The following is a 230,686-nucleotide window of genomic DNA, read 5'->3' on the forward strand; positions in this document are numbered from 1 at the left end:
CCGGACAGCCCCAGCAGTACGGTGACCCCGCGCAGGCGGGCCAGGGCCCGAACGGGCAGCCGTCCTACGGACCGGGTGCCCCCGCCCGTCCGGAAGGCGCGCAGCAGTTCGCGCCGCAGCAGTACGGCCCCGGGCCGGATGCCGCCGGACCACAGGCGAATTCGCCGCAGCACGGTTACCTGGGCCCCGGCGGGCCCGCCGGGTTCGGCCCGGGAACTTCCGGAGCACGCGGCCCCGGGCAGGGCCCGCGATACGCCACGCCCGGCGCGCCCGTGCAGTACGGCGGCGCCCAGCCACCGTCGCTGGACGATGTCCCGCTGCGGCGCGCCAAGAAGGCCCCCGGCTCGGGCTGGCGCAAGGCCGTGCACCATGTTTCGGGCGGCGCCATCAACCCGGGCATGTCCGCGGAGGAGCGCCGACTGCAGGAACTGGTCGCCAGGATCAGGCAGCCCGTGCGCGGCGACTACCGGATCGCGGTGCTCTCGCTCAAGGGCGGCGTCGGCAAGACGACCACGACCATGGGCCTGGGTTCGATCTTCTCCTCGATCCGCGGCGACCGGGTCATCGCGGTCGACGCGAACCCGGACTTCGGCACCCTCTCGCAGCGGGTGGCGCTGCAGACCCGTTCGACGGTGCGGGATCTGCTCCTGGACCCCTCGATCACGCGCTACTCCGACGTGCGCAGGCATACCTCGCAGGCGTCCAGCCGCCTGGAAGTGCTTGCCAGCGAGCGTGATCCGGCGGCCTCGGAAGCGTTCAGCGAGGACGAGTACCGTTCGGTGGCCCGCATCCTGCAGCGCTTCTACAACATCATCCTGACCGATTGCGGTACGGGACTGATGCATTCGGCCATGGCCGGCGTACTGGACCTGGCGCACTCACTGGTCCTGATCTCGTCCTCGGCGATCGACGGTGCCCGCAGCGCCGCCGCCACCTTGGACTGGCTGTCCCTGCACGGCCACGACCACCTGGTCCGCAACGCCGTGGTGGTGATCAACCTCCCGCGCCCCGGCTCCAAAACCGTTGGCATCAACCAGCTTCGGGACTACTTCCTGTCCCGCTGCCGCGCGGTCCACATCATCCCCTACGACGGCCACCTGTCCGAAGGCGCGGAGATCGACCTGACCCGCCTGGGCAAGGAGACCAAGCGCGCCTACGTCGAGCTCGCCGCGACCGTGGCCGACGACTTCGCGACGGACCACCGCAGACACGGCTGACCGTTCGGCTCCCGGGCCCAACACCCGGGAGCCGAACGAGCAGCGCGGTGAATCGTCCCGCCGGATCCCACCCTCGAGGTTCCGACGGGACCGTCAGGGGCCTTTACCAGGCGGGCAGCCGGCGTCTGCCGGCGAGCACGTCGCGCACGAGATCGTCGTAAGCATCAGACAATTCGGCCAAATGGTGCCAGGCACCATGCAGCATCTCGTCGTTGGCGTCGAGCGTCATCAGCGCGTGGTGCGCGCGGATCGACGCCTCGGCCAAGCGATCGATGACCGATCCGACCGTTTCGGTGTGCAGGGTCGCCCCGAGCCGGTGCTGGGGTACCGAGCGCACGATCCAGTCGTCGATGGCCATGACCAATTCGACACGCCGACGCTTGTTTTCGACTATCGCGGCCGGATCCATCTCCTGACCGACGCCGCCGCGACCGACGATGCGCCGCTCGTGCAGCACCGCGAGGTCATGGGCGAACCACAGCAGTGGCCCGCCGATGACGCGGTGACCGCGGCAGGCGCGCAAAAGTAGGTCGGAGGTCGGCAATAGCCCGGAGGTCAAGCCCTGCGTATCGACGACGTCCGCGTACTGCTCGCACACGTCGGGCAGCGCCACAACTACCGTATTTGATGTCTCCGAACCTGCCACGTTGCCTCGCGTTCATGAACGTACAACACGCATCCAGGACGTTCATTACAATAAACCTCCGAATGTCCCTGTCAAGCCTTACACGGCGATTCGGCACCCGGAGTAGACTTCGGGTCCTTGAAGCAACAACCGAGGAGCGAGATGGCGGACGGTCCGAGATACCAACGGATCGCAGACCTCCTCCGCGAGGAGATCCGTGCCGGTAAGTGGAAGCCGGGCGATCGACTTCCGAGCCACAACGAGCTGGCCGACCAGATGCAGGTTTCGATCACAACCGCTCGCAACGCGATTCAACTCCTGGTCGCCGAGAACTTGGTTTACACAGCAACTTCCAGAGGCACGATCGTCCGCAGCCAAGAGGTGCTCGAATCGGTTGTCACCAACCATGTTCGACCCGACCGGCCGCGGGCCGCACACGATATCTTCGTAGAGATCGCCCGGGCAGCCGGGCGCGAACCATCCAAACAGTTCACTGCCAGAATGGAACCGGCCAGTCCGGAGGTTGCCCACTGGCTCGGCGTGGAAAGGGATGCCTGGGTCGTGTCACGCACCGTCATGCAGTACCTGGACAATGAGCCGTGGTCCTGGGAGGTCAGCTTCTATCCGCGCGACCTCGCCGAGGCCACCGGCATCGATGTACCGCACGACATCCCCGAGGGCACCACGCGACGGCTGTCCGAGCGCGGGTACGCCGAGACCGCGCACCGCGACACCGTCGTGGCGCGCCCGGCGACCGCGGAGGAGGCGGCCGTGCTCGGCGTCGGCCCCGGCACGATCCTGCTGGACCATCTGCGCATCGGGGCGAACCACGAACGCATCACCCGCGTGACCCGTCATCGCTCCACGGCGGCCCGCAATCGCCTCGCCTACGAGCTGGGCGACGCCGAGGGCACCGACGTCATACGCAAGACCCTGGGCGCCCCGCCGCCTCCCGCCAATTCCCACTCCTTCGAGAGTTCGCTGCTACCCGGCTCCTCATGACCCCACTGATCCGCCCGGCCCGCCTCTCCGATATCGGGACCATCACCCGGTTCCGCCTGCAACGTACGTCCTGGCTGGCCGCTCGCGGCAGTGACCAGTGGACCCGTGCGGGCCGAGGCCTGCCCATAGAGACCTTCGTCCGCTCGGTGGCCCGCGCCGTCGGCAACGGTGAGACCTGGATGGCCGAGATCGACGGCGAGGTGGCCGGCACGATCACGGTCAACGACCGCGCCGACGAAGGTCTCTGGTCCCCCGGCGAACTGGCCGACGCCGTGATCGTCCACTACATGATCGTCGACCTCCGGTTCGCGGGCCATCGCATAGGCCACGCGCTGCTGGAGCACGCCGCGATGATCGCCGCCCGCACCCACCGCGACTGGGTCCGCCTGGACGCCTGGACCACGAACACGGCCCTGCACGACTATTACGTCCGCGCGGGCTTCCGCCAGGCCCGTTTCGCCGGCCCCGAGGCGACCGGCCCGTCCGGCGCCCTGTTCGAACGCCCGACGTCGAGCTGGGTGTCGACCCGCAGACTGACCCCCCTCCCGATCTCCGCGACGGTGCAGCAACAGCTGCACGCGGGGTGAGAGGAACCCCGGCGCCCGAAAAGCCCTACCTTCCAGGCGAATTGGCGATCTGCACGGCTTCCCGGCCGCCGGTGTGCGAGACCAGCACGCCGCGGCCGGGATGCAGCGCCGTGGGAACGGCCTCGTCGCCGATCCCCGGCAGCAACAGTGTCGACACGTCCGCCTCGTTCAAGGCCCCGATGGCGCAGTGCTCCAAGCCGCGGGGTGTGCCGAGCGTTCGGTAGGCCATGACGACGTGCAGGCCGATATCCCGGCTTCGCGCGAGACATCGCACCAGTGGAGTCAGCGCATCATCGGACCCACCGCGGCGCACGAGCTCGTAATCGTCGACAACGACGTAGATCTCGGGACCGGTCCGGCCCCGGTGTCCCCCACCGGCATCCGATGCGGCACCCCGCGCGGAAAGGTATTCGGCCACCTGCCGAATCAGCGCTGTACCGGACTGCTCCGAGGTCGCGTACCCGGCAAGGTGCCCACCCTCCAGTACACCCAGCAATGTCCGGCGATAGTCGATCACGACGACCCGCGCCTCGTCCGGCCGCGTGGTCTCCGCGATACCGCGAACGAGAGTGCGCAGCAACGTGGTCTTACCGGCCCCCGGTTCACCGAACGCCACGAGATGCGGGGTCGCACCGAAATCCACCACGACCGGCGGTGGGTCCGATGCACGCACCCCCACGACGATCCTCGTCGCACTCTGCTCGATACCGAGCGCCCGCGCGGCCTCGGACACCGCACTCCAGGAGACATCGCGCGGAAGCTCCGGTTCCACCGCCGACCGCACGGAGCCCAGCCACGGCGGGCGGGGACCGGGGGTGTCCCGGCTAGGCACCAGAACACCCTCGGCCGATGCCGGCGATCGAGCGTGACACCCCGATCGCATCCGGGCCGACACCGTGAACACCTGCACGGAGCAGGCGGGCGGGCCTGCGCCGGGTCGGATGATCAACGCCTACAGCCCCGGGAGCTCGGCGATTTGCACCATCTCCTGGCCGCGGGAGCGGGACACCAGGATCCCGCGGCCCGGGGGGAGCTTCGAGGGGCGGACGTCGCCTATCAGCTTGCCCTCGTCGCGGGGGCCGCTCATGAGCAGCGCGTCTACCGACATGTTCTTCATCGCGCCGAGGACGCCGTCGTAGAGGGCGCGGGACACGCCGCCCATCCGGCGGGTGATGATCACGTGCATGCCGATGTCGCGAGCCTGGGGCAGGTACTCGACAAGGGGGGCAAGGGGATTGGTCAGGCCGCCGGTCGCCACCATGTCGTAGTCGTCGATGATGATGTAGATCTCCGGACCGCTCCACCAGCTGCGCTCGCGCAGCTGCTGCGGCGTGATGTCCGAGCCGGGAATCCGCTTGGAGAGGTAGTTCACCACCTCCTGGATCATCGGCCCGGACGTCTGCGACGAGGTCGAATACCCGGCCAGCTGATCGCCTTCCAGCGCACCGAGCAGCGTGCGGCGGTAGTCGATCAGGATGACCCGGGCCTGCGTGGCGTCGGAACTCTCCGCGATGCCGTGAATGATGTTGCGCAGCAGCGTGGTCTTGCCGGACTCCACGTCGGCGAAGGCCATGAGGTGCGGGTCGGCGCCGAAATCCAGGACCAGCGGGGCCAATTCGGCCTCGCCGAGCCCGACCACGATCTTGGTCGGCCCCTGCTGCACGCGGTGCGCCCGCGCGATCTCGAGCACCTGCTCGCGGTGGATGTTCTGCGGCAGCATGCGCACATCCGGCGCCCGCCGATCGCCGTACATCGCCTGCATCTGTGCCTTGGCCGCGGCCACGCCCTCACCGAGGTTCTGCGCGTTGGTGTCGGAGTCCAAGCGCGGCAACGCGATCAGCATGTGCAGCTGGTCCGCGGTCAGACCGCGACCCGGCCGGTTCAGCGGCACGTTCACCGCGATGCGCCGGCCCATCTCCGAATCCGACGGATCACCCAGGCGCAGCTCGATACGGGTACCGATCTGATCCTTGATGGCGGGCCGGATCTCGGCCCACCGGGAGGTGCCGAGGATGACGTGGATGCCGTACGACAGACCCTGCGCGCCGAGCTGGGTCACCGCGGATTCGAGGGTGTCGAACTCCTCGCGCAGCACCGCCCAGCCGTCGACGACCAGGAACACGTCGCCGTACTTGTCCGAGAGCAGCGGATCATCGTGTGCCCCCTGCGCCAGCGCCGCGTGCTTGCGCCGCCGGTACTCGGCCATGGACTCGATGCCCAGCTGCGCGAACCGCTCCTCGCGCTGGTGCAGCAGCGTGCTGAGTTCGGCGATGGTGCGCCGCACCCGATCCACATCCAGCTTGTTGGCGACCGAACCCACGTGCGGCAGTCCGGACAGACCCGCCATGCTGCCGCCACCGAAGTCGAGGCAGTAGAACTGCACCTGCTCGGGGGTGTGCGTGGCCGCGGCCGCCATGATGATGGTGCGCAGCGTGGTGGACTTACCCGCCTGCGGACCACCGACGACGGCGATATTGCCCTGTGCGCCCGCGAGATTGATCTGCAGCACATCGCGCCGCTGCTCGTACGGCTTGTCGATGATGCCGATGGGCATCCACAGCTGTCCGTGCCGGTTGACCGGCGAGCGCCAATCCGGGTCGGGCAGCAGCATGTCCACGGTCGGCGATTCCTCGAGCGGCGGCAACCACACCTCGTGGGCGGGCCGCCCGTGCCCGGTGAGCCGCTTGACGACCACCTGCAGCAGGCTGTCCGGTATACCCTCGTCCGCCGCGGGCGGCGGGGGCAGCAGATCCAGCGGGTCCAGGCTCGGTTCGGGCGCGGGCAGCGCCAGCTGCTCCACCGGCCCGGCGATGAACTCACGCGGCGGCGCTTCGGCCACGGCGGTGCCGTCGGCCTGCCGCACCGCGCGCGGCGCGACGTAGGGCCCGGACACGTAGGTGGCGTTGAACCGCAACGGATCCGAGGCGTCGCTCTTGAGATAGCCCGCACCCGGCACACCCGGCAGGTGGTACGCGTCGGTGATACCGAGCACCGCGCGGGATTCGTTGGCGGAGAACGTCCGCAGGCCGATGCGATAGGACAGATGCGCGTCCAGCCCGCGCATCTTGTTCTCCTCCAGGCGCTGCGAGGCCAGCAGCAGATGCACGTGCAGCGACCGCCCGAGGCGGCCGATCATGACGAACAGATCCGCGAAATCCGGCTTCTGCGAGAGCAGTTCGGAGAACTCGTCGATGACCACGAACAGCGCGGGCAGCGGATCCAGCGGGACGCCGGCCGCGCGCGCCTTCTCGTAGTCGGTGACGTTCGCGAAATTGCCCGCGGTGCGCAGCAATTCCTGCCGCCGGTTCATCTCACCGGCGAGCGCGTCGCGCATACGGTCGACGAGGTCGAGTTCTTCCTCGAGGTTGGTGATGACCGCCGCGACGTGCGGCAGCGGGTCCAGACCGAGGAAGGTCGCACCACCCTTGAAGTCGACGAGCACGAGGTTCAGCTGATCCGGCGAGTGCGTAGCCACCATGGAAAGCACCAGGGTGCGCAGGAATTCGGATTTACCCGAACCGGTCGCGCCGATGCACAGCCCGTGCGGGCCCATACCGTTCTCGGCCGATTCCTTGATGTCGATCTCGACGGGGGTGCCGTCGGGCGTGGTGCCGATCGGCACCCGCAGCCGCTCGCGCCCCGCACGCGGCCGCCACACCTTGGAGGCGTCGATCTGCGCCGCGTCCGGAATCTTCAGCAGCGCCATGAGTCCCGGATCGGCGGCGCCGGTGCTGTCACCCAGGCTCACGATCTGCGCTGCGGTGGCGATGCGGAAGCGCGCCAGACTGCGCGAGAACGCCTCGGTCTGCGCCCGCGTGACGATGTCCGCGGTGGCGAATTTCTCGGTGCCGGAAGCACTCTTGGCGAACACGTCGCCGTCGGCGGCGACCAGCTGCAGCCCGCGCCGCGCCGCCAGGCTGTTGTCGACGGCGCTGAGGTCGATGACCGTCACCGCGTCCAGCCCGGATTCGCTGATGAGCCGCTCGGTTCCGTTCACGTACCCGTCGTCGATGACCACGACCAGGTGCAGGCGTCCCGCGGTGGGCTGCGGGTTGCGCATGAACCGCCCGCGTTCGAGGAGATCCTCCGCGAGCGCGGTCTCCAGCTCCCCGAGCGAGCGATAGATCATGCGGGCCGCGCCCATACCGTCGCGGTGGGTCGAATGCTGAATGTGCGGCAGCCATTTCGCCCAGGACCAGGCCGGGTCGTCGGGTTCGGCGCAGACGATGGCGACCGCGACGTGGTCGGGTCCGTGGAACGCGGTCAGCTCCATGATCATCGACGCCACCAGCGCCCGCGAATCCTCCACGGGGCCTTCGACATTGATCGCCGGGAACGCGCGCAGCGACACCGCGGTCGGCAGGTGGTGCACCACCGAGTGGGTGCGCACGAACCGGCGCAGCGCCACCGTCGAGACGGGTTCGAGGTCCTCGAGCGGCCCGGTCTCGGGCCGCGCGAGTTTGGCCGCGAGCCGGTGGGTTCCGATGCCGACGCGCACGTGCCCGAAGTCCGGATCGTTGGGCCTGCGCTCCCACATGCGCCGGGTGCCGATCACCGAGGGCAGATCCGCCGGTTCCGGGTGACTCCAGACCAGCGTCTCGAGCTGTTTCTGCGCGGTGCGCCGCACCTCGCGCCGGGTCTGGTCCAGGTAGCGGAAGTAGTCCTTGCGATCCTCGTTGAGCTCGGCCGAGCCCTTGTTGTTGCCGCGCTGGCCCATGAACATGCCGGCCATGGACATGACCATCATGAGCGGGAACATCATCATGAACGGGTTGGTCAGGATCGACCGGCCCATCATCGCCATCATGGCGATCATGCCGATCATCGCGATGATCATGATCACCGGCATGAGCTTCTGGATCAGTGGTGCGGGCACCGCGCGCGGAATCTCCGGCGGCGCGGTGAGCGCGAGTTCACCGCCGGGTGCGCGGGGCGGGGCGATACGTGGCCTGCGTACGAATCCTTCGGTAGCCATGGATGTTTCTCCGGTCCTTGCTAATCGAGGTCGGGCAGCTCGTCGTCGCGGTGCGCGCGGCGGAACGGAATCGAGATCGCGAGACCGATTCCCAGCGCGGCGAGGCAGACGATGGACCCGATGACGGCCACGAGACGGGGGAACCGCGCGGGCCCCTCCGGCGTCTGCGGCTCCGGAAAGATGAAGGCCTGATCGGCGCCCGTACTCACGTGCTGTGCGGGCAGTTTCGCGGTCAGCGCGGCGAGGGGATCGATGAGCCCGTAGCCCATGCGATCGTCCCGGCCGGTGCCGGGACCGTGCGCGGTGCGGGTGATGCGATCCATGACCTGCTGCGCGGAGTACTCGGGATGCTGCTCGCGAATGAGCGCGGCGAGCCCGGCCACGTAGGGCGCGGCGAAGCTGGTGCCATTGATCGGCACGAACCCGCCCTTGTCCCCGGGCAATCCGTTGATCAGCCCCGTGCCACCCGGCTTGTTGTCGAGCGAGACGATGTTGGTGCCGACGGCGGCGACCCCGACCCACGGCCCGTACAGGCTGAAGCTCGACGGCCCGCCGGTGTCCTGCACCGATCCGACGCTGAGCACGTACGGGGTGAACCAGGCCGGGGTGGCCACGGTGCTCACCTGCCCCCAGCCGCCGTTGGCCGGATTCTGTGTGCCGCACCCCTTGTTGGAGGTGTTGCCCGCCGCCACCACCACGACCACGTTGCGTTCGTAGGCATAGCGCACGGCCGCGCCGAGCGAGCCATCCGCGCTGTCGCCGGACGCCGCCGAACAGGCGACCTCGGAGATGTTGATGACGGTCGCGCCCATGTCCACCGCGCGCACCACGGCCGCGGCCATGGTCAGGGTGCTGCCGTACCCGCTGTCGGTGATGCTGCCCGGTGCGGCGTCGCCCTTCTTGTCCTTCTCCCGATACGCGATGCTGTACTGGCGAATCGAGAGGATCTCGGCGTCCGGCGCGACGCCGACGAAACCGTCGTCGGCGCTGGGCCTGGCGGCGATGATCCCGGCTACCAGCGTCCCGTGCCCGTCGCAGTCCCAGGTGCCGTCGGAGTCGTCGGCGACGTAGTCACCGCCGGCCTGCAGCGCGGGCAGGCGCGGATGCCGGTTCACCCCGGAGTCGATGACCGCGACCTTCTGGCCCTTGCCGGTGGCGAACTTCCAGGCGGCGGGCAGGTTGAGCACCTTCTGCGAGACCGGTTCGTCGCGCGGAACGATGCCGTCCGGCTTGACCTTTCGGCCGTCGCTGGTGTCCACCGCGGTGCCGACCGTGCCCTCGATGCAGATGCCGTGCTTCTCGGTGGTGACCAGCGGAGCGGGCTTGCCGCTCAAGCCCTGTGCCTCGCCGAGCAACCCGAGATCGGCAACCGGCGGCGAGACCGTCGCGAGCGGGCGCGCACCGGCCCCGGCCGCCGGCCCCATCAGGGCGGCGCCGAGAACGGCTGTGGCGCAGGCCACCCGGGCCCAGTTCGTGAAGCGGCCGCTCATATGTTCCGCGCCATCGAGTAGACGCCCGTGAGCCAGAGCACCAGCGGGATGATCGATACGATCAGGCCGTATTCGAAGATCTCGTTGAAGCGCCGCTGCACCGGGGTCACCTCGATGTGCGGGCCGATGACCCCGAACCCGATGGCGCACACCGCGAAGATGAGCAGCAATCCGGCCGAGAGCAACAGCTTGTGATTGTCGCTGAGCGCCAGCAGCACCAGCAGTCCCGCGAAGGTGCTCATGCCGCCGACGATGAGCACGCAGGCCTGGGTGAGGTCGGCGAAGGACCGCCCCCGCAGGCACAGGATGATGGCGACCACGACGGCCAGCGTGATGCCCTGCCAGCGCGGGGATCCCAGCGGATCCGCCGCCAGCAACGCTCCGGCGACCGCGCCGAGCGTGCTGCCGATCACCATGCCGGTCTGGAACATATTGGCCGTGCGCGCGCGAATGCCGAGCCCGTGCGCCGAGGGCAGCACGGTCGCGCCGATGGCGCCGATGCCCTCGATGGTCGGCCGCGGTTCGTGGTCGGCCGGGTCGATGGCGGCGCCCGCGGTGGGCACCGGCGGCACCGGCAGCCGGGCCAGGGTGGCGGCCAGGCGCGGCACGGACGACAGCACGATCAGCGCGACGACCAGTGCGCCGCCGCCGAGTTGGGACATGCCGACGTCCCAGATCATGCGGACAGCCGCGGCGCCGCCGATCAGGATCGACAGGGTCACACCCGCCGCGACGACGGCCGCGCCCACGCGGATCAGCCGGTATCCGACGATCGCCATGAGCAGCGTGGCCGTGGCCCCGAGCAGGGCGTTCGGACTGCCCAGGTCGCCGGGCACCATGAGTGCGCCGCCGCCGAAGGTGAGCAGCAGCATGAGCAGTGTCAGGACCGTGGCGGTGAGCTCGTCCTGATATTTGCGCTCGGTGATGACCGCGGCCACCAGCGCCGCGATGGCCCCGCCCATGAACATGGCCGCGGCCACGAACGCGTCACCCGCGCCGCGCGCGAAAGCGCCCAGTACCAGCGCGAACAGTGTCGCGAAGACCGCGGCCGCCAGACCGGTCCAGCGTGCAGAGCTCGCCGACCAGCCGCGGAATTCCTCTGCGGTGAGCCGGGATACGGCGTCGATCACATCGTCGAAGAGCGCGGGCGCTTCCTTCGCGGCGACCGCGCGCAGCACCAGCAGCTCACCGTCGAAGATCTCGGCGTCGTTGAGCGTCTGACTCGGCGAGATCATGTCGCGGCCCAGTTTGGCCAGCGTCCAGTGCTGCGGCTGAAGTGGTGTTCCCCCGTCTTCGCTACCCAGTGGCTCCGGGTTGCGGGATTCGATCAATTTTACGAGATCGTCGATGAATGCTGCGATTGGCGTGTTTGCCGGCAGCCCGACGTCGAGCTGGGTATTCCCCCCGATGACGGACACTCGGCACAATTCGGGTTCGGCGGCTCCCAGGCCGCCGAGCGAAGGTGCTGTTGTCACTTGCTGAACTGCCCCTAACGTCTCCACAGTTGCCCACCCCGGGCGGATAACCATAATGTATCCGACTGTCCGCAACTGTGCGAAGAGCACGTGTGGCTGGGGATTGTGAACGAAAGCCTAACCAGGTTCAACGAATTCGGGGTTCGAGCAGCATGATCGACACTCGCCAGGCCCAGCGCGCCTTCGATGCCGGAGTGCTGTCTCTGGGGCTGAGCATCGACGGACAGGAATCGAATCGGGACCTCGAGTACGCGAAGCTGGCCTTCCAGCGCGCGACCGAGTGGGATCCCACCATGTGCGACGCCTGGCTCGGCCGGGCAGTCGCCGGTGAGGTGACCAAGGACGTTCTGTACAACCTGTACAAGACCAGCTCCGAGACCCTGTCGCGGGAACAGCGCCGCCTCGGCCTGCAGCCGCGGGTCATGGCCGGGCGCTTCCTGCCCGGGCTGTACATCGACTACCCCCTCGCCAGCTACACCGAGATCCACCTGGCCTATGCCGCGCATCTGATCGCGGACAAGCAGTTCGACGAGGCCGAGCGCGTGCTCGACGAGCTCGAGGAGTACCGGCGCGGGCGCACCTCGGATCCGGACTTCGCGGTCGATGGGCGAATCACCAGCTACATTCGCGGCATCCTGCACTACAACACCCAGCGCTGGCCCGATGTCATGACCATTCTGGCCGGTTCGGCCGAGTGGGAGGATCCGTACCTGGCGGCCGGCGCCCACGTGATGGTCGGCACAGCCTGCGCGCAGCTCGGCCTGTTCGCCGAGGCCATCCGGCGCATGGAAAAGGCCGAGGCGGGCCCGATTCCGGCCGCGCGCACCGCGGCCATGTTCTGCCGAGGCCTGAGCCTGCGCGAATCCGGCAACGCCGACGAGGCGCAGTCGCTGTTCGAGAAGGTCTACTCCCAGGCCCCGGATTTCGAGGCCAACGCCGCGGCGATGCGCGACCGCACCTACCGCATCACCATCACCTCCCAGGAGGTGATCGACGCCCGCACCGACAAGTGGGATCCGGCGTCGGCGCCCTCGCTCGCGGAGAAGCAGCAGGCCGAGCACGAGGATCGCGCCAAGCGGGTGCTCGCCGAGGCGCGGGCCGAACTCGACAAGCAGATCGGTCTCACCGCGGTGAAAACCCAGGTGGCCAAGCTGCAGTCGAGTGCGCAGCTGGCCAAGATCCGCGCCGAGAAGGGCCTGTCGAGCTCCGCGCGCGGCCAGCACCTGGCCTTCACCGGCCCGCCCGGAACCGGTAAGACCACCATCGCCCGCGTGGTCGCCAAGATCTACTGCGGACTGGGAATCCTCAAGACCGACAAGGTGATCGAGTCCAAGCGCTCGGACTTCGTCGGCCAGCACCTGGGTTCGACGGCGATCAAGACCGAGAAGCTGATCGACTCGGCCATGGACGGCGTGCTGTTCATCGACGAGGCGTACACCCTGATCCAGCAGGGTCTGTCCGGCGGTGACGCGTTCGGCCGCGAGGCGGTGGACACGCTGCTGGCGCGCATGGAGAACGACCGCGACCGCCTGGTCGTGATCATCGCCGGATACGACGGCGAGATCGACCGCTTCCTGGCCGCGAACGACGGTCTGTCCTCGCGCTTCTCCAAGCGCCTGCAGTTCCCGTCCTACTCCGCCGAGGAACTCGGCGACATCGGCCGGGTCATCTCGAACAAGCGCGATTCCGAGCTCTCGGACGAGGCACTGGAACAGCTGGTGCAGACCTGCCGCCGGCTGTACGAGCTGGAGAGCACCGATCAGAGCGGGCAGCCCCGCCGGGGCGTCGACGTGGCCGGCAACGGCCGGTTCATTCGAAACCTCATCGAGGCGGCCGAGGAAGAGCGCGAATTCCGGCTGGCCAACGACGAATCCATCGATCTGAGCGCGGTCGACGAGGCGGTGCTCATGCGAATCGAAGCACCGGATATGAAGGCTGCGTTGGCCACCATGCTCACCTCGCTCGGCTTGGCCTCGGCAGTAGGTTAGAGCTAGGGGGAACACCTGTGAACGACTTCCCGAACCGGGGATCCGGGGTCGCTACACCTGAACGTCCGGCGCCGCAGGCGCCACCGGAACAGCCGCCCGCACCGCCGCGGCCGCCGGCCGAACTGCGGTCGGACGAGATGTGGCTGTTCCGCAATCTGCCACTGCGACTGGTGATTCCGGTCGCGCTGTTCGGCGTGCTCACCTCGCTCATCGCCGTCATGCTGGACGGCCCGTGGTGGGCGGCGGCGCTGGCCGGGGTCATTCCGGCGCTGATCTTCCTGGCGCCCTTCCGGGGCGTGCCGATCGGGCTGCGCCTGGGCCGCTGGGCGGGCTTCCGCTGGCGCCAGGCCATGCGCGCCGATTTCGAGGAGGGCACCCAGTTCGACGTGCCGCTGCCCGACGGCGGCAGCTACGGATTGCGCTGGGACGGAACCCTGCTCACCACGATGCTGCGCATCGACAATCCGCCGGACACCCTGACGCTGCTGCGCCGCGGCTCGCTCAGCACCGACCAGGTGCTGCCGCTCGCCGAGATCGCCTCGTGCCTGCGGCAGTACGACGTCGAGCTGGATTCGGTCGACGTGATCAGCAACGGCACCCGCACCGCGAGCACCGAGGCGGTGCTGTCCGGCTACGCGTCGAGCATCGCGCCGCTGGGCCGCCTGTACGACGAGATCCTCGGCCCGCTACCGGCTATCGCGCACCGCACAGTGTGGCTGGTGCTGCGGCTGAACCCGCTCACCAACAACAAGGCGGTGCAGAATCGCGGCGGCGGCCCCGAGGGCGCGCTGCGCTCGGCGATCATCGGCACCCGCCGGGTCGCCAATCGCCTTGCCGCCCGCGGCATCACGGCCTCGGTGCTCACCACCGCCGAGATGACCCTGGCCAGTCGTGAACTCACCCGCGGCATTCCGCTGGAGGAGTTCACCGAGCACCCGGATTCGCTCGAGCACGACGGCATTCACCTGACCAGCTTCCAGATCGATCCGCAGCTGTTCAGTCTCGACGGCCTGGCCAAGATCTGGGCGGTGCGCAGCCTGGCCACCACGGTGACCGTGCGCCTGCGCCCGACCGCCGACGCCGACGCGCGGTTCGAGGCCATCGAGGTGGACGCCCGCGTCCGCTACGACACCCAGCAGCCGGTCGAGGAGCCGCCCGTCCCGGGTCTGCTCGAGCTCCCCCGCCGCCAACTCTGGGCCCTGGCCGACATCCTTTCCTATGGCGCGCAGGAGATTCGGCCCAGCGGCTATCAGGGCCCGATCGAGGCGCTGTCGGAGATCGCGGTCCCGACCGCGGGCTGCGGTCAGCTCATCGGCGCGGACGCCACCGGCAGCGGCGTGGCCGTGCCCCTGATCGGCAACGGCTCGCGGCGCATCGACATCATCTCCGACCTGCACCTGGCGCAGCAGGTCATCCTGCGCGCCATCGCCCTGGGCGCGGGCGCGGTGGTGCACACCGCGCGGCCCGGCGCGTGGCAGCACATGATCGCCAATGTCGGTGCCTCGCAAGCCCTCTCGCTCGCGTCCTCGGTCACCCACAGCTCGCGCCACAGCACGATGACCGCCCGCACCCCCAACCCGGCCGCCACCGTGATCGTCTTCGACGGCGTCCCGGCCACCGCTCCCCCGGGTTCGGCCACCGTGGTCACCCTGCACCAGGGCGTTCCCCCGGGCTACCAGCCCGACGCGGACGTGACGATCATGCAGCACCGCAACGCACCCCACACGGTCACCGTGCACACCCCGGCCACCAAGACCACCGCGCAGTTGGTCACGACTCCGGCGGAGCAGCGGTATATCGGGGCGGCGCAGCCGGCTCGGTACTGAGCGGGGGCCGCTCCCGGCCGTCCGAACGCCGCACGGCCCGCGTGATCGCCACACGGCCGCGTCGATGCCGCACGGCGTTCGAGCGTCGCGCGACACGGACGCCGCGGAGCCGGGTGAGGCGGAGCACCCGGGTAAGGGCCGCACACCCAGGTCGGAACCACACAGCCGGGGCCGAAGCCAGGCAGCCGAGCTCGTACCGCACGACCAGGTCCGAGCCGAACGGTCCGATCAGAGCCGCGCAGCCAGGCCAAAGCCACACAGACAGGTCAGAACCACACGGCCGGGCCGAAGCCGGGCAGCCAGGGCCGAGCCGCGAGCCGGTGAAACCAGAGCGGCAACGTGGGGCGCCTACCGCACACCGCGGCGTAGCGCCGGCACCAGGGTGTCGAGCAGGATCCGCTCGGAGGCATCGGTCCAGTGGCGGAACGCCTCCACCGCCGCCGGGTCGTCCAAGACGAGCACGGCGGTGTCGCGCAGGGTGAGGGTCACCGGCAGATTCGTCTGGCTGCCACCGCCCGTGGATGCGGCGTCGCTGCGCACGGCGAGAACGTATCCGGCGCGGACGTCCTCCAGATCACCCGGATCCCGGGTGCCGTCACGGGTTACCGGACGCGGGGTGGGCTCGTCGCCGACGCGCGCGCAATTCAGGTCGTAGGTGAAGCCGAGCGCCTCGAGGAACGCCGCCTGCGGGCTCGGCTCGAGGTGCAGATCCATGTCCCCGTATCGACCGCCCTCGCCGATGATGTCCACCGCGGCGATGACCTTGCCCGTGAACGCCGGATTCTGCTGCCGCGCTTCGGCGGTGGTGCGCGGCGGCGTGGCGGGGGCCGCCGCCGTCGTGGTGTTCGGCGTGACCGGGCCGTCGTCGTCGCGGCCCGCCATCCAGACACCCGCCGCGACAACCAGTGCGAGCACCACGGTCCCGGCCGCGATCCGGAGCGCGTGCCTGCGAACAGGTTTCGCGGTCGTATCGTTGGTGGCGGCGGACCCGTAACCGGTATGCGCCGGGGCGGCGGCCGCTGCCGGGGTGGTGACAGGATCCGGCGCCCAGGTGCGCGCCGTCGTGTCCGGGATGGTCCGCGAATCGCTGTCGGTCGAGAACGAGAGCGGCGAGACACCCTGCGCCATCGCCGTTTCCAGCGCCCGGGTGAATTCGTGGCAGCTGTGGAAACGCGATTCCGGATCCTTCGCCATGGCGACCGCGATCACGTCGTCCACCGCCGCGCTCAGTTCCGGCCGCAGCTCGCTCACCCGGGGCGGTGGCTCGAACAGGTGCGCCATCATGACCGGCCCCGGCTGCGTGCCGGGGAACGGGTTGCGCCCCGTCGCCAGTTTGAAGAACGCGCACGCGAGCCCGTAGATGTCGGCGCGGTGGTCGAGCCGGTGCCCCTCCAGCTGTTCGGGCGAGGCGTAGGCGATCGTGGCGACGAACTTTCCGGTGCGGGTGATCTCGACGCCATCCACGGTGGACTTGGCGACCCCGAAGTCGGTGAGCAGCACCCGTTCCGCGTCGCCGTCGGTGGCGGAGAGCAGGAAGTTCGCGGGTTTGACGTCCCGGTGCAGCAGCCCGCGCCGATGCGCGTGATCGAGTCCGCGCCCCACCTCGGTCACGATGCGCAGCGCCCGCGCCGGCGTCATCGCCGCCGGGTCGCGCTCGAGTGCGGCGGCCGCGTCGGTGCCCTCGACGTACTGCATGGCGATCCACAGTTGCCCGTCGGTCTCACCCCGGGTGTGTACGGCCACCACGTTCGGATGATCCAATGCGGCAGCGAGATCCGCTTCCCGGGTGAATCGGGATCGGTACTCCGGGTCGGCGGAGTGTTCCACCCCGAGCACCTTGATCGCGTCCCAGCGCGGCAGACTGGGGTGCCGGGCCAGATACACGGTGCCCATGCCGCCCGAACCCAGCACGCGGTCGAGGTGGTAGCCGCCGAGCAGCATTCCGAGCTGAATCGCCATGTCCCCGCCCTACATCCACGCGCTCTTGGCGAGCAGCGCGTATTGGGCGGCGGCCTGCTGCCACGCGTCCGGCAGCAGATTCGACTGGACGATGGCGACGTAGCGGTCGTAGCGCACGTAGCAGTGGTACTCGTCCAGCGAGCGAAGGGTGGGGTACCGAACGTACCGGTGGCAGAACGTGTCCGGGACTCCGGCGGGCGCTTCGGTGAGTTCGGTGCGATTGCGCTGGAACTCGCTCAACAGCGTGGCGGCGGCGTCCCGGTCACGCGCGCGGAGCAGTGTCGTGTCCCGCAGTGAATCCAGCTCAGCCACCGCGTCGACCCCGGCGCTCTCGAGCACCCGCCGCGTCTGTTCCGGATCGTCGGCGGTGTGCAGGTAGGCGCGCGGGGTGTACACCCCCTCCCGGCCGAAGTACGGCGTCACGTATTTGTCGGGATGCAGGAGCCGCCGCATCATGGCCTGCGGGTCGTAGTCCAGCCGCAGCACCTCGCGGGACGTCAGCGGCGGCAACTGATCCAGTAGCGAGATCTGCGCGCTCAGCGTCTGCTGGGCCAGCGTGGTCAGCCCGCCGAGTTCAGCGGTAGGTCGCTTCACGAAGACGTTGATCAGGTAGTTGCCGTGCGCCGCGATCGCGCCCAGTGTCGGAACACCTGGCCGCCAATGCGCTTTCGCGTTCGGGTACCGATCCAGCGCGACCGGGACGTTCTCCGCCGCGACCGCGAAGTCCGCCGCCTCCATCTCCACCGCCGCGCGCGAGGCGGAGTCCGGGTCGGGGAACTGCAGGACGGTCAGGTGCACGGTGGTCGAGTTCGGTTCCAGTTCGGCCGTGTCGAGCGCGTTCACCTTGATCTGTTCGGCGTCGTCGCCACCGCTCTGCCGTGCCACATCCGCAACGGACACGGTGAACCCGAAGAGCATTCCGTTCCGCTCGATGATCGGTACGTCCGCCTGCAGCAGGAATTGCGCCCCCGCATACACATTGGTGATGGGCCCGGCGTTGCGGTTGAACTTCAGCGCGGGATCGATCTCCGTCCCGGTGGGGACGAACCCGGCCAGCCGGATGGCGGCCAGGTCGGCGGCGATGTTCGGAAAGTGCTGCCATTCCTTGCGGTAGTCCAGCGGATCGGTGGGATAGGAGCCCACATCCAGTGTGCGAACGTCTATTTCACCGGCGACCGGGGTACCCGGCACCCCGGTGCAGCCGGCGAGCACCAGCGCCGAGAACACACCCGGAATCAGTCGGGACAGTGACCTGCGTGCGGACATCGGGATCACCCCTCTACTTGTTCCGGGCGAGCAGCGTGTACTGGGCCGAAATACGCTGCTGGACATCGGGTAACTGCAGTCCCCAGGACATCGCCAGGTACCTGTCGAAGCGGACGAAGCAATAGAACGGGTAGGTGCTCTCGGCGGGCCCGCGATATTTGGTGCACTTGGCGTTCGGCAGTCCCGGCGGCGGATTCGCCGCCACCCGGTACTTCCCCGCGGCTTCCTCGTCCAGCATCTCGGCGGCCGCGCTCGCATCACGGGTGCGGTACAACCAGGTGCCGTGAACACTCACCCGGTCGACGCCGTATTTCTCCAGCCGCTTGCGCGACTTGTCCGTGTCCTCGCTCAGATGCACGAACGCGGACGGCTCGTACACGCCGGGCACCATGCGGAACTCGTCGCCCTCGGGGCGGGGCAGCGAAATCCGGAGCAGTCCTTCGGGATCCAGCGGGACGGTGTCCAGCTGATCCGGCGGCGTCGGCTCGAAGGAACGCACCCGGTCGGCGACCACCGCGGTCCCGTTGTCGGCCAGCGTGGACAGCAGGTTCTGATCGGAGATCTTCAACGTGCGATTCTCCCGGCTGTAGGCCGTGGCCACGATGACGAACTTCCCCGTCGCGTACCAGGATGTGAGCGCCTGTGCCTCAGGCTGCCAGGAGACAACGGCGCGCGGATGCTTCGCCGAACTCAGCGGTACGACCTTGCTCGCCTCGGCCTGCCAGCCGCGCGCGGCCAGCGCCGTCCCGGCGGCGGTGGCCTGCGGCTCGGATTCGAAGAGCAGCACCGAGACCGACAGCGTGAAGGAGATGCGCTCGTCCGACTCGGATTGCCCCGTGCTGGCGAAGCCGGCGACGAAACCCGCTGCGTCCTGGGCGAATCCGTCCTGTTTCAGCCAGTCGTACATCGGGCTGGGATGGGTGACATCGGGCTCGAGGAACACGTGGATGTCCCCGCCCCGATTGAACCGCAGCCGCTCGTCCATTTCCGACGGCACCGGAACGAACGCTCCGAGCCGCTCGGCCTCGAACAGCCGCGCGACGGACCGATGATCCTTCGGCGCGTAGTCCTTCGGCTCGGTCCGGTATCCGCCCACGTCCAGCGCCCCGAGGTCGACCTCCGGGTCCGGCGGCCCCGCACCCGGATCCGACCCACACGATGTGACGGTGACCACAGCCGCGATCAATGCCGCGGCCAACCCACCCCGCCCTGCCCTACGCACGAAATTCACTCCCCCGCTGATCAACTCAACGGTTGTAGACAATATCGACTGTCCCGGTTTCGGCAAGGCGAGGTGGAGCGGCGAAACCTACCCGGGGTGTGCGTCACGCCCAGCCAGTAGACTTTCGGCACCGGTGAGCGTGACCGGCGACAGCGGTTCGGTGGGGGATACAGACATGCGGTACGACGATGCCCGGCGCAGGTCGGCCGGCAGACGGCTGCGCGCCGCTCTCGCCGCGGCCCTGGCGGTCTCGGCCCTGGCCGCCACCGGCTGCGGCTCGGAATCCGATGCGGCCGAACCGCTTCCGGACATCGACCTGAGCAAGCTGGACACCGGCTCCTACGACACCAAGCCCCAGGTACTGGCCGCGAAGAACCCCGCCCGCATGGCCCGGAATCTGGAGGCCCTGCGCCTGGGCGACGCGATGCCGCTGCCGCAGGAGATCGACCCGGCCATGACCTACGGTTCGACCGGCGGCGGGCCGTTCACCGCCGCCGATTCGTTCGACGGCAAGTACGTTTTCGGCTGGCTGGACAAGACCGAGTTCGATGCCAATACCGCGGGGTTGGTCGGGGGGTTTTCCACCTCGGCGCGCTCCCACGAGGACTCGGATGTCGCGTCCGCGATCACCGTGGCCGCCATGCTCTTCGAGAGCGAAGCCGCCGCGGAGACGGCCGCGATCGCGCTCGCTCACAAGGGTTTCGACGACAACAGCAAGGCCGAACCGGCCGTCCCCCAGCAGTACTCCGCCGCCCGGATGTCCTGGATCCCCAGTTCCCAGACCCTGGCGTCCTGGTACGCGACCGGGAAGTACGTGATCAACACCCTGGTCCGCGACAGCGTGAACTACCAGCTGAAGATCTCCGACCAGCCGGCGCTGGTGGCACTCACCGAAAAGGCCATCACCGTCACCTCGGACCGCCTCGGCAGGTTCGAACCGACACCGGTCGAGAATCTCATGGCTCTCCCGATCGACCCCCAGGGCATGATGCGCCTGACTCTGCTGCGCCCCAACGGCGACAAGACCGCCGCCGCCTTCGACGGCGCGCTGACGGCCCGCGCGGCCCTGCACCGCTGGGTGGACGACACGAAGACGTCCGCGATATTCGACAGGGCCGGAGTCGATTACATCGGCTACGGCGCCGGCGAACTGACCCGCACCCGGGATACCCCGGCCGCCCGAACGTTCATCACCGAACTCTCCGCCAACAAGTTCCAGCAACGAATAGACCCGCCGCCGGGTCTACCGACGGCCCTCTGCTTCAAGTATCGCGGCCCGGCCACCAATGAGTTCCCCTACAACTGCTACGTCTCCCACGGCCGCTACGCGGCACAGGTGTGGTCCTACCACCTGCAAGACGCGTACCAGCGCGTCAGCGCGCAGTACGCGATCCTGGCGAACGACAGGTAGGGCGAACCCATGGGGATTCACGCACATCGGAGGCACGTCAGGGTCGTGGGCGCACTCGTCCTCGCGGCGTCACTGGCCGCCTGCGGCAGCGACATCGAGGGCGTCCCCTCTCCCGGCGAGATCGACATCCGGCAGCTGGACGTGGGCAACTACAACACCGATCCGGCAGAGTATCGAGGCAAGTCCCGTCACTCGGTCGCGGCCGGCGAGATGCTCGACTTCTCCCGCCTGGTCGATCATGTCGTCATCGGCTCGGATGTCGACGGGAAGTTCGCACACGGCCTGCTGTCCAAACTCCTTCCCACACCGACACATACGACAAATGTGCTGACCGAGGCGGCGAAGCCCATTCTGGAAGCGACCGGAATGCTGTACGGCTTCTCGGCCGCCGCCAGCACCCACCCCCTTCTCGACACCACGTACTACGACAGCACCGGCAACTTCAAGCCGTTCGGCGGCGCGGACACGAATCCCGAAGCGACGTCGTTCAATATCACCGTCCTGCGGTTCCCGGATGACGACGGTGCCCGGACCGCGGCCGAGCAGATCGAGGCCGCCGACTTCGATGTCGCGCCCGACGTGAATACCCGCGTGACCATCGACGGCGTGCCCACGGCTCGAGCGCACTGGCGTCCGGGCGTCCCGTCCCTGGCGGCGACGGTGTCGCACGGCACCCACCTGATCAACGTGTTCGTCCAACAGCCGACCGCGGACCTACCGGAACTGAAGAGCCTGGCCGAACGGGTCTTCGCGGCCCAGGTCCTCCTGCTGGAGCGGATGCCGGTTCTGAGCCCCCGCGACTCACTCCTCCAGCCTCCCGATCCCCACGGCGTCGCCCGCCGGACGCTGACCCTGAACGACGGCCTCGCGGTGGACGCCGACAGCAACGCGATCCGAACGCCCCGTGGCTGGCTGCATTTCGTGCCGGAGCAACGGGTGTGGGAGCCGATGCTGGAGTCCAGCGGCGTGGACTACATCGCGACGACCAAGAAGACCGCGATCCTGTTCCGGGCGCGGGACGCTGCCGCCGCTCGATCTCTCCACACAGCGATCGACGCCCTGTACACCCAGCCGGTCGAAGCGCCGCCCAACTCTCGTGGCATCACCTGCGCCGAGAATCCGAAGCCCAAACTCTCGGGGAACGTCTTGCAGACCTGGGACGCCAGCGACCGCTTCCTCTGCACCATCAGCTACGACAGGTACGTGGCCCGGGTGGCCAGCGCCCAACTGACCGACGCCCAGCAGCGTGCTGCCGCGCAGTACGCGCTGCTGGCCAAGAGCCAGTACATGTGAGCGGCGCATGTGGTCTGGGCGGGATGAGGATGTGGGTGTCCGGCGACGTTCTTCACGAACCGCGTCGTCGTGCCGTGCAACCGGCCGCAGCGGTGCGCAACAAGACCGACCTGCCCAGTACACTCTGCACACTGGCCGGAAGTTCGATCAGTAGCGGGTTGTTCGGGGGGAAGTGCGAAATGCTTCATGGCTTAGGTCTGTCGAGCTCAGGCGTGTATCGACTACGTGCGGCGCTGGCCGCAACTGTGGCGATAACCATTCTGACGACCACCGGCTGCGGATCTGAATCGGAGACGAGTGAAGCGAATCCCGCTCCCGTCGATCTCGGTCTGCTCGACACTGGGAGCTACAACACCAAACCCCAGGTACTCGCGGCGAACAACGCGGCTGTCATGGCCCGTCAACTCGAAGCGTTGCGCCTAGCCGACGCAGTGCCGCTACCGCGCGAGATCGATCCCGCACTAGCGCATTTCGCCGACGTCGGCGGGCCCTTCACCAGCGTCAAATCCTTCGACGACGAGAGCATCTTCGGCTGGCTGAACTCAAGCGAGTTCGACACGAATACCCCCGGCCTCGTAGGCGGCTTTCATTCGTCAGCGAAAACGAACGAAGACGACAGCATCGCGACGTGGGTCACCAACTCGGTCATGATCTTCGACAGCGAAAGCTCGGCCACCGCGGCTGCGGTCGCCCTCGCACGCTCGGGTTTCAACAAGCCGGAGGGCTCGGAACCAGCGGCTTCCACACGCTATCCGAGCGCCCGGATCATGTGGAAATCCAAGTCGCAGGCGTTGGCATCCTGGTATGCCGAAGGTCGATACGTTATCAACACCCTTGTTCAGAACTCCGAGAACTCAGCGCTCGAGTTCTCCGATCAAGCCGGACTGATAGCCCTGGCCGACAAGGCGATATCCGTCACCACCGAGCGTTTGAAGAGCTTCCAGCCCACACCTCCGGACAAACTCGCAGACCTCCCCTTCGATCCCCAGGGGATGCTGCAACTTACCCTTTTACGCCCCAAGGGAGACAACCTCGCGGCCGCCTTCGAGGGGGTTCTGAGCGCTTCGGGTGCGCTGCATCGATCAGCAGACGTAGACGCGGATAGACGGCTCTATGAACAGAGCGGGGTGGATTTCATCAGCTACGGCGCCGTACAACTGAGTCGAGCCCGCGACGCAGCCGCCGCCGAAAGCATGCTCCATCAAGCCTGGCCGGACAGGTTCGTCCACAAGATCGAATCGCCACCGGGTCTTCCGAACGCGGTGTGCACCAAATACAAAGGGCCGAATATCTACATCATCCCGTTCAATTGCTATGTGACGAACGGTCGATACCTGGCGGCTTCCTGGTCCCAGCAGCAGCAGGACGCGTATCAGCGGATATCCGCGCAATACGCCATTCTGGCGAACGACAAGTAGGGACTTCCGCATGAAGAACAGTGTCGCTCGCCACATGACGAGAAGGTTCCTGGGTGCTCTCGCCGTCACAATGACAGCCGCCCTCTTGACCGGCTGCGGAAGTCGCATCGAAGGCACCGCCGAAGCGGGTGAGATCGACATCAGGAAACTGGCTGTCGGCAACTATTCCACAGATCCGTTGGACGTACGGAGCTCCTACCGCCGTAGCGTCACCGACGGCACGGAACTCGCCCTGGGAAGGCTGGCAGACGCTGTCGTAATCGGCGCCGATGTCGACCAGAAGTTCGGCTACGGCCTCGCCGCGAAGGCGCTGCTCACCCCCATGCACGCCATCGGATTTCTGGCCGAGGTAACCAAGCCGATCCTGGAATCCAACGCGATGATGTTCGGCTTCTCCGCCGCAGCGAGCACCCACCCACTCGCCGATACCACGTATTACGACCTTTCCGGCAACTTCCGGCCCTTCGAAGGCGCCAATATCAATCCCGAGGCGACCTCGTTCAACGTCACCGTTTTGCAGTTCCCCGATGACCAACGCGCGCAAGCAGCGGCGGAACAGATGGAAGCCGCGGACTTCGATATCGCCAAGGACCAGAATGTACGGGTCACCCTTCGCAGCCATCCCGGCGCTCGGGCGCATTGGCGCCCAGGTGTCCCGTCCATGGTCACCACCATGGCCGTCGGCCAGTACGTCCTGAGCGTCTTCGTCCAGCAGCCGAAGCCGGAACTCGACTCTCTCACAACCTTCGTGGAGCAGGTACTCGCCGCACAGCTGCCGCTACTCGCGCAGTCGCCGCCTCTGAACGCACGCGATTCACTGCGGCAGGACTTCGACCCGGATGACATGTTGCGTCGCACGCTGCACAAGAGTGAGTTCGCCACGCTGGACCCGGATCACGAGCTCAGCCGGACCATACGCGGCTGGCTGCACTACGTTTCCGACCAGCGATCGTGGAAGCAGATCCTCGACAAGAACGGTGTCGACCGGATCGCCACCACGGTCGAGCGCGCCCTGATTTTCCGTGCACCCGACAGTGCCGACGCGATCGCCTTGTGGTCCGACATCAACGCGCTGATGCCGAAGCCGGCTGAAGCCCCGCCGAATACCCGCGACATCGTGTGCGTCGAGAACCCCACTCCGAACGCCTCCTCTTTCTCCTCATCTTGGGACGCGAAGAATCGCTTCCTCTGCACCATTCGCTACGACCGCTATGTCGCCCGGGTCGCGAGCTCGGACCTGAACGATGCGCACCAGCGCGCCTCCGCCCAATACGCGCTGCTCGCAAAGAGCCAGTACCTCTAAGGAATAGACGATGAGTATCGGCCCGGGCTCCCTTGTCGGCGGCTACCGCATCGAGCGTGTGCTCGGTGCCGGCGGCATGGGAACCGTCTACTTGGCCAAGCATCCGGAGTTGCCGCGACGCGACGCGATCAAAGTGCTCAGCGCCCAGTACAGCACCGATCCCGAATACCGCGCCAGATTCGAACGCGAAGCGAATCTCGCTGCCGCACTTGATCACCCGAACATCGTCTCGATCTACAATAGAGGCGAGGACTACGGTCAGCTGTGGATCGCCATGCAGTACGTGAACGGCATCGACGCTTCCGACGCCGCCAAGGCCGCGCCGCAGTCGATGTCGCCCTGGCGCGTACTGCACATCGTCACCGAGGTTGGGCGCGGACTCGACCACGCCCATCGCCGGGGCATGCTGCACCGGGACATCAAACCCGCGAACTTCCTACTCTCAACCGGCGATGGCGGCGAAGAGCGGGTGCTGCTGACCGATTTCGGTGTCGCCAAGTCCACCGAGGACACCAATGAGCTGACACAGGCCGGAAGCTTCGTGGCGACAATCGCTTACGCCTCACCGGAACAACTCAGCGGGGATCGAGTAGATCACCGCGCGGACATCTACAGCCTCGCGTGTTCCTTCTTCCGCCTGGTATCCGGTCAGAACCCCTATCCCGGAACGCAACCGGCCATGGTGATGATGGGGCATCTGTACGAGCCGATCCCCAGCCTCATCGCTATCGACTCGTCGCTGCCGCCGGCGGTCGACGAGGTGCTGGCGGTCGCCATGGCGAAGAATCCTGCAGATCGATTCGACACGTGCCACGAATTCACCAACGCGCTGAAATCCGCACTCGAGTACGGGGTTTCAGGACTCAACCTGCAAACACTCCCCGTGGGGCAAACCCACTCGTCGCCCATGCTCCCCGATCCGCGCACCAAGTCCGGGACCCACCCCCCCGGCGCCGACGCGAACTCATCATCGACATCGAGCTCGGGCAAACGCCCCTGGGTCATCGGCGCGGCGGCCGCGACGGTGATCGCGGTAGCTGCGGGCATCGGAATCTGGACGACACAGGGCGATTCCCCGTCATCTTCGACAACTACCACGACCACCACGACGGTCGTCGCCGCTCCCAAATCGCTGCCGGATGCCAAGGAGCAGAATCCGGCGTTCGCGGGCAAGAGCATTGTCATCGTGGATATCTCCGGAAAGAGCGGCTACAACGCGACCGTGGACATCCAGCTCAGCCCCGGACCGCAGGCGCAATTCCTGGAGGCATTGGGCTTCGTCTACAACCCCAACTTTCTACGCCGCGGAGACGAGCCCAATCCCCGACCGATCGAGGGCGGCTCGATGGCTCATTACAAGGCCATGGAGCAGGTGACTTCCGGGTACGTGCTCACCGTGCGCAGCGACAGCGACGCCGGCGGTGGCGGTTTGGTGAATCTGCCGAGCGGCATCTCGTCGACACCGGCGTCCGTCGTTGTCCTGGATGACCCGGCTGCGGTCGCGGCGATGCGGCAGTGGTCGGACGGCTCCGAGCAGCTCCTACTCGACAAGCTGGTGCCGATTCTGCGCAAGAACGTGAAATAGCAGCGCGGTACTCCGGCCACCGCACCCGCGGTGGCACGGAGTGCTGATCACTTGGTCGGCAGGACGTCGTGCTGGACCAGGGCCTCGGACTTGGACAGCGTGGGCCCGGGAACGAGTTCACCGATGATCGCCCATGGCGCGAGCCGTGGTGAGGTGCCGAGGCCGAGAATCTTGGCGGTATCCAAATCATCTATGCCATAGCGAATTCCGGTGTCCGTGACATAGAAGAGCGTGTCGCGGCGCTGACTACCGGGTTCCACACCGGTGACACGGACGAACTCGCCGGAAGCAGGCGGCACGTAGACGGCGTCGATGCGATCGCCGGTGGTATCGGTGGAAGCCAAGGAAACGGGCGCGGCCTTGTCCGACAGCGGAAGCCTGGTGCCCACGAGCAGATTGACCGTTGCGCGGTCTGTCGGGCCCTCGGCGGCATCCGAGGCAGAACGGCCGTAGCCGCTCTCACGCGCCCACGTGATGCAGGCGACCGGATTGTCTTCGGCCGTAATGACCTTCGGCGCGGACACCGGGAAATCCGCGACCGGAAGCGAATTCACAACCGGCACACTGGCAATGACATCCGGTGTCACGGACTTGATCTCGCTCATGTTCTGCGAGTTCTCATTGCGAATGACCTGGGCGGTGAAGGCCGAGATTCGCTGACGACCTTCGGCGAGCACCACGTACAGTTCCGGCTCATCGGAGCCGTCCATTCCGGTGACCTTGATGACGCCGCCGATCGGCACACCGCTGAGCCGCCCCGGGCCGGGTTGTCCCGCCTCCGGGATCGAAGGCGCGGCCAGCGCGGGGACCGATACCGCGGCATCCAGCAGCCCCGTCGAAATCGGGCGTGCCCGCACACCGCTCAGGTTCAGCGCGTCCTTCATGGCCGCGTTCTGCGGGTCCACCTCGGCCTTTTTGCCGTCGTAGACCAGATACGTCTTGTTTTCCTTGGTGACGAGGATCGCCGTGCCGGCGTCTGCCTGCTTGATGCGATCACCGAGCACCAGTTCGCCGGCGATGGCCGTGGTCGTGGACCCCGTGGTCGAGGCCGAGCCGCCGGTGGCCGAGAGCTGGACCGTGTCACACAGCGTCCAGCGTGAACGCCCGCCCTGATCCGATCCCGGCAGCGCGCCCGGTGCACCCGGGATTCCGAGGATGGGGCCGCGTGCGACGGAGTCGAGTTTGCTGTCCTTCACCGACTTCGGCGAATCGGCGGATTCGGCGATGAGCCGCGCCGACGCCAAATTCAAGGCGGGATGCAGGGTCATCTTGGTTTTGTCGTTCTTGTCCCGCACCACGACGTAGAGCGCGCCGCTGTCCTTGCCCATGACAATGTTCGCGTCACCGATCGAACCCTGCGGCTTGATGAATGCCAGAATCGCGCACCCGGCGACCACCAACAGTGCGAGAATCGCACCGGAGATCAGCGAACGCGACTGCGCACGCATGGGATCGTGCAGCATGCGTACATCACGGCGCACGAGCGCGTGATCCAATCGGCGCAGCAAAAAGCGGTACCCATTGACCTGGGCACGAGTGGTCAATTGGGCTGGCACAGATCCTCCGTGGGGACAGAAACTACAGGCACGACATTATCGAGGGGATCAGCGGCGAACAGCGCACCCCTCCTCGGGGAGGGGTGCGCTGTTGTGCACTGCGCGATCGGAACTCAGAACGCGCCGAAGCCGTCGCCGATCTTCTGGTCGGCGCCCAGGGCGCGGCCCATGGCGTCCTCAACCAGCTGAGCGATCTTGTTGAGGGTGTTCAGCGAGCCCTCGGAGCCGTCGCCGCCGTCGTACTCGGTACGCCAGCTCTGGTACGCGGCCTGGAAACCGCCGAGGGCGTTGGCGGACCACGCGCCTTCGATGCGGGTCTTGGCTTCGGCCATATCGGTGCCGGCGGCCACGAGGAGACCGAAGTTCTCCCGGAGCTCGCTCACCAGCTGGCTGATAATGGCGGGGTCATACAGCATTTCGTCGGACATGGTCTTTCCTACCTCCAGTGAAGATTTGTCGAGAGTTCGGGCTGCGGGTCAGAGGCTGGTGTACTGCTTGAAGCCGGCCTCGTTCTCGGAGTCGGTGCTCCGGAACTGCGCGACACCGCTGCCGACCTGCTGCTCGATGGCGTCGAGCTTGGTGTTGAGCCGGACAGCTTCCTGGTCCCAGGCGTCGGCGGCGGAGTTGAACGCCACCGCGGCCGCACCCTTGAAGCCCGGACGGGCGGAATCCACCGAGGTGGTGGTCTTGCTGATGACCGAACGCACGGTGGCGATCACATCGGCCATGTGGTTCTTGGCCGCTTCGGCCTGGTCGTGATTGGAAGTGACCGCATTCGAGTCGCTCGAGTTCAGGCTGCCGCCGCTCATGATGTACCTATCCTTTTCGTACTGGTTCGGACGAGCGATGCGACTTCACATCACCCTTTCGGAGTGGATCAGGTGCCCCCCGCTGTGTACGGTTCACGGCAGCCACCTCCGCCCGGGCAGGGATTCGATCAGCGCCGTAATCGCCTGTGCGATGCGATAATCGGTGCCCGGAGTCAATGTGGACCAGAGTTGCTGATCCGGTGCGACACCGGGAGCTGACGCGATGCGCCCGTACGCGGTGTCGTACACCACCACGGCTCCCGGAGATCGTTCGGTGACGCCGTCGGTGTAGGCGTAAGCCACCACCTCGGCGTAGGCATGGCACGACCCGAGCGCGAGACCGTATGCGGTGGCATCGGTTTCGTTCATGCCCAGGGCGTAGCAGGCATTGGTGTAGTCCGCCGAAGCCTCGGCCGCGTCCAGGCGCTCGCTCAATTCCGAAGCGGCGGCGCTGAAGTTGGCAACCTCGGCGGGTGGGCAGGGCCCAAGGACATCCAGGATCGGGCGGGCCAGGGACGCGCCGGAGCCGTCGGTCCAGAGCGAGCTGATCGCGAACCTGTCGTCGCGGCGGACCGCTACGGCGTTCGCCTCGCCGCGGCGGGCGACGCACAGGCGAACCAGGCCATCGGGGGTGACTATGCGTGCGGCCAACTCCCGGTCCGGCTGCGCCAGGACGAAAAGAGACTCGGCCGCATCTGCATTCACGTCACCGTGTGCGTCCAGCAGGCGCGCGGCGCGGATCTCGGCCCGCGCACGATCCTGGGCCGCATTCCATTCCGCGTGGGTGGTCTGGCGCGGGCCGACCGCGAGCACCAGCGGCAGGGTCTGCACGCCGAGTTCGGCGGCCAGCGCCATCACGCCCTCGTTGGTCAGGGTGATCATGTGGCCGACTCCGTCCGCGTCGCCGCCGGACCAGGACCCGGTCCAGCGTTCTCGGTGCCGGTGCTACCGGCAGAGAACGCGATGTCCGGCGACCGCTGGGCATTCGGATCGACCCCGCCGAGCACCGACGGCGCCACCTGCATGCCGGAGGCGAGGCCGAGTTCGGCATCGCTGGCCTGCGGGCCCGCCAGGCCCTCACGGGTCGTGTGCTCGTCGTCCTGGCTGTTCTGCGCACCCGCCATAGGTGCCATGGGCATTGACGAACCCATCTGTTGCACCGTAACCGGTTGCACCACCGTCTGTTTCGTTGTCGAGTTGGTGGTGGTCGCGGTCCGGGCCGTCAGGTTCACCGGCACCAGGGGCACCGAACCCAGACTCAGGCTCGGGATGCCGCCCGGGAACGACGGTGCGGCAGGCGCTTCCGCGGCGGGCTCGGCCGGCGGCGCGGCCGTGGTGTTCATGCCCTCGGTGATGGGCGGGGGCGTCTGGTGTTCCCACGGCGTGGCCAGCGACTCGGTCGCCGCCTCGTACGTGCGCATCACCCGTGCCGCAACGGCTTTCGCCGCGTCGGCATCACCGTCGACGGTGGCGAGCTTGGCGAGCATCGGCGCGCCCACGGCGGTGCCGACCTTCTCCAGCATCTCCTGCAGCTGCCGCAGCTTCTCCACATCACCCGCGTCCGGCATGGCCAGTCGCGCGATTTCATAAGCGGCGGCATGCGTTTCGGCCTGCACCGCGTTCCCGGCGGCCGAAGCCGCCGAGTGCGTCAGCCAATCCCGCAGCGCGCGAATGCGTTCGATGAACGCGGTGCTGTTCTTCGACTCCCACGCCTCGCTCAGCACACCGAGGATGCGTTCGTAGTCGATGGCCGCCGCGCCGAGGTTCGCACTCAACCGGGCCCAGGCAAGGCCGGCTTCGGCGGCGGGCACGGCGCCCGCCCCCGTCACCAGATCCCGGGCCAGTTCCTCGGGGGGTTTGGCTTCCCAAACTTCCCCCGTGAAACCGGGTTTCGTCGGCTCGAGCATCGGCGGCTGTCCGCTCAGACCGCGAAGCCGAGGGAGTTCTGCTCTTCGACCTGGCCGAACTGCACCGACTGGGCCCGCAGGGCCGCGGCGAGCTGCCGCACCTCGGTGACACCCGCGCCGGTGGAGACGCCGAACGAGTCCGCGACCGCGGTCAGCGTCTGCGCCGCGCGCACCGAGACCTGATCCGCGCCGGCCGCGACGAAGCCGAGCTTGGACTGCTCCGCGCCCAGGCTGCTCTCGATCCGGTCGGCGAGCGCGTCCAGCTGCGCGGCGGCGGACAGCGCCGTCGCCGCGTCGAACCGCACACCTTCGAATGCATTGGTGGTCATGTCAATTCTCCTGTTCCCCCGGATATTTCAGAGTGTGAGAGCTTTGTCCGGCGATTCCTCGACAACCTCGACGGCGCCGACGACCGGAATGGATACGCCTTCGATCTGCCCGACGACCTCATCGCCGTGCGCACCGGTGACGAGGTTGGAGCGATCCGCGCCCGACCCGGATTCACCGGCATCGCCGGCCCGGCCCGCACCGGCGCCCATACCGCCCATCATCGGCGTCGTGCCGGCCCGGGTGGTCTGCGGCACCGCGCTGGTGGTGCTGGTGCGCGGCTGGCCGGACAGCGGACTGGATTCACCGGTCGGCACGCGCGCGGCGACGTTGTTCAGCGGCGAGGTGGTGGTCGGCACCCCGCCGAGCCCGAGGCCGCCGCCACCGCCGCCGCCACCACCGTCTCCGGCGCCGCCGTCTTCGGTGGTGACCTTCTCCTCGGTCTTCTTCTCTTCGGTGGTCGTGGTCGTCTTCGGATCGGTCGTGGTCTTGCCGTCGGTGGTGGTCGAGGTCAGGCCGCTGAGGATCTCCTGGCCGGTCGAGCTGATCTCACTGACCACCTCGGAGCCGGCGGAGACGACCTCGCCGCCCTTCTCGATCACCTTCTCGCCGACGGTCTTGGCGATGTTCCCGTACGGTTCCAGCGCCGAGATGACGTTGTTCGCCAGCGTCGCGGCATCGGCGAGGTTGGGCGCACCGGTGATCGGGATCTTGACGCCGGCGGCCGCGATCTCGGCGGTCTTGACCGACAGCTCGACACGGGTCTTGGCCACGATCGCGGTGCCCTCGGAAATCGCCTCCGTCGCGAGCGCGATCAGCGTGGGCAACCCGGCCGGGGTCCAGATGAACGCACCGGCAGCCGAAGCCGAGGCGATGAACCGCGAAATCAGCGCCGTCAGTTCGGCGTAACCCTGCGCGACCACGCGCTGGGCATCGAACAGAATCATCTTCTGCTGATTGCCCTGCGCGGTGACCTTGGGGTAATCCGCCTGCACCGCCGCGCTCTTGGCCTGCGCCTTGGTCGCGGCGTCACTGGTCCAACTGGTCGAGACCTGGTTGATCGCCGACTGGCTGGTGGACGCCGCCGAGGTGAGCGCGCTGGTGACCGCCGTGAAGATCGACGACGGATCGAATCCGTCACCCAGACTTCCCGAGCCGAACGACGACAGCAGCGACGTGATCGGCTCGATCAGGGTGGTCAGGTCGATCGTCGGCAGCGTGGGCAGTTCCAGACCCGACAGGTCGGGCAGGGTGATCTCGGGCAGCGTCGGCAACTGCGGCAGGCCGAGATTGCTGAGCACGTCGCTGACCGGCTGGTCCATCAGGGGACCAACCGGGCTGTTGTACAGCACATCCGCGACGGTGGGGTTGGCGGCGACTCCGGCCGCCGCGCCGACTTGTTCGCTCACAGGGTCGAGATGAAGCTTGCCGCCGAGGCCAATTCATTGCCCTCGTAGATGCCGACCGCGGAGTAGGCGGTGACCGCGGTCTGACCGTGGACCGCGGCGATCTCCGCCGCCGAGGACAGGTAGCTCGCCTGGGCGCCCGCGAACGCGAGCAGGAAGTCCTGCCCGATCAGTCCGAACACCGGTACCGCCGCGGCCAGCGCGCTGATCGAATCAGCGGCTGCCGCCCCCGCGAGTTGCACGGCGGTGGTGGCTTCGGACGTGCCGTAGGCGGCGATGTCGACGAAATTAGCCTTCACGAGATCAGCCATCGGTGGTCCCTCCCAGTACATCGATCTTGGATAACAGTACAAGTACGAAAATGGTTGTGCCAGTAAGTAAAGCGCTAACACTGACGCACGGTTGCGTAAACGGACGGCTCAGCCGGCCATCTCCTCGTTGAACCGATTCACCACTTCGGCCCTGCGCATGAAGGCATTTCGAGCGGCGGCGGCGGCCGTGCTCACGACGGCCTGTTCGAACTCGGCGGGCGTCATTCGCGATATGGCGCCGCTGAACTGCAAATCACGCAGCGCGCCATTACCGTCGACCTCTGCCATCACGGCGCCGTCTTCGGAGGTCTCCCGCCCCCGCACGGCCTTCATCTGATCGGCCAGGTCCTGAAACCGATACAGCTGCCGACGAACCCGATCCTCGAGTTCATCCATGGATCCGACCATCGAGCCCCCCTCTCACACAGTCCGAAGCCAGCTCTGCGGTTCCGTATCGTAGTCCTGCTCCTCGACAATCTCCTGTCGAGCGAGGTCGGCCTCGGTGGGCAACCCCGTGGCAGCGAGGGCGACCGGGCTCATACCCGCTGCCTCGAGCTTCTTACGGGTCGCCAATCCGGCCTCGTCGGCGGCCCGCCGACAAATTCGCAGCATCTCCGCCGCCAAATGCGCCGGATCCCGATGCAGCTCGGCCGGATCGATCTTCACCGACAGCGGAATCCCCTGTTCGGTAATCCGCATCCGAATGCCGCCGTTGCGCGAGATCGCGTTGACCGCGGGCCACTCCCCAGTGCCCGATGTCACCGCCTCCGCCTCGGTCATGCAGAACTCCCTCCCCCGGAACTACCTTGCGTAGAAGTACCATACGGCACGACCGGGGAGCAATCTTGTTTCCGCCCCCGGGGCACCCGTGTGAGCAGCGCCGCACCGCGCTCGTGGGCGTCATCCGGCTTCTCCACGCCCGTCACGCCGGTCCCGGAGCCGCTGCAGGTATCGCAGCATCGGGCAGTCGTTCTCCTCGCACTCGTCGCCGTGCTGCTCGAGCCTGCGCTCGATGTCCCGGTCCGGGAACCGGGTGTCGGGCGCGGGCTCGCCGTGATAGACGGCGGGACGGTCGGTTCGTGGGATATAGGCGAACGGGTTCGTCATGCCCGGCCCCGATGCTGGGCGCGATGCCACCGGCCGCCGCGCCCGCTCGCGGGCGGCACGAGGAGCGAGCCGCCGCCGGCGAGCGCGATCCGTAGGGGGCGGGCATCACGGGATTCCTGATGGAAACCCCATGCGGCCCAGGCGATGACGGCTACGCACAGCAGGTTGATGGCGAGTAGAGCCCATGTGTCCCAAGCCATTTGAACCACCTCCGATTCGATAGGAAAAGCGATCTCGGCTGACGGGCTGAATGCCACTGCCCGACCGAGCCTTTCGATGAACGCAATTTTCCTGCCGAATCGCAGTTCGCATGCTGAATGCGCAAACTATTCTGGAAGTGCGGCACGCACGTGTGCGCTACAAACACTCCCCGGATAGCAAGGCTAACGAAATGGCCGGTTTGACGGTTTCGCGGATGGATTTCGGCAACTTCATGCAGGGAATACGCAAGCGGGCTCCGCAAACAGCACTCCTCCGAGCTGCGGCACATCTCGAAGTGACGCGATTCGTGCTGATGCGCATGGAAGATGGCTGCGCCACCAAGCTGACGACACCACAGCTCGAGAGCCTGCTGGATCACTACGCGGCCAATGCGGAGGAACGCGCAGAAGCGCTCAGGCTCTGGGCCGAGGTGCGCCAGCAGGATAAAGTCGCCAAGACACAGGGTAATTCGAAGGGCTTCTGGCACGCGTACAGCGATCAGGTCGCACCGAACATCCCGAAATTCCTTCGACTCGAGAGTGCGGCGAGCCACATTGTCGCGCACCAGCTGACAATCGTGCCCGGGCTACTGCAGATCCCGCAGTACCGCCTGGCCATTGTGCGATTGAAGCGGCCGAACCTCGCGGACGCGGATATGGAACGCCGCCTCGAACTCACGACTCATCGGCAGAATCGCTTCAAAGACAGTGACTTTCGCTTCGAAGTCTTTCTGTCGGAAGCGGTACTACGGCATCAGCCGGCCAGTCCACCGGTCATGGCAGCCCAGCTCCGTTCGATCGCGGCGGCCGGAGATCGCGAGAACACCAGCATCCACGTCATCCCGTTCTCCCACGGGGCACATCCGGGGTTGTCGATGCTCACTTTCACGCTGCTTCGTTTTCCCAAGGGAAGCAGCGGAATGTCCCTGCCGCCGGTCGTTTACGCAGAGGGTGCGATCGGCAGTACGTTCCATGAGCAGCGCGAGGAGGTCGAGCAGTATCAAGAAGCTGTCGACGGCCTGCGCGCGGTATCGTTGGGCACGGAGCACACCCGGCAGTTCGTGCTCGACATCGCGAGGGAGTACGCGCCATGAGACAGACGCCGCGAGGTGCGTGGTTCAAGTCGAGTAAATCCGACGGGGCTGATCAATGCGTGGAGATCTGTCACGAAGACACGCGGACCGGCGTGCGCGACTCGAAACATGTTGGCGGCCCGGAGCTCTGGTTCACAGCGGACCAGTGGAACAGCTTTCTGCACAGCAGCATCTGGCAGCGCTGACCCAACCGATCAACCCACCGATTCAGCCCGCTTGACACACGCTCCGTGACCGTGGTCACATCCGTGAACGCATTTGGAAACAAGGCGTTTCAGTAATGTGCACACGAAATAGGAGACAGTGCGTTGAACAGCACTCGGGCCCCCTGGGCTCGTATCGGCGGGGGATTCGTGGCGGCGGCGACCACCGCGGTGGCAGCCACCGGAATCATCATGGCGCAACCGGCATCCGCCGACATCGTCAGCTTCGACAAGAGCATCATCGTCGCCGGCGACACCCTCCACGCCGGCACCACCTACACGGTCACCCTCGCCGCTACCCTGGATATCTGCACGGCCAAACTCCACCGCATCGTCGACGGCAAGATGATCTTCATCGCCGAAGCCCTCGGCCAGGGCAGCTACGGCTCCGCCGTCGCCACCGTCCAGTGGACTCCCGCCACGCCCGGCGAGTACCTCCTCCGCAGGTCCCTGTCCTGCACCAACGGCTACTACTCCAGCGGCAGCGAGCTGACCGTCACGGTCCTGTCCCCCACGACAACCAACCCCACCACGACCGCCCCGACGACAACGGTTCCCACCACAACGGTCCCGACAACGACCGTCCCCACCACGGAGCCGACGACGACGGCCCCGACGACCACCGTCCCGACGACGGAACCCACGACAACGGAACCGACCACGACGGCCCCCACCACCACCGTCCCCACCACCACCGTCCCCACCACGACCGCTCCGGCAACAACCGAGCCGAAACCGGCCACCGGCAGCGCCTGACCGAGTCGCACCCAGCGCTTCGCGAGCGAAGCCCGCAGCGGCCCTTCGGCTTTCAGTCGAAGGGCCGCGTTTCGTTCAGCCCGCCTAGGATCATCCGATGCCATTGATCCCGGTTGGTATCTACCGAGAGATGTACGAGGGCAAGCACACCGAGCTGCCCTCGATCTTCGACTCCCGCAGCGACCACCCGATCGACGACCGCGACGCCGTACTCACCTACATGCGCTCCGCGCCTGTCGCGTTCGACGTTCTCGACGTGGCAGACGACCTGATCAACGGGACCGACCGGATCATGAGCGCGTCATCGCTGGTGTGCGACGGAGTGTGGATCTGGCGAGTCGACTCGATGCACTACCTGAGCCGCTACGCCCTGACCGTTCCCGAGGGTTTCCTGCGCCACGTCCGGGAACGGGAGTACCGCGCCCCCGCCCAGCTCGACTTCACCCCGGAACTTCACGCCGACCTGCTCGTCTACTTCTGATCGGCCGCGAAACCACCGTTCCTTCGACCCGAGCCGAAACACCCTGCGCTCGAATGAATCCGAGCGATCAGCGCGCCACCTTGTACAGCGTGTCGATATCGGTCGAGTAGACCTCGTGCGTCACCGGGTCGACCTCGATGTTCACGATCACCCCCTTGCCGAGCGCGACAGTCGTTGTCACCTCATGGGTTCCCGACTCCAGCACTCGGATCTGCTCCACCCACTCCGTGCTCTCCGTGTTCTCCTCGAGCACGTAGATGCTTCGGGCGGCGGGGTCGACGGTTACCCGTTCGGCGATTTCCGACAGCGGGATCGTGGCGGTGATCGTGTTGGTATCGGTGTCGAAGACAACGAGCTTGCGCGGCCCGGTCTCCCGGGGCAGCGGATCTATGACCGTGTAGACGACCCCTTCGTCCGGGTCGATGGCCATGCCGTTCATCGATCCGCCGATCGGCACTGTCGACAGCACCTTCCGGTTGACGCCATCGATGATCGTCAGCCCGTCCACCGACTCGCTGGTGACATAGACGGTATGGGTCTGCGGATCGACGACCACCGCCGTGGAGCGAGCCGGGAGCGGGATTTCGGCGAGTAACGCATGCAGATCGGCGTCCAGGACTCCGAGCACCGACTCCGTTCCGTCCGGCCGCCCACCCACCACGTACACCCGCTGGGCCTCGGAATCGAGGGCGATGTGCCACGCGGTCGATGCCGCGAACGGGATGGTCGTCTTGATCGCGTTCTTCTCCGTGTCCACGACGGTGACCCAGCTCTGCCCGCCATGCTGGGACCCGGTGATGAACAGGTAGCGGGTCCGGGGATCGAATACCGCGCCGAGCGGGTTCGCGCCGAGCGGGATCTCGGAGGTGACCGTCATGCTCGCGGTATCCACGACCCGCAGACTGCCCATCTGGTTGTTCCCGATCATCTCGCCGTCTACGACGAGATAGGCGGTACCGCCGTACACGGCGAGCCCCATCGCCGCCACCCCGCCGACCGGCAGACTCGCACGCAGGGTCGGCATCGATGGTTCCTTGTCGCCGCGTTGCCACAGGAAGCCGGCGGTCGTTCCCGCCGCCAGGACCAGGACAGCAGCCACCACCATCCCGATGATCGCGACACGTCGCCAATCGGTGGACGCCGGCGCGCGGCTCACTTGCCGCCGGCCCCACTGCTGAGCGACTCCACCATGCGGTCCGCCGCCTCGGTCAGATCGGGGCCGTGTTCCTTCCAGGGCACGCTGTAGCTCACCGGCGTATCCGGCTTCACCCCTTGCAGTTTGGTTCCGCAGGTGGCGAAGCAGGGTTGCCGTTCGCTGTAGAGCGCCGTGATCTGCCCGGGGTTGAATCCGCGCGCGGTCAACTGGCCGAGCAGATCCGTCTCGGAAGCGGCGGTCGCGCTGCTGTGCTCGCCCGGACCGGTACCGATCACCAGGTCGCCGGTATCCGGATCGCCCCAGCCCGGAACCGATGCCACGAGGATATTGCCGTTCGGCGCGGTTCCCGCGGTGTGCCGCTCGCGGTTGGCGGCCTGGCTGAGCGGGTCACGGCCGTACGGAACCAGCTGGTAGGTGCAATTGGGTCCGCATCCGGTCTCGCTGCGGGCCTTGTCCTGATAGCCCCGCACGAGTTTGACACGGGCGTCGATGTCCGCCTGGATCATCGGCGCGACCTGGAAGTCCACCGATCCCCGATAGTTGATGACGTATTCGACGGTGACACTGCGTCCCTGGGCCCGAGCCTGCGCGTCGGCCTCGGCCTGCTTGCGGGCTCCGATGGCGGCGACCAACGGCGCGATGGACACGTCGGTGCATGTCATCCTCGCGGTGCCGTTGATCGAAATCTTCTGTGCGGCAGTGCACCCCGCGCTCGGCGTGCCGTCGACGGTGATCGACGCGCGCATCAGCGCATCGACTCCTCCGGTCAGCCGGGCGCTGCTCGACGAGGTCGTAGACGTCTTCACACTGGACGTCACGACGCAACTGTCGTTGGTGCACTTCATCTCTCCGGAGGAGTTGAAGTCGAACTGCACCCCGATATCGACCACGTCGGTCAAACCCTGCAACTGCCTCGCCATGTCGTTGTAGGTCTGATCCCGTGCCGAGGGGGTCATCGCGAAGAAGGCCAGTGGCACCGCGAGCGGGTCGAACCGCGGCGTGGTCCCGCCGGAGTTCTCGTCGGGAGATTCGGTGGGTTCGGTGGTCCCCGACGGTGTCGGCGCCACCTCGTTTCCAGGGACGAAGCGCAACACCCGATACGGCTGAGCGGCCGAAACAGCCAGGGTGCCACGGGGAGTCACCACCTCGTACGCCTGATCGTCACCGACGGTGATGGTCGGATCCCCCACCCGCGGAAACTCCTCGACCTTGTTCAGCGCCAGCAGCAACGCCTCGCCCAGGTCGTCCGGCTCCAACCTTCTGGGCACTCCCTCCAGGAACGCGTCCGAGCCGGTGATCCACTTCCCTTGCAGATCGGCGACCGACTTGCCTCGTGGCAGGTTCGAGGCCAGCACTCCGGCATCCGGCTTCACGTAACTGACGGTTCCCGTCAGCAGCAGATCGGACGGCTTGCCGCGCGAGACGGCGAACCCGGTCGACCACCCGTCCGAGGTGATCCGCAGATTCCACCCGTTGTCGCTGCCGTCGAGGCTGGCGACGTGCACCACCGGTTGCGTCATCAGATCCAGCACCGCCGTATAGAACGGATCGGAGTTCGACGCGGCGATCGGGTGGCCCGGCACGGTGGAGCAGCCGGCCGCGACCACCACCGACAGCAGCGCCGCGACCACCCCGCCCCGGCGGCCGCGCGATCTACCGTTTCTCTTTGCGACCAGGTTTCGGTTCATCGCACACCCCCGCATAGACGCGATCACTCGGCCTGGACGCTATCGGCAGGTGGCCGAGCGGGCAAACCGGTTCAGCTGTAGCGCCCATCACGTTCGTCCTTGATCACTCGAATCACCGCGGCGACCCGAAGATTGATCGCCGCGGTCATGCGCTTGGCGTCGACCGCGGTCGCCATCGCCGGCTCGTCACTGATGAGGTACCTTCCGTCGTCCTCGATATCTCGCCAGGCCAGCCGGTGCACGGTGATGCCGCGCGGCCCGTAGAGCGACGAACCCTGCTCGACCTCGACACCGCCGCGACAGACGGTGGGCGAATCTCTGAATCGCCGGGACCGCGCGGCAGCGGGCACCCCGCGCATATCGTCGATGACCGAACGGTTGCCGAATTCCTCTTCCGCCGGTCCGCTTCCGCCCGCACCGACCAACGGGATCTCGGACTCGGCGCCGGGATCGCACTCGGGCAACTGTCGAACCAGCGCATCGGCCAGCCCGATGGGATCGCATTCGGTGACGGTGAAACCCTCCGTGCCCGAGTGCATTCGACCGGGCAGCTGCCGAACCACGTAGCCGCGACCTCCCCGGCGCACTCCCATCAGGCGAATACGCCGCGCGTCTGGGTGGTCGGCGGAACTGCCGATCACCCCGCTGACACTGATCCGCAGATCGGGTTGCGCGATCACCTCGAGCACCGGATCGAAGGACCGATCCGGATGCTCACGCAACCGCTGTGCGACGGCATGCCGTTCGCGCAGATGGTCGAAATGCTTGGCGGTGCGGGTGGTGTAGAGGAACGGGGTCGGCAGCGTCTGACCGGTGGCCTGCTCCCACAGGGTCAGAAACTCCAGGCTCTCGAACTCCCAGACGTCGCTCATTTCTCGGCGACCGGCCGAACGGCAACCGGGACCTCCTCGAAGACCTCGTCGAGATGCTCACTGCCGCGCAGGAATTCGGCGCGCTTGTGCTCCTTGCCCTGACCGCCCGCGCCACCGGCTCCGGCGCCCATCGGCATGCCTCCCATCGGCATGCCGCCGCTCGACGTTGTCGTCGAGGCCAGTCCGGCGCGCGAGGTCGACGCTGCGGAGGTGGTCGTGGCCTCCGAACTCACCGTCGAGCGCGGGTAGAGCTTGGACGTGGTCGTGTCCTTGGGCGCGGTGGTGGTCGTGACCGGCGCACCGCCTCCGCCACCACCTCCGCCGCCACCGCCGGTCGTCTTGCCGGGATCCGTCGTCGTCGGACCGCCGACGGGTACAACGGTGTGTCCCGGCTGATCGATGTCCTTCGCTGTTTCCAGATCGGTGGTCAGTGCCTGGGTCAGCGATTCCGTCAGCGACTCCAGGCCCGTGCTCAAAGATTCCACATTCTGCTCCACGGCGGACTGCAGGGCGGTGAGACCCTCCGAGGCCACGGTCTGCAGGGAGGTGAGCGCCTCGGAAGCCGCGGTGGACAGCGCTTCCAGCGCCTGCTGTTTGGTGGTCTCCTCCGCCTGCTTGGTCGTCTCCTCGGCTTGTTTCGCGGCTTGTTCGGCAGCGAGTCGGGCCGCTTCGGCTGCCGCTGCGGCCGCAGCCTCCGTGTCCGCTGTCGGGGCGGTCGATCCGGGGTTGGAGGGACTCGACGGCGAACTCGGTGATCCCCCATTGCCGCCGGGATTGTTGGCCACGGGCGCTACGGGCACCACCGGCGCCACGGGCGCGACCGGCGTACCCACCTGTCCTGCGGGCAGGGGCAGTGCCATCGAGTCGATCGTGTCGTTGTACTGCTTGACGCCGTTGGCGTAGTAGTACTCGAAATAACCGCGGACCGTTTGGAGCAGTGCCTCTTCGACGTCCGCCTTTTCGGACTTCTGGATGGTCCCGATACCCGGGTAGTCGCCGTAGTACCACTCGCCGGTCTTGGTGACCGCGGGCGCGGCCGTGTCGGGCATCTTCTCGTGGGTGGCCTGAATCCACCCGGCGGCGTTCAGGATTCCCTTCTCCACGTTCTCGATCCGCTCCGCCAGCGTCTTGAGATCGTTGCTGAAGGTGTCGACAGCATCCCGGCCGGCCTTGGCGCTCTTGCCCTCCCAGCCTTCCCAGATCGAGTTCTTCTTGGAATGGAAGGCGTCGTAGGCCGCCTTCAGATCGCCGCGCATCCGCTCCCAGTCCGCGGCGACTTCGATGACTCGCCCCGAGTTCGTCGCCTGCTTCAGCGCGTGGAAATCGGCCCAGACAATCGAGGTGTCGTAGCCGGACTCGGGCCAGACGGCATAGATGTTGTTCGGGGGTTCGTAGTTCTCCAGTCGGAACTTCCCGCTCTTGGTAGCGATGTCGGCCGGTTTCGGAACCCGGGAGGCGATATCGGTGGACCGGATCGATGGTCCCGATTCTCTCGCCGTATCGGGCATCTTCACCTCTTTGAGCGCCGCCACGGATTCCTGCTCGGCGGCATCGAACCTCGTGATCGCCGCTTTGAACGTGTCGGCCATGGCGTTCACCAGCGTCACGTGCATATTCAGCACACCGGCCAGTTCCGTGCCGCGCGTCTTGAACGCCTGTGCCCAGTCGTGCCCGGAGCCGAACTTGTCACGCGGGCCCGCGAAGTCCTCGGGGTTGGCGGCGCTGTTGGCCGCCGGCGCGTCCAGTGTCTTCTTCACCGCGAGCAGCGCGTACGTCAGCTCGGTACACGCGTCGAGCCCGATCCGGGCGGCCGCCGGCGTGAACCGCAGTTGCTCCGAGTCGCTCGAAATACCTTGTATTTGAGTCCAAGTCGGTACGTCACCGGTGGCCATGTCAGCGCTCCCCACTCACAACATCGATGCCCGAACCACTCCCGTCATCCTTCGGTTCGGAACGCGCACCATCCTGCCGCAAGAGCGCTACCCCTCGCCACCCTGATCAGGCCCATCGACACCGCCCGAATTACCGGAACCCGAGCACAGACCGGCGACCGTCGCGCCGATCGACAGCACCAGCGCCCCGAACAGCATCCAGAATCCAGCACCCACCAGGTCGAACATGCCGCTGCCCAAACGCACATCCGGGCCCTGCCCGAAGGAATAGGTGTTGAGCACCACGGTGCAGGTCGCTCCGAGCAGAATTCCGGACAGGGACAGGCCGGCTGTTCGCGAGTGCCGATCCCGCAGACCACGCCCGCTGAACATCATGACGGCGACCACGGCGGCACCGAAACCGAACAGCACCAGGGGAACTCCGAGATACTGAAGCTGAGTGTCCGGTTTCGGTCCCACCCACCACGTGGTGGTCACCGAGGACATTCCGGGATGGTCGATCAGCGGCAGCAGTGAGCCGAGCAACGCCGATACTCCGGTCAGGAACAAGAGCGCCGCCACGACATCCACCGCTCCTCGCCGGGTGCGCATGGACTGTCGTTCCGGCGCGGGCCGACCGGCATGATCACCGAATGCGGCGCCGAACAGCGCCACGAGCGACACCGCGGCGACTGCGACGAGAAACCACAAGCCGGTCCCTGTCTCGGAGACCTGGACGAGGTCGTCGAGCGCTGTCGCCGAGAGGACGTCGAGAGCCGCCGTCGAAGTCACGCCGAAGCTCAGGGCCGGGGCAACTATGCCCAACTCCCATGCCGCGTATCGAATCCGGCGCTGCGGGACGAACACCCGAATCACGCCGATCACCGCTGACAACCCGCCGGACACTGCCAGCAGGGCGCCCAGCAGTTGCAGTGAAGTGGCGGGAGGATGCGCTACCGAGAACCAGCTGATTCGCCACGCGTCCCATTGCTCCCAGGTCGTGGGGCGCGGCCCGACGATCGACTTCGTACGCAGCGGCAGGAACGAAGCCGGAATGGTCAGCGCCGCGGAGACGAGCAACAACAGTCCGGTGATTCGCCCGGTGACGCTTCCGGTGCGCGCGGGTGCCGAGTCATCCGGCGGCCGAGAAAGCGTGAGCGCGCGAAGCTGTTCGTCCCGTATCTCCAGGGCGCGGATCCGGCGTAGACGCTGGGCTTCTCGGTCCTGCTCCGATACGGGATCGCGGGGCACGTCGGCGGGAGGGATTGCCGGAGATTGCCGTTCGGGTTCCGTGTGCGGATGCGACTCGGCCTTCGACTGGGCCTCGGCCGCCGAGTACGACTCGGTCTTGGGCTGCGACTCCATGTCGAGCTCCGGTTGGCGTTCCGGCCGTGGCAGCGGGTCGCGCCGCGGGCGCTCCGCTTCAGCGGTTCCGTGCACCATATCGGCCCGTACACCGCCGGTCGGCTCTCGAACACTCGTGGGCTTGAGCGGGAACCAGCGATTCTCGTGGTTCATCGGCCCCCGATCCAACATCAGCCCCGTTTTCGCACCATATCCGAACGAGTTGCGTTCGGCGGCAGTGTGATACGGATGGTTGGCAACCTGTGATCTTGATGTCCGGCCGGTTCGAGCAAACTCGGCATCGAGGCTGGTGAAGACCGCTAATTGTTGCCGAGCCGAATGAGATATGGCACAGTCGGTCTCATTGCGTCCGGCACGGACGCGGTACCTGAGCTCCGCCGGTCGCCGAGTACCGTCGCTGATCCGCACGCGGAGTTCGCCGACTCGGAGGGGGAATCCATGTCCGGTACGAAGGTTGGCGTAACCCCGGACAATGTTCGGCAGGCCAGCAACTCCGCGGGTGATCTGGCGGATCGGCTCGCGCGTATCGCCAAAGCCGCCGAGGCCGCGGTGTCCGGGGGCGCCGGCGCCTGGGGCGATGACAAGTTCGGCTCGAAATTCGCCGACGGCGACAACGGATTCGCCAAGGGCTCGAGCAACACCGTGGACAGCACGTCGAGCCTGTCCGAGTCGTTCGAGACGCTCAGCACCGGCTTCAGCACCACCGCCGACCGTTTGACCGCGATGGAACAGGCGAACGCCGACCGGTTCAAGGTGTAGTCGGGAGGTATCGAGGTGGTCAGGGAGCACGGGGAGGCCGAAGCCGCCTCCATCGTAGAGGGATTCGCGGAACAGATGCGCGCCATCGCCGAGGCGTCACGCAAGCGTGCACAGCTGACGGCGACGGGAACAGCCTCGAGCGGGCGAGTCACGATCACGGTGAACGCCGACATGATCGTGATCGCGACGCGGTTCTCCTCCGATATCGAGGATCTCACCCATGACGAGATCGCCAAAGCGGTGACTACGGCGTCGCAGAACGCCGCCGCCGAAATGGGCCGTAAGACAACCGAGTTGATGCAGCCGCTGACCGATCAGCGGGCCAAGATGCCCAAGCTCTCGGACCTGTTCGAAGGTATGCCGGACATCGTCACCGAAGCCCCGCTGATGCCCGCGGCCTCCCTGTCGGCACCAAATTCGCGTGAGCGGCTCGAGGCAGAAGCCGAACCGGCCCCCGAGTTCGACGGTGCGGTCGACTACGAGGACTGGCAGTCCACCAAATCCGGGGGCATCACCGACCGTCAGTGGTGAACCCGACACCGCGACGTCACGAGCCGTACATGTTGAGTTCAGTTACGATCCTGTGGCACAGTCGGTCTCGCCAAGATCTGCCGGGGCCGGTGTTCGGGCGCCAGCGAAACAGGGGGATTCATGCACAATCCGACGCGGGTTACCCACTGGTGATGTCGCACAGCATTTTTCGCCTGTCCGACGGCTGACCTGACCAATGGCGCTGGAGTTTCCGTCCTGGCTCGAATGGCTCGAATGGGTCGTCGGCTCAGACTGGCCGCACGGCAACGAAGATCTCATGTGGCAGATGGGCCGCGATCTGCAAGCCGTCGCGGACGAAGCGGACTTTCTGCTCGGTGACATCGACAAGCTGCTCGGTGATGTGCGCAAGGCCTATCCCGAGGGCACCGGCGGCGAGCAGATTCTGACCTGGTTGCAGCCTTTGCGGGACGGCACGGGGCCCGAAAAGAACGGCTCCGTACAGGAACTCGCCGAGCACTTCCAGTCACTCGCCACTTCGGCCGACACCATGGGTGACCAGCTGCAGGCCGCGAAACTCAATTTCTATATCGCGGGCGGCTGGCTGGTCGCGGAACTCGCATGGGCGGCGTTCGGCGGGCCTTTCGCTCCCGCGCTGCACGCCGCTGCGCTCGCCAGCGGCCGGGTCATCTTCCGTGCTCTCGGCGGCGCGTTCCTCAAGCGCATCTTCGGGAACATCGTGCGGCGCATCACGGCCCCGCTACTCCGCAAGATCTCGCCCAAGCTGATCTACGAGATCGTCCAGGAATCCATCGAGGAGACGCTGCAGGGCACCTCCCAGGAGATGCTGGTCCAGTACATCCAGAAGAAGACCGGCCATATCGACGAGTACAACTGGGACGCGGTCAAAGACAACGCCATGATCTCGGCCATCGCGGGCGCCGCGGGCGGCGCCGCCGGGTTCGGCGGCGCCAAGTTGTTCCCGACCAATATGGGCGGCGCCCGGGGCGCGTTCAACGGGGCGCTCACCGGCGCGGGCGCCGGCGCCGTCGGCGCGGGCGCGGCCTGGCTCGGCGGTGGTCTCGTCACCGGTGAGCTGGGTGAGTTCGACCCGCGCTCGCTGACCGGCGGCGCACTGTCCGGTGCGGGGCCCAGCGCCATTCACGGGGCACGGGGGTTGTCGCCGGACGCTGGGCCGGTGCGTGCTCCCAGCACCGATCCCACCACGACGCCGAGCACGAACACCCCGGGAACCACACCCGGGACCAATCCGAGTTCGAATAGTCCCGCCGGTACGAACGGCGCGAACAGCCCGGGGTCCGGCCAGAACGGCGCGAACCAGAACGGGGCGAACTCCAACGGGGCCAACCAGAATGGCGCGACGAACGGAGAGAACGGCGGATCGAACCAGCCCGCCAACTCCGGCGACACCAACGGGAAGGGCTCCGACACTTCCACCGCGAACCAGCAGGGCGGCGAATCACCTTCGAACAACGGCGAATCCGCGCCGTCGAACGGCAAGGAGTCCGGAGACACCCACGGGCGCGGCAACGGACCGGAGGCGGACGGCAAGCCGGACGCCACCACCGCCACGGACGGCAAGACCGACGCGGACACCAGGTCCGACGCGAAGGCCGAGACGCGAAGCGAAGCGGACACGAAGGCCGATCAGACCGGCAGGGCGCTGAACGACAGCTCCTCGCAACCGAATACGACGACATCGCCGGACACCGCAACCACAACGAATCAGCACGCGACGACCGCGACGAACACCACGTCCACCGTGTCGGCGAGCACCACGGCGCCGAATACCACCGCACCCACCACGAGCACGCCCAACACCACCACGAGCACCACGACGTCCACCACGAGCACGACGTCCACCACCACGACGACATCCACTGCGAACACCTCGACAACCGCTCCCAACACCGCCGACACCCGCGCCGGCAGCCCCGCCGACCCCGCCAGGTCCGCGCCCGGCCCCCGCGCCGACGTCGCGGGCCCGCGCACCGTCGACGCACCCGCCATGACCACTCGCGCGTCCATCGGCGACGCCACCTTCGCGCACCCCGGCGCGAGCATCCCGATCCAGGCGGCGCAGACCGGCGTCGAGGCCGCCGCCAAGACCGATCAGACGCCGGAACAGCAAGGGCAGCAGTCGAATCCGGACGTCGAGCAGGCCGTTCCCGTCCCCGTTCCGGTTCCGGTGCTGCCCATCGGTGTCGACCCACCCGCCCCCACTCCGCCCGCCGACACCACCGCCCGGCCAGAGGGCGAGCGGCAGATGGCGAAGAACTTCAAGCCGAACTCCACCATGCCCGGCGGGCAGATCACCTTCGGCGAGCTGTCACCGAAGGCGAAGCAGCTGGTCAACGCGCTCGCCGAGAACCCGCACATCCCGATCAGGGCGGGCGAGGTGAGCATCTCCCATCTCGCCGAGCTGCAGCAGTTCGCCGGTGCCGAGCACGCGATCGTCCAGAACAGGAACGGGGACCTGCGGCTGTTCCGCGGCGAGGCGACCCGGACCAGAATCCCGCCCGACCTGGCGGGCGACTACGTCTTCACCGTGCACACGCACCCCGAGGACCGCATGCCCGGGCCGCCGTCCGAGCACGAACTGCGGCTCGGCACGCACACCACGAACAGCATGCATTTCGACCTCAGGTCCAAGGACAGCCCGCACACCGAGGCCGTCGTCAGCCGCGACGGCCAGGTGCGCTTCTTCAACAACGAGGGCGTCTTCGACCTGCCCGCGGGCGTTCATCCCAAGAACGGCCCGATCAACGACCGCGGCTACGTGGTGCCGGTACCGAACCTGGACACCGACTTCGCGAGCCAGCGGCAGATGACGCAGGAGGGCGATCCGGACGCGCTGCCGGAGAACCAGCGCAACATCACCCAGGATTCGGATCAGCCGGACCAGGGGCCGGACGAGAGTCCACCCCGGCAGGAGCCGGAGCAATCGCCACCGGAGTCCGCACAACCGGTGCCCGATACAAAGCCGTCCACGCCGGACGCCGACCAGGAGACCGCACAACCGAAGCCCGAACAGACTCAGCCGGAACAGGATTCGGAGCAGGCTCGGGAACCCGAGGCCGATCAACCCCAGCCGGACGACTCCGCGACCCCGGATCCGGCCACCGAACTCGACCCGCCCGCTTCGGATCTCGAGCGCGGCATCGAGGCCGAGCACGGCATCCCGGTGGAGAACCAGCGCAAGATCCAGAAGTACGCGAACGAGAACGATCTGCAGATGTTCGTCCGCCCGACCAATCCGGATTCGGTGCCGCACCTCAAAGAGGGTGCGATGCCGAAGCCGATGTCGGTCAAGGACAAGACGATCAACGACCTCGACATCGCGTTGGGCGCGCCCGCCGATGCCAAGGGTCTGGTCGGCCGGTTCGCGCCCGGCATGCTCGAGATGCCGGACACCACCGACATGACCCCGCAGGAGATCCAGGCCCTCGAGAAGCGACTCTCCGACCGCGAGAAGGACTTCGACGCCTACCGGGAGTACATGCAGAAGCTCATCGACCTGGGAGATTTCCAGGTGCGCGCGGACGGCGTGCTGGAAGCGCTGGTCGACGGCGAACCCGTCGCCATCACCGGCGACCACGACCTCTTCGATATCCGGCACGCGGACGGAACACGGCTCACCCCTGCCGAACTCGCGCACCACGAGGATCAGCTCAAAGACATCAGCGCCGACATCATGCATGGGCCGCACGTCTACTGGAATCCAGACACCGAATTCCAGCGGCAGCGCAACTTCGAACCGATCATCGAGAATCACCAGCAGAACCCGGCCAATCCCAAAGCCGAGCCGCTGGTGCGCTTCGAACCGAACCAGGAACCCGCGGTTGTCTGGGCCGACAAGGATTTGGCGGCCATCGACCGCGAGATGACGCCGTGGCACCTGGAGACCGACCTCCAGAAGCTCGGCAGGGATACGCTCGCCGGGCTGGAGCAACCATCTCCGGATACGGTCGATCCCCAGCCATCCCGGCAGCAACCGACCGAGACCGATCCTCGCCGTCAGGTCGAGCAGGACATCGACCGGCTGCGGGACCTGGCCCGCGATCTCGCGAACGACCCGGACTTCGATCATGCCGACTACCGCGCCTGGCTCAATGACGAGCTGACCACCCCCACCGAGGTCGGCACCCCGGCCCACAAGATCGCCACCATCAAACTCGAGGCATTGGCGGGCACCAACCCCGCGGACATCGTCCGCACGGTCGAAGCATTGGGCCGGGATGTTCCCGCGCCGCCGGCCGACCCGACCCCGGAGGCCGTGCCCTCGAACGACCAGGATCCGAACGACCCGATCCAGAGCGGCGGATCGACCCGGCCGCGCGATGTGCTGGACCCGGTGATCCAGGGCGCCTGGGCGGATGCGGCCTACGATGCCTTCCGCGCGTCGCCGTCCGACGTCGATGACATGCACCGAAATCTCTCCGACGTCGAACGACTGGATGGCACAACCGGTTTCACCCGGCAGGAGATCGAACAGGTCAAACGCCACCTGTTCGAACAGGAGCACCAACTCAGCGTGTTCGACGACGACGGGAACGTCGTCGGCTACGAAACCCGCCGCTTCGATTCCGACCCGGACATCGCCGAAGCCTGGATGCGACTGTCGCGAGGCGAGCCGCTGCCCGCCGACATCCGGTTGCTCGAGCACGAGCTGGCCGAGGCCGACTTCCTGCGCCGCAACCCGGACGCCACCTACCGGGAAGCGCACGCCTACGCTAACTCGCAGTCCGACTGGGAATCCGATATCCCGAACCGCACCGGCGAGAACTACGAAAGGTGGGCCGCGAAGGATGGCGGTGTACATCGTGTACCGGAAGTCGACCCAAACACCGACAACCCAGACGTACCTGTTCGGGAACAGCCTGGAGAATCTCGACCGCCAAGTGGTGATCCGGACGGACGACACGGGCGCCAAACGGGTGGACGACTCGAGCAGCCCACTGGCGATCAAGGTCGCGGCACACATTCTGGGCCGGTTGAAAGCGGACGGGATCTGGCCGGGCGGGGGCGGGATTCAAGCCTAGAGCCGGGCCGGCGCGAGGAGGCCGCGAATCGGCCTCCGACGCCACCGCAGGATTCGACCCGCCCGGAGGCATCTCAGCAACAGACCGGGCATTCACCGCAGCAGAGCACGGCCGCGCAGCAACCGAACTCCCAGCAGGGTGAGCCGCAGACGGCACCGCCGTCCCCGCAGGAACAGGCGATTCTCGACGCCGTCGAACGGCTCACCCCCGCCGAACGCGACGCGCTCCAGGACTACGCCGGTGACGCGTACAACGAGATCAACCGTCACCTGCGCTTCGGTGAACCACTCGACACGGTCTCCCCCGAGACGATCGACCTGATTCGCAGTGGCCTGGACAAACTTCCGGACCACGTCGGCCCGGTCAAACGGTCGATCATGCTGTCGCCGGAGCAGATGGAGAGCTTCTGGAACGCCAACCGGAAGGGAGCCGTCGTCGAGGATCCGGCCTTCGTGTCGACCTCGAAGACCAAGTTCAAGTGGAACCCGAACGTCAAGCTGACGATTCTGTCGGCGACCGGCAAGGACATCTCCTACCTGCAGCCACCGGCCAAGCGCGGCGAGCAAGAGGTACTCATCCCGGACGGCCGGCAGTTCCGTGTGCTCAACCGCGTCATGGACGAGAACGGCGTCATGCACGTGACGTGGGCCGAGATCGCCGACACGCCACGCTCACCCGATCAGGGCGACACGAATCCCGTTGTGGCTCAGATGGATCAGGAGGCCGATCAGCCGTTCCCGCAGCACCTGCTGCCGAATCTCGACACACCGTTCTCCCTGGACTTCGGCGATCCGGCGCCGTCGGGTACGACGCCGGCCGCCCCGGACACGGCAGCCCGCGGAGATGACCCGCCACGGGATACACACGCGCCCACGACCAAACCCGAGGAAAGCCCCGACTCGCGGGAACGGCGTTCGACCGTCCCCGACGAATCCGGTTCCCAGCCGGCCGATCCCGACAGCACCCCGTCCAGCGAGAACGACCGGTCCCCGCGTCCGGACGACGAATGGTCGCGGATGGAGCCGCGTCAGATCGCGGAGGAGCTGGAAAACCGCTGGGACGTAGAGGCGGTCGGCTTCGACAACCCGGATCTCGATCCGGAGGCGGTGCGGGAATTCGCTCGCGCCGTGGACACGATGCTCTCCCGCTACCCGGATGTGGACCTCGAGCGGGTGGTGATCGAACCGCTGGGCCGCAACACCTACGCGCGAGCCACGTCGTACAAGAACTCCGACGGCACGATGTCCGTGGACTCGTTGGCGCTGAACGCACGCTACGCCACCGATCCCGAATTGATGGCTCGGCATGCGGCCGAAGACGAGGCGGACGGCCACCTGGTGCCGGGCTCCGCCGACCGTCCCGTCTATTCGACGCTCGTGCACGAGTTCGCGCACGCCATCGCCTTCGAAGGCCAGGAGCGCTCCGCCGCAACCGCACAGGAAGCTCTGGAGAAGTACTACGAGGCGACCCGCGGCGGAATGGACAAGGCAGGCTTCGATGCCTGGCTGTCCCAGCTCAGCGGGTACAGCTTCGACGATAACGGGCTGCTCGACGGGGACGAGGCGCTGGCCGAGGCCTTCACCGATGTCGAGCTCAACGGTGAGGCCGCGAGCGAGCCCGCGAAGGTGCTGTTCTGGCATCTGCTGGACGGTGCCCGGCAGGACAGCCCGATTCCGAACCTGTTCGACGTCCTCCCGGACGACATCATCGCTCGCCCGAGCGGTGTGCCGTCGCCGGATACAGGTGCACCCACACCTGTTGCACCCGTGACGTTTTCACACGCCGATGGCAACCACCAGCGGACGCGATCGGAGCAGGGTTCCCCGGATCCGGAACAGCAGCCGAACACCGAGCAAGAGCCGGACGCCACCGAGCCTTCCCAGCCCGAGACATCTCAGCCCGAGTCCTCCGAATCTCCGCAGGACGGCACACCAACAGCCGAGCCGTCTCCCGACCTCCCCGAGAACGACCGGCCAGACACGCTGACGGACCACCTGCGGAGCCGGTTCGAGCAGTTACGATCAATCGCCACCGACATCATTCTGGCCGAACAGGATCCTGCGCTGCACGGCGAATTGCCCTCGCTGCGTGATGATTACGCCAGCCTGCTCGACAAGCTCGGCATGCTGGATCCAGCCACCGCCGACACGCCCTGGCGACTGCTCGACCAGCATCAGTCCGCGCTCGCCGAGTACCTGTCGACCAACCACACGTTCCTGGTCCCGAGCGTCTCGGACCCCGTCGCGGTCACCGACGAGACCACCGCGCCGGCAACCACGGAATCCGCTCTGGCGCCGCAGGATACGACCGCGCCCACGCAACAGCCCGGCCACTCGCCGATTCCGACCCCGGCGCCGATCAGTGCCGCCGAGATCGAGGCCGTGCACGGGATCCCGGTCGAGAACCAGCGCAAGATCCAGGAGTACGCGGACAACAACAACCTCCGCTTCGATGTCCGGCCGACCAATCCGGACGCGGTCCGGCATCTCCAGGCCGGCCGCATGCCCAAGCCGATGGAGATCAAGGACAAGACGATCAATGATCTCGACATCGCGCTCGGCGCTCCGGCCGAACACAAGGGCCTGGTAGGACGTTTCGCGCCCGGGATGCTCGAGATGCCGGACACCACGGGCATGACGGACGCGGAGATCGCGGCGCTGGAGAAGCGACTGGCGGATCGCACCAAGGACTTCGCGAGCTACCAGAAGAAGATGGCGGAGTACGCCGACAAGTTCGAGGTGCGCGAGGACGGCGTCGTGCAAGCCATTCTCCCGGACCAGTCGCGCGTTCCCATCACGGGCGATCACGACATGTTCGACCTGCGGCATGCCGACGGGACCCGGCTCAGCCCAGCCGAGCTGGAGCATCACGAAAATGAACTGAGCACGATCAAAGCCGGGATCATGCACGGCCCGCACGTCTACTGGAACCCCGACGCCGATCAGCGGATCCGCAACTTCGAGCCGATCGTCGACAACCACCAGTACGACCCCGCCAACCCGTCGGCCGAACCCCTGATCCGGTTCCAGCCCAACCAGGATCCCCAGGTCACCTGGGCCGCGATGGATCTCGATGCCATCAACCGCGACATGACCCCGTGGCACCTGGAGACCGGCCTGCAGAAACTGTTCGAGAACACCGCGACCCGGTTGGAACAGGCCGCTCCAGAGCAGGACACACGGGCGCGGGTCGAGAGCGACATCGACCAGCTCCGGAACATCGCCAACGAGCTGTCCCGGCACCCGGATTTCGATCACGCCACATACCTCTCCCTCCTCACCGGCGTTCCGGTCACCCCGGAGACCGCCGACTCCCCCGCACACAAGATGGCGACCATCGCCCTCGAAGCCCGCAATGGCACCGACCCGGCCGACATCGTGCGCATGGTGCGGGACGCTCAGGTCCCTGTCACCACGACCGCGCCGTCCACCGAAACCGGTTCGGACACATCGACTGATCCGGAAAAGAACGACCCGGACGACGACACTCCCCCGGCCGAACCCGCGCCCCGGAATCCCGATCGGGGACCGTCCGGGCCGCCGAAGGGCCCCTCCGAGGCGGCTCCCACCGAGCCCGGGCCTACCCGGCCGGAAGCGGCCGACCTCACCGGACAACCCGCGGTGGACTCCACCCTGGACCCGACGACGCCTGGTCCGTCCGAGACCACTCCCGCCGACTCCGAACCGGCGCGCCACGACCACACGACGGCGCCGACGACCACGGACGCCAAGGTGGTCGCGGACCTGAACGAGCATCCCGGCGGTGTCGAGATCGACGCGGACGGCCTGCTGAAAACCGTTGACGGGCGGCCCATTCAGGAACACGTCGACACCATGGCCCGTGAGCGCGCCGAGGCGTTCCGCACCGCCGCGGCCGAGTTCTCCCAGCGTCCCGGCGAAAAGCCGATCAAGACGCAGAAGCGCGTGCTCCAGGCGCAGCAGAACGGCACCTACGTCAGCCCGAAGACCCACGGCCAAGTGACGGCCGTGGTGCAGGATCTGCGGACCGGAATCGCATACGAGGGTGTCAACGGCACCGCGGACAACGTGATCCCGGAGAACGAACTGCATCCGACGTTGCGCGCCAATATCGAGGCGATGGAGGCGCGTGCCCGGGAGCAGGAGCAGGGCGGCTACGAAGCACTCGACCGGAACGGCAACCCGGAACGGAACCCGGAGACCTTCGAGGGCTTCCCCGAGGGCACTCGCCCGCACCCGCATTTCGACGATCCCTACGGGCACGCCGAGGTCAAGGCTGCCAACGAGGCGCTCTGGGCCCGGGAGCGCGAGAACGACCAGCGGCGCGCCGACGGCCGCACCGATCTGCTCCCCACCGGCCCGGAAGCCCTGGCCGAGATGTACTCCCAGACCTACAAGCCGTTCGCGACCGATGGGCCGGAAGCGACGCCGTACTGCGCGAACTGCGACCAGACCATGCTGCAGGCGCACAACTTCAGCGGTCGCTACACCGGATTCCCGCCCAGCACGGAGAACCTCACCGACGCGTACGAGCCGGCGCCGAATCCGGAGGCCGAACCAGCTTCCGCGCCAACGGATGTGGACGATTCCGTACCGCCATCCGACCCTGCAGGGGCGGGACCGATCGACACAGGTGACACGGACCAGCCCTCTCGAGAGAACGCGAAGCCGTCCGAAAATGCACTGCCGCAGCAGGATACGGACGATATTCCTCCGATGGCGCGCGGAGTCGATCCAGTCACTCCCGAGCAGCTCGAGCGGGTCTTCCACGAGCAGATCGTCCCCAAGCTGCTGTCCGGCGCCACGTCGGTGCCCGATACCGAGACGCCCGAGGTGGTGGTCGTCGGCGGTCAGATGGGCGCCGGCAAGTCCACCATGATCGCGGATGTCGTGGCCACATTCGCCGATCGCGGTGGAGTCACCCAGATTTCGGGCGACGACTTCTTCAAGTTCCACCCGCGCTACCCGGAACTGATGGCCACGCACGACGCCGACGCGATCCGGCACCTGCTCGCCGACGCGCGCCCGTGGTTCCGGATGGCGCTGGAGCACGTCATGGCCAACCGCCAGAACGTGATCCTCGAATTGGCGATGGGCGATCCCGTGAAGGAAGCGGGGCTCATACGCGAGTTCGTCGACAACGGCTACACCGCGCGGGCCGAGGTCATGGCGGTGTCCGAACCGCAGAGCCGGCTCTCCACGATCAACCGCTACCTGTCCGAGCGCATCGACGACGGGGTGCACCGCTACACCCCGCCCTGGCTGCACGACGCGTCGTACACCGGGTCACAGCAGATGGTCGGCGAACTGGAGTCGGACGCGCCGCCGGTTCGCCTCGAATCCCTGACGGTTCGCAGCCGCACCGAGACGCTCTACCAGAACACGCGCGACGAGGACGGGAACTGGACGGAGCCGCCGCGTGCGGCCGAAGTGCTGTCGGGCGAGCGCGATCGCCCGTGGACCCCGGACGAAAAACAGCTCTACCAGGAGCAATTGGCGCAGGTTCGCCAGCGCATGGCGGAGATGGCCGCCCAGCGGCCCGCGGAGACCGAGACGCTGGAAACACTCGGGCGGGATCTGCGCGCGACGGAGGACAACGCCCGGCCGCGGTTCGACACCGAGACACCGCCCGTGCGACTCGACGAGGACACCGGGCGGCCGCCCGAACCCGCTGACACCGAGACCGCGACCCGGCAGACGCAGACTGCGCAGGCACAGCAGCAGGTCAGCACCGTCGCGGAGCAGCAGCACGAGTTCCTCCGCGCCGCCGAACAACGCGATCTGGACGCGTCCGATCCCGTTGTGCACGAGCAGATTCGGGCCTCGTACGTACGTGCGCACGAATTGGTCGATCTGGCAACGGCTTCCAACAAAGCAGCCCTGCGAATTCTTGCGGTCATAGACGAATGGCATCCCAGCAAGGGCGGCGTCATCGCGGTGAACAAGAACCTCTGCGAGGCGCTCGCCGCACTCGGCCACGAGGTCTTCGTCCGGGTCGGGCACGAGCTGACCGGGAACGAAGGAGCCGATACGGTCACCCTGATCGCGCCGCGCACCTCCGACCCGAACACGCCGCTGCGCGACCAATTGGTCTCGGACATGAGCGATTTGCCGCCCGGAATCGATGCGGTCATCGGGCACACCAGGTTCTCCGGCCCGGCCGCACGGGAAATCAGGAACACCATGTACCCGGAGGCGACCCTCGTGCACATGGTGCACATGATCGCCGACGCTTACGGCCGGGTGCAGGGCAAGCCGGAGAAGGGAGCTACCAACCTCCGGATCGAGGCGGATCTGGTGTCGACCTCGGATGTCGCGGTCGGCGTCGGACCCGCGCTGTCCGAGGAGGCCGCACGACTGGCCGCGATGACCGAAACGTCTCCTGTACTGCACCAGCTGAATCCGGGCGTCGAGTTCTTCGATCAGGTCCGTCCGCCGGCCGATCGGCGCACCATGCGGATGCTCGTGTTCGGCCGCGCCGACGATCCCGTCAAGGGAACGATGGAAGCCGCGAAGATGGTGCGCGCGCTCAACGCGCGCGGCATCGATGTGGACCTGATCGTGCGCGGTGTACCCGAAGCGAAAGTTGCCGATCATCGCCGGCTCCTCACGCGCGCGGCAGGCCGCGAGGTCGACGTCCGCCCGTACACCCTCGATCGCGACGAGATTCTCGCCGACATGCGGGATGCGAACGTGGTGTTGATGCCCTCTCACATAGAGGCATTCGGGCTCGTCGCTACGGAGACCGCGGGCGCGGGTGTTCCGATGGTAGTGCCGAGCGCCAGCGGAGCGGGCCGGTTCTTCGGCGACGACACGGTGTTCCCGAGCGAGCTCACCGACGGCATGTTGGTCGAACAGGGTCCCGAAGGCCCGGTGTCGGTCGAAGCCTGGGCCGCGGTGCTGGAGAGCCAGCTGTCCGATCAGGACGGCGCCTGGGATCGGGCGCTGCAGCTCCAGCAGATCCTTCGCGACCAGCAGTTCACCTGGGAGTCCGCAGCCACGGCGCTCATCGACGCCACGCGGGCGGTGCCGCCCGCCGATAAGCCGGTGGCAGGGATCCCGGGACAGAATCCCGACGTCGAAACACCGCCGTCCGCTCGGGCCGGGCTGCCCTCGGCACCGTCGAATCTCGTTGCGAACAGCGAGCTTTCGCCGGAAGACACCGTCGTCCGCCGCGAGTCGGAACCGGACTCGTCGGCATCCGGCCGCGCATCGGTGCCGGACCCGTCGGCACCTGGCCGCGCATCCGTGCCGGATTCGTCCACGCCGTCCGAGCCGACGACACCGAACATGACGCCGCCCGCCGACGAGTCGACCATGACGGGTCCGCAGCCCGAGCAGACGCCCGCCGGCGCCTCGTTCCACCCGGACCCCGCCGACCCCGTCGCCGAACTGGCCCGCCGCGTCCAGCCCGACCCCGACCGGTTCACCGTCGACGCGCACGTGGACGCGAACGGCAATTTCCGCGTCGGCGACCGCACCTACACCCCCGAGGAGTTCGCGAACCTCCTGCGCCGCACGGGCTGGGACGGCACCACCCCCATCCGCCTGATCGGCTGCGACGCCGCCACCAACGGCGCCGCCACCCGCCTGGCCCAGGCCCTGGGCGTAGATGTCCTGGCCCCCACCAAACCGGCCTGGACCGACGCCCGCGGCAACGTCTTCACGAGCTCGACCGAGATCGGCCCCGACGGCAACCGCCGACCCCGCATCCCCCCGGACGGGGTGTGGGAGACCCATCACGCGGACGGTTCGAAGACCAAGGCCACCGACGACGGCTACGCACCGGGCGTCCGGGCCGCTGGTGGACCGGGCATCGACGCGGACAACGCCCACGAGCGTGCGGCCGACCCGGCCCTCCCTGATCACGACTCCAGCAAGGACACCGATGAGGTTTCCCCGGACAGTCACGATCTTGCCGACGCCGAAACGGCGAACACCGAACTGCTCGACGAGACTCAACAGGAAGCCGACCGATGCACGAATTGGTCACCTTCGAAACTGCGCCCGGCGGTGGCCGAGGGACTGCGCCTGGCCAGCGGTGAAATGTTCACCGCACCGAGCCTCAGGGGCGAACCGGCTGTTCTGCACCCTGATGTGCAACAGATTCTCGATGCCATCCCCGAAGCGGAACAGGGGAATGGCCATGGCTCCTGCGGCCTCCCCCAGTGCATATCGAAGGCACTTTTCGCTGGGCTGGACCCAACCGGAGCCAAGGCCGCCGCAAAGATCGTGCGCAGCAATTCGGAACACGCGAAGCATGGGTACCCGGTGGGCCCGTGTAGGAGCTGCAGACCGCTCGAGAAACACTATTCTCTGGACTTCATTACCGGCGACGGGAAGTAGCTATGCCTGAGTTTACGGAAGAGACCGAGCGCGTCCTTCGGATGTCGGGATGGGAACCGGGCCGAAAGGTCGACACCGCCCGATGGCGACAAGGGTTGGAAGACGGCGGTTTTCAGTGGAGCGACGCGGCCGATCGGTTTCTCGCCGAGTTCGGCGGCCTCACCGTCGATATCGACGGGCCGGGGATCACCGTCGCCCGTGAGCCATTCGAACTCGATCCGATGCTGGCCGACGGAGAGGACGACAGGTTCGGCGAATGGGCCGATGTGGTCGGTGAGCCGATCACACCGCTCGGCGAGCTCGACTCCGGCCGATACTTCCTCGGAATTTCCGAATCCGGCGTGCTCTACCTGGTCGCTGACTGGCTTGCCTCGTACGGTGGGGTTCCGGAGGCTCTCGAATCTCTGATTCTCGGCAGGAAGCCTGTACCCGTGGACGAAGACGCCGCGCCGAGTTCCTCGACCGATACGAGTGCGTAGTGTCGACAACCACTGTGGTCGATCGCAGCCGTCAACCTGGCGCTGAAAAGGCTGTATCCACCATGACCCCAGCGCATCGGGTGGAGGCTCTGATCCGAGCGATTTTCGATAGGGCCATGGCCGCGGGCATCAGCCCGGATTCCGTGCGCGGCGCGACGGACGCCGAGATCGATCGCTTCGCCGCCCGACAGGGCGTAACCCGGGTGCCGTCGGCAGTCCGGGAGATTCTCCGGCTGGTCGGAAACGGGCCGGGCTTCTGGTTCGACGGCGCGGCGGTGGACCTGCACGGCGGCGCGGGGGACGCGGAGCGTGCGCGGCTCGCCGCTCGAATCGCGGACCACTCGACCGGCGGAATCCGTGATCCACTCGGGATGCTCGTGCTCACAACCCATCAGGGGTACCGGTTTCACATCATCGATGGCGCGGACCTCGACCGGGACGATCCACCCGTGTGGGAATTCGTCGAAGACGAGGGTACGCAGCGCTGGGCTACAACCTCGGAGTGGTTCAAGGACCTCGCTCCGCGCGCGGAAAGCCTACGGCGGCAATTGGAATGGCGTGAGCAGGAAGGGCAGTCCCGTCCCGAATGGGCCGATTTCGTACTCTCCGCGCACGCCGCGACCCCGCCCGCCACGAACCCGGCCGACAGGGTCCGGAGGATCGTCGAGCAGGTGTTCGAGGATGGGTTGCGCCGCGATTCGGTGCGCGGCGCGACCGTGGAGGAGATCGCCGACTACCTCGCCGCGCAGGGTGTGCCCGAGGTAGGTAGCGCGATAGGGGAAACCCTCCGACTGATCGGGGCACGGCCCGGTCTCTGGCTCAGCGGTTTCTCGTTCGGGGTACACGGCCCGGACGCGACCACCAAAGCCGCCGTGCTGGAACTACTTTCAACCACGGAACACGACATCGCCGATCCCGAGGGGCTCTTGGTGCTCGCCACCGACGACGATGCCGAGCACATCGTCATAGCGGGCTCGGATACTGCCCTCGACGATCCGGCGGTGTGGCGAATCGACAGCTCGGAGCCGACGCCCCAGGTGCGTAAAGCGTGGGGAAGCGTGACCGGCTGGCTCGACACCAGCAAACCGAACGTCGCGAACCGCCGATTGATGCTGAGGGCCTGGCCGTCCGATCGGCCCTCGCCGAAATGGGCCGCCGACATCGAACCGGAGTGAGCGCCGGTGACGGCGAATTGCATCGAGGCCGCACGATCCGACGCGACCTGGGCCTCCCGAAGGTGATGATCACGCTCGAGTCCGACTCGAACCGACCGTCACCCACACCCTTACCTAAGCTGAGCAACGGGGAGAGCTGATCGGGGAACGGTTCAGCACATTCCCATGAACTTCGAGGAGCACCGGGTGGACAGCAGCGCAGGCTCGACCGTGAACGACCGGGAGACGCCGGGGTCACGGCTGCGTGACGCGGGGATCCGGGCCCTCGGCGTGCTGGCCGGGGCGGACGACGCCGGGCCGGGCGACGCCTCGGTGAAGCGCGTCCTGGCCGACCTCGGCCGGGCGCTGGACGGGCTGGACCCGGTCGGCACGGACACGCAGCCTGTGCTCGACCCCGCGCGGCACAGTTTGAGTGCGATCGACTACCGGGGCAGGCACGGTCGGCCGATCACGTTGCGGCAGCGGGCGCTCGATGTCAGGGCGTTGCTGGAGGCGGAGCGGGAGACTGTCGACGACCGGGTCGTCATCACGTCCATGCGGGGACTGGTCATCGGGAACCTGCTGCGGGAGCTCGCGAGCAGGCTGGGCGCCGGCGAAGCGTTCGGAGCGGGCGAAGACGGCGCGGACCTGGCCATCGTCGCGCTGGACATCGCCGAATGGCTCAACGACATGCAGTCCGGATACCTCGAAAGCGAGTGGGCGGAAAGGACTCCCATGCCGCTGCCCACCACGGTCGATCCCGTTGCCGAGGAACAGCGGCTGCGGACCGCGGCCGGGGATGTACTGGCTGCTTTCGGCGACACCGCCGGTGATCCGAGCGCCCGCCGTGACGCTCTGGTGGCGCTGCACGCGGCCATCCGTGGTCCGATCCCCCAGCTGCGCAAGATCCCCGGCCGTATCCCCGGCGACGCTTCCTACCATCTGCTCTGGGCCTTGGAACCGGCGGCGATCCTGAAGGAACCGCCCACCACGCTGCTCGGGGAAGCCGAGCACACACGCGACAGCCTTGCCAAAGACCGCGCGGTCACCGAGCGCCGGGACGGGGATTTCAACCTCGAATTCGGCGAACCGCGGGCGCTGGCCTGTGCGGCGCTGCTCGACGAGTTCTCCGCACGCCTGCGCCCGGGCGCGGCATTCGGGCCGGGGCGGGACGGGATTCCGCTCGCGGCGATCGCCGACGAACTCGCCGAGTCCCTGCGTTCCCAGACCGTCCTCGGCTCGCGCTGATACCAGGAGTTGCCGTGTCATCACCCGTTCTGCCCACGAAAATCCTCGTCTTCGCCCAGGCGGAGGATTCCCGGGGCGGCGCGAGCGCTGCCGCGCGCCTGGCGCGCGCCCTCGACGAGCGCGGATTCGATATCGAGCTGACCGTTCGCGGTGTGGATCCGGCGGTGCGGGAGTCGGTTCGCCAGAGTCTGTCCACGCTGGCCCGGCGTGAGGTCACGGTCCTCCCGGCCACCGACGACCGGTCGGCGCTCATCGCCGACCTGCGCGCCACCGACCTCCTGATCATGCCGGGACAGACCGGCCGATTCGGCTTGCTGGGTCTGGAAGCTGTCATGCAGGGCGTACCGGTCATCGCGCCCGCCGACAGCGGCATCGGCCTGTATCTCGCTGACCGGCAACAAGTCCCGTCCGAGCTGCGCCCGCCGCTGATCGCCGAGGAGTACGGGCAGCCTATTCCCGTCGAACGATGGGTCGAACCGTTGGCCTCGGTGCTGAGCGACCTGCCCGCGATACAGGCCGACGCCCTGCGCCTGCAACAGCATGTACTGCAGCGCAACAAGACCTGGGACGGCGCCGCGGCCACGCTCGCCGCGATCGCGCGGTACACCGATGCCGTCGAAGGGCTCATCGCCGGGCGCGCGCGGCAGCCGTTGACGGCACCGGTGGCTGCGCCCGGGGCGGACGCCTTCGACCCCGGCCTGTATTACGAAGCGGCCGTGGACATTCTCGGCAGCCTGATGGCCGCGTATACGGCATCGGAATGGCTCGCCGAACATGGCGGCCCCCGCGACCTCGTGACGCCCGCCGCCCCGGTCGGTCCCCGCGGCGACTATCTGGGTGCCATCACCCGGCTGAACCCCGCCGATCCCCAGGCGATCACCGAAGCGATTCGCGTGTACGGCGAACAACTCACCGCACTCGGGGCCACCCCGGCCGTTCGACCGCGCACCGATCCCGAACGATTCCAGCTTGCCCGGGGCGACCACCAGTGGGTCTTCCTGACCAAGATCGTTCCGGAGCTGTATGGAAACCTCACCGCCGCAACCGATCCGACCGCGGTCATCGTCATCGGTCCCCCGGGTTCGGGCAAGACGACCGCGATCCAGACGTTGCGTGAGGAACGACCGGACGCGGCCGTCATCGATCCGGAGTTGTTGTTCACCTACCACCCCCGGGCCTGGGATCTCACCGTCGCCGACGATCCGCGCGCCGGGGATATCGTGATGTGGGACGCGATGGGGTGGACGGCATTGGCGGTCGAACACGCCGGCTCCGCCCGTGCGGACATCCTGCTCGAACTGACGACCGAGAAACAGGCCACCGAATTCGCGATGGCCCTGCGCGAGTGGGGATATCGGGTCGAGCTGCAGACGATGGCGGCGCCGGCCGCCCTGTCCACCCTGCACGCATCCCTGAGATTCCATTGCCGCCACGGGAATTGGCAGGTACTGGGCACCGGACTTACGGCCGGAGGGTAGCGCGGAAACGACAGCGCGGACGCCGCGACAGGGTCGTTTACGATCGAGAGAAGTTGAACCGGGGAGCGAAAGGGCTGATTCATGGTCGGGGGTTCGGGACCGGCGCCACGGCTGGCGCGAGTGTACGAGGGCAGGGACGCGAACGGGCGGCCGGTAGCCGATCGGGAAAGCGTGCCCCCGCGTCTGCTCGAGTCCGTGCTCGCCTACCTGGAGTCGGCGCCCGTGGTGCTGGCCGCGCGGAGCTTCGACACGGACGAATTCGCGCCCGGGGACCGCGACGTGCCGCTGAACTTCCGGACCGACGGTGTCTGGATCTGGGCCGGGTCCGTACCGCACTACCTGCGTAAACACGGTCTGCCACCGGAACCCGGGCTGGTGTCCCACATCGTGAACCGGAATTTCGAAGTGGGTACGGTCGACGAAGCCGAGCAGGACTCGGCGGTACGGATCATCACCGGTGGCTGAGACCCGCCGGCGGTATTCCCACACCGACCCGTCACGAAGGACATGATGAGCCGAATCGACCGAACCGCGGACCACGACCAGATCAGCGTCGGCGATGACCTGCGCCTGGAATACCGGGGCGAGCCGTTCACCGGCGAGGTCGTGGAAACGATCGGCGATCAACTGCTGTCACAGGTGTTCTACGTGGACGGCGTGCAGCACGGAGCCGATCGGGAATGGTGGGCCGACGGTCCGCTCAAGTCCGAAGGCGAAGTCCGGCACGGCCGCGCGGTCGGCACCTTCCGCGAATGGCATCACAATGGTCAGCTCGCTCGCGAGAAACAGTTCAACGAGCGGGGCCGCCTGGTCTCGGTCACCACGTGGGACGACGAGGGAAATCCGATTCCCCGCTGAGCGGCTTGCAGGGTACCGCGTGACCAGCACGCCATCCGGGTTTCGACCGCTATGTGAAATGCTGAAGCCTGTTCGAACAAGGAGGGTGAGCGAACATGCGGCACGGCTATCCCGACAGGGAAGAGCTCGAGGAGAGCTTCGAAGAGGTGCTGGCCGGGGTGCTCACCGGACGCGGCGTTCCGAGTGCGTCAGGGCTCGACGAAGACACCAAAAATGCCCTCCGCGCGATCTTCCGCGCGCACCCGGACATCACCGAAGACCTGGTGGACAATGCCCGGCGCGCCTTCGCCGGCCAGCTGGACGGCAGCAATGCCGCGCGCCGGCGAGCCGAGATCGATCGCCGTCTCACCGAACGTGAAGAGCTGTCGAAGAATTTGCGCCAGGCGCCGCCGGGCTGGGACCCCGAGGTGTTCGCCCGCATCCGAGCCGAATCCGAGGCCGAGAACGCGGCACTGACACCCGAAGAACGCGCGGAGCTCGACAAGCTGGCGTGGGACCAGCCGGACGACGGCGACGAATTCGCCTCGGACAGCATCCGCGACAAGATGCGCGACGTTCCCGGCTTCGACGAGAACATGAACCCCTTCCCTCTCACCAGGGAACCCGGCGACACCGGCCGCTGACCGTGCCGGTGACGAGAGGACCGAGAGTTGTTCCACGAGGATGAGCACTGCCACTTCTGTGGCCGGTACGTGCTGGAGGTCGAGGGGTGGGCGGCATCGGTACAGCCGTATCACCGGGTGCTCGCCACCTGGGATGACGAGCGGGCATTTCTCAGCGGGGCGTATTACCACCTGGAATGCGTGCGAACTTTCGAACGCAGGACCGAGGTTCGACGGGCCTTCGCGGAGTGGCTGACCACCGATGACACGGTGGTGAGCGTCCAGGGTCCCGACGGGCAGGTGCGGGAGTTCGATCGCATCGGGCTGGGATTCACCGAGCGGATCGCCGAATTGCCCAGCGGGGAGATCTTCGAGAACCCCCGATTCGATCGATGGGTTTTCATCGAGTACGCGGGGCCGTTCCACATTCTCGACGCGCGGGACGCGGAGGCCTTGAGCCGGGGCGGCCGGGTACGTGGCGACAACGGCGGCGGGAAAGCCGTGCTGCCTGCCGTGCCGCCCGCGCGCATCGCCAAATGGCGACTGCCCGAACTGCTCGAATTCCTCCGGGTCACCGACCTCTACCGGGCGATGAGCGATACGGCCGAGCCCGAATATCGGTACCTGAGCAGCGGCAAGAACGCCTTCGGTTTCGTGCTCGGGTACTCGCTGTCCGCGCTGCTGCCTATCCCGGACGACGTGGTGGAATTCTTTCGCCAGTACATCCCGGAATACATTCCGAAGCGGCTCGAGGACGCCTGATGGCGGTGTCCGAGGACCCCGCCGAACTCTCGACCAACGAGTTGCGGGACGCGCTCGTCGAACAGGCGCGGGTACTCGGATTGACCGGGACCGCAGCGCGTTTGGCCGCCAACCCCGATCTGCTGCCGCCGCCCTCGACTATGCCGTTGATCATCGACACCGACATCGGCAGCGACCCCGACGACGCGGTGGCGCTGGCCGTCGCGGCGGGGCTGTCGGAACTCGCGCTGGTGGTGACCAGCGATGAGCGTGATGGGCGACGGGCACGGCTGGCACGGCATCTACTGGACCTGCTCGGGCGGCCGGAGGTTCCGGTGGTAGCCGGAATCGACCTCGGGAACGAGACATATTGGTCGGCAAAGGGTCTCGTTCCGGAGTCGGTTCCGGAGCAGGAATCCGACGTGGTCGGCGCGGTGCGGCGGGTCCTCGACGGCATCGAGGGCAAAGTGCGGTGGCTCGGGATCGGGCCGATGTCGAATCTGGCCACGGTCCTCGCCGAGATTCCGGAAGCCGTACCGCGCCTGGTGATTACCCAGATGGGTGGCGGCCTCCGGTACCGGGACGGCGATAGGGCCGAGCACAATATCCGGCTCGACATACCTGCCGCGCGTGCGGTCTTGGCGGCCGAGCCGCGGATGTGGATCGTGCCATCGGACGTCACGTTCCATTCCGAGAACGAAATCACCACCGAGTCACCGGAGTACGCGCTGCTCGCGGGCGAAGTCGGTCCGTGGGCGCTGATTCGTGCGCACATGGACCAGTGGTTCGCGAACTGCCACCCGGGGACCATGCAGCACGATGCGCTGGCGCTGGCACAGGCAATGCTGTTGCCGTTCCTGCGTTTCAGACGAACAGGCGTCGACCTGGACGACATCGGCCGCATGATTCCGGGCGAGCACACTGTTCTCCTGGTGCACAGGGCCGACTATGCGCGCTTCCGTTCGTGGCTACGGAAGCGATTGACGGAGGCGATCTCCGCCGGGTCCGAGACGCGGCAGCCGTTGCAGCCGACGCGTACTTCTGAACTGTCGTAGCAGCATTCGATGAGCTTGCCGCCCTGGCAGGGCTAGCGCTCGTGGGCTCTCGCCCGTGCCAACGGACCCGCGGACACCGCCGCTAGCGCGAGCACCGTCGCGGCGGTCAGCAGCCACTCACCGAGCACGAACACCTCGGTGAACTGCCAGCTGCCGACCAGTTCGGATGATGCTTCCAGGACGGCGGTCGCCGTCACGCCGAGCAACGTGCCGGTCGACAGCAGGGTGCAGTGGCGGCGGGCGTGACCGGCGGCGGGGGTGAGCAGGAGCAGGGCCGCCAGGGCTGCGGCGGGGAGGGCGGTCAGGAGGAGGGCTATGTCGGGGCTTTGGAAGGTCGCGTCGGGGTCTACGCCGAAATAGGCGAAGTAGCCGGCGTCGCCGCGATTCGCTCGGCCGAGGAAAGGCGTGACCAGCGCCAACAGTGCTGCGGCCGCGAGCAATACGCCGGTCAGGCGGTCGCCGCGCGCCGGTCTCGGCGCTGGCACGCCGTGCGGGGTGGACATTGCCGCAGCGGCCAAAGAAGAGGCAAGGGCGGCCAAGGAAGTCGTGGCCGCGCCGACCAGGAACCAGCCGCCCGTACCGAGGACGAAGTCGGTGTAGGCCGGGGACTGGAACTCGACCAGGTCCAGGATCGCGGCCAGGTTCACCCCGAAGCTCAGACCGGCGGCCAGGGCGCCGATCGACCGTGCCCGGGACGCGTTGCGGAGCAGCAGGATTCCAGCTGTGGTCGCCAGGACTATCGAAACCGCGAAGGCGACGCCCAGCAGGTGGGCTGTCGAACCGGTGCGGCCGGCCATGCTCTCGGTCTCGACCTGCCAGGCGTACCAGCGCTGGAGGCCGAGGGGGTTGAGCCAGACGCTGACAATCGGCAGGAGCGACGCACCCAGGCCGAACAGGGCGCCCGCGATCAGGAGGCCGCCGGTCACCCGGCCGAGGATCGAGGCGGACTGCGATGCGGGGGGTGCGGCGGGACGATCCGAGGTCGGTGTGCGCGGCCCTTGAGAAACAGTCGGTACAGCGTCCCTGGGTGCGACGGAAGCGCCACCGGCCGCTGCGGGGTTGCGACCGGCGAAGGACTCGCCCGCGGCAGCAACTCGCTGGGGATGTGCGGCTTCCACTCGTTCGGCCGTGCGACCCGGAGAAGCTTCCCCGCCCGGGCCCGAAAGGCCATCCCGGGCCGGTGCGGGGAGCCCACCTGACAGTGCCTCGGCTGCCGCGGCCGCGAACTGAGTGCAAGTCGGATAACGATCCTCACGGCGCTTGGCGGTCGCTCGGGCAAGAACACGATCGAGTTGCGGGGGTAGATCGCGGCGAAAGACGCTGAGCCGGGGCAGATCCCGGTTCAGGTGGCCGGCGGCTATCTCGCCCGGATTCTCGGAGACGAAGGGTGGGCGGCCGGTCAGCAGATTGAAGAGCGTGCAACCCAGGGCGTATTGGTCCGCGCGGTGGTCGACCGGCGCTCCTGTCAGTTGCTCCGGGGACGCGAACGCCATTGTGGCGGCGAAGGTTCCGGTCGCGGTCAGCTGCAGGTTCGAGTCGATCAGGCGGGCGATGCCGAAATCGGTCAGGACGGCGTGTTCCGCGTTATCGGGCCCCGCCGCCGAGAGCAGGATGTTCGCGGGCTTCACATCCCGATGCAGCACACCGCGACTGTGCGCGAAGTCCAGTGCGGCGGCCGTCTCGGTGATGATCCGCACGGCCCGCTGCGGGGAAACCTCCTGCGGCATCAGCTGTGCGGCGTCGGTGCCGCGGACGTACTGCATCGCTATCCACAGCTGTCCCTCGTGGACGCCGCGATCGTGCAGGCCGACAATTCCCGGATGACTCAGCCGGGCAATGGCATTGGCCTCCTGCTCGAATCTCGAACGCAGCTTGGGATCCGAGGAAACCTCGCTGGCCAGTAGTTTCAGCGCCACCTGCCCCGGCATACGCGGATGTCTCGCCAGAAAAACCGTTCCCATACCCCCGCGGCCCAGCACACCGTCCAGCGTGAATTCCGCGAACGACTGACCCACCCCGAGCTTAACCATTTGGGCTCCCCTCCCAACAATCCCTACCAGGTCAGGAGCATACCCAGGTCCGGTCGATCGTTCCTGCCCGGCCGACGCGGTGCGACACCTCGATGCCGACGGGCAACGGCCGAACCGACCGTGTTCATAAGCCAGTCAGCCACAGAGGAATTCGATTCGGCCCTGGCCGTGCACCGCAACCTGTAGTCATCGGCTCGGCAAGAACCGAGAACGAGTCAGCGTTTTTCCCCACCGTGAGCCTGGCCCCGTAGACATCGCGGCATGCTCCGGCCCGAGCGCACCGGCCGAGTACACGCGCGGTCAGGATTGAACAGCGCGCGTGCTCGTCGTCCCCGCCGCGCCGACCACCGGGACACCGGTGTTGCCCAGCTCGCCCACGACGTCGTCGCCGTGCTCGCTGGTGACCATCTGCGTGCGGACGTCGTCGCCCTCGGATTCGTCGAGACCGGCCCGGCCGCCCATCCCCGCGCCCATCATTCCCATCGGCGGCATCATGCCCGTACCGCCCGTGGCGGCAACCCGCGCGGCGGCGGGGGCATCGGCGGCGACGCCGGGTGCGACGGGGGCCGCCGCGGCGGTGCGCGGGGTCATGGACTGCTGGGCCACCGGTGCGGACGCACCGACGAGACCGCCCACGGGCATCGCGCCACCGCCTCCGCCGAGACCCGCCGCACTGTCGATCGGGTCGGCGACCGGCGCGATCTCCTCGGTCGTCTCGACCGGCTGCGCGATGTCCTGCAGCTTCTGCACGGTTTCCGCACCCGTGGTCGCCACGCTCGCCAGCGGCGAGATGAGGCTGAGCAACTGGGTGACCTGCGACAGCGCATCCACGCCGCCGGGGGCCTCGGTGACCTTCACCTTCTCCCCCGCGGTCGTCATCTGCGCGCTCTGCACGGTCAATTCGGCCTTGGTCTTGGCTACCACAGCGGTCGCTTCGGCGGCGGTCTCGGTCGCCATGGACAGCAGGAACACCTGTCCGGGCGGAGTCACCAGGAAGGGAGCAGAGGCGGTGACCGCGGCGAGAAACTTCGCGATGATGGCCGAGATGCTGGCCGCACCGGTCGCCACCGTCGTCGAGGCGTTCACCAGGATCGCCTTCTGCTGCACGTTCTGACCCTGCAGCTGGGTGGTATTCACCTGCGCGGCAGCGGCTTTGTCGGTCGCGCCGGTGGCGCCCGAGCCCTGCCAGGAGCTCGCGAGCTGCGCGACCGAGGAGGCGAGCGACATGGCCGTCTCCAGCGCGCTGGAGATGCCGTCGAGCACCGCCGTGGGATCGACGTTCAAGCCCTGTCCGAGCTGGCCGGTGCCGAAGGACGCCGCCAGATCCGTGAGCGGGCGGGTGAGCACCGACAGGTCGAGCGTGGGCAGCGGTGGCAGCTCGAAAGCTATGGGGGCAGCGGGCAATTGCGGCAGATTCGGCAGGCCCATCCCGGTGAGGATGTCGTTGATCGGGCGATCCAGGCCCGCGCCGAGCGCGGTGCCGGACAGCACGTCCGCCTGCGCCCCGGCCATCGCGCCGGGCGCACCGGACTCCACCGAACCCGAGGCCGCCGGCGTGGTCATAGGTCGTGCGACAGCGAGAGGAAGTCGACGCTGGAGTGATCCTCGACCGACTCGTAGGAGGCCGCGGCCTCGTGCGCGGTCACCGCGGTGCCGGCGAAGACGGCGGCGAGTTCGGCGGTCGCGGCGTAGTGATTGCCCTGTGCGCCCACGAAACTCAGCAGGAATTCCTGGCCGATCAGGCCGAACACGGGGATCACCGAGGCGATCAGGGCGGCCTGGTCAACGGTGGCCGCACCGGCGACAGCCGAGGCCATGGCGGCCGAGGCGTCCCCGTAACCGCGAATCGCGTCGGGCGTGGCAACGAGGTTGGTCATAGGTCCCCCATCAGGAAGATCAATTCGATATGAACTATACAGAGCGGGGATTCGCCCGGCATAGCGAGCAATGCCCCAATTCCTGGGGTCGCAGGTGAACATTCGGTGCCGATACAGCGTCTACCTGCACTCGTATGGCATTGCGGTACAGCTGTTTTGATTTCGTCAAATCGGTCGCAGCCAGCTGTCGGGCTCGGTGTCGTACTCCTGCTCCTCGGCGTATTCCTGTCTGGTCACCTCCTCGACGGTGGGCAGGCCGGACAGCGCCAGCATCTCCGGAGCGAGACCGGCCGCCTGCAATTGCGCGCGACGTTCGATCCCCGCGCGGGCCGCGGACTGGGCACACAGGCGCAGGATCTCACCGGCCAATTGATCGGGGTCGCCGCGCAATTGGTCGCGGTCGACCTCGAGGCCGACCGGCAGGCCCTGTTCGGTGGTCGTCACCACGACCGCGCCGGTCCGCGAGGACATGCTGAAGTGCGTCGGGAACATGTCGAAGGACGTCATCGAAGGGCCTCCCGTGCTGCGATCATTCATCGGCCATGGCCAGGTCGACTTCGGCGATAAGGGTTTCCAGGGTCGTGATCATCCGCCGCCTGTCGGCCGGTGCGGCGACGGACGGATAGCCGGTCACGACGTAGCGGCCGTCGTCGACGACATCGCGCCATTCGAGCTGATGCCGGGTGATGCCGCGCGGGCCGAAGCGCGAATGTCCCTGCACCACATCCATGGTGCCGCGGCCGGTGGCGGGGGCCGCGAGGAACTCAGCTGCCCGGTCGATCACCGTGCCCTCCAGGGTTTCGTGCGCCGGAGACATGCCGAAGGCGTAGTCGAACTGTTCGACGTGCTCGGGCTCGGCGAGCACGATGTCACGACCGCGGGCCGCCGCGATGTCCGGCAGCGTCGCGATCAGTTCGCCGGCCAGCCGTGCAGCCGGGAACTCGGAGGCGGTGAATCCACCACTGTGCCGGTAGGTTTCGCCGGGCAGCTGGGTGAGCAGGTATCCCAGTTCGCCGAATCGCACGCCCAGTGCGCGCACACTGCCCGCACCGGACTCGATATCGCGCGGATCCCAGCCGTGGACCTGCACCAGCAGGTCCGGGTTGCGCAGCGCGTACGCCAGTTCGGGGAGGTCTTCGAGTTCGGATTCGCGGTGGCGCAGTGACTCTCGGGCCCGCGCCAGGTTCTCCAGGTGGTCGTCCCACCACTCGGTGCGACTGGTGAACATGAGCGGAGCGGGCAGGAACTCCTCGCCGAGGTCCGCCCACCAGGCCACGAACTCGAGGTCGGTGAAGGTCCAGGTTCGATCCATCGAATCAGCCCTCGACCACCGGCTTGGCCACGATCGGCGGTGCGCCGATGGCGTTTTCGAGGTGCTCGGTGTTGTCCAGGTAGTCGGGCCGCTTGTGGTCCTTGCCCTGGCCGCCCGCGCCCTGGGCGCCGCCCATGCCGCCCATCGGCATGCCGCCCATCGGCATGGCGCCGGCGGCGATTCCGGCTCGCACCGAGCTCGACGTCGTTTCCGCGGTCGGGGCTGCCACGGCGGCGCGTGGGAAGAGCTTGGTCTGCGCGGGATCTCGCGCCGGGCTGGTGGCGGGTCCGCCGCCACCGCCGCCGCCTCCACCGCCGCCGCCACCCTTGAGGTCGTTCAGCAGCGTGTTGAGGCCGGGCAGACCCGCGAGCGTGGCGGGATCCTGGGTGGTCTCCTGGCCGGTGAGCGACTCCAGGCCCTTGGTGCCCTGCTCCAGCGCACTCGTCAACTGCGACAACCCATCCTGGCTGGAGGAGCCGCTCTGATCGCCCGAGCCGCTCTGGCCACCGTTGTTGGTGGGATCGCCGTTCTGGTTGGGGTTCTGCTGATTCGGGTTCTGCTGATTCGGATCCTGGTAGCCGGGAGGCTGGTTCGAATTCGGGTTGTTGCCGTCGGGATTCTTGGTGTCCGGGTTCTTGCTGTCCGGCCACGTGGTCGTGGAACTGCTGAGGGCGTTCTGCGTCTTGGGGCCCGGGCCGGTGGTGGTCGTGGTCGGGCCGGTCAGGCCGGGCGAATCAGAGTCCGGGAAGGCGAGTTTGGGTATCGCGGTACTCGCCTTGGCCATCCCCGGGAAGTACCAGTTGGTGAATCCCGCGATGGCGGCGTTGATCTGGTTCCGCTCTCTGTTGGTGTTGACATCGTCGGGGTAGTACTTCTCCGGCATGGCGTTCTTCGTGTTCTGCAGCCAGCCCGAGATATACATGAGGTTGTTGCCCATGAGCCGTAGGTCGGCCGTGAGATCCGCGGCCTGCTTCTCGAAGCGGTCTCCGGCGCGGATGGCGCCGTCGATGCCCTGGCCCTTCCACATATTGTTCTTCTCGAGCGCCTGCAGCTGCGTGTTCAGCTTCTGAAAATCCTGATCGATGGACTTGGCCATCCACTTCCAGTCACTCGCGCGGTCGGCCACGGTCTGGGCGTTGATGCCGTTGCGTACGTTCACGAACCACGTGACGCTCCTACTTCCGACGTCTTCCACGCCGATCGCGTCCGTGTAGTGAACGTTGTCGCCCTTGGCGATCTTCTTGACCGGGTCGAAACCGTTCTTGCTGTTGTCGACCACAAGATTCGCGTTGGACTCCTGCCACTGGGGAATCTCGGTCTTGCCGTTGAGAACGATCGGCGGGGCGTCGTCGCGTTTCGCCGCTTCGGTTTGCAGGGCCCGAAAATGGGCGACGGACTCTTCCTTCTGGGCGTCGTACAGTTGGCCGGCGGTTACCAGGGTGTCGCCCATCGCATTGACCAATGCGATGTACCTGCTCAAGACGTCCGTCAGGCGTCCGCCCTGGGTGTCGAAGCGACCGGCGAGCTTGGTCGCGGAGACGAGATGATCGTTGTCGCTGAATCCCTTGTGCGAAGCCACCAGCGCGGAAACCAGGCCCCGCATGCGTTCGAGCGAGTAGACGCAGTCCGCTGCCGCGTTCGCCGCCGTTCTGGCCGCGTCGTCGTCCAGTTTCAGGCCACCCTGGTGCGCCCGCTTGGAAAGATCGTCCCACTCGCCCACGTCTTCAGCTCCTCACTCACCAACGCCTTAAGATAGGTCCCCGGCGGCGAGACCTCTACTCCACTACGCCCGCGAGTAAGAGCTGGTAATTCGCTGAATCCAGATCCGCTGCGGCGCCGAATGTCTCGATGAGCAGCTCGCGTGTGACGCGGCCCTGTTCCGCTGCTGCGACCAAAGCCGCTGCGGCGGAACGCTGTTCGAGGGTCGGGTCGTCCACGATAAGGCCGCTGACCACGCTCGCCGTGCTGTCGGTGGTCCAGATACCCGGTACCGCCGCGGCGAGTTCCCTTGCCGCGGGCGATTCTCCGCGATACCAGCCGTCCTTCTCCCACCAATAGCAGAACGAGAGCAGGCCGGCGCCGGCACGAGTGTTCAGAACCGGGTTGGCAACCCACTCCGGGGCGCCGTCGTACAAACGCGGGAGCGCGGAGTGGCCGTTGTAGGCGGCACGCAATTGCGGTGCGTCCCATACACCGCCGGAGAGCACGGCCCGGCCGCCCGGGAGTTGATAGAGCGACGCCCCGGAGCGGCGGGAGCCCTCGAACCAGGCGAAGGAGGGCAGCACGCGGGGGCCGCGCTCGGAGCCGACCGCGACGAACGCGGCCGCGATGACCGCCCAGCGGGCCCACAGCAGGGGGAAGTCGGGGAAGTCGTCCCGCGAGCGAATCGGGCGCGCGCCGGTCGTGGCGTCCACGCGTGCCATCTCGGCGGCGTCGCGTGGCGGGCGCGACTGGCGGTTGCCGTGACGCAGGTAGGCGGCCAGCCAGGTCGGCAGCTCGGCGCGGGGGTAGACCTCGAGATCGGCCAGATAGGCCTGGGGCGCGAACAGTTGGTCGTCCGGGAACGGCTCGTCGCCGTAGTCGTGGTCGACGGTGAGCTCGCCGGCCGCGGTGAGTACCAGTTCCAGGCGCCACCAGGGATCACCGAGCTGGGCTGCCAGTCCGCGATGCGACTCGACCATCGCCAGGGCCTGGGGCGAGGGCAGAATCTGCGCCTGGCGCTGCTGGGTGTCGGCGAAGACGACCTTGGACACCTGGCCGGCCACGGTGACCGCGAAGGCGGCGGTGAGGGTGTCCCAGCCGGTCGGGGCCTCGGCGATGAGTTCCTGCGCGATGCGGTGCGCGAGTCTGCGGGCGCGTTCGGTGAGGTCGGGCTCCGGCTCGGGTTCCGGTGGAGTGAGGCTGAAGCCGATGTCGGGGGTGGGATCGGTGGTGGCGCCGACGATTTCGGGATCCGAGTTCGGAGATTCGAGTGCGGCGTCCACTCGAGGAGGTGCTGGCGGATCGGATTCGACTGGAGAGAGCGGTGATTCGGGCGCCGAGGGGATTTCGGACTCCGGCGGCATGTGCGCGGACGGTAGGTGCTGCTCGGCGGACGAGTCCGATACGGGAGCGGAGAAGCCCTGATCCGGATCCGAGGATCTACCGGGATCCGTTGCGGCACCGCGGTCGGCGAGGTTCGCACCCGCGGGTTCGGCGGGGTTCGCCGAATCGCGAAACTCGGTGAACTCCGGTGCAGGTTCGGTGGACTGCTGGCGCATCGCGTGGGCTTCGGCGGATTCGTAGGACATCGTCACGTAGTCGTCTCCTGGGCGGCGGTCACGTCGAGACTGCTTGGCATCCCGAGTTGCTGGAACGCGCGGCGGTCAGCGCTTGTTGCGGGCCGCGCGCTCGGCCAATTTGCGATCGAACTCCGCGCGGCGGGCGACGGCGTTGCTGCCGTCCAACTGGCCGGCGAACGCCGTGCGGGCGGCGGCGACGAGTTCGGGCGCGACATTCGGCGCGGCCTTGGCGATGGCCCAGAGCGCGTTCTCGGTCTGCTCGTCGAGGCCGGTCTCGGTGCGCACTCCGCGCCCGGACGACACGTCCGCGAGAACGGCGTCGAAGTTCCGCCGCAACTGCTCCTCGCTGGGGCGGCCACTGCGCACGTTCGTCTCCTTTGCTGTCGAATCAACTGTCAGCATCACATATCCGAGCCGACCGTGTGGTTGCCGGAACACCAATAACCGGCCAACTCAGGTCGAGCGAATCATCCGAAAATTCCCGCTCTACGGGCCGGATCAGCGAGGACGTCCCTGATCAGGAGGCCGAGGTCGGCGTCGGCGGGCAGCGGGGCGTACTTCAGGTCACACACCGGATTTCCGGCCGCGAGCACCAGCAGCCGGTGGAAGCCCTGGCCGCGTTCCCACACGGCCTCGCAGCCCACGCGGTCCAGGGCGACGGCCTGATCGGCGACGCGCAGCATCAGGCCTGCCTGGGGATCGCGGTAGAACAGGATCTGCATGCCGGACAGGTCCGCGTACAGGCCGGCGACCGCGCTGACCGCACCGGCGACGCCGCGCAGCGCGCCGGTGCCCGGGTCCAGGACGGCGAACTCGCCGAACCCGGCGTGTGCGCGCAGCAGGAGTTCGCCGTTGCCGGCGCTCGGCGCGGACGCGCGCGGGAAGCGTTGTGCCGCACGGGCGGGAGCGGAGGCTGGGGCCGGGGGCTGGCCCATCATCGGCGGGCCGCCCATGGGCATGCCTGCGCCCGGCTGAGATTGGGCGGGGGCTGTGGCCCCTGTCCCGCCGGGTGCGTAATCGGACGGCGAACTCTGCTGCGAGACAGGTCGTTCGACCGTGGCCGTGCCGTCTCCGGTGGACCCCGGGTATTCGCCGAAGGGCTGCGCGGAATCTCCTGGAGCCTGCCCGTATGGGCTCTGCGGACCGTCGAACCCTCCGGGCGACTGACCGGCCGGTGCGCCGTAGTGAGTCTGCGTGGCGTCGAGTCCACCGGGCGCCTGGACGTTCGGGTCACCGAATTGCGCCCAGTCGGTGTCGAGGCTGCCGGGCGCCACGTTGCCCGGACTCGGTGACTGCCCGTTCGAGTCCGAGCCGCCGGGAGCTTGGGGCCACCCGTCCTGCTGCTGGAAGCCGGACCCGTCCGGCCAGCTCGGCTGGGTACCCCAGCCCGACTGCGTCAGTCCGGGGATCTGTTCCGGAATGTAGGGCGGCCGGTCCGGCTGTGGGATGGCAGGGAATTCGCCCGACGCGTAGGACGGCTGGTCTGGCTGCGGTATCGCCGGGAAGGATCCTGGCTGCCCGGACTGCGATCCCGGAAGGCCGGGGAGTTGCGGAATTCGACCCGACTCGGCTCCGGGAACGTTCGGGAACTCGCCCGGCGGCACGGACGACCGATCTGGCTGAGCGGTAGGGATATTCGGGAATTCGCCGGGGACGTGCGGAGGCTGTTGAGGTTGTGGGATGGAGGGGAACCAACCCGGGAACTCAGGCGGCTGGCCGGGCTGGGCACCCGGGATGCTCGGGAACCCACCGGGGAACTGCGGCGGCTGCTGGGGCTGCGGCACGCCGGGGATTTCACCCGGAACGTATGGCGGGCGCTCCGGCTGCGGGGTGCCCGGGACCTGGTCCGGGACATAGGGCGGGCGCTGGGGTTGGGGTTGCGACGGAGGGTCGCAGGGCACCTGGTCAGGAACGTACGGCGGCTTCTGCGGCTGCGGCGGCTTCTGCGGCTGCGGCTGCGGCTGCGGCTGCGGCTGCGGCTGCGGCTGCGGCTGCGGCTGCGGCTGCGGCTGCGGAGGATTGTGCGCCGGGTCATCCGGCGGGAGGGTCCAGGGGTAGGGCTCGCGTGAGGGTTCCGGGGTGTAGTCCGGGAACTCGAACTCTTCTTCGTCGTGCGGTACGCGCGGCAGGTGCGAGCGCCAGTTCGAACGATCCGGCTGGCCGCGACCGGGGTCGGTATCGGTTCGATCGCCGGGATCTCTGTCTCCACCGTCGCCCGAGTTCGCCTCGGCATCATCGTCGGAGGTCGGCTCGCCCTCATCTTCGGATCGCGCCGACCGATCGCCGGGTGCGTCGCCACCGGTTCGATCTGGACCGCCCGAGCCGACATCGGGACCATTAACGCCACGAGTGCCTGAATCCTCACTGACCTCGTCGGTTCCGGACACAGCCGAGTTGTCGTCAGCCTCAGCCGATTCGACGGCCGGATGCTCCGATTCGACCGGTGCGGTGTCCCTGGCGGCGGCACGCTCCCCCGGCGTCTCGGAACCATCCGACTCGCGCGAATCGCGGCCTGAAGCGGTTGAATCGTCGCCCGCCGCTGCATCGGCGGTTCCCGAAACAGCCTGTCCTTCAACGGCCTCGGTAGGACCGACTTCGGGTGCAAGAGAAGCGGGAGGCTGCGGCCGGGATACCTCCGGCAACGTTTGTGACTGGCCCGGGTTCGCCGACTCGGGCGGCGTCGAAGGGGCCTCGGCAGCCGGCGGCTCTGCGGTGAGGTCCGGAGAATCGGTCGATTCCAACTCGGTCCGCGTGGTGGAAGCGACATCCCCCACCGCCGGTTCGGCGGCAGAGTTCTCCTGCCGCACCGCGGGTTCGGGAGCTGGAGATTCGGCCACCGGGGCCGGGGCTGCAGGCGGTCGCGAGGACTCCGGGTCGACGAATTGGGGCTGCGTCCTCGAATCATCGGACCCCGCAGCCTGTTCGAGCCCGACAGCCTCACTGGAGGTGGTCGCCGGGTCCGTGGAGGACGCTGGTTCAGCGGCCGATCGCCCGGCCGAACTCTCCGGAGCCGTTGCGGCGGCTGGCTGTTCGAGCTGCGCGGGCGCGGCGTTGTCCGGTGCGGGTGGGGGCTCCACCGGCATCGGCGGATACGGCGGGCGGGGCGGTTCCGATGGCATCGGCGGGTAAGCCGGACGCGGAGGCTTGGACGGCATCGGCGGATAGGCCGGACGCGGAGGTTCCGACGGCATCGGCGGATAGGCCGGACGCGGAGGTTCCGACGGCATCGGCGGATAGGCCGGACGCGGGGGCTCCGACGGCATCGGCGGATGCGCGGGCTTCGGCGGGTTCGTCGGCATCGGCGGGCCGACGGGGCGGGGCGGAGCCGACGGCACCGGGGGGACTACCGGGCGGGGCGGATAGGCGGGTGGGGGTGGCGTTGTCGGGTGGGATGCGGGGTCCGGGACCGGGCCCGAGGTCTGGGTTACCGGGCGCGTGGGGGGCTCGGGGGTGGGGAGCGGGGCGGACGACGCGGGCGTCGTCGGTGGGGTGGTGGGACCGCCGGGCTTGGCAGGGGCGGGGCCGGAATCGCCGGTGTCAGGGTCGTCGTCGGAGCCGGGTTCGTTTGAGGGGTCGAAGCTTTCCGGCGTTGTCGTGCCTTGATCCGCGACTTCGGTGTTCTCCGAGTTGTCGCGTTCCGAAGTCAGGGCTTCCACCGGATCACGAGTCGGCCCGACTTCTGCCGGATCGCGGGTTGGTGCGACCTCAGCAGGATCACGATCGGTCGCCGGCTCCGCCCGGTTGGGGGTGGTTGTCGTTTCGGGCGGAGTCGGGGTCGCCGGGTCGGGCAGGTTCGCTGCTACCCATTCGGCGAAAGCGGTTGCGCGGTAGAGGGACTCGGCGGCCGCGCGGAGGGTGGTGAAGGAATCGAAGCTGTGGGGGGTTATGCCTCGGATCGTTTGGGAGGCCAGGTCATCGAGGGTGGTGTTCAGGAGGGTCGGGGTCAGGTCGGAGGGGGCCACGTTCAGGCCGGTGTTGCGGCGGAAGTTGGTGATCGCGTCGTTCAGGGCCGACTCGGCGGCATCGCGGGAACGTTCGGCGGCCGTGTGGGGGGTGTCGGTCGCGGCGGCGGCCTGGGAGGCCAGGCGGGATTGTTCGGTTTCCCAGCGGGCGACGCGGTCGGCGGCGTCGTGCTGGCGGGCGGCCGCGTCGGCAAGGTCCAGGCGGGCGCGGTCGGCCGGTGTCAGGGTGCGGGGATCGGTGGTGGACAGCGCTTCTCGGGTCGCGGTGACCCACTCGCGGGTCAGGTCGGCAGCGGACTCGGGGCGGCCGATCAGGGCGGCGTCGCGCTGGGCTTCGGCGGCGAGTAGATCCAGGCGGGCGGTCGAGAGTTCGCGGCGGGCCGTGTCGGCGGGAGTCTCGGCCGCGCGGGACGTGGCGAGCTCGTCCGCCTCGGCGCGGGCCAAGAAGTCCTGCGCCTGGGTGTAGCGATCGGCGGCGTCGCGGACCGCGAGCAGCTCGTCGGTCCAGACATCCGTCTGATCCAGGGGGATTCGGTTCAGGCGCTCGATCATCTCGGCGGCGCGATCGGGGGTCATCGTGCTGTTGCCGGGCAGCTCGTCCAGCGCGGCTTCGAGTTCGGCTCTGGCGCTGTCGAGTTCACGTCGCCAGGCGTCTGCGGGCGACTCGTCCGGACCCGCCTCGCGAAGCAGCGACTCGCGCATGGCGTCTTCGAGCCGGGCGACGCGATCCTCGGCGCGGTGGTGCTGCTCGGCGGCGTCGCGCAGGTCCAGAACGCGCTGGTCGGCGACCGCGGGCGCGCCTATCTCGTCCGCGCTCCGGGTGTTCAGATAGTCCACGGTGCCGGGCAGGCGTTCACGGGTCAGATCCGCGTCGGTGAGCGGCCGGTCCTGGCGCAGCGGCAGTCGATCGCGGGCGTAGTCCAGCTCGGCGCGAGCCTGGTCGAGATCACGCCGCGCCTGGGCGAGATCGGTGGCGATCTCGCGCAAATCACGCGGCGGAGCAGCGGGTTCCGGCGGGTCGGTCAGCGCGCCGTGCTCCGCCGCGAGCCGCTCGAGCAGGTCGATGTCGGCCTCGCGCTCTCGTATCTCACGCCGCAGCGTCTCGATCTGCTCGGCGAACTTCGCGGGCTCGAGCCGTTCGTGCTTGTCGATCTTGCCGTCGCGGTACAGGTCGTACACGTCGGAGTAGCGTGCGTCGCGAAGGCGCTGCACCACCTCGGCCAGTTGCTCGGGGGTGAGCAGGCGCTGCCCTTCGCGCGCGCTGTCGGCGTAGCGGTCGTGCGCCGCCTGGATATCGCCGTCACGCAGCGTGTTCAGCACATCGGCGAACTGCGGTGGCGAGAGCAGCTCGTGCAGGTCCACCATCCGCTTGGTGTAGATGCCGACGACCGCGGCGTCATCACTCAGATCGACGCCGAGCAATCGCGACCAGACACTCGCGGCGCCGGACGGGTTGTCGGAAATCGGCGGCTCGCCGATGGATTCGCTCATGAGCGCGCGCAGCAGCGCGGGCGCGTCGCGATCGTGAATCGGGAGTTCACCGTCGGCGGCGCGCGGATCGGTAGCGGGGTCGTACCGCATCGACTCGCGGTAGGGATCGAGCCGGCCGAGCGTGTCGATGTAATCCGCCAGCGCCGCAAGCAGTTCCGGGCGATCGCCCGAGCGGTACAGCAGGTCGTTGATGGCGCTCAGCAGCGAGGCGGGTTTGACGCTCTTGGGATCCGGCCGGTAGCCGACGATTTCGCCGCTGACCGGGTCCTTGACGTGCTTGGACGCGTACAGGTCCTCCGGTTGCACGCCGAGGCGGCGGGCCAGCTCGTCGCGGGCGGCCAGCACGGCGGCCGAATCCGTGCCGTCCCGAAGCACTTTCGCGTAGTTGAGCAGGTCCTCGATCGCCTGCAGTCGCCGTACCGCGCGCACATCGGGATCGGCCATGGCCTCGGCCAGGTTCTGGGCCGTCAGCTCGGTGGGGTCCAGACCGAAACGGTTGGCCAGGTTCGCCAGATGCCGATCGAGGTCGTGGAAGTTGTCGATGGCGTCGCTGGTGCGGATGAAATCCGCCATGCCCTCGATCTGCGCCGCCCGCAGGGCGTTGTCGTGCCGCAGGGCGTCGATGGTGTCGCGGAGGTACTCCGGACCCAGGTCCATCTGGTAGACCGACAGGCGGGCTGCCACCTCATTGCGTTCCGCGCGAATGACATCCGGGTCGCGGGGCGCCGCCGCGGCGGTATCCGGCTCGGTGCGCACCGGCGCGTCCGGCTCCGGAATCGTGCCCTGCACGATGCGCCACGGCTCGACGCCGTCGCGCAGGACCGTCAGCGGCAGCCGGTCGCCATCGGCCTCCACATCGTGGAAACGCACCTGCGGCGGAACCACGTCGATGACCGTGACTGCGCCCTGGTCGTCGAATCCGACGATACGGTAATCCAGTTGCAGCTCACCGCGATTGAGCATCTCGCCCAGGTGCGGGTTGGCGGCCAGGGCGTCGGCCAGACGCACGTCGTGATCGGAGTCGCCGCGGATGACGACGAGTCGCTGCGGACCACCGGGTTCACCCGGGAGGATGCCGACACCGCGATCGACCATCACGCCGCCGTTCGCGTCCACCCAGTCGCGGGCGGTGCCCTCCCCCAGCTGGATCGCCTGATCGCGGGCGGCGTCGTCCAGGCGCAGGAAGTTGTCGACCGCGTCGGCGAAGTCGCCGAGCCGGTCGGCGTTGTCGCGAATGTCCACGCGCATATCGCCGATGGTGTGCGCGAGGTTGTCCGGGGACAGGGCATCCAGGTCCACGGCCAGCAGCTGCGCCCAGTTCGAGCGCTCGTCGCGGATCTGGTCGCGCATGAGCGCGGCTTCGAAGAGGCGACCCGAGCGCTCGCTGCTCAGTTCCTCCTCGGCATTGTCGAAATCGCGCGCGGGCTCGCCGCCGTTGTTGACCCCGACCGCGTCCAGGAAGGTCGGGCGCGGGCGGCGGGCGCGGTACTCCAGGTAGTCGGCTTCGAGGGGCGTGCGCGCCCGGGCGCGCGCCGCCTCGGCGCGTTCGTCGGCCAGGATCGCCTCGTTGGCGGCGCGGACCTCGCGCAGGTAGCGGCCGAGCGGATCGTTGTCGGAGAAGTTGATCTCGCGGGTGTAAGGAACCCGGCCGTCTTCGGTGTTGTAGCGGGTGGCGGCGTCGCGCAGGCCCTCGATGGCTCCGGCGCGGCGCATGAGCTCGTAGGTCGCCTCGTCGACCGCGCGGCGCAGACTCGCCGCGTCGGCGCCGGTCAGGTCGATGCCTTGCTCGCGTGCCATGCGGATCAGGTCGGTCAGGGCGGCGTCGCGCGCGTCGACCGCGTCCGCGAGCGGCTGCGGCAGGTCCGGGCTCCAGGTGTGCGCCGGCGGTTCGGGGATCTCGGGGCGTTCGGCCGGATTCTCTGGCCGTGGAACGTTTTCCAGCTGCTCCTCGCCGACCGGCATGCCCGCCAGGCGCAGGCTCTCCTCGATCTCGGCGCGCAGCACCGGGTCGGCTTCGGTGAACCACGGCTCGTACAGGTCGCCGTCTCGGGTGCGCATGGGAAGCGCGTCCGGGGAAATCGCCGCGATGCGGGCGGTGAGGCGGTTCAGGAGCGGGAGACGCTCGCGGACCTGCCACTGGGTGGCGATCTCCTTCCACAGGCGAATCGGGTTGAAACCGTTCTCGAGTCCCATCAGCACGCCGTTGTCGAGCAGGTGCCCCAGCTCCACGGCGAGCTGGACCTGCACCTGACCGTCCTGGCCCGAGCCGGACGGGTATTTCGGTGTGAACACCGGGAATCCGGCCTTGAGCTTCTCCCACTGCCTGCGGAAGAAGCCGGGGCGCGGCCGGCGTTCGACCGCACCGCCCGTGCCCGGCTCGGCCGGGAGACCGGGGCGCGGAACCTGCTCCACCACACGGCCGTCCGGGCCGTCGGTGATGCGCACGTGGATGCGTTCGCCGTCGGCTTCCAGCACGATGCGGGTGCCGTCCGCCGGATCGGGGGTGTAGTGCGTGATGGCGAGCAGGTCGGCGACATCGGCTGCGCGGCGGTAGGTTTCGGCCCGAAGTCCGTCCAGGACGCGGGCACTGTCGGTGCGCAGCGCGTCCGGGTCCACGTTGAGCAGGCGCGCCCAGTCATCTCGGGTGCGGGCGTGATCGGCACGATGGGCGGGATCGTCGGTGGCGTCATGCCGCCGGATCGCGTCGGCGAGCGCCTCGATCGCACCGGCGCGCAGGACGTTTCGGAACTGCAGGTCGCCGGCGAGCTCGGACATGCGGGCGGGGGTGAGATCGGCTTCGGAGAGGTTGAGGCGGGCGGCGATCTCGGCGCGCAGCTCGGGGAGGGAGAGGACGCGCGGCTCGGAACGAGTAGGGGCGTCGGGGCGGGTGAGGGGGCTCGGGTTGTCGGGACGTGTTGCGGAAGTGGGGTTGTCGGGCCGGGTTGTCGACGGATCGTCGCTGCGTGTGACAGCTGGGTTCTCGACGCGGGTGGTCGACGCGTCATCCGGGCGGGTGACAGTCGGGTTGTCCGGACGGGTCGTCGACGAGTCATCCCCGCGCGGCGGAGCCGGGGTCTCGACGCGAGTGGTCGCCGGATTGTCCGGGCGCGGGACGGCCGGATCGTCCGGAAGAGTAGCCGCCGGGTCATCCCCACGCGTGGCAGCTGGGCTCTCGGCACGCGTGGTCGAAAGATTGTCCGGGCGGGTGACAGCCGGATCGTCCGGGCGGGTTGTCGACGGATCGTCACCACGGGTCGCAGCGGGGGTCTCGACGCGAGTCGTTGTCTCATCCGGACGGGTGGCGGCCGGATCGTCCGGTCGGGTCGTTGCTGGGTTGGCCGGACGTGTGGTTGCGGGGTTGTCGGGGCGAGTCGTGGCCGGATTCGCCGGACGTGTGGTCGCGGGGTTGTCAGGGCGCGTCGTGGCGGGGGCGGGGTTTGGCGGGTGTGCCGGACCCGGCGCGGGACTCTGGGGCAGGGCCGGGGTGGGTTCGGTGGCGGCGAGGGGCGGGCGGGACGCGGCGTCTTCGGCCTCGGCGGCTCGAGCCAGGCGGTCTTCGAGGCCGGCGGCGCGGATCTCGGCTTCTATCGCGGCCAGTTGGTCGGGGTCGGCTTCGGTGCGCCAGTACTGTTCGCCCGCGTAGCGCTCGTCGGCGGTGAGGGGGCGGAAGTCGTCGGGGCCCATGGGGGTGGGCGGGACGCCGTTCTCCGGATCGCCGAACAAGCTTCGTGCGCGGGCCATTTCGGCGATCTCGCGGAAGGTGGCGAGGGCGTCGGGGTGTCCTGCCAGGGCCTGGCGCAGGCCGAGGGTGTGGGCGAGGCGGTCGACGTAGGCCTGCTGCTCTGGGGTGCGGGTCGGTGGTGCGCCGCGCACGCCCGGTTGGAGGAGGTGCTCGGCGAGTGCGCGCAGTGCCGGTGAAGCCAGCATGGGGTTCACGGGGGCCGGGGTGGTCTCCGGCCCGGTTGGCTGCTCCCCCAACGGAATCGGCTGGGTCTCGGCTTCGTGTATGCCTGGGATGTCGGGCAGGGTCGGCGTGTAGTTCGGGTCGGGATCGCCGAGCGTCGTTGCCGGATCGCCCGGTGTCTGCGCCACGGGAAGATCCGGCACGGTGGGGGTGTAGCCGTCCGGGATCGTGGCCGGGTTACGGGTGGTCGTCTCGGGCCGGGTCGTCGCGGGATCGGGAGCCGTCGCCGGGTCGGGCGCTGTTGACAGCTCCGGGGCGGGAGCCGCTTCTGGAGTCGTAACCAGGTCGGGAGTCGTTGCGGGATCAGGAGTCCCAGCCAGGTCGGGAGTCGTTGCGGGATCAGGAGTCCCAGCCAGGTCAGGCGTCGTCGCTGGGTCAGGCGTTGCAGGGTCAGGTGTTGTAGCCAGGTCGGGCGTCGCCGGGTCAGGTGTTGTAGCCGGATCGGGCGTCGTCGCAAGATCGGGAGTCGTTGCCCGGTCCGGAGTCGTTGCCGGATCGGCGGGGTTGCGCCCACCGGACTCGGGGGTCGCCGCGACCTCGGGGCGGCCGCCCGCCATATCCCAGAGCCAGTCGGCGCGGTCGGCGGCGATCTGGGCGTCCCAGGTCGCGGCGTCGGCGCGGAAGCGGGCGGACCACTCCTCGGGGCTTCCGGGGGTGTAGGTGTCGGCCATGCGGTGCAGCCACTCCGCGCGCTGGGTGGCCATGCGCGCGAGCCAGTCGGCTTGGGAGGCGCGCTCACGGTCGAACCAGGCGTCCGGATCGTCGGGATCGGACGCCGGGCGCAGGGGCGGGCCCGCGTCGGGCGGCTCGCCGGGGACCGTCGGGGCCGGTTCGCGGGTGCTCGGCGGGGTGTCCGGGTTGTTCTCGGTCGACTCGGGGAGGTCGAAGCTCGCGAGCCATTCGGCGCGATCGGCGTCCATGCGAGCCAGCCAGGCATCGTGTTCGCGCTGAATGCGATCGAGCCACGCGTCGGGGTCCTCGTCATCGGCGGCCTGGCGCGTGGGCGGGCCATCGTTCGGCGGCTGACCGTCTCCGGCAGCAGAGGTCTCGGGAGGCGTTGTTTCCGAGCCGGTTTCAGAGTTGTCGAAACTCGCCAGCCATTCGAGACGCTGGGCTTCCATACGGGCGAGCCAGTCTGCCTGCTCCTGCTGCATGCGCTCGAACCAGCCCTCGGAGCCCGGCTCGGGGGTGACGGGCGGGAGCTCGGCGGTGTCCTCATCCGGTTGCCGGGGGGTGGTCGATCCGTTGTCGGCCGAATTCTCGCGGCCCGAATCAGGCTGCGCGCCATCATCTCCAAAGGCTTGACGGGGCGGCTGCAGTGTCCCATCGGGATTGAAGCCGGGGCGCACGGGCGGACTCACCGGGTCCGGCGGCTGGAGCGTGCCGTCCGAATTGAAGCCGGGCCGTACCGGCGGACTCACGGGCTCGGGCGGCTGGAGAGTTCCATCCGGGTTGAAGCCCGGGCGCACGGTGGAATCGGCTGTCTCCGAGGGAGTTCGCGTGGAGTCCGAGTCGTCTGCCTCGACAGACGGGCGAACGGGAGCGTCCGCGTTGCCGGGGGCGAGATTGTCCCGCGCCACCAGGCCGGCATCGAAGGCGTCCAACAGGATTCGGTGCAGGATCTGGGCAGGCTCACTGGCGTCACGGCCGTTGAGGCGCACATCGGTGAACGCCTCCGCGAGCGCCTCGGGCATATCGAACATGCCCTCGCGGTCGAAGCTGTAGCGGCTCAGGCCGTCGTAGACCCAGTCCTCGAAGCCCGCGTCGGTGCCGCGCCGGGAGATGTACTCGTCCAGCAGCAGGTCGAAGGCGTCGAAGCGGGCCCGCATCTGGCCGCCGAAATCCAGTGCGTGCGCGAACTCGTGGATGATCGTCGTGTAGATCGGGCGGGTATCCGATCCCGGAACCAGGCCGCCGACCTCCACGCTCCGGGCCACACTGCGGGCGAATTCCTCCGGGTTGGTCGCGAAGTGCTCGTTGAGGACTATGGCGTCGGTGAGCCAGCGATTGTCGCGGCCGCCGGCCTGGGTCTCGGCATAGGTGCGCGCGGGCAGGTCGCCGATCGCCAGGGCATCCACTTCGACGCCCGGGTGGAGCCGGATCATATCGTCGATGGCCCGCGCGAACTCGCGCAAAACCTCGGTGGGAACGTCCGGGTTGTCGAAGCCGAGTACCTGGATTTCGACGTCGTCGGGGCGGCCCGCGGACAGGATTTCCGCGAGCCTGTCGGCGATCTGGGCACGATCCCGGGTGGACCAGTCGTCGTCGGGGCGCGGTGACCAATCCGGGGTTCCGGGTGCGGGGTCGGTCGAATCCGGCTCCGGGCGTGTGGTTTCGCCGTCGGGTCGGTGCTCGGCGGGGTCCTGGGCGTTCCGGTCAGTACCCGGGGCGGGGTCCTGATCCGATGTGCTGCGCCGAGCGGGTGAGTCGGGATCCGTGCGCGGGGTGGTCGCGTCGTGGGGTTGTGCTTCGGCGGGACGGGTGGGATCCGATGCCTCGAGCCGGGGCGAGAGGTCAGGGCCGGGGCGGGCGGGTTGGTCGCCATCGTTCCTGGCGCCCTGATCCGAGTCGGGGCGGATCGGAGTCTGGTCCGTTGGTGGCGGGTTGATGCGGGGGTTGGGCGACTGGTCGGCGGCGGCGTCCAGGAGAGACCAGTACAGGACCTTCGCCGCTTCGGAAGCGTTGTCGCCGTTGGACTCCACATCGGCGAACGCCTCGGCGAGAGCCTCGGTCGCGTAGAAGCTCCCGTCCTCGCGGAAGCTGTAGCCGCTGAGCTCGGTGATCCAGGCGTGGAACGCCTCCACATCCATGCCGCCGCGGGTCGCTTCGAAGTGATCCGCCAGGGCGTCGAAAGCCCGGTCCCTGGCTTGCATTTGGCCTTCGAAGTCCAGGGCGTGGCCGAACTCGTGCAGGATCGTCGAGTGGACGGGGCGGGCGCCTGAGCCGGGGACCATCCCGCCGAGGGCCTCGTTGCGGGCCAGGCTGGCCTGGAACTCCACGGGGAAGGTGGCGAACCGTTCGTTGAGGACCAGCCGTTCGGTGTACCAGCGGCCCGAATCATCGCGGGCGGGTGCGGCTTCCGCGTAGACCTTGTCGTCCGCGATCGGCTCGATCGAGACGCCGCGCAGGTCGATCGTGGGATACCGGGTGAGCATTTCCTCTATGGCGCGGGCGTATTCGCGCATCACCTCGGTGGGGACGTTCGCGTTGTCGAAACCGATCACCTGGATCGGGACGCCGTCGGAGCGGCGGTCCGAGAGGATCTCGGTGAGCCGGTCGGCGATCTCCACACGGTCGCGTCTGGACCAGTCGTCGTCGGGGCGGGGAGACCAATCCGTGTCGGGCACGGTGTCGTTCGACGGATCGTGGCCGGGTTGAGTGTCGGCAGTGGTGTCGGTCGCGTCGACGTGCACACCATCCGGATGCGGGGGCGCGTCGGCATGGTTCGGCATCGGCGAATCGCCGGCGGGGTTCGGCTCGGAACCCCAGTCGCTGCCGTCGAAGAACTCGGGGCCGTCGGGATCGTCGTCGGGTGACTGGCGGCGGGGCGGTTCGAGACCGTCGGGGCGGGTGGCGTTCGGATCGACGCCGTCCGGATGGGTCGCATTCGGATCGACGCCGTCGGGGCGAGTGAGGGCGGGATCCGAGCCGTCGGGGCGGGTCGCCTGTGGATCGATTCCGTCGGGGATCGTTGTATCCGTGCGGGTTTCGGGTGGCGGGTGCGGGCCGGCGGCGGGTGGGAGCGGGGTGCCGAAGGGCGGGGTCGCATCCGGGCGGGTCGGCGGAGAGCCGTAGCTGCTTTCGACGCGGAGCTGTTCCAGGAGGGCCTCGGCTCGCAGGCGAGCGACGGTGCCCTCGAGGTCGTTGACCAGATCGGCGAAGGTGATGTCGAACTGGTCGGCGAGGATACCTAGGTCCTCCACCAGTTCGCGGCGGCGCTGACCGGCCTCGCGGTACTCGTCGCCGAGGGGACCGTCCAGGGAGGGGCGTTCGTTGCCGTTGTTGACGCCCTGGTTGTCCAGGAAGGTGACGGCGTCGGGACCCAGCAGTTCGCGCAGGTAGCGCTGACCGGCGTCTTCGGTCACGCGGCCGGCGGCATCCAGGGGCAGCTGGTCGCTGAAGGGGACGCGCTCGTTCTCCGCCACATAGCGACGGGCGAGGGCCTCCAGCTCGTCCACCGCGTCGACTCGGCGCTGTGCGCGTTCGCGGGGGTCCAGCAGGTCCTGGGTCACATCGGCCGGCGGGGTGTCCGGCAGGCGGGCATCCAGGAGGTCCCAGTTCTGCCGCAGGCGCTCGGAGACCTCGACCTGGGCTGCCAGGTCGGGGTCGGCTTCGGTCTCCCAGTAGCGGTTCGGAGTTCCGTCCTCGTTCACCGGGATCGCGAAATCGTCGGCGCGATCGGCCTTTACGCCGCGCCAGAACTCCCGGATTCGGCTGCGCCCCCGGTACAGCTCGACGAGCTCCTTGATCGCCCGGATGAGGGCGTCCGAGCTGTCGAGTTGTGCTTTGCCTCCGAACAGGGCGGTGAGACCCTCCCACGCGAAGGAGGCGCCGAAGCTGTCGTTGTTCGATCCCGACGGGTGGCGCAGGATGTTCGCGTGCTGGCGGAGTAGCTCGCGAATCTCGTCGCGGATCTGACGGAGCCGTTCGAGGAGGCTCGGCGCTTCGGGCCGGACCGGCAGCGGGGCGGTGGGCAGGTCAGGGCGGACGTCGAGCGGAAGCGTTTGCTGCCGGGTGATGTCCGTGCGGGTCGAGGTCGGGGTATCGGGGCGGGTCGTACTCGCGAGGTCGGGGCGAGTCGTCGCGGCGAGATCAGGCCGAGTCGTCGCGGCGAGGTCCGGGCGGGTTGTCGCGGCCAGATCAGGACGGGTCTGCTCGGCGATCGGAATGTCCGGGCGGGTCATATCCGTACGCGTGCGGTCGGACCGGGGGATGTCGGTGCGCGTCGTCTCCGGCCCCGAAGATCGCCAGGAGCCGTCCGGGTTACGGGCGTCGGGGCGCCACTTGCCATCGGCGTCTCGCAGCATGCCCGGCGGATCGCCCGGACGCTGCCACGAGCCATCGGGATTGCGTTCGGCCACCGGAGGTTCCGAGTCGAGGCGTTGCTTGGAGCCGCCCTCGTGCTGGCGATCGGTGGGCGCTTCCGAATCCGGGCGCTGCCACGAGCCATCGTCATTACGACGATCTGCGGCGGCGTTGGACTCCGGGCGCTGGAACGAACCATCCCCGTTGCGACGATCCGCGGGCGCATCCGAATCCGAACGATCGAGAGGGGCGGTGCCGTCGGGTCGGGTCGGGTCCGGGAGTCGGAAGGATCCGTCGGGGTTTCGTTCTCCACCTGGGGATTCCGGGGTGCGGGCGAAACCGGCGTCGATAGCGTCGCTGATGGCGCCGAGGCCGTCGTCTATCCGGCGCTGTAGCTCGTCCAGGCGCCGGACGGCATCGTCGAGTACGTCGCCGGCGCGGTCCACGGCGTCGGCGAGGTTGGGCTCCTCGCCGCGGGCGGCCGCGTCCAGGCCGCGTTCGACCAGGCGATCCAGGGCCGCGAAGCCGTCGTCTATCCGGCGCTGCATGTCGTCCAGGCGCGACTCCGATTCGGCGATCAGCGCATTCGCGCGATCGATCGCTTCGGCCGTGGTCGGGGGCTGGATTTCCTGGGTCGGCGTGGCGTCCGCGTCCGGGTTCGGGGGGACGGTCGAAGCATCGGCGCCGGGGTTGCGGCCGCGCTTGGGGGACTCGTCGCCCGCGTCCAGCACCTCGGGGCGTGCGGCCGAGGGGTCGCGGGTGCTGGTCGCGTCGTCGGCGATGCCGGTCAGGAGGTCGTAGAGAACCTGGGCGGGTTCACTCGCGTCGTCACCGTTCAGTTCGACATCGGTGAAAGCCTCGGCCAGGGCTTCGGTGGCGTCGAACGTGCCGTTGTCGTCGAAGCCGTAATCGCTGAGCTGGTGCAGCCACTCCTGGAAGCGCGCGTTCTCGGCGTCGGTCCAATCCTGGATGTTGTAGGTGGCTTCGTAGTGGTCCACCAGCGCGTCCAGGGCCTGTGCGCGGGCGTCCAGATATCCGGCGAAGTCCAGGGCGTGGCCGAGTTCGTGCACGACCGTCGAAAACACCGGCCGGGCAGACGAATTGGGTACCAGGTCACCCGCCTGTTCGTCCTCTGACACGGCGTTCGCGAAGCGTTCGGGCGTGGTCATCCAGTCGGCGTTCAACACCAGGCGCTCGGTGACGATGCTGCCGTCCGAACCCCACGCCGACAGCGCCTCGGCGTAGTTGTCCGGGTCGTCCATGCCCTGGATGGAGACCTCGCGCAGGTCGATCGCGCCGTACCTGGTGACGATGTCGTCGACCGCACGGGCGAACTCCCGCAACACTTCCGGGTGCACGTCCGGGTTGTCGAAGCCGAACGTCTCGATGCCGTGCAGCGTACGCAGCCGCTCGGAGATCTGCTCCGGCGTGCGGTTCGACCAGTCGTCGACCGGCGGCCCGTCGTCGCCGTACAGCGCCGAGTTCACCGCCGCGTCGTGGGCGGCCTGTGCCTCCGGATCCCTTGCCGCTCCACCGTTTTCGGGCCGGGGTCCGGGTGCCTCCGCCGAGTGATCCCCGCTCGAGCGGCGGGCCGCGATGGGCGCGGGCCGCTCGCGCGCCTCACGCTGCGAGGGTGCGGACGCGTCCACCGGGAACGGGATGACATTGTCGGGACGGGGGCCGTCCGGGCGGGCGTCGCCGGGCTGCAGAGGGACCGACGGGTCATCCTCGCCGCGGGAACCGGGATCGCGAGGCGCAGCGGCGCTTTCCGCTGCGCGGTCCTCCGATCCGGAGCGAGCGTCGGCGGGCAGGGTATCGGTTGTGGTTCGCGGCGCAGTGCTGTGGCCGGGCGGCTCATTCGTGGTCGGCACCGTCTCGGGGTCCACGGGCCGGTCGGCGGGAGCGGTGGTGTCGGAGTGGAGCGCAGTATCCGCATCAGCACGTGCTCGAGGCTCCGACGATGGTGGCCGATCGGCATCGCTACGCAGGTCCGAGTCCGTGCGTGAACTCGCATCGGGATCCGCGTCGGCACGGAAAAGCGGGTGCGTGTCCGAACGAGTATCCGCATCCCGGACAGCGCTGGGATCCGCAGATGGGTCCGCATCGCCACGCGCAGTGACATCGGAGTCGACGCGAGGACCGGAATCAGCGCTGAGACCGGAGTCCGGGCGCGCGGCCGGGTCGGAATCGGTTCGGGGGACGCCGGCATCCGAAGTCGTGTCGGTGTGCGGACCATTCTCGCGCGTCGGCGCGAGGTCGGCACGCGGGGTGGAGTCGGCGTCGGCACGGGGGGATTCGCCCGCGTCGGAAGCCGCATTGGCACGCGGGGTGGTGTCCGCATCGCTGCGAGAAGAATCGCCGGCGCCCGGGGCGACATCGGCACGCGAGCCGACATCGGCGAGGGGCGCGGCGTCGGGGCGGAGGGCGGGACCGAGGTCCGGGCGCGAGGGCGCGGCGGGAGCTCGGTGGTCGCCGGGGGTGGCGGTCGACCCGGGTGAAGTCGTGGACGCGGGCGAGGTTGTCGACGTCGGTGAAGTAGTCGGCGCGGGGGCGGCGGCGGGTGTGGGCGTCGCGGCGGATGGCGACATCGGGGCGGGGGCCGCAGTCGTCGCGGGGGCGGAATCCTGTGAATGGTCCGGGGAAGTCTGCGTATCCGAATGGTTCGGCGACGCGTCGGGGGTGGTGAAGGGCGCCGAGGTCGGATGCGCGGCTTCGGCGCTCACGGGGGTGAACCCGTCGTGGGTCGACGGATCGGTCGTGTGGGTCGGTGGGGCGTCCGAGGGGGCCGCGGACACCTCGGCCGCCGGGGGTGCGGCATCGTCGGAGAGGCCCGCTCGAGGGGATTCGGCTGCCGGGTCGGATGGGCTGTCGGCGGACTGATCGGCCGACGCGGGGGCGTCCGCGCGGGGGGATTCCGCATCGGGGTGGGCGGACGAACCGTCCATGCCCGCGCGGGTGTCGGTCGAGCCGCCCGGGTTGGCGGGGGCATCCGCGCGGGGTGCGGACGATTGTGGAGCGCTCGAGGCGGGTGAGCTCGGGCTGTGGCTCGCGGGGGCCGAGGCGGGAGCGCTGTGGGACGGAGCCGCCGCGGTGGGAGCCGCAGCCGCGGGAGTGGTGGTCGGGCCCGCCGCTGTCGGGGCCGCAGGGGTCAGCGCCGGGTTCGTGGTCGGGTCGGGCATCGAGGCGCGTGGGGCGTTCGACTCGGAAGTCTGTGGCGCGCCGCGGAGGTCGTTGGTGTCGTGGGCTGCGGGGCGGGTTCGATCCTCGCCGCGGGTGGGCTCGTCGGCGGCCGGATCGCCGGCGCGGTTGTTCTCGCCATCGGTCGTGGGGCGCCTGCTCGGGTCCTGGCCGTCGGTCGTCGGGCGACTACTCGGGTCCTGACCATCCGTCGTCGGACGCGTGCTCGGATCCTGGCCCGTCGGGCCGGTGGCGGGGTCCAAGCCCGGCGTCGGCGGGTCGACGTCCGGGGCGCGCGGGGGCGCGGGCGGGTCGCTGCTGCCGTCGCCGCCGCGTGAATTCCAGAAGTTGTGGGCGGCATGGTGATTCATGCCGGACATGGCGCCGTTGGAGGCGCCGGCGGTGAGCATGCGCCAATCCCACTGGGTGTTCGAGAGATTCTCGACCGCCTGGTCCCAGCCGTGCTGTGCCACGTCGAAACCGAACTGGGCGCCCGTGGCCGCCACGAAACCCGCTCCGGCACCGGCCAATCCCGCGCCGATGCTGGACAGACCCGCGCCGCCGATGCCGTCCAGACCGCGGCGGGCCAGGTTGTTGCCGAGCCAGCCGCCGAACGGGCCCGCCGCCGCGCCGCCCGCGGCCGAGCTGATGGCGGTGACGCCGACCTGGGTCCAGTTGATCTCCTTACGGGAGCCCTTGGACACCTGGTACTGCTGAATGCCGATTTCCTGGACTGTGCCGAGCGTGAAATCGATGGCCACGTGGCGGAGCAGGAATTTCGCGAGCGCGGAGCCCGCCATCTTCGCGGCGAACCGGGCGATGGCGGCGACCGCCCGGGCGCCGATGATGCGCACCGCCACGCGGGTGAGCGCGATGGCCGCCGCTTCCACCGCCGGTGCGGTCGGCGGAAACACCCACGCCGCAATGAGTTCCGCCGCCAGCAGACCCAGCGACGAATAGAACATCAGCTTGGTGTATTCGATCTCGGTGCCGGTGTCGTGCGCCGATTCGCCGATGGAGTCGAAATACTTGGCCAGGTCGGGAATCGAGGTGCTGTCGTCGGCGTCGGTCTTGCCGCTCAACAGGTCGAAGGCCTCGGCCATCTTCTCCGAACCCTTGCCGTCCGGGTAGGAGGCCAGGGTGGCGTAGCGCGCGTCGCCGACCTCGTCGAGCAGGCCGCGCAGCCCGTCGGCGGCGGTGCGCCAGTCCTGGGCCAGATTCCACATCTGGTCTTCGTTGCCGTCGGGCCATTCCATGCCGACGATCCAGCCCAGCCATTCGAGTTCCGAGGGCAGGTAGATCATGGTGCGCTAGCCGCCTCGGGGCGCGCGGTCACCATCCCGAATCGGTGGCCCCACCGGATCGACGCGGCGGCTCCGAATCCAGATCCGCCTGCGCGGCAATACGTTCCGGCGATTTAGGCGGCGCGGTGGAGACCACCGGCGGCTCCGGGATCGCCAGCTCGCGGCTCAGGTCCGGCATGCCGGGCACGAGATCGCTGAGTTTGGGCAGTCGATTGCGGTTCTGCGACACCGGGGCCATGAGCTCCCTGCCCTTGCGAGCCACGTCGGCGGCGGCCTGCTGCGCGGCCTCGGCGACAGCGGCGGCGATCTCCGGATAGTCGAGATCGGCTATGTCCGAGGCGAATTTGACCTCGATGACCGTGCCGTCGGCGTTCACGGTGACCGTGACGCGTTTGCGCACGGTCGCCGACGCCGTGAGCACCGCCCGCTGACGCTGCAGCCCGGTGATCGTGCGCATCTGCCCCGCGAAATCCTCGAGGATGTCGGACAGGTCGGCCTTGGCGAACTCGTTGCTCATGGTCGGCGCCTACTTGAACTGACTGCCGTTGGATTCGTCCATGCCCGCCAGCTTCTCGGCGGCCTCGGTCTGGCCCTTGGAGAAGTTGCCGAAGGTGCCGGCCATGTTGCCCGCGCCCTTGATGATGTTCTGGCTCGACTTGTCGTAGCCGCTGTCGCCGTCGAAGAAGTTCCGGCCCAGGGTGTCATCGCCCCAGGGCCGGCCGCGGCCGTCGGCGCTGGATACCAGTGTGTCGACGACCTTCTCGATGCCGTCGCGTACCTTGCCGGTCTTGCCGGCGGCGGTGTTCAGCAGGTCCGTGTACGTCTTCAGCCGGTCGTTCACACGGGTGAGACTGTCAGGTCCGAGCAACCGGATCTTTGCTGGAAAGTGAACGGAGAGTGCCGTTCCCAGGGAATCGGCACTCTCCGTTGTTCATCACACCCGGGGAAGACGTTCCGATTCAGAAAGCCCAGCTGCGGGCATCCCCGTCCTGCCACTCCTCGGCTTGGTCATCCTGATTTTCCATGTGGGCCAGCACGTCACCGACACAGCGTCCGATCCGCTCCACGAACTTCTGAGTCGTCACACCGACCGCGGTCCGAACCGGGGCGTCCAGATCGGTCAGGTACCTGCCGTCACCCGCGATATCGCGGAGCAGCAGTATTCTCTCCATCCGGCCGCGCGGGCCGAACTTGGAACGCCCCTGGCCCACCAGGAACGTCCCGGTCAGTTCCGCGGGCGTGGACAGGAAGGCCATGCTTCGGGTTTCGACGGAATCGTCGAAACTGTCGAACGCGAAGGATTGCGAGTCCGGATCCGGGTCGTCGGCCGGGGGCTCGGTCACGAGCTGAATCTCCGAGAGCCGTCCCGGGCCGACATCGGGGAGCAACGCGACCATCATCGCCGGGATCTGCTCGGGCGTGCACTCGACGACCGTGAAACCACCACTGTGCATGTCGGTTTCGCCCGGCTTCATGGTGATGATGCAGGCACGCAGCCCACTACGCAGAGCACGGGCGCGAATCCACTTCTCCGGATTCTCGAAATCGCTGTCGCACCAACCCTGTAGGACGTAGAGCAATTCCGGGCGCGCGATGGTGTCGATCATCGCGTCGAAGCTGCTGCCGAGCCGCTCGTCGAGCCGCGCGCCCGCCGCTGCCAGCTCGCGCTGATAATCCGCGAGACTCGGTGTGCGACTGACATAGGTGAACGGTGGCAGCATCGAATCGGACCAGTGCCGATTGCACAGTACCTTGAACTCGACGTCGGTGAATTCCCACTTCACGCTTCTACCACCGGATTCGGTTCCGCCGGTCGACCGGCTTGCGGATCAATGGCGTGGACGAGCGGTTCGAGGAAGTCAACCGGGGCCGGCTCGGCGTCCGCACCCGCCGTGACCGAATCGACCAGCGCACCCTCGGAGAACCCTGCGCTCACGCCGAGTACGGGCGACACCGGAGAGGTATCGAGGCCGGCTCGCGCGAACAGGTTGGTCAGCGCGGCGGCGGGATCAGCGCTGGCGGCGCCGACGACCGGCGTCACGAGCGCGGCACCCGAAGGGGTGTTCTCCGCGGGCAGACCGGCGACGGGCACGGCAACCTCGGGCGCCGTCGTCAGACCCAATAGCTGAGACAGGTCGGCCAGTTTGTCGGGAGACTGCTGAATCTGGGCGAGCGCCGCGGTGACCTTGTCTTCCGGCACACCGAGCAATTGGGCCAGCGTCGTGTTGTCGCCGGACTTCAACGCGGTGTCGAGCTGTGTGAGCAAGGACGGTAGCTGTTGCAGCGCAGTGGATCCCGCACTGACCAGCGCACTGAGCGCGCTCGTGATCTGCGACAGGCCCTGACTACTGTTCGACCCGCTGGATCCCGCTCCGGAAGAGCCCGCTCCGGTGGCGCCGCCGAGCGAGCCCGAGCCGGTGCCACCGATTCCCGCTCCTGGCTGTTGACCCTGGCCACCCGGCTGGGTCGGCATTTCACCGGGCTTGTCCTGCGGCTTGTCTTTGTCCTGGGGTTTGTCTTTGTCCTGCGGCTTGTCTTTATCTTGGGGCTTGTCCTTGTCCTGCGGCTTGTCCTTGTCTTTGTCTTTGTCCTTCGGGTCCGGCTGTTTCTGCTGGGGCTGCGGCTGGGGCTGCGGCTGCGGCTGCGGCTGTTGCTGATTGCCACCCCCACCGGGGCCGGTCGGTGTCGTCGGCTCCGTCTTCTTGTCGTCGTCGCCGGGCTTCTTGGTGGTCTTGTCGTCCTTCGGGTCGGCGGGAAGCTCCGGCTTTGCGGGCGGAGCGGGTGGAACCGCCAGGGTCGGAAGCGCTTTCGCGGTCTCCTGCAGCGGCTTGTTGTAGTCGCGGTCGAAGTACCGCTGGTGATCTTCGAGCCGTTTCTGCTTGTAGCAGCCCGCCGCGGGATTCTCCGGGGTATCGGGACACGTCCGTTTGGTCCAGCCGACCCACTGATCGGTGTAGTCCAGGCTCGCACCCATGGTTCGCATCTTCTCGACGAACGGATCTACATCCAGCGCGTACTGCTTGATCGCGGCTCGCGCGGCATTGCCGCTGCTCCCCCGCCAGTTGTCGTTCTTGTCCCACGTCTGAATCATGGTTGTGAAGTTCTTGACCCTGGACTCGACGAGTCCTGCGATGTCGTTCCACAGCTTGCTCGCCGCGCGGTAGGTCTGCGGCTGAAGTTCCACCCCGAGGTCGTAGAGCGGCTTCCAGAGCATGGCATCGGCGTTCTCCTCCGCGAACACCGTCTCGGTGTCCTTGTCCCCCTTGTAGTTCTTCAGCCGATCCGGCAGCTTCGGCGGGTCGTAGGAGAGCTTGTAGTCCGCGGGTTTGGGTGTGTCCAGGTTCGCCGAGACCTTGGGTATGGCCGTGTCTTTGATCGCGTTGAAATCATCGACGGAGGTCTTTTCGGACTCCGCGAACGCCTTCGACGCCGCCCGAAAGGTCTCGGCCATGTTGGTGAGCGTGTCGACCTGAATATCGAACAGGTCCAACAGATATCCACCCTGCCTGCTGTAGGCCAGCGCCAGCAGCTCACCCGAGCGCATCGGGACGGTGCCGATCGTCGGAATGTTGTTCAGCTTGCCGGTCGTCGCCATATCCCGGAAGGCCCGGAACTCGGTCAGCAGCGTGGTGGCCCCGTTGAATCCCGCCTTCGCCGCCGTCGGATGGAACTTCACCGCTCCGCCCGGAGCCTCAGCGGCCTTCCGCAGGCCGGCCCACGCCGTGTTGTCCTTGTTGTCAGGTGCCATCGGTATCTACTGCCACTCCGCCCGTTTCCAACAGTTCGATCCAGCACAGCCTACTTTCGTGAACTACCGATGGCGCAGAGGGAAATTCGTTCCGCCGCCCCTAGAAGTAGGGGCAGCCACGCTGATCGGCCGGCCGGCTCGGGTCCCACCCTGCCCCGAAGTAGGCCCTGGCCTGCTGCGAAGATCAGCGTGTGCGAGTACTGGTGCAGCGGGTGAGCTCGGCGCGGGTCAGCGTTGACGGGGAAGTTGTCGGTGCGATCGACCCCGGGGCCGTTGGCGTCCCACACGGGCTCGTGGCGTTGGTCGGGGTCACGCACAACGACACCGAGACCACCTCTAAAGCGCTGGCGGACAAGCTTTTCCGGCTGCGAATTCTCGACGGTGAGCGGTCGGCCGCCGACCTGGGCGCGCCGATCCTGGTGATCAGCCAGTTCACGCTGTACGCCGACACGGTCAAGGGGCGGCGGCCCTCCTGGAACGCGGCCGCGCCGGGGGCGGTGGCCGAGCCACTGGTGGAGCTCTTCGCCGCGACGCTGCGGGAGTTGGGCGCGACCGTCGCCACCGGGCGGTTCGGGGCGCACATGCACGTGGAACTGGTCAACGACGGGCCGGTCACGCTGATGCTGGAAGGGTGACCGCGACAGTCGCGAACTTATCCCTCCGCACGGATCGGGATGGACGCCGGCCGGTCGAGCACGTCCGGCACGCGACGCCCACGCGAAGCGTGTGACCGGCAGTTTCGGCGGGACGAGCGGGAGCGCGCCTAGGGTGGCGGGATGCTGATCTGGATCAACGGGCCGTTCGGCGGGGGCAAGACGCAGACCGCGTTCGAGCTGCATCGGCGGCTGGCCGGAAGTGTCGTGTGTGACCCCGAGATGGTGGGGTTCGGGCTGCACCGAACCATGCCGCGGGAACTGCGGGAGGACTTTCAGGACTTGACCGCTTGGCGGCAGGGGGTTGTCGAGGTGCTGGACCTGGTGCTGCACAAGCACGACGGAGTGGTTATCGCGCCCATGACGGTGGTCGAGCCCGCGTACTTCGCCGAGACCGTGGGGCGGCTGCGCGAAATCGGGCACGACGTGCGGCATTTCGCGTTGCTCGCCGAGCGGGAGACTGTGCTGCGGCGGTTGAAGGAGCGGGAGCTGTTCGGGCTCCGGCACGAGAGTTTCGCTGTCGCGCAGGTGGATCGGTGCTTGAACAGCTTGCGCGGCAGCGAATTCGGTGAGCACATCGAGACCGATCACATCGGCATACCGGAGGTCGCCGACCGGATCGCCGCCTCGGCCGGAGTGACGCTGACACCCAACACCGATGGTCCGCTGCGGGGGCGGCTGCGGCGAGCCCTGGTGGGCGTCAGACACATTCGGATCGCGTAGCCGGAAGCACGGCGGTTGGCACGATGTCGCCGCGGCGCATCAAGCCGGACCGTCCTCGGACGCGATAGCCCACGACGCCTCCTCGCCGGAGGACTCTCACTTGTCACAAACGTGTGCGCCCTATTCCGGCGGAGCCAGCCGCTCCTCGGTGGCCGAACTCAACAACCTCGGACGCACCGCGGACCGCCTCCGACGCGGAGGCTCCACCGGCTCGTCCCAGTGCTCCTCCTGGTCCTCGGGTTCCGGGTCGACACCGAGGGACGGCCGGATCAGCGCCGCGACGAGACCTACTGTCCCCAAAACCAATACGACGATCGGCACCGCCCAACTGGCGGTCAGGAACAAGCTCAGGAGACCGAACACGAGTGTCGACGCGGCGAAGAAGAGACTTTGGGGATCGCGGTTCATGGACACCCTCCTCAGAACGGATCGGCGTTGCAGGTGCGGCGGATCGTGACGGTCGCCTTGTTGAGTTCGGCGGTCTCGATATAGATGACATCCGTGCCATCACTCGGGAGACCGCTGGATTTGCTGGAACCCGTGCTCTCGAGACCGCTCAGCTTGTCGCCCTCCACCCGGATGGCGTGCTGTCGATCCCCTCGGAAGTTCCCGGCCGCGTCACTCAATTTCTCCAGCGGATCGTTGAGATCACCGGCCGCCTGCTGCAGACTCGCCAGCCGACCGCACAGTTCGGACTTGTCGACGGGCCAGCTCGTCAGGCAGGCGAAGGCGAATCCGGCCACCGCCACCGCCGCGAAGACCTTGTTCATCCCACGTACCGACAACACCGAGTTGAAGGCGGAACCCGCGCTTTCCGGCAGATCCGGGCGCAACTCGCGCAACAGGTACTGAAACACAAGGAAATTCGGGATCTCGTGCACATGCCGATTGAGGCGCGTACTGGCCCCTGCCTCAACCGTCACCACACCCTGCACCAGGCGGTAAGCGTGGACATCCTGCAGGGCAAACCTTTTCGAGCCCGCACCGAACTCCGCCGAGCTCATCCACCAGTCCCCGAACTCGACACGTCCACCGGCACGCAGGGATTCGAGCGCCGCGGGTGCCTGATGGGTGGCGATAGCCCGGGCCAGCTCGGGACCCCACTCCCGCACACCCGGCATCGCCTGAGTCAGTTCGATCTCGAAGCCCTCGGTATCGGTGATCAGGTAGCGGTAGTCGGTGTGCGGGCCGCGATCGTCCCGAACCTGAGTTATCTGCTGCCGCAGCAGTGCCGAGTCGTAACGCACCACTCGCGTCACAGTCGGTTCCGCGCCGTTCACATAGGTCGCGCCGTGCTCGAACAGATCGAGCCGATCCTGCAATTTCCGAGCAACGTACGTGGTGCGGTGCGCACCCAGGTCCTGCTCGGGCGCGGTGCTCCGAACTTCGCCCCGTGCATCGTCTCCGCTATGCCCGCGCATGGATCGTCGGGACATACCCCTCCTCGGTAGAACTCGTTCTCGCCTCAAACTAATGGCGAGCAACACACCGGGCAAACCGGGATTCGGCCGACACCTGCGCAAGGGGTGAAACGCCGAACGCCGCGACCCGGAATCGGGTCGCGGCGTTCGCGAACAGGTTCGATCTACTCCGGCCGGAGCGTCAGGATTCTCGGACCGTCCTCGGTCACCGCGACCGTGTGCTCCCAGTGCGCGGCACGGGTGCCGTCGCTGGTCACCACGGTCCAATCATCCTCGAGGGTCACGGTTTCCGTGGTGCCGAGGGTGAGCATCGGCTCGATCGCCAGCACCGAGCCGACCACGAGCTGCGGGCCCTTGCCGGGGGCGCCCTCGTTCGGCAGGAACGGATCCATGTGCATCTTGCGGCCGATCGCGTGACCGCCGTAGCCGTCCACGATCCCGTAGGAGCGGCCGTGCTCGACCTCGGCCGCGCGGGTGCCCAGCTCGATCGCGTGCGAGACGTCGGTCAGGCGGTTGCCGGCGATCATCGCCGCGATGCCGGCCTCCATCGACATCCGGGTCGCCTCGCTCAGCAGGCGATCGGCCTCGATGATCGTGCCGACGCCGAACGTCCACGCCGAATCACCGTGCCAGCCATCGAGAATCGCGCCGCAGTCGATGGACACCAGATCACCCTCGGCCAGGACATCGTCCTTGGTCGGGATGCCGTGCACGACGCGGTCGTTCACCGACGAGCAGATCGAACCCGGAAAGCCGTTGTAGCCCTTGAAGGACGGGATCGCTCCGGCTTCGCGGATGAGCTGCTCGGCGACCTCGTCCAGCTCCAGGGTCGAGACCCCGGGCTTGGCGGCATTGCGCACCGCCACCAGCGCGCGGCCGACGATTTCGCCGGCCGCCGCCATCGCGTCCAACTCACCGGCGGTGCGGAACGGCACCACCTTCTTGTTCTTGCGGCCGAAGACCATTCAGCGACCCAGCGCCGACAGCGCTCGCGCGTTCACGTCGGCGATCTCGCCGATGCCCTCGACCGACACGACGAGACCGTCGTAGTGGTCCAGCAGCGGCTCGGTCTCCTCGCGGTAGACGCGCATGCGGTTGCGGATGGTCTCCTCGGTGTCGTCACCGCGGCCGCGCGCCAGCATGCGCTCGACCACGACGTCCTCGGCCACCACGAAGCAGAGCACGGCGTCGAGCGAATGGCCCGACTCCTTGAGCATCTTCTCCAGGGCGTCGGCCTGATCGACCGTGCGCGGGTAGCCGTCCAGCACGAAGCCATTGGTGGCGTCCGGCTCGGCGATGCGAGCCTCGACCATGCGGTTGGTCACATCGCTGGGAACCAGATCCCCGGCGTCCATGTACTTCTGCGCCTCGCGGCCCAGCGCGGTCTGCTGGCCGATGTTCGCACGGAACAGATCCCCGGTGGAGATGTGCGGTACACCAAGCTTTTCCGACAGCAGGACGGCCTGCGTGCCTTTGCCGGCACCCGGCGGTCCGAGCAGAACAACTCTCACTTGAGGAACCCTTCGTAATTTCGATTCATCAACTGGCTCTCGATCTGTTTCACGGTATCGAGGCCCACGCTCACAATGATCAGCACCGCGGTACCGCCGAAGGGCAGGTTCTGCACACCGCTGTCGGCGCCGATGCCCAGCAACAGGTTCGGGAGCACGGCGACCGCGCCGAGGTAGATCGACCCGGGCAGGGTGATCCGGCTCAGCACGTAATTCAGGTAGTCGGCCGTCGGCTTGCCGGGGCGGTAGCCCGGGATGAAGCCGCCGAACTTCTTCATCTCGTCCGCGCGCTCCTCCGGATTGAAGGTGATCGCGACGTAGAAGTAGGTGAAGAACACGATCAACGCGAAGTAGATGCCGACGTAGACCGGGTTGCTCGGGTTGACCAGGTACTTCTGGATCAGCTCCTGCCACTTGGACATCTCGCCACCGGAGGTGTCCTGGGTGAGCTGAGCGAGCAGGTTGGGCAGATACAACAGCGACGAGGCGAAGATGACGGGGATGACGCCCGCCTGATTCACCTTCAGCGGCAGATAGGTCGACGAGCCGCCGTACATCTTGCGACCCACCACGCGTTTGGCGTACTGCACCGGGATCCGGCGCTGACCCTGCTCGACGAAGATGACACCCACGATCACGACCAGCGCGGCGGCGGCGACCATGCCGACCACGCCCCAGCCGCGGCTGTCGAGGATCATCTTGCCCTCGGCCGGGATGCGCGCCGCGATACCGGCGAAGATCAACAGCGACATGCCGTTACCGACACCGCGCTCGGTGATCTGCTCGCCGAACCACATGACCAGGGCGGCGCCCGCGGTCATGACCAGCACGATGATGATCATGCCGAAGATGGAGGTATCGGCCAGGATGTCCTCGGGGCACCCGCGCAGCAGCTGACCGCGCGCTGCGAGCGCCACCAGACCCGTCGCCTGCAGGACCGCCAGGGCGATCGAGAGGTATCGGGTGTACTGGGTCATTTTGTTCTGACCCGATTGGCCTTCTTTTCGCAGTTCCTCGAACCGCGGAATAACCACCGTCAACAGCTGGATAATGATGCTCGCGGTGATGTACGGCATGATGCCGATCGCGAACACCGACAGCTGCAGCAGAGCACCACCGGAGAAGAGGTTGATCAGCTGGTAGATGCCGGCGGAATCGCCGCCGTTGACCAGCTCGACACACTCTTGGATGTTCTTGTAGCTGACGCCCGGGGAGGGCAGCGCGGCGCCGATCCGGTAGAGCGCGATCAGCCCCAGCGTGAAGAGAATCTTCCGCCGTAAGTCCGGGGTCCTGAAAGCCGACACGAAGGCGGAAAGCACAGATCCTCCTGGCGAACGACATGGGTCAGGCCATGGCTACAACGACGGAACGCCGAATCCCCATGACAGTGTTGGCAGACAACACTTGAACTCTAACAGTGACACCGGGTGAGCTCTGCGCTCACCCGGTGTCGCTGATTTCAGATTACCGTCAGCCGAGAACGGTGGCGGTGCCACCGGCGGCGGTGATCTTCTCGGTGGCCGAGCCGGAGAACTTGTCGGCGGAGACCTGAACGGCCACACCGATTTCGCCCTCGCCGAGCACCTTCACGAGCTCGTTCTTGCGAACGAGACCGGAGGCGACGAGCTCCGCCTTGCCGATGGTGCCGCCCTCGGGGAACAGACGGGCGATGTCGGACACGTTCACGACCTGGTACTCGGTGCGGAACGGGTTCTTGAAGCCCTTCAGCTTGGGCAGACGCATGTGGATCGGCATCTGCCCGCCCTCGAAGCGGACCGGAACGTTCTTGCGAGCCTTCGTACCCTTGGTACCGCGGCCCGCGGTCTTGCCCTTGGAACCCTCACCGCGACCCACACGGGTCTTCTCGGTCTTGGAACCGGGGGCAGGACGCAGGTGATGCAACTTGATGGTCATGCTTAAACCTCCTCAACCTGAACGAGGTGGCGCACGACGTTGATCAGACCGCGGTTCTGCGCGTTGTCCTCGCGGACGACAGTCTGGCGAATGCCACGCAGGCCGAGGGTCCGCAGCGACTCGCGCTGGTTACGCAGGGCGCCAATGGAGCTCTTGGTCTGGGTCACTTTGAGATCTGCCATGTCAGACTCCCTGTCCCGCACGTGCACGCAGCATGCCCGCAGGAGCCACATCCTCGATGGGGAGACCGCGACGGGCGGCAACCTCTTCGGGGCGCTGCAGCATCTTGAGGGCAGCAACGGTGGCGTGCACGACGTTGATGGCGTTGTCGCTACCGAGCGACTTGGCCAGAATGTCGTGGATACCAGCGCACTCCAGCACGGCACGAGCCGCGCCACCGGCGATCACACCGGTACCGGGCGAAGCCGGACGCAGCATGACGACACCGGCCGCCGCCTCACCCTGAACCGGGTGAGTGATGGTGGAGCCGATCATCGGGACGCGGAAGAAGCTCTTGCGAGCCTCCTCGACACCCTTCTGGATGGCCGCGGGAACTTCCTTGGCCTTGCCGTAGCCGACGCCGACCAGACCGTTGCCGTCACCGACGATCACGAGGGCGGTGAAGCTGAAGCGACGACCACCCTTCACGACCTTGGAGACGCGGTTGATCGCGACTACGCGCTCGAGCTGGTTGCTCTTCTCGGCCTGCTGCTGATCGCGACGGTCGCCGCGGCCGCGGCCACGGTTGTCGCGGTCGTTGCCGCCAGGTCCGTTGTTCTGTCCGGCGGGACCGTTGTTTCCGCCGTCACGCCGCTGACGTCCCGGCATCAGACGTTCCTTCCGTTTGCAGTGTTGATCATCAGAACTTCAGCCCACCTTCACGGGCGGCATCCGCGAGCGCCGCGATACGGCCGTGGTAGTCGTGACCACCACGGTCGAACACGACCGCCTCGATGCCGGCAGCCTTGGCGCGGGCGGCGATGAGCTCGCCGACCTTGGCGCCCTTGGCGGACTTGTCACCCTCGACGGCGCGCACATCGGCCTCGATGGTCGACGCGTACGCGATGGTCTTGCCCACCGAGTCGTCGATCAGCTGAGCGTGGATGTGGCGCGAGGAGCGGTTGACCACCAGGCGCGGACGCACGGTGGTGCCTTCGATCTTCTTGCGCAGACGGAAGTGACGACGCGTCTTCGACAGACGACGGCGAGTCGAGGCATCCGTGCCCTTCGGCTTGCGCCGGAGCTTCTGGTTCTCAGTTTGTGCCATGGCTTACTTACCCGTCTTTCCGACCTTGCGGCGAACGACCTCGCCGGCGTAGCGGATGCCCTTGCCCTTGTACGGGTCGGGCTTGCGCAGGCCGTGGATCACCGCGGCAATCTGGCCGACCTTCTGCTTGTCGATACCCGACACCGAGAACTTGGTGGGAGCCTCGACCGCGAAGGTGATGCCCTCGGGAGCCTCGATCGGCACCGGGTGGCTGTAGCCCAGGGCGAACTCGAGGTTCGAACCCTTGGCCTGCACGCGGTAACCGACGCCGAAGATCTCCATCTTCTTCTCGTAGCCCTTGGTGACGCCCTCGATCATGTTGGAGACCAAGGTGCGGGTCAGGCCGTGAAGGGCGCGATTCTGACGCTCGTCGTTCGGACGAACGACCTCGAGCTCGCCGGACTCTGCGCGGGCGACGGTGATCGGCTCGGCGATGACATGCGACAGGGTGCCCTTGGGACCCTTGACCGCGATGTTCTGGCCGTCGATGGACACCTCGACGCCGGCGGGAACCGGGATCGGCTTCTTACCGATACGCGACATTGTTCCTACCTCCCTTACCAGACGTAGGCGAGGACTTCCCCGCCTACACTCTGCTGCTTGGCCTGACGGTCCGTGAGCAGACCAGCGGACGTGGAGATGATCGCCACGCCGAGGCCGCCGAGAACCTTGGGCAGGTTGGTGGACTTCGCGTACACACGCAGACCGGGCTTCGACACGCGACGCACGCCCTGCAGGCTGCGCTCACGGCTCGGGCCGTACTTGAGGTCGACGACGATGGCCTTGCCGACCTGAGCGTCTTCGATGCGGTAATCGGCGATGTAGCCCTCACGCTTGAGGATCTCGGCGATGTTCACCTTGATCTTCGAGTGGGGCGCCTTCACCTGATCGTGGTACGCCGAGTTGGCGTTGCGCAGACGGGTCAAGAAGTCTGCGATTGGATCAGTCATGGTCATGGGTTGACCGTTACCTTTCTCGCCGCGGTTCCCATCCAGCACCGTCTGAGATCGGCGGTCGTGGGCCTACGACAATTCGGGGCGGTCCAGCCGGGATTGCCCGACCGGATCATTCGCTTGCCACCTGGAGCAACGCCGCTACGACGACGCGTGCGGACATAGGTGTGCCCAGGCAACCGGTTCAGTGTAGACAAGCGCTCTGAGCACGCCAAATCGGGGTGGGGGTGAGCTCTGATCGCGGTCGGGGCGCGGGGATCGCTACCGCGAGCCGGTCAGGATGCCGCCGAGCCAGTCGGCGGAGCCCGTGGTCGTGTCCTGCTCGACCCGGCCCGGGATGTTCAGGGTGACCGATTCGGTGCGCGCGCCCTGGGTCGCGGAGATGACGTACGTTCCGTTCGCTTCCGGTGACCAGCTCAGCGTGCACTTCAGATAGTCCTTGCCCGCGTGCGTGACCGGGCACTCCTGGGGCGCGGCGTCGTCGACCTCGACGAATATCGGGTCGTGCACGTCGTCCCCCTTGACGGTGACATTGATGATGCAGTCACCCACCGCCACCGTGCAGTCGGTGTTGTCGCGGGCCGCGACCTTGATCGCGGAGACATGGGCGGTGGCCGCCGGGGCCAGTATCCCGGGCAGGACGAATGCCGTAATACCCACCGTGCCAACGGTTTTCGCTGCAAGCTTGAACATCGCGTCCTCCCTGGGCCGGTCACAGCGACCAGCCCGGGGAAACAGTAGTGAAAATCACATACTCCACATAGCCGAAATTGATGGGGCTGGCACGAGTGGAAAGAGTGAGCTGGGGCCGGGCGTGTCGTTGGTGGTTCAGGGGAACAGGGTGAGGGTTCGGCGCAGGACCTCGCGCACCACTTCGTCGTCCGGGCCGGAGATGAGGATCGAGGGGACGAGGGGGCCGACCAGCGGGTCGGCGGTCGAGGGGTTGATCTCGGGACCGACGACGGCGGAATAGATCGTGTAGAGCTCGGGCGTGTCGGGGACTTCGCGATAGACGGTGTGCCTGCTGTTCAGGTCGACGGGCTCGGTACCGGTGACCAGACCGCGTTCCATGTAGTCGTAGTGCAGGGCGATCGGGGTGTCCCGGTAGGTGAACTCGCAGCTGCGCAGGCCGCGGTCCGCGGTCGCGGGGTCGACGCCGAGTGCGGACAGGACATCGCAGGGGTCGACGCCGGTGAGGACCGTGCGGACGGTGTCGGGCGAGGTGCCCTGGGCCGGTTCGCGCTGCCATTCGGCGATGGCGGGGGCCAGTTGCCGGGTGGCCAGGTCGCAGGGATTTCCGGCGGACGGGGTACGCACCTGGAGCCGCAGGGTCACGCCGGCGGGGAATTGCGCCTTCGCGACGCAGTCGCGGCTGTATTCGAAGTTCGCGGGGAGGTCGGCGTCCAGGAGTTCCACCGGGACGTCGGCGACCGTGGTCCGGGTGATGCGGCCGTCGGAGGTGGTCGTGCCGACGAAGGCCGACCAGGTCAGGGCCGTACCGGTGTCGCGGTCGGTGGAATCCAGCACGGCCGCACAGGATTCCGGGCCCTTGGTCGAGACCGAGAGCAGGGTGCCGAGTTTCTCCAGCTGCGCGCGCGGCAGCAGGGCGCAGGGGTCGATCGCGCGCGTGCGGCGCATCGCCTCCAGGCGCTGATCGTCGTTGCCGGGGGCGGTGAGCCAGAAGCTCGGCTCGGGTTCGCCTCCCCCGCAACCGGTTACGAACAGCAGCGGCAGTACGGCCATGACCGCGCGTCGAATCATCGGAACCCCCGGCGTTCGGGCCCGTCGCTTCGGCCACGCGGTCAGGACTCGGGGGTGGGGGCCCGGCGGCTCTGGATGATCCGGCGCGCGCCGGCCAGGGTTGCCGCGCCCAGCACGTCCTCGAGCTGTTCCCAGCGGGTGACGAAGTCGGTGAGCATCATCATCATGACATCGGGGAAGGCGTAGAGGAACGTTTTGTAGCGGTAGTGGTCGAGGTAGTAGAGGCGGACGCGGGTCGTCGCGGTGACCGTCGCGGTTCTGGTGTCGATGAACAGGTCGTGGCTGCCCAGGACCGCGCCGCGGGACATGATCGCGCGTTCGTAGACGCCGCCGAAGTCGACTTCCACCTCACCCTCGGCGATGACGTAGACGCCGTGGGCTGGGTCATCCTCGCGGCAGATGGAATCGCCGGGGTCGTAGGTGATTTCGTCGAACATCGAGGCGAGGGTTTCCAGGTCGGTGTCGACCAGAGGTGCGAAGAGGCGGACGCCGAAGGGATCGACGCCGTCGGCGAGGCAGGCCATGCGCTCGCGGATCCGGGCGGGGCTCAGGTGGCCGATCCGCATGCGGGCGAAGCGTTTCATGCGTTCGATGTCGCGGCGCTGGCGGCGGGCGGTTTCGGTGGCGGGCGGGCTGTAGAGCGAGGAGTCGCCGGTGATGCGGGCGGCTTCGCGCAGACCGGACTCGTAGGCGCTGTGCACGCAGCCCCAGTGGTAGCTGTTGGTGGCTTCGCCGGCGAAGTAGAGGCGGTCGGCGACGGGTTCGGCGAGGGTGTCGAGATCGCGCGGGGAGGCGTCTACGCCGATGCAAGCGTAGGCGCCGCGGGCGTAGGGGTCCGAGTTCCAGGCGGTGCGTGAAATGTGTTTCGGTGCGGGGGTATTCGCGCCGAAGATGTCGTTCACGACCGTGGTCGCGTAGTCGTGGACCTGTGCGTCGGGCCAGGATTCCATGTCCCTGCCCAGGGACGCGCCCAGCAGCAGGACCAGGATCGGTCTGCCGTGCGATTTCCACATGCTGATCACGACGGTGGGATAGCTCGCGGTTTCGCGGCAGAGGTAGCCGAAGACGTATTGCTCTGCGGGCCAGAATCTTTCGTCGTAGTGCAGGGCGATCTTGTTGAGGGTGCCGAAACCGAGGCGGGCCAGGGCCTGCTGTTTGCGGTCCGGGAGGGGCGGATCGAACAGCACGTCTCCGGACTTCAGGACGCCGAGCGGGACCGTGATCAGGACCTTGTCGGCCTCGTGGACTTTGCTGTCGGTAATGACACGGACGTGACTGCCACTCAACGCGATTCGTCTGACCGGGGTGCCGAGTTCCACCGTCGCGCCGTCGGCGAGGGAGGCGATGACCGAGTGGTATCCGCCGTGCAGGACGCTGTCGCCGTAGCCGTAGACGCGGTAGCCGTCCTCCCAGTACTTGAAGGACAGGCGGTCGGGGTCCTCGGCGACGTCTTCGCGCAGAATCACGTTCAGGTGGTACCGGATGGCCTGCTCGTCCTGCGCGGAATGCTCGCCCGCGGCAAGGATCTCGTCGAGAACGCTGGCCAGGGACATGTCCGGATGTCCACGCCGGCGGGCGATCTCGGCCCGCTGCTCGAGTTCGTGCAGGACCTGATCGGCCAGGGCGAGGGTGCGGCTCTTGGCCGTCGGGGTCGTGACGACACCCTCCGGGCCGAACAGGGTCAGGCTGTCGAATCCGCCCGTGTACGAGCTGTCCCCGCCGACGTAGCTGAACGGTATCTCGAGCCGCTCCACCAGCTCGGTGAGCGGGTTCCCCTCGGTGCCGTGGATCCAGTGCGCGCCCAGGTCGACACCCTCGGCGTCGGTCCAGATCCGGCCGCCGATCCGGTCCCGGGCCTCGACGATCGTGACGGCGTGGCCGAGCTTGCGAAGCGCCTGCGCGGCAGCGAGTCCCGCGATACCGGCCCCGACCACGATGATTCCGAGCTTCGCCCCCTCCCCCGCCCCGCCGACCACGCCCTGCCCCGCGGCGGTGGGCTCCGAGTTCCCGTTCCCCTGAAAACCACCCGGCTGTGCCATCACCTCAGTATCAGGGAGATCAGCTGAGCGAGAGGGGGATTCCGACTGATGGTCAACTGAATAGTTGCTGCCCGTCATCGCGGGCGATGTGTGCGTCCGAAGGAACGGTCGCGGCGGGCAGCAGGAGATTCATGACAGGTCGAAGCGGGGAGCGGAATCGCTGCGGATGCGGACCCGGCCCCAATCACCCTCCACTGCGAAGACCCCGTCGTCGTTGCTGAGTGCGTCGATATTGCCGAGATCCACTTCGCCGGTCGCATCGGTGAACTGCTGGCTGGATCGGGACAGCCACTGCACCTCGGTGGCTTCGGCGAAGACCAGATTCCCCTTGGCATAGCAGTATTGCTCGCCGGGCAGGGGGTCGTGGTAAGCGGGATGCTGCCGGGTGAGTACGGCTTCGAGGTTGAATCGAACTTCGTTCGGCAGTTCGAATATGCCGAGCACATAGCTGTCCTCGAGATACAGACCCGCTAGTTCGGGGTAGTCGGTGTAGTCGCGCTTCATCACCAGTCCCATTCGATGTCGGTGTGGTTGCCTGGACTTCTGCGTGTCACTTCATTACCGAACGGATCAATTCGCCGGCCGTCCTCGTTGCGAATCTCCACGTGCGGCGTCTCGCTACCTTCGGCACGATCACTGCCTTTCTTGATCGTCAGCCTGGTGACACCGTTTTCATCTGTGTACTTCGGTGGGCCGTTCTCGGTTTGAGTCTTGGTCCAACCACGACTCTTCGCATAGTCCTCAAGCTCACTTGCTTTCGGTTTTCGACCGTTCGCAAAGAGTTCGTCCCACTGTTTCGGGGCAACCCGCTTCAGATCGTCGCCGTGTTTCTTGACGAGGTCGACTATGCGTTGGAGTTTCTCGCGGGTGGTGGCCACCGGACTCTTGATGTGGACCTTATCGAGGAGCTTCGCCTTACCGACTATGCCCGCAATCTTGCCGGCGTAGGACTTCACCTTCAGCGCGATCTTGCCAACTCGGTAGGCGGCCACGGCGGCGGCGCCGAAACCGGCGGTCAGCACCCCCGCCACCGCGGAGAAGACGAGACTGACGGCCACTTCTTTCGCGATATCGGCGGCCAGGTCGGTGAGCAGGGCTTTCAGTTGGGTGCGTAGATCGTCCACCGCGGTCTTCTGGTCGCGGCAGGACTGCGACACGTCGCCGAACGTGGCACACACGGTCTCGGCGGCGGCTTTCATCTCGCGGAGGTCTTCGTCGATGAAGGCCGCTTCGGGGGCGGTGACCGCTTCGAAGTTCTTGGCCACAGCCTCGAGTTCGGCAGCCAGGTTCGCCACACTGTCGTGGGTGGCGAGCGCATTCCAGGCGGCCGCGGCCTTGATGAGTTTGTCAGGATCACCGTCGGGGATCGGCACTCCGGCCGCGGCGGCCAGTTCGAATCCGTCATCGGCCAGACCGCTACCGGCACCGCCCGCGGATGGCGGCGGGATGGGGCAGGTACTCCATGCCATCGGAAATGCAACGGGTGCTGCGGGTTCCGGGCGACCCGTGCCGGCCCGGTAGTCCGCGAGCGCGTAGTTGTAGCCGGCTTGCTGGAGGATTCCGGCGTAGTTGTCGATCGCTTGGACCAGCGAGCTTGCCAAGCTGTAGGCGTCCCAGGCGACGGAGTCGTAGGACTTCGCCCACTCGCCGCAGGCTCCGACGGTGCCGCCCATGTCTACTGTGTCGGACAGCGCGGTCATCTGGCCTTGGAAGGCCGCGTGGAAGTCGGTCGCCGCGGAATTCAGGGCCGCAGCGGCGGTCGCGTAGACATTCGGGTCGACATTGAAATCAGTCATCGGAGGACCGGGCGCGGCCGAGCATGGCGAGGTTGGTCGCGGCCGCGGTGCTGTAGCGGGTGTGAGCTTCGGCGGCGGCCTGTTTCATCTCGGCCATGCCGGTGGCGATTTCCGCAGCGCCCGTCAGCCACTTCGTGAACGCCGCGGAGTGGGCGGTCGCAGCCTGGCCGGTCCAGCTCTGCTGGACCGTACCGATGCGTTGTTCCAGGCCGGACAGGCTGTCGGTGAGGAACGCGGCGAAGGCGGAGACGCGGGTGGCGATGTGTTCCAGCTCGGACAGGTCGGCCTGGAAGGCTTGGGAGCTGGTCACTGTTTCCCCTGGTGGTTGTGAAGTGTGGCGGTTCGGGCGCGTTGTTGTTGGCGATTCGGCGCGGTGGGTTTCCGGCTCGTGGCGTGGGTCAGGGCAGATTCAGGAGGGAGCCCGCGTTCGATTCGTCGACATCCGTGTACGTGGTGGCGGAGACGCCCAGGAGGTCGGCCATCGCGGCGAGGGCCTCGAGAATCTCGGTCGCGCCTTCGCGGACCTCGTCCCAGCCGTGGCGGTAGTGGTCGGCGGAGCTGCCTTTCCACGTCGTCAGCAGGGCGGTGACGTTGGTGTCCAGGGAACGGACGCCGGTGATCAGCTCTTCGGCGGTGAGTTGCAGGTATCTGCCCGCGTCGGTTACCTCGGCGGGGACTGCCTGGAACTCTCGTCCGGACGCGTCTGCCTCAGGTGCCACGATCCCTCCCCGTCTCTGGTCATGCGTCGAAGCTCTGACAACTTACAGCCTCGGAAATATGCCGTGGCCAGCAGGTTCATACTTCGCACCCCCGGGGTTCGGGCGGCACTCGGACTCCGGGGCGTGGCTTCGGAGTGGACCGGGACAGCACAACGCCCCTGCCGCGCAATCCGGTGGCGGCAGGGGCGAGGTTCGGTCCGGGACTACGCCTTCGTGTCGGATGCGTAGGCGGAGAGGAACTTCCGGGTCCGGGTATCGGCGCGGGTGTAGACGCTGGCGACGAAATCCGTTGCGCCGGCGGCGGAGATGGCCTCGAGTTGGGTCGCCACCTCCTCCTCGGTGCCGATCACCGCGAGATCGGCTGGGCCCGAAGCGCCTTCGCGGTCCATCATCGCGCGGTAGGAGGGGAGGGTGTTGTAGACGGCGAACGCCTTGCCCGCAGCCTCGCGGGCGGGGGCCGGGTCGTCGGTTACGCAGATCGGGAGGTTGCAGACGATTCGGGGGGCGGGGCGGTTCGCGGTGGCGGCGGCCTCGCTGATCAGGGGAGCGATGTGGTCGGCGATCGTGGTGGGGCCCGTCATCCAGAGGATGGTGCCCGCCGTCGCGCGGCCCGCGAGTTTGAGCATGTGCGGGCCGAGAGCCGCCAGTAGGACCGGGATTTCGCCTTCGGCGGGGGTGGACAGGGCCACGTTCGCGCGGAGGGTCTCGCCCTCGAAGGAGACGGGCTGGCCGGACAGCAGCGGGGTCAGGACCTCGAGGTACTCGCGCATGTGGCGGGCTGGGCGGTCGTAGTCGAGGCCGAACATGTTCTCGATGACGATCTTGTGGGACAGGCCGATGCCGAGGGTCAGGCGGTTCGGGCCCAGGGCCAGGGCGGTGGTGCGGGCCTGCTGGGCGAGCGCGGCCGGGTGGCGCGGGTAGGTGGGGACGACCGCGGGGCCCAGCTCGATGCCGGGGACCCGGCTGCCCGCGACCGCGAGGGCGGTGAGCGCGTCCAGACCGAAGATGTGCGGCAACCAGGCCGAGGCGAAGCCGTCTGCGGCGGCTTCGGCGACCTCGTCGGTGAGGCGCGCCAGAGCGTCGGGGCCACGGCCCTCGTTGAGCAGAATGCCGATACGCATATGTCTCTCCTCTCGTCGGAGGAGAGCATAGGCCGCCGACCGAATCGCGAGGTTTGCGGCACACGCCGGGAACGTTGACCACTTAGCCGGAGCGACGCAGCGGGGATCGCTTCTATCCAAGCGCGGTGGAGTGATAACCATCAGCCAGAGGCTCGACGGGACAGCAGGGCAGCCGGAATCCGGACGAAACCGTCCCCATCGTCGGACTCCGCGAGAAGGCGATCATGTCGATCTACGCTGCTGAAATGGCAGTTTCCGGCGGGAACCATCCCGACGTTCCAGAGTTCTTGACGTGGGAGGAACTCGGCAAACTCCCCGAAGAGATCGCCGAACAAATCGAGCTGTGGGATGGCAGGGTCATCTGGCTACACCGTGAACCGGTCGAGCATCAGACGTTCGCCCGTCGCATCACGAACGCGCTGGAGCGTTGCGCGCGCGAATGGATGTCGGACCACCCTGAACAGTGCTGGCGCTTGGGTTCGAAGCACAACGTATTCCTGGGCGGAACCGGAAAGTCCAACTTCCTCACACCGGACTTCCTGATCTTCCAGTGCCTTTCGTCGCCGTACCAGGACATACGGGCCGAGAACACGCTCTTGGCGGGCGAGGTCCTCTCCCCGTCCAACACTCCACCGGAGATGGGCGCGAAGATGACTCGCTACGCCAGCGCCGGAATCCCTTGGTACTGGGAGGTTTCACTCGACCCGGACACCAGCGCGATCGCCCGAGTCCAAGCCCACGCACTCGAACTCGAACCGGGCCGGCTGGTCGATGGCGTTCGCCCCTTGCGGCCGGCGAACTACATCCTCGCGGGCGAGTGGACCCGATCCGACACGGACGGAATCGAATTCGACTACCCGTTCCCCATCCGCATCCCGTGGGCCGAGCTCGCGTTCTGAGATCCGCCAACGCCGAACGCCCCCGCTCCGGGTGGGAGCGGGGGCGTTCGGGGGTTCAGGTGTGATCAGCCGAAGCCGACCGGATCACCAGGACGACTTGTGCACGCCCGGGAGTTCGCCGCGGTGGGCCATCTCGCGCAGGCAGATGCGGCACAGGCCGAACTTGCGGTAGACAGCGTGCGGGCGACCGCAGCGCTGGCAACGGGTGTAGGCGCGCACCGCGAACTTCGGCTTGGCGTTGGCCTTGTTGACGAGGGCTTTCTTGGCCATTCTCAGTTCTCCTTGAACGGGAAGCCGAGGTGCTTGAGCAGGGCGCGACCTTCTTCGTTGTTGGTCGCGGTCGTCACCACGGTGATGTCCATACCACGCGGACGGTCGATCTTGTCCACGTCGATCTCGTGGAACATCGACTGCTCCGAGAGGCCGAAGGTGTAGTTGCCGTTGCCGTCGAACTGCTTCGGCGACAGGCCGCGGAAGTCGCGGATACGGGGCAGCGCGATGGAGATCAGGCGATCCAGGAACTCCCACATGCGGTCGCCGCGGAGGGTGACCTTCGCGCCGATCGGCATGCCCTCACGCAGCTTGAACTGCGCGATCGACTTGGTGGCCTTACGGATCTCGGGCTTCTGGCCGGTGATCAGGGTGAGGTCGGCGACCGCACCGTTGATCAGCTTCGCGTCACGGGCGGCGTCGCCGACACCCATGTTCACGACGACCTTCACGACACCCGGGATCTGCATCACGTTGTCGTAGTTGAACTCGCTCTGCAGCGCGTCCTTGATCTCGGCGCGGTAGCGCGCCTTCAGGCGCGGCTGCACCTTGTTATCGGTCGAAGTCATCTCAGATGTCCTTCCCGTTGCGACGGGAGATGCGAACGCGCTTGCCGTTCTCATCCGTGCGGTAACCCACGCGGGTCGGCTGGCCGTCGGAGTCGACAACCATCACGTTGGAGGCCTGGATCGGCGCTTCCTGGGTGACGATGCCGCCCGAGCTGGCGCCACGCTGGTTCGCGGAATTCGCGACGTGCTTCTTGATCCGGTTGACGCCCTCGACCAGGACCTTGCCGGTCGCCGGGTAGGCCGTGATGACCTTGCCCTTGGCGCCCTTGTCCTTACCCGAGATGACGATCACGGTGTCGCCCTTGTGCACCTTCATGGTCAGAGCACCTCCGGAGCGAGCGAAACGATCTTCATGAACTTCTTCTCACGCAGCTCACGGCCGACCGGGCCGAAGATGCGGGTGCCGCGCGGATCGTTGTCCGGCTTGATCAGCACCGCGGCGTTCTCGTCGAACTTGATGTACGAGCCGTCCGGGCGACGACGCTCCTTGACGGTGCGCACGACGACGGCCTTGACGACCTCGCCCTTCTTGACGTTGCCACCGGGGATGGCGTCCTTCACGGTGGCGACGATGATGTCGCCGATACCGGCATAGCGACGCGCCGAACCACCGAGAACGCGGATGCAGAGAATCTCCTTGGCACCCGTGTTGTCGGCGACGCGCAGTCGCGACTCCTGCTGAATCACTTCAGCTCCTCCTAGACCTGGACGAAATGCGCGCCGGATTGCCGACCCGACGAGCATGGTCAGTTACCCACCGAACGCGCGCCTACCTGCGGTTCTACGATCGGAAACCCGATCGACCACTGGGGGTTCGCGGCCGGATTGCGGGTACAGGTCCCGCAGGCAACCGGTCAAGTGTAGCCAAGCCGCAGGTGGGAGTGAAATCGGGTAGGGGGTTCCGGGACAAGCCGGGGGATCGACGATTCAGCTCGCGCTCAGGGTCAGCCACTAGCGTCGATTCGGCAACGTCTCAGCAATGGCCGTTTTCCCCGGTAGAGGAGATTCGCGTTGAGTGATGAGCGCCCCTTCGCTCTCGATCGCCGTAGGTTCCTGATCGCGCTGGGGGTGCTGCCGGCGACGGCGCTGCTGCCCGCGTGTTCGCCCGACGACCAGAAGAAGACGCTGGCCGGGCCGGATATGTCGGGATCGGATCCGGCCGTCCGGCCGCAGGACGATCTGTACCGGTTCGTCAACGGTAAGTGGCTCGACGAGTACCAGCTGCCCCCGGACAAGGTGTCGTTCGGGACGTTCGACGAGGTCAACGACCGGGTCGAGGAGCAATTGCGGGAGATCGTGGAGGGCATCCACACCCCGCGGGCGGGCAGCGACGAGCAGCGGATCCGGGACCTGTACGACGGGCGCATGGATCTGACCGAGATCGAGAAGCTCGGTATGACGCCGCTGCGCGGGCTGTTCGACCGGATCGATCAGGCCGCGGGCAAGCCCGAACTGGCGGAGGTCATGGGCGGGCTGCCGGGGGTCGGGCTGATCGGGCTGGGGGTCGGGGCGAATCCGTCGGACTCCAACGCCTATCAGCCGTACGTCGTGCAGTCGGGACTCGGCCTGGGCGAGCAGTACTACCGCAGGCCCGAGAACGCCGAACAGCTCGCGGGGTACCGGACCTGCATGCGCGCGATGGCGGCCGGCGCGGGATTCGCCGACCCGGACGCCCTCGCCGACCGGGTGGTGGACCTCGAGACGCGCATCGCCGGATTCCACTGGGACAACGTCCGCACCCGCGACACCGACGCCACGAACAACCCGATGAGCTGGTCGGACATGGTCGCGCTCGGACCTCGATTCGACTGGGACACCTGGCTTGTCGGCAGCACGCAGCGGCCGAAGGAGTTGTTCGCCACGGTGAACGTGGGCGAGCCGTCCTTCGTGACCGGCGCCGCGGACCTGTGGGCCGAGACCGAATTGCCGCTCTGGAAGGACTATCTGAAGCTGGGGCTGGTTCGCGAGTTCGCCAACTACCTGCCCAAAAACGTCTCCGATCCGTACTTCGATTTCTTCGGCAAACAGATGGCGGGGTTGCGGCAGCGGCCGGAGCTGTGGAAGTCCGGAATCTCCACCGTCAACAGCACAGTCGGCGAGGCGCTCGGAAAACTGTACGTGGACAAGCACTTTCCGCCCTCGGCCAAGCAGCGGGCGCTGGAGATGGTGGACGATCTCAAGGCCGCCTACCGCGAGAACTTCCGTAATTCCGGCTGGATGTCGCCGCCGACCCGCGAGGCCGCCATCGTCAAACTCGACAAGATCGACGCCAAGATCGGGTACCCGGACAAGTGGGAGGACTATTCGAAGCTCACCGTCACGCGCGGAAAGCTCATCGAATCCCTCATCGCGGCAAACGAATTCGACGCGCGCCGCATGTTCGACCGGCTCGGCACGAAGGTCGACAAGACCGAGTGGGGCATGCCGCCGCAGACGGTGAACGCCTACTACAACCCGGCCGTCAACGAGATCGTGTTCCCCGCCGCGTTCTTGCAGCCGCCGTTCTTCGATCCCGACGCGCAGGCCGCGGTGAACTACGGCGCCGGCGGAGCGGTCATCGGGCACGAGATCGGGCACGGGTTCGACGATCAGGGCTCCAAGTATGACGGCGACGGCAACCTGAAGGACTGGTGGACGCCGGAGGACAGGGCCGCGTTCGAGGCCAAGACGAAGCAGCTCATCGAGCAGTACAACGCGCTCGTGCCGCAGGGGCTGCCCGCGGATCAGCATGTGAACGGCGAGCTGACCGTCGGCGAGAATCTGGCGGATCTGCGCGGGCTCGAGATCTCGCTGGCGGCCTATCGGCTGGTTCAACAGCGCGATGGTAAGGACGATCCGGACTTCCGGCCCATGTTCGAGTCGTGGGGGCGGACCTGGCGCACCGATATGACGACCGAGGCGCTGGAGAATCAGATCGCGAACGATCCGCACTCCCCCGCCGAATTCCGCTGCAATCAGGTGGTGCGCAATCTCGCCGAGTTCTACGACACCTACGGCGTGCACGAGGGCGACAAGCTGTACCTGGCGCCCGACCGGCGCGTGACTCTCTGACGCGGTTCCCGTATCCCCGGTAGCCTCGAGCCAGCAATTTCGGCTACCGGGAGGGTTCCACACGTGAGTTCGTCGGGTCCGGCGCGGATCGACCGCCGTGCTTTTCTCATCGCCCTGGGGCTGGTTCCGGCCGCGGCCGCGCTCGCTTCGTGTTCGAAGGACGAGGCGCCGCGCGCGCTGACGGGGCCGGATCTGTCCGGGGCCGATACGGCGGTGCGGGCGCAGGACGATCTGTACCGGCATGTCAACGGCAAGTGGCTGCGCGAGTACAAGCTGCCGCCGGACAAGGTCGCGTACGGCACCACCGGGGAGATCGCCGAACGCACCCAGGATCAGTTGCGGGCCATCATCGACGGCATCTCCGACCCGGAGCCGGGGTCCGAGGCGCAGCAGATTCGCGACCTGTACGACGCGCGCGTGGACTGGGACACCATCGAACAGCTCGGAATGACGCCGCTGCAGGGGTTGTTCGAGAAGATCGACAAGGCGCCGGGCAAGCCCGAATTGGCCAGGGTCATGGGGGAATTGCCGCTGGGCGGGCTGGTCTCGCTGAGCATCGGCATCGATCGCAAGGATTCCGACAGCTACATTCCCTCGGTCTGGCAGTCCGGGATCGGGCTGGAGCAGGACTACTACAGCAAGCCCGAGCACGCGGAGAAGCGCGCGGCCTACCGGGTCTACCTCGAGAAGATCGCCGCCGGAGCGGGTTTCGCGGACGCGGCCGGCATCGCGCAGCGGGTGTTCGACCTCGAGACCCGGATCGCGGCCGAGCACTGGGATCGCGTGCGCATGCGCGATGCCAACGCCACGTACAACCGCATGACCTGGACCCAATTGACCGAGCTCGGTAAGGGTTTCGACTGGGAGCCGTGGCTACTGGGCAACTCCGACCGGCCCAAGGAGCTGTTCGCGGACATCGTGGTCGGGCAGCCGTCGTACATTCCGGCGGCGGCGCGACTGTGGAGCGAGGTCGACATCGCGGTCTGGCGTGAGTATTTGAAGATCTCCCTGGTGCGCGGCTTCGCGAAGTACCTGCCGCAGCGGATCAACGACGCCAACTTCGATTTCTTCGGCACCGTCATGGCCGGGCAGCAGGAGCGGCCCGAGCGCTGGAAGTACGGGGTCTCCGCGGTCAACGACATGCTCGGCGAGCAGCTCGGAAAGCTGTACGTGGAGAAGCACTTCCCGCCCGAGGCCAAGGACGAGATCAAGCGGATGGTGGACGATCTGTTCGCCGCCTACCGCGAGGACTTCCGGAACTCGACGTGGATGACCCAGGCCACCAAGGACGCCGCGCTGGCCAAGCTGGACAAGATGCGGGTCAAGATCGGGTACCCGGACAAGTGGGAGGACTACTCCAAGCTCACCATCACCCGGGGCAAACTCGTCGAATCCATGCTCGCGATGTCGGCCTTCGAATCCCGCCGGGCCAACGATCGGCTCGGCAAGCCCGTCGACAAGGACGAATGGGGCATGAGCCCGCAGACGGTTAATGCCTACTATTCGCCGCCGAACAATGAAATCGCTTTCCCCGCAGCGTATTTGCAGTCGCCCAATTTCGATGTGCATGCCACGCGCGCGGTGAATTACGGCGGGATCGGCACCACGATCGGGCACGAGATCGGGCACGGCTTCGACGATCAGGGTTCCAAGTACGACGGCGACGGCAACCTGCGGGACTGGTGGACCGCGGCCGACCGCGCGGCGTTCGACGCGACCGCGCAGAAACTGGTGGACCAGTACAACGTGCTGGTGCCCGAGGGACTGGAACCGCCCGAACACGTCGACGGCAAGCTGACGCTCGGTGAGAATCTGGCCGATCTGCGCGGATTGCAGATCGCGCTGGCCGCCTACCGGGTGGCCGAGCAGCGCGACGGCAACGCCGATCCCGATTTCCGGGATCTGTTCCTGTCGTACGCGCGCGGCTGGCGGCAGGTCCAGACCCCCGAGATCACCGCGGAGCTGCTCACCGACACCCACTCCCCCAACGAGTTCCGCTGCAACCAGATCGTGCGGAACCTGCCGGAGTTCTACACCACCTTCGGGGTGGTGGAGAGCGACAAACTGTTCCTGGCGCCGGACAAGCGCGTCGCGCTGTAGGCGACTTCCCGGCGGATCGACGGCACCCGGGCCGCGGCTCGGGTGCCGTATCGCGTTCTCACCGTTCGGCGAGTTCCTCCAGCAGCTTCGGCGCGGCGGCCTGCCGCCAGGAATCGAGCACGATGGCCGCCAGTTCGTCGAGGTCGTCCAGCGCTTCGAGCCGGACCCGGACCCATGCCCCGCCCGCCTCGTGCGCGGCGACCCAGAACTTCTTCGGCTCGGCCAGCACCAGCTCGTTCCGCTCGGCGATGGGACATTTGACGGCCATGGACGTCTCCCCGTCCGGCAGCGTCAGAAAGAGCTTCTTCGCCACCCGGAACGTCGGCATCTCCCACTCGAACAGTTCCCGAACCTGCGGCAGCGCCAGCGCCGCCGCCCGAACATCATCCCCGACTACCTTCATGCCCCGATGTTCCCAGCCACGTACGACATGGTTACGGGCCGAGGGGGCGTTCGGGGTGCCGGAAAAGCCGGTGCCACCCTGAAGTCGGGTGGCACCGGCGCACAGCGGGTGTGTTCGAGAGATATCGACACGACCGCGGTGTTCGAAAAGCCGTGGAGCGTCGAACCTTACGCGGGCGGAGCCTACTTGGCGGCGTTCGCGAAGGCGGGCTCCAGCTTGTCCAGGACGTAGGGCAGGGACAGCGGGGTCGGCTGGTTCACCGCGGTGATCTCCTGCACGGTCAGGAAGACGAGGGAGTTCTTCTTCACCGACGGCAGGTCGTTGTAACCCGGGAGCTGCTTCCACTTCTCGTCCATGCCGGGCGAGTAGCCGGCCAGCACGAGATCGGCGTTCAGCTCGTCGAGGCGCTCGGGCGAGAGCGACAGGCGGCCACCGGTGCCACCCTGGGCGGCGAGGCCGGCCGGAACGGTCATGCCCTGCTGGGTGAACAGCGCGGCGGAGGGATCCTTGGCGTCGGTGAGCACCATCAGCTGCGCCGGGCTCGCGAGCCAGCTGCTGACGAAGGTCTTACCGGCCAGGGTCGGGTTCTTCTTGCCGATGGCCTCGATGCGCGCGTTGAGATCGGTGACGACCTTCTCCGCGGCCTCGTCCTTGTGCAGCACCTTGCCGAGGGCGCGCACCTGATCCGGCCAGGCGCCGACGGCATCCTTGGACAGGCTCGGGATGGTCGGGGCGACCTTGGACAGATCGCCGTACATCTTGGCGTCGGCCAGGAACGCGTCGACCAGGATGAGGTCCGGGGCCAGCGCCGCGACCTGCTCGACCACGTTGCCGGTGGTGTCCAGGGCCTTGGCCTGCTTCAGCGACTCCGGCTCCCAGGGGGTGACGCCCTTGCCGATCACGGCCACGTTGTCGATGTAGCCGACCGGCTGCACGCCGAGCACCTGGGCGGAATCGAGCCACTGGTTGCCGAGGGTGACGACGCGCTCGGGAACACCGTTGATGGTGGTCTCGCCCTGGGCGTGGGCGATGGTGACGGGTTCGCCACCGCCACCGGCCTCGTCCGACCCGCTACCGCAGGCGGCCAATCCGAGGGTGAGGGCGCCGGCGAGGGCGGCGACGGCCGCCCGCGTCCAACCGCGTGAACTGCGGACCGACTTCATCGATGGACCTCTCCTAGTAGAAAAGCTCAATCCCGCACGGGAGAGCCGGAGGTGAGCCTAGCCTAATTATCAATCCGGATACGGTGGCATGTTGCCGGTTCGATTCCCGTTAGGTCTGCCTATCGTGTTCCACAACCGTTAGGTTAGGGTTGCATAAGTAGTTGCGCAGTCGTTGTGCAGTTGTCGATCAAGATATTTGTCCCGAGGGTGATTGCGATGGAGCAAGTGGTGCCGGCGCTGACCGCTGTCGAGCGGCACCGGCTCGTGGACGAGTGGGCCAACGGCGTCGAGCTCTACGACGTGCCGCCGGTGACGAAGCTGATCGACTGCGGCCGCCGGGTGCCCATGGTGCGCACCGCGGTCCGCTACGGCGGGCACATCCTGACCTACGCCGAGCTGTACGGCTGCCTCGACGGCCGCGCGATCGGCAGCGCGGGCCCCTCGCTCGACGGCCTGGCCCGGCTGTTCCGCGATATCGCGGACGCCGCCGCCACCGATTCGGCGCTGATCCTCGACTCCCCCGGCATCACGCTGACCCCCGCCGCGCTGGCCGCCGCCGCAGATGATCGGCGGGCCGTGGTCGCGGACTGTCGTTCGGTGCGGGTGGACCCCGCCTACGGTTCGGCCGACGTGCGCCTGTTCGCCACGACCTGGGATTGCGCCGACGCCGCGGTGGAACTGCTGGCGGCGCTCGCCGACGGCGCCACCCTCGTGCTGGCGACCGCCGCCCAGCGCAACGATCCGATCGCCCTGGCCGAACTCATCTCGACCTGCGCCGCCACCCACGTGGTGGCCGAGGCGCACACCCTGGCCGCGCTCGCCGACCGCCCCGCGCCGGCGCTGCCGACCGTGCGGCGCTGGGACATCACCGGAACCGGCTGCCCGGCAATTCTTTCCGGCCTGCTCGGCTCCATCGCGCCGGGATCGGTGGCCGGGTTCGCGTACACCGCACCGGAATACGCGGGTGTCGCCGCGCGCGGCCCGCTGGACGGCACCGGACGGCTGCGCCCCATTCCGGGCGCACGGGTGCTGGTGCTCGACGCGGCGCTGGGCCTGGTCGGGCCGGGCGTGACCGGGGACGTGTACCTCGGCGGCGCGGCGCTGGCGGCCGATTCCGACATCGCCGCACTCGCGGATCCCTTTGCCCCCGATGGCCGAATCTACCCGACCGGTGCGCGCGGCCACTGGAACGCCGACGGCTGGCTCGTCTTCGACGTGGCCGAATCTACCAATGCCGCACATGTTTCCGAATTCGACCTGGACGACCCGAGCGATCCCGTCGACTTCGCCGCCTGAACTTTCTCCGAATAAACGGCGGAACATTACAATCTGCCCGAAATGTGTGATCTCCGGCGATATCGTGGAAATCACTCAGTGGCCGCCCGTCGCGACGACGCGAACCGGCGGACCTTTCGATCCTGGTCTCACCGTGAACGACCGACGGTGACGACCCCACCAATGGTGCTGTAGTCGTCGCGCCGTCTTCCCGGACCACGATCACCTGTCTCGATGCCCCGCGCACACCGGGCGTCGACGCTCGCGTTCTGGAAGGAGGGGCTATGCGCACGGAGTACGTGACGCCCGGCCCGGCAACTGCCGCATTCGAATTCCCGCTCCCCGACAGGGAACAGCTCCGCATCGCCATGGTGGTCCCACCGTATTTCGACATACCACCCAAGGCGTACGGCGGCGTGGAAGCGGTGGTCGCCGATCTGGTCGACGCGCTCAGCGATCGCGGGCACCGGGTGACGCTGTTCGGCGCGGGTGTGAACGGCACCCGCGGCAGGCTGGTCTCGCTGTGGGACGAGATCCAATCGGACGGCCTGGGCAATCCCTTCCCGGAAGTGCTGCACGCGTTGAAGGTTCGGCACGCCATCGAGGAACTCGCCCTGCTGGAGGGCCTGGACCTGGTGCACGACCACACCTTCGCCGGACCGCTCAACATGCCCGTCTACGGCGCGCTCGGCCTGCCGACCGTGGTGACCGTCCACGGTCCGGTCACCGGTGATCCGTACCCGTACTATCGCGCGCTCGGCTCGGACGCGCACCTGGTGGCCATCAGCGATCGACAGCGCGTGCTGGCCCCGGACCTCAATTGGGTTGGACGCGTGCACAATGCGCTCCGTGTCCCGGATTGGCCCTTCCGGCCCGAGAAACAGGACTACGCTCTGTTCCTGGGCCGGTTCACCGAGGAGAAGGCGCCGCATCTGGCACTGGAGGCCGCGCACGCCGCCGACATCCCGCTGATCCTCGCCGGAAAGTGCGCCGAACCGCCCGAGATGAGGTATTTCGACAGTGCGGTAAGGCCATTGCTCACCGAACGCGATCACCTGTTCGGAATGGCCGACGCCGCCGCCAAACGCACACTGCTGGCCGGGGCGAGTTGCCTGCTGTTCCCGGTCCGCTGGGAGGAACCGTTCGGCATGGTCATGATCGAGGCGATGGTCTGCGGCACGCCCGTGGTCGCCCTGCGCGGAGGCGCGGTCGCCGAGGTCATCGTGGACGGCGTCACCGGGCGCGTCTGCGACGATCCGAGCGAACTCCCCACCGCCATCAAGGAAGTGCGGACCTACGATCCGCGGGCCATGCGCGATCACGTGGCCGCGCACTTCGGGGCGGACACCCTGGGCCGGGGGTACGAGGAGATCTATCACCGCGTGCTGCGCGCCCGTGACCACCACCGCGGCAACCGGGTCCCCGTCGTGCACGCCCGATCCGCCGATGCCGCACCACAATCCATGCCGCCGAATCGGTGACGCCACCCGGGCCGGGCGTGGACACGACACAGGAAGGCTCCTATGAACGGAGAGGCCCCGGCCGCTCTGAACACCGGTGAACCCTCGGCGCTGGGCGGACTCAGCGGTGCGGTAACCCTGGTGGAGAGCAGCACCTTCTGTCTATCGGACCGGCTCGGCGACGTGGAACCGGGCACGCCGTACGGCCTGTTCTACCGCGACGCCCGGGTGCTGTCCCGCTGGGAGTTGCGCCTGGACGGGCAACGGCCCGAACCACTCTCGGTGCTGAACCCGGAGGCCTTCACCGCCCGGTTCATACTGCGCCGGCCCCCGCGGGCCGGCGCCGCCGACAGCACCGTGCTCGTGGTCCGGGAGCGACTGGTCGCCGACGGGCTCCGGGAAACGATCACGGTGGAGAACCTGGGGCGCGAAACCACCGCCCTGGACCTGCAATTGCACATCGACGCCGACTTCGTCGACCTGTTCGCGGTCAAGGAGGGCCGCACCGCCAGCGCGCGGGCAGAGATCATGGTCGCCGACGTGGAGCTGCTGCTGAACGATCGCGCGGACCGGACCCGCGGACTGGCGGTCTCGTCCTCGGAAACCCCGGTGGTACTGCCCGGTTCGCTGTCGTGGCGGGTGGTGGTCCCGGCCGGCGGGAGCTGGCAGACCGAGATCCTGGCCCAGCCGACGCACGGCGGCCAGTCGGTGCACTCACCACCGCGCACGGGTGAGCAGTACGAACTCAGCGAGCCCAGTCGCAAGATCGCGGCGTGGCGCGATACCGCCACCAACGTCACCGCCTCCGATCCGCACCTGGCCCGGGTGCTGCGCCGCACCGAAAGCGATTTGGGCGCACTGCAGATCCACGACGAGACCCGCGGCGGGCGGCCCTTCGTGGCAGCGGGCGCGCCGTGGTTCATGACGCTGTTCGGTCGCGATTCGCTGCTGACCGCGTGGATGGCACTGCCGCTGGACGTCGGACTGGCGGTGGGCACCATGCAGCAGCTCGCGGAAATGCAAGGGACGAAGCAGGATCCTCTCACCGAGGAGCAGCCCGGGCGCATCATGCACGAGATGCGGCGCGGGCCGGCCAGCGGGCAGGTGCTCGGCGGCGAGACCTACTACGGAACCATCGACGCGACACCGCTTTTCGTCATGCTGCTGGCGCAGGCTCGACGATGGGGCGCGGACGTGGAGGCGGTGCGCGCGCTGCTGCCCGCCGCCGACGCGGCCCTGGCCTGGATCGCCGACTACGGCGATCGGGACGGCGACGGCTTCGTGGAGTATCGGCGCGCCACCGACCGGGGCCTGATCAACCAGGGCTGGAAGGACAGTTTCGACGGCATCAACGACGTGCTCGGTCACCTGCCCGAACCGCCGATCGCGCTGTGCGAGGTGCAGGGTTACGTGTACGCCGCCCTGCTGGCGCGCGCGGATCTGGCCGAGGAGTTCGGTGACACAACCACATCCGGGCACCTGCGGGATCGGGCCGCGGAGTTGCGCACCAAGTTCGCCGAGGCGTTCTGGCTGCCCGAGAAGGGCTGGTTCGCCGTGGCCCTGGACGGCAACAAACGCCGGCTGGACGCGCTCACCAGCAATATCGGGCACTGCCTGTGGTCCGGCATCGTCTCGGACGAGCACGCGGCCATCGTGATCGACCGGCTCGCCGCCGGGGACATGGACAGCGGATTCGGCCTGCGCACACTGTCTTCCCGGATGGGCGCGTACAACCCGATGAGCTATCACAACGGGTCGGTGTGGCCGCACGACACCGCGATCGGCGTCGCCGGGCTGCTGAAGTACCGGCACATCCCGGGAGCCATCGACCTGGCGACCCGACTGGCCGACGGACTGTGGGACGCGGCGGCCGCGTTCGGCGGCCGGCTGCCCGAATTGTTCTGCGGTTTCCCGCGTTCCAAGTTCGCCGCGCCGGTGCCCTATCCCACCTCCTGCTCCCCGCAGGCGTGGGCCAGCGCCGCGCCGCTGCTGCTGGTGCGCTCGTTCCTCGGACTGGATCCGGACGTGCCGCGCCGCTCGCTGACGGTGCTGCCGCATCTGCCCGCGCGCTGGGGGCGGATCGAGCTCACCGATCTGCGGCTCGGCGGCGCGCTGATCGACCTCGCGGTGGAGGGCGATCGGGTGACGGCGTCGCATCTGCCCGACGACTGGCAGCTCATCACACACTGAGCGTTCGGACCCGGGTCGCCGCCGCCCCAGCCGGTGGCGGCGACCCGGGGTCTGTCGGCGTGCGGCGCTCAGGGCGCGCACGCCGAGGTTCCGGTGTTCGGTGTGCCGGTCGGCCTCGGGATCGGCGCGGCGGCACCGTCGCGCGCCGCCGCGGCGTCGAGATCGATGTCGAACTCGGTACGGAAGTGCGCGACCAGCAGGGCCGCCAGCTCGGCGACGGTCGGCGCGTCGAAGACGACCCGGACCTCGAACTCCACGCCGAACTCCGCGCGAATCCGCGCGACCAGCCGGGCCGCCAGCAGCGAATGACCACCCAGATCGAAGAACGAGTCGTCCGCGCCGACGCCCCGGCGTTCGAAGAGCCGACCGTAGATCTCGCACACCCGGCGCTCGGTGGCGGTGGCCGGGGCGCGGTGCGAACGGTGGGCGGCGGCGGTCACCGGTGCGGGCAGCGCCCGCCGGTCGAGCTTGCCGTTGACCGTCAGCGGAATCTCGTCGATGACCGCGAAGGCGGTGGGCAGCATGTAGTCCGGGAGCACCGTCGCGGCGTGGGCGAGAACCGCGTCGACCGAGACGACCCGCCCGGCCGCGGGAACCAGGTAGGCCGCGAGCGACGGTCCGTTGGCCGGATCCCGGATCGCCGTCACCACGCAGTGCCCGACCGTGGGATGCGAGGTCAGCGCGGCTTCGACCTCGCCCGGTTCGATGCGGTAGCCGCGAACCTTGACCTGCTCGTCGGCCCGGCCCACGAACTCGATCTCGCCGAACTCGTTGCGGCGGGCCAGATCCCCGGTGCGGTACAGGCGCGCGCCCGGGGTGAACGGGTCGGCGACGAATCGCTCGGCGGTGGCGCCGGGACGGCCCAGGTAGCCGCGCGCCAATTGCGCACCACCCAGATAGATCTCGCCCACGACACCGGCGGGCACCAGACCGAGCGCCGCGTCCAGGACATAGGCGTGCACGTTCTGGTTCGGTATGCCGATGGGCACGATGCCCGTGCCCTGCGGGCCCTCGACCGGCATGTGGGTCGCGCAGACCACGGCCTCGGTGGGGCCGTAGTGGTTCCGCAGTTCCGCGTCGAAGACGGTGGCGAACCGGTCGGCGACCTCGCCGGACAGCGCCTCGCCGCCCACCGGAACCTGGCGCAGGGCACGCCATTCGCTCACCTCGGGCAACAGCAGCAGCGTGCTCAGCATGGAGGGGATCAGGTGCAGCACCGTCACGCGGTGGCGGGCGATGAGATCGGCGAGGTAGCGAATGTCGCGGAAGGCATCGGGTTTGGGGACGACGAGCTGCGCGCCCAGCACCAGGGTGACGAAGATATCCAGGAGCGAGGCGTCGAAGCTCACCGAGGAGGACTGCAGCAGCCGGTCCCGCGCGGTCATCCCCCATTCCGCCACGAAACCGGTGACGTGCTCGGCGATCGCCGCGTGCTCGACCGGGACGCCCTTGGGCCGGCCGGTGGAGCCGGAGGTGTAGATGACGTACGCCAGGTGCGAAGGGCGGAGCGGGCGCACACGGTCGGCGTCGGTGGGCGCGGTCGCGGGCAGACCCGCGGCGTCGGCTTCGGCCACCGCGAAGGTATCGGGGTCGAGCACCAGGCGAGGGCGGGAATCCGCGATCAGCTGTTCGATACGGGCCGGCGGATACGCCGGATCGATGGGCAGGTAGGCCGCGCCGGCCTCGAGCACCGCGAACAGCGCCACAATGAATTCGACCGACATGCTCATGCGCAGACCCACGATGTCCTCGGGGCCGAGTCCCTCGCGAATGAGCCGGTGCGCCAAGCGGTGCACGCGGGTGGCGAGATCGGCGTAGGTGAGGCGCTCGGTGTCCGAGACCACGGCCGTCGCGTGCGGGGTCGCGACCACCGACCGTTCGAAGAGCGCGACCATCGTGGTGGGGGCCAGGGGAACGGACGGGCCGCGCGAGAGGTCCAGGAGTTCGGCGGCAGCGTCCGGGCCGAGCATGTCGAGGGTGCGGATGCGACGATCCGGTGTGGTCAGGGCGCTGTCCAGGTAGTGGACGAAGTGCTCGAGCATGCGCCGCACCAGCGCGCCGGAGAGCACGTCGACCTGATACTCGGCCGTCAGCACGGCCGCGGGCGCGACACCCGCGCCCGGCGCGGCGGTCACCACGGCCAGCGCCAGTGGCACCTGCGCGGTCGGTGCGCCCGGCTCATCGAGCTTTGTCGCCTCGATGCCGTCCAGGTCGAAGCCACCGCTGCCCCCGCGCACGCTGAACGCCAGCCGCACCAGGTGTTCCATGCCGTCGCGACCACCGGTGCGCTCGGGATTCACCTCGCGCACCACCCGGTCGATGCCCACGCCCCGGCGGGCGAAAGCCGCCAGGCAGGACTGCGCGGTGGCCGCCACAACCTCGGTGAAAGACGCTCCGGCGTGGATTGTTTCGCGGATGAGCAGGGTGTTGCCGAAATAGCCGATCAGGTCCGAGGCCGCGGCGGAGCGGCGTTCGGTGGCCGGGATGGCGATGAGGAAATCGCCCGCCGCGGTGTAGCGCTCGATCAGGGCGGCATAGGTGGCGAGCAGCACCGTGAAGGGGCTCACCGCGTGGGCGCGCGCGAAGTCGTCCAGCCGGTCGAGCAGACCGGCGGGCAGCGGAACGGTGCAGCGGGCGGCATCGCGACCGGGGGTGTGCACGGCGGCGCCGGGTAATTCCAGGGGTTCGGGGATGTGACGCAGCGCGGTACGCCAGTAGTCGATGTCCACGGGATCCGGGGCGGGCGCGTCCAGGACCTCGAGATCGACGAATTGGGCTGGGAGGGGATCTTTCTCGGCGCCCCGGTAGGCGGAGTTCAGGTCGGCGAACAGCACGCCCCACGAGTCGTCGTCCCAGCAGATGTGGTGCGCGGACAGCAGCAGCACGTGCTCGCGAACGCCGGTGCATAGCAGGCTCACCCGCAACGGCGCGTCGACGGACAGGTCGAAGGCGCGGGCGAACTCCCGGCGCGCCAGCACCTCCACCCGGACGGCGCGGCCGGTCTCGGGCAGCTCGGTGAGATCGTGGTATTGCCAGGGCACCTCGGCGGTGTGGGCGCGGACCTGGAAGGGCTCGCCGTCGGCGTCGACGCCGTACGTGGTGCGCAGGATGTCGTGCCGGGCATAGACCGCGGTGAACGCGGCGTGGAGCCGGAGTTCGTCGAGATCGCCCGAAAGCCGGTAGGCGACACAGATGTTCAGGGTCGTATCGAGCGGATCGCGGGTCTGCAGGAACCACATCCGGCGCTGCCCGGCCGACAGCGGTCGCGGCTCCACCACTGTGCCGCGCACCTCGGCTCCGGCGCGGCTCACCGCGGTAAATCCTTGTTCGGGCGGGACGCGGTGCACCCGCCCCCGGCCTCCGAACAGTGCACGGTGCCGAGCATTACCATGGGCTCTCCTCAATTGGTTCGGGCAGGTTTCGGTCGGTTCCACAACTTTCGATCGAAACGCACACTGCCACAGCGACTTTCGCCGTCGGGCTAGCGGTTCGATCCCGCCCGCTCGTGAGCCCGGAGCCTCCGCCCCACCGGCTCCGGCATCAGCACCCGATCCGAAAGTTCGCCCAGGCAACTGAGATTCGGGAAACCGGGGCCCTGCGCCAGCGCCGCCAGATTCGGTAGATACAGCTTCGCGCCCAGCCCGGATACGGCCAGGTCGTAGCCGATCGCGTTCTCGATGCGCGCCTGCGTGAGCGGCCCGCCCACCGCCAGTTCGAGCAGATCCGTCGCTGTCGCGTCGAACAGATCGAGGAACCACAGCGGTTGCCCGCCGATGGCATCGACCACCAGATCGAAGGCGTGCACCTGATCCGAACGCCGATCGTTGGCCAGGGTCAGCGCGACCTGCCCGTCCTGATCGGACATCGCGGTCACCCTACCCTGCAGATGATGAACCCGGTTGTCGCCCAGCAGCGTTTCCTGCACGCGCACCGAGAACACCCCGCGATCGGTCCGGCGGATCACGTCGCGACGCTCGTCGGCGCCGAGCGTGCCCCACTTCGTGGGATCACTGAACAGCGAGTTCTCGAAGAAGCTCTCGCCCCGGGTGTACAGGGTCGCGTTCGGCGAAATCACCGAGACCGTGAGCATTTCGTGCCGCACCAGCTCGTCCAGCGCCGAGCCCGCCGTCTCGCCGCCGCCGATCACCGCCGCCCGCGAGGACGGGGGCAACTGCCGCCGTCCGGCCAGATCCCAGAAGCGCGCAATGCTCAGCACCTTCGGATGCGCACTGAAGGCCCGGTCGCTGCGGCCCGGGCCGGTGATCATGACCGCGTCACAATCGATTTCGCTGTCGCCGCCGTCGGCGTCGGCGACCGTGACCAGCCAGCCGTCCGCCGCCGCGGCGATGCCGGTGACGCTGCCCGCGATCAGTTCCATGTCCGTCCCGCGGCCCACCCACTGCAGGTACTTGGCCCAGACGTGATGCTGGGGCGCGGGCCGGCCGCGATCGATCCACTCGGCGTAGGTGCCGTGTTCGATCAGGAAGGCGTTCCAGCTGAAATGCCGCATGGCCGCGTCGATCTCGCGATTGCGCCCGCGCGCCCAGGTCGAGTGGTACGGGAACCCGACATCCTTCTCCGGGCTCGTGCCGAGCCGATGCTGCCCATCGGTCCAGCCGCCGCTGGGCAGCCAGTTTCCGCCCACCGCATGCGATTCCACCACCACGACGCGTGGCGCGGGCAACCCGAGCTTTCGTAACACCTGCGACTTCGCCGCTACGGCAAGGGCTTTCGGACCCGCCCCGACCACCAGAACTGTGTCCACCGGTTCTCCCGCCTGTCACGGTTGCCCACTGTTGTCCACAGTGGGTAACCACCGCTCCGGTTATAGTTGCATAGGCTTACCTAATTTTGTGGGGCCACGTTCGGGCCGCGCCGGCAAGGAATCGGCGTCGGCGATCCGGAATCGCCGCCCACGCAGCCGCGTTGTCGCCTGATATGACCACTCACGCACCGCTCATCGACGCCTCCACCGATTTCGGCGCACGGGTCGCCGCGCGCCTGCAACGCGACAATGTCATCTGGCTCACCACGACCGGGGCCGACGGCACCCCGCAGCCCAACCCGGTCTGGTTCCTGTGGAACGGAACCGAATTCCTGCTCTTCAGCAAGCCCGGACAGGCCAAGCTGCGCAACATCGCCCGGCAGCCGCGCGTCTCGCTGAACTTCAACTCCACCTTCGACGGCGGCGACTTCGCCATCTTCGTCGGCGACGCGCACATCGCGACCGAGCCCGCCACCGCCGCGGAGATCGCCGACTACACCGAGAAGTACACCGGCGGGCTCGCGAGCCTGAACTTCACGGCCGAGGCGTTCTTCGCCGAATACAACACCCTGGTCCGCATCACTCCCGACAAACTGCGCGGGTACTGACCCCACTAGGGTCCTATCGGTGAGACGCAGGCAGCAGCCGCCGCTACCCAAGCGGCACGGGTTGGACCCCGCGCGGCTGCGGCTGCCCGAGGACGGAACGTGGACGACCATCCGCGACCACCTCGTGGAACGCCTGCCGCGCGTGGACCCGGCGCGCATCGACGAACTGCTGCGCAGCGGCGGCATCGTCGACCTGGACGGGCCCATCGCGCCGGACGCGGCCTACGTGCCCGGCGGCGCGGTGTGGTTCCACCGCGACCTGCCCGACGAGGCCGAGGTGCCGTTCGAGATCGGCATCGTGCACCGCGACGAGCGGCTGCTCGTCATCGACAAGCCACACTTCCTGTCCACCATCCCGCGCGGGCAGCACATCCTGCAGACCGCGCTCGTGCGGCTGCGCCGCGACCTCGAGCTGCCGGACCTGGTGCCGGCGCACCGGCTCGACCGGGTCACCGCCGGACTGGTCATGTTCATCGTCGACCCGGCCGCCCGCGGCGCGTACCAGACCATGTTCCACCGGCGGGTGGTCCGCAAGGAGTACGAGGCCATCGCCCGGTTCGACCCCGCCCTCGACCTGCCCCGCACGGTGGTGAGCCGCATCGTCAAGGAGCGGCAGGTGCTCAAGGCGTACGAGGAGCCCGGCGAGCCCAACGCCGAGACCCGGATCGAGCTGCTCGATCAGCGCGACGGACTCGGCCGGTATCGCCTGTCGCCCGCGACCGGGCGCACCCATCAGCTCCGATTGCACATGAACGGCCTGGGTATCCCGATCCTGGGCGACGACTTCTACCCCGAGCTCACCGACAAACCCGTGGACGACTACACCCGCCCACTCCAGTTGCTCGCCTGCGCACTCGAATTCACCGATCCACTGACCGGCGCCCCGCGCCGTTTCGAAACCGGCCGCACCCTGCAGGCCTGGGACGATTTCGCGGGCTGGAACGGGCCGGCTACGACCGGCTGATTCGAGCGAACCGAGCGGTATTACCCACATTCGAAGTGCGCGCTCAGAATTGCTACGTACACTGGCCGAGATGTCTCAGAACGATAACGGTGCGGTCGCTGTCCTCCCGGCCCCGACCGAACAGCCCCGCCATCGCATGCACGCCTACATCGATGTGGCGGTCGTTGTCGTCGTCCTGACCTGCACGAATCTCATCGCGCACTTCACGACCCCCTGGGCCAGCATCGTCTCGGTTCCGATTGCCGCGGTAGTGCTGCTGGCGATGGTCCGGCGCCGCGGACTGGCCTGGTCCGAACTCGGACTCTCCCCGCGACACTGGCGGCAGGGCTCGCTCTGGGCCCTCGGCGCGGTCGGGCTCGTGCTCACGGTCGTCGCCATCGGCGCGATCCTGCCGGTGACGCGGCCGTTCTTCCTGGCCGATCGCTACGCCACCATCTCCGGCGCGCTCATCGCGTCGATGATCGTCATTCCGCTGCAGACGGCCATCCCGGAAGAGCTCGCCTTCCGCGGCGTCCTGCACGGCACCCTCGATCGCGCCTACGGGGCGCGCGGCGTATTCGCGGCCGGATCAATGCTTTTCGGGCTCTGGCACATCGCGTCGTCGCTCGGACTGACCAGCGGCAACAAGGGGCTGAGCGGATTCCTGGGCGGCGGCGTCGCCGGCCAGATCGCCGGTATCGCACTGGCGGTGATCGCCACCGCGGCCGCGGGCGCGGTCTTCACCTGGCTGCGCCGGCGCAGCGGCAGCCTGCTCGCGCCCATCGCCCTGCACTGGTCGGTGAACGGCGCGGGCGCGCTGGCCGCGGCCCTGGTCTGGCACACGACCCTGAGCTGAGCGACCCCCGACAACAGGGAGGGCCAGGCTGACCAGGGAACAGAGGAATGGCGTCAGCCTGGCCCGGACGGTTCGGCGTGGTCGGGCCACACCGAACCGGGTCTGAGGGTCAGGAACCCAGGAAGCCCAGCGGGCTCGCGCCGCAGGTGGCGCTGCCGGTCAGGGTCGGCTGCAGCACGTTCACCTTCAACTCCCACGCCGAACCCTGCAGGGTCGAGATGGTGTGCGTGCCGGCCTTCTTGGGCGTCCACTGGATCGTGGCCTTGCCGCCGGACGGCTTGACCGGGCTACCGGCGATGACCAGGCCGTTGTCGTAGAACCACGCCTCGAACCAGTGGTCGTAGGTGGCCGTGATCTCGTAGGTGCAGGCCGCGTAGATCTTGTCGGCGTTGACCGAGATGCCGGTGGGAACGGCGCCCGCGTAGGGGGCGGCCATCGCCACCGAACAGCCGAGCGCGGCCAGGGCGGTCGCCCCGACGCCGGCGCGCCGGGCCATGCGCGTGGTCACGGACTGCTTCATGTCACTCCTCGATGCCTGCCCGCGTTGTGTGCGGTCGGCGAACTGTATCGGTTGTCCAGTTCACTATGGGGCACTTTGCCCGAAAAACTGAAACAAGTTCCTGTCAAACTCGTGTGACCTGGCTTGATACGTGGTCACGGGCGCGTAAATCGGGCCCGCCTCCCGAAGGAAGCGGGCCCGATGACGGGATCTCGCGGCGCGAGCTACCGGTGCGCGGCGTCCTGCTCCCGCTTGCCCAGGGTCACCGTCGCCGTGTTCGGCCGGGCGTCACCACCGTGCCCGGGCCACCAGGCGGCGCGGCCGATGAGCGCGGTCACCGCCGGGGTGAAGAACATCGCCATGACGAACGCCGCGATGGTGATGCCGACCGAGATGGCGAACCCCATCTGCGAGAGCACGTTGTTGCCCGCCAGCATCATCGAGGCGAAGGTGCCCGCGAGAATGACACCGGCCGCGGCCACCGTCGGGCCGGCGTGCTTGAACGCCAGCGCCGCCGCCCGATGCGGGTCGTGACCCTCGCGGGCCTCCTCCCGCAGGCGCGCCACCATGAGGATGTTGTAGTCGGTGCCGAGCGCGACCACGAACAGGTACATGATGATCGGCAGCGTGAAGATCAGGCCCGAATCCCCCTGCAGGTGCTGGAACACCAGCACCGCGGCGCCCAGCGTGGCCGCGAAGCCGAGGAAGACCGAGGCCATCAGGTACCAGGGCGCGACGAGACTGCGCAGCAGCAACCCGAGCACGATCATGATGAGCACCGCCGCCACCGGGAAGACCACCCGGTAGTCCCGGTTCATGGCCGCCTGGAAGTCCACGTAGATCGAGGTCATGCCGCCGACCACGGCCGTGGTGCCCGCGGGCGCCGCGTCGTGCGCGGTGTCCCGCAGCACGCCCTTCATCGTGTCGGCCGCGGCATCGGATTCCGGTGCGTCCGTGAGCGTCACCTGATACTCGGCCACGCCCTTGTCCGCCGAGAGCACCGGCTCGCCGACCTGACCGACGCCCGGCACCGCCGCCAGCGCGGTGCGATACGCGCCGAGTTGATCCGCGCCCAGCACGCCCTGGTCCGCCCGGAGGTAGACCTGCGAGGGCTGGGTGCTGCCCGCGGGCATGCCCTTGAGGAGTTCCTCACCGTAGACCGTGGATTCGGACGCGCTCGACGTCGAACCCGAGGACAGGTCGAAGGTCGGGTTGAAGCCGAAGGCGAAGACGCCCAACAGCACCAGCACACCGCCGGAGGCGACCGCGTACAGCCCGGGCCGCCGGCCCAGCGAATTCCCGATGGCGTCGAAACGCGCGCCCACGGGCTCGTGCTGCCACGCCTTGGACGGCCAGAACACCTTGGTGCCGAGCAGCGAGACGATCGCCGGGATCAGGGTGAGCCCCGCCAGCAGCGCGACCGCCACCGCGATGGCCAGCGCCAGGCCCATCGACCGGAACATGCCGAGCGTGGACAGCGTGAGCGCGCCGAAGGCGATGATGACCGCCGCGGCCGCCGAGGTGATGGCCTCGCCGACCCGGGTCACCGAGCTGATCATCGCCGTCTTGGGATCCTCACCGGCCCGGAGTCGTTCGCGGTAGCGGAACATCAGGAACAGGATGTAGTCGGTGCCGACGCCGAAGAGCACGACGATCAGCAGCGACTGCACCGAACTGTCGATCTTCAGGTCGAAGGCCTTGCTCACGATGGCGAGCAGTCCGCCGACCATGGACGAGATGCCGAAGATGACCACGATGGGCAGCAGCGCGATGACCGGACTGCGGAAGATGACCAGCAGCAGCACCAGAATCAGCACGATGGTGGCGATGGCGATGATGGCCATGCCTTTCTCGCTCGACTCCTGCTGATCCAGGCCCTGGGCGGCCGGACCGGTGATGCCGGCGTTCAGGTCCGTGCCCTCGACCTGTTCCCGCAGCGCGGTGCGCAGATCCTTGACGGCGTCGCTCTGCCGGGTGTCCTCCGGACTCGAGATCTTGGTCATGCCGACCGCGACCACCTGCACCAGGCGATTCTGCGAGGGCGGCGTGGCCTGCACGGTGGTGACGTCCTCGACCTTGCGTTCGCCGAGCGCGCCGGCGATGGCGGCCACGGACGCGGCGTCGGTCTCGGTGAGCGGTGCCCCGTCGGCCCGGGCGAAAACGATGAGGGCGGCCGGGGTGGCGCTGTTGGGAAATGCCTTCTCCTGCAACTCCATCGCCCGGATGGATTCGTAGTGCGAGGGCAGGAAGTCGGCTTGGTCGGTGGTCGCGGTCAGCTTCGGAGCCAGCCCCGCCACCGCGACGATGGCGATCAGCCAGACGCCGATCACCGCCCACGGTTGCGCGACGACGAGGCGTCCGAGTCGGGAGAACATGCGAAGCGATCCCTTCGAGGTTCGGCCGTACTATTCGATTGTTTCGGCGGATTCAGATGTCGAGCACTTGGGCGGCGGGGTTCTCGAGCACGTCGACGACGATGCGAAAGACCTTCTCCGGTACCAGATCCCGCAGCCGGTCCGGCTCGTCCACGATGTCGACGGTGAAGTCGCCGTATCCATCGTCACCGAGACCGAGCATGTCGCGCCAGTCCCGGAAACCTTTGGCCCAGTGCGTGATCGCGGCCAGATCCGCCTGACCGGAACTCTCGCGGGCGGTGGTGAACTCGGTCTTCTTGTCGCGGAACGCGCGCCGGGTGACGGCGGTGAACTCGGCCCACTCGATGTGGTGGCGGTGCACCACGAGTTTGCCCTTCTTGCTGAGGTACACCCGGATCGCCTCGGCGCCCACCTTGGTGACGCGATGCGATTCGGCGATGTCGCGGCCGACGAAGGTTTGCCGGCGCCCGCCGCCGGGGCCGACGCGCAGTTCGATGGTGCGCAGGCCCTCCGGCTCGGCCTGCGTGACGACGGTGCCCGGGGTGGGTTCGCCGGCGGTTTTCTGCATATCGATGTCCATGGGTTGCTCCCGGATTTGGTTCGTCAACCATAGGTTGACTGGATATGAATAGTCAACTGCTGGTTGACGTTTCTAGTGCGTGGATGCGCATATAGGCATGCTTGTACGACACGGCACCCAGCTCGATTCCCCTTGCGCCACAGGGCTTCCGGATGGAGTTGGTGCCAGGGTTCCCCCTCGCCTGAAAACACTATAAGTAGACGTATACGTATAGCGCAACCCTCAGTCGACCCTGAACTTTCCCGGAGTCGAGCCCCCGAGACGACGAGAGCCCGCCCCCTCGACGCACGAGGAGGCGGGCTCCGAGCCCCACCCGCGGCTAGCGGCCGCGCTTCTTACCCTGTTTCTTCTGCGCCCCAGCGCTTTTCGCCTTCGCGCCGCCCGGTTGCGGCTTCTTGCCGACGGCCTTCTTCGCACCGCCCGAGCGCGCCTTGGCCGGCTGCTGCGCTCGCGCGGGCTTGCGCTGACCCGACGGGGATCGCGAGCTCTGCGCGGAACGGCCGCGCACCACGCCGACGAACTCCTCCACCAGTTCGGTGGTCGCCGCGGCAGGCCAGGCCAGGGCGATCTCGGTCTCGGGCACACCCATGACGGTCCGGTAGACCAGGTCCTTGCGGGTGTGCAGGCGCGCGATCGAATGCGGGACGATCGCGGCGCCGCTGACCGCGGCCACCAGTTCCATGGTCATGGCCGCCTCGTCCAGGTCGTCGGCGTCCTGCATGCGCTCGTCGGCCAGGTCGGCCAGGCCGATCTGCTCGAAGACCGAGAGCGGATGATCCTTGGGCACGACCACCACGGGCACTTCGCGATAGAGCGGGATGACGTCCAGGCCCTCGCGGTCGATGGGCAGCCGGACGAAGCACATGTCCACGGCGCCCTCGCGCAGCGCCGCCTCCTGCTCGCGCATGGGCACCGGGATCATCTCGGCGGGGATGTCCGGAAAGCGCTCGCGCCAGATGCGATCCCATTTGGTGACCGTCACGCCCGGCACGAAACCTACGCGCAGCCGTTCTCCCTGCGCCGCAACGGGTTCGGGCTCGACGACATTCGCGAGGATCTCCCGCGCCGCCGTCAGCAGTTCCTGGCCGTCGGCGCTGAGCTCGGTCGGCTGCGCGCCCGGAACGAAGAGCTTGGTCCCGAGTTCTGCCTCCAATTCGATGACCGTTCCGCTCAGTCGCTGGCGGGAGATGCCGAGGGCGCGCGCGGCCCGCGCGAAGTGCAACTCTTCCGCAACCGCCACGAACCAGCGCAGACGCGTGACGTCGATCGAGGAGAACCGGCTCATTCCACCCAGGTTATTGCACCGCGACACCGCCCTGTGCACAGGTGCCCACCGGCCCCCGATACCCTTGATCAGTGAGCCCGGACAAGAACAACCAGACCATGAAGCCGCTGACCGCGGCCGACAAGCTCGGCGTCTACCTTCCCGCCACGCCCGAGGAGTTCCGGAACTCACCCATCACCCGCGGCGAGCTCGAGGAGCTGCGCGCCAACCCGCCGCAGTGGCTGACCGACCTGCGCGCCACCGGCCCCTTCCCCCGCGACGTGACCGCCCGCAAACTCGGCATCTCCAACTCCGGCCTGAGCCGTGCGGGCGTCGCCGACGCGCTCACGACCGCCGAGATCGACGCCCTGATCGCCGAGTCGCCCGAGTGGCTGCTGCGCGAGCGCGAGAACCTGCGCACCGTGCAGGCCGAGGCCGAGCGCGTGAAGAACAAGGAGGCCGAGCGCCGCGCGGCGACCAACCGTCCCGCGAAGAATCGCTTCGGGGTCCCAGGCAAAAAGGGCTGACAAGGCCGCATCGCGGCCGATGACGCGGAAGGCGTAATGCTTTCCGCGCCAACGGCCTTCGCCGCGATCAGGAGTGGACGAGGACTCGATCGTCCGTGGTCGTCGCGGAAACGGTTGCGGCGGAGCGGCGTTCGAGGGCCGCGGCCAGGACCGCCAGGGACAGGGCGGAGGCTGCCAGGGCCGCGCCCACCCAGTTGGGGGCGGTGTAGCCCAGGCCCGCGGCGATCGTCAGGCCGCCGAGCCAGGCGGCCAGGGCGTTGCCGAGGTTGAAGGCGCCGATGTTCACCGCGGAGGCGAGGGTGGGGGCCGCCTGGGCGTGGTCCAGTACGCGCTTCTGCAGGGACGGCACCGAGGCGAAACCCAGTGCACCGATGAGGAATACCGAGATCGCCGCCAGGGGCTTGCTGTGCGCGGTCCCGGTGAACAGGGCCAGGGTGAGGGTCAGGGCGCCGAGGGAGATGTAGAGCATCGGCATCAGGTGGCGGTCGGCGTACTTGCCGCCCACCAGGTTGCCGACCACCATGCCCAGGCCGAGCAGGACCAGCAGCCAGGGCACCGAGGTGTCCGCGAAACCGCCGATCTCGGTCATCATCGGGGCGATGTAGGTGATGGCCGCGAACACCGCGCCGAAGCCGAGCACCGTCATTGCGTTGGCCAGCAGCACCTGAATGTTCTTGAAGGCGGCCAGTTCCCGGCGCAGGAGCACCCGCTCGCGGACCGGCTGCTCGGGCACCAGCTTGGCGATGCCCGCCAGCCCCACTACGCCGAGCAGCGCCACGATCACGAAAGTGACGCGCCAGCCCAGGGTTTGGCCGACGATCGTACCCAGCGGCACGCCCACCACGTTGGCGACGGTCAGGCCGGTGAACATCATGGCGATGGCCCCGGCCTTCTTGTCCGGGGCGACGAGTTCGGCGGCGACCACCGCGCCGATGCCGAAGAACGCGCCGTGCGCGAGCGAGGCGACCACGCGGCCGGCGAGCATCACGCCGAAGACCGGTGCGATCGCCGAGATCAGGTTCCCCGCGACGAACAGGCCCATGAGGATCATCAGCATGCGCTTGCGCGAGACGCGGGTGCCGAGGGCGGTCATGACGGGCGCGCCGGCCATGACGCCCAGCGCGTACCCGGTGACCAGCCAGCCCGCGGTGGGGATGGAGACCCCGAAGTCCCCCGCGACCTCGGGCAACAGGCCCATGATGACGAATTCGGTGGTGCCGATTCCGAAGGCTCCGATTGCGAGAGCCAGCAGCGCGAGCGGCATGGGAACACCTTCCAGACGATTGCATGAGCTTGTTATTGCACACACAATAGTTGCACACGCGCGATATATGCAAGCGCGGGCAATCTCGAAAATCGTCTATCCTGGTGATCGCCGCTCCGAACAGAGGAAACGCCATGACCGCCACGGATCCCGCCATGACCGCACTCGCCCAGGGCTGGTGCGCGCTCTCGCTGCTGCACGGCCGCATCGAGGCCCATATCGAGCGGGCCCTGCAGGCCGGGCACGGACTGAGCGTGCGCGAGTACTCCCTGCTCGACGTGCTCTCCCGCCAGCACACCGGCGACGGCGGCATGCTGCAGATGAAACAGGTCGCCGACGCGGTCGTGCTCTCCCAGAGCGCCACGACCCGCCTGGTCACCCGGCTCGAGGACCGCGGCCTGCTGGCCCGCTACCTGTGCCCCCACGATCGCCGCGGCATCTACACCAACGTCACCGACACCGGCCGCGCACTCCTGGAACAGGCCCGCCCGACGAACGACGCGGCTTTACGCGCGGCCCTCGACGAGGCCGCGCTCTCCCCCGAACTCGCTCCCCTGGTCCGGACGGTGGAGGCCCTGCACACCCCGGCCCGCTGACGGGCCGAATCCACACCCGTTCTCAGTACTGTGGGACCCATGGCACTGACGATTGCAGATCGACAGGAATTCCTCGCGCAGCCGCTCATCGGCGCGCTCGCCGTCACCGAGAAGCCCGGGCGGGCGCCACTCAACCTGCCCATCTGGTACCAGTACACCCCCGGCGGCGATCTCTGGATCCTCACCGGACCCGAATCCCGCAAGATGCGCGCCCTGGAATCCGCGGGGCGCTTCAGCCTCATGGTGCAGGTCGTGGAACCCACCGTCCGCTACGTGACCGTCGAGGGACCCATCACCAAGGTCACCGAGATGACGCCCGAACAGCATCGGGAGATGGCCGCGCGCTATCTGCCGCCCGCCGCCGTCGAGGAGTACCTGAAGTTCGCGGAATCACACGGCGAGCAGGTGGCCGTGTACATGACCCCCGAGAACTGGCTGTCGGCCGACATGGGCAGCTTCTGACCGAACCCGGAAACGACGAAGGCCCGCCTCCCAATCGGGAAGCGGGCCTTCGTATTTCGACTGTCGTCGAGGCAGAGCCGACCTTACTTGGCCTTCTCCAGCACCTCGACCAGACGCCAGCGCTTGGTGGCGGACAGCGGACGGGTCTCCATCAGCTGCACGCGGTCACCGATGCCGGCGATCTCGTTCTCGTCGTGCGCCTTCACCTTCGAGGTGGAGCGGATGATCTTGCCGTAAAGCTTGTGCTTCACGCGATCCTCGAGCTCGACCACGATGGTCTTGGTCATCTTGTCGGAGACGACGTAGCCGATGCGCGTCTTGCGCTGGCCCCGCTCCTCCGCCTTGGCCGGCGTCTTGGCCGGGCCCTTTACGTCGCTCATGCGGCGTCTCCCTTGCCTTCAGGACCGGTGGCCAGGCCGAGCTCGCGCTCACGCATGACCGTGTAGATACGCGCGATCTCGTGACGGACCACACGCAGACGACGGTTGTTCTGCAACTGGCCCGTCGCCATCTGGAAGCGCAGGTTGAACAGCTCTTCCTTGCTTTCGCGCAGCTTCGCGACGAGCTCCTCTTCGGTCAGCTCGCGCAGCTCTGCAGCCGGAGTTCCGGTAGCCATCAGAACTGCTCCTCTCGCGTCACGATGCGGCACTTCATGGGGAGCTTGTGCATCGCGCGGCGCAGGGCCTCACGAGCGGTCTCCTCATTCGGGTAGGACATCTCGAACATGACCCGACCGGGCTTCACGTTCGCGATCCACCACTCCGGCGAACCCTTACCGGAACCCATGCGGGTTTCGGCCGGCTTCTTGGTGAGCGGGCGATCGGGGTAGATGTTGATCCAGATCTTGCCGCCACGCTTGATGTGGCGGGTCATCGCGATACGCGCCGACTCGATCTGACGGTTGGTCACGTAAGCGGGCTCCAGAGCCTGGATGCCGTACTCACCGAACGCAACCGAGGTGCCGCCCTTGGACATGCCCGAACGGCTGGGGTGATGCTGCTTACGGTGCTTGACCTTGCGAGGCATCAACATAGGTCAGCCCTCCTGGGTCGTCTCTGCCGGAGCATCCGCGACAGCAGTCGCGGCGCGTCCGGCCTCAGTGCTGGTCGCGGTCGTGCCCTGGGCACCCGAGCGACGCGGGCGGCTCGGCCGCTCACGACGCGGACGATCACGGTCGCCGGCGGGCGCGGCGGAGGCGGTGACCTCACGCTTGCCACCGACGATGTCGCCCTTGTAGATCCACACCTTCACGCCGATGCGGCCGAAGGTGGTGCGGGCCTCGTACAGGCCGTAGTCGATGTCCGCGCGGAGGGTGTGCAGCGGCACACGGCCTTCGCGGTAGAACTCCGAGCGCGACATTTCGGCGCCACCGAGGCGGCCCGAGCACTGCACGCGGATGCCCTTGACGTTCGGCGAACGCATGGCCGACTGGATGGCCTTGCGCATCGCGCGACGGAACGCCACACGGTTCGACAGCTGCTCGGCCACACCCTGGGCGACGAGCTGCGCATCGGACTCGGGGTTCTTGACCTCGAGGATGTTCAGCTGCACCTGCTTGCCGGTGAGCTTCTCCAGCTCGGCACGGATGCGGTCGGCCTCGGCGCCACGACGGCCGATCACGATGCCCGGACGCGCGGTGTGGATATCCACACGGACGCGATCACGGGTGCGCTCGATCTCGACCTTCGAGATGCCCGCGCGCTCCATGCCGGTGGCAAGAAGCTTGCGGATCTTGACGTCTTCTCCGACGTATTCCTTGTACTGCTTGTCGGCGTACCAGCGCGACTTCCAGTCGGTGGTGATGCCGAGGCGGAAGCCGTGGGGATTGATCTTCTGTCCCATTTACTTCTCCCCTCCGTTCCGGCGGCTACGAGTGGCAGCGCCGACGGTGGGCACGCTCTCGACCTCGATGGTGATGTGGCTGGTGCGCTTGCGGATCCGGAACGCACGGCCCTGGGCCCGCGGCTGGAAACGCTTCATGGTCGCGCCCTCGTCGACGAAAGCCGTCGAGATGACCAGGGTGGCCGGGTTCAGGCCGAGGTTGTTGGTCGCGTTGGCGGCGGCCGAAGCCACGACCTTGGCGACCGGCTCGCTGGCGGCCTGCGGGGCGAACCGCAGGATGTTCAGCGCGTCCGCAACGCTCTTGCCGCGGACCAGGTCCACAACACGACGGGCCTTCATGGGCGTCACGCGCACGTGCTTGGCGGTAGCGCGCGCGGTCTGATTCTGAGTTTCAGTGCTCATCGCCGCTTGCTCTTCCGATCGTCCTTGACGTGGCTCTTGAACGTCCTGGTCGGCGCAAATTCACCGAGCTTGTGTCCAACCATGTTGTCCGACACGAACACCGGCACGTGCTTGCGGCCGTCGTGCACCGAGAACGTGTGCCCGATGAAATCGGGGATGATGGTGGAACGACGCGACCAGGTCTTGATGACCTGCTTCGTGCCCTTCTCGTTCTGAACGTCCACCTTCTTGAGGAGGTGATCGTCGACGAACGGGCCCTTCTTCAGGCTGCGTGGCATTTCTAACCTCCTCCTTAACGCTTCTTGCCGCGGCGGCGGACGATGAGCTTGTCGCTCGGACGGTTGGGCTTGCGGGTGCGGCCCTCGGGCTTGCCCCACGGGGAGACCGGGTGGCGACCACCGGAGGTCTTACCCTCACCACCACCGTGCGGGTGGTCGACCGGGTTCATGACCACACCACGGACGGTCGGGCGAACGCCCTTCCACCGCATGCGGCCGGCCTTGCCCCAGTTGATGTTCGACTGCTCGGCGTTGCCGACCTCGCCGATGGTGGCGCGGCAGCGCACATCGACGCGACGGATCTCGCCGGAGGGCATACGCAGGACGGCGTAGGCGCCTTCCTTACCCAGCAGCTGGATGCTCATGCCGGCCGAGCGGGCCAGCTTGGCGCCGCCACCCGGACGCAGTTCGACCGCGTGGATGGTGGTACCGGTCGGGATCGAGCGCAGCGGCAGGTTGTTGCCGGGCTTGATGTCCGCGCCGGCGCCGGACTCGATCGGCGTGCCCTGGGCAATGCCCTTGGGCGCGATGATGTAGCGCTTCTCGCCGTCCGCGAAGTGCAGCAGCGCGATGTTGGCGGTGCGGTTGGGGTCGTACTCGATGTGAGCGACCTTGGCCGGGATGCCGTCCTTGTCGAGGCGACGGAAGTCGATGACGCGGTAGGCACGCTTGTGGCCACCACCCTTGTGGCGGGTGGTGATGCGGCCCTGCGCGTTACGGCCACCGGTCTTGTGCAGCGGACGCAGCAGCGACTTCTCGGGGGTCGAGCGGGTGATCTCGGCGAAATCGGACACCGAGGAGCCACGACGACCCGGGGTTGTCGGCTTGTATTTACGGATTGCCATGAGTCTTCTCTACTTTCTGGATTCCCAGGCGCTTACGCGACCGGGCCCCCGAAGATCTCGATGGGCTTGCTGTCGGCCGAGAGGGTCACGAGCGCGCGCTTGGTGTTCTTGCGCTTGCCGTAACCGGCACGGGTCCGCTTGCGCTTGCCCTGACGGTTGGCGGTGTTGACGCTGGTCACCTTCACGCCGAAAACCTTCTCGACGGCGATCTTGATCTGCGTCTTGTTGGAGTCCGGGTGCACGATGAAGGTGTAGGTACCCTCTTCGATCAGTCCGTAGGACTTCTCGGAGATGACCGGCGCCAGCAGAATGTCGCGGGGGTCGGCGATCGTGGTCACTTGCTCTCCTCCTGTGCAGCTTCGGCAGGGCCGTGCACGAAGGCGTTGAGCGCCTCGACGGAGAAGATGACCTCATCGGCCTTCAGCACGTCGTAAGTGTTCAGCTGATCGGGAGCGATCGGGTGCACGTTCTGCAGGTTCGCAACGCTCTTCCACGCGGCGACATCTTCACGACCGATGACGACCAGGATCTGCTTGCGGCTCGAGAGCTCGGCAAGGAAGGTCTTGGCGGTCTTGGTCGACGGGGCCTGCCCGGCAACCAGTTCGGTGATGACCTGGATGCGCTCGTTGCGGGCCCGGTCCGACAGGGCGCCACGCAGTGCGGCGACCTTCATCTTCTTGGGCAGGCGCTGGGTGTAATCGCGCGGCTGCGGGCCGTGGACGGTGCCACCGCCGGCGAACTGCGGCGCACGGGTCGAGCCCTGACGGGCACGGCCGGTGCCCTTCTGGCGGTACGGCTTACGCCCACCGCCGCGGACCTCGCCGCGGGTCTTGGTGGCGTGCGTGCCCTGGCGAGCCGCGGCCAGCTGGGCCACGACGACCTGGTGCATCAGCGCGATGTTGGCGGTCACGTCGAAGATCTCCGCGGGGAGCTCGACGGTGCCCTCGGTCTTGCCGCCAACGGCCTTGACCGGGAGCGTCAGGTTGGTCTTGGTCTCGGTGCTCATGCCCGGGCACCACCCTTCACTGCACTCTTGACGATCACGACGTGGCCGCGACGGCCCGGGATCGCACCCTTGATCAGCAGCAGACCGTTCTCGGCATCCACCTTGTGGACCGTGAGGTTCTGCGTGGTCACGCGGTCGCTACCCATCCGGCCGGACATGCGCATGCCCTTGAACACGCGACCCGGGGTGGAGCAACCACCGATGGAACCCGGACGACGGTGCACGGCCTGCGCGCCGTGCGAAGCGCCCTGGCCCGCGAAGCCGTGACGCTTCATGGTGCCCGCGAAGCCCTTGCCCTTGGAGGTGCCCGTCACGTCGACGAAGCTGCCCTCGGCGAAGGACTCGGCGCCGATCTCCTGGCCGACCTCGAAGGAAGCCACGTCGGCGACGCGGATCTCCGTGATGTGGCGGCGAGGGGTGACACCGGCCTTGGCGAACTGGCCGGAAACCGGCTTGTTCACCTTGCGCGGGTCGATGGCGCCGTAGGCGATCTGGATGGCGGCGTAGCCATCACGCTCGGCGGTGCGGATCTGGGTCACCACGTTCGGACCGGCCTTGACGACGGTCACCGGAACAACGCGGTTCTTCTCGTCGAAGACCTGGGTCATACCGAGCTTGGTTCCCAGGATGCCGGCAGCCGGCCTGCTCTTGTTGTCAGTCATATCTGGAATCCCCGTCACTGAATGTTGACGTCGACACTGGCCGGGAGGTCGATACGCATGAGAGCGTCGACCGTCTTCGGCGTGGGGTCGAGGATGTCAATCAGCCGCTTGTGAGTACGCATCTCGAAGTGCTCGCGCGAGTCCTTGTACTTGTGCGGCGAACGGATGACGCAGTACACGTTCTTTTCGGTGGGCAACGGCACCGGGCCGACGACACGGGCACCGGTACGGGTCACCGTCTCGACGATCTTGCGCGCAGACGCGTCGATCGCCTCATGGTCGTAGGCCTTGAGCCTGATGCGGATCTTCTGTCCCGCCACGCTGAGTGTCCTTTTCTCCGCTTAACGTTTGTGCCCCAGGAGCTTTCGCTCCCGAAACACCCTCATTTGCACAGTCCGAACACACGAAGACGCATCAGCCACCACACGACCAAGCCCCTCGGGCCCGATCCATCGCCGCTGTTCATCTGTCATGGTTCTATCCGGTCCACGCGGTCGGGCGTGTCGCCCATCCGCTCATTCTCCGGCCCCGGAGTAATCCTCGAGCCTCGGAATCCTGTCCCGGACGCACTCCAGCCATATCGGCGGAGTACGAGATTGGTCCTTCTCACCCGCCACCACCAGCGTCTATCCAGAAAACAGACGCCACCCGGTGCGGGCAACCTGAACAGTATGCCCCACGCCCCGGGGGGACTTCAAATCGCCCCCCACATCCGTGCGAGATGACGATGGCGCTGGTCACAGCCACCACGTTCGGGGGCGAATCCAACCTATAGGCAATCGCTTCCCGGGCGCGCCCGAGGGGTTCCGGACAACTTACTTTTGAGTAAGATAGCGGCATGACACAAGAGACCGCCACCTACCGCGGCTGGAAGAAACTGCCGGACAACCGGCTCGGCCACACCCTGTTCTCCCTCGGCATGGTCGCGCGGGTCCCCTATTTCGGCACGATCCTGCCGACCGTCACCCGCCTGGAACCAGGCCTGTGCGAGGTCAGCGCCCCCAAGTGGTTCGGTATCCACAACCACCTGAGCACCTTCCACGCGATCGCCGCCTGCAACCTCGCCGAGGTGGCCATGGGCATGCTGTCCGAGGCGACGGTCCCCGGCACGCATCGCTGGATCCCGAAGGCGATGAACGTGCAGTACCTGGCCAAGGCGAACTCGAGCCTGCACGCGGTCGCGAAGCTCCCGGAGATCCCCGACTTCGCCACGATCACCGAGGGGCAGAACCTGGTCGTCCCGGTCTCGATCTACGACCGCTCGGGGCTCGAGGTGGTGCACGCGGACATCACCACGTGGGTGACGCCGAAGTAGGTCCCCGAGCCCTGCCGGTAACTCGAAGATTGCTTTCAATCAAACCGACCAGTTTCAAACATCTTTTTCGGCCGCCGTCCGCGCAGTTGAGAGCGGTGTGCCGAACCGAGACGGCCGATTCGCCGGAACCGTCCGGTTCGCGACCCCGGGGGTGCGAGGTCGCCCGGGTGCTGGCGGCCCGGGGACCAGGCTGTTTGAATGCGGGTATGAGTGGCCGGAAGGTCGGCGCAGCCGCCGACGTGTGCGTGGTGGGGCTCGGACCCACGGGGCGGGCGCTGGCGCATCGCGCGATGCGAGCCGGCCTGCGCGTGGTCGCGATCGACCCCCGGCCGGACCGGCTCTTCCCGCCCACCTACTCGTGCTGGGTCGACGAACTACCGGAGTGGTTGCCGCGCAGCGTGATCGCCAGCCGGATCGAGGCGCCGGTGGTGTGGACGCAGAGCGCGCACCGCATCGACCGGCCGTACGCCGTGCTGTCCAAGGCGGGCCTGCACGAGGCGCTCGCGCTCGACGACGCCACCGTGATCGCCGGGCGCGCCCGGGTGGTGCAGGCGCATCGCGTGGAACTGGCCGACGGCACCGAGGTCCGGGCGGCCACGGTGTTCGACACCCGCGGCATGCCCTCCCCCGCCAAGCGCCGAACCGCCAGCGCGCACGGCATTTTCGTGGACGAGGACATCGCCGCGCCCATGGTCAAGGCCGGCGAGGGCCTGCTGCTGGACTGGCGGCCGGAGAACGGCGCGGGCCCCGGCGAGCCGCCGAGCTTCCTGTACTCGGTGCCGCTGGGCGACGGCACCGTCATCTTCGAGGAGACCAGCCTCGGCCTGCGCGGCGGTATGCCGCAGCACGAGCTGCGCCGGCGCACCCTGAATCGCCTTGCCGCGCACGGTATTCGACTACGCGGCGGCGAGCCCAGCGAGGCCGCGCACTATCCGCTCGACACTCCGCCGCCGAAAACCGGTCTCGGACAGGTGATTCCGTACGGGTCGCGGGGCGGCATGATGCACCCGATCACCGGGTACTGCGTCGCCGATTCGCTGGCGCTCGTGGACACCGCCGTCGCGGCGGTGCAGCGGGGCGCGGACCCGGTGCAGGAGCTGTGGCCCTGGCAGGCGCGGCTGGTGTACTGGATGCGCATGCGCGGGGTCTACGGCCTGGGCCGGCTCACCGAGGCGCAGGCGATCGCCATGTTCGACGCCTTCTTCACGGGATCACCGCGCCAGCAGCGGGCGCTGCTGTCCGCGCACGACGACTACGCCGCGCTCGGCGGCGGCCTGTTCATGACGGTCGCGCGCACCTGGCCGTTCCGCTGGCGCTACGACCTGGTCGGCTGGACGAACCGCAATCGCTGGGTCGGCTGGGATTTCGGCCGCCCGGACCCCCTGGAGTTCCCGGACGCGCACGAGAGCGAGACCAGCGCCACGCCCTGATTCCGGCGCCGCGTCCCGACCCCCGGGAGCGCGGAACGTCAGACCCAGTTCTCGATCCAGTACTTCCAGATCACCGGCGCGTACCCCGCCAGCGGCGGCACCTTGATGTCGCTGCCCGCCAGGGCGGCCCCGGTGCGCGCGGTGTCGAAGCGGCAGGCGAACTCGCTGTGCTCGATGACGTCGTTGGGCACGCCGACCTGCTTGAGCATCCAGCCCATGCCGGGCACCTTGAGCGTCATGTCGAGGGTCTGCTTGGGCATGACCTCGACCAGGTGCGGCGCCCCGGCCTCGTCGGCGAAGAGATTGAAGACGTCGGCGACGCTCTGTTCGCGCGGATCGGCCAGGTGATAGGTCTGCCCGTCCCCGCCCGGGGTGTGCGCGATGTGGGCCAGGGCGCGGGCCACGAAGTCGACGGGGACCATGTTGGTGTCGCCGAGCTTGGGCGCGACCACCGGCAGGATGCGCGGCAGTTGCGCGGCCATGCGCAGCAGCCGGAAGAAGTAATACGGCCCCTCGATGCGATCGATCTCGCCGGTGCGGGAGTGCCCGATGACGATGGAGGGCCGGTAGATCCGCCACGGCACCGAATCCTGCTCGCGGACGGCCTGTTCGGCGGCGAGCATGGCACGCTGATACGGCGTGCCGAGCTGCTGGCCCACGTCGAGCATGTCCTCGGTGAAGGTGCCGTTCCAGCCGCCGGCCACGTGCACGGTCGACACGTGGTGCAGCCGGCCCGCTTCCAGCGTCGCGGCGAGTTCGGCGACGCGGCGGGTGCCGCCCCCGTCGCCGGTGGCGTCGTGGCCGCCGGCGAGGTGGATGACGTGCGTTATCGACCCCCGGTGCGCGGCGACCCAGCCCGGATCGACCCCGAGCCCGGGCGCGCCGAGGTCGCCGCGCACGGGACGAACCCGGCCCTCGGCGTCCCAGGCGCGCATGCAGCGGTTGAACCGCAGCACCGAGTCCTCGCCGGGGCGCACGAGCACGTGGACGGGCTCGCCGCGTTCGAGGAGTTCGGGAATCAGGAAGCGGCCGATGAACCCGGTTGCCCCGGTAACCAGGTAAGACATGGACTCAGCCTAGCGTGACCCACGACACACCCGGTTCCTGACTCGGCGACACACCCAAAGCTCGCATGCAGGACGAATTTTCACGCCCCGGTCTCGGCGGCCTTCCGGTAACCGCGCACCGCCGGGTAGGCGAACACCACGATCATGCCGACCGACCACGCCACCGTCTTCAACAGCGGGGTGGCGATCGGACCGTCGAAGGCCAGGCCCTTCATGGCGTCGATGGCGGTACTCATGGGCTGGTTCTCCACGGTCGACTGCAACCACTGCGGGTAGGCGAAGGTCGGCACGAATCCGGAGTTGAAGAACATGAGCAGGTTGCTGATGATGCCGATGATCGACACCAGCATGATGCCCTCGGACATGGTCGCCAGCGCCGTCACCAGCACCGCGAAACCGATGGCGAACAACACCGGAATCAACAGCATGGCGATCGACGCCGCGGGGCCGAACCAGAAGCGGAAGCCCAGGCACAGCCCGACCAGCAGCACGAAAATCGAGGTGACGAGCACCCGGATGGCCTCGGCCAGCAGGCGTCCGGTCAAGCCGGCGGCCCGGTGCGTCGGCATGGTGTGGAACCGCCCGAGCAGGCCGGTCGCCTTCTCCACCTTGAAGCCGAGCGCCGAGACCACCGAGCCGGACATGGCCGCCACCAGCATGATCATCGGCACGGTGCCGTAGATGCTGGGCATGCCGGTGGCCTGGGTGATCGAATCGCCGAGCACCACCCGGAACATGAGCAACGTGGCCGCCGGGTAGAGCAGGGTCTGCACGGTGGTCGCGGGATCGCGCGACCACCCGATGAGCAGCCGCTTGCATTGGATGAGGCTCTGTTCCAGCCAGATTCGCAGGGACTTCTCGTTGCGCGAGGGCACGACGGGCAGCGGCTGATGGCCGGCCCACGACTCCGCGTCGGCGCGCGCGCCGGTGGCCGGTTCGGCCGCGATGACAGTACTCATGATCGCCTCACACTCGCCCACACGGCCAGCGGCGTGAAGACCACCGCGCCGCCGATCAACCACACCAGCGGCACCCACAGCACCTGCCAGGTCACCCCGCCCTCGGCCATGTCCTGCAGTGCGAAGGAGAACTGCGAGATCGGCTGATTGCGCACGAACGGCCGGATCCACGCCGGGAATCCGGCCTCGGGCACGAAGCCGCAGGACAGCATGCCGAAGATGAGCGTCGGCAGGGTCAGGGCCTGGCTCAGCGATTCCGGGCTCTTGGTCAGCGACCCGAGCCCGTCCGCGCCGATGGCCAGGACGGTGCCCACGGCCAGGGAGAACAGCACGAACCACAGCGCCTGCTGCCAGCCCGCGACGAACCGGAAGCCGATGAGATAGCCCCAGCCCAGGGCCGCGGCGAGCGAGACCACCGAGCGCACCAGACCCGCGGACAGCCGGGCCAGCAGCGGGACCATCTTGCCGATGGGCATGGTCTGCATGCGGGTGTTGAGTCCGGTCATGGCTTCGAACGCCGCCAGCTGGGCGTTCGACATCATCGTGAAGGACATGGTCTGCAGCACGATGATCGGCATGACGTACTGCGCGTAGTCGATGCCCTTGATCGACATGATGAATTTCAGCGGCAGGTAGAAGCCGAGGGTGAAGACCAGCGGGATGAAGACCGCGACGACGAGTTCGCCCTTGGTGGCCATGACCCAGACGATGCGTCCGGTCAGCGCCCGCCACTGCGCGAAGCTGTTGGGTCTGGCTTCCGGCATGCCGGAGAAGAGCTGTGTGCCGACCGCCGCGGCGGCGGGGGCGCTCACTCGGCGGCCGCTTTCTCCGCCGCCGGCTTGTCCGTGGCCGCGTTGTCCGCGGCAGCGCTGTCTTCTCCAGCGCTGTCGTCGGCGGCCTTCTCCACGGCCGGCTTCGCCGCGGCCTTCTTCGTCACCGCGGCCGCGGCCGCTGCCGCCGGCTCCTCGGAGCCGTGTCCGGTGAGGGTCAGGAACACGTCGTCGAGCGAGGGCCGGCGCAGGCCGATGTCGGCGAGTTTGATGCCCGCCGCGTCGAGCTTGCGCAGGGCGTCGGACAGCGTGCCCGCGCCGTCGGGCGCGGGGATGGAGATGCGGTCGCCGGAGGTGGTCTCGGTGCGCACGGCGTCGGGCACCAGTTCGCCCAGCGCCTCGAGCGCCTTGGCGCGGTCGCTCGGGTCCAGCGGCACGATCTCGCAGTAGCTGCCGCCGGTCTTCTCCTTGAGGGCGTCGGCGGTGCCCTCGGCGATGACGGTGCCCTTGTCGATGACGATGATGTTGTCGCTGAGCACGTCGGCCTCTTCGAGGTACTGCGTGGTCAGCAGGACGGTGATGCCCTGGGTCTTGAGGGCGTTGACCAGATCCCAGACGCCCTGGCGACTGCGCGGGTCCAGGCCGGTGGTGGGTTCGTCGAGGAAGACGACCTCGGGCCGGACCACGAGTCCGCAGGCGATGTCGACGCGGCGGCGCATGCCGCCGGAGTAGTGCCGGACCGCGCGGCGGCCCGCGCCGGTGAGGTCGAATTCCTCGAGGAGGGTGTCGGCGCGCTGTCGAGCGGCCTTGCGCGGCAGGCCCATCAGGCGGCCGAAGAGTTCGAGGTTCTCGCGGCCGGACAGGTTCTCGTCCAGGGCCGCGTACTGGCCGGTCATCATGATCGAGCGGCGCACGGCCGCCGGATCTTTGCGGACGTCGTGCCCGGCGACGCGGGCGATGCCGGAGTCGGGGCGCAGCAGGGTGGACAGAACCTTGACGGTGGTGGTCTTGCCGGCGCCGTTGGGGCCGAGAATGCCCAGGACCTGACCGCGGGCGGCGGTGAAGCTGATGCCCTGTAGCGCGTGCACCTCGCCGAAGGACTTGCGGACGTCCTCGACGAAAACGGCCGGTTCGCTCCCTATGCTGTGCGTTTCCGCGGTCTGCGAATCCGGTTTGTCCAAGCTCGGCATCAACTCTCCACTATCGGCATAGGCGGGCAATTCTGTCGCCCCGTTTCGGCAGGTCCCCACATCCCATCCGGGATGATCCACTCCACCGTGCGCGATGTTACCGGGGCACCAGTTTCGAGGACGTTTCTTTGCCGAAGCAGCTATCTGGCAAACGTGTGCTTGGTCACAAACCAAGGGGTTTACGAATAGCCGCTGTTCCGGGCGCAGACCGGGCGGTTTGTGCCAATTTTCGTCCCTTGTCGGGTCCGCGCACCGCCCCATAGTCTGGCGGGACGGGGAGAATTTCATTGGCCACGAGAGGGTGACCATGGCCGAGTCTGCGCAGCCGCGGTCGGAATCCCATCCGCCGCGGGCCACGGTGCGCACGGGAACGGGCCGACCGAAGGTACTGACATCGTACGATCCACGCACCGGCGAGGTCGTCGGTGATTTCGCCATCATGGGCGCCGGTGAGCTGACCCGCGCGGTGCGCTCGGCTCGCACCACCGAACAGTGGTGGGCGGCACTGGGATTCGCGGGACGGCGGCGCTGGCTGCTGGACTGGAAGCGCGTGATCGCGCGCGGCACCCGGGATCTGGTGGAGCTCATCAGCACCGAGACCGGCAAACCCCGGATGGATGCCGCCATCGAGGTGACCCTGGCGGTCGAGCATCTGGATTGGGTTGCGCGCCATGCGGAGAAGACGCTGGGCCGCCCCACCCGCGCCCGGTCGTGGTTCCGCCGCAGCGAACCCGGCGTGGTCGGCTACCGGCCGCTCGGCGTGGTCGGGGTGCTCGGCCCCTGGCACAATCCCGTTCTCACACCGATGAATTCGATCGCCTGCGCCATGGCGGCGGGCAACGCCGTCGTCTTCAAACCCAGCGAACTGACCCCGGGCGTCGGGGCGTGGCTGGCCGACAGCTGGAGCAGGCTGTCGCCCAATCAGCCTGTGCTGCAGGTGGTCACCGGCGACGGCTCCACCGCCGCCGCGCTGTGCCGGGCGCGGCTGGACAAGATCGCCTACACCGGGTCGGCGGCGGGCGCCCGCGAGGTCACCGCGCTGTGCGCGCAGAGCGCGACGCCCCTGGTGATCGAGCCGGGCGGGCGCGGCGCGATGATCGTGCAGGTCGACGCGCGGCTCGATCTCGCCGCGGCCGCGGCGGTGTACGGGTCCATGGCCAACGCCGGGCAGCAACCCGCGGGCGTGCATCGGGTGTACGTCGCGGAATCGGTGTACGAACCGTTCCTGGAACTGGTGGCCGAGCAGGCCAGGCGGCTGCGCCCGGCCGCCGACCGGCGCGCCTCCTACGGGCCGATGACGCTGGACACGCAGTCCGACGTGGTCCGCCGCCAGGTGCGCGACGCCCTCACCCGGGGCGGCCGTCCGGTGGTGGGCAGTCTGGAATCGATTCGCGAGCCGTATATCGAACCCATCGTGCTGACCGAGGTTCCGGAGGTCAGCCTGGCCGCCACCGGTGAGGCCACCGGCCCGGTGCTCATCGTGAACAAGGTGGCGACCATGGACGAGGCGGTGGAGCGCGTCAACGGGCACGAAAGATCGCTCCCCGTAGCGGTTTTCACCCGGGATCTGCGCAGTGTGCCCGAGTTCGCCGAGCGGCTGCGCACCGAACTGGTGACGGTCAACGCCGCCCCGGCGTACGGGGTGCACGGCCCGGGCCGGATCCGGGACACCGCGCGCTTGCGCGAATTCGCCCGGCCGCAGGCGATTGTGGCGAAGCGGCGGCGCGATCCGGTGGATATGGGGACCTTCGACCGGCATCCGCAGCGACTGCGCATGGCGCGGGCGCTGTTCCGGATGCGGCATCGGGTCTGACGGGCCGGGTTCGCCTAGTTCTCCGGCTCGGCCCGGTTCGCGGCGTCCGCACCCAGCAGGACCGCGCTCATCAGCGCCGCCACCCGGGCCAGTTGCGCGGGGCGCGGGTCGAAGCGCAGGCGACGGCCGACGTCGACGACCTGACCGATGGCGGCGTGCACGCGGAATCGCGCCTCCACCTGATCGCCCTTGAGCAGGTTGGCCCATTCCAGGACGTTCTGCCGCTGGATCGACCGCAGCCGATGTTGCTCGGAGGCGGGCAGATTGGAGAATTCGGCGAAGTACACCGGCAGGATCTCCGGCATGTGGAAGGTCATCCGGGCGAAGCGGTCGGCGATGCGCACGGCGGCGTCGGAGCGGCTGGTGGCCTCCGAGAGCGCCTCGGCGTTGGCGATGGCCACCCGCTCGCCGGTGCGATGGAAGGCCGCGGCCAGTAGGTCGGCCTTGCTGGCGAAGTATCGGTACACGCTGGAGGCGTTGATGCCCGCGGCCGCGCCGATCTCCTCGATGCTGGCCTCGTGGTAGCCCTGGCGGCCGAAGATGCGGATGGCCTCGGTCAGCAACTGCTCGCGCTTGGAGATGACGGGGAGCCCGCGCACGATCGGGTCGCCGGCGGGCATGGGCGGCACCGGCGGCAGGTCGGCGCGCAGGATGTCCCAGCAGATCTCGTTGAGCAGGCCGACCAGGCGGGTGTTGGACAGGGCCGTGCGATGCGCGGTGACGCTGCCGATCGCGCTGAGCACGGCGGCCGCGCGCAGGCTGATGTCGGCGGGCTCGGCGTCGGGGTACAGCGCGGCGATGGCCGCTTCCATGGTGGCGTGCAGTTCGGTGTAGATGACGCGGATACGCGCGCGATCCTCGCGTTCGAGGTAGCGGCGCTCCCAGCGGTACAGCCCGCCCTCGCGACGGCAGTCGATGGTGTATTCGGTGATGCCGCGGAACAGCGCGGTGAGTCGCGGTTCCGGTTCGAGGGTCGGGTCGTCGGCGGCCTTGGCGGCGTCGAGCAACTGCTGGGCGCCCATTTCGGCGGCGGCGACCAGCATGGCGTACTTGTTGTGGAAGTGCCGGTACAGCGCGGGTCCGGAGATGCCGACCTCGGCCGCGATCTCGTCCACTCCGACGGGGTGATAGCCCCGCTCAGCGAAGGCTCGCGCGGCCACCCGCACGATCTGCGCCTTGCGATTCTTGGGTCGCCGTCGGGGGCCGGGCTCGGCGGCCGGTCGCGCATCGGCGAGGCCCACCTCGCTGCGATCGGCGACCATGCACTTTCTCCTTCCGTACGGCACCGGCTGTTGACAGTGCCGGACGAGTCACCCTAAGTTAACCACAATTCGCACAGCTGAACACATCGCGCGGGCTAATTCGCCGCACGCGGGCAGGAGTACCGATGAGCATTGCCGCGACGACCCCGGGCTACACCGCCGTGCTCGACGGGCGGGTGCTGCGCATCACCATCACCAATCCCAAGCGCAAGAATGCCATCGACTACGACACCATGGTCGGTCTCGGCGAAACCGTGCTGGCCGCGGCGGCGGAACCGGCCGTGCGGGTGATCGTACTGACCGGCGAGGGCGGCGACTTCTGCACGGGCGCGGATCTGTCGGCCAGTCCCGGTGAGGCGGCGCGGGGCATCACGCCGGAGATGACCATGGTCGCGGCGAATCGGATGATCAAGGCGATCGTCGACGCCCCCGTTCCGGTTATCGCGCGGCTACGGGGTGCGGCGGCGGGGGTCGGGGTGGCGTTCGCGCTCGCGGCGGATCTGACCTACGCCTCGGACGACGCGTACCTGCTGCTGGCGTTCATCAACATCGGGCTCATGCCCGACGGCGGCGCGGCGGCCATGGTCGCGGCCGCCGCCGGTCGCCCGCTCGCCGCGGAGATGGCGCTGCTGGGTGAGCGGCTGCCGGTGACCAAGGCGCTCGAGCACGGGCTCGTCACGGGCGTGCTGTCCGCGGACGAGTTGGACGCCAAGGTCGAGGCGGCGGCGGACAAGCTCGCGCACGGGCCGCGCCGGGCCATCGAGCTCACCAAGCGCGCGCTGAACGGCGCGGCGCTCACCTCGCTGGACGGGGCGCTGGCCGCGGAGGCCGAGGGTCAGGTGGAGCTGCTGCGCTCCCCCGATTTCGCCGAGGGCGCGACGGCGATGCTCGGCAAGCGCAAGGCGGTCTTCGCGCAGTAGCCGTCGGCGGCAAGGCGATTCGGCGGCGCCGCGCGTACTCGATGTACCAGGTCGCTCGCTCCCCCCTACGGAGCGAGCGACTTGGCTTGCGCCGGCCTAGTTTCCGGTGACCGTCAAGTAGATCAGCGCGATGTTCAGCGCCGAGATGACGGCGGCCACCAGCCAGGCCAGCGCGGTGGTGAGGCGGCGATTCACGTCGTCGCCCATGAGGGTGCGGTCGGAGGTGAAGCGCACCAGCGGGATCAGCGCGAACGGGATGCCGAAGGACAGCACCACCTGCGAGACGATCAGCGCCCGGGTGGCGTCGACGCCGAGCGCCAGGACGGCCAGGGCGGGGATCAGGGTGACGACGCGGCGCACGAGCAGCGGGATGTGGCGGCGCAGCAGGCCCTGCATGATCATCGCGCCGGCGTAGGCGCCGACGGAGGTGGAGGCCAGGCCCGAGGCGAGCAGACCGACCGCGAGCAGCAATCCGGCGGCGGGACCGAGGGTTTCGCGCACCGCCGCGTGCGCGGATTCGATGGAGTCCACGCCGTCGCGCCCGCGCAGGGTGCTCGCGGCTATGAGCAGCATGGCCAGGTTCACCGTGCCCGCCAGCAGCATGGCCAGGCCGACGTCGTAGCGGGTGATCCGCAGCAGCCGGACGCGCGCCGGACCGGGTTCGGGGGTGCCGTGCCGGTCCCGGGCGAGCCCCGAGTGCAGGTACACCGCGTGCGGCATGACGGTGGCGCCGATCATGGCGGCGGCGAGCAGCACGCTCTCGGTGCCGTCGAAGCGCGGCACGAGGCCGCCGAGGGTGCCGGAAACCGAAGGGGGCGAGATGAACACCGACGCCAGGAAGCCGACGGCGATGACCGCCAGCATTCCGATGATGATGCGCTCGAAGGGCCGCTGCCCGCGCCGGTTCTGCACCGCGAGCAGGGCGAGCGAGACCAGCCCGGTGATCAGGCCGCCGAGCAGCGGCGGCAGGCCGAACAGCAGGTGCAGCGCGATGGCCCCGCCGACGACCTCGGCGAGATCGGTTGCCATGGCGACGGTTTCGGCCTGCGCCCAGTAGGCCAGCCGGACCGGGCGGCTCGCCCTGTCGCGCACGGCTTCCGGCAGCGACAGCCCGGTGACCAGTCCGAGTTTGGCCGACAGGAACTGCACGAGCCCGGCCATGACGTTGGCCATGACGATGACCCACACCAGCAGGTACCCGAACTGCGCCCCCGCGCTGATGTTCGAGGCCACGTTGCCCGGGTCGACGTAGGCGATGGCGGCGACGAACGCCGGTCCGAGCAGCACCGCGGCCGAACGCACGCGGTGCGGTTGCCTACGGCGCGCGGCCTGCCCGGTCTCCACCCCGAGATTTTAAGGCCAACCAAACTTTTGTTTGAGCCGACCCCACAAAATTCGCGGGTCGATCGAGGACCGCAAGCCCCCAACGCACATCCGACTCCCCCACGACACGAGTTCGGCCGCCCCGCCCCGAAGGGCGAAGCGGCCGAAAGCAACAACCGATCTCGTGAGATCGGGGTAACTCCCCGGGTACGCCCGAAACGGGTGCCGCACCTAACCGCACCACGCGAGCGAATCAGTCAACGGCTCCCGAGCCGGGCGCTGAATATTCGGGGAGGCGGTTACAGCCCGAGACCACGGGCGAGTACCGGCCAGGAGGCGATGAACTCGTCGTTCCAGTAGCCCCACGAGTGGGTGCCGCTGCTACGGAAGTTGTACGTGGCCGGGATGTTCAGCGAATCCAGCTTGTTCTTGAGGTTCGCGGTGCAGTAGTTGGTGCCCGCCTCGATGACGCCGCCGATGATCAGCTGGTTGGCGAGGCCGTAGCTGCCCGGCAGGGTGTACGGGCCGTTGAGTCCGTCCCACTGGCCGGGCAGGCCGTTGCCGGTGGAGATGTACAGGTCGGTGCCGCGCAGCTTCTCGGCGTTGACGACCGGGTCGTTCTCGGCCCACGCCGGGGAGTTCTCGGGGCCGAACATGTTCTCCAGCTTGCCGCCGCCCCAGGTCTCGACGGTCAGGCGCATGAACTCGCGGCCGACCGGATCGGCGAACTGGGCGCAGCCGCTGTACGCGGCGGCGGCGCGGAACAGGCCGGGCTTGGCCTCGGGCAGCGAGAGCACGGTGGTGCCGGAGGTGGAGATGCCGGCGATCGCGTTCACGCCGTTGGTGCCGAGGGCGCCGTCGACGAGCGGGGGCAGTTCCTCGGTGAAGAACGTCTGCCACTTGTTGCGGCCGAGCGTCGGGTCGTCCTGCTGCCAGTCCATGTAGTAGGACCACTTGCCGCCGATGGGCTGCACGACGTTGACGTTCTTGTCGGCGAGGAAGCCGTTGACGATGTTGGTCTTCTTCACCCAGGAGGCGTCGTCCTGGCCGCCGCCCGCGCCGTTGAGCAGGTAGAGGGTCGGGCGCGGTTCGGAGGTGTCGGCGGGCCGCTGCACGTCGACGGGGAAGGTGGCGTCCATGGCCGCGGAGTAGACGTACAGCCGGATGTTGCGGCCGTCCTTCATCTCCGCCTTGGTGATCTTCGACCCGTCCGGTGCGACCGGATCGCCCAGCAACTTCTTGTTGTCGATGATCGGATCAGCAGCGGCGGTGGGGGTGCCGACACCGGTCACCAGACCGGTGAGTACTGCCGTCGCGGCCATGAAAGCGGCGGTGCGGGCACCGCGCCTGCGACTTGCAAGCCGAGTGCGGACATGTCGACGAATCAAGTTTCACACCTTCACTATCGGTTCGTGTGCCGGTAGATCTACCCCGCATTCGGGTTCTCGACCGGATGTCCGGCCGGACTCGCAGCGCATACGGGCCTCGGGTGGAGACCCTACGGGCTATCCCATCGTGACGGTAGCCGATGCGTTACGAATTGACCGCGCGTCCATGTTCGGCAAGTCCGCCGAGGGCCTGCACCCAGCCTTCCACGAGCTTCTTGATCTGTTCGAGGTCCAGGACCGCACCGGCGAAGTCGAAGCGGGCGACCAGGCCGTCCTGGGTGGTGTCGACGGTGACGTCCAGGTACAGATCGTCGGCGACCGGTTCCGGGTACACCCGGGCGGGTCGCAGATCGCGGTAGCGGAAGCCGATGCGGCCCACCGGGAGCGCCGCGGTCTCGGCGGCGGTGTCGGGGTTCAGGTGCCGGAGCAGTCCGAAGCCGACGCCCTGCGAAGGCACTTCGCGGCAGCGGTCGCGGATCTGTTCGATGACCGATCCCGCGGCGTCGCCGCCCCGGCGGACCTCGGCGTAGTCCACGCCCGTGAGGCGCAGCGCGAACGGGTACGCGGTGCTGAACGCGCCGACGGTGCGGTGCCCGGCCTTGTCGCCGGGGACGCGGCCGTCGGCGACGAGCCGGACCACCGATCCGATGGCGTGCCTGGACGATTCGACGCTGTCGTCGAGCAGGGCGACCGCGAGGGCGCCGAGCAGGACCTCGTCGATGGTGGCGTGGTAGCGGCGGGCGACCGTGTCGACGGCGGCCGCGCCTTCGCCGGTGATGGAGACCGACACCCGGCCGCGGCCGACGGGGCCGTCCTCGCCGCCGAGGGCCTGCTCGAGATCCATGCCGGGTTCGGCGCCGGTGAGTGTGGCTCGCCACCAGGGCAATTCGCCGAGGGTGTCCGATTCGGCGGCGCGGTCGGCGAGGGCGGCGGCGATGCCGAGCGGGTGTGCGTCCGCGCTGGGCGGGGTGGCGTGGCCGCCGGACCAGGAGGCGGTGAGGTCCTCGATGATGGTGCGCCAGGAGGTGTCGTCGACGACGAGGCCGTTGGCGACCACGACCAGTACGGCGGCGGGGCGGTCCCCGGCCTCGACGCCCGGGTCGGCTTCCACGCCGGCCATGAGCACGAAGCGGATGTTGCGGCCCTTCTCCGGATCCATTTCGGCGGCGGCCGCGTGGATCACCGCTTCGATGGGGTCTCCGACGGCCTCGACGGACGGATCGAGTTGCCACACCACGGCATCCCCGCGGCTGGGCGCGCCCGGAATGTCCATGGCCACGGCGTCGCCGTCGCGGCGTAGTCGGGACCATAGCGCGGGATGTCTGTCCAGCAGGGTGGCGACCGAACGCCGGACCCGGGTCCCCGATACGTCGGCCGCGATGTCGAGCGTGATGGCCCGCACCCACAGCCCCGAGGGCTCGACCTCGAGCAGGCTCACCGCACCGGCGGGGAGCGCGGACACCTTGCCGACCGCGGTGAGCCGCGGGCCGGCGGGCGCACCGGCGGCCGGAGCCGGCTCGGCGGAGGCACCGCGTTCGTCGGCGGCGATGTCGCCGGGCGCGTCCACCGCATCGTCGGCGTTGGAGATGCCAGCGGCCCGGTCGTTCTCGACTGCGGCATCGCGCCGGTCACCGTCAGCGGCGAAGTCGCTGCGGGCGGGGACATCCGAGGACCGAACCGCACCGTCGGCGGTGTCGCCGTCGGCACCGGTCTGTGCGGCGGCTGTCCGGTCGGCACCGAACGCGGTCTGTTCCCCGCCCCGGTGCGCGGTGTCCGCGCCCCGCTGCGGGGCGATCGGCTCCCCGAACCCTGAGAACGCCTTGTCCACGGACGGTTCCGGCGCGGGCTCGGAGTCCACCGGCGGCCCGAAGACCCCGGCTCCCGCGCCCACCCCGGCCTCGGAGCGGTATGCCTCGGCGAGCGCGCGGTCCGCGGCGGCGCTGGCGCGCTGCGCCTCGGCCTCGTCGAATTCCGCTGCGGGCGACAGGTTCTCCCCCGCCGTATCCGCGACGGCGTCGGCCTTGTAGGCGTCGGCCAGTGCCCAGTGATCGATCTCGCCCGGTGCCTCGTCCTCGTCTGCGAACCGGGATACCGCGGCGCCCTGGTCCTCGCGGGCGGCCGAGTGGGCCGTTCCGCTCAACCGCCAGTCGTTCTGCTCCACACCGGAATCCGCGCGGAAGGCATCAGCCGGCTCACGGTCCGCCGCGCCGTCCGCGCGCTCGCTCACGTCGCTGCCGGAACGCGCGGGCAGCGCGCCCACCGAATCGCCCTGCGACCCCGCCCGATAGGCGTCGGCCAGCGCGCGATGGTCTATCTCGTCGATCGAGTCGTCGAACCGCGCGGGCGCGTCGGCCGCGCCGAAGTCCGCCGATCCACTCGGTTCCCGCCCGCCCGGCAGCGAAATGCCCTCGCCCGAAGCCGAGTAGGCAAGTCCCCCGGCTCGCCAGGCGGCGTCCTCCGCCGACAGGTCGGCCTTGTAGGACTCGGCCAGCGCCCGCTCGTCCTCCGGATCGGGTGCCTGTTCCCGGCTGTCCGCGTCGTCGAACCGCGACGCGGCAGGCGTAACCCCACCGGGTTCCACCGCACCGAATCGGTAGGCGTCGGCCAGGGCCCGCTCGTCGGCCGCGCTCGGCGCGTGCCCCGCATCGGCCGGGCTCTCGTCCCCGAATCGGTCCCGGCTCGGGTCAACGGCCTCGCCACCGAATCGCTGCGGCACAGCACGATCCACCGGCTCGGCGGTCTGCCCACCGAGCGCCCCGGACCGGTAGGCGTCCGCCAGCGCCCGCTCGTCGGCGGGATCGGGAGCATGCTCCCCGTCCGCCGCGGCGAACCGCGAGGTGGAGGGAGTAACCGCTTCGGGAGCGACCGCACCCGAGCGGTAGGCATCGGCCAGGGCCCGCTCGTCGGCCGCGCTCGGAGCGTGGGCCGCGTCGGCGCTCACCGGCTCGGCGGTTTGCGCGCCCACGGCGCCGGAGCGATAGGCGTCGGCAAGCGCCCGCTCGTCCTCTGGATCGGGGGCCCGCTCGCCACCCTCGGCGTCACGGAAACCCCGCGCCGCAGCAGCGGCGGATTCGAAATCGGTCGCGCCGCGACGCGACTCCGGGTCTGCGGCCTCGCCACCGAAACGCTGCGGCACAGCATGATCCACCGGCTCGGCGGGCTGCGCACCAACGGCACCGGACCGATACGCATCGGCCAGGGCCCGCTCGTCGGCCGGGTCGGGAGCATGAAGCTCGCCTTCTACCTGATCGAAACGCGAAGAACCGGAGCCGAAGTCGCTCGGTCCTGTCGCGCCGGAGCGGTAGGCGTCGGCAATCGCGCGCTCGTCGGCCGCGCTCGGAGCATGGGCGGTGTCCGCCGAACTCACACCCGCGACGCGGGACGACGTCGGCTCGGCGACATCGCCGCCGAAACGCTGCGGCACAGCACGATCCACCGGCTCGGCAGGCTGCGCACCAACCGCGCCGGACCGATACGCATCGGCCAGGGCCCGCTCGTCGGCGGGGCTCGGGGCCTGTGCTTCGCCCGCTACATCATCGAAACGGGATGCGCCGGGTACGAAGTCGTTCGGGGATGTAGCACCCGAGCGGCGAGCTTCCGCCCACGTGCGATCGTCGGGTGCGCCCGGAGCACGAGCCTCATCCGCCCTCGCACCCGCGATGCTGGACGACGCCGACTCGGCGACATCGCCACCGAAACGCTGCGGTACAGCACGATCCACCGGCTCGGCAGGCTGCGCGCCAACGGCGCCGGACCGATACGCATCGGCCAGGGCCCGTTCGTCGGCCGGGCTCGGGACCTGTGCCTCGGACTCCGCGGCATCGAAACGGGACGCGGTGGGCGCGGACTCGTTCGAACCCGGTGCGGCGGGGCGATGGGTATCGGCCGGTCCGTGGGTGTCCGTGGGGGTACGGGGGGCGGGGGGTGAGACCTTGGGGACCCGGGGGGCGAAGTCGGGGCCCAGGGTCGAGGGGTCCACCGCGCGTAGCTTCACGCTGGTGGGGGGTCCGTCGGACTTGATCACCGGGAGGACCTGGGTGGTGGCCCAATCCTCGTTGTTGTCGGTGAAACTCGTGCTGGGGGGCGCGGACCGGTCGGATCTGGAGGGTCTGGGCTCGGTGCGGGGCGGGAGGTCGCGGCGCGCGGTCACCGGGGTCGCGGGGCGACCGGCGGCGGACGGTGCGCCGGAGGCGAGGATCCCGAACTCGGGGCGGGGCGCCGGGGCGGCCGCCGCGGCCGCCCGGGCGCGCGCCAGGTACTCGGCGTCGAACTCGTCGGCGGGCGCGGTGTGGTCCAGGTACTCGATCTCCCAGTCCACGGTGGCCAGCGCGGCGTTGCCGTTGCGGGCCTTGGGCGCGGCGTACCAGCGCACCAGGTCACCGGTGCGGAGCATCCGGGAGCCGGGGGCGCCCCAGGGGTTGGCCACGAAGCGCACGGCGGTGGTGGCGCGGCGGGCGAGGTACCCGCGGGCCAGCGCGGGACCGGTGAGGTAGAGCTCGCCGGGCACGCCGGGCGGCACCGGGTTGAGGCGGTCGTCCAGGATCAGGGCCGACAGGCCGTCGACCGGATGGCCGATGGTCAGGTGCCGGCCGGGGGCGGGCTCGCCGACGGTGGCCACGACGGTGGTCTCCGCCGGGCCGTGCAACTGCCGGAAGGCGCGTTCGGGCCGCTGCCAGGAGCCGACCAGCTCCGGGCCGCTCTGTCCGCGCACCGCGATCAGTCGCACCCCGGGCAGCGATCCCGGATCGAGCGTGTCGGCGATCCGCGGGGTCAGCAGGACATGGGTGACCTGTTCGGCGCGGATCACGTCGGCCAGTGCCTGCCCCTCGGTGGCGGCGGCGGGCGCGATGACCAGCGTGGCCCCGATCTCGAAGGCGGACAGCCATTCCAGGACCGAGAGATCGTCCGCGGGACTGCCCGCGTGCAGCACCCGGCTGGCGGTGTCGAGACCGAACCGGTTCACGACCGAGTCGAGCAGGCCCTGCGCGCCGGCGTGCGTGACGACCACGCCGCGGGTGCCCGCGGTGTGCACGACGTAGGCGGGATGGCCCGCGCGCAGCGGCGCGTTGCGATCGGCGTCGGTGACCGGGTCGGTGGCCTCGGCCACGCACCGGGCGTCGGTGTCGGCGTCGTCCAGGCACAGCCAGTCGACCGTGGCCGGCAGCACCGGCAGGAACGCCTTGACCGTGATGCCCACGGCCGCACCGGATTCGGTGATCCGCCGCGCCGCGAGGGCGGCGTCGGTCGGATCCACGGGCACGTACGCGCCACCGGACTTTGATACCGCGAGCACGGCGGCCACGGCCTCGAAGGACCGCGGGAACGCCACGGCGACCAGGGTTTCCGGCGCCACCCCGCGATCGATGAGCACCCGGGCGAGCTGCGAGGAGTAGTCGTCGAACTCGCCGTAGGTCAGCGAATGCCCGCGATAGCGCACCGCGACCCGGTCCCGGCCGAGCCGGGCTCCGGCGGCCAGCAGGTCCGGCAGCAGCCGGGTGGCCGGCGCCGGATCCCCGACCCGGGTGAGCAATTCGTATTCGTCGTCGCCGAGCAGCGGCAGATCGCCGATGGGCGTCTCGGAGCTGGTGACCACGGCCGCGAGCAGTCGCACGAAGCGGTAGGCGAAGACGTCCACGGTCTCGTCGTCGAACAGGTCCCGCGCGAAACTCAGCGTGGCGAACAGCCCGGCGTCGTGGTCGGCGCGCTCGCGAATGCTCAGCGCCAGATCGGTGGCGGTGTACTCGATCCCGGAATCCAGGGTGCTGATCCGCAATCCGGGCAGCTCGAACTCGGTCTGCTCCGGTCGCTGGAAGGACAGCGACACCTGCGCGGTCCCGACCGGCAGCTCGGGCTGGGCGAACGCCTCGGCCTGGGCGTCACCGGCGCGCGCGAGCAGCTGCGCGAACTTCAGGTGTCCCTCGACCCGGGTGTTCAGCACGACGGTGTTGGCGAAAACACCCACCGCGTCGTGCAATCCGGCCGCGTCCCGCCCCGACACCGGGGTGCCGATGGCGATGTCGGCGGTGCCGGTCAACCGGGCCAGGAACAGCGCCAGCGCGGTGTGCACCACGGAGAACAGGGTGGTGCCGTGCTGGCGGGCGATGCGATCGAGCCCGCGGTGGATGGCGGCGTTGACGGGGAACCGCACGCTGCCGCCGCGATGGCTCGCGATCGTGGGGCGCGGCCGGTCGCCGGGCAGCGTGAGTTCGGTGAATCGCCGGGTGTCCGTGCGCAATCCGGTGTGATCGACCGATCGCATCGGCAGCGCGGCCCAGCGCGGTCCGATGCCGGTGACGCGGGATTCGTACGCGGTCACCAGATCTCGCACCATCGGGCCCACCGAGCCCGCGTCGGCGCTGATCGCGTGTACGACCAGGCCGAGCACGTGTTCGATCTCGCCGCCCAGATCGACGCGGAAGAGCTCCGCGCGCAGGGGCAGTTCGGCGGCAACGTCGAAGCGCCGGGTGAGAAGTCGTTCGAGCCGATCGGGCAGGGTGTCGACGTCGATCAGTTCGGGGGTGACCTTGGGCGCGATCTGCACGCCGGGCAGCACCCGCTGGTAGACCTCGCCCTCGACCACCGGGTACAGGGTGCGCAGCGATTCGTGCCGCCGCACCACGTCCCCGAGGGCCTGTTCGAGGGCTCCGGCGTCGAGCTCTCCGGTGAAGCGAAGCACGATGGGCAGGTTGTCGACCGCCGAGCGCTCGCGGGACCAGATGCGCTGCTGGGCCGGGGATACCGGAACTCGCACGGTTTCCTCCGATTCGCCGCGTTCTCGGTCGGCGCGTTCGATGAGCTCCGCCAGCTTCGGTCCGATATCGGCGAAGGCTTCGGCGGTCGTCATGAGCTGATGTCGAGTCTCGACCGGGTATTCACCGATGGGTCCGGTGACGTACGGTCGCCAGTCCGCGGCCGAATGCGGTTGTCCCGCACCATCTCGGCCGAAGGTGGCCCGGAAGAGTTCCAGGGGGCCGTCGAGCACGGCGTGCCGGTACTCGGAGCCGAGTTCCATGCTGCGCACCGCGCCGCGGTAGATCTGCTGGAAGCGTTCCAGCGTGAGCACCGCCAGGTCGGCGGGGATGGCGGCGTGCACCGCGGCGAGCGCGTCGCCGTCGAGGTTGCGCAGGTCACCGTCGGGGAAGGCTTCGGGTCCGACGCCGACCTGGGCGAGTTCGTCGCGCAGCGAACTGCGGAAGTCGGTGAACTCGGTCTCGGGGTAGGAGTCCAGGATCGCGACCAGGTCGACCCGCTGCCCGTCGGCCTCCAGTTCGGTGGCGATGGCGTGCGCCAGAATGCCGCCGAGCGAGTAGCCCAGGACCCGGTACGGGCCCTCCGGCTGAATCTTGCGCATCTCGGATACGTAGCGCCGCACCACGTCTCGCAGCGTGGCGGGATCCCAGTCGGCTTCAGTCAGTGCGGGCGACTGCAGGCCGAGGATCGGCTGGTCGTCCGGCAGGAACCGGGTCAGGCCCGCGTAGCACCAGGACATGCCCGCCATGGGCGGCGCGCAGAACAGCGGTGTGCGCGTGCCGGTGGCCCGGATCGGCAGCACGACCTGGAGTCCGGCCTCGGAGTCCTCGTCGTAGTCGTGTTCCCCGGCCAGCGCGGTCATGATCTGCCCGCTGAGCCCGTCCACGGTGGGGTCGGTGAAGAACCAGGCCACCATGACCTGCGCGCCGGTGAGGGTCCGCAGGCGGCTGACGACCTGGGTGGCCAGCAGTGAGTTGCCGCCGAGGGAGAAGAAGTCGTCGTCCAGGCCGACGCGGTCGATGCCGAGCGCCGCGCCGAAGGCGTCGGCGACGGTCTGCTCCAATGCCGTTCCGGGGGCGCGGTATTCGCGGGCGGCGACCTCGGGTTCGGGCAGCGCCTTGCGATCGAGCTTGCCGTTGACGTTGAGCGGCAGCGCGTCGAGCACGACGAAGGCGGCGGGCACCATGTAGGAGGGCAGGGCCTCCGACAGCGCCGATTTCACCCGCGCCACCTCGATGTCCGAGCCGACCAGGTAGGCGACGAGCCGGTCCCCGGTGTGCGGATCGGACTTGGCCAGCACCGCGGTCCGGTCGATCTCCGGCAGCGCGAGCAGCGCGGCCTCGATCTCGCCGAGTTCGATGCGGAAGCCGCGGATCTTCACCTGGAAGTCGGTGCGGCCGCGATAGTCCAGCTCGCCGTTGGGATTCCAGGCCACCAGGTCGCCGGTGCGGTACATCCGCGCGCCGGGCGCGCCGAACGGATCGGCCACGAACCGGTCCGCGGTGAGATCCGGCCTGGCGAAGTAGCCGCGCGCCAATTGCGCTCCGGCCAGGTACAACTCGCCCGCCACCCCGGCCGGGACCGGCCGCAGCCGCGCGTCCAGCACGTAGACGTGGCTGTTCCATTCGGGCGCGCCGATGGGCACCGACACCTGGTCGGCGGGGCTCACCCGATGGCTGGTGATGGACACCGCCGCCTCGGTGGGCCCGTACAGGTTGAACAGTTCGACCTGCGGGAACGCGGTCCGGTACCGCTGGGCCAGCGCACCCGGCAGCGCCTCGCCGATGGCCAGCACCCGGCGCAGGGCGCCGGCGCCGGTCGCGGTCGCGTCGGCCAGCAGCGCGTCCAGCATGGACGGCACCACGTGCAGGGTGGTGACCTGCTCGCGCCGCACGAGCTCGTTCAGGTAGGCGGGATCGCGGTGCCCGTCCGGCGCGGCGATGACGAGCTGTCCGCCGCAGACGGCGGCGGACCAGAACTCCCAGACCGAGAGGTCGAAGGTGGCCGCGGTCTTGAGCAGCACCGCGTCGTCGGAGCCGAGCGCGAATTCGGCGGTCTTCCAGAGCAACTGGTTGACGATGGCCGCGTGCGGCACCGCCACGCCCTTCGGCCTGCCGGTGGAACCGGAGGTGAAGATGACATACGCGGTGTGCTCGGGACGCAGCGGCGCGATCCGTTCCGCGTCGGAGATCGGCTCGCCCGCAACCGCTTCCAGGTCCAGGTCGTCGAGCCGGACGACCGGTGCGAGATCGGTGCGGAAGCCGGCGTCGGCGTCGGTCAGGACGCAGACCGGCGCGACGGTCTCCAGGATGTACCCGGTGCGCTCGGCGGCCTGGTCCGGATCCAGCGGTACGTACGCGCCACCGGCGAGGGTGACCGCGTACATGGCGACCACCAGGTCGGCCGACCGCCGCAGCGCCAGCGCCACCCGCGATTCCGGGCCGACCCCGGCCGAGATCAGGTGCCGGGCCAGGCGGTTGACCCGCTCCCCCAGCTCGGCGTAGGTCAGATCGTCGCCGGAGGCGTCCTCGAACAGGGCGATGGCCGAGCCGTGCCGGGCCACGCTCGCGGTGAGCAGCGCGGCCAGCGTCGTCGAATCCGTCTCGTGCGCGGTCGCGTTCACGTCGCGGACGAGTTCGCCGTACTCGGTGTGGGTCAGCAGGTCGTAATCGCCCACCGCGGCGGCCGGATTCGCCACGATGGCGTCCAGCAGGCGCATGAAGCGATCGGCGAAGCCCTGCACGGTGGCGCGATCGAACATGTCGGCCGCGTAGGTGACCAGACCCGTGATGCCCGCCGCCGCGCCGGATTCGTCGTGCGCGTCGGTGATCAGGAAGTGCAGATCGAACTGCGACAGTTCGGTGTCCACCGCGACCGGCGCGACCGAGAGCCCGGGCAGTTCCAGTCCGGCCTTGGCCAGGTTCTGGAACGAGAGCCCGACCTGGAACAGCGGATGCCGCGCGGTGGAGCGCACCGGGTTGAGCACCTCGACCAGCCGCTCGAAGGGCACGTCCGCGTTGGCGAAGGCCGCGATGTCGGCGGCGCGCTGCTGGGCGAGCAGCTCGGTGAAGGGGACGGCGCCGTCGACGCGGGAGCGGAAGACCAGGGTGTTGACGAACATGCCGACCAGGTCGTCCAGCACCGCCTCGCCGCGACCGGCGATGGGCGTGCCCACCGCGATGTCGTCGGTGCCCGAGAGCCGGGACAGCAGGACCGCGAGCGCGGTGTGCACGACCATGAACAGCGTCGCGCCCTCGGCGCGCGCGAGGTTGAGCAGCGCCTGGTGCGTCGCGGCGTCGACGCGGATCTCGGCGGTGCCGCCGGCGAAGGACTGCACGGCGGGCCGGGGCCGGTCGGCGGGCAGGTCCAGCTGGTCGGGCAGCCCCGCCAGTGCTTGCTTCCAGTAGCCGAGCTGCTGTGCGGCAAGCGATTCCGGGTCGTCCTCGCGGCCGAGCACCTCGCGCTGCCACAGCGAGTAGTCCGCGTACTGCACCGCGAGCGGCGCCCAGCCCGGCTCGACGCCGGCGGTACGGGCCGCGTAGGCGATCATCAGGTCGCGGGTCAGCGGGCCCAGCGACCAGCCGTCGGAGCTGATGTGGTGCGCCACCATCACGAACACGTGCTCGGGCGTGCGGTCGCCGTTGTCGATGCGGAAGAGCTTGACCCGCAACGGAACCGCGGCGGTCACGTCGAACGGGCTCAGGAACAGGCCCGCGACCCGCTCGAGGATGTCGGCCGATTCGATGGTCTCGGGCGCGAGGTCCGGGGCGAACCGGCCGACCGGCAGCACCACCTGGTGCCCGACGCCGTCGATCTCCGGATACACCGTGCGCAGGGTCTCGTGCCGGGTCACCACATCGGCGACGGCCGCCTGCAGCGCGGCGACGTCGAGTTCGCCGATGAGCCGCAGCGCGATCGGCAGGTTGTAGGCGACCGAGGCGTTGTCGAGCTGGTTCAGGAACCACATGCGCTGCTGCGCCATGGACAGCGGAACCCGCTCCGGCCGTTCGACGGCCGTGAGCGCGCGGCGCGCACCGGCGCCGCGGTGCTGTTCCACCGCGACCGCGAGTCCGCTCACGCTCGCCGCCTCGAACAGCACCCGCACGGGCACGTGGATGTCGAGGGCGGCGCCGAGCCGGGCGGCGACCTGGGTGGCGATCAGCGAATTGCCGCCGAGATCGAAGAAGTCGTCGTCGGCGCCGACGGCGCGCTCGAGTCCGAGCGCGTCGGCGAACACCCCGGCGACGATCTCCTCGACCGGAGTCGACGGCGCGCGGAAGGGCCGGATCTCGATGTCCGGGACCGGCAGCGCCTTGCGGTCGAGCTTGCCGTTGGCGTTGAGCGGCAACGTGTCCAGCACGACCAGCGCGGCGGGCACCATGTAGGACGGCAGCAGCCCGGACAGGTGGGCGCGCAGGTCCGCGAGGTCCGGCTCCGCGCCGGCCGCGGGCACCACGTAGCCGATGAGCCGGTCGCCGGTGTGCTCATCCGAGCGCACCAGCGCGACGGCCTGGGCCACCGACTCGTGTGCGACCAGCGCGGCCTCGATCTCCCCGAGTTCGATGCGCTGACCGCGCAGCTTGACCTGGAAGTCGGTGCGCCCCAGGTACACGATCGCCCCGTCGGCGTCGCGGGTGACCAGGTCGCCGGTGCGGTACATCCGCTCGCCGCGGCCGAAGGGGTTGGCCACGAACCGATCCGAGGTCAGATCGGGGCGGCCGACGTAGCCGGTGGCCAGCTGATCGCCCGCGAGGTACAGCTCGCCCGCGATGCCGGGCGCGACCGGGTGCAGGCGCGCGTCGAGCACGTACGCCCGCGCGTTCCACACCGGGCCGCCGATCGGCACCGCGCCCGAGACCTGCTCGGGCACCGGCGCGTAGGTGGCGTGCACCGTGAATTCGGTGGGGCCGTACAGGTTGTGCAGCGCGGCCGAGCCGACCCGGCGGAAGGCGTGCACCGCGTCGGCGGTGAAGGCCTCACCGGCGATGAGCAGGGCGCGCAGCGAGGTGAGCGCGTCCGGCGCGGCGCTGCTCGCGAAAACGCTGAGCATGGACGGCACGAACGAGGTGAGCGTGACCCGGCGCGCGGCGATGACCTCGGCGAGGTACTGCGGATCGCGGTGCCCGTCCGGGCTCGCCACGACGATGCGGCCGCCGACGGCCAAGGGCCCGAACAGTTCCCACACCGAGACGTCGAAGGTCGCCGGGGTCTTGAACAGCACCACGTCGTCGGCGTCGATGCCGTATTCGGCGGTGATCCAGCGGATCTGGTTGACCACCGCGGCGTGCGGCACCGCCACGCCCTTGGGCCGGCCGGTGGAGCCGGAGGTGAAGATGACGTAGGCGGTGTTCGAGGCCCGCAGCGGCGCACGGCGTTCGGAGTCCGCGACCGGCGTGCCGGCGAAGCCGGACAGGTCCTCGGAGTCGATGTCCAGCACCGGGTGCTCACCCGCGTCGAAGCCGTCGCGACCGGTCGACAGCACGCACACCGGGGCGGCGGTGTCCAGGACGTGGCCGTTGCGCTCGGCGGGCTGATCCGGATCCAGCGGCACGTACGCGCCGCCGGCCTCCAGGACCGCGTACATGGCGACGACGAGATCGACCGAGCGCCGGATGCCCAGGGCCACCAGGGTTTCCGGTCCGACGCCGGCCGCGATCAGGCGGCGGGCGAGCCGGTGCACGCGTTCGGCGAACTCGCCGTAGGACAGACTCGTCCCCTCGGCGATGAGCGCGGGCGCGCCCGGGGTGCGCGCGACCTGCTCGGCGAACACCGAGACCAGGGTCGCCGCGGGCGGCAGGCCCACGCCGGTGGCGTTCCAGTCGGCGAGCACGCGCTGGCGCTCGTCGACCGCGAGCAGGTCGAAATCGCCGACCGGCGTTTCCGGGTGCGCGGCCACCGCGACCAGCACCCGGCGGAAGCGGTCGGCGAAGCTCTGCACCGTGGCCGGCCCGAAAATGTCGGTGGCGTAGGTGAACACGGCCGTGAGGCCCTGCGCCGCACCGTCGTCCCCGAGCTGCTCGACCACCGAGAGCTGCAGGTCGAACTTGGCCAGCGGCACGTCCAGGTCGACCGAGGCCACCGCCAGGCCCGGCAGCTCCAGTTCGGTGCGCGCCATGTTCTGGAAGGTCAGCATGGTCTGGAACAGCGGATGCCGGGCCTGCGAGCGCGCCGGATCCAGCAGCTCGACGAGCCGTTCGAACGGGACGTCCGCGTGCCCGAAGCCCTCGATGTCGTTGTGCCGCACCGCGGCCAGCAGATCACCGAACGTAGCGGCCGGGTCGACGTCGGTACGCAGCACCAGGGTGTTGACGAACATGCCGATGACGCCGTCGAGTTCGGCCTCGCCGCGACCGGCCACCGGGGTCCCGACGGCGATGTCCCGGGAGCCGGACAGCCGGGCCAGCAGCACCGCCAGGGCCGCGTGCACGACCATGAACAGGGTCGAATTGTGCTCCTGCGCGGTGCGATTCAGTTCCGCGTGCACGTACCGGTCGATGTCGAAGACCAGGGTCGCGCCCCGGCCCGAGGCCACCGCGGGCCGCGGGTGGTCCAGCGGCAGATCCAGCTGATCGGGCAGTCCGGCCAGCGTGGCCCGCCAGTAGGCGACCTGCCGGGCGAGCGCGGAGTCGGGATCCGATTCCGCGCCGAGGGCCTCGCGCTGCCACAGCGCGTAGTCGGCGTACTGCACCGGCAGCGGCTCCCAGCGCGGCGCGCCGCCCTGCACCCGGTCGAAGTAGGCGGTCATGAGATCGCGCGTGAGCGGGCCCATGGAGAAGCCGTCACCGGCGATGTGGTGCACCACCGCGACCAGCACGTGCTCGGTCGCGGAGATCCGCAGCAGGCCGATCCGCAGCGGCGGCGCGGCGGTCACGTCGAATCCGGCGATCGCGTCGGCGGCGATCAGATCCGCGATCTCGTCGGCCGTGACGTCCACGACCGGGAGTTCGGGCAGCGCCCGGGGATCGGTGACCGGCAGGATCAGCTGGTAACCCTCGCCGTCGAGTTCGGGGTACAGCGTGCGCAGCACCTCGTGCCGCTCGACCACGTCGTGCAGCGCGGCCCGCAGCACCCCGGCGTCCAGATCGCCGGTGAGCCGGACCACAAACGGCAGGTTGTTGACGCCGCTCCCGGGATCGAAGCGGTTGAGGAACCACATGCGCTGCTGCGCGTAGGACAGCGGCACCCGCTCGGGGCGCGGCATGGGTCGCAGCGGTTGCGCGGCAGCGGAATCCGCGTGCTCGGCCAGGTACGCGGCCAGCTGCGCGACGCTCGGCGCGGCGAACAGCGCGCGCACCGGCACCCGGGCGCCGAGGGCGGCGCCGAGCCGGGCGACCACCCGGGTGGCGCTGAGCGAGTTGCCTCCGAGTTCGAAGAACTCGTCGTCCGCGCCGACGCGGTCGAGGCCCAGGACCGTCGCGAACACCTCGGCCACGACGCTCTCGGTTCCGGCGGCGGGCGCACGGTAGGCGCGGGCCTGGAACTCCGGTTCCGGCAGCGCCTTACGGTCGAGTTTGCCGCTGGCGTTGAGCGGCATGGCGTCGAGCCGCACCACGGCCGAGGGCACCATGTACGAGGGCAGCGCCTCGCGGGCGGGCGCGAGCAGCGCGGCGTCGTCGAGCACGGCGCCCGGTTCGAGCACCACGTAGGCGACCAGTCGATCGCCGCCCGCGCCGCGCACCAGCGACACCGCGGCCCGCTGCACGCCGGGATGCGCGAGCAGCACGGTCTCGATCTCACCGAGTTCGATGCGCTGACCGCGCAGCTTGACCTGGAAGTCACTGCGCCCCAGGTACTCCAGGGCCTGCCCGGTCCAGCGCACGACGTCGCCGGTGCGGTAGAGCCGCTGCCCGCCGTCGTGCGCGACGAACCGCTCCGCGGTGAGCGCGGGCGCGCCGGAGTAGCCGCGCGCCAATTGCACACCGGCGACGTACAGTTCGCCGGCCGCGCCCGGGGGCACCGGCCGCAACTGGCGATCCAGCACATGCACACGGGTATTGGCGACCGGGCTGCCGATGGGCACCGCGAGCCCGGTGACCTCGCGGGCGGGATGGGCGGTGACCACGGTGGCTTCGGCGGGGCCGTACCAGTTCAGCAGGTCGGCGCCGGGCAGCCGGTCCGCGCACTTGGCGGCGGTCTCGGCGGTCAGCGCCTCACCGGCGGCGAAGATCCGCCGCAGCGTGGCGAACCCGGCGGAGCCGGTGACGCCGTCCAGGAAGGCGTCCAGCATGGACGGCACGAAATGCACGGTGCCGACGCCGTATTCGTCGATGACCCGGGCGAGGTACGCGGGATCGCGGTGCCCGTCGGGCTCGGCGATGACCACGGCCGCGCCGGTCTGCAACGGCCAGAACAGCTCCCAGGTGGAGATGTCGAAGGTGATGGGCGTCTTGTGCAGCACCACGTCACCGGGGCCGTGCGGGTATTCGCGCTGCGCCCATCGGAACTGGTTGGCCATCTGCCGGTGCGTGATCATCACGCCCTTGGGGCGGCCGGTGGAGCCGGAGGTGTAGATGACGTACGCGGCGTTGTCCGGGCGCACCTGCGCGGCGGCGGCCATGACCGGCACCGCGCTGCCCGAGGTGAGCGCTTCCAGGTAGAACAGCGGTGTGCCGGTGGCGGTTTCGAACTCTTCCACCCGGCGGGTGAGCACACAGACCGGTGCGGCGCTCTCGAGCACGTACTCGTTGCGCTCGGCCGGATGGTCCGGATCGACCGGCACGTAGGCGCCCCCGGCGCGCAGCACCGCGTAGACCGCGACCACGAGGTCGATGCTGCGCCGCAGCGCGACCGCGACCCGAGACTCCGGCCCGACCCCGCGCAGCCGCAGTTCCTCGGCCAGAATCCGCGAGCGCGCGTCGAGTTCGGTGTAGCTCAGCGTGGTGTCCCCGAACAGGACCGCCACGGCCTCGGGGGTGCGCGCGACCTGCGCGTCGAACAGCGACAGCAGCGTCGAATCGTCCAGCAGGTCAGCGACTTCGGTGTCGTTGACCGCGGCGAGCGCGGTGCGCTCGGCGGCGGTGAGCGCGTCCACGTCGGCGACTCGCGCATGCGGATCGCTGCCGAAGCGTTCCAGCAGCAGCGCGAGCCGCTGCGCCAGCGCCCGCGCGGCCGGCTCGTCGAAGACGTCCCGCAGGTACTTGACCTGGATGTGCAGGGTGTCAACGGCGGGCAGCACCATGACCGTCACCGGGTAGTGCGTGCCGTTGGCCATCTGCGTACCGAGCAGATCCACCCCGGCGACGGGCGCGGCGGCCTCGGCCAGCTTCTCCCCGTCCACCGGGAAGGAGGCGAAGACCACCAGCGAGTCGAAGAGTCCTTCGACGCCGATGGTGTCCTGAATCTCGCTGAGCCCCAGGTAATGATGCTCCAGCAGCCCGGCCTGTTCGCGCTGCAGCAGGCGCAGCAGACCGGCGAGGGTGTCGGCGGCCCGCAACCGCACGCGCACCGGAATGGCGTTCAGGAACAGCCCGACCATGGTCTCGATGCCCGCGAGCTGCGGCGGGCGGCCCGACACGGTGGCGCCGAACACCACGTCGTCGCGGTCGGTGCTGCGGCCGATGAGCAGACCCCACGCGGCCTGGACGATCGTGTTGACGGTGACGCCCGCCTCGGCGGCGACCCGGCCCAGCGCGGCGGTCTCGGTCGCGGACAACTCGAATTCGATCTGGCCGATGCCCTCGGTGATCACCCGGGAGCGGTCGGCGGGTGCGATCGGGGTCGGCTCGGTGATACCCGCCAGCACCTCGCCCCAGGCCGCGCGTGCGGCGTCCCGGTCCTGTCCGGCAAGCCATTCCAGGTAATCCCGGTAGGGGCGGGCGGGCAGCTGCGCGGCGGCGTCGCCGAGCGCGTAGAAGGCGAACATGTCCTGCATCAGCAGCGGCATGGACCAGCCGTCGATGAGGATGTGGTGGCTGGTGGCGACCACCCGGTAGGCGTCGGCGCCGGTGCGGATCAGAGTGAAGCGCAACAGCGGCGCGGTGGCCATGTCGAAGTGCTCGGCCATGTCGTCGGCCAGGATGCGCTCGACCGCCGCGGCGGCGTCCTCGGGCTCGGGCGTGCCGAGATCCACGTAGCGCCAGGGCACGTCGAGTCCGTCGACCACGACCTGGACCGGATCGCCGTTCTCGTCCTCGGCGAAGGCGACCCGCAGATTCTGATGCCGGTCCAGCACGGCCTGCGCGGCCGCGTGCAGCCGCTCGATGTCGACCCCGCCGCCGATGTCCACGGTGAACTGGGTCATGTAGGCATCGACCGAGGATTCGGCGAGCAGCGCGTGGAACAGCATGCCGGACTGCAGCGGCGTCAGCGGCCACACTTCGGCGAGATTCGGGTACTCCCCGCGCAGCCGCTCCAGATCCGCCGCCGACGGCTCCGGCAGTGCCCCGGGGGTGAATTCCGGTTCGGCCCCGGCCTCTTCGGCGATCAGCGCCAGATCGGCGACCGTGCGGGTCTCGAACAGATCCTTGGGTTTGAAGGCGACGCCCCGCGCCCGGGCTCGGGAGACGATCTGGATGGCGGTGATGGAGTCGACGCCGAGCGTGAAGAAATCGTCGTCGAGACCGACGCGGTCGAGCCGCAGCACCTCGCCCACGATGCCGGCCAGCAGCTGTTCGGTCGCGCTCTGCGGAGCGCGGTATTCGCGTTCCTGCAGAACGGGTTCCGGCAGCGCGCGGCGATCCAGCTTGCCGGCGGGGGTCAGCGGGATGCGATCCAATGTCATGATCGCGGTCGGCACCATGTGCGCGGGCAGGCTGCGCTCGGCCAGCGCGGTGAGCTCCTCGACCGCGACGTCGGCGCCGTCGACGGCGTGCACGTAGGACACCAGCACCGTTGCGCCCGTGGGCAACCGATGCCCGACGGTGACGGCGAGATCGATACCGGGGTGTTCGGCCAGCACGGCGTCGATCTCACCGAGCTCGATCCGGAAACCGCGGATCTTCACCTGGAAGTCGTTGCGGCCCATGTATTCGACTTCACCGGCCGCGTTCCAGCGCACCAGGTCGCCGGTGCGGTAGAGCCGGGAACCACCGGTGTCGAAGGGATTCGCGATGAAGCGCGCGGCGGTGAGCGCGGACTGCCCGTGGTAGCCGCGCGCCAGATGCGCTCCGGCGACATACAGTTCGCCCACCACGCCGGTCGGAACCTGCCCGAGCCGTTCGTCCAGAACGTATTCCACGACACCGGGAATCGGCGCTCCGATGGTCACCGGGCGATCCGGCAGCAGCTCGGCCATATTGGTCATGACCGTGGCCTCGGTGGGCCCGTACGCGTTCCAGAACCGGCGGGCGCCGGTTGCCCAGCGCTGCACCAGATCCGGCGGGCACGCCTCACCGCCGGTGACGACCACCCGCAATGCGGGCAATCCACTGGCATCGACCGACGCCAGCGCGGCGGGGGTGATGAAGGCGTGGGTGACCTGCTCGCGCTCGAGCACCGCGGCCAGTTCGGCGCCGCCGTACACGGTCGGCGACACCACCACCATGGTGGCCGCGCCGCCCAGCGCCAGCAGCAGCTCCAGGACCGAGGCGTCGAACGACGGCGTCGCGAAGTGCACGGTGCGCGATTCGGCGGTGACCTCGTACCGCTCGCGCTGCACCTCGCAGAAACCCGCGAGGCCCGCGTGCGTGACGACGACGCCCTTGGGCTTACCGGTGGACCCGGAGGTGTAGATGACATAGGCCGGATGTTCGGCCCGCAGCGGGCGCACCCGCTCGGCGTTGGCGATGGCCTCGGTCGAGTAGTCGCCCTCGGGGCCGTCGATGACGACCCATTCGACGAGTCCGGGCAGATCGCCGACCGTATCGGCGACCGTCAGGCCCAGTACGGCCCCCGAATCGGAGACCATGTGCGCGACGCGATCGGCCGGGTAGTTCGGGTCGACGGGCACGAATCCGGCGCCGGACTTGGCCACCGCCCAGACCGCGACGACCGACTCCAGCGAACGCCGGATACCGATAGCGACCAGATCCTCCGGCCCGACGCCGCGCTCGATCAGCCGGCGCGCGAGCCGGGTGGACCGCTCGTCGAGCTCGGCGTAGGACAGCCGCGCGAGCGTGGCCTCGCCGTCGGCGAGCACGAGGGCGGCGCCGGCCGGATTGGCCTCCACCGCGGTCGCCATGAGCTGCGGCAACGTGGGAATACGCGGCCGCCGGGTGCGGGTGGGCCGGACTCGAGCCGTGCGGGTCATGCGCACACCGCCCGCGTCTCGTAGTGCCGGTCCCCGACCACCCGAATCATGAAGATTTTCCTCATCCTGTCCATTGTGCTGTGCCGACACGCCACGAGAACCATCGAGTGTGCCGAGGCCGTGTTACGTCAAGCGGTTACTACTCAGCGGTTACTTCACCCCAGCAGGCGCGTGCTCGCAAACCCGGCGGTTCGAACTCACCTCACTTCGTGCCGCCGTCGGGCAGTCCGGGCAGCTCGAGTACGGTCTCGACCTGCGCCCATGCGGGTGCGACGGGGGTCGCGTCGAGTACCAGCGCCTGCAAGTCCGCTAACGCCTCCGGGTCACCGAGTTCGGGGAGCCGATGGCCGGCCGCGAACAGGTGGGTGACCCATTCCTCGGGCACATCGGCCGGTTCGGCCAGCACCACCGAGGCGCCCACCGCGCCCGCGCTCACCAATTCGATCAGCGCCAGCGCCGACTCGGGCGGCCCGTACTGGTACGTGCGGGACTCGAAGGTCAGCTCGCTGCCGGTGCGCACCCGGTGCACGGCCGCGGCCAGCGCGTCGTAGCTCAGTTCCGAACCCGCCACGTAGGCGGCGTCCTCACCGCGCAGCGCGCGGGTACGGCTGGCGTAGGTCACCGGCCGGGCCGATTCGGCGGCGATCTCGGCGGCCACCGCCGGATCGTCCAGCGACAGCCATTCGATGCCCTCCCCGGCGGCGGGGGCCGCACCGAGGGTCAGGCCCACCTTGACGTCCAGACCCGGTGCGCCGGCAGCGGCCAGCGGCACCAGCGCGGCACCCGCCTGCAGTACCGCCCACGTCGCCACGGCGAGCTCGACGCCGCGATCCAGCCGCAGCGCCACCCCGGTACCCGGACCGCTGCCGCGCGCGATCAGCACCCGGGCCAGGCGCGCGGATCGAGCGGCGAGTTCCTCGTAGCTCACCGCGTCCTCGCCCCACACCAGCGCGGGGCCCTCGGGATCGTCGTCGGCCGCGGTGACGAGCACCTGGCTCAGCGCCGCGCCCCGGGTGCGGCCGACCGCGGGCTCGGCGGCCTCGGCCGCCACGGCGCCGCGCTCGCGCTCCTGCTCGTCGAGAATGTCGATGTCGCCGACCGTGATCTGCGAATCCGCGGCCACCGCCGCCAGGATCCGCTCCAGCCGCCGCCCGAACGAGCGCACCGTCGCCTCGTCGAAAAGGTCGGTGGCATAGGAGAACACGATCCCGAGATCACCGAAGTCGCCGTCCACCGCCGGGCGGGGCTCGACGCCGATCTGCAGATCGAACTTCGCCACGGTGAGGCCGGAGTCCAGGGCCGAGACCGTCAGCCCGGGCAGTTCCACCACCGGCTGCTCGGTGTTGAGCAGCGAAAGCACCACCTGCAGCAGCGGATTTGCGGCGCCGCGGCCCGCGGCCGCCACCTCGGCGACGCGCTCGAACGGCACGTCGGCGTTGGCGAAGGCGGACAGGTCGGCCTCGCGCGCCTGCTCGACCAGGGCGTCGAACGGCGCGGTGGGATCGACCACCGTGCGCAGGGTGAGGGTATTGACGAACATGCCGACCAGATCGTCCAGAGCGCGTTCACCGCGGCCGGCGACCGCGGTGCCGACCGCGATGTCGTTGCCGCCGGACAGCCGGGCCAGCAGCACCGCCAGCGCCGCGTGCACCACCATGAACAGCGAGGCGTTGTGCCGGCGGGCGATGCGGTTCAGATCGGCGTGCACCGCGGCGGGAACCGTGGTGTCCACCAGCGCGCCGCGCATGCTCGACACCGCGGGCCGCGGCCGGTCCAGCGGCAGCACCGGGGCATCGGGCAGCCCGGCCAGGCGCTCCCGCCAGAACGCCAATTGCTGTGCCGCACGCGAGTTCTCGTCGTCGTCGGTACCGATCACGGTGCGCTGCCACACGGCGAAGTCGCCGTACTGCACGGTCAGCGGCGTCCAGCCCGGCGTCGCACCGGCGGTGCGGGCCAGGTACGCGGTCATCAGATCGCGGGCCAGCGGCGCCATCGACGAGCCGTCGGCGGCGATGTGATGCGCGACCAGCACCAGCAGGTGGTCCTCGGGATCGGTGCCGGTGAGCAGGCGTACCCGCACCGGAACCTGTGCCGCGACATCGAATCCGGCCGAGGCCAGTTCCACCAGTCGCGCCGGGACATCGGCCATGCGCTCGGTCTCGAGACCGCGCGGCAGAACGTCGGCGACCGAGAGGATCTCCTGGTACGCCGGTGCGCCGGGCGCGGATTCCGGGTACCGGGTGCGCAAAACCTCGTGCCGCAGCAGCACGTCCTCCGCCGCCTGCCGCAGCGCGGCCACATCCAGCGCGCCGGTCAGGCGAATGGCCATCGGGATGTTGTAGGCCGGGGAGTCGGGATCGAACTGGTTGAGCACCCACATGCGCTGCTGCGCCAGCGACAGCGGCAGCCGCTCCGGGCGCTGCGCGGCCACCAGCGGCGGCCGCGCACCGGCGCCCGCGCCGGGCACGATGCGCGCGGCCAGCCCGGCCACGGTGGAGGTCTCGAACAGCTCCCGCACCGCCACATCGGCGTTCAGCGCCTCGTTGACCCGGGCGACCGCCCGCGTCGCGACCAGCGAGTTGCCGCCGAGTTCGAAGAAGTCGTCATCGGCGCCGACCCGCTGGGCTCCGAGCAGATCGGCGAACACCTGCGCCACGATCTCCTCGATCGGCGTCGCGGGCGCGCGGAAGACCTTGGCCTCGAACACCGGTGCGGGCAGGGCCTTGCGATCCAGCTTGCCCGAGGCGTTCAGCGGGAAGGCGTCCAGCACCACGATGGCGGCGGGCACCATGTAACCCGGCAGCGTGCGCGACAGCGCGGATTCCAGTGCGGCGGTGTCGATCACCGCGCCGGCGTCCGGAATCACGTACCCGACCAGGCGATCCCCGGCGTGGGCATCGGCGCGCACCACGACCACCGACTGCGCGACGCCCGGCTGCGCCAGCAGCGCCGCCTCGATCTCGCCGAGTTCGATGCGCAGACCGCGCAGCTTGACCTGGAAGTCGGTGCGGCCCAGGTATTCCAGCTCACCCGCGCCGGTCCACTTCACCAGATCGCCGGTGCGGTACATCCGCTCGCCGTCGACGAAGGGATCGGCCAGGAAGCGATCCGCGGTCAGATCCGGGCGGCGCACGTAGCCGCGCGCCAGCTGCGCGCCGGCCAGGTAGAGCTCGCCCGCGACGCCGACCGGAACCGGGACCAGTCGCGAATCCAGCACGTACACGCGGGTATTGAAGACCGGGCGGCCGATCGGCACCGACACCGTGTCAGCGGCGGTGACCTCGTGGTACGTGACGTCGACCGCGGCTTCGGTCGGGCCGTACAGGTTGTGCAGGCGCGCACCGGTCAGCTCGCGCAGGCGCTGCGCGGTGGGCGCGGGCAGCGCCTCACCCGAGGCGAAGACGTGCCGCAGGCGCAGACCGGTGCTCCCGGCGTCGAGCCCGGCCACGAACACCGCGAGCATGGACGGCACGAAATGCGCCGTGGTGATGCCCGTTTCGGCGATGACCCGGGCCAGGTAGGCCGGATCCCGGTGACCGTCCGGGGCGGCGACCACCAGGCGCGCGCCGACCTGCAACGGCCAGAAGAACTCCCAGACCGACACGTCGAAGGTCGCCGGGGTCTTCTGCAGCACCGCGTCGTCGGCGGTGAGACCGTATTCGGCCTGCATCCACACCAGGCGGTTCACGATCGCGGCGTGCGAGACCGCGACGCCCTTGGGGCGGCCCGTGGACCCGGAGGTGAAGATGACGTACGCGGTGTTCTCCGGCCGCAAGGGGGCCGTGCGCTCGGCATCGGTCAGCGGCGCGCCGCTGTGGCCCGCCGCCGCGCGTTCGAGTTCCTCGACCAGCGCGGCGTCGGCGGCGGTGAACTCGTCGCGCGCGGTGCTCAGCACCAGGCGGGGCTGCGCCGTCTCGAGGATGTGGGCGACGCGGTCCAGCGGCTGATCCGGATCCAGCGGCACGTAGGCCGCACCGGTCCGCAGCACCGCGTACATGGCGACCACCAATTCGGTGGAGCGCCGAATGGCCAGGGCCACCAGCGATTCGGGGCCGGCACCCGCGGTGCGCACCAGTTCGCGAGCCAGCCGGCTCGACCGCTCGGCCAGTTCCCGGTAGGTGAGCCGCTCGTCCTCGAAGACCAGCGCCACCGCGTCGGGGGTGGCCGCGGCCTGCTCGTCGAAACGCGACACCAGGGTCGCGGCGGGCACATCGACCGCGGTCGCGTTCCAGTCGTGCAGCACGCGCGCCCGCTCACCGACGCCGAACAGATCGATGTCGCCGACCGCCGCGTTCGGATCCGCGCTCACCGCGGCCAGAATCCGCGCGAAGCGATTCGCGAAGCCCGCGATCGTCGACTCGTCGAAAAGATCCAGCGCGTAGGAGAACTCGGCGGCCAGGCCGGTGGCGTCGCCGCGCTCGTCCATCTCTTCCTGCACGGTGAGCTGCAGGTCGAACTTGGCGAACGGCACCTCGAGATCGGCGCCGGACACGCTCAGGCCCGGCAGCTCCAGCCGGGTCGGAGCCAGGTTCTGGAACGCCAGCATCACCTGGAACAGCGGATTGCGGGCCTGCGAGCGTGCCGGATCGAGCAGTTCCACCAGGCGCTCGAAGGGCACGTCGGCGTGCCCGAAGGCACGCACGTCGTTCTCACGCACCTGGGCCAGCAGCTGATCGAACGAACTCGCGCCGTCGACCTCGGTGCGCAGCACCAGGGTGTTGACGAACATGCCGATCAGATCGTCCAATTCGGCTTCGCCGCGACCGGCCACGGGCGTGCCGACCGCGATGTCGCCGGTGCCCGACAGGCGCGCCAGCAGCACCGTCAGCGCCGCGTGCACGACCATGAACAGCGTCGAATTGCGGCTCTCGGCCAACCGGCGCGCGGCGGCGTACACATCGTCGGCGAGCGTGAACCGGTACGTCCCACCGCGATACGAGGCGACCGGGGGCCGCGGGCGATCCGCCGGCAGCACCAGTTCATCGGGCAGATCGGCCAGGGTCTCGCGCCAGAACGCGATCTGCCGGGCCAGCACCGACGTCTCGTCGTCCTCGCGGCCGAGCGTTTCCCGTTGCCACACCGCGTAATCGGCGTACTGCACGGCCAGTGGCGACCACGACGGCGCGACACCGCGCGCGCGTTCGGCGTAGGCGGTCACCAGATCCCGGGTCAGCGGGCCCATGGAGAAGCCGTCGGCGGCGATGTGGTGCACCACGCACACCAGCACGTGCTCCCGCGCACCGATGCGCAGCACCCGCAGGCGAATCGGCGGCGCGGTGGTCACGTCGAACCCGCCCGCCACGACCTCGCCGACGCGCGCGCGGATATCGGCGACCTCGATGTCGAGCACCTCGAGACCGGGCACCGCGCGCGGATCGTTCAGCGGCAGCACCTGCTGGAAGCCCTCGCCGTCGACCTCCGGGTAGATCGTGCGCAGCACCTCGTGCCGCTGCACCAGATCCCTTGCCGCGGCACGCAACGCGTCGATGTCGATGTCGCCGGTCAGGCGCACCGCCAGCGGAATGTTGTCCACCGCGCTGCTGGGATCGAAGCGGTTGAGGAACCACATGCGCTGCTGGGCGAACGACAGCGGCACCCGCTCGGGACGCGCCAGCGTGCCGAGCGCGGGACCGGTGACCGCGACGCTCTCGAGCTCCAGGCGCTGCGCCAGCGCGCTCACCGAGGACGCCTCGAACAGCACGTGCACCGGCACCCGCACGCCGAGGGCGTTGCCGATGCGCGCGGTGGCCTGGGTCGCCAGCAGCGAGTTGCCGCCGAGTTCGAAGAAGTCGTCGTCCGCGCCGACCCGCACCGGCTCCTCGGCCTCGGGCGGGGTCAGCAGCGCCGAGAACACCTCGGCGATGGCCTGTTCGGCGGCGGTGCCGGGGGCCCGGAAGGCCCGCGCGTTGAACTCGGGTTCGGGCAGGCGCGCGCGATCGAGCTTGCCCACCGGATTCAGCGGGATCTCGTCCAGCACCATGAGCGCGGCCGGAACCATGTACGCGGGCAACGACTCTCCCGCGAACGCGGCCAGCGCGGCGGTGTCCACCGTCGCGCCCGGACGCGGCAGCACGTAGGAGACCAGGGCGGCCGCGCCGGTCGGCAGGGTGACCCCGAGGGTGGCCGCGTAGTCGATGTCGGGATGCGAGGCGAGCACGGCGTCGATCTCACCGAGCTCGATGCGCAGACCGCGAATCTTGACCTGGAAGTCCGAGCGGCCGTGATACTCGAAATTGCCGCTGTCCAAGCGCTTCACGAGATCGCCGGTGCGGTACAGGCGCGATCCGGCCTCACCGTTCTCGGCGGTGCCGAACGGGCTGGCCACGTAGCGTTCGGCGGTCAGGCTCGGCCGATACAGATAACCCTGTGCCAGACCGGGTCCCGAGAGGTACAGCTCGCCGACCACGCCCGCGGGCACGGGCCGCAGCCGCGCGTCCAGCACGTAGGCGCCGATGCCGGGGATGGCGGCGCCGATGTGCTCGGGATCGCCGGGGGTGAGCACCTCGGTGCCGACCGAGATCGCGGTGACCTCGGTCGGGCCGTACTCGATATAGAAGGAGCGGGTCGGCGAGGACCAGCGGTCCACCAGATTGGTGCTGACCCGCTCGCCGCCGCACATGATGGCCGCGAGATCGTCCAGCCCGGCCGGATCGATGGATTCGAGTACCGCGGGGGTGATGCACATGTGCGTCACGCGCTCCCGGCGCAGCACCTCCGCCAGCTCGGGCCCGCCGAAGACGGTCGGCGGCACCACGACCAGCGTCGCCCCGGCGGTGAACGCCATGAGCATCTCGACCAGGGAGAAGTCGAAGCTCGGGGTGGTCAGCTGGGAGACCCGCGATTCGCCGGTGACCCCGCGGCGCTCGCGCATGGCGGTGGCCAGGTGCGCGATGCCCGCGTGCGTGGTCGCCACGCCCTTGGGCTTACCGGTGGAACCGGAGGTGTAGATGATCCAGGCCAGATGCTGTTCGGCGAGCGGGCGCACCCGGTCGGCGTAGGAGACCGGATGCGCGGGATGCGCGGCGATGGCCGCGGCCAGGTCCGGATCGTCGAGTTCGAGCCAGGTCGACGCGTCGTCCAGCCCGGCCCGGTGTGCCCGCAGCGTCAGACCGAAGTCGGCGCGGGAGTCGGTGAGGATGTGCTCGATGCGGTCGACCGGATAGGACGGATCGACCGGCAGGTACGCCGCCCCGGTCTTGGCGATGCTCCACATGGCGAGCACCGATTCCACCGACCGGGTGATCGCCATGGCCACCACGTCGCCCGGTCCGACACCGCGGGCGATGAGCTCGCGCGCGACGCGGGAGGACTGCTCGTCCAATTCGCGGTAGGTCAGCTCCCGCTGATCCTCGGGGGCGCCCGTCGGATTGAACGAGATGGCGACGGTATCGGCCGCGGACTCGACCGCGGCGGTGAGAAGCTGCCCGAAAAGAGGGCTGCCGGACCGACGCCGACGATTACCGCGAGCTGTACGGCGGGCAGTATCCATTCGAGTGCATTCACCTCTCGGGTATAGCTTGGTCCGCGCGCCGAAACCCTTCGGCCAACCCACACGGAACCCCGGTCGACTACGGGGCCGGCGGACCGAGCAATCATATCGGGCTCGCGGAGCCGCGATAACGGCTCGAGCTCAGTGACTATCGGTGAGCAGGTCAGGGCGTTGCAGCCATGTGATCTGCACCACAAAGGGTTACAGCCACCCCCGGCGGGTGGCCTGCACCCCGGCCTGGAAGCGCGTGCTGGCGCCGAGGCGTTCCAGCAGACTCGCGGTCCGGCGGACGACGGTGCGCCGGGACAGGCCCAGGCGGCGGGCGATGGTGTCGTCGGTCGCGCCCATGCTCATGAGCGTGAGGATGGCGCGATCGCGTTCGTCCAGTGACTCGGCGGGATTCACCGAGACCGGGGTGGCCATCGACCACAGCGCGTCGAAGGTCTTGACCAGCAGATCGAGGGTCGGCGACGGGCCGACGCGCACGCCCATGGGATCACCGCGCCGCTCATCGGTGTGCAGGACGAGCACCGCGCGGCGATCATCGGCCAGGATGATCTTCATCGGCGGATCGGGCAGCGTGCGCGCCTGCGCGCCGACCGCGTTGGTGGCCAGCACATGTCGCAGTCGTTCGGCGTCCTGGTAGATCGTCTCCTGGTACAGCGTGCGGTAGTCGATGCCCGCGGTGATGCGCGCGGACTTGAGTTCGAACAGTCGCTCCTCGGTGTCCACATCGGACAGGAAGGGCCCGCGCTCCACGACTTTCACGCAGTGATGCGCGGTGTGCTGCAGATCCTCGAAATCGGCGAGCAGTTGCCGGCGTTCGTAGACCGCCACCACGGCGCCGTCGGCATCGGTGGTGCGGCGCACCGAACGGAAGGTCTCGCCCAATCTCGCGGCGGCGGACTGCATGCGCAGCATGTCGGAGTTGCGGCGGCGAGTCTCGGCCTCGGACAGGGCTTCCGGGGCGTGTGCGTCCCAGCGCACGGTGCCGTTGCTCTCGGTGAGACGCACCGCGGCTTCGAGTCGGCACAGCGCGTCCAGCGCGGCCTCGGCCACGGGCGGCGGGCACGCGAGCCGCTCGGCGACTTCGCGCGTGGTCGACCGGGGATGCTGGACGAGGGCCGCGTACGCGCGCCCGTGCAGCGAAGCCGGGTCGAACAGGTCATCCAGCGTTGTCACCGCGCCCACCGGCGATCGCCGGTCCGGGAAGCTCCCGTTCGCAGGGGCGGGTGCACGCTCTACTGACCCGGGCCCCACTGCTGCTGCATGATGACGCCCTTGCTGGCCAGCCACGGCAGCGGATCCATCTTGCCGCCGGCCGCGTCCCAGATCTCCAGGTGCAGGTGCGGGCCGGTGGACTGGCCGCGGTTGCCGACGGTGGCGATGACGTCACCGGCGTTCACGCGCTGACCGGCGTTGACCAGCATGTCGTTCACGTGGCCGTAGACGGCGATGGTGCCGTCGTCCTGCTGCACGCGGACCCAGAGGCCGAAGCCCGAGGCCGGGCCGGCCTCGATCACGGTGCCGCTCATGACCGAATGAATGGGAGCGCCGAGCTGATCGGCGAAGTCGACGCCGTAGTGCATCGCGCCCCAGCGGGCGCCGAAGCCGGAGGAGATGACACCGGCGACCGGGCGCACGGCTGCGGCGGGGGCGAACTGCTGCTGCAGCTGCTTGAGGGTCGATTCGGCCTGCGCGAGCGGGCCGGAGATCTCGGGCGGCAGATTCTGCAGGCCGAAGGGCGCGGGCGCGGCGGCGATCGGCGCGGCGTTGGCGTCGGCGACCGGGGCCTGCTCGGCGACGGGCGCGGCGGCCGGAACGGCGGCCTGCTTGAGGGATTCGGAGGCGTCGGCGAGCGCGATGTCCTCGGCGACCGACTTCTCCTCGTGATTGGGGAGCAGCGGCGCGGCGTGCGCGAGGGCCGGAACCAGCTGGGACGCGGTGCCGAGCAGCGCGCCGGCGGCGACCGCGGCGCCGGCCACGGTCTTCACGCGATCGGCGGTGGTCGGGTCGGCCCGATGCCGGCGACGACGTGCGGCGACGTCAACGCGCCCCGCACCAGAATCACCAAGCAAGTCCATAACGGATACGGAGTCTGCGGTCTCTCTGTGGTGCGGCAAAGCTCGTCCTAGCGTTCGGGGATCCGGTAACGATTCGGCATCGCTGTGATGGAAACTGTACTCGCCCGTGACCATTCCGCAACCTTGGATCGCGTTTACGAATGTGCTAGGGGGCGACGCGCGCATTGCCCGTTACCGTCGGGGCACACTGGTGCCGTGCTACTCGACACGCTCGACACACCGATTGTTCTGGCCCCGATGGCGGGCGGGCCGTCCACTCCCGAGCTGGCAGCGGCGGTTTCGGACGCGGGCGGACTGGGATTCCTGGCCGCCGGATACCTCTCCGCTACGGACCTTGCCGACCGCGTGCGGCAGACGCGAGCGCTCACTCGCGCGCCCTTCGGCGTGAATCTTTTCTTCCCCTCCGAGCCCTCGCCGCCCGAGCGATTCGCCGCCTATGTCACGGAACTGGGTCACGACTTCGCAGTCGGGGAGCCGCGGTACGACAGCGACGACTGGGCCGCCAAGATCGAGTCGCTGATCGCCGATCCGGTGCCGGTCGTCTCCACCACCTTCGGCTGTCCGTCGGCGGCCGAGATCGAGCGGCTGCACGCGGCCGGGAGCGAGGTCTGGGTGACGGTCACCTCCGTGCCCGAAGCCCGGCACGCGTGCGCGGCCGGCGCGGACGCGGTCATCGCGCAGGGCGCCGAGGCGGGCGGCCATCGCGGCAGCTTCACCGATCGGCCGGAGGACGACACCGCCGACCCGCTCGGCCTGCTCGCGCTGATCCAGCTGCTCGTGCCGGAGGTGGACCGGCCGATCATCGCCGCCGGCGGTATCGCGACCGGAGCGGGCCTGGCGGCCGCGCTCACCGCGGGCGCCCGCGCCGGGCAGATCGGCACGGCTTTTCTGCGCTGCCCCGAGGCCGGTACCGCCCCGCTGGTGCGCGCGGCCATCACGCGCCGGTCCCCCACGATGCTGACGCGCGCCTTCACCGGACGCCTCGCGCGCGGCCTCCGCAATCGCTTCATGCTCGACCATCGCGACGCGCCCGCCGCCTACCCGGAAATCCATTACGCCACCGGGCCTTTGCGCGCCGCAGCACGCGCGTCGGGCAATGCGGAAGAAGTGAATCTCTGGGCAGGTCAAGCACATTCGCTCGCGCCCGAGCTACCGGCCCGCGAGCTGGTCCGGCAACTGTCCGGCGACGCGAAAAGTGCTCTGGAACGGGTACTTTCGCTTCGAATTCAGGGTTGTTGACAACCTTTGTCGATTAGACTTTCGCTCACACCATCCGCCATCCCATGAGGAGAGCGATATGTCACTCGATGTACCCACCGCACTACTCGAGCGCGCCGAACGCGGTGAAGTCAGCGACGAGGAATTCGTCGAATGTGTTCGGGTTTCCCTGCCCTACGCCTACGAGGTGGTCAGCCGGGTGGCGGCCGATCTGCGTTCGGGCACCGAGGAATACGCCGACAACGTCATCCCGCCGCCGGATGAGACGGCCCGCGGCCAACTGCTGCGCGCCATGGCCTCCGATGCCATCCGCGGCGGGCTGGAGCGCCACTTCAACATCAAGTTGGCGTTCCAGAACTGCCATCGGGTCGCGGCCTTCCCGGTGACCTCGGCGGGCGGGGACACCTACAACACCTTCGTCTCCACCCGCGCGCAGCTGCTCAACCAGAGCCCGGAACTGCGCAACTGCTGAGGCGAGTGCTCGCCGAATCGGCGCGTCCGGGGTTCCGGACGCGCCGATTCGCTTGCGGCTCAATATTTTTCAGTAGTCAGCGCGGATAGTCCGCGATGGCCCGCATGCGATGCTTGCGCAGCTCGCGGCGTACCAGCCAGCAACACCCCGCGGTGGGCACGTGGAACACCACGTTGATGGCCACTCGCGTGCCGATGCTCTGATCACCGGCGAACAGCCCGAAGACGCAGACCAGCGACAGAAACCCGAAGAACGCCGTGCACACACCGAGCACGATCCACCAGGACAGCTGACCGAGGCGATTGGCGGGCTTGGGCCTGCCGGGCGGCAGGGGGGTGCCGTGGCCCAGGGGCTGTCCGGCCGCGGCCGACGGGTAGGGGGACCCGGGGATCGGATTTCGCGCCGGGGGCGGTGGATACCGCAGCGGCGCCGACGATCCGGGCGACGCCACGGCCTGCGCATAGCCGTACTCGGGCGCGGCAGCGCCGTAACCCATGGGGCTCCAGTGCATGTGCGATCCAGCCGCCGTGGCGGGTAGCGGCGCGGCGGGGTACGGCTGCGCGGGCGGCGGATCGGGATACGAGGGCGCGGCGGAATAGGCCGGCGCCGCGTACGGCCGGGGGTTCTCCGCGGGCATCGGGCGCGGCGGGGTGGGCGCCCGCCCGGGCGCGGTCTGTTCGCGCAGGGCCGCCCGCGCGGCGGCGGCCAATTCCCCCGCGGTATCGAAGCGCTGACCGGGATCCTTCGCGAGGCCCCGCGTGATGACCTCGTCCAACCGCGCGGGTACCGCCGCGTTGTGGCCGGAGGCGCGCGGCGGGGGCGCGGTCAGGTGCGAGAGCATCTGCTGCGCCGGATCGGTGTCGCCGAACGGACGGCGCGCGGTCAGGCATTCGTAGAGCACACAGGCGAGCGAATACACGTCCGAGGGAATGCCGCCCTCGCCCGAGAAGCGTTCGGGCGCCATGTATCCCCAGGTGCCCACGGCGCCGCCGGTGGACGTGAGCGCCGTCTGCCCGGCGCCGCGCGCGAGGCCGAAGTCGATGAGGTAGACGAAACCGTTGGGCAGCAACAGGGTGTTGGACGGCTTGATGTCGCGGTGCACCAGGCCCGCGTCGTGCGCGACGTCCAGCGCCTCGGCCAGCTGGCCGACGATGTCCACCGCCATGGTCACCGCCAGCGGCCCGCGATCGTGCAGCACCTGCGCCAGATCCACGCCGTCGACCAGTTCCATGTCGATGAACAGCCGGCCGTCGAGTTCGCCGAAATTGTGGATGGGCACCACATGTGGGCCGCGCAGCTTGGCGGCGAGCCGCGCCTCGCGCTCGAACCGCTGCCGATAGTCGGCGTCGTTCGCGAGTTCGGAGGGCAGCACCTTCAGCGCGACATCGCGGCCCATGCGGGTGTCGTACGCGAGCCAGACCTGGCCCATACCGCCCTGCCCGAGCAACTCCTCGAGCCGATAGTGGCCGAGCTTGCCATCCCCCAACACCTGTCCTCCAATTACGGCACCGCCTGACGCGCAGGCTCAGCATACGATCGGAAGGCACGACAGCAGAGTCAGTCTTTCGAGGAGTTTGTGTGGCCAGCGACCAGTCAGCCGATACCTTCGACCTCTGGGATCGCGACGGCGACGGCCAGATCTCCGCCGACGACATCCTCGCCGGCATCACCGCGCTCGGCCTGGAGATCGATCCCGACGCGGTGCAGCGACTGGTGGCGGCCGCCGACACCGACGGCGACTTCCTGGTCTCCCGAGCGGAATTCGAGGCGGCGCGCCTCGGGCGCGATCCCGAGATCACCGACGCGGACGCCGCGTTCGATACCTTCGACGCGAACCGCAACGAGCTGCTGGAGCTCGACGAGCTCGAGTCGCTGCTGCGCACCTGCCCGGATCTGACGCACGAGAGCGCGGAATCGCTGTTGGCGGCGGCGGATTCGGATGGGGACGGGCGGTTGTCGCGGGCGGAGTTCGCCGCGCTACTGGCCCGGTTGGCGGGGTAGCCGGTTCGACGCTTCGCGTGGAGGACGAATCACCCTGCGACACAAGCTTATTCGCCGATGTCGCCTATTCGGTTTCGTCGCGTTCTTCCACTGCTTCCCACCGCGGTACCCCGCCGATGACTCGCACCCCGACTCGCGGCACGACCGCGTCCTCGGCCGCGGTTTCCACCGACGGCGGCAGCGGGCGCGGCGTTTCCGCGCTCAGGTTGCGGTGCAGCGAGCACGTGCATTCCGCGTCCAGCGGCGCGGGACAGAAGCCGGTCATCTTGATCAGCAGCCGCATGTCGGCGACGTCGATCCGCCACCACCAATATTTGTCCCACTCCGAGTGTTCCGACTCCCAGCAGTCATGGGAGAAGTGCTCGACCACGCCGCCGCCGCAGGCGGCGCACCGCCCGATCTCGGTGTAGTCGAAGACGGCCGCGTGCGCGGGCTGGCCGTGCGGCACCCCGCGTCGTTCGAGCAGGAGGATCCGCGTGAGAAGCGGGTCGGCACAACATCGGGCTGCCATGACCCCATTGTGGCGCGCCCGGGGCAGCACAGGCCCGCCGCGATGAACTCCGGTGGCGTGCGGGCCGATGCTGCCCTGCGAATCTCGGCCGCAGCGTGAATCCGCGATCAGAACCGGAACGTCAGCGGGGCGGCGGGGCGGCCCGCGTAGAGCTGGAGGGAGGTGGGGATCAGGGCGGGCTCGAAAGTGGCTGACACCTGCGACCATTCGGTGCGGTCGGGAGTCGCGGGCGCGTCCAGGCGCGCCAGGCGGATGCGGCGCAGGTCGTCCGCGCCGATCGTGTCGGTGGTGGAGGTCTCCGCGGAGAGCCAGGTTCCGGAGCCGGTGAACTCGATCCACGGGTTGGCCAGGGCGATCTCGCCCAGGTGGAAGCGGGTCGAGGCGACCACGGTGCCGCGGTAGCGGAGTTCGCCCAGGCCCGTCGCGGGGTCGATGGCGGCCTCGTCGAGTTCGAAGGTCAGCGACTTGTCGCGGACCGCGGCGCCGTTCGTACCGGACATCGAGCCCTGGAGCGGGCCGGTGACGGTGTCGGCGAACCCGGGAGCCAGGGCCCAGGTCAGGTCGGCGGACGGCGGCTCCGGGGTGTTCGGGCCGGGCGCGGGGTCGTAGCGGACGGGCACCGCGAGCTCCTGGGCCGGGTTCACCGATTCGGCGGCGGCGTAGGTGTAGACGCCGAAGACCGCGTCGGCGGGGACCTTGCTCGGCTGGACCACGTCGAGCACCGCGGTGAAGGTGCCGTCCGCGGCCAGGGGAACCCACTGGTTGCGGATGGTGCGCTGCAGATCGAAGGGCGCCCGGGGGACCTGGTTCAGGGCGGACTCGCCCAGGATCCATTGCACCGCCGCGCGATTGACCCCGCGGGACGCGGTGGGCGCACCGGTGGAGGGACGCCAGTCGGGGGCGAAGCCGCCGAAGGTCACGAAGGTGCCGTGCGGGACGCCGGGCGGGACGGGCACCGGCAGGCCGTCGGTGTTGGCCGCGGGGTCGAAGCCGCGGCCGCGCACCACGATCCTGTCGCCGGGATGCACCACGGTGTCACCGAGTGGCGTCGTGCCGTCCACCGCGAACAGTTCGATGGCGGGGGCGGGTTCGGCCGCGGCGGGCACGGCCAGCGCGACCGCGCCGCCCGCCATCGTCACGACGGCGAGCGCGGCGGCGGCCAGCCGGCTCCGGATGCGACCCAGCGACACTGTGCTCATAAGGGGACCCTAACCCGACGCGAAAATGCCCAGGTTCAAGGGGTATTTTCGGGGCGATGGCAGACGCTCGAACCCGCGCCGAACGGCCCGCTCACGCCCGACAACCCGCTCACGCCCGACGGTCGGGAACGCTCGCGCCCTCAGACCTCGAGCAGTTTGCGTTTGAGCACCTTGCCCGTGGGGTTGCGGGGTAGCTCGCCCAGGAACACCACCTCGCGGGGCACCTTGTAGCGGGCGAGGTTCGTCTTCACGAATTCGCGGGTGTCCTCGGCGCTGAGCGAATGTCCCTCGTGCACAACCACGAACGCCTTGAGCCGCGCACCGAAGGTCTCGTCCGGGACGCCGACGACGGCGGCCTCGCGAACGGCCGGATGGGTGTGCAGCAACTCCTCCACCTCGCCCGGGAAGACGTTCTCGCCACCGGAGACGATCATGTCGTCGTCGCGGCCGTCGATGAAAAGCCTTCCCTCGGAGTCGAAGTGGCCGACATCGCCGGAGGACATGAGGCCGCGGATGACCTCCTTGTGCCCGCCGCCAGTGTAGCCCTCGAACTGGATGACGTTGCCGACGAAGACGCGGCCGGTCGTGCCGGTGGGAACGCGGCGGCCGTTCTCGTCCAGGATCCGGACGCGGGCGCCGAGCACGGGGCGCCCGACGCAGCCGGGTTCGGCGGCCAGATCCTCGGGGCCGGCGACCGTGGCGTACGCGACCTCCGTCGATCCGTACAGGTTGTAGACCACCGGACCGAAGGCCGCGGTGACCTCGCGGCACAGCTGGGCGCCCAGCTGCGAGCCCGCGACGAAGATGATGCGCAGCGCGGAGAGATCCCTGCCGGTCAGTGCGCGACCACCCAGGTCGACCATGCGCGCGAGCATGACCGGCACCACGATCATGGTGGTGGCGCCGTGCTCGGCCGCGCTGTCGATGGCGGCCTGCGGGTCGAAGCGGCGGCGCACGACGAGGGTGGAGCCGAAGCCGAGGGCCAGCATGGCGGAGGCGAAGCCGAGGGTGTGGAACATCGGCGCGCAGCACTCGGTCACCTCCTTCGCGCGGAACGGCACCCGGGACAGCAGACCACCCAGGGCGGCAAGGGATTTCGGCTCGGGCCGGGGGGCGCCCTTGGGGGTGCCGGTGGTGCCGGAGGTCAGCAGGATGATCTTGGGTTCCACGCCGGGCGCGGGTGGCGCGGCCGAGGAGCCGATGTCGATCAGCCACTCCAGGCTGTCTTCGCGCGGATCGTCGGTCCAGGCCCGGTAGCTGCCCCGGCGCGGGGTGACCCCGTCGAGCATGTGCGCGTACTCGTCGTCGTAGACGAGCAGGTCGGTGCCCTCGCGGGTCGCGACGTCGCGGATCTGCGGACCGGCGAAATCGGTGTTGAGCAGGATGATTCGGGCACCGCACTTGGCCGCGGCGAAGGTGGCGTCCAGCAGGCCGCGGTGGTTGCGGGCCAGGATCGCCACGCCCTCGCGCGGTTCGAGGCCGCGCTCGCGCCAGGCGTTGGCCAGCCGGTTGGAGCGGTCCTCCAGCTCGGCGAAGGTCAGCGAGCCGAGTTCGTCGATGAGCGCGGTGCGCCCGCCGTACCGGGCGGCCGACAGCCGGAGACCGGCGGCCAGCGTGCCGTACCGCAGCATGGCGGTGGCGGCGGCCAGCAGGACCGTCGGGGATTCGACCCGGGCCAGCCCGGCCTCCATGATCAGGCGGGCCGACTCCACCTCGGTATAGGCCCGCTCCCCCACCGCGCGAATCAGGCCGAGAGTCATGCGCGCACCCCGTTCGCCGGACCGGCCGGACGGTACGCCGCCCGCGATTGTCCCTGCGCCCCTGCTGATTCCAACCGGACCTCCTCGTCCACCCCCGCCGGCTGCCACCGGCGACCGCGGGCGTGCGCCCGCGAAAACAACCGTACGACCGCGAGCCCTCGAACGGAATGGCTCGGCGAACCTCGCACCCCGCCGCGCCGCGAAACCCGCTCCCGGCGGGTCCCGCCACGACGCGGAAAAGCCCGCCCCGGATACACCGGGACGGGCGTGACCTGCGCGTCGAGCGAGAATCCGGACCGTCAGTAGTCCAGTCCCCGCGGCGACCGGACTACAGCGCGGTGACCGTCAGCTCGCCGTCGGCGTACTGCGCCCGCAGCCGCTTCTTGTCGAACTTGCCCACCGAGGTCTTGGGCACCTCGGCGATGAACGTCCAATACTCGGGCAGCTGCCACTTGGCGAACTTGTCCGCCAGGAAGTCGCGCAGCTCTTCGGGCTTGGCCTCGGCGCCCTCCGCGAGCACGACGGCGACCAGCGGGCGCTCGTCCCACTTCTCGTCCGGGATGCCGATGACCGCGGCCTCCGCGACGGCCGGGTGGCCGACGACGGCGTTCTCCAGATCTACCGAGGAGATCCATTCGCCACCGGACTTGATGACGTCCTTGGACCGGTCGACGAGGGTGAGGAAGCCGTTGGGGCTGATCTTGCCGACGTCACCGGTGCGCAGCCAGCCGTCGTCGAACTTGTCCGGATCGACCTCGGCGCCGGTCGGCGAGTAGTACGAGCCGGTGATCCACGGGCCCTTCACCTCCAGCTCACCCAGTGCCACACCGTCGTTGGGGACGACGTTGCCGTCGTCGCCGACCAGGCGCGCCTGCACCCCGGCGGGGAATCGGCCCTGGGTGTAGCGGTAGGCCCATTCCTCGTCGCCCTCCGCGCTGGCGGGAGCGTGCGCGACCGAGCCGAGCGGCGAGGTCTCGGTCATGCCCCACGCGTGCAGCAGGCGCACACCGTGCTTGGCCTGGAACGCCTGCATCATGGACGGCGGCACCGCGGCGCCGCCGACCACGCAGGTGCGCAGGTGCGAGATGTCCTGCGGCTGAGCCTGCAGACCCGCGAGCACGCCGCCCCAGATGGTCGGCACCGCGGCGGCGAAGGTCGGCTTGACCGCGGCCATCATCTCCAGCAGCGGCCCGGGCTGCAGGAAGCGGTCGGGCATCAGCAGATTCGCGCCGGACATCATGGCCGCGTACGGCAGGCCCCAGGCGTTGGCGTGGAACAGCGGCACGATGGCGAGCACGGTGTCGGCCTCGGAGAAGCCCATGCCGTTGGGCGCGCAGACCTGCATGGCGTGCAGGAAGTTCGAGCGGTGCGAGTAGACGACGCCCTTGGGATCTCCGGTCGTGCCGGAGGTGTAGCACATGCCCGCGGCCGAACGCTCGTCCACGACCGGGAAGTCGTAGGTGTCCGGCTGGGCCGCCAGCAGTTCGCTGTACGAGTGCACCTGCACGCCCTCGGGGGCGGTGAGCGCGCTCGCGTCGCCGTTGGCCACGATGACGTGGCGGACGGTCTTCAGGTTCGGCAGGTACTGCTCGAACATCGGCAGCAGCGTGCCGTCCACGATGACGACCTGGTCCTCGGCGTGGTTGGCCACGTAGACCAGCTGCTCGGGGAACAGGCGAATGTTCAGCGCGTGCAGCACCGCGCCCATGGCGGGGACCGCCACGTACACGACCATGTGCTCGTTGTTGTTCCACATGAAGGTGCCGACCCGGTCGCCCTCGCCGATGCCCAGGTCACGCAGGGCGTTGGCGAGACGGGCGGCGTCCGCGCCGATCTCCCGGAAAGTCTGGGTGCGCACGCCGTCGCCGGTCCAGGTCGAAATGGTGCTCTCGCCCTGGAAGGTGCTCGCGTAGCGCAGCAGCGTAGCGAGTGACAGCTGCTCGTCTTGCATGGTGCTCAACATTTCCCAACCGCTCCCTTGCACGTTTCCTCGCGACCGTGAACCAGGTCACTTATCCGGCAGAATAGTCGAATCGGACAGAGCTGTGACCTCGGGTAACCGATTTAGTGTTACCCGCAGTAACTGATGGCGGGGTGACCGCAGACACACACGGCCGGTCGGAACGGAAAAACGACTGCGGGCGGCGAACCCCACCTTCGCCGCCCGCAGCCTGTCGCCGACCCGCCGCCGCGTGAACGACGACCGGCCGGCCTCGAAGTCCCGGAGAAGATCGACGGCTACGACGCCCCCTGCGGCGCCGCAGAATAGCCAATCACTAACCAGGACAAGCAAATTGGAGCACAGTCTTCCGTGAATATAGGTAAGGCGGCCGCGCGGTGTCCAGTCGGCGACAGCGGCGCAGGTCAGACGCCGCTCACCGATCCGAAAACCCGGCTGTGAGGTCGCCGCGCCGGACTCCCGGCAAACATTTTCGACCCCGACCGGCGCAAGGTGGCCGAAAATATCGATTCAGTGTCCGGGTATGTCTTTCTGACCAGCACCGATACCCAATACTGTCGGGTTATGAATCGTGAGCCGTCCATCCTCATCATCGGCGCCGGGTTCGCCGGACTCGGCATGGCGCTGGAGTTGCAGCGCCACGGCCTGTCCAATTTCACGATCCTGGAGAAGGCCGCCGACCTGGGCGGGGTGTGGCGGGAGAACACCTACCCGGGTGCCGCCTGCGATGTGCCCTCGCCCCTGTACTCGTGGTCGTTCGAGCCGAAATCCGATTGGCCGCGCCGCTTCTCGCACCAGGCCGATATCCACGCTTACATGCGCGATGTCGCCGAGAAGCACCGGCTGCCCGAGAAGATCGAATTCGGGGTCGAGGTGACCGAGGCGGAATTCGATGAGCGCAACGGCATCTGGCGTGTCCGCACCGCCGACGGCAACACCCACATCGCCGACATCCTCATTCCCGCCGTGGGTCAGCTCTCCCGCCCGGCGATGCCGAATCTGCCCGGCATCGACAGCTTCACCGGCGCGGCCTTCCACTCCGCGGAGTGGGATCACTCGGTCGACCTGACCGGTAAGCGGGTGGCGTGCATCGGCACCGGAGCCAGTGCCATTCAGTACATTCCGGCCATTCAGCCGACGGTCGAGCATCTGACGCTGTTCCAGCGTTCGGCCGCGTGGGTGCTGCCGAAGTTCGACACCGAGTACACCGCGCTGCACCACACGCTGTTCGAGCGCGTCCCCGTCACCCGGCTCGCCGAGCGCTTCGCGATCTGGGGCTTCTTCGAGGTACTTGCGCTGGCGCTGACCGACATCCCGGCCATGAAGACCCCGGTGATCGCGATCGCGGACCGCCATCGCGAGAAGCAGGTGCCCGATGCGGCCCTGCGCGCCAAGCTGACTCCCGATTACGCGGCGGGCTGCAAGCGCGGGCTGTTCTCCAACGAGTACTTCCCGGCGCTGGGCCGGCCCAACGTCCACGTGGAGACCACCGCCATCGAGGCGGTGACCCCGACCGGCATCCGCACCGCGGACGGCGTGGAACACCCGGTGGACGTCATCGTCTACGGCACCGGCTTCAAGGGCACCGAATTCCTTGCGCCCATGAACATCTACGGCCTGGGCGGCCGCAAGCTGATCGATCAGTGGACCCCCGAGGGCGCCCGCGCGTACCTGGGCATGTCGGTGCCGGAGTTCCCGAACATGTTCATGATGTACGGCCCGAACACCAATGTGGGTTCCGGTTCGATCATCTACATGCTGGAGTCGCAGGCCCGCTACATCCGCCAGGTCGCGCAGTACCTGGCGGGCAAGCCCGGTGGCTACCTGTCCGCGCGCGCCGAGGCGGAGCAGTCCTGGGACGACTGGCTGCAGAAGCGCCTGAAGGACACCCCCTGGAACTTCTGCTCGAGCTGGTACCGCAACGCCTCGGGCCGGATCACCAACAACTGGCCCGGCGCGACGGTCCTGTTCCGTTGGAAGACAAAATCTTTCAACCCCGCCGACTTCGAGGAGCAGCGCGCCGACCGCCGCTGACACCCCGGCGGCGCGCCGTACGCGGCCGCGCCGCCCCGATTCGATGCTGTCCACGGGCCCCGGACCAGGTAGACTCCCCGACGTCCGGCTCGGTACCCCACCGCACCGGCCCAGCCTTCGTAGCTCAGGGGATAGAGCAACCCTCTCCTAAAGGGTAGGTCGCAGGTTCGATTCCTGCCGAGGGCACCACCGATGACCGAGGCTCGGCCCGATGCCCTGAAGGGCACAGGTTCGATTGTGGTCAGCCGGGACGCGATGCGCGAACCGGTACGGGTGACCTCTGTCGAATGGCTGGCTTCCGAGATGTGAACCCCCAGCCCAGCAGCACCCAGGCGGTGCCAGTGGCGAGTACGACCGCTCGACAGCCGCGCGAACCTGCCGCACGACCGCCGTCTCATAGAGTTCTCATCCGCTCGGCAGGTTCGCGAAGAGCGTGACCGCCAGATCGACTCGCAGCTTGTTCAGGTCCTGCACCTTGCGGTGCAGTCGGACTATCTGTTCGTCGGTGGTGGCCAGCTGGTCGCCTATTCGTCGCTGCTCCGCCAAGGGCGGCAACGGGACGAGCAGCTTGCCCAGGTTCGCCGAGCTGATCGATGGGATCGAAGTGCCCGCAGCCTTGTTCTCGATCCACGCGACGGTTGAGGGGAGAGAAAGAAAGGCAAGAAGATACCGCGGATCGATCACATCCACCTTGTCTTTGACCCGTAGCCGGATCAGCGCCGTCGAGAAGAGCATCAGCTCGTCGTCGGAATCAATAATCGCGCAGGGGCCGAGAGTTCCTGTTCTGGCACAGAGGATGTCCAACGGCCGGACTTGGAATCGGCCCAGCCGGTCGGCAGCAGCGTGAGATATCCGCCGGGCTTGGTCAGCCACGACACGGCGGTGCAGCAGCTGCGCGGGCGCGATCAGCGGGACACCACCCTCGACGAGGTCAAGTGTCTTGACAATGTCGTTGGACGGCCCAGCTCTGAGGTCACAGAGTTCGGCGAGGGGCACAGTTCGAGCGGCGGTGGGCACCCCGGGGATCACGCGGTAGTCGGCGGGACTGAGCGAGTATCCGCACCTGGCGATCTCGTCGTGACCAACCGCGAAAGCGATGTTGCCGCCACCAAAATCCAACGGATCGCCCCGCAATCCGCCCAAGATCCACGCGCGGTGGCAGTCGACGATAGTGCTGACATCGCGCTCGGACAGGTACCGCCGACCGCCTTGCTTGTCTCCCACCGAACGCGCATCGATCAGCAGGACGGAATCTCGAACCTCGCTGGGCCGGGACAGGATCCAAATACTGACCGGGACAGGCGTTGTCGCGAAGAGGCCAGCGGGGAGCGCGATCACGCACTCGACGGCGCCGGCATCGATCATGGCCGTACGAATCGCCAGCTCTTCGCGGTCCTCGGAAGTTCCGGCCTGGTTCGGCATGACCACTCCGGCACGGCCACTGCCCGGTGTGAGAGACGCGTACACGCGCTGCAACCAAGCGAAGTTGCCGTTCTTTCTCGGCGGTGTGCCGAAGGGCCAGCCCCCATCTGGCTCACGCCATTGACCCGTTGTCTTCTGATTGAATGGTGGGTTCGTCACGACGAAGTCAACGCCGATCGGCCAGTTCGCCGAACTCACCAGCGGTGCCGCAACGCTGCGATTCAATCTGCTGACATCCGCACCGTGGATAGCGCTACTCATACCCGCCAGCCGCTCCTGTGTGCTGTCTCTGCCGACACCGGATACCGTGGCGTCGGCGGCCCGGGCAGCAGCGCTCGACGCGAATTCACCGGATCGCATATACGGGTCGTGGCAGTGGAAATCACCGGCGGCGGAATCGATCACGATCTCGGTGACGAGTTCGACCAGGGCTGCTGGTGTGACGAACTCATTGCTTTTCCGTGGACTCCACGATGCGAAGCGATCGAGCAGCGCTGGAAACGAGCGCCGATCCAGCCCGTCGCAGGCCCGCAGCACCTGAGCAACATCCTTGACCGAAGTCGGTCGCAGTCGCGCGAAAACCGGACCGAGGCCGGGCAATACGCCGTGCGCCCGTAGCACGCGGTCGATGACTACGGCCACCGCGGCGAGGAGTTCCGCCGGTTTGGTTTCCGGCCGCGCGGCAGCGGTCCCGACCAGCCGACCGATCTCCTTCCAATTCGCGGAATCACGGTCGCATACGAAAACCGAGCCGAGGACGAGTTGCAGGTATTCCGTCGATGCGTCACCGCCGCTGATCCGAGTGGCCACCGCTCCGAACAGATCGGCGAGTTGGTTGACGTGGTCGGTGTCCATCCGAGCAACAACATTGCTCGGTGCCGGCGGGTCGATGGGGAAGGGCGGCAGATTGCGAAGTTTCCGGACGATCCGATCGGCATAGGTGGTACCCGGCGGCTCGTAATCGGACAACCGGCTTTTGGCGGGAATCGGGCGACCCCGCAGCCACTCGATCATCTCGGCCAAGACGTAAAACTCCCCCTGGTCCGACAGTCTGGGCTGCGGAAAGTCGAAGTGCCGTTCTTTCCACTTCGATACCAGCGGACTGCTGATCGCTGCCAGATTCATGATCTCCCGCCGCGAAACCATCTGGCGCTCACTGTTGTTCACAGATTGAATCCGGACATGAAGGCCATCAACGTCAGCGTCAGGACAGTCGCCGCGAGGAAGGCGCCGAAGCCGCTCTTGACCGCCGCGGCCGTCGAGGCGCCATCCGTGGCAGCGAGGACGCCGGCGATAACACCTGCGATACCACCGATCAGGATGGCGATTACCGCCAGTAGGACGCGGCCAGATTCGAACATCGTGATTCCTCCGTATCACCGACAGCGAGAACGTTCCCGCCGACATGTGCATCACGCTACGCATCACAGGGCTGACAACAAAGTGCGCACTGCCATGCGCAGACACCGTAGCACTCACTCTACGGTTGCGACACGAAGCAGAATATTCGCAATTCATACTATGTCTACCAGCAACTTTAAGCCGGGTTCAGGCCGTCTACGAACGGCTTTCCGATCGACAACTGGCAACACGAGTACTGACAACTTGCCCGAGGCAATACCGCTCGATGAACGAGGCGGAGACCAGCGGCCGTCTCAGTATCGACATCCCCACGCCCACACACACGACCACTGTGGCCCGGCATCCAGGCGCGAAACCCTTCTCGGCCCGTTGGCTTCTCGGATGAGCACAGAGATCCTCACCCATGTGAGCCAGCATGAGAAGGCCTGGCATCTCGACGACAACGCGGGGGCTACACAGCACTTCCGGAACCAGGAACCACCGTCGCCCAGATGCGGCTGCCACTGGCACCGGTCGGCGATATCCACTGGGCCGGCACCGAAACCGCGCTCGATCACCCGTGCTACATCGACGTTGCCAACGAATCCGGCACCCGCGCAGCCCAGGAAGTCCTCACACAGCGAGACCATCTCGTACCGCGATAGCCAGCGAGCGCGGCAGGTGTAGTTGTTGCCGAAATCCCCGTTCGGCCGGGTGCCACGCCGCTGGTCAACTGAACGCGCCTACTGACGACGGGCATGCCCTCGGAATGCCGTACACGAGGATCGAGTCGCCCGGAAGCGATTGCTTCGGACACGGGCGCCACTACGACCGAGGCCCTGCCCGATGTCCGGGAAGGCACGCGGCCCGTTCTACCCATGCCGAGCCCGGAACAGCCGGATCGTCAGGCGGTCATGGGGCCGCCTGCACCGCCGCAGAGGTGGCGGCGTGCGCGGCGGCGCTGACACGACCCGCGAACCAGGGGTCATCGGCGGCCGTCAGCTGCTCTTTTCGAGCATGGTTCCGAGTCAGCCGCACATTGGAGCGCGCGCCCTCGCGTCATAGCGTTGGACGTACAGCAATCGTTGTCGTACCGCGCGGCTCGCGCGGGCTCATTCCGCTTATCGCAGAACGGATTTCGTCGTGCGCTCCCGCTCCTGTGTCCTCACCACCCTGTTGTCCGCGCTCACGCTGGTGACGATGCTCGCGCTACCCGCTACCGTGCCGGCGGCCGACGCGGTGACGACCCCGCCGGGTTGGTCCGCAGCCTGGACCACCGCGCTGTACCAAGCGGACCAGTTCCCCGAGCCGAACTGGTCGGTGGACGGATTCGCGAATCACACTGTGCGCCAGAACATTCGAGTGACCGCCGGGGGCGCCGTCGTGCGGATCCAGCTGTCCAACCGGTACGGCACCGCGCCCCTGCCGATCACCGGGGCGAATCTCGCCCACAGCGCTTCCGGCGCCGCGATCGTTCCGAACACCCTGCGCGAGGTGACATTCGGCGGCGCGCGGTCCGTGACCATCGCGCCGGGCGCGGAGCTGCTGACCGACCCGGTGCTGCTGCCGGTCGCGCCGCTAGACACGCTGGCCGTCACCCTCCACCTCGCCGCGGCGGCGGGGCCGGTCACCCAGCATTCCCAGGCCCTCGCGACCTCCTATCGCGCGGTCGGCGACCACCGCGCCGACACCGGCGGCGCGGCGTTCACCGACACCACCCGGGCCTGGTACTACCTGTCCCGGGTCGAGGTGGCCGACATCCTGCCGCGCACCGCCGGGATCGTAGTGTTCGGCGACTCGATCACCGACGGCGTCGGATCCACCGCCGACACCAACAACAGATTCCCCGACGAACTGGCCGAACGACTGGCGGCACAGGGCAACTCGCGCGCGGTGCTCAACCAGGGCATCGGCGGCAACCGGGTCACCGTCGACTCCGAGTGGCTGGGCGAGAGCGCGCTACGGCGGTTCGGCCGGGACGCCCTCGACCAGCCCGGCGTTTCCACCGTCATCATCCTGGAGGGCATCAACGACATCGGACTCAGCGCCGGCGCGCCGGAGGTAGGCGAACCCCCGGTTCCGGTGTCGGCCGATCAACTCGTCGCCGCCCACCGCACCCTGATCGGCCAGGCCCGCGCCCGAGGTCTGCGCGTGATAGGCGCGACCCTGCTGCCCATGCAGGGGTCGCCGTATTTCTCGGAGCGCAACGAATCCGAGCGCACGCGCGTCAACGACTGGATTCGCACGTCCGGCGAATACGACGCGGTCATCGACTTCGACACGGCCCTCGCCGATCCGGCCGACCCTCGCCGACTGGCGGCCGCGTACGACTCCGGCGACCACCTGCACCCCAGCGACGCCGGCTATTCCGCGATGGCCGCGGCGGCGACCGACGTAGGTCTCGGCTGACCACGCCGCCTTGGCAACACGACGTTTCGTGAAGGTGGCCAGCGGATTTGGCGGCGCGAAGGATACTCGGCAATCCGCGCAATCGTGGACTTACCTGCACGAGAAGCTAAATGAGTGTCAGGACTCCCGATCTACAATGAAACATGTTGTGGCCCAGTCATATCACGCACTTTTCCGACGCCGCTGCGATCCACACCGCGAACCTCGTCATCAATGTGCAATGCGCATTACCCTGGATGAGCGGGGACAGCCGACAGGCGGATTCCAGGGGGTTCCATGGGTATCAGGTCACCACGCGCCGGAGACGAGACAGCGACGGTAATGGTCACGGTCAAGACCTACCCGAATCCCAGCGAGACCTATGGCGAGACCGTCTGTGTCGCGGGCGTGCGGCTCGATCGCGGGCGGCCGGAGTGGATCCGACTGTATCCAGTCAAGTTTCGCAACAAGGACTTCGACAAGCGGTTCAAGAAGTACGAAATCCTACGCTTGAACGGAACATACGAGACCAGAAGCGACAACCGCCCCGAATCGTTCCGTCCACGACAGGACGAACTGGAACATGTCGAGCAACTGGACGCGCGGGGTAACTGGCAGCGACGACGGATGAATCTCGACGGCCTTCTCGGAGCCACCACTATGTGCGAGCTCCTCGAAGCCAACCCCGCAGGCGGCATGGGAGTTCCTTCACCTTCGCTCGGACTGATCAAGCCCAGAAAAGTTCAGGTGAGCGTGGTCGATGGAGACCCGTGGACCGCAGCAGAACAGGCCAAGGTCGACGCAGCATCCGCACCGGATCTGTTCGGTACTTCGCTCGAGCCGCTGGAACCACCTCCCTACGCTGTGCGCTACAGGTACAGGTGCCTGACACCGACCTGCCCCGGCCATGACCAGAAGGTGCTGGATTGGGAAGCCGGTCAAGCGGGTCGACGGTGGCTCAGAGGCAACGGCGACCGCCGAGCGCGAGAAATGCTGATCGCCAAGTGGGGTGAGGAGATGCTGTCTCCCGAGTGCGATGTCCACTTCTATGTAGGCAATCAGAACATGCGCCGGCGGTCGTTCTCCGTCCTGGGAGTCTGGTATCCGAAGGCCGAGCTCACCCTGTTCTAGACGTGCACGACCGCGGCGTCGGGCCGAGACTCCAGGAGTCGATGCGCAACGATCTCTCGGTGGCACTCGGAATGATCATGCTCGAAGCACAGCAACGCCACCACCCCGCCGTCGAGCAGCTCCGACACATGGGCGAGCGCGTCGGCCGCGGCATCGGTGTCGAGCACATCACGGTATCGGGCGCGCGACTCCGGCTCACCGGCACGGAAGCCCTCCCGGTTGCTCTTGGGATTGCCAAGTGCGCGATGGTGAACGTAGGCGATTCCCACAGCGGCGAGCGCCTCGGCCAACCTCGTCTTCGACAATCCCGGCTTACGACTCAGCGGCGTCAACCTCACATCCACAAGCACTCGCACGCCCTGTGCGATGAGCTGGGCAACGAGATCCGCGGCGGTCTTGCCCTCGTAGCCGATGCTGACCAGTGTTGCCCCTACGGCATCGGTCTGGTCGGCGGTATCAGAGACTCCCATGGCTACCTATCGTGCACCAGGCACCGTCGACACGCGGCGCCTCGAGACCGACGAAACACCGCGCTGATCAAGCTTCTCGACCGCTGTGGATCGTCACCCGGGCGGGACCACCACCACCGCGAGCGCGGGTCCAGTCCCCCGATACCGGCGTTCGGCGCGCGAGTGATGAGGCTGGTTCGGGCGGCCGATCCAGGCCGGATCTCCATCGGGTCGCGATGACCGCCGGGATCGGCCGATCGCCGAGTTGCTAACGCCGCCTAAGGGTTCCAGCCCCCATATGCGGCTCACCCATGAACCCGGGACTCACGACGCCGCCCGAGCTCGGATGTGGATCCGCTCACCCTGGCCGCCGAACAAACTCAAAATCTCCACGGGGCCTTTGCCCGTCGAGCCGAACCAGTGGGGGTGCTGGGTGTCGAACTCGGCCACCTCACCGGGCCCCAGGGTTATGTCGTAGTCGCCGAGGATCAGGCGGAGGCGGCCGGTCAGGACGTAGAGCCACTCGTAGCCGGCGTGGGTGCGGGGGAAGGGGGCGGACTCGGACTCGGGGATGAAGAGTTTGTAGGCCTTCGGCTCGCCTTGGGTGCGGGAGAGGGGGACTATCACGCGGCCGGCGGTGTGGCGGGGTTGCTGTGGGAGGCGGGGATCCACGATCCGGGGCGCGGCGACGATGTCGTCCAGGGGGACGCCGAGGGCGGCGGATATCGGGAGCAGGAGCTCCAAACTTGGTTTGCGGCCGCCGGATTCGAGGCGGGACAGGGTGCTCTTGGAGATGCCGGTCAGGCGGTGCAGGTCGGCCAGGGACAGGTCTTTGGACTCGCGCAGGCGGCGCAGGCGCACGCCGACCTGGGCCAGGGTGGCGGTGAGGGCGGGGTGATTCTCCACCGGATCCAGTAGACGCGAGGCGTTGCTGTTTCGGCAACGATTCATTGCCGGTGTTCGCCGTGGGCAGCACGCTCCGAAGCATGAGTTCGACAATCGAGAAGTCCGGGGCCCGTGCCCCGGGGACCGGCGGCCGACTGCCCGCCGGGGTATATCTGCTGGCCTTCAGTCTTTTCGCGATGGGCAGCGCGGAATTCCTCCTCGCGGGGGTGCTGCCCGCGGTCGCCGCGGACATCGGGGTCGGCATGGCCACCGTCGGCGGGCTGATCACCGCGTTCGCGGTCGGCGTGGTGGTGGGCGGGCCGCCGTTCGCGGTCGTGAGCCTGCGCTGGCCGCGGCGCACCGCGCTGGTGCTGTCGCAGGTGGTGTTCGCGGCGAGCATCGCGGCGGGACTGCTCATCGGCACCTACCCGGCCCTGCTGATCACCCGATTCGTGGCGGGGCTCGCGTACGCCGGGTTCTTCGCGGTGGCCGCGGTGACGGCGGTGAGCCTGGTCGCCCCGGACCGGGCGGGCCGGGCCTCGGGCGTGGTGATCAGCGGACTGAGCCTGGCCATGATTCTGGGCGGGCCGGCGGGCACGTTCATCGGTTATCGCACCGGGTGGCAGGGCGGCTTCTGGCTGGTGGTGGCGCTGACGGTCGTGGCGGCCGCCGCGGTCGCCGTCCTGCTCCCGCCGACCTCGGCCGAGTCCGCGCCGAGCAGCGTCGATCGCGAGTTCGCGGCCATGCGACGGCCGAGTCTGTGGCTGGTCTACGCGGCGACCCTGCTCAGCACCGCCGCCTACATGATCACCTTCAACTACCTGGCCGAGCTGCTGACCACCGTCACCGGTATCGAGAACGATTGGCTCGCACCGATTCTGGTGCTGTTCGGGGTGGGAGCGTACATCGGCCTGGCCATCGGCGGCCGGATCTCGGATCGGCGCCCGCACGGCGCCCTGCTGTCCGGCGCGGCGGGTATCGCCCTGTGCTCGGTGCTGATCGCGGCGCTGGCCGGGCACGCGCTCGCCGTCATCCCGCTCGTGCTGCTGCTGGGCATCGCCGGATTCGTCCTGAACCCCGCCATCTACAGCCGCGTGTTCACCATCGCCGGTGACGCCCCCACCCTGGCCGGCGCCACCACGGTATCGGCCTTTCAGCTCGGCATCGGCCTGGTGCCGGTACTGGCCGGCCCCGTCCTGAACTCCGGGGCGAGCGTTTCCGCTGTTCCGTGGCTCGGCGCGGTCCTCGCCCTGCTGACCGTGCCGTTCGTGCTGATGGAGCGAGCCCGCGCGTGACAGATCTTCCGGTATTCAAATTCCGTTGGTATCTTGATTCGCATGGCACGGATGAATCGGGCGCAGAGCCGGGCGCGCACACGCGCAGAGCTGGTGCGCGCGGCGCGTGATCTCTTCGTCGCACAGGGCCCGGCGAATACCTCGCTGACCCAGGTCGCCGAGACCGCCGGATACTCGAAAGGTGCTGTCTACTCGAACTTTCAGAACAAGAACGAGCTGTGTCTGGAAGTGCTGGAACTGATCCACGCCGAGGCCGCGAATCGCGCCGGAACCGCGGGCGGCACCCCGGTTCCGGCGCAACCCGACGATGCTGGAGCCACGGCCGAGAACCCCTTGAAATCTGTTCAAGAGCACCCGGCAGAATCGCCGATTGAAACACTTTCAACACCACCTACCCGCGGCGGTGGCGCCCGGGCCGCACTCCTGGACGCCGCCGTCGCCACCTTCACCACCCAGCGCGTGGACGAGGCCTCCACCACCGAGATCGCCCGCCGGGCGGGCGTGGCGATCGGCCTGATCACCTACCACTTCGGTGGCAAACGCGGCCTCTACCTGGCCGCCGCCGACGCCGTGGCCGCCGACTTCTGGGCGAGCCTGCGCGCGCTGCGCGGTCCCGCGATCCCCCGGCTCGTCCGGGGCCTCGACCTGTATCTCGCCCACGCCGAGCGCTATCTCGGCTCCCCCCTGGCGCTCAGCGCCCGCGCCACCGATCCGGAATTGCGCGCCATCGCCGAGCGGTATTTCGACCAGCTGGTGGGGGCCATGCTCCAGGAGGTCTCGGGCGGACCGGGAAACGCGCTCATGCGCACCGCCCTGGCCGGCTGGCTCGGCTTCGTCGAGAGCGCCGTCGCGGAGTGGCTGCGCGCCCGGGCACTGAGCCGCGAGCAACTGCGAGAAGTATTGCTCGCCAACTTCTTCGGCACCGCGCAGGCGGTGCTGTCCATGGACCCGGGCACACCCCTGTCGTCCCGCGCCATAGCCGCGCTGTTCGACCGTGCCCAGCACCCCAACCGCGCCGCACCGGCCGATCCCGATACGGCGCACTCCCCCACCGCATTCGCACTCGACGACGAGACGGAGCCCGACCGATGACCGATTCCCTGGACACCGGACCCACCAACAGACTCGCGGCCGGTCCGCTCGGGCGCGGTATCGCCTGGCTGATCGGCCCGCGCGGGCTGAAGAATCCGGACCGGCTGCGCCGCGAGGTGGACGGCAAGATCGCCGTCGTGACGGGCGCGTCCTACGGCCTCGGCGAGGCCACCGCGCGCATGCTCGCCGCCGCGGGCGCGACTGTGGTGCTGGGCGCGCGCTCGGCCGATCAGCTCGAGCTGATCGTGGCCGAGATCAAGGCGGCGGGTGGCAGCGCGGTCGCCATCCCGCTGGATCTGGCGTCGGAGGATTCGGTCACTTCCTTTGCGGGACAGGTGCTCACGCAGTTCGGCCGGGTCGACTACCTGGTGCACAACGCGGGCAAGTCGCTGCGCCGTTCGATACACCTGTCCTACGACCGGCCGAAGGATCTCGCGACCACCACGGCCGCGAACTACATCGGCCCGATGCGTCTGACGCTGGCGCTGCTGCCGAGCATGCGCGAGCGCGGATCCGGCCACATCGTGAACGTCTCGACGGTAGGGGTCATGTTCCCGGTCGCGCCGAAGTGGGGCTTCTACCTGTCCTCCAAGGCCGCGTTCGACATCTGGATGCGCGCGGTCGGCATGGAGGCGCGCCCGGACGGCGTCACGCTGACCACCCTCTACGCGGGCGCCATGTTCACGCGCATGAGCGCGCCCAGCGGCTGGATCTCCGCGCTGCCCGGGCATTCCGCCCGCGAGGCCGGGTACATCATCGCCCGCGCCGTGGTGCGCAAACCGCGCACGCTGACCCCCGTCTACGGCCGGCCGAGTGCGGTGCTGGCGGCGCTGCTGCAGAATCCGCTCGAGATAGGGGCAGGCTTCCTCTACCGCTTCCTCGGGGACACTCGAGCCTCGCTGGCCGTGGTCAAGGGGGACGGCAATGCCGCATGACGCCAAGGGTTTCCGCTGGCGGGACGCGGTGCTGCCGCTCCTCGCCTCGGGCGCGCTGACGCCGGTCGGCCCGGTCACCGCGGTCCGCATCGGGGCCGCTGTGCGACAGTACGGTCCCTCGCTCGCGACGGTGCTGGCCATCTCGGCCGCCCGCCACGCCGATCGCACCGCGATCATCGACGAGCGCGGCGCGGTCACCTACGGTACCCTGCAGCGCCGCACCGAGGCCATCGCCGCCGCTCTGAACGCGATGCATCCCGGCGCGAAAACCTTTGCGGTGCTATGCCGCAACCACCGCGGCTTCATCGAGGCGATGGTGGCCGGGGCGCAGCTGGGGTGCGAGCTGGTCTTCCTCAACACCGATCTGCCCGCCGCTCAGCTCGCGCAGATTCTGGATCGGCACCGGCCGGACATCCTGGTGCACGACGCGGAGTACGAGGCGGCCGTCGCCGCGGCCGGGTACCGGGGCACGCGGGTGCGCACGGACGCCGACGCGACCGGCCCGACCCTGGATTCGCTTGCCCGGCAGTCGCATCCGTCCGCGCCCCGCGTCCGCGTCCCGGTGAAGATCACCCTGCTGACCTCGGGCACCACCGGCCTGGCCAAAGGCGTTTCCCGCCCGATCGGTCAGCGCGTGCTGCTGGAGATGGTCGCGACCTCGATGTCGGCGACCCGCTTCACCGCCCGCGACGTCCTGGTGCTGGCGCCGCCGTTCTTCCACGGCTTCGGCCTCGCCCTGCTGACCGGAGCGCTGGCGTTGGGCGCGACGGTGATCACCCGCACCCGCTTCGATCCCGAAGTCGCCCTGGGCGATATCGAGCGACACCGGGCGACCGTCTTCGTCGGCGTTCCGGTCATGATCCAGCGCCTGATAGCGGTTCCCGAGCAGCGCCGCCGCGAGTTCCGCACCGATTCACTGCGTTTGGCGGTGACGGGCGCGGCCCCCATCGCCCCGGTGACGATTTCGAAGTTCCTGGCCGCCTTCGGCCCGATTCTGGTGAACGGCTACGGGTCCACCGAGGCGGGGGTGGTATCCATCGCCACCCCCGAGGACCTGCTGTTCTCGCCCAAGACCGCCGGACGGCCCGCCATCGGGGTCTCGGTGCGCGTGCTGCGCGCCGACCGCACCCCCGCCGCGACAGGCGAGACCGGAACCATCTTCGTGCGCGGCGGCCTCGGCTATCACGGCTATGTGGCGGAGGCGAATTCGCCGACCCCGGTCAAGGAGATCGTCGACGGCCACGTGAACACCGGCGACATGGGCCACCTCGATGCCGACGGCCGGGTGTATGTGGACGGCCGCGACGACGACATGATCGTCTCCGGCGGCGAGAACATCTATCCGAAAGAAGTGGAGGACGTGCTGGCCGACCATCCGGCGATCGGCGACGCGGTCGTGATCGGGGTTCCCAGTGCGGAATTCGGTCAGGTACTGCGCGCGTACGTCGTCCCGGCGGCCGGTCACTCGGTGCCCGGGAACGACGAGCTCAAGGCACACATTCGCGACCGGCTCGAACGCTACAAGGTCCCCAAGGAATTCCGCTCCCTGGACCGGATACCGCGCAATCCGAGCGGCAAGGTGCTGCGCAAGCAGCTCGACGCCCGGCCGAGCGACATCCAGGGCTGACCGAAGATCGGATGCCCCCGGCGCTTTCCCGCGCCGGGGGCATCACGATGCGAACCATCCCGCCGCGCGGGATCGTGCCCGGGCATCGCCGTCTCGGTGTACCGCACGCCCGCTCCCGGTCGGCGCGACCGGACCGATGTTCGAAGTCGGCTGCACCGGAACACATCCGATGATGCGGACGCCGCGAACCGTGGCGCCCGCGCAGTCCCCCGCCCCGGACTACTCGACGGGGAAGGCGCCTTCGCTGCCGCCCACGTCGACCACCTGCCAGCCCCGGGCGGCGTCCACGCTCACCGTGTACGTGACGGTCGTCTGCACGCCGTCCGGGTTCTGGGCGCTCTTGGAGGTCACGTTCACGAAGACGTGCACCCGGTACAGATCACCCTCCGTCCCAGCGACTTTCGCGGCCACCGGCGCGGCAGTGGACATCCACTGCAGCGGTACCAGGATCTCCTGGAGCTTGCCCGCGGTCGCGTCGAACTTACCGGCCAGCTCCGGTGAGGTATTGGCCTTGAGCTTGCCCACCCAGGCGTCGGCCCGGGTGTAGTCGATCGTGGCCGCGCCGACCGCGTAGTCGGTGGCGACCTGTTCGGCCCGCCGGTCCGCGCTCCGGGCGGCGTCCGCCGCGTTCAGGTCGGAGCGGGCCGACAGCCACAGTGTCGTGGTCGTTCCGGCGACCGCTGTCGCGGCCAGCAGCGCGGCCCCGGTGACCAGGGTGGATCGGCGTACCGAGATGGTGCCGCTCGCCGTCGGCCGCGCGGGCGCCTTGTCGAGACGCGGTGGGGTCTCCGATGCCGTTGCGCTGCCCGGTGTCTCGTCGCTCATGGTGTCCTCGAACCTCTAGTTGACGGTGACCCGGAGCCGGATCGCGCCGTCGGGCGCGGTGGCGGCCAGGGCCTGGCTGATCAGCGCGCCGATATCGATGCGCGGGGCGGCGGCGGAGCTCTCGGCCAGGGGCCGCAGCACCGGAATCAAGGGCTGGAGTTCGGGTCCGGCCTTGTCGATCCAGGCGGTGAGCCGGTCCAGGAACGGCACCAGGCCCCGACCCTCGAGGTACATGGCCGGGGTGTCGCCGGTACGCACCAGACGTTCCACGGCCCTGGCGATCTCGTCGACGCGCTGCCCGAACTCCACGAAATCCGGTGCGGCGGCGGTGAACGCGGGACCGGTCCAGGCCGTGTCCGGGACCATCGACTGCAGATCGGTGAGCATGGACGCGATCTGCGGGGACCGGGTCATCAGGGTGGCCGCGAGCACGTCGGTGGCGCGCGCCAGATCCGGCACCACGGCCTCGGTGCCCGCCAATGCCGTTCCGGCGGTGCCGATCAGGGATTCGATGGCGCGGGGATCGAGCTGGTTCATGACCTGGGTGACCACCCGGGCCACCTCCGGAATCGACGGCGGAACGCGCACGGCCTCGGTGCGCACCCGGTCGCCGTCGACCAGGTGCGGACCGTCGTCGGTGCCGGGCACGAACTCGAGGTAGGGCTCGCCGAGCGCGGACAGGGTTTCGATGGTCACCGTGCTGTCGACCGCGATCGGTCGTTCGGGTTCGATCTCGAGTCCGACCTCGATCCCCGCGGCCGCGCGCCGCAGCGAGGTGACCTCACCGACCTTCACCCCGAGCAGCAGCACCGGCGAACCCACTTGCAGCCCTGCTGTTTCCGGCAGCGCCATGGCGACCCGAATCGGTTCGGACAGCGGGTCGGCGCGCAGCACACCGAAACTCAGGTAGGCCACGCAGATCGCGCAGATCAGGGCTATCCCGCCCAGGGAGAACACGCTGCCCGCCTTCATCGCACGGCTCCGATCATGCGCAGGACGTCGAGTATGTGCTCGATCTGGTCGTCGGTGCTCGGGGGCTCCCCCGCCGCGGTGATCCGCGCGGCGGTGATGTTCGCCTTCGGGCCGTGCTCGACCCACGGAATGATCTTGTCGCGAATCAGGGCGACCAGGGCGTTCAGATTGGACGGCGCGTTCAGATCCAGCGGCCGCCCGGTCAGGGCCAGCGGTACGAACGCGGCCGCCGCCGCGTCACCGGATTGCGCGAGCGGAGCCAGCCAGGCCAGCGAGTGCGCGACGTCACCGAGCGCGCCCAGCACGCCGACCACACCGACGATGGAGGTCACCGAATCCGACACCTGCCGCACCCCGTCGTCGGTGAGCAGCTCCGCCAGTTCGTCACCGTTGGCGCGCACGCTCGCCGCGGTGCCGCCGAGCCCGTTCAGCAGGGATTCGACCTGCGCGAGATTCGCCGCCAGATCGATGGCGTCGCCACCGACCACCTGCGCGATCCGGGCGGTTTGCGCGGGGTCCTCGGGCAGCACGGCGTTGAAGCGGTTGACGATCTCCTGCATCCGATTGATCGCACCGCCCTGCACGAACGTCGCCATACCCGCGAGGGTGTCCTCGATCTGAATCGGCGGCCGGGTCTGCCGCAGCGGAATGGTGCCGCCCGCGCCGAGCAGCTCGCCGAACCCGTCCGGCGGTGTGGTCAAGGCGAGGTGGATATCGCCGAGCACCGTGTCCTGCCGCAGATCGGCGGTCGTCGTGACGGGCAGCCGCACCGATTCGCTGATGCTCGCGCGCACCACCACGTAGCCGCCGTGCCCGCCGGGTTCCGCCGATTCGTGCACCGTGACGTCCTCGACGGTCCCGATGCGCACGCCGTTCGCGAAGATCTTGGCCCGCATGGGCAGATTCAGCGCGTTGCTGAATTCGATGCCGATCTCGTACGCGGGGCCGGAGACCTCGGTCCCGGGGATGGGCACCGCGGCCGGATCGAACGCGCACCCGCCGAGCAGCAGCGTGGCGGCCGCCAGTCCGGCCAGGGCGCGCCCGGTCCCGGTCCGCCACCGGCCGCCGGATCCGGTCGCCGTGGACCGGATCATCGAACGCCGGACGATCGAACGCCGTGTCATCGCGCACCCGCCATTCCCAGCACCAGCTGCACGAGTCGAAGGTCCACCAGGCCGTTCGCCGCACCCGCGCAGGTGCCGGCGGTGACCGCGTTCACCGCCGCGCAGACCTGCTCGGCCTGGGGCTGCGGAATCGCGAAACGAGGTGGCCGATAGGCGATTCCGGTGGCATCGGGCCGCAGATCGGTGACGGCGGCGAACGCGCCGGTCAGCACGGGAGCGGTACCGGTGAGGTCGCGCAGGGTATTCGCGTGCGCCCCGATGAATTCGGCCAGCGGCACGGTGGAGTCGAGCACCCGGAAGATGGGATCGACGAAGAGCGTGGTGATGTCGTTGAGCATCGGCAGCACCCGCTGGAAGCCGTCGATGATCTCGACCGTGCGGCTGAACAATTCGTTGTTCACCTGGCCCAGTACCGAACTCAGCCGCACCAGCATGGATTTGATGTCGCCCCAGTTCCCGGCGATGCTGCGCGAGAGGGCCGAGAGCGAGTCGATCACGCCGGCGAGGTGCCCGATGGCGGCGTCGGGCGAATTCAGCGCGGTGCCGAGTTTCCGAACGATCTCGTTGAGCTGCGGCCCGGTGCCCGCGGTCGCCGCGTCCAGGGCGGCGACACCGCGCCGCAGCGCGTCCGGGCTCTCGCCGTCGGGACCCATTGTCTGCCTGGATAGTTCGGCGAGCGCGCCGAGGGTCTCGGTCATGCTCTTGGGGGTCAGCGTCTTGGTGATGCACTGCGCACCGTCCCAGCGCGGGCCGCCCGGGTCGGGGCTCAGCAGCGCCAGCGCACGGTCCGCGATGATGGTCGGCGACACGGTCGTGGCCGAAACATCGCCCGCGAGCGCGTAGTCCGCGTCCACGTCGAAGTCCACCCGTACGGTGCGCCCCCGGGGTTCCACCGAACGCACGGTGCCGATGGGCACGCCGCGCATGGTGACCTCGTTGCCGGGGTACAGCCCGATGCCGTCGGACATGATGGCGCAGTATGCGTTCTGCGCGCGCAGCGGCTGGACGATGATCAGGTAGCCCACCACCGCGAGCGCCGCCACCGCGAGCGCGCCCGCGGCCGACATGAACCCGCGCGAGCCGAGAAGTCTGATGATCATCGGCAGTCCCTGCCCCGCACCGGAACACAGAACTCGCCGAACGCGGCCGGGTCGATCGCGGCCTGGGCGTCCAGGACCACCTCGGACCGGTCGACGGTGACGCCGGGCTCGGCGGTGATCAGTGCGCGCAGCTGTACGGCCAGCGCCTGCACCGCCCCCAGCAGCGGCTCCAGTTGCGCACCGAGCCTGTCCAATTCGGGGACGACCGCGGCGATCCGCTCGGCCATCGGTTTCAGGGTTCCCTCCCAAGCGGGTTGCACGCCGGCGAGCCGGCCGACGACCCGGTTCAGCGTCTCCACCGCGAGGCGGACTTCGGTGCGCTTGTCGCCGAGCACCGTTTCGAGCACGTTGACCTTGTCCACCAGGCGCTTCAGTTCCCCGCGGGCGGTGACCAGCCCCCGCAGGTATTCGTCCGAGATGGAGATCGCCTTCGACACATCCGAGCGCTGCTGGGTGAGCACGTCGACGAAGTTCTCTACGCCGTCCAGCATCTGACGCAGCCCGTCCGGCGCGGTGGTCAGTGCCCCGGCCAGGGCATCGAGGTTGCCGCGCAGCGTCGCTCCGTCGACGCCGCGAATCGGCGCCGCCGCGTCCTGAAAGGCTTCCGCGAGACTGTAGGGCAGCCGCACTCGATCGGACGGGATGCGCTCCGAGCCCAATGCGGTTGTCCCGGCGGGGAACAGCGCCACGTAGTGGCCGCCGACGACGGTGAGCATCCGAATGTCCAAGGAGGTCTCCCGGCCCAGGAACACGGCGCTGTCGACCGTGAACGTCATGAGGACGCGGTCGGGCCGCAGTTCCAGGCTTTCGACCTTGCCTACGGAGATGCCGGCCAACCGGACGTCGTCTCCGGCCCGCACCGACTGCGCCTCGGTCAATTCGGCGGTGTACGTGTGCTTTCCGAAGGGCACGGCGTACAGCACCGCGACCGCGACGAGCGCGATGACGACCGCGAGCGCTCCGAACAGGCCGCGCCGGGTTTCCCAGCGGCGCTGGGCGGCCGCGTCGCGGGGGCTGTCGTCCCGGCGGAATCGGTTCCGCACACCGGCGGGAATCCTCAGCGACGGCATATCGTCACCTGCTGTCCGGCAACGAGGATGGCCAGCGGCGCGGGGATGTCCGCGGCGCCGCGGCCGCATTCGGCAGCACCGCCACCGGGCAGCGTGGCGCCGAGACCGGCCACGACGCCGGGCAGCCTGCTCAACATGTCGAGGATGTCCTGTGGATTCGGGAACGCCGTGCGCAACAGGGCGTCCAGATCGGGATTCCGCTGTTCGGTGAGACCGGCCGTGGCGAGCAGCCGGTCGATGGGATCGAGCACCGGCGGGGCGGTCAGCGCGAAGTCGATCAGGCCGTCGATCTTGACCTGCAGTGATTCGAAGACATCGGAGAGCTTGGCGAGCAGTGTCACCAATTGCGGTGAGCGACCACCGATACGGTCGGAGATCTCCGCGAGATTGCGCACCAGCGTGGAGATCACGGCCTGCCGATCGGACACGTACGAACTGAGCTGACCGATCGCGTCGAGCGCGGGGCCGATGCCGCTGCCGTTGCCGTCGATGACCGCCAGCATGCTCTCGCCGAACCGGTTGAGCGCCTCCGGGGAGAGCGTGGACAGCACCGGTTCGAGCCCGTTGAACAGGCTCGTCACGTCGTAGGACGGCACCGTACGATCGGTGCCGACATCGGTTCCCGGGGAGGTGCGGGTACCCGGGGTGGCGGCCTGCTGAATGTCCACGTACCGCTGGCCGGTCAGGTTCTGATAGCGGATGGCGAACCTGCTGTTGTCGTAGATCGCGGAGTCGTTCTCGACGTCGAGATCGACGGCGGCCAGATTCCCTTGCAGGCGAATGGCTTTCACTTTGCCGACCTGGACGCCGTACATGCGGACGTCGTCGCCCGTCTTGAGGCCGTTGGCGTCGGTGAACAGCGCCTGGAACTGCGTCGTCTCCCCCGCCACCGGCCGGCGGATGGCGGTGACGATCAGCGCCAGCACCACGAGCATGGCGGCCGCGAACACCAGGAGTCGCCAGCCCGCGCGCACCGCCGTGTTCATCGTGCCTCCGCGGCGACGCCCAGCGGAACGGCCAGTGCCGGAACCAGTCTCAGATCCAGATCCACGTTCAGGACCGGCCCCGCCCCGGTGTCGGGCATGGCCGCGCGCAGGCTGTCGAGCAGTGCGCGCAGTTCGGCACTGGATCGCTGCGGCTCCGGCACCATCGCCGCGGCATCGGACAGAATCGGAGCGAGCATGCCCGCGTACTCAGAGAACTGATCACCGGCGTGGTAGAGGGTGTTCTGCAGCGCGGGGAACAGGCGCTGCACCACCATGTCGATGGTCGCGTCGAATTTCGCTCTGTCGGTGCGCAATACGTCGATGCGGTACACCTGCCCGATCACGTCCACGATCGCGTCCGCGAAGACGCCCACACCGTCCAGGGTCGACCCGTAGGCCCCGAACTGCTCGGACAGCGGCACCGTGCGGGTGTCGGCGACCGTGCGGGCCAGCACAACCATCGATTGCAACAGCGGCGTGAAAGCGCCCACATCACCGGCGATGCGCGCGAGCACATTCGAAAGCTGCGGCGTGAGCACGTCATTGGTCACCTGCGACAGCGAGCGCAGCAGACTGCCCATGGTGGCGTCGTACGCCTTGGCCGCCGCCGGACCGGTCAGATCGATCACCGCGCCCGCCCGCAGCGGCGCACCGCCCGCGCCCCGGCGCAGGTCGATCTCGCTGATGCCGAACAGGTTCGCGGCGGCGTAGTCGACCAACATGCTGTCGTCCAGCGCCCGCGCGGCCTCGGGGTCCAGTCGCAGCCGAATGTACTGCGTACCGAGCTCTCCCGGCTCGATATCGTCGACCGTGCCGGCGGCGAGCCCGTCCAGCCGGACGTCGACGCCGGGCCGAATACCTTCGCCGATCCGCTCGGTCCGCAGGGTGACCGGCACCCGGTCGGGTTCGCGCAGACCCGAGGTCACCGTCCAGGCGACCACGATCGCCGTCACGACGACGGTGATCACGGCCCCCGCCGCGAGCGCTTGTCTTCTGTCGACCTGTACACCAGGCATTCCGTAGTGCGGCATATCCCTATCCCGTGAAACTGATGGCCGCGTTGAATCCCCACAGCGCGATGGAGAGCACCATGTCGATCGCGATGATGGCGACGAAGCTCGCGCGGACCGCCCGGCCCGAGGCGATACCGACGCCTTCCGGTCCGCCGACGGCGAAAAACCCTTGATAGCAATGGATCAGAATGACGGCCGTGCTGAAGACTGCGACCTTGGCGACCGCCGCGAGCATGTCGAATCCGGAGATGAACTGAAAGAAGTAGTGGTCGTAGACACCGGCGGGCTGCCCGTGCACCAGGGTGATCAGACCCCGGCAGGCGAGGTAGCTCAGCACCAGTGCGACCAGGAAGGTCGGCACGATGGCGACCACCCCGGCGATCACGCGGGTCGTCACCACGAAGGGCACCGACCGCAGGCCGAGCGATTCCAGCGCGTCGATCTCCTCGGAGATGCGCATGGAACCGATCTCGGCGGTCATGCGGCACCCGGCCTGGGCGGCGAATCCGATGGCGGCGGCGATGGGAGCGAGTTCGCGGGTGGTCGCGAAGGCCGAGACAACGCCGGTCACCGGCCCGAGGCCCAGCATGTTCAGCGTCGCGAAGGACTCCACGCCGACCGAGGCGCCCATGGCCAGTCCGAGCACGATCATCATGGGCACGGTCCCGCCACCCACGATCACCGAGCCGCGGCCCCAGGTCATATTGGTGATGGCCCGCAGCGTCTCGGCGCGATAGTGCATGAGCGCCAGGGGAACAGCGGAGAGCACCTGCCAGGTGAAGCCCGCCGCGAAACCCAGCGATTCGAACGGGCGCAGCACACCGCGCGGACCGGGCACCCGCGCGGTCCAGGCCAGGGCGCGGGGCCGGTAGGGCGCGGCCATCACGCCAGCCTGGTCGGCAGGAACATGGCGGTGAGCTGGGTGATGGCCAGGTTCACCACCACGATGGAGACCACCGACAGCACCACCGCGGCATTGACCGCGTCGGCCACGCCCCGGGGCCCGCCCTTGGCCTCGAGTCCGCGCTGGCAGGCCACGATCACCACCAGGAAGCCGAAGACCAGCGCCTTGATCAGCGAGACCCAGACGTCGGCGGTGGTGGTGAACGAACCGAAGGTCGCCCAGTAGCTGCCCGGGGTGACGCCCTGCCCGCCGATGGCCACGACGTATCCGGCGAGCACGCCGATGAAGATGATCAGGATGTTGAGCAGCGGCGCGACCAGCAGCATGGCCGCCATGCGGGGCACGACCAGCCGCTGAATCGGGTTGATGCCCATGGTTTTCAGCGCGTCGATCTCCTCGCGGATGGTGCGCGCCCCCAGGTCCGCGGCGATGGCCGCCGCGCCCGCGCCGCCGAGCAGGAAGCCGGTGGCCATGGGCGCGCCCTGCTTGATCACGCCGAGTCCGCCGGTCGCGCCGAGCAGCGAATCCGCACCGAGCGTGTGGATCAGATTGCCGACCTGTACCGAGACGATGACCCCGAAGGGAATTGCCATCAGCAATCCGGGCAGCGCGGTCACAGTGATCAGCCGCCAGGCCTGAATGATCATCTCGCGCCACTGGAATCGGTTGCGCGCCATATCGCCGCACGCGACGACGACCGACTCCTCGGCCATGCCGACGGCGCGCCCGAAGGTGCGAATCGCATCCAAGACGGTTTCAGCAAAATTCTGGCGAACCGTTGAAATCACGGTTCGCCGACTCGAGGCCCCGGCATTCCGAATCTCCCCCGCGCCGACCTCGACTACCACCCTGCGGCATCCTTCCCCTGGCCCGAATGCGGTGGCCCGAATAATCCGGACCGGTGTTCGAATCTAGGGCGGCCGCGTGAGGAGTGTCACTGCACGGATCGCAGAAGATCCCGATCGGTTTTTGTCTCCCGAGTGCAAGACAGCTGTCCAGCGAAGCGGTTCTTCAGGAAACTTGCCGCAAACTCTGTCGCCGGTGACAATTTGGCGATGGTCGCCGTACGCCCCGAACTCGATCTCGACTCCGCCCTCTTCCAGCGTTTCACCGCGCTGCTGCCCACCGTGGCGGAGGAATTGTTCGGGGCGTCACTGGCCACCATGCCGGAGGTGGCCGAGCTTCCGGACGATCACTTCACCCCCCACGTGCTGCCCGCCATCGTGGCGACCATGACCGGATTCCTGCACTCGCTCCAGGAACAGCGTCCCTTCAGCGTCGCCGAGATCTCGGACCACATGACGCCGGTGATCCAGCGCCACGTGGAAGAGCGCATTCCGGTGCGCGCGCTCATCGACGCCTTCTTCGGCGGCGCGCGCCGGCTGTGGACCATGGCACTGGAACTGGCCGAGCCCGAGGATCTTCCGGATCTGGTCGCGTTCTCACTCACGCTGTTCGACCTGCTGAACAATCTCACCCTGGCCATGGCCGACGACTACCTGGCGGTCGAGCAGTCGTTCACGGGCATCGAACGCGACGCCCGGCGGGCGCTGTGCGCGGCGCTGCTGCGCGGTGCGGACGTCGGCGAGCTCGCCGTCAGCGCGGACCTGAGACCCGCCGCGGAGTACGACGTGCTCGCCATCCGCGTCCGCTCGGCGGCCCACGCCGAACCGCTCGCCGGGCACGCCATGGCCCGGCGCCGCCTGCGCCTGGTGCAGAACGCGCTCGACGATCTCGTGGGCACCAGCGCGCTGCACACCTTCGACGGCAGCTCCGGCATCGCCCTGCTGCCGGTTCGGTCCGACGGCGGCCGGGCCAGATATCTGCGCCTGGCGACCATGCTCACCCAGCAGCTCGGGACTGCGGTGCTGCTCGTACCGTGGCCCCGGGTCGCCACCGCCGATCTGCCCGAACCCGCGAAACAGGCCACCGAACTCGCCGAGCTGGCCGCCATGCTGGAACGCCCGGGCGGGGTCTACGAATTGGACGATCTACTACTGGAGTTCCAGTTGACGCGGCCCGGCCCCGCCCGGGATCGGCTCGCCGACCGCATCGCGCCGCTGCTCGATCACCCGCATCTGCTGGAATCGCTGGACGCCCATATCCGATTCGGCGCCGACCGTAAAGCGGCGGCGGCGGAAGTGCACGTGCATCCCAACACCTTCAGCTACCGTCTGCGGCGCGTGGCCGAGCTGACCGGCATCGATCCGGCCGATCCCGGCGGCTCCCGACTGATCGCCGCGGCGCTCATCATCCACCGGCTCTATCCGGCCGAGAGCCCTGCGCGCGTGGACAATACACCCGTCGAGCGCCTTGTTTCCGGAGACTAATCGGCCCGCGCGCTTTCTCCTCTCGGTGCAGTGACGCGCCCGTCCTGGACTGCCAATACTGATGATTCGGCCGCGGCGACAGGTCGTGCCCACCGGTGCCCGGAGACTATCCGGGCGCCGGCCGGGCGCCTTCTGCCGACGCCGGCCCGGTCCCGCCGGCGGAGCGTCCGCGGCGGAACCGCGACGGCGGCGCACCGGCGCGCCGCCGTGTCGCAGCAGAGGGAGGCAGGGGCATGGGCTCCGAATTCATGGACGCGCCACAGGCGTTCGCGCGCACCGATTTCGACGGGGTGAGTCGACAGGGTCGGATGGTGCACGCGTTCGTGCGCGGCTCCGTCAAACCCGTCATCAGCGCGTGGTCGCGTGGTCCACAGCGGCGCTGGCCCTATCCGGCGGTCGATCAGCTCGGCCGCGTGCTGCCGCCGGTGCGCGGGGTGAAGCGCGAAATCCGTTCGCTCCCGCACTGTTCCGCGATGCTGACCACCCCGGCGCGACGCGTGGGCGGGCGGTTCGTGGTCTACGCGCACGGTGGCGCGTTCCTGGTCGGGGGCCGGCAGCTGCACCGGCACATGGTCGGTCGCCTGGCGACGCTGCTCGGCGCGCAGATGCTGAGCGTGCAGTACCGGAAACTGCCCCGGCACACCATCGCCGACGCGGTCTCGGACTGTGTGGACGCGTACCGGTACGCGCTGGACTCAGGGGCGGACCCCGCGGAAATCGTGGTGATGGGTGATTCCGCGGGCGGCTATCTGACCATGATGACCGCCATAGAGATCGGGCGGCGGGGACTGCCCGCACCCGCCGCGCTGGTGGCCATGGCGCCCCTGGCGGACTGGGATTTCACCGCCAAACTGGCTGCGCCGTCGGCGTCCACCTGCGCGGTGTTCGCCCCCGCCATGGTGCCGATCTTCGGCGAATTCGTGCGCGCGGCGGTTCGCGACACCGCGCTGGAGTCCCCCGCGCACTGCGACCTCACCGGCTTGCCGCCGACCCTGATCCAGGCCAGCCGCGACGAAATGGTCTATCCCGACGCGGTTCTGCTCGCCGAGCGGCTGAGCGCCCACGGTGTGCACACCGAACTGCAGACCTGGCCCGGTCAGGTGCACGTCTTCCAGGCGGCGTCCGGATTCGTCCCGGAGGCCACCCGCGCGCTCGGCGAGATCGCCGATTTCGTGGACCGGACACTCGCCAGGCCCCGGCTTTCCCGCAGCGCCTGACCGAGAACCGAAGTACCCGAGCATCATTCATCGCACCGCCGTGCGATTCACCCGACAGGAGCATCGCTCGTATGACGGACCCGAGGGCCGAGCTGTACACCGAACTCGGCGGTGAGCCGCGCGCCGTGCTGGACGCGCTCACCGACCGGGAGGCCGACCTCCTGCTGCGGCACCTGCGGCAGGCTCGCACGGATCAGCACGAAAGCCTTCTCCAAGCAATGGATTCGGCGCTGAACGTACTGCCCGCCCTGCTGCGCAGGCCCGCCCGCTCGATTCTGTTCGGAAAGTGAGAACGATGACCGACCTCGTCACGCGCGGCCAGCTCGACCTGCTGGCCCAGACCATGGCCGCCCCGGTGGCCGAGCTGGAATCGCTGGCCCGGCTGGGCGCGGACGACATTCGCGCACTGCGCGAAAGGATTTCGGCGCTGCTCTACGACGCGCACGCCGACACCTTCGCGCGGGTGTCGAAGCTGGCCCCGTTGATTCCGAACGCGCTGGCCGCCAAGGTCGCGCTCAAGGCGGTGCCGCCGGAGGTCGCGGGACGCGCGGGCGGCGCGATAGGCATCGACCACCCCGATCGCGCGGCAGGGCTGCTCGGCGCGCTGACCACGACCTACATGGCCGATGCCGCCCCGTTCCTGGATCCGCGCGCGATCGCGGTCCTCGCACCACGCATCCCGGCCGCGGTACTCATTCCGGCCGCGAACGAACTGCTCGCCCGGCGGGACTACGTGACCGCCGCGAGCTTTCTGGACCACGCGCCCGACGAGCTGATCGCGGACTTCGAGCGCGGCATCGGCGACGACGCCGGCCTGCTGCACACGGCCGCGCTCAGCTCGTCCGCCGAGCGCCTCGCACATGTGATCCGGCTGCTGCCGCCCGGACGCCGCGAGCGGATTCTGCGCACGGCGACCTCCGGCGCCCCGGCGACCGCGCTGGCCGGGCTGTCGGTGCTCGCCAGGCTGGACTCGGATATCGGGCGTGAGCTGTGCGACACGCTGTTCGGCGGACCCGATGTCGAGACCGGCATCCTGTTCACCGCCGCGCACACCGCGGGCGCACATAAGGAAATTCTCACCTGCGTTGCCGCACTTGATGATTCGATCCTCACGAAGCTCGCCCGGCATCCGGCACTGGCCGACCGCGAGACGGTCGTAGCGCTGGCGGCCGCCGCCGACACGGACGAGCACCGAACGGCGTTGCTCGCGATCGCGTCGTACGGTGGCGAGGAGCTGCGCGGCTGGATCGCCGCCGCCCTGCCCGAACCCGCCGATCAGCTGACGGAGGCCGCACGATGAGATGCTCGACCATCACCGATGCGCTGAGCGGGCACGATCAGCCGTCCGAGGCGCGCTGATGCGACGCCCGACCACCCCGCTGCGCGCGGCCGCCCTGCGGCACCGCGACTTCTACCGTCCGGCGGCGGACGGGGTGGCGGCGGGGCCGCCGGGAACCCTCGTGCGGGCCGAGCCCATGATCGCGCGGCTGCTGCCGGGCATCGCCCTGCGAACGCACGCGTGGCGCGTGCTGTACACCAGCACCACCGCCCTCGGTGCGCCCGTCGAGGTCTCGGGGACCGTACTGGTGCCGCGCCGCCCATATCCGGGGCAGCGGCCGCTGATCGGCTACGCGATCGGCACGCAGGGGCACGGAGCCCATTGCGCGCCGTCACTGCAACTGCTCACCGGGCTCGAATACGAGACGGCGCTGATCATGGCGCTGCTGCGGCGTGGCTGGGCCGTCGCGCTCACCGACTATCCGGGGCTCGGCGCTTCGGGGCGGCACCCCTACATCGTCGGGCGCGCGCTGGGGCCGGCGGTGCTGGACAGCATGCGCGCCGCCCGGCAGCTGGAGGCGGCAGCACTGCCGCCGGACGGGCCGGCGGCGCTGTTCGGCTATTCCGAAGGCGGGACCGCGGCGGGCTGGGCCGCACAGCTCCAGCCCACCTACGCGCCCGACGTCCCGCTCGCCGCGGCCGCGCTCGGCGGGGTGGCCGCTGATCTGGAATTCCAGGGCGAGTTCCTCGACGGCGGGCGGTTCGCCTGGCTGCTCGCGTACACCGCGCTCGGGATGGACGTCGCGTATCCGGAACTGGATCTCGACGGCTATCTCACCCCGGCCGGGCGGAAAATGGCCGCGCGCCTGGCGGATACGCACATCGTCACCCAGATCCTCACCGGGCTGCCGTTCCGCTTCGATCGGCACCGGTACCTGACCGAGGATCTGATGGCCCACCCGGACTGGCTGGCGCGGTTCCGGGAGAACCGGCTCGGCGGGATCGCACCGGCCGCGCCGGTGCTGCTCACTCACGGGCAGCGGGACCAGATACTGGGCTACGCGCAGGCCCCCGTCCTGCGCGACGATTGGACCCGGCTCGGGGTGGACGTCACCTTCCGAGGCTTCCGCGGACTGGAACACCTGACCGCGGGTCCGGCACATACGCGAGTGGCCGTGCCCTGGCTGGCCGGGCAGCTCGGCGAGGGACGCCGGCGGCGTCGCGCCGCTTGACCCGGCACCGGCCTCGCAAGGAAGGCCGTCGCCGCACCAGCAATGGTTGCTGGACGCAGTTTTTCGAAATCCATCAGGACGTTCAGCTCGGCCGGCGGAACCACACTGGCGCCGGGCCGGCCGGGTGACCGGGAATCCGGCTGACCGTTACCTCGTCCCCGGCAGAGCACACCGTGCGGATCCCTGCCGGATGACCCGATGCGCCGAGGCACCTACCCGGCAGGTGTGGTGCCGCACTCGACCACCGGACACCGCTCCGTCCACGCGGGAAAGGCCCGGAGCCGCACCGAATCGGTTGTGGGGCCGGGCCTTTCGGCTGTCCTCGACACGGAGGGTCAGCGGGCCACCACCTCGGCGGGGGCCTGCCAGAGCGTGCTGCGCAGGTCCCGCCCGCGAATCACCTGGATGCGCCAGGGGTCGAGCTTCAGCATGTGCAGCTTCGGATCCTCGATGCCGGTCCAGAAATTGCTCAGCGGATAGCCCGCGCCCCGGGGGCTGGTGTTCAGGTACAGATTCCAGACGTGCTGACGGGTTGTCAGGTCCTCCAGGGGAATCCAGTCGGCGGTGGCGTCGATGTGCACCGAGTTCTGCTTGCGGTTCCAGTAGGAGAACGTGGTGTTCGGGTTGTTGGCCAGGTGCGCCTCCTTGACGGGGGTGCGGTAGGTGGCGAGCCAGCCGACGGGGTTGCCGTCCACCGTCTCCCACACCGGGATGAGCACCCGGGCGCGAGGGCGGTTCTGGCGATCCACGGTCACCATGTGGGCGTAGACGGTTTCGCCGATGTAGTAGTCGAACTGGGTCTCGATGTCGGCGAAAGCCGTTGTTTTGGAAGTCATGTCGAGCGTCCTTTTCGCGATTCAGACAAGTGCGGGGGTGGTGGATTCCACGGGTGCCGCGGTGCGGCGCAGGCCGAACGCGCCGAGTGCTCCGGCCAGTACCGCGGCGATCACGGGGACCAGCAGTGCGGTGCGGACCGCGTCCATGCCGCTCGCGCCGCCGGTGATGGCGGCCACGTGCACGGCGGTGACCGCGGAAACGCCCAGGGCGAAACCGAATTGGATGGCGGTGTAGAGCAGGCCGCCGGCCAGGCCGTGTTCGGCTTCGTCGATGCCTGCGGTGCCCGCGATGGTCGGCGGACCGTAGACCAGGGCGAAGGAGACGCCGATCAGGATGAAGGCGGGCAGGATGGCCGTGTAGGCGCGGTCGAGGTCCAGGGACAGCAGCAGGACGTAGGCCAGCGCGGCGAGGACGACGCCGCCGAAAATCACCCGGCCGTTGCCGAAGCGCTCCACCAGTTTCGGGGTGAGCAGTGGCGCGAGGATCGCGTCGATGCCGATCACGGCCATGGCCAGGCCCGTCTGCACCGTGCTCCAGCCGCGCAGTTCCTGGAAATACAGGGCTGCCAGGAACTGGAAGCCCGCGAAGGCTACGACGAACAGCAGCGCGATCAGGTTGGTGCGCACCAGGACCGGGGAACGCAGGATGCCGAGCCGGACCAGCGGATCGGGAACCCGGCGCTCGTTGACCACGAACAGCGCGAGCAGCGCCAGGCCGGCGCCGAAGACCGCGACGGTGAGACCCGGGTTGTTGCCGAGGTGTTCGAGCCGGACCACCCCGTACACCAGCAACATCATCGCGCCGGTGACCGAGAGCGCGCCGATCGCATCGACTTCGCCGGGCTGGTCCGGCGCCTCGTCCGCGTCGCGGACCAGGAAGATCGCGGCCACCAGCAGCAGCGCGGACAACACCACCGGCGCGAAGAACACCCAGCGCCAGCCGAACGCGGTGAGCAGGCCGCCGACCACCATCCCGAGCGAGAACCCGCCCGCGCCGACGCCCGCGTAGACCAGCAGCGCCCGATTGCGCACCGGGCCCTCCGCGAAACCGGTGGTGATCATCGACAGACCCGCCGGGGCCATGAACGCCGCGGCGACGCCGGTGACGAAGCGGGCGGTCAGCAGCATCCAGCCCTCGGTCGCGAAACCGCCGAGCCCGGAGAAGGCCACGAAGATCGCCAGCCAGAAGAGGAATACGCGCCGCCTGCCGAACAGATCCGCGGCGCGGCCGCCGAGCAGCATGAACCCGCCGTAGCCCAGGACGTAGGCGGAGACGACGCCGCTGAGCATGCCCGTGGACAGTCCCAGATCGGCGCGGATCGAGGGCAACGCCACGTTGAGCATCGCGACGTCGATGCCCTCGAGGAAGATGGCCCCGCTGAGGACTGCGAGCACCGCCCATGCGCGGGCGGACATTTCGGTGAAGACCGCTGGCGGCCCGGATTGCAACATCGTGCAACTCCCTGGATCTACGGTTCCCCATCGTGGGGCCGGTTACTTATTGATACTCAGGGAAGTTTCGGGCAAGATCCGATCTCATGGAAGACGGCACATTCAAGTCACCCGGTGACTGCGGGGATACCGGCTCCGAGCTGTACTCCGAGCATTGGGACACGCGCAACGACTGCGAGGTGCGCCAGATTCTGGACCGTGTCGCCGACAAGTGGTCGCTCCTGGTGATCGCGCTGCTGGAGGAGCGGACCCTGCGGTTCAGCGAACTCAAGCACAAGATCGACGGGGTCAGTCAGCGCATGCTGAGCCGCACCCTGCGGCACCTCGAACGCGACGGCCTGGTGGAGCGCACGGTCTATCCGACCGTGCCCCCGCGCGTGGACTACGCGCTGACCCCCCTCGGCGGGAGTCTGCACACCACCATCAAGGCACTGGTCACCTGGACCGAGGCGCACCAGAACCAGATCGCCGCCGCGCGAGACGCGTACGACCGGCAGCAGGCGCTGGCCGAGGCGGGCACGCTGCCCGTGGCGCTCGCGCACTGAGGTTCGGAAGTCGTCGGCTGTCGCGAAAATTCAGTCCACCGAGCGGATCGACTCCCGCGAGATCTCGGCCGACCTCGAAGTGTGCTGGTACGCAGCCGGATTTGTAGGCAGCCGCGGGCACGCACGTCGCCGGGAGCCCGTTCGGTCGGCGCGGCCCGCACACCCACCCGGATTCCGCCGCCTACACAGGCAGGCGCGCAGGCGGGGACTCGGACCGCCTCCGCGGTGACGGCCCGTCGGATCAGGCCGTCTCGAGGAACTCGGCGATGATGCGCGCCAACGCTTTCGGGTCCTCCAGCATCGGGAGGTGGCCCGTCGCCAGCTCGCGGGGCGCGGCGGGGGTCAACCGGGCGGCGTAGCGGTGTTGCAGCGCGGGGGCGAACTCGCGGTCGGCGGTCGTCACCACGTAGCCGGCCCGTTCGGGAAAAGCGTGCGGGGACAGGCGATCCCGGTACAGCCGCTGCGACTCCGGGGTGAAATCGGCGATGAGCCGGGCGAGGTCGTCCTCCCCCAGTCCGGAGCCGAGCCCGGCGCGAATTGCCTTCTCCGGCGGGCGGGTACCGGCGATGCGCATGATCGGCCCGATGACATAGCGCTGCGGCACGGGCAGGGCCGAGACGAACGAGCCGCCGGGCACGGGGATCGAGGCGGCGACCCCGAGCACCCCCGCCACCCGATCGGGTGCGGCCGCGACGATCTCACCGGCCACGGCCCCGCCCGCCGAATGCGCGACGACTACGAAACGCCCCTCGGGCGCCTGGGCCAGCGCGGCCTCGGCGTACTCCCGCAGGCTCGCCCGGCCGCCCCGGGGATACTCCGCGACCACCGAGGACACCGGCAGCTCGGCGCGCACCCCGTCCCAGATCCACGCGGGCAGCCCCGCGCCGCTGAGGAACAGCACCGGGGTGGAGGACTCGAGCGGCATATCCGCTCCTTTCCGACTAGTGGCGAGCCCGGATCGGGCACGGGCCGGCGGCGGTCGGCACGACCGCGCCGCCGAACACGCGACACCTGCAACCGGATCGCGCACAGTGATCTTCCCCGCTCGGCCGCGAACTCGACGGCCCGGGGCCGGGCGCGGAGATCCGCGCGACGTGGGCGAAACCCCTGCCGCGGACCGGGGGACGATACGGACGCGGCCGGGATGGGATGCTTGGCGGATGGTGTCGGAAAGCGCGGATGTTCCCGGTGGACGGTGGGGTGACCACAACCTGGAGCGCCGGCGCGCGATCATGGAGGCCCTGATCGCCCTCATCGAGGAGTCCGAGCCCGGGGCCGAGATTCCCCTGCAGCTCATCGCCGAACGAGCGGGGATCCGGCGGTCGGTGGTCTACCGGCACTTCACCGATCGCAAGGATCTGGACGCCAAGACCCGCGAGTTCGCGGTCGAGTCCAATGTGGACCGATTACTGCCGACCCTGGACCTGTCGGACAGCCTGTACGACACCGTCTTCGGGATCGTCGGGCCGTATGTGGCGCTGGTGGAAGCGCATCCGCGCCTGCACGAGTGGGTCGAACACGGTCCCGGCAGTCACGACCCGGCCGGGCGCGCGGTGGTGACCGGCACGAAAGCAGCTATCGCGGAACGCGTTTCGACACTGTTCAGCATGTCGATGGCGCTGCTCGACATCCAGGAGCCCGGGGTGGAGGTCGCCGCCTTCGCCGTGGTGTCCATGGCGGACGGCGCGATCACGCGCTGGATGCGGACGAGCCCGAGGGAGTACCCGGCGACCGAGGTGACCCGGCTGCTCACCGATTCCATCTGCTACATGATCGACGGCCATGCCCGCGCGCACGGCGTCGAGATCGATCCGCGCCTGCCGCTGCGCGAGTTGCTGGACCGGACCACCACCGACGCCTGATCCGGCCGCCGCACCCGCGGCCGCCCGCACATTCTGTTTGCGACACGATGTCGCGATCACCCTTGTTCG

At 68.6% G+C, this 230,686-nt stretch carries 174 protein-coding genes, 1 tRNA gene and 1 pseudogene (1 of these 176 running past the window's edge); 63 read left to right on the forward strand and 113 right to left on the reverse strand.

The genetic code is table 11. The features are described from left to right. Window positions 1-1,217 carry the 3' portion of a nucleotide-binding protein gene (locus ACWDOP_RS04420; RefSeq protein ID WP_456344052.1) on the forward strand. Its footprint begins 217 nt before the window's first position, so the window shows 1,217 of its 1,434 coding nt (coding positions 218-1,434); the start codon falls outside the window, past its left edge; the stop codon is at window positions 1,215-1,217. 103 nt (window positions 1,218-1,320) lie between these two features. Here the strand turns inward: ACWDOP_RS04420 and ACWDOP_RS04425 are convergent, their stop codons facing one another. Further along, complete coding sequence (locus ACWDOP_RS04425) at window positions 1,321-1,830, reverse strand: DUF4254 domain-containing protein (RefSeq protein ID WP_454202332.1); 510 nt, start codon at window positions 1,828-1,830, stop codon at window positions 1,321-1,323. Window positions 1,831-2,004: 174 nt separating this feature from the next. Between ACWDOP_RS04425 and ACWDOP_RS04430 the strand changes: the two genes are divergently transcribed. Together ACWDOP_RS04430 and ACWDOP_RS04435 are read left to right on the forward strand one after the other, a co-directional pair. Continuing rightward, the gene (locus ACWDOP_RS04430) at window positions 2,005-2,844 is read left to right on the forward strand and encodes a GntR family transcriptional regulator (protein WP_456343893.1); all 840 of its coding nucleotides are present in this window, start codon (window positions 2,005-2,007) and stop codon (window positions 2,842-2,844) included. Further along, on the forward strand, window positions 2,841-3,431 hold the full coding sequence (locus ACWDOP_RS04435; protein ID WP_454202330.1) for a GNAT family N-acetyltransferase: 591 nt from the start codon (window positions 2,841-2,843) through the stop codon (window positions 3,429-3,431). Before ACWDOP_RS04430 ends, ACWDOP_RS04435 begins: the two co-directional genes overlap by 4 nt. A gap of 25 nt (window positions 3,432-3,456) precedes the next feature. Here the strand turns inward: ACWDOP_RS04435 and ACWDOP_RS04440 are convergent, their stop codons facing one another. From ACWDOP_RS04440 to eccD, 4 genes are all read right to left on the reverse strand, one after another. Next, window positions 3,457-4,263, reverse strand: a complete 807-nt coding sequence (locus ACWDOP_RS04440; protein ID WP_456343894.1) for an FtsK/SpoIIIE domain-containing protein — start codon at window positions 4,261-4,263, stop codon at window positions 3,457-3,459. Window positions 4,264-4,383: 120 nt separating this feature from the next. Further along, complete coding sequence (gene eccCa, locus ACWDOP_RS04445; protein ID WP_456343895.1) at window positions 4,384-8,406, reverse strand: type VII secretion protein EccCa; 4,023 nt, start codon at window positions 8,404-8,406, stop codon at window positions 4,384-4,386. A gap of 20 nt (window positions 8,407-8,426) precedes the next feature. Continuing rightward, the gene (mycP, locus tag ACWDOP_RS04450; protein ID WP_456343896.1) at window positions 8,427-9,896 is read right to left on the reverse strand and encodes a type VII secretion-associated serine protease mycosin; all 1,470 of its coding nucleotides are present in this window, start codon (window positions 9,894-9,896) and stop codon (window positions 8,427-8,429) included. Next, window positions 9,893-11,425, reverse strand: coding sequence for a type VII secretion integral membrane protein EccD (gene eccD, locus ACWDOP_RS04455; RefSeq protein ID WP_456343897.1), 1,533 nt, complete (start codon window positions 11,423-11,425; stop codon window positions 9,893-9,895). Before eccD ends, mycP begins: the two co-directional genes overlap by 4 nt. A 98-nt stretch (window positions 11,426-11,523) precedes the next feature. On the opposite strand from eccD, the gene eccA reads away from it, so the two are divergent. Both eccA and eccE read left to right on the forward strand, forming a co-directional pair. Next, a complete protein-coding gene (gene eccA / locus ACWDOP_RS04460) occupies window positions 11,524-13,359 on the forward strand; it encodes a type VII secretion AAA-ATPase EccA (RefSeq protein ID WP_456343898.1) in 1,836 nt (611 codons plus the stop codon). 17 nt (window positions 13,360-13,376) lie between these two features. Next, entirely contained in the window at window positions 13,377-15,185 is a 1,809-nt protein-coding gene (gene eccE / locus ACWDOP_RS04465; protein WP_456343899.1) for a type VII secretion protein EccE, read from the forward strand. Window positions 15,186-15,533: 348 nt separating this feature from the next. Here the strand turns inward: eccE and ACWDOP_RS04470 are convergent, their stop codons facing one another. Genes ACWDOP_RS04470 through ACWDOP_RS04480 form a run of 3 tightly spaced genes read right to left on the reverse strand, consistent with a single transcriptional unit; the run spans window position 15,534 to window position 19,584 of the window. Next, window positions 15,534-17,144 carry a serine/threonine-protein kinase gene (locus tag ACWDOP_RS04470; RefSeq protein ID WP_456343900.1) on the reverse strand — a complete coding sequence of 537 codons (1,611 nt, stop codon included), beginning with the start codon at window positions 17,142-17,144 and terminating at the stop codon, window positions 15,534-15,536. Window positions 17,145-17,153: 9 nt separating this feature from the next. Then, a complete protein-coding gene (locus ACWDOP_RS04475; RefSeq protein WP_456343901.1) occupies window positions 17,154-18,410 on the reverse strand; it encodes a DUF7373 family lipoprotein in 1,257 nt (418 codons plus the stop codon). A gap of 13 nt (window positions 18,411-18,423) precedes the next feature. Then, entirely contained in the window at window positions 18,424-19,584 is a 1,161-nt protein-coding gene (locus tag ACWDOP_RS04480) for a DUF7373 family lipoprotein (RefSeq protein ID WP_456343902.1), read from the reverse strand. Window positions 19,585-19,807: 223 nt separating this feature from the next. On the opposite strand from ACWDOP_RS04480, the gene ACWDOP_RS04485 reads away from it, so the two are divergent. Genes ACWDOP_RS04485 through ACWDOP_RS04505 form a run of 5 tightly spaced genes read left to right on the forward strand, consistent with a single transcriptional unit; the run spans window position 19,808 to window position 26,642 of the window. Then, window positions 19,808-21,043, forward strand: coding sequence for a DUF7373 family lipoprotein (locus ACWDOP_RS04485; RefSeq protein ID WP_456343903.1), 1,236 nt, complete (start codon window positions 19,808-19,810; stop codon window positions 21,041-21,043). Between the two features lie 45 nt (window positions 21,044-21,088). Continuing rightward, entirely contained in the window at window positions 21,089-22,336 is a 1,248-nt protein-coding gene (locus ACWDOP_RS04490; protein ID WP_456343904.1) for a DUF7373 family lipoprotein, read from the forward strand. Between the two features lie 35 nt (window positions 22,337-22,371). Then, entirely contained in the window at window positions 22,372-23,754 is a 1,383-nt protein-coding gene (locus ACWDOP_RS04495) for a DUF7373 family lipoprotein (RefSeq protein ID WP_456343905.1), read from the forward strand. 10 nt (window positions 23,755-23,764) lie between these two features. Next, complete coding sequence (locus tag ACWDOP_RS04500; protein WP_456343906.1) at window positions 23,765-25,057, forward strand: DUF7373 family lipoprotein; 1,293 nt, start codon at window positions 23,765-23,767, stop codon at window positions 25,055-25,057. 10 nt (window positions 25,058-25,067) lie between these two features. After that, window positions 25,068-26,642: a serine/threonine-protein kinase gene (locus ACWDOP_RS04505; RefSeq protein ID WP_456343907.1), complete on the forward strand. Its 1,575-nt coding sequence runs from the start codon at window positions 25,068-25,070 to the stop codon at window positions 26,640-26,642. A 47-nt stretch (window positions 26,643-26,689) separates the two neighbouring features. Here ACWDOP_RS04505 and eccB read toward each other — a convergent pair whose 3' ends face one another. The 12 genes from eccB to ACWDOP_RS04565 all read right to left on the reverse strand — a co-directional run bounded on the left by eccB (window position 26,690) and on the right by ACWDOP_RS04565 (window position 34,265). Next, a complete protein-coding gene (gene eccB, locus ACWDOP_RS04510; RefSeq protein ID WP_456343908.1) occupies window positions 26,690-28,198 on the reverse strand; it encodes a type VII secretion protein EccB in 1,509 nt (502 codons plus the stop codon). A 113-nt stretch (window positions 28,199-28,311) separates the two neighbouring features. After that, window positions 28,312-28,626 carry a hypothetical protein gene (locus tag ACWDOP_RS04515; protein WP_456343909.1) on the reverse strand — a complete coding sequence of 105 codons (315 nt, stop codon included), beginning with the start codon at window positions 28,624-28,626 and terminating at the stop codon, window positions 28,312-28,314. A gap of 48 nt (window positions 28,627-28,674) precedes the next feature. After that, a complete protein-coding gene (locus tag ACWDOP_RS04520; RefSeq protein ID WP_456343910.1) occupies window positions 28,675-29,007 on the reverse strand; it encodes a WXG100 family type VII secretion target in 333 nt (110 codons plus the stop codon). Window positions 29,008-29,100: 93 nt separating this feature from the next. After that, window positions 29,101-29,889 (reverse strand): ESX secretion-associated protein EspG, encoded by a 789-nt coding sequence (locus tag ACWDOP_RS04525; RefSeq protein ID WP_456343911.1) that lies wholly within the window; start codon window positions 29,887-29,889, stop codon window positions 29,101-29,103. Continuing rightward, window positions 29,886-30,914, reverse strand: coding sequence for a PPE domain-containing protein (locus tag ACWDOP_RS04530; protein WP_456343912.1), 1,029 nt, complete (start codon window positions 30,912-30,914; stop codon window positions 29,886-29,888). Before ACWDOP_RS04530 ends, ACWDOP_RS04525 begins: the two co-directional genes overlap by 4 nt. Window positions 30,915-30,928: 14 nt before the next feature. Further along, window positions 30,929-31,243 (reverse strand): PE family protein, encoded by a 315-nt coding sequence (locus ACWDOP_RS04535; RefSeq protein WP_454202312.1) that lies wholly within the window; start codon window positions 31,241-31,243, stop codon window positions 30,929-30,931. Between the two features lie 27 nt (window positions 31,244-31,270). Continuing rightward, entirely contained in the window at window positions 31,271-32,650 is a 1,380-nt protein-coding gene (locus ACWDOP_RS04540; RefSeq protein ID WP_456343913.1) for a hypothetical protein, read from the reverse strand. Beyond that, window positions 32,647-32,958 carry a hypothetical protein gene (locus ACWDOP_RS04545; protein ID WP_454202310.1) on the reverse strand — a complete coding sequence of 104 codons (312 nt, stop codon included), beginning with the start codon at window positions 32,956-32,958 and terminating at the stop codon, window positions 32,647-32,649. Before ACWDOP_RS04545 ends, ACWDOP_RS04540 begins: the two co-directional genes overlap by 4 nt. A gap of 108 nt (window positions 32,959-33,066) precedes the next feature. Further along, window positions 33,067-33,354 carry a YbaB/EbfC family nucleoid-associated protein gene (locus ACWDOP_RS04550; RefSeq protein WP_454202309.1) on the reverse strand — a complete coding sequence of 96 codons (288 nt, stop codon included), beginning with the start codon at window positions 33,352-33,354 and terminating at the stop codon, window positions 33,067-33,069. Between the two features lie 24 nt (window positions 33,355-33,378). Continuing rightward, the gene (locus tag ACWDOP_RS04555) at window positions 33,379-33,738 is read right to left on the reverse strand and encodes a hypothetical protein (RefSeq protein ID WP_456343914.1); all 360 of its coding nucleotides are present in this window, start codon (window positions 33,736-33,738) and stop codon (window positions 33,379-33,381) included. 120 nt (window positions 33,739-33,858) lie between these two features. Continuing rightward, entirely contained in the window at window positions 33,859-34,065 is a 207-nt protein-coding gene (locus tag ACWDOP_RS04560; RefSeq protein WP_456343915.1) for a hypothetical protein, read from the reverse strand. After that, complete coding sequence (locus ACWDOP_RS04565) at window positions 34,062-34,265, reverse strand: hypothetical protein (protein WP_456343916.1); 204 nt, start codon at window positions 34,263-34,265, stop codon at window positions 34,062-34,064. The genes ACWDOP_RS04560 and ACWDOP_RS04565 overlap by 4 nt, the downstream gene beginning before the upstream one ends. 110 nt (window positions 34,266-34,375) lie before the next feature. Here ACWDOP_RS04565 and ACWDOP_RS04570 point away from each other — a divergent pair, with 110 nt between their 5' ends. The 4 genes from ACWDOP_RS04570 to ACWDOP_RS04585 all read left to right on the forward strand — a co-directional run bounded on the left by ACWDOP_RS04570 (window position 34,376) and on the right by ACWDOP_RS04585 (window position 36,799). Further along, window positions 34,376-35,359: a DUF5753 domain-containing protein gene (locus tag ACWDOP_RS04570; RefSeq protein WP_456343917.1), complete on the forward strand. Its 984-nt coding sequence runs from the start codon at window positions 34,376-34,378 to the stop codon at window positions 35,357-35,359. Then, entirely contained in the window at window positions 35,356-35,544 is a 189-nt protein-coding gene (locus ACWDOP_RS04575; RefSeq protein ID WP_456343918.1) for a DUF397 domain-containing protein, read from the forward strand. Before ACWDOP_RS04570 ends, ACWDOP_RS04575 begins: the two co-directional genes overlap by 4 nt. 123 nt (window positions 35,545-35,667) lie before the next feature. Beyond that, a complete protein-coding gene (locus ACWDOP_RS04580; RefSeq protein ID WP_456343919.1) occupies window positions 35,668-36,318 on the forward strand; it encodes a hypothetical protein in 651 nt (216 codons plus the stop codon). 97 nt (window positions 36,319-36,415) lie between these two features. After that, entirely contained in the window at window positions 36,416-36,799 is a 384-nt protein-coding gene (locus ACWDOP_RS04585) for a hypothetical protein (protein ID WP_456343920.1), read from the forward strand. A gap of 67 nt (window positions 36,800-36,866) precedes the next feature. Here the strand turns inward: ACWDOP_RS04585 and ACWDOP_RS04590 are convergent, their stop codons facing one another. The 5 genes from ACWDOP_RS04590 to ACWDOP_RS04610 all read right to left on the reverse strand — a co-directional run bounded on the left by ACWDOP_RS04590 (window position 36,867) and on the right by ACWDOP_RS04610 (window position 44,159). Continuing rightward, the gene (locus tag ACWDOP_RS04590) at window positions 36,867-37,901 is read right to left on the reverse strand and encodes a YncE family protein (RefSeq protein WP_456343921.1); all 1,035 of its coding nucleotides are present in this window, start codon (window positions 37,899-37,901) and stop codon (window positions 36,867-36,869) included. A 50-nt stretch (window positions 37,902-37,951) separates the two neighbouring features. Further along, on the reverse strand, window positions 37,952-39,586 hold the full coding sequence (locus ACWDOP_RS04595; protein WP_456343922.1) for a nucleic acid/nucleotide deaminase domain-containing protein: 1,635 nt from the start codon (window positions 39,584-39,586) through the stop codon (window positions 37,952-37,954). Between the two features lie 128 nt (window positions 39,587-39,714). After that, window positions 39,715-40,515 carry an ESX secretion-associated protein EspG gene (locus ACWDOP_RS04600; RefSeq protein ID WP_456343923.1) on the reverse strand — a complete coding sequence of 267 codons (801 nt, stop codon included), beginning with the start codon at window positions 40,513-40,515 and terminating at the stop codon, window positions 39,715-39,717. Further along, window positions 40,512-42,407, reverse strand: coding sequence for a hypothetical protein (locus ACWDOP_RS04605; protein WP_456343924.1), 1,896 nt, complete (start codon window positions 42,405-42,407; stop codon window positions 40,512-40,514). Before ACWDOP_RS04605 ends, ACWDOP_RS04600 begins: the two co-directional genes overlap by 4 nt. An 87-nt stretch (window positions 42,408-42,494) precedes the next feature. Next, window positions 42,495-44,159, reverse strand: coding sequence for a hypothetical protein (locus ACWDOP_RS04610; protein WP_456343925.1), 1,665 nt, complete (start codon window positions 44,157-44,159; stop codon window positions 42,495-42,497). A 30-nt stretch (window positions 44,160-44,189) separates the two neighbouring features. Between ACWDOP_RS04610 and ACWDOP_RS04615 the strand changes: the two genes are divergently transcribed. From ACWDOP_RS04615 to ACWDOP_RS04670, 12 genes are all read left to right on the forward strand, one after another. Continuing rightward, window positions 44,190-44,510 (forward strand): hypothetical protein, encoded by a 321-nt coding sequence (locus tag ACWDOP_RS04615; RefSeq protein ID WP_456343926.1) that lies wholly within the window; start codon window positions 44,190-44,192, stop codon window positions 44,508-44,510. A 15-nt stretch (window positions 44,511-44,525) separates the two neighbouring features. Beyond that, entirely contained in the window at window positions 44,526-45,041 is a 516-nt protein-coding gene (locus ACWDOP_RS04620) for a YbaB/EbfC family nucleoid-associated protein (protein ID WP_456343927.1), read from the forward strand. Between the two features lie 196 nt (window positions 45,042-45,237). Continuing rightward, on the forward strand, window positions 45,238-58,386 hold the full coding sequence (locus tag ACWDOP_RS04625) for a zeta toxin family protein (protein WP_456343928.1): 13,149 nt from the start codon (window positions 45,238-45,240) through the stop codon (window positions 58,384-58,386). 2 nt (window positions 58,387-58,388) lie between these two features. Further along, on the forward strand, window positions 58,389-58,865 hold the full coding sequence (locus tag ACWDOP_RS04630; protein WP_456343929.1) for an SUKH-3 domain-containing protein: 477 nt from the start codon (window positions 58,389-58,391) through the stop codon (window positions 58,863-58,865). Between the two features lie 116 nt (window positions 58,866-58,981). Then, entirely contained in the window at window positions 58,982-60,040 is a 1,059-nt protein-coding gene (locus ACWDOP_RS04635) for an SMI1/KNR4 family protein (RefSeq protein ID WP_456343930.1), read from the forward strand. Between the two features lie 186 nt (window positions 60,041-60,226). After that, entirely contained in the window at window positions 60,227-61,267 is a 1,041-nt protein-coding gene (locus ACWDOP_RS04640) for a hypothetical protein (protein WP_456343931.1), read from the forward strand. Between the two features lie 14 nt (window positions 61,268-61,281). Beyond that, a complete protein-coding gene (locus ACWDOP_RS04645; protein ID WP_456343932.1) occupies window positions 61,282-62,745 on the forward strand; it encodes a zeta toxin family protein in 1,464 nt (487 codons plus the stop codon). 120 nt (window positions 62,746-62,865) lie between these two features. Further along, a complete protein-coding gene (locus ACWDOP_RS04650) occupies window positions 62,866-63,210 on the forward strand; it encodes a hypothetical protein (protein WP_456343933.1) in 345 nt (114 codons plus the stop codon). Window positions 63,211-63,255: 45 nt separating this feature from the next. Continuing rightward, the gene (locus ACWDOP_RS04655) at window positions 63,256-63,603 is read left to right on the forward strand and encodes a toxin-antitoxin system YwqK family antitoxin (RefSeq protein WP_456343934.1); all 348 of its coding nucleotides are present in this window, start codon (window positions 63,256-63,258) and stop codon (window positions 63,601-63,603) included. A gap of 146 nt (window positions 63,604-63,749) precedes the next feature. Beyond that, entirely contained in the window at window positions 63,750-64,226 is a 477-nt protein-coding gene (locus ACWDOP_RS04660) for a hypothetical protein (protein ID WP_456343935.1), read from the forward strand. Between the two features lie 27 nt (window positions 64,227-64,253). Next, on the forward strand, window positions 64,254-64,967 hold the full coding sequence (locus ACWDOP_RS04665) for a hypothetical protein (protein WP_456343936.1): 714 nt from the start codon (window positions 64,254-64,256) through the stop codon (window positions 64,965-64,967). A gap of 146 nt (window positions 64,968-65,113) precedes the next feature. Then, window positions 65,114-66,001, forward strand: coding sequence for a nucleoside hydrolase (locus ACWDOP_RS04670; RefSeq protein WP_456343937.1), 888 nt, complete (start codon window positions 65,114-65,116; stop codon window positions 65,999-66,001). 32 nt (window positions 66,002-66,033) lie between these two features. On the opposite strand, the gene ACWDOP_RS04675 is transcribed toward ACWDOP_RS04670, so the two are convergent. The 13 genes from ACWDOP_RS04675 to ACWDOP_RS04735 form a co-directional block, all read right to left on the reverse strand. After that, entirely contained in the window at window positions 66,034-68,031 is a 1,998-nt protein-coding gene (locus ACWDOP_RS04675; protein WP_456343938.1) for a protein kinase domain-containing protein, read from the reverse strand. A gap of 300 nt (window positions 68,032-68,331) precedes the next feature. Next, a complete protein-coding gene (locus ACWDOP_RS04680; RefSeq protein WP_456343939.1) occupies window positions 68,332-69,594 on the reverse strand; it encodes a hypothetical protein in 1,263 nt (420 codons plus the stop codon). Then, on the reverse strand, window positions 69,591-69,908 hold the full coding sequence (locus tag ACWDOP_RS04685) for a type VII secretion target (protein WP_456343940.1): 318 nt from the start codon (window positions 69,906-69,908) through the stop codon (window positions 69,591-69,593). Before ACWDOP_RS04685 ends, ACWDOP_RS04680 begins: the two co-directional genes overlap by 4 nt. A 165-nt stretch (window positions 69,909-70,073) precedes the next feature. After that, window positions 70,074-70,415 carry a hypothetical protein gene (locus ACWDOP_RS04690; RefSeq protein ID WP_456343941.1) on the reverse strand — a complete coding sequence of 114 codons (342 nt, stop codon included), beginning with the start codon at window positions 70,413-70,415 and terminating at the stop codon, window positions 70,074-70,076. Window positions 70,416-70,437: 22 nt separating this feature from the next. Continuing rightward, window positions 70,438-71,220 carry an ESX secretion-associated protein EspG gene (locus ACWDOP_RS04695; protein ID WP_456343942.1) on the reverse strand — a complete coding sequence of 261 codons (783 nt, stop codon included), beginning with the start codon at window positions 71,218-71,220 and terminating at the stop codon, window positions 70,438-70,440. A gap of 4 nt (window positions 71,221-71,224) precedes the next feature. Further along, entirely contained in the window at window positions 71,225-72,940 is a 1,716-nt protein-coding gene (locus tag ACWDOP_RS04700) for a hypothetical protein (protein ID WP_456343943.1), read from the reverse strand. A 55-nt stretch (window positions 72,941-72,995) separates the two neighbouring features. Next, window positions 72,996-74,510 (reverse strand): hypothetical protein, encoded by a 1,515-nt coding sequence (locus tag ACWDOP_RS04705; RefSeq protein WP_456344053.1) that lies wholly within the window; start codon window positions 74,508-74,510, stop codon window positions 72,996-72,998. Window positions 74,511-74,585: 75 nt separating this feature from the next. Further along, on the reverse strand, window positions 74,586-74,867 hold the full coding sequence (locus ACWDOP_RS04710) for a hypothetical protein (protein WP_456343944.1): 282 nt from the start codon (window positions 74,865-74,867) through the stop codon (window positions 74,586-74,588). A gap of 101 nt (window positions 74,868-74,968) precedes the next feature. After that, complete coding sequence (locus ACWDOP_RS04715) at window positions 74,969-93,424, reverse strand: WXG100-like domain-containing protein (protein ID WP_456343945.1); 18,456 nt, start codon at window positions 93,422-93,424, stop codon at window positions 74,969-74,971. A 28-nt stretch (window positions 93,425-93,452) separates the two neighbouring features. After that, window positions 93,453-93,941 (reverse strand): YbaB/EbfC family nucleoid-associated protein, encoded by a 489-nt coding sequence (locus tag ACWDOP_RS04720; RefSeq protein ID WP_456343946.1) that lies wholly within the window; start codon window positions 93,939-93,941, stop codon window positions 93,453-93,455. Window positions 93,942-93,950: 9 nt separating this feature from the next. Continuing rightward, window positions 93,951-94,265, reverse strand: a complete 315-nt coding sequence (locus tag ACWDOP_RS04725; RefSeq protein ID WP_456343947.1) for a hypothetical protein — start codon at window positions 94,263-94,265, stop codon at window positions 93,951-93,953. A gap of 118 nt (window positions 94,266-94,383) precedes the next feature. Beyond that, the gene (locus tag ACWDOP_RS04730; RefSeq protein WP_456343948.1) at window positions 94,384-95,208 is read right to left on the reverse strand and encodes an ESX secretion-associated protein EspG; all 825 of its coding nucleotides are present in this window, start codon (window positions 95,206-95,208) and stop codon (window positions 94,384-94,386) included. Beyond that, window positions 95,205-97,172: a hypothetical protein gene (locus ACWDOP_RS04735; RefSeq protein WP_456343949.1), complete on the reverse strand. Its 1,968-nt coding sequence runs from the start codon at window positions 97,170-97,172 to the stop codon at window positions 95,205-95,207. Before ACWDOP_RS04735 ends, ACWDOP_RS04730 begins: the two co-directional genes overlap by 4 nt. A 191-nt stretch (window positions 97,173-97,363) precedes the next feature. On the opposite strand from ACWDOP_RS04735, the gene dtd reads away from it, so the two are divergent. Next, complete coding sequence (gene dtd, locus ACWDOP_RS04740) at window positions 97,364-97,807, forward strand: D-aminoacyl-tRNA deacylase (RefSeq protein ID WP_456343950.1); 444 nt, start codon at window positions 97,364-97,366, stop codon at window positions 97,805-97,807. A 141-nt stretch (window positions 97,808-97,948) separates the two neighbouring features. Continuing rightward, on the forward strand, window positions 97,949-98,548 hold the full coding sequence (locus ACWDOP_RS04745) for an AAA family ATPase (RefSeq protein ID WP_456343951.1): 600 nt from the start codon (window positions 97,949-97,951) through the stop codon (window positions 98,546-98,548). A gap of 120 nt (window positions 98,549-98,668) precedes the next feature. Here ACWDOP_RS04745 and ACWDOP_RS04750 read toward each other — a convergent pair whose 3' ends face one another. The 19 genes from ACWDOP_RS04750 to ACWDOP_RS04840 form a co-directional block, all read right to left on the reverse strand. Next, window positions 98,669-98,956, reverse strand: a complete 288-nt coding sequence (locus tag ACWDOP_RS04750; RefSeq protein ID WP_456343952.1) for a hypothetical protein — start codon at window positions 98,954-98,956, stop codon at window positions 98,669-98,671. 11 nt (window positions 98,957-98,967) lie between these two features. Continuing rightward, window positions 98,968-100,035 (reverse strand): DUF6585 family protein, encoded by a 1,068-nt coding sequence (locus tag ACWDOP_RS04755; RefSeq protein WP_456343953.1) that lies wholly within the window; start codon window positions 100,033-100,035, stop codon window positions 98,968-98,970. A gap of 98 nt (window positions 100,036-100,133) precedes the next feature. After that, window positions 100,134-100,934, reverse strand: a complete 801-nt coding sequence (map, locus tag ACWDOP_RS04760; RefSeq protein ID WP_454206327.1) for a type I methionyl aminopeptidase — start codon at window positions 100,932-100,934, stop codon at window positions 100,134-100,136. Continuing rightward, on the reverse strand, window positions 100,935-101,480 hold the full coding sequence (locus ACWDOP_RS04765) for an adenylate kinase (RefSeq protein ID WP_454206329.1): 546 nt from the start codon (window positions 101,478-101,480) through the stop codon (window positions 100,935-100,937). Beyond that, window positions 101,477-102,799: a preprotein translocase subunit SecY gene (gene secY / locus ACWDOP_RS04770; RefSeq protein ID WP_456343954.1), complete on the reverse strand. Its 1,323-nt coding sequence runs from the start codon at window positions 102,797-102,799 to the stop codon at window positions 101,477-101,479. Before secY ends, ACWDOP_RS04765 begins: the two co-directional genes overlap by 4 nt. Before the next feature lie 151 nt (window positions 102,800-102,950). Beyond that, complete coding sequence (rplO, locus tag ACWDOP_RS04775; RefSeq protein ID WP_454206333.1) at window positions 102,951-103,394, reverse strand: 50S ribosomal protein L15; 444 nt, start codon at window positions 103,392-103,394, stop codon at window positions 102,951-102,953. Between the two features lie 2 nt (window positions 103,395-103,396). Further along, window positions 103,397-103,576 carry a 50S ribosomal protein L30 gene (rpmD, locus tag ACWDOP_RS04780; protein WP_153809684.1) on the reverse strand — a complete coding sequence of 60 codons (180 nt, stop codon included), beginning with the start codon at window positions 103,574-103,576 and terminating at the stop codon, window positions 103,397-103,399. Between the two features lies 1 nt (window position 103,577). Then, window positions 103,578-104,222 carry a 30S ribosomal protein S5 gene (gene rpsE, locus ACWDOP_RS04785; RefSeq protein WP_354986614.1) on the reverse strand — a complete coding sequence of 215 codons (645 nt, stop codon included), beginning with the start codon at window positions 104,220-104,222 and terminating at the stop codon, window positions 103,578-103,580. Window positions 104,223-104,253: 31 nt separating this feature from the next. Next, a complete protein-coding gene (rplR, locus tag ACWDOP_RS04790) occupies window positions 104,254-104,661 on the reverse strand; it encodes a 50S ribosomal protein L18 (RefSeq protein ID WP_454206335.1) in 408 nt (135 codons plus the stop codon). A 3-nt stretch (window positions 104,662-104,664) separates the two neighbouring features. Then, window positions 104,665-105,204 carry a 50S ribosomal protein L6 gene (gene rplF, locus ACWDOP_RS04795; protein ID WP_354986616.1) on the reverse strand — a complete coding sequence of 180 codons (540 nt, stop codon included), beginning with the start codon at window positions 105,202-105,204 and terminating at the stop codon, window positions 104,665-104,667. Between the two features lie 14 nt (window positions 105,205-105,218). Then, a complete protein-coding gene (gene rpsH / locus ACWDOP_RS04800; protein WP_454206338.1) occupies window positions 105,219-105,617 on the reverse strand; it encodes a 30S ribosomal protein S8 in 399 nt (132 codons plus the stop codon). Between the two features lie 258 nt (window positions 105,618-105,875). Continuing rightward, window positions 105,876-106,307, reverse strand: a complete 432-nt coding sequence (locus ACWDOP_RS04805; protein ID WP_456343955.1) for a hypothetical protein — start codon at window positions 106,305-106,307, stop codon at window positions 105,876-105,878. Between the two features lie 135 nt (window positions 106,308-106,442). Continuing rightward, entirely contained in the window at window positions 106,443-107,375 is a 933-nt protein-coding gene (locus tag ACWDOP_RS04810) for a hypothetical protein (RefSeq protein WP_456343956.1), read from the reverse strand. A gap of 41 nt (window positions 107,376-107,416) precedes the next feature. Continuing rightward, entirely contained in the window at window positions 107,417-109,414 is a 1,998-nt protein-coding gene (locus tag ACWDOP_RS04815) for an FAD-dependent oxidoreductase (RefSeq protein ID WP_456343957.1), read from the reverse strand. Window positions 109,415-109,543: 129 nt separating this feature from the next. Continuing rightward, window positions 109,544-109,930, reverse strand: a complete 387-nt coding sequence (locus ACWDOP_RS04820; protein WP_456343958.1) for a hypothetical protein — start codon at window positions 109,928-109,930, stop codon at window positions 109,544-109,546. Continuing rightward, entirely contained in the window at window positions 109,918-111,210 is a 1,293-nt protein-coding gene (locus ACWDOP_RS04825) for a WXG100-like domain-containing protein (RefSeq protein WP_456343959.1), read from the reverse strand. Before ACWDOP_RS04825 ends, ACWDOP_RS04820 begins: the two co-directional genes overlap by 13 nt. Beyond that, window positions 111,203-111,520: a WXG100 family type VII secretion target gene (locus ACWDOP_RS04830; RefSeq protein ID WP_456343960.1), complete on the reverse strand. Its 318-nt coding sequence runs from the start codon at window positions 111,518-111,520 to the stop codon at window positions 111,203-111,205. The genes ACWDOP_RS04825 and ACWDOP_RS04830 overlap by 8 nt, the downstream gene beginning before the upstream one ends. A gap of 88 nt (window positions 111,521-111,608) precedes the next feature. After that, window positions 111,609-111,929, reverse strand: coding sequence for a WXG100 family type VII secretion target (locus ACWDOP_RS04835; RefSeq protein ID WP_456343961.1), 321 nt, complete (start codon window positions 111,927-111,929; stop codon window positions 111,609-111,611). Between the two features lie 203 nt (window positions 111,930-112,132). After that, window positions 112,133-113,050 (reverse strand): LLM class F420-dependent oxidoreductase, encoded by a 918-nt coding sequence (locus ACWDOP_RS04840; protein WP_456343962.1) that lies wholly within the window; start codon window positions 113,048-113,050, stop codon window positions 112,133-112,135. Between the two features lie 224 nt (window positions 113,051-113,274). On the opposite strand from ACWDOP_RS04840, the gene ACWDOP_RS04845 reads away from it, so the two are divergent. Then, complete coding sequence (locus tag ACWDOP_RS04845; protein ID WP_456343963.1) at window positions 113,275-113,949, forward strand: Uma2 family endonuclease; 675 nt, start codon at window positions 113,275-113,277, stop codon at window positions 113,947-113,949. Between the two features lie 84 nt (window positions 113,950-114,033). Here the strand turns inward: ACWDOP_RS04845 and ACWDOP_RS04850 are convergent, their stop codons facing one another. The 4 genes from ACWDOP_RS04850 to rplN are packed head-to-tail and all read right to left on the reverse strand — an operon-like array spanning window position 114,034 to window position 115,475. After that, window positions 114,034-114,219 carry a type Z 30S ribosomal protein S14 gene (locus ACWDOP_RS04850; RefSeq protein WP_067695781.1) on the reverse strand — a complete coding sequence of 62 codons (186 nt, stop codon included), beginning with the start codon at window positions 114,217-114,219 and terminating at the stop codon, window positions 114,034-114,036. Between the two features lie 2 nt (window positions 114,220-114,221). Beyond that, window positions 114,222-114,788 (reverse strand): 50S ribosomal protein L5, encoded by a 567-nt coding sequence (gene rplE, locus ACWDOP_RS04855; protein ID WP_067543789.1) that lies wholly within the window; start codon window positions 114,786-114,788, stop codon window positions 114,222-114,224. Window position 114,789: 1 nt separating this feature from the next. Continuing rightward, window positions 114,790-115,104: a 50S ribosomal protein L24 gene (gene rplX / locus ACWDOP_RS04860; RefSeq protein ID WP_454206365.1), complete on the reverse strand. Its 315-nt coding sequence runs from the start codon at window positions 115,102-115,104 to the stop codon at window positions 114,790-114,792. Between the two features lie 2 nt (window positions 115,105-115,106). Beyond that, complete coding sequence (gene rplN, locus ACWDOP_RS04865; protein WP_354986627.1) at window positions 115,107-115,475, reverse strand: 50S ribosomal protein L14; 369 nt, start codon at window positions 115,473-115,475, stop codon at window positions 115,107-115,109. A 324-nt stretch (window positions 115,476-115,799) separates the two neighbouring features. On the opposite strand from rplN, the gene ACWDOP_RS04870 reads away from it, so the two are divergent. Together ACWDOP_RS04870 and ACWDOP_RS04875 are read left to right on the forward strand one after the other, a co-directional pair. After that, window positions 115,800-117,839, forward strand: coding sequence for a M13 family metallopeptidase (locus ACWDOP_RS04870; RefSeq protein WP_456343964.1), 2,040 nt, complete (start codon window positions 115,800-115,802; stop codon window positions 117,837-117,839). Window positions 117,840-117,902: 63 nt separating this feature from the next. After that, window positions 117,903-119,939 carry a M13 family metallopeptidase gene (locus ACWDOP_RS04875; RefSeq protein ID WP_454206368.1) on the forward strand — a complete coding sequence of 679 codons (2,037 nt, stop codon included), beginning with the start codon at window positions 117,903-117,905 and terminating at the stop codon, window positions 119,937-119,939. A 58-nt stretch (window positions 119,940-119,997) separates the two neighbouring features. Here ACWDOP_RS04875 and ACWDOP_RS04880 read toward each other — a convergent pair whose 3' ends face one another. Further along, window positions 119,998-120,342, reverse strand: a complete 345-nt coding sequence (locus ACWDOP_RS04880) for an MmcQ/YjbR family DNA-binding protein (RefSeq protein ID WP_454206370.1) — start codon at window positions 120,340-120,342, stop codon at window positions 119,998-120,000. 182 nt (window positions 120,343-120,524) lie between these two features. Continuing rightward, entirely contained in the window at window positions 120,525-121,505 is a 981-nt protein-coding gene (locus ACWDOP_RS04885) for an ABC transporter substrate-binding protein (RefSeq protein WP_456343965.1), read from the reverse strand. A 216-nt stretch (window positions 121,506-121,721) separates the two neighbouring features. Between ACWDOP_RS04885 and ACWDOP_RS04890 the strand changes: the two genes are divergently transcribed. The 3 genes from ACWDOP_RS04890 to ACWDOP_RS04900 all read left to right on the forward strand — a co-directional run bounded on the left by ACWDOP_RS04890 (window position 121,722) and on the right by ACWDOP_RS04900 (window position 126,430). After that, window positions 121,722-122,801 carry an AMP-binding protein gene (locus tag ACWDOP_RS04890; RefSeq protein WP_456343966.1) on the forward strand — a complete coding sequence of 360 codons (1,080 nt, stop codon included), beginning with the start codon at window positions 121,722-121,724 and terminating at the stop codon, window positions 122,799-122,801. Window positions 122,802-123,148: 347 nt separating this feature from the next. After that, window positions 123,149-124,261: a glycosyltransferase family 4 protein gene (locus ACWDOP_RS04895; RefSeq protein WP_456344054.1), complete on the forward strand. Its 1,113-nt coding sequence runs from the start codon at window positions 123,149-123,151 to the stop codon at window positions 124,259-124,261. Window positions 124,262-124,303: 42 nt separating this feature from the next. After that, a complete protein-coding gene (locus ACWDOP_RS04900) occupies window positions 124,304-126,430 on the forward strand; it encodes an amylo-alpha-1,6-glucosidase (protein ID WP_456343967.1) in 2,127 nt (708 codons plus the stop codon). Between the two features lie 155 nt (window positions 126,431-126,585). Here ACWDOP_RS04900 and ACWDOP_RS04905 read toward each other — a convergent pair. Both ACWDOP_RS04905 and ACWDOP_RS04910 read right to left on the reverse strand, forming a co-directional pair. After that, window positions 126,586-129,741, reverse strand: a pseudogene (locus ACWDOP_RS04905) (non-ribosomal peptide synthetase); the annotation flags it as partial. 170 nt (window positions 129,742-129,911) lie between these two features. Then, on the reverse strand, window positions 129,912-131,195 hold the full coding sequence (locus ACWDOP_RS04910; protein WP_456343968.1) for a SidA/IucD/PvdA family monooxygenase: 1,284 nt from the start codon (window positions 131,193-131,195) through the stop codon (window positions 129,912-129,914). Between the two features lie 173 nt (window positions 131,196-131,368). Here ACWDOP_RS04910 and ACWDOP_RS04915 point away from each other — a divergent pair, with 173 nt between their 5' ends. The 3 genes from ACWDOP_RS04915 to ACWDOP_RS04925 all read left to right on the forward strand — a co-directional run bounded on the left by ACWDOP_RS04915 (window position 131,369) and on the right by ACWDOP_RS04925 (window position 133,602). Further along, window positions 131,369-131,803: a TIGR03667 family PPOX class F420-dependent oxidoreductase gene (locus tag ACWDOP_RS04915; RefSeq protein ID WP_454206382.1), complete on the forward strand. Its 435-nt coding sequence runs from the start codon at window positions 131,369-131,371 to the stop codon at window positions 131,801-131,803. 19 nt (window positions 131,804-131,822) lie between these two features. Beyond that, entirely contained in the window at window positions 131,823-132,767 is a 945-nt protein-coding gene (locus ACWDOP_RS04920) for an RluA family pseudouridine synthase (RefSeq protein WP_456343969.1), read from the forward strand. 136 nt (window positions 132,768-132,903) lie between these two features. Continuing rightward, entirely contained in the window at window positions 132,904-133,602 is a 699-nt protein-coding gene (locus ACWDOP_RS04925) for a CPBP family intramembrane glutamic endopeptidase (protein ID WP_454206439.1), read from the forward strand. A gap of 109 nt (window positions 133,603-133,711) precedes the next feature. Here ACWDOP_RS04925 and ACWDOP_RS04930 read toward each other — a convergent pair whose 3' ends face one another. From ACWDOP_RS04930 to ACWDOP_RS04945, 4 genes are all read right to left on the reverse strand, one after another. Continuing rightward, a complete protein-coding gene (locus ACWDOP_RS04930; RefSeq protein WP_454206386.1) occupies window positions 133,712-134,122 on the reverse strand; it encodes a hypothetical protein in 411 nt (136 codons plus the stop codon). Window positions 134,123-134,325: 203 nt separating this feature from the next. Beyond that, window positions 134,326-136,476, reverse strand: coding sequence for an MMPL family transporter (locus tag ACWDOP_RS04935; RefSeq protein ID WP_456343970.1), 2,151 nt, complete (start codon window positions 136,474-136,476; stop codon window positions 134,326-134,328). Window positions 136,477-136,528: 52 nt separating this feature from the next. Next, window positions 136,529-137,056: an EXLDI protein gene (locus ACWDOP_RS04940; RefSeq protein ID WP_456343971.1), complete on the reverse strand. Its 528-nt coding sequence runs from the start codon at window positions 137,054-137,056 to the stop codon at window positions 136,529-136,531. A gap of 319 nt (window positions 137,057-137,375) precedes the next feature. After that, the gene (locus tag ACWDOP_RS04945) at window positions 137,376-138,341 is read right to left on the reverse strand and encodes a LysR family transcriptional regulator (protein ID WP_456343972.1); all 966 of its coding nucleotides are present in this window, start codon (window positions 138,339-138,341) and stop codon (window positions 137,376-137,378) included. Between the two features lie 71 nt (window positions 138,342-138,412). On the opposite strand from ACWDOP_RS04945, the gene ACWDOP_RS04950 reads away from it, so the two are divergent. Further along, window positions 138,413-138,847 carry a DUF5997 family protein gene (locus tag ACWDOP_RS04950; RefSeq protein ID WP_456343973.1) on the forward strand — a complete coding sequence of 145 codons (435 nt, stop codon included), beginning with the start codon at window positions 138,413-138,415 and terminating at the stop codon, window positions 138,845-138,847. A gap of 67 nt (window positions 138,848-138,914) precedes the next feature. On the opposite strand, the gene ACWDOP_RS04955 is transcribed toward ACWDOP_RS04950, so the two are convergent. After that, a complete protein-coding gene (locus tag ACWDOP_RS04955) occupies window positions 138,915-140,111 on the reverse strand; it encodes an MFS transporter (protein ID WP_456343974.1) in 1,197 nt (398 codons plus the stop codon). A 134-nt stretch (window positions 140,112-140,245) separates the two neighbouring features. Here ACWDOP_RS04955 and ACWDOP_RS04960 point away from each other — a divergent pair, with 134 nt between their 5' ends. Beyond that, window positions 140,246-140,707, forward strand: coding sequence for a MarR family winged helix-turn-helix transcriptional regulator (locus tag ACWDOP_RS04960; protein ID WP_456343975.1), 462 nt, complete (start codon window positions 140,246-140,248; stop codon window positions 140,705-140,707). Between the two features lie 39 nt (window positions 140,708-140,746). After that, on the forward strand, window positions 140,747-141,169 hold the full coding sequence (locus ACWDOP_RS04965) for a pyridoxamine 5'-phosphate oxidase family protein (protein ID WP_456343976.1): 423 nt from the start codon (window positions 140,747-140,749) through the stop codon (window positions 141,167-141,169). A gap of 83 nt (window positions 141,170-141,252) precedes the next feature. Here ACWDOP_RS04965 and rpsQ read toward each other — a convergent pair whose 3' ends face one another. The 11 genes from rpsQ to rpsJ are packed head-to-tail and all read right to left on the reverse strand — an operon-like array spanning window position 141,253 to window position 146,524. Next, window positions 141,253-141,549 (reverse strand): 30S ribosomal protein S17, encoded by a 297-nt coding sequence (rpsQ, locus tag ACWDOP_RS04970; RefSeq protein ID WP_454206402.1) that lies wholly within the window; start codon window positions 141,547-141,549, stop codon window positions 141,253-141,255. Beyond that, on the reverse strand, window positions 141,546-141,785 hold the full coding sequence (rpmC, locus tag ACWDOP_RS04975) for a 50S ribosomal protein L29 (protein WP_354986652.1): 240 nt from the start codon (window positions 141,783-141,785) through the stop codon (window positions 141,546-141,548). The genes rpsQ and rpmC overlap by 4 nt, the downstream gene beginning before the upstream one ends. Further along, a complete protein-coding gene (gene rplP / locus ACWDOP_RS04980) occupies window positions 141,785-142,201 on the reverse strand; it encodes a 50S ribosomal protein L16 (protein ID WP_330183462.1) in 417 nt (138 codons plus the stop codon). Before rplP ends, rpmC begins: the two co-directional genes overlap by 1 nt. Window positions 142,202-142,204: 3 nt before the next feature. Further along, window positions 142,205-143,011 (reverse strand): 30S ribosomal protein S3, encoded by an 807-nt coding sequence (rpsC, locus tag ACWDOP_RS04985; protein WP_354986654.1) that lies wholly within the window; start codon window positions 143,009-143,011, stop codon window positions 142,205-142,207. Further along, a complete protein-coding gene (gene rplV, locus ACWDOP_RS04990) occupies window positions 143,012-143,413 on the reverse strand; it encodes a 50S ribosomal protein L22 (RefSeq protein ID WP_354986655.1) in 402 nt (133 codons plus the stop codon). After that, window positions 143,410-143,691: a 30S ribosomal protein S19 gene (gene rpsS / locus ACWDOP_RS04995; RefSeq protein ID WP_327143669.1), complete on the reverse strand. Its 282-nt coding sequence runs from the start codon at window positions 143,689-143,691 to the stop codon at window positions 143,410-143,412. The genes rplV and rpsS overlap by 4 nt, the downstream gene beginning before the upstream one ends. A gap of 14 nt (window positions 143,692-143,705) precedes the next feature. Then, window positions 143,706-144,536: a 50S ribosomal protein L2 gene (gene rplB / locus ACWDOP_RS05000; RefSeq protein ID WP_454206406.1), complete on the reverse strand. Its 831-nt coding sequence runs from the start codon at window positions 144,534-144,536 to the stop codon at window positions 143,706-143,708. A gap of 32 nt (window positions 144,537-144,568) precedes the next feature. Then, a complete protein-coding gene (rplW, locus tag ACWDOP_RS05005) occupies window positions 144,569-144,874 on the reverse strand; it encodes a 50S ribosomal protein L23 (protein WP_354986657.1) in 306 nt (101 codons plus the stop codon). Continuing rightward, entirely contained in the window at window positions 144,871-145,542 is a 672-nt protein-coding gene (gene rplD / locus ACWDOP_RS05010) for a 50S ribosomal protein L4 (protein ID WP_354986658.1), read from the reverse strand. The genes rplW and rplD overlap by 4 nt, the downstream gene beginning before the upstream one ends. Continuing rightward, the gene (rplC, locus tag ACWDOP_RS05015; RefSeq protein ID WP_456343977.1) at window positions 145,539-146,204 is read right to left on the reverse strand and encodes a 50S ribosomal protein L3; all 666 of its coding nucleotides are present in this window, start codon (window positions 146,202-146,204) and stop codon (window positions 145,539-145,541) included. Before rplC ends, rplD begins: the two co-directional genes overlap by 4 nt. A 14-nt stretch (window positions 146,205-146,218) precedes the next feature. Next, on the reverse strand, window positions 146,219-146,524 hold the full coding sequence (rpsJ, locus tag ACWDOP_RS05020; protein ID WP_003938093.1) for a 30S ribosomal protein S10: 306 nt from the start codon (window positions 146,522-146,524) through the stop codon (window positions 146,219-146,221). 518 nt (window positions 146,525-147,042) lie between these two features. Between rpsJ and ACWDOP_RS05025 the strand changes: the two genes are divergently transcribed. Further along, window positions 147,043-147,519 (forward strand): hotdog fold domain-containing protein, encoded by a 477-nt coding sequence (locus ACWDOP_RS05025; RefSeq protein ID WP_456343978.1) that lies wholly within the window; start codon window positions 147,043-147,045, stop codon window positions 147,517-147,519. Between the two features lie 206 nt (window positions 147,520-147,725). Continuing rightward, window positions 147,726-148,949, forward strand: coding sequence for a lycopene cyclase family protein (locus ACWDOP_RS05030; RefSeq protein WP_456343979.1), 1,224 nt, complete (start codon window positions 147,726-147,728; stop codon window positions 148,947-148,949). 38 nt (window positions 148,950-148,987) lie between these two features. Here ACWDOP_RS05030 and ACWDOP_RS05035 read toward each other — a convergent pair whose 3' ends face one another. The 4 genes from ACWDOP_RS05035 to ACWDOP_RS05050 all read right to left on the reverse strand — a co-directional run bounded on the left by ACWDOP_RS05035 (window position 148,988) and on the right by ACWDOP_RS05050 (window position 152,935). Beyond that, window positions 148,988-150,016, reverse strand: a complete 1,029-nt coding sequence (locus ACWDOP_RS05035; RefSeq protein WP_456343980.1) for an SDR family oxidoreductase — start codon at window positions 150,014-150,016, stop codon at window positions 148,988-148,990. A gap of 80 nt (window positions 150,017-150,096) precedes the next feature. Continuing rightward, window positions 150,097-150,975 carry an ABC transporter permease gene (locus tag ACWDOP_RS05040; RefSeq protein ID WP_456343981.1) on the reverse strand — a complete coding sequence of 293 codons (879 nt, stop codon included), beginning with the start codon at window positions 150,973-150,975 and terminating at the stop codon, window positions 150,097-150,099. Next, entirely contained in the window at window positions 150,972-151,739 is a 768-nt protein-coding gene (locus ACWDOP_RS05045; RefSeq protein WP_454206441.1) for an ABC transporter permease, read from the reverse strand. The genes ACWDOP_RS05040 and ACWDOP_RS05045 overlap by 4 nt, the downstream gene beginning before the upstream one ends. Window positions 151,740-151,783: 44 nt before the next feature. Next, window positions 151,784-152,935, reverse strand: a complete 1,152-nt coding sequence (locus tag ACWDOP_RS05050) for an ATP-binding cassette domain-containing protein (RefSeq protein WP_456343982.1) — start codon at window positions 152,933-152,935, stop codon at window positions 151,784-151,786. Window positions 152,936-153,242: 307 nt separating this feature from the next. Between ACWDOP_RS05050 and ACWDOP_RS05055 the strand changes: the two genes are divergently transcribed. Continuing rightward, window positions 153,243-154,748, forward strand: coding sequence for an aldehyde dehydrogenase family protein (locus ACWDOP_RS05055; protein ID WP_456343983.1), 1,506 nt, complete (start codon window positions 153,243-153,245; stop codon window positions 154,746-154,748). 14 nt (window positions 154,749-154,762) lie between these two features. On the opposite strand, the gene ACWDOP_RS05060 is transcribed toward ACWDOP_RS05055, so the two are convergent. After that, window positions 154,763-156,010, reverse strand: coding sequence for a TetR/AcrR family transcriptional regulator (locus ACWDOP_RS05060; RefSeq protein WP_456343984.1), 1,248 nt, complete (start codon window positions 156,008-156,010; stop codon window positions 154,763-154,765). A gap of 125 nt (window positions 156,011-156,135) precedes the next feature. Here ACWDOP_RS05060 and ACWDOP_RS05065 point away from each other — a divergent pair, with 125 nt between their 5' ends. After that, window positions 156,136-156,930, forward strand: a complete 795-nt coding sequence (locus ACWDOP_RS05065) for an enoyl-CoA hydratase-related protein (RefSeq protein WP_456343985.1) — start codon at window positions 156,136-156,138, stop codon at window positions 156,928-156,930. 96 nt (window positions 156,931-157,026) lie between these two features. Here the strand turns inward: ACWDOP_RS05065 and ACWDOP_RS05070 are convergent, their stop codons facing one another. From ACWDOP_RS05070 to ACWDOP_RS05095, 6 genes are all read right to left on the reverse strand, one after another. Further along, on the reverse strand, window positions 157,027-158,274 hold the full coding sequence (locus ACWDOP_RS05070) for an Nramp family divalent metal transporter (RefSeq protein WP_456343986.1): 1,248 nt from the start codon (window positions 158,272-158,274) through the stop codon (window positions 157,027-157,029). Window positions 158,275-158,552: 278 nt separating this feature from the next. Then, window positions 158,553-159,575 (reverse strand): alpha/beta hydrolase, encoded by a 1,023-nt coding sequence (locus ACWDOP_RS05075; RefSeq protein WP_456343987.1) that lies wholly within the window; start codon window positions 159,573-159,575, stop codon window positions 158,553-158,555. Between the two features lie 211 nt (window positions 159,576-159,786). Beyond that, complete coding sequence (locus ACWDOP_RS05080; RefSeq protein ID WP_456343988.1) at window positions 159,787-178,578, reverse strand: amino acid adenylation domain-containing protein; 18,792 nt, start codon at window positions 178,576-178,578, stop codon at window positions 159,787-159,789. Window positions 178,579-178,780: 202 nt separating this feature from the next. Continuing rightward, the gene (locus ACWDOP_RS05085) at window positions 178,781-186,067 is read right to left on the reverse strand and encodes an amino acid adenylation domain-containing protein (protein WP_456343989.1); all 7,287 of its coding nucleotides are present in this window, start codon (window positions 186,065-186,067) and stop codon (window positions 178,781-178,783) included. Between the two features lie 201 nt (window positions 186,068-186,268). Beyond that, window positions 186,269-187,249: a helix-turn-helix transcriptional regulator gene (locus tag ACWDOP_RS05090; RefSeq protein ID WP_456343990.1), complete on the reverse strand. Its 981-nt coding sequence runs from the start codon at window positions 187,247-187,249 to the stop codon at window positions 186,269-186,271. A gap of 59 nt (window positions 187,250-187,308) precedes the next feature. Further along, complete coding sequence (locus ACWDOP_RS05095; protein WP_456343991.1) at window positions 187,309-188,061, reverse strand: M23 family metallopeptidase; 753 nt, start codon at window positions 188,059-188,061, stop codon at window positions 187,309-187,311. Between the two features lie 285 nt (window positions 188,062-188,346). On the opposite strand from ACWDOP_RS05095, the gene ACWDOP_RS05100 reads away from it, so the two are divergent. After that, window positions 188,347-189,390 carry a nitronate monooxygenase gene (locus ACWDOP_RS05100; protein ID WP_456343992.1) on the forward strand — a complete coding sequence of 348 codons (1,044 nt, stop codon included), beginning with the start codon at window positions 188,347-188,349 and terminating at the stop codon, window positions 189,388-189,390. Between the two features lie 58 nt (window positions 189,391-189,448). After that, on the forward strand, window positions 189,449-189,841 hold the full coding sequence (locus ACWDOP_RS05105; protein WP_454206435.1) for an SCO5389 family protein: 393 nt from the start codon (window positions 189,449-189,451) through the stop codon (window positions 189,839-189,841). A gap of 76 nt (window positions 189,842-189,917) precedes the next feature. Here the strand turns inward: ACWDOP_RS05105 and ACWDOP_RS05110 are convergent, their stop codons facing one another. Next, window positions 189,918-191,330 carry a serine/threonine-protein kinase gene (locus ACWDOP_RS05110; RefSeq protein WP_456343993.1) on the reverse strand — a complete coding sequence of 471 codons (1,413 nt, stop codon included), beginning with the start codon at window positions 191,328-191,330 and terminating at the stop codon, window positions 189,918-189,920. An 89-nt stretch (window positions 191,331-191,419) separates the two neighbouring features. Between ACWDOP_RS05110 and ACWDOP_RS05115 the strand changes: the two genes are divergently transcribed. Beyond that, on the forward strand, window positions 191,420-191,842 hold the full coding sequence (locus ACWDOP_RS05115) for an EF-hand domain-containing protein (protein WP_454208744.1): 423 nt from the start codon (window positions 191,420-191,422) through the stop codon (window positions 191,840-191,842). 64 nt (window positions 191,843-191,906) lie between these two features. On the opposite strand, the gene ACWDOP_RS05120 is transcribed toward ACWDOP_RS05115, so the two are convergent. From ACWDOP_RS05120 to ACWDOP_RS05135, 4 genes are all read right to left on the reverse strand, one after another. After that, window positions 191,907-192,353: a hypothetical protein gene (locus ACWDOP_RS05120; RefSeq protein WP_456343994.1), complete on the reverse strand. Its 447-nt coding sequence runs from the start codon at window positions 192,351-192,353 to the stop codon at window positions 191,907-191,909. A gap of 107 nt (window positions 192,354-192,460) precedes the next feature. Beyond that, on the reverse strand, window positions 192,461-193,552 hold the full coding sequence (locus ACWDOP_RS05125; protein ID WP_456343995.1) for an HtaA domain-containing protein: 1,092 nt from the start codon (window positions 193,550-193,552) through the stop codon (window positions 192,461-192,463). Window positions 193,553-193,692: 140 nt separating this feature from the next. Continuing rightward, a complete protein-coding gene (locus tag ACWDOP_RS05130; RefSeq protein WP_456343996.1) occupies window positions 193,693-195,312 on the reverse strand; it encodes an acyl-CoA synthetase in 1,620 nt (539 codons plus the stop codon). A gap of 328 nt (window positions 195,313-195,640) precedes the next feature. Then, on the reverse strand, window positions 195,641-197,275 hold the full coding sequence (locus ACWDOP_RS05135) for a long-chain fatty acid--CoA ligase (RefSeq protein WP_456343997.1): 1,635 nt from the start codon (window positions 197,273-197,275) through the stop codon (window positions 195,641-195,643). Between the two features lie 561 nt (window positions 197,276-197,836). On the opposite strand from ACWDOP_RS05135, the gene ACWDOP_RS05140 reads away from it, so the two are divergent. Both ACWDOP_RS05140 and ACWDOP_RS05145 read left to right on the forward strand, forming a co-directional pair. Continuing rightward, a complete protein-coding gene (locus tag ACWDOP_RS05140; protein WP_456343998.1) occupies window positions 197,837-199,306 on the forward strand; it encodes a flavin-containing monooxygenase in 1,470 nt (489 codons plus the stop codon). A 113-nt stretch (window positions 199,307-199,419) separates the two neighbouring features. After that, window positions 199,420-199,495, forward strand: a tRNA-Arg gene (locus ACWDOP_RS05145). 216 nt (window positions 199,496-199,711) lie between these two features. Here ACWDOP_RS05145 and ACWDOP_RS05150 read toward each other — a convergent pair. Beyond that, on the reverse strand, window positions 199,712-201,895 hold the full coding sequence (locus ACWDOP_RS05150) for an N-6 DNA methylase (protein WP_456343999.1): 2,184 nt from the start codon (window positions 201,893-201,895) through the stop codon (window positions 199,712-199,714). Then, the gene (locus tag ACWDOP_RS05155) at window positions 201,892-202,089 is read right to left on the reverse strand and encodes a hypothetical protein (RefSeq protein ID WP_456344000.1); all 198 of its coding nucleotides are present in this window, start codon (window positions 202,087-202,089) and stop codon (window positions 201,892-201,894) included. Before ACWDOP_RS05155 ends, ACWDOP_RS05150 begins: the two co-directional genes overlap by 4 nt. Window positions 202,090-202,581: 492 nt before the next feature. Here ACWDOP_RS05155 and ACWDOP_RS05160 point away from each other — a divergent pair, with 492 nt between their 5' ends. The 3 genes from ACWDOP_RS05160 to ACWDOP_RS05170 all read left to right on the forward strand — a co-directional run bounded on the left by ACWDOP_RS05160 (window position 202,582) and on the right by ACWDOP_RS05170 (window position 205,588). Next, window positions 202,582-202,734: an FAD-dependent oxidoreductase gene (locus tag ACWDOP_RS05160; protein ID WP_456344001.1), complete on the forward strand. Its 153-nt coding sequence runs from the start codon at window positions 202,582-202,584 to the stop codon at window positions 202,732-202,734. A gap of 478 nt (window positions 202,735-203,212) precedes the next feature. Beyond that, on the forward strand, window positions 203,213-204,478 hold the full coding sequence (locus ACWDOP_RS05165) for an SGNH/GDSL hydrolase family protein (protein WP_456344002.1): 1,266 nt from the start codon (window positions 203,213-203,215) through the stop codon (window positions 204,476-204,478). A 321-nt stretch (window positions 204,479-204,799) separates the two neighbouring features. Beyond that, a complete protein-coding gene (locus ACWDOP_RS05170; protein WP_456344003.1) occupies window positions 204,800-205,588 on the forward strand; it encodes a hypothetical protein in 789 nt (262 codons plus the stop codon). On the opposite strand, the gene ACWDOP_RS05175 is transcribed toward ACWDOP_RS05170, so the two are convergent. Both ACWDOP_RS05175 and ACWDOP_RS05180 read right to left on the reverse strand, forming a co-directional pair. Next, on the reverse strand, window positions 205,585-206,058 hold the full coding sequence (locus ACWDOP_RS05175; protein ID WP_456344004.1) for a DUF488 domain-containing protein: 474 nt from the start codon (window positions 206,056-206,058) through the stop codon (window positions 205,585-205,587). The genes ACWDOP_RS05170 and ACWDOP_RS05175 overlap by 4 nt on opposite strands. Before the next feature lie 303 nt (window positions 206,059-206,361). Beyond that, window positions 206,362-206,943, reverse strand: coding sequence for a helix-turn-helix domain-containing protein (locus tag ACWDOP_RS05180; protein WP_456344005.1), 582 nt, complete (start codon window positions 206,941-206,943; stop codon window positions 206,362-206,364). An 80-nt stretch (window positions 206,944-207,023) separates the two neighbouring features. Here ACWDOP_RS05180 and ACWDOP_RS05185 point away from each other — a divergent pair, with 80 nt between their 5' ends. The 4 genes from ACWDOP_RS05185 to ACWDOP_RS05200 are packed head-to-tail and all read left to right on the forward strand — an operon-like array spanning window position 207,024 to window position 211,871. Next, complete coding sequence (locus ACWDOP_RS05185) at window positions 207,024-208,217, forward strand: MFS transporter (RefSeq protein WP_456344006.1); 1,194 nt, start codon at window positions 207,024-207,026, stop codon at window positions 208,215-208,217. A 42-nt stretch (window positions 208,218-208,259) separates the two neighbouring features. Beyond that, window positions 208,260-209,309 carry a TetR/AcrR family transcriptional regulator gene (locus tag ACWDOP_RS05190; RefSeq protein ID WP_456344007.1) on the forward strand — a complete coding sequence of 350 codons (1,050 nt, stop codon included), beginning with the start codon at window positions 208,260-208,262 and terminating at the stop codon, window positions 209,307-209,309. After that, window positions 209,306-210,244, forward strand: a complete 939-nt coding sequence (locus ACWDOP_RS05195) for an SDR family NAD(P)-dependent oxidoreductase (RefSeq protein ID WP_456344008.1) — start codon at window positions 209,306-209,308, stop codon at window positions 210,242-210,244. Before ACWDOP_RS05190 ends, ACWDOP_RS05195 begins: the two co-directional genes overlap by 4 nt. Beyond that, a complete protein-coding gene (locus ACWDOP_RS05200; RefSeq protein ID WP_456344009.1) occupies window positions 210,234-211,871 on the forward strand; it encodes an AMP-binding protein in 1,638 nt (545 codons plus the stop codon). The genes ACWDOP_RS05195 and ACWDOP_RS05200 overlap by 11 nt, the downstream gene beginning before the upstream one ends. 219 nt (window positions 211,872-212,090) lie before the next feature. Here the strand turns inward: ACWDOP_RS05200 and ACWDOP_RS05205 are convergent, their stop codons facing one another. From ACWDOP_RS05205 to ACWDOP_RS05245, 9 genes are all read right to left on the reverse strand, one after another. After that, the gene (locus ACWDOP_RS05205) at window positions 212,091-212,696 is read right to left on the reverse strand and encodes a hypothetical protein (RefSeq protein WP_456344010.1); all 606 of its coding nucleotides are present in this window, start codon (window positions 212,694-212,696) and stop codon (window positions 212,091-212,093) included. A gap of 15 nt (window positions 212,697-212,711) precedes the next feature. Beyond that, window positions 212,712-213,668 carry an MlaD family protein gene (locus ACWDOP_RS05210; protein ID WP_456344011.1) on the reverse strand — a complete coding sequence of 319 codons (957 nt, stop codon included), beginning with the start codon at window positions 213,666-213,668 and terminating at the stop codon, window positions 212,712-212,714. Next, a complete protein-coding gene (locus ACWDOP_RS05215; protein WP_456344012.1) occupies window positions 213,665-214,762 on the reverse strand; it encodes an MlaD family protein in 1,098 nt (365 codons plus the stop codon). Before ACWDOP_RS05215 ends, ACWDOP_RS05210 begins: the two co-directional genes overlap by 4 nt. 26 nt (window positions 214,763-214,788) lie before the next feature. Beyond that, the gene (locus ACWDOP_RS05220; protein WP_456344013.1) at window positions 214,789-215,892 is read right to left on the reverse strand and encodes an MlaD family protein; all 1,104 of its coding nucleotides are present in this window, start codon (window positions 215,890-215,892) and stop codon (window positions 214,789-214,791) included. Continuing rightward, entirely contained in the window at window positions 215,889-216,935 is a 1,047-nt protein-coding gene (locus tag ACWDOP_RS05225; RefSeq protein WP_456344014.1) for an MlaD family protein, read from the reverse strand. Before ACWDOP_RS05225 ends, ACWDOP_RS05220 begins: the two co-directional genes overlap by 4 nt. A 14-nt stretch (window positions 216,936-216,949) precedes the next feature. Continuing rightward, entirely contained in the window at window positions 216,950-217,948 is a 999-nt protein-coding gene (locus tag ACWDOP_RS05230; protein ID WP_456344015.1) for an MCE family protein, read from the reverse strand. Further along, complete coding sequence (locus tag ACWDOP_RS05235) at window positions 217,945-218,916, reverse strand: MlaD family protein (protein WP_456344016.1); 972 nt, start codon at window positions 218,914-218,916, stop codon at window positions 217,945-217,947. Before ACWDOP_RS05235 ends, ACWDOP_RS05230 begins: the two co-directional genes overlap by 4 nt. Window positions 218,917-218,983: 67 nt before the next feature. Then, the gene (locus ACWDOP_RS05240; protein WP_456344017.1) at window positions 218,984-219,844 is read right to left on the reverse strand and encodes an MlaE family ABC transporter permease; all 861 of its coding nucleotides are present in this window, start codon (window positions 219,842-219,844) and stop codon (window positions 218,984-218,986) included. Then, entirely contained in the window at window positions 219,844-220,578 is a 735-nt protein-coding gene (locus tag ACWDOP_RS05245; protein ID WP_456344055.1) for an ABC transporter permease, read from the reverse strand. Before ACWDOP_RS05245 ends, ACWDOP_RS05240 begins: the two co-directional genes overlap by 1 nt. A gap of 342 nt (window positions 220,579-220,920) precedes the next feature. Here ACWDOP_RS05245 and ACWDOP_RS05250 point away from each other — a divergent pair, with 342 nt between their 5' ends. The 5 genes from ACWDOP_RS05250 to ACWDOP_RS05270 all read left to right on the forward strand — a co-directional run bounded on the left by ACWDOP_RS05250 (window position 220,921) and on the right by ACWDOP_RS05270 (window position 225,922). Beyond that, window positions 220,921-222,195 carry a PucR family transcriptional regulator gene (locus tag ACWDOP_RS05250; protein ID WP_456344018.1) on the forward strand — a complete coding sequence of 425 codons (1,275 nt, stop codon included), beginning with the start codon at window positions 220,921-220,923 and terminating at the stop codon, window positions 222,193-222,195. 233 nt (window positions 222,196-222,428) lie between these two features. Beyond that, the gene (locus tag ACWDOP_RS05255) at window positions 222,429-223,412 is read left to right on the forward strand and encodes an alpha/beta hydrolase (RefSeq protein ID WP_456344019.1); all 984 of its coding nucleotides are present in this window, start codon (window positions 222,429-222,431) and stop codon (window positions 223,410-223,412) included. Window positions 223,413-223,483: 71 nt separating this feature from the next. Then, complete coding sequence (locus tag ACWDOP_RS05260) at window positions 223,484-223,702, forward strand: hypothetical protein (protein ID WP_456344020.1); 219 nt, start codon at window positions 223,484-223,486, stop codon at window positions 223,700-223,702. A 5-nt stretch (window positions 223,703-223,707) separates the two neighbouring features. Then, window positions 223,708-224,712 carry a hypothetical protein gene (locus ACWDOP_RS05265; protein ID WP_456344021.1) on the forward strand — a complete coding sequence of 335 codons (1,005 nt, stop codon included), beginning with the start codon at window positions 223,708-223,710 and terminating at the stop codon, window positions 224,710-224,712. A 58-nt stretch (window positions 224,713-224,770) separates the two neighbouring features. Beyond that, window positions 224,771-225,922, forward strand: coding sequence for a lipase family protein (locus ACWDOP_RS05270; protein ID WP_456344022.1), 1,152 nt, complete (start codon window positions 224,771-224,773; stop codon window positions 225,920-225,922). A 335-nt stretch (window positions 225,923-226,257) separates the two neighbouring features. Here ACWDOP_RS05270 and ACWDOP_RS05275 read toward each other — a convergent pair whose 3' ends face one another. Continuing rightward, the gene (locus ACWDOP_RS05275; RefSeq protein WP_456344023.1) at window positions 226,258-226,758 is read right to left on the reverse strand and encodes a pyridoxamine 5'-phosphate oxidase family protein; all 501 of its coding nucleotides are present in this window, start codon (window positions 226,756-226,758) and stop codon (window positions 226,258-226,260) included. 21 nt (window positions 226,759-226,779) lie between these two features. After that, entirely contained in the window at window positions 226,780-228,210 is a 1,431-nt protein-coding gene (locus ACWDOP_RS05280; RefSeq protein WP_456344024.1) for an MFS transporter, read from the reverse strand. Window positions 228,211-228,296: 86 nt separating this feature from the next. Between ACWDOP_RS05280 and ACWDOP_RS05285 the strand changes: the two genes are divergently transcribed. Beyond that, window positions 228,297-228,755 (forward strand): winged helix-turn-helix transcriptional regulator, encoded by a 459-nt coding sequence (locus tag ACWDOP_RS05285; RefSeq protein WP_456344025.1) that lies wholly within the window; start codon window positions 228,297-228,299, stop codon window positions 228,753-228,755. Window positions 228,756-228,996: 241 nt separating this feature from the next. Here ACWDOP_RS05285 and ACWDOP_RS05290 read toward each other — a convergent pair whose 3' ends face one another. Continuing rightward, window positions 228,997-229,680, reverse strand: coding sequence for an alpha/beta fold hydrolase (locus ACWDOP_RS05290; RefSeq protein ID WP_456344026.1), 684 nt, complete (start codon window positions 229,678-229,680; stop codon window positions 228,997-228,999). A 235-nt stretch (window positions 229,681-229,915) separates the two neighbouring features. Here ACWDOP_RS05290 and ACWDOP_RS05295 point away from each other — a divergent pair, with 235 nt between their 5' ends. Then, window positions 229,916-230,617, forward strand: a complete 702-nt coding sequence (locus tag ACWDOP_RS05295) for a TetR/AcrR family transcriptional regulator (protein WP_456344027.1) — start codon at window positions 229,916-229,918, stop codon at window positions 230,615-230,617. The last annotated feature ends 69 nt before the right edge of the window (window positions 230,618-230,686 follow it).

Source organism: Nocardia sp. NPDC003693 (assembly GCF_053981095.1).

Bases quoted from the DNA above. Each gene is read 5' to 3' on its own strand.
- rpsC (WP_354986654.1), bottom strand. From the start codon at position 143,011: ATGGGACAGAAGATCAATCCCCACGGCTTCCGCCTCGGCATCACCACC.
- eccCa (WP_456343895.1), bottom strand. From the start codon at position 8,406: ATGGCTACCGAAGGATTCGTACGCAGGCCACGTATCGCCCCGCCCCGC.
- ACWDOP_RS04880 (WP_454206370.1), bottom strand. From the start codon at position 120,342: ATGAAGGTAGTCGGGGATGATGTTCGGGCGGCGGCGCTGGCGCTGCCG.
- ACWDOP_RS04560 (WP_456343915.1), bottom strand. From the start codon at position 34,065: ATGACGAACCCGTTCGCCTATATCCCACGAACCGACCGTCCCGCCGTC.
- ACWDOP_RS05205 (WP_456344010.1), bottom strand. From the start codon at position 212,696: ATGAGCGACGAGACACCGGGCAGCGCAACGGCATCGGAGACCCCACCG.
- ACWDOP_RS04470 (WP_456343900.1), bottom strand. From the start codon at position 17,144: ATGGCGATTCAGCTCGGAATGCTGCTCGGCGGCTACCACCTCGACCGC.
- ACWDOP_RS05200 (WP_456344009.1), top strand. From the start codon at position 210,234: ATGCCGCATGACGCCAAGGGTTTCCGCTGGCGGGACGCGGTGCTGCCG.
- ACWDOP_RS04530 (WP_456343912.1), bottom strand. From the start codon at position 30,914: ATGCTCGAGCCGACGAAACCCGGTTTCACGGGGGAAGTTTGGGAAGCC.
- ACWDOP_RS04815 (WP_456343957.1), bottom strand. From the start codon at position 109,414: ATGGCACAGCCGGGTGGTTTTCAGGGGAACGGGAACTCGGAGCCCACC.
- ACWDOP_RS04500 (WP_456343906.1), top strand. From the start codon at position 23,765: ATGAAGAACAGTGTCGCTCGCCACATGACGAGAAGGTTCCTGGGTGCT.
- ACWDOP_RS05195 (WP_456344008.1), top strand. From the start codon at position 209,306: ATGACCGATTCCCTGGACACCGGACCCACCAACAGACTCGCGGCCGGT.
- ACWDOP_RS05140 (WP_456343998.1), top strand. From the start codon at position 197,837: ATGAATCGTGAGCCGTCCATCCTCATCATCGGCGCCGGGTTCGCCGGA.
- ACWDOP_RS05050 (WP_456343982.1), bottom strand. From the start codon at position 152,935: ATGCCGAGCTTGGACAAACCGGATTCGCAGACCGCGGAAACGCACAGC.
- ACWDOP_RS05025 (WP_456343978.1), top strand. From the start codon at position 147,043: ATGACACAAGAGACCGCCACCTACCGCGGCTGGAAGAAACTGCCGGAC.
- ACWDOP_RS04565 (WP_456343916.1), bottom strand. From the start codon at position 34,265: ATGGCTTGGGACACATGGGCTCTACTCGCCATCAACCTGCTGTGCGTA.
- ACWDOP_RS05280 (WP_456344024.1), bottom strand. From the start codon at position 228,210: ATGTTGCAATCCGGGCCGCCAGCGGTCTTCACCGAAATGTCCGCCCGC.
- ACWDOP_RS05125 (WP_456343995.1), bottom strand. From the start codon at position 193,552: ATGAGCACAGTGTCGCTGGGTCGCATCCGGAGCCGGCTGGCCGCCGCC.
- ACWDOP_RS04475 (WP_456343901.1), bottom strand. From the start codon at position 18,410: ATGTCCGCACGCAGGTCACTGTCCCGACTGATTCCGGGTGTGTTCTCG.
- ACWDOP_RS04960 (WP_456343975.1), top strand. From the start codon at position 140,246: ATGACCGCCACGGATCCCGCCATGACCGCACTCGCCCAGGGCTGGTGC.
- ACWDOP_RS05040 (WP_456343981.1), bottom strand. From the start codon at position 150,975: ATGAGTACTGTCATCGCGGCCGAACCGGCCACCGGCGCGCGCGCCGAC.
- ACWDOP_RS04485 (WP_456343903.1), top strand. From the start codon at position 19,808: ATGCGGTACGACGATGCCCGGCGCAGGTCGGCCGGCAGACGGCTGCGC.
- ACWDOP_RS05285 (WP_456344025.1), top strand. From the start codon at position 228,297: ATGGAAGACGGCACATTCAAGTCACCCGGTGACTGCGGGGATACCGGC.
- ACWDOP_RS05190 (WP_456344007.1), top strand. From the start codon at position 208,260: ATGGCACGGATGAATCGGGCGCAGAGCCGGGCGCGCACACGCGCAGAG.
- ACWDOP_RS05160 (WP_456344001.1), top strand. From the start codon at position 202,582: ATGCGGCTGCCACTGGCACCGGTCGGCGATATCCACTGGGCCGGCACC.
- ACWDOP_RS05230 (WP_456344015.1), bottom strand. From the start codon at position 217,948: ATGAACACGGCGGTGCGCGCGGGCTGGCGACTCCTGGTGTTCGCGGCC.
- ACWDOP_RS05080 (WP_456343988.1), bottom strand. From the start codon at position 178,578: ATGACCCGCACGGCTCGAGTCCGGCCCACCCGCACCCGGCGGCCGCGT.
- ACWDOP_RS04695 (WP_456343942.1), bottom strand. From the start codon at position 71,220: ATGGATCGAACCTGGACCTTCACCGACCTCGAGTTCGTGGCCTGGTGG.
- ACWDOP_RS05065 (WP_456343985.1), top strand. From the start codon at position 156,136: ATGAGCATTGCCGCGACGACCCCGGGCTACACCGCCGTGCTCGACGGG.
- ACWDOP_RS04615 (WP_456343926.1), top strand. From the start codon at position 44,190: ATGTCCGGTACGAAGGTTGGCGTAACCCCGGACAATGTTCGGCAGGCC.
- rplO (WP_454206333.1), bottom strand. From the start codon at position 103,394: ATGACCATCAAGTTGCATCACCTGCGTCCTGCCCCCGGTTCCAAGACC.
- rplV (WP_354986655.1), bottom strand. From the start codon at position 143,413: ATGAGCACTGAAACTCAGAATCAGACCGCGCGCGCTACCGCCAAGCAC.
- rplX (WP_454206365.1), bottom strand. From the start codon at position 115,104: ATGAAGGTGCACAAGGGCGACACCGTGATCGTCATCTCGGGTAAGGAC.
- ACWDOP_RS05130 (WP_456343996.1), bottom strand. From the start codon at position 195,312: ATGACTCTCGGCCTGATTCGCGCGGTGGGGGAGCGGGCCTATACCGAG.
- ACWDOP_RS05270 (WP_456344022.1), top strand. From the start codon at position 224,771: ATGCGACGCCCGACCACCCCGCTGCGCGCGGCCGCCCTGCGGCACCGC.
- ACWDOP_RS05275 (WP_456344023.1), bottom strand. From the start codon at position 226,758: ATGACTTCCAAAACAACGGCTTTCGCCGACATCGAGACCCAGTTCGAC.
- mycP (WP_456343896.1), bottom strand. From the start codon at position 9,896: ATGAGCGGCCGCTTCACGAACTGGGCCCGGGTGGCCTGCGCCACAGCC.
- ACWDOP_RS04625 (WP_456343928.1), top strand. From the start codon at position 45,238: ATGGCGCTGGAGTTTCCGTCCTGGCTCGAATGGCTCGAATGGGTCGTC.
- ACWDOP_RS04680 (WP_456343939.1), bottom strand. From the start codon at position 69,594: ATGACCACGCCGGCGGCCTCGGGTTCGGTGGAGTCCGGTGCGCCCGGC.
- ACWDOP_RS05175 (WP_456344004.1), bottom strand. From the start codon at position 206,058: ATGGGAGTCTCTGATACCGCCGACCAGACCGATGCCGTAGGGGCAACA.
- ACWDOP_RS04825 (WP_456343959.1), bottom strand. From the start codon at position 111,210: ATGACTGATTTCAATGTCGACCCGAATGTCTACGCGACCGCCGCTGCG.
- ACWDOP_RS05295 (WP_456344027.1), top strand. From the start codon at position 229,916: ATGGTGTCGGAAAGCGCGGATGTTCCCGGTGGACGGTGGGGTGACCAC.
- ACWDOP_RS04550 (WP_454202309.1), bottom strand. From the start codon at position 33,354: ATGGATGAACTCGAGGATCGGGTTCGTCGGCAGCTGTATCGGTTTCAG.
- ACWDOP_RS05085 (WP_456343989.1), bottom strand. From the start codon at position 186,067: ATGGATACTGCCCGCCGTACAGCTCGCGGTAATCGTCGGCGTCGGTCC.
- ACWDOP_RS04840 (WP_456343962.1), bottom strand. From the start codon at position 113,050: ATGCGTATCGGCATTCTGCTCAACGAGGGCCGTGGCCCCGACGCTCTG.
- ACWDOP_RS04850 (WP_067695781.1), bottom strand. From the start codon at position 114,219: ATGGCCAAGAAAGCCCTCGTCAACAAGGCCAACGCCAAGCCGAAGTTC.
- rplD (WP_354986658.1), bottom strand. From the start codon at position 145,542: ATGAGCACCGAGACCAAGACCAACCTGACGCTCCCGGTCAAGGCCGTT.
- ACWDOP_RS05220 (WP_456344013.1), bottom strand. From the start codon at position 215,892: ATGATCATCAGACTTCTCGGCTCGCGCGGGTTCATGTCGGCCGCGGGC.
- rpmC (WP_354986652.1), bottom strand. From the start codon at position 141,785: ATGGCTACCGGAACTCCGGCTGCAGAGCTGCGCGAGCTGACCGAAGAG.
- ACWDOP_RS05055 (WP_456343983.1), top strand. From the start codon at position 153,243: ATGGCCGAGTCTGCGCAGCCGCGGTCGGAATCCCATCCGCCGCGGGCC.
- rplC (WP_456343977.1), bottom strand. From the start codon at position 146,204: ATGACTGACAACAAGAGCAGGCCGGCTGCCGGCATCCTGGGAACCAAG.
- ACWDOP_RS04735 (WP_456343949.1), bottom strand. From the start codon at position 97,172: ATGGCACCTGACAACAAGGACAACACGGCGTGGGCCGGCCTGCGGAAG.
- ACWDOP_RS04515 (WP_456343909.1), bottom strand. From the start codon at position 28,626: ATGTCCGACGAAATGCTGTATGACCCCGCCATTATCAGCCAGCTGGTG.
- ACWDOP_RS05135 (WP_456343997.1), bottom strand. From the start codon at position 197,275: ATGTTGAGCACCATGCAAGACGAGCAGCTGTCACTCGCTACGCTGCTG.
- ACWDOP_RS04885 (WP_456343965.1), bottom strand. From the start codon at position 121,505: ATGAAGTCGGTCCGCAGTTCACGCGGTTGGACGCGGGCGGCCGTCGCC.
- ACWDOP_RS04520 (WP_456343910.1), bottom strand. From the start codon at position 29,007: ATGAGCGGCGGCAGCCTGAACTCGAGCGACTCGAATGCGGTCACTTCC.
- ACWDOP_RS05290 (WP_456344026.1), bottom strand. From the start codon at position 229,680: ATGCCGCTCGAGTCCTCCACCCCGGTGCTGTTCCTCAGCGGCGCGGGG.
- ACWDOP_RS05260 (WP_456344020.1), top strand. From the start codon at position 223,484: ATGACGGACCCGAGGGCCGAGCTGTACACCGAACTCGGCGGTGAGCCG.
- ACWDOP_RS05240 (WP_456344017.1), bottom strand. From the start codon at position 219,844: ATGGCCGCGCCCTACCGGCCCCGCGCCCTGGCCTGGACCGCGCGGGTG.
- ACWDOP_RS04605 (WP_456343924.1), bottom strand. From the start codon at position 42,407: ATGGCCACCGGTGACGTACCGACTTGGACTCAAATACAAGGTATTTCG.
- ACWDOP_RS05185 (WP_456344006.1), top strand. From the start codon at position 207,024: ATGAGTTCGACAATCGAGAAGTCCGGGGCCCGTGCCCCGGGGACCGGC.
- ACWDOP_RS05075 (WP_456343987.1), bottom strand. From the start codon at position 159,575: ATGGCCGCGACGGCAGTACTCACCGGTCTGGTGACCGGTGTCGGCACC.
- ACWDOP_RS04890 (WP_456343966.1), top strand. From the start codon at position 121,722: ATGGAGCAAGTGGTGCCGGCGCTGACCGCTGTCGAGCGGCACCGGCTC.
- ACWDOP_RS05265 (WP_456344021.1), top strand. From the start codon at position 223,708: ATGACCGACCTCGTCACGCGCGGCCAGCTCGACCTGCTGGCCCAGACC.
- rpsH (WP_454206338.1), bottom strand. From the start codon at position 105,617: ATGACCATGACTGATCCAATCGCAGACTTCTTGACCCGTCTGCGCAAC.
- ACWDOP_RS04810 (WP_456343956.1), bottom strand. From the start codon at position 107,375: ATGATTCGACGCGCGGTCATGGCCGTACTGCCGCTGCTGTTCGTAACC.
- ACWDOP_RS04585 (WP_456343920.1), top strand. From the start codon at position 36,416: ATGCCATTGATCCCGGTTGGTATCTACCGAGAGATGTACGAGGGCAAG.
- ACWDOP_RS05060 (WP_456343984.1), bottom strand. From the start codon at position 156,010: ATGGTCGCCGATCGCAGCGAGGTGGGCCTCGCCGATGCGCGACCGGCC.
- ACWDOP_RS05045 (WP_454206441.1), bottom strand. From the start codon at position 151,739: ATGCCGGAAGCCAGACCCAACAGCTTCGCGCAGTGGCGGGCGCTGACC.
- rpmD (WP_153809684.1), bottom strand. From the start codon at position 103,576: ATGGCAGATCTCAAAGTGACCCAGACCAAGAGCTCCATTGGCGCCCTG.
- ACWDOP_RS04745 (WP_456343951.1), top strand. From the start codon at position 97,949: ATGCTGATCTGGATCAACGGGCCGTTCGGCGGGGGCAAGACGCAGACC.
- ACWDOP_RS04820 (WP_456343958.1), bottom strand. From the start codon at position 109,930: ATGGGACTGGTGATGAAGCGCGACTACACCGACTACCCCGAACTAGCG.
- ACWDOP_RS04525 (WP_456343911.1), bottom strand. From the start codon at position 29,889: ATGATCACCCTGACCAACGAGGGCGTGATGGCGCTGGCCGCCGAACTC.
- ACWDOP_RS04915 (WP_454206382.1), top strand. From the start codon at position 131,369: ATGACCACTCACGCACCGCTCATCGACGCCTCCACCGATTTCGGCGCA.
- ACWDOP_RS04675 (WP_456343938.1), bottom strand. From the start codon at position 68,031: ATGGTTAAGCTCGGGGTGGGTCAGTCGTTCGCGGAATTCACGCTGGAC.
- ACWDOP_RS05210 (WP_456344011.1), bottom strand. From the start codon at position 213,668: ATGAAGGCGGGCAGCGTGTTCTCCCTGGGCGGGATAGCCCTGATCTGC.
- rpsE (WP_354986614.1), bottom strand. From the start codon at position 104,222: ATGCCGGGACGTCAGCGGCGTGACGGCGGAAACAACGGTCCCGCCGGA.
- ACWDOP_RS04925 (WP_454206439.1), top strand. From the start codon at position 132,904: ATGCACGCCTACATCGATGTGGCGGTCGTTGTCGTCGTCCTGACCTGC.
- ACWDOP_RS05035 (WP_456343980.1), bottom strand. From the start codon at position 150,016: ATGTCTTACCTGGTTACCGGGGCAACCGGGTTCATCGGCCGCTTCCTG.
- ACWDOP_RS04845 (WP_456343963.1), top strand. From the start codon at position 113,275: ATGTCGATCTACGCTGCTGAAATGGCAGTTTCCGGCGGGAACCATCCC.
- ACWDOP_RS04705 (WP_456344053.1), bottom strand. From the start codon at position 74,510: ATGTCCTACGAATCCGCCGAAGCCCACGCGATGCGCCAGCAGTCCACC.
- ACWDOP_RS04575 (WP_456343918.1), top strand. From the start codon at position 35,356: ATGAGACAGACGCCGCGAGGTGCGTGGTTCAAGTCGAGTAAATCCGAC.
- eccA (WP_456343898.1), top strand. From the start codon at position 11,524: ATGATCGACACTCGCCAGGCCCAGCGCGCCTTCGATGCCGGAGTGCTG.
- rplE (WP_067543789.1), bottom strand. From the start codon at position 114,788: ATGACTTCGACCGATAACAAGGTGCAGCCGCGCCTGAAGGCGCGCTAC.
- ACWDOP_RS04955 (WP_456343974.1), bottom strand. From the start codon at position 140,111: ATGCCGCTCGCGCTGCTGGCTCTCGCAATCGGAGCCTTCGGAATCGGC.
- rplB (WP_454206406.1), bottom strand. From the start codon at position 144,536: ATGGCAATCCGTAAATACAAGCCGACAACCCCGGGTCGTCGTGGCTCC.
- ACWDOP_RS04895 (WP_456344054.1), top strand. From the start codon at position 123,149: ATGGTGGTCCCACCGTATTTCGACATACCACCCAAGGCGTACGGCGGC.
- ACWDOP_RS04945 (WP_456343972.1), bottom strand. From the start codon at position 138,341: ATGAGCCGGTTCTCCTCGATCGACGTCACGCGTCTGCGCTGGTTCGTG.
- rplF (WP_354986616.1), bottom strand. From the start codon at position 105,204: ATGTCGCGTATCGGTAAGAAGCCGATCCCGGTTCCCGCCGGCGTCGAG.
- ACWDOP_RS04545 (WP_454202310.1), bottom strand. From the start codon at position 32,958: ATGGCTGATCTCGTGAAGGCTAATTTCGTCGACATCGCCGCCTACGGC.
- ACWDOP_RS04940 (WP_456343971.1), bottom strand. From the start codon at position 137,056: ATGGACATCGATATGCAGAAAACCGCCGGCGAACCCACCCCGGGCACC.
- ACWDOP_RS04435 (WP_454202330.1), top strand. From the start codon at position 2,841: ATGACCCCACTGATCCGCCCGGCCCGCCTCTCCGATATCGGGACCATC.
- ACWDOP_RS05030 (WP_456343979.1), top strand. From the start codon at position 147,726: ATGAGTGGCCGGAAGGTCGGCGCAGCCGCCGACGTGTGCGTGGTGGGG.
- rpsS (WP_327143669.1), bottom strand. From the start codon at position 143,691: ATGCCACGCAGCCTGAAGAAGGGCCCGTTCGTCGACGATCACCTCCTC.
- ACWDOP_RS05215 (WP_456344012.1), bottom strand. From the start codon at position 214,762: ATGATCCGGTCCACGGCGACCGGATCCGGCGGCCGGTGGCGGACCGGG.
- ACWDOP_RS05245 (WP_456344055.1), bottom strand. From the start codon at position 220,578: ATGGCCGAGGAGTCGGTCGTCGTCGCGTGCGGCGATATGGCGCGCAAC.
- rplP (WP_330183462.1), bottom strand. From the start codon at position 142,201: ATGTTGATGCCTCGCAAGGTCAAGCACCGTAAGCAGCATCACCCCAGC.
- rpsQ (WP_454206402.1), bottom strand. From the start codon at position 141,549: ATGAGCGACGTAAAGGGCCCGGCCAAGACGCCGGCCAAGGCGGAGGAG.
- ACWDOP_RS05170 (WP_456344003.1), top strand. From the start codon at position 204,800: ATGGTCACGGTCAAGACCTACCCGAATCCCAGCGAGACCTATGGCGAG.
- ACWDOP_RS04635 (WP_456343930.1), top strand. From the start codon at position 58,982: ATGGCCGCGGGCATCAGCCCGGATTCCGTGCGCGGCGCGACGGACGCC.
- ACWDOP_RS05155 (WP_456344000.1), bottom strand. From the start codon at position 202,089: ATGTTCGAATCTGGCCGCGTCCTACTGGCGGTAATCGCCATCCTGATC.
- ACWDOP_RS04930 (WP_454206386.1), bottom strand. From the start codon at position 134,122: ATGAAGCAGTCCGTGACCACGCGCATGGCCCGGCGCGCCGGCGTCGGG.
- ACWDOP_RS04600 (WP_456343923.1), bottom strand. From the start codon at position 40,515: ATGAGCGACGTCTGGGAGTTCGAGAGCCTGGAGTTTCTGACCCTGTGG.
- ACWDOP_RS04685 (WP_456343940.1), bottom strand. From the start codon at position 69,908: ATGACCAACCTCGTTGCCACGCCCGACGCGATTCGCGGTTACGGGGAC.
- ACWDOP_RS04715 (WP_456343945.1), bottom strand. From the start codon at position 93,424: ATGATCTACCTGCCCTCGGAACTCGAATGGCTGGGCTGGATCGTCGGC.
- ACWDOP_RS04750 (WP_456343952.1), bottom strand. From the start codon at position 98,956: ATGAACCGCGATCCCCAAAGTCTCTTCTTCGCCGCGTCGACACTCGTG.
- ACWDOP_RS04630 (WP_456343929.1), top strand. From the start codon at position 58,389: ATGCCTGAGTTTACGGAAGAGACCGAGCGCGTCCTTCGGATGTCGGGA.
- ACWDOP_RS04690 (WP_456343941.1), bottom strand. From the start codon at position 70,415: ATGACGTCCTTCGACATGTTCCCGACGCACTTCAGCATGTCCTCGCGG.
- map (WP_454206327.1), bottom strand. From the start codon at position 100,934: ATGGTCTTCGGCCGCAAGAACAAGAAGGTGGTGCCGTTCCGCACCGCC.
- ACWDOP_RS04430 (WP_456343893.1), top strand. From the start codon at position 2,005: ATGGCGGACGGTCCGAGATACCAACGGATCGCAGACCTCCTCCGCGAG.
- ACWDOP_RS04965 (WP_456343976.1), top strand. From the start codon at position 140,747: ATGGCACTGACGATTGCAGATCGACAGGAATTCCTCGCGCAGCCGCTC.
- ACWDOP_RS05250 (WP_456344018.1), top strand. From the start codon at position 220,921: ATGGTCGCCGTACGCCCCGAACTCGATCTCGACTCCGCCCTCTTCCAG.
- ACWDOP_RS05255 (WP_456344019.1), top strand. From the start codon at position 222,429: ATGGGCTCCGAATTCATGGACGCGCCACAGGCGTTCGCGCGCACCGAT.
- ACWDOP_RS04655 (WP_456343934.1), top strand. From the start codon at position 63,256: ATGAGCCGAATCGACCGAACCGCGGACCACGACCAGATCAGCGTCGGC.
- ACWDOP_RS05105 (WP_454206435.1), top strand. From the start codon at position 189,449: ATGTCACTCGATGTACCCACCGCACTACTCGAGCGCGCCGAACGCGGT.
- ACWDOP_RS04900 (WP_456343967.1), top strand. From the start codon at position 124,304: ATGAACGGAGAGGCCCCGGCCGCTCTGAACACCGGTGAACCCTCGGCG.
- ACWDOP_RS04535 (WP_454202312.1), bottom strand. From the start codon at position 31,243: ATGACCACCAATGCATTCGAAGGTGTGCGGTTCGACGCGGCGACGGCG.
- ACWDOP_RS04805 (WP_456343955.1), bottom strand. From the start codon at position 106,307: ATGTTCAAGCTTGCAGCGAAAACCGTTGGCACGGTGGGTATTACGGCA.
- ACWDOP_RS04570 (WP_456343917.1), top strand. From the start codon at position 34,376: ATGCTGAATGCGCAAACTATTCTGGAAGTGCGGCACGCACGTGTGCGC.
- ACWDOP_RS04555 (WP_456343914.1), bottom strand. From the start codon at position 33,738: ATGACCGAGGCGGAGGCGGTGACATCGGGCACTGGGGAGTGGCCCGCG.
- ACWDOP_RS05120 (WP_456343994.1), bottom strand. From the start codon at position 192,353: ATGGCAGCCCGATGTTGTGCCGACCCGCTTCTCACGCGGATCCTCCTG.
- ACWDOP_RS04720 (WP_456343946.1), bottom strand. From the start codon at position 93,941: ATGAGCAACGAGTTCGCCAAGGCCGACCTGTCCGACATCCTCGAGGAT.
- eccD (WP_456343897.1), bottom strand. From the start codon at position 11,425: ATGGTTATCCGCCCGGGGTGGGCAACTGTGGAGACGTTAGGGGCAGTT.
- ACWDOP_RS04935 (WP_456343970.1), bottom strand. From the start codon at position 136,476: ATGTTCTCCCGACTCGGACGCCTCGTCGTCGCGCAACCGTGGGCGGTG.
- rplR (WP_454206335.1), bottom strand. From the start codon at position 104,661: ATGGCACAAACTGAGAACCAGAAGCTCCGGCGCAAGCCGAAGGGCACG.
- ACWDOP_RS04505 (WP_456343907.1), top strand. From the start codon at position 25,068: ATGAGTATCGGCCCGGGCTCCCTTGTCGGCGGCTACCGCATCGAGCGT.